The 226830-nt window shown below is 61.8% G+C and carries 220 protein-coding genes, 5 tRNA genes and 1 pseudogene (2 of these 226 cut by a window edge); 125 read left to right on the top strand and 101 right to left on the bottom strand.

What is annotated here, in order from left to right; translation table 11 throughout:
- Positions 1-489, top strand: partial view of a sigma-54-dependent Fis family transcriptional regulator gene (locus DNK89_RS09090; protein ID WP_110959771.1) — the final stretch only. The gene continues 891 nt to the left of window position 1, outside the view; 489 of the gene's 1380 nt are visible here — the last part of the coding sequence; its start codon lies beyond the left edge, outside the window; its stop codon occupies positions 487-489.
- 89 nt (positions 490-578) lie between these two features.
- Here DNK89_RS09090 and DNK89_RS09085 read toward each other — a convergent pair whose 3' ends face one another.
- Positions 579-1286: a TetR/AcrR family transcriptional regulator gene (locus DNK89_RS09085; protein WP_203422223.1), complete on the bottom strand. Its 708-nt coding sequence runs from the start codon at positions 1284-1286 to the stop codon at positions 579-581.
- 331 nt (positions 1287-1617) lie between these two features.
- Here DNK89_RS09085 and DNK89_RS09080 point away from each other — a divergent pair, with 331 nt between their 5' ends.
- The 5 genes from DNK89_RS09080 (at position 1618) to DNK89_RS09060 (ending at position 8827) form a co-directional block, all read left to right on the top strand.
- Complete coding sequence (locus DNK89_RS09080) at positions 1618-2967, top strand: NAD(P)-dependent oxidoreductase (protein WP_110959770.1); 1350 nt, start codon at positions 1618-1620, stop codon at positions 2965-2967.
- A gap of 53 nt (positions 2968-3020) precedes the next feature.
- Entirely contained in the window at positions 3021-4334 is a 1314-nt protein-coding gene (gene preA, locus DNK89_RS09075) for an NAD-dependent dihydropyrimidine dehydrogenase subunit PreA (RefSeq protein WP_015012632.1), read from the top strand.
- A 221-nt stretch (positions 4335-4555) separates the two neighbouring features.
- On the top strand, positions 4556-6013 hold the full coding sequence (locus tag DNK89_RS09070) for an NCS1 family nucleobase:cation symporter-1 (protein ID WP_015012633.1): 1458 nt from the start codon (positions 4556-4558) through the stop codon (positions 6011-6013).
- 79 nt (positions 6014-6092) lie between these two features.
- Positions 6093-7544: a dihydropyrimidinase gene (gene hydA, locus DNK89_RS09065; RefSeq protein ID WP_110959769.1), complete on the top strand. Its 1452-nt coding sequence runs from the start codon at positions 6093-6095 to the stop codon at positions 7542-7544.
- 26 nt (positions 7545-7570) lie between these two features.
- Complete coding sequence (locus DNK89_RS09060) at positions 7571-8827, top strand: Zn-dependent hydrolase (RefSeq protein WP_110959863.1); 1257 nt, start codon at positions 7571-7573, stop codon at positions 8825-8827.
- Positions 8828-8904: 77 nt separating this feature from the next.
- Here the strand turns inward: DNK89_RS09060 and DNK89_RS09055 are convergent, their stop codons facing one another.
- From DNK89_RS09055 to DNK89_RS09040, 4 genes are all read right to left on the bottom strand, one after another.
- On the bottom strand, positions 8905-9942 hold the full coding sequence (locus DNK89_RS09055; protein ID WP_110959768.1) for a bifunctional nicotinamide-nucleotide adenylyltransferase/Nudix hydroxylase: 1038 nt from the start codon (positions 9940-9942) through the stop codon (positions 8905-8907).
- Between the two features lie 226 nt (positions 9943-10168).
- Complete coding sequence (locus DNK89_RS09050) at positions 10169-11869, bottom strand: NAD+ synthase (RefSeq protein WP_110959767.1); 1701 nt, start codon at positions 11867-11869, stop codon at positions 10169-10171.
- A gap of 4 nt (positions 11870-11873) precedes the next feature.
- Positions 11874-13073, bottom strand: a complete 1200-nt coding sequence (gene pncB, locus DNK89_RS09045) for a nicotinate phosphoribosyltransferase (RefSeq protein WP_110959766.1) — start codon at positions 13071-13073, stop codon at positions 11874-11876.
- A 46-nt stretch (positions 13074-13119) separates the two neighbouring features.
- The gene (locus DNK89_RS09040) at positions 13120-13962 is read right to left on the bottom strand and encodes a cysteine hydrolase (protein ID WP_110959765.1); all 843 of its coding nucleotides are present in this window, start codon (positions 13960-13962) and stop codon (positions 13120-13122) included.
- A gap of 174 nt (positions 13963-14136) precedes the next feature.
- Between DNK89_RS09040 and DNK89_RS09035 the strand changes: the two genes are divergently transcribed.
- Positions 14137-14814, top strand: a complete 678-nt coding sequence (locus DNK89_RS09035) for an NUDIX hydrolase (RefSeq protein WP_203422222.1) — start codon at positions 14137-14139, stop codon at positions 14812-14814.
- Positions 14815-14973: 159 nt separating this feature from the next.
- Positions 14974-16215: a diguanylate cyclase gene (locus DNK89_RS09030; RefSeq protein ID WP_110959764.1), complete on the top strand. Its 1242-nt coding sequence runs from the start codon at positions 14974-14976 to the stop codon at positions 16213-16215.
- A 28-nt stretch (positions 16216-16243) separates the two neighbouring features.
- Here the strand turns inward: DNK89_RS09030 and DNK89_RS09025 are convergent, their stop codons facing one another.
- The 3 genes from DNK89_RS09025 to metK form a co-directional block, all read right to left on the bottom strand.
- The gene (locus DNK89_RS09025) at positions 16244-16702 is read right to left on the bottom strand and encodes a hemerythrin domain-containing protein (RefSeq protein ID WP_110959763.1); all 459 of its coding nucleotides are present in this window, start codon (positions 16700-16702) and stop codon (positions 16244-16246) included.
- A gap of 38 nt (positions 16703-16740) precedes the next feature.
- Positions 16741-16926: a DUF1328 domain-containing protein gene (locus tag DNK89_RS09020; protein WP_010462162.1), complete on the bottom strand. Its 186-nt coding sequence runs from the start codon at positions 16924-16926 to the stop codon at positions 16741-16743.
- 394 nt (positions 16927-17320) lie between these two features.
- Positions 17321-18502, bottom strand: a complete 1182-nt coding sequence (metK, locus tag DNK89_RS09015; protein ID WP_110959762.1) for a methionine adenosyltransferase — start codon at positions 18500-18502, stop codon at positions 17321-17323.
- Between the two features lie 132 nt (positions 18503-18634).
- On the opposite strand from metK, the gene DNK89_RS09010 reads away from it, so the two are divergent.
- Together DNK89_RS09010 and DNK89_RS09005 are read left to right on the top strand one after the other, a co-directional pair.
- The gene (locus DNK89_RS09010; RefSeq protein ID WP_110959761.1) at positions 18635-19498 is read left to right on the top strand and encodes a lysophospholipid acyltransferase family protein; all 864 of its coding nucleotides are present in this window, start codon (positions 18635-18637) and stop codon (positions 19496-19498) included.
- Complete coding sequence (locus DNK89_RS09005) at positions 19495-20376, top strand: lysophospholipid acyltransferase family protein (RefSeq protein WP_110959760.1); 882 nt, start codon at positions 19495-19497, stop codon at positions 20374-20376. The genes DNK89_RS09010 and DNK89_RS09005 overlap by 4 nt, the downstream gene beginning before the upstream one ends.
- 48 nt (positions 20377-20424) lie before the next feature.
- On the opposite strand, the gene DNK89_RS09000 is transcribed toward DNK89_RS09005, so the two are convergent.
- The gene (locus DNK89_RS09000; protein WP_110959759.1) at positions 20425-21333 is read right to left on the bottom strand and encodes an alpha/beta fold hydrolase; all 909 of its coding nucleotides are present in this window, start codon (positions 21331-21333) and stop codon (positions 20425-20427) included.
- Between the two features lie 50 nt (positions 21334-21383).
- Positions 21384-22139: a ribosome biogenesis GTP-binding protein YihA/YsxC gene (yihA, locus tag DNK89_RS08995; protein ID WP_110959758.1), complete on the bottom strand. Its 756-nt coding sequence runs from the start codon at positions 22137-22139 to the stop codon at positions 21384-21386.
- Positions 22140-22211: 72 nt separating this feature from the next.
- Here yihA and DNK89_RS08990 point away from each other — a divergent pair, with 72 nt between their 5' ends.
- From DNK89_RS08990 to DNK89_RS08970, 5 genes are all read left to right on the top strand, one after another.
- Positions 22212-22841, top strand: coding sequence for a cytochrome c (locus DNK89_RS08990; RefSeq protein WP_015012649.1), 630 nt, complete (start codon positions 22212-22214; stop codon positions 22839-22841).
- A gap of 146 nt (positions 22842-22987) precedes the next feature.
- Positions 22988-25141, top strand: coding sequence for a cytochrome c biogenesis protein ResB (locus DNK89_RS08985; RefSeq protein WP_110959861.1), 2154 nt, complete (start codon positions 22988-22990; stop codon positions 25139-25141).
- Positions 25138-26487 carry a c-type cytochrome biogenesis protein CcsB gene (gene ccsB, locus DNK89_RS08980; RefSeq protein ID WP_110959757.1) on the top strand — a complete coding sequence of 450 codons (1350 nt, stop codon included), beginning with the start codon at positions 25138-25140 and terminating at the stop codon, positions 26485-26487. Before DNK89_RS08985 ends, ccsB begins: the two co-directional genes overlap by 4 nt.
- A 181-nt stretch (positions 26488-26668) precedes the next feature.
- Positions 26669-27673, top strand: a complete 1005-nt coding sequence (msrP, locus tag DNK89_RS08975) for a protein-methionine-sulfoxide reductase catalytic subunit MsrP (RefSeq protein WP_110959860.1) — start codon at positions 26669-26671, stop codon at positions 27671-27673.
- A 61-nt stretch (positions 27674-27734) separates the two neighbouring features.
- On the top strand, positions 27735-28391 hold the full coding sequence (locus DNK89_RS08970; protein ID WP_110959756.1) for a sulfite oxidase heme-binding subunit YedZ: 657 nt from the start codon (positions 27735-27737) through the stop codon (positions 28389-28391).
- A gap of 65 nt (positions 28392-28456) precedes the next feature.
- Here DNK89_RS08970 and DNK89_RS08965 read toward each other — a convergent pair whose 3' ends face one another.
- Together DNK89_RS08965 and DNK89_RS08960 are read right to left on the bottom strand one after the other, a co-directional pair.
- Positions 28457-29284: an MBL fold metallo-hydrolase gene (locus DNK89_RS08965; RefSeq protein WP_015012654.1), complete on the bottom strand. Its 828-nt coding sequence runs from the start codon at positions 29282-29284 to the stop codon at positions 28457-28459.
- 115 nt (positions 29285-29399) lie between these two features.
- The gene (locus tag DNK89_RS08960) at positions 29400-29606 is read right to left on the bottom strand and encodes a lipoprotein (RefSeq protein WP_110959755.1); all 207 of its coding nucleotides are present in this window, start codon (positions 29604-29606) and stop codon (positions 29400-29402) included.
- A gap of 12 nt (positions 29607-29618) precedes the next feature.
- Between DNK89_RS08960 and cyaY the strand changes: the two genes are divergently transcribed.
- Positions 29619-29948, top strand: a complete 330-nt coding sequence (cyaY, locus tag DNK89_RS08955; RefSeq protein WP_110959754.1) for an iron donor protein CyaY — start codon at positions 29619-29621, stop codon at positions 29946-29948.
- 49 nt (positions 29949-29997) lie between these two features.
- Here the strand turns inward: cyaY and DNK89_RS08950 are convergent, their stop codons facing one another.
- Positions 29998-32391 (bottom strand): penicillin-binding protein 1A, encoded by a 2394-nt coding sequence (locus tag DNK89_RS08950; RefSeq protein ID WP_110959753.1) that lies wholly within the window; start codon positions 32389-32391, stop codon positions 29998-30000.
- Positions 32392-32658: 267 nt separating this feature from the next.
- On the opposite strand from DNK89_RS08950, the gene DNK89_RS08945 reads away from it, so the two are divergent.
- From DNK89_RS08945 to hisD, 25 genes are all read left to right on the top strand, one after another.
- Positions 32659-33738: a pilus assembly protein PilM gene (locus DNK89_RS08945; RefSeq protein WP_015012658.1), complete on the top strand. Its 1080-nt coding sequence runs from the start codon at positions 32659-32661 to the stop codon at positions 33736-33738.
- Positions 33735-34355, top strand: a complete 621-nt coding sequence (locus tag DNK89_RS08940) for a PilN domain-containing protein (protein ID WP_110959752.1) — start codon at positions 33735-33737, stop codon at positions 34353-34355. Before DNK89_RS08945 ends, DNK89_RS08940 begins: the two co-directional genes overlap by 4 nt.
- A gap of 1 nt (position 34356) precedes the next feature.
- Positions 34357-35019 (top strand): type 4a pilus biogenesis protein PilO, encoded by a 663-nt coding sequence (locus DNK89_RS08935; protein ID WP_110959751.1) that lies wholly within the window; start codon positions 34357-34359, stop codon positions 35017-35019.
- Positions 35019-35561: a pilus assembly protein PilP gene (locus tag DNK89_RS08930; RefSeq protein WP_110959750.1), complete on the top strand. Its 543-nt coding sequence runs from the start codon at positions 35019-35021 to the stop codon at positions 35559-35561. Before DNK89_RS08935 ends, DNK89_RS08930 begins: the two co-directional genes overlap by 1 nt.
- Positions 35558-37693, top strand: a complete 2136-nt coding sequence (gene pilQ / locus DNK89_RS08925; protein ID WP_110959749.1) for a type IV pilus secretin PilQ — start codon at positions 35558-35560, stop codon at positions 37691-37693. Before DNK89_RS08930 ends, pilQ begins: the two co-directional genes overlap by 4 nt.
- Before the next feature lie 22 nt (positions 37694-37715).
- On the top strand, positions 37716-39218 hold the full coding sequence (locus tag DNK89_RS24245) for a hypothetical protein (RefSeq protein WP_153064274.1): 1503 nt from the start codon (positions 37716-37718) through the stop codon (positions 39216-39218).
- A gap of 99 nt (positions 39219-39317) precedes the next feature.
- Entirely contained in the window at positions 39318-40418 is a 1101-nt protein-coding gene (gene aroB / locus DNK89_RS08920; RefSeq protein ID WP_110959748.1) for a 3-dehydroquinate synthase, read from the top strand.
- 45 nt (positions 40419-40463) lie between these two features.
- Entirely contained in the window at positions 40464-41645 is a 1182-nt protein-coding gene (locus tag DNK89_RS08915; protein WP_203422221.1) for a deoxyguanosinetriphosphate triphosphohydrolase, read from the top strand.
- A 274-nt stretch (positions 41646-41919) separates the two neighbouring features.
- A complete protein-coding gene (locus DNK89_RS08910) occupies positions 41920-42582 on the top strand; it encodes a DUF1415 domain-containing protein (RefSeq protein WP_110959746.1) in 663 nt (220 codons plus the stop codon).
- Complete coding sequence (locus tag DNK89_RS08905; protein ID WP_238990728.1) at positions 42579-43514, top strand: SAM-dependent methyltransferase; 936 nt, start codon at positions 42579-42581, stop codon at positions 43512-43514. Before DNK89_RS08910 ends, DNK89_RS08905 begins: the two co-directional genes overlap by 4 nt.
- A gap of 142 nt (positions 43515-43656) precedes the next feature.
- Complete coding sequence (locus tag DNK89_RS08900; RefSeq protein WP_110959745.1) at positions 43657-44364, top strand: transposase; 708 nt, start codon at positions 43657-43659, stop codon at positions 44362-44364.
- A gap of 170 nt (positions 44365-44534) precedes the next feature.
- Positions 44535-49268 (top strand): glutamate synthase-related protein, encoded by a 4734-nt coding sequence (locus tag DNK89_RS08895; RefSeq protein WP_110959744.1) that lies wholly within the window; start codon positions 44535-44537, stop codon positions 49266-49268.
- 48 nt (positions 49269-49316) lie between these two features.
- A complete protein-coding gene (locus DNK89_RS08890; protein WP_110959743.1) occupies positions 49317-50795 on the top strand; it encodes a glutamate synthase subunit beta in 1479 nt (492 codons plus the stop codon).
- A gap of 298 nt (positions 50796-51093) precedes the next feature.
- Positions 51094-51912, top strand: a complete 819-nt coding sequence (locus tag DNK89_RS08885) for an ABC transporter ATP-binding protein (RefSeq protein ID WP_110959742.1) — start codon at positions 51094-51096, stop codon at positions 51910-51912.
- Positions 51909-52691: a lipid asymmetry maintenance ABC transporter permease subunit MlaE gene (gene mlaE, locus DNK89_RS08880; RefSeq protein ID WP_110959741.1), complete on the top strand. Its 783-nt coding sequence runs from the start codon at positions 51909-51911 to the stop codon at positions 52689-52691. The genes DNK89_RS08885 and mlaE overlap by 4 nt, the downstream gene beginning before the upstream one ends.
- A 35-nt stretch (positions 52692-52726) precedes the next feature.
- A complete protein-coding gene (mlaD, locus tag DNK89_RS08875; RefSeq protein ID WP_015012671.1) occupies positions 52727-53215 on the top strand; it encodes an outer membrane lipid asymmetry maintenance protein MlaD in 489 nt (162 codons plus the stop codon).
- Entirely contained in the window at positions 53215-54009 is a 795-nt protein-coding gene (locus DNK89_RS08870; RefSeq protein WP_370220887.1) for a VacJ family lipoprotein, read from the top strand. Before mlaD ends, DNK89_RS08870 begins: the two co-directional genes overlap by 1 nt.
- 149 nt (positions 54010-54158) lie before the next feature.
- Positions 54159-54806: a phospholipid-binding protein MlaC gene (locus DNK89_RS08865; RefSeq protein ID WP_110959739.1), complete on the top strand. Its 648-nt coding sequence runs from the start codon at positions 54159-54161 to the stop codon at positions 54804-54806.
- 13 nt (positions 54807-54819) lie between these two features.
- Positions 54820-55092: an STAS domain-containing protein gene (locus DNK89_RS08860; protein WP_110959738.1), complete on the top strand. Its 273-nt coding sequence runs from the start codon at positions 54820-54822 to the stop codon at positions 55090-55092.
- 135 nt (positions 55093-55227) lie between these two features.
- A complete protein-coding gene (locus DNK89_RS08855) occupies positions 55228-56166 on the top strand; it encodes an ABC transporter ATP-binding protein (protein ID WP_110959737.1) in 939 nt (312 codons plus the stop codon).
- Positions 56163-56918, top strand: a complete 756-nt coding sequence (locus tag DNK89_RS08850; protein WP_056060224.1) for an ABC transporter permease — start codon at positions 56163-56165, stop codon at positions 56916-56918. Before DNK89_RS08855 ends, DNK89_RS08850 begins: the two co-directional genes overlap by 4 nt.
- A gap of 1 nt (position 56919) precedes the next feature.
- A complete protein-coding gene (locus DNK89_RS08845) occupies positions 56920-57162 on the top strand; it encodes a BolA family protein (protein ID WP_060986008.1) in 243 nt (80 codons plus the stop codon).
- A gap of 95 nt (positions 57163-57257) precedes the next feature.
- Entirely contained in the window at positions 57258-58532 is a 1275-nt protein-coding gene (gene murA / locus DNK89_RS08840; protein WP_110959736.1) for a UDP-N-acetylglucosamine 1-carboxyvinyltransferase, read from the top strand.
- Between the two features lie 11 nt (positions 58533-58543).
- Positions 58544-59191 carry an ATP phosphoribosyltransferase gene (hisG, locus tag DNK89_RS08835; protein WP_056641761.1) on the top strand — a complete coding sequence of 216 codons (648 nt, stop codon included), beginning with the start codon at positions 58544-58546 and terminating at the stop codon, positions 59189-59191.
- A 22-nt stretch (positions 59192-59213) separates the two neighbouring features.
- On the top strand, positions 59214-60596 hold the full coding sequence (hisD, locus tag DNK89_RS08830; protein WP_110959735.1) for a histidinol dehydrogenase: 1383 nt from the start codon (positions 59214-59216) through the stop codon (positions 60594-60596).
- On the opposite strand, the gene DNK89_RS08825 is transcribed toward hisD, so the two are convergent.
- Positions 60583-61014 (bottom strand): DUF2917 domain-containing protein, encoded by a 432-nt coding sequence (locus DNK89_RS08825; protein WP_110959734.1) that lies wholly within the window; start codon positions 61012-61014, stop codon positions 60583-60585. The two genes, hisD and DNK89_RS08825, sit on opposite strands and share 14 nt — an antisense overlap.
- Before the next feature lie 151 nt (positions 61015-61165).
- Between DNK89_RS08825 and DNK89_RS08820 the strand changes: the two genes are divergently transcribed.
- The 16 genes from DNK89_RS08820 (at position 61166) to tatC (ending at position 72063) form a co-directional block, all read left to right on the top strand.
- Complete coding sequence (locus tag DNK89_RS08820) at positions 61166-62620, top strand: PLP-dependent aminotransferase family protein (protein ID WP_110959733.1); 1455 nt, start codon at positions 61166-61168, stop codon at positions 62618-62620.
- A 60-nt stretch (positions 62621-62680) separates the two neighbouring features.
- Positions 62681-62905 carry a hypothetical protein gene (locus DNK89_RS08815; protein WP_015012682.1) on the top strand — a complete coding sequence of 75 codons (225 nt, stop codon included), beginning with the start codon at positions 62681-62683 and terminating at the stop codon, positions 62903-62905.
- A gap of 14 nt (positions 62906-62919) precedes the next feature.
- A complete protein-coding gene (locus DNK89_RS08810) occupies positions 62920-63372 on the top strand; it encodes a PIN domain-containing protein (RefSeq protein WP_056060234.1) in 453 nt (150 codons plus the stop codon).
- A complete protein-coding gene (gene hisC, locus DNK89_RS08805; RefSeq protein ID WP_110959732.1) occupies positions 63369-64490 on the top strand; it encodes a histidinol-phosphate transaminase in 1122 nt (373 codons plus the stop codon). Before DNK89_RS08810 ends, hisC begins: the two co-directional genes overlap by 4 nt.
- Complete coding sequence (gene hisB, locus DNK89_RS08800; protein WP_015012685.1) at positions 64487-65125, top strand: imidazoleglycerol-phosphate dehydratase HisB; 639 nt, start codon at positions 64487-64489, stop codon at positions 65123-65125. The genes hisC and hisB overlap by 4 nt, the downstream gene beginning before the upstream one ends.
- Before the next feature lie 51 nt (positions 65126-65176).
- Positions 65177-65854 carry an imidazole glycerol phosphate synthase subunit HisH gene (gene hisH, locus DNK89_RS08795; protein WP_110959731.1) on the top strand — a complete coding sequence of 226 codons (678 nt, stop codon included), beginning with the start codon at positions 65177-65179 and terminating at the stop codon, positions 65852-65854.
- Between the two features lie 64 nt (positions 65855-65918).
- Entirely contained in the window at positions 65919-66659 is a 741-nt protein-coding gene (gene hisA, locus DNK89_RS08790) for a 1-(5-phosphoribosyl)-5-[(5-phosphoribosylamino)methylideneamino]imidazole-4-carboxamide isomerase (RefSeq protein ID WP_015012687.1), read from the top strand.
- Between the two features lie 123 nt (positions 66660-66782).
- Positions 66783-67583, top strand: a complete 801-nt coding sequence (gene hisF, locus DNK89_RS08785) for an imidazole glycerol phosphate synthase subunit HisF (protein WP_060984276.1) — start codon at positions 66783-66785, stop codon at positions 67581-67583.
- Positions 67584-67707: 124 nt separating this feature from the next.
- On the top strand, positions 67708-68106 hold the full coding sequence (hisI, locus tag DNK89_RS08780) for a phosphoribosyl-AMP cyclohydrolase (protein WP_110959730.1): 399 nt from the start codon (positions 67708-67710) through the stop codon (positions 68104-68106).
- Positions 68107-68126: 20 nt separating this feature from the next.
- Positions 68127-68501 (top strand): phosphoribosyl-ATP diphosphatase, encoded by a 375-nt coding sequence (locus DNK89_RS08775; RefSeq protein ID WP_056062032.1) that lies wholly within the window; start codon positions 68127-68129, stop codon positions 68499-68501.
- A complete protein-coding gene (locus tag DNK89_RS08770; protein WP_056060250.1) occupies positions 68498-68884 on the top strand; it encodes a hypothetical protein in 387 nt (128 codons plus the stop codon). Before DNK89_RS08775 ends, DNK89_RS08770 begins: the two co-directional genes overlap by 4 nt.
- Entirely contained in the window at positions 68877-69914 is a 1038-nt protein-coding gene (locus DNK89_RS08765; protein ID WP_110959729.1) for a patatin-like phospholipase family protein, read from the top strand. The genes DNK89_RS08770 and DNK89_RS08765 overlap by 8 nt, the downstream gene beginning before the upstream one ends.
- A 72-nt stretch (positions 69915-69986) precedes the next feature.
- The gene (locus DNK89_RS08760; protein ID WP_015012693.1) at positions 69987-70343 is read left to right on the top strand and encodes a histidine triad nucleotide-binding protein; all 357 of its coding nucleotides are present in this window, start codon (positions 69987-69989) and stop codon (positions 70341-70343) included.
- A gap of 106 nt (positions 70344-70449) precedes the next feature.
- Positions 70450-70692 carry a Sec-independent protein translocase subunit TatA gene (gene tatA / locus DNK89_RS08755; protein ID WP_015012694.1) on the top strand — a complete coding sequence of 81 codons (243 nt, stop codon included), beginning with the start codon at positions 70450-70452 and terminating at the stop codon, positions 70690-70692.
- A 52-nt stretch (positions 70693-70744) separates the two neighbouring features.
- Positions 70745-71209: a Sec-independent protein translocase protein TatB gene (gene tatB, locus DNK89_RS08750; protein WP_015012695.1), complete on the top strand. Its 465-nt coding sequence runs from the start codon at positions 70745-70747 to the stop codon at positions 71207-71209.
- Positions 71210-71268: 59 nt separating this feature from the next.
- Positions 71269-72063, top strand: a complete 795-nt coding sequence (gene tatC / locus DNK89_RS08745; protein WP_110959728.1) for a twin-arginine translocase subunit TatC — start codon at positions 71269-71271, stop codon at positions 72061-72063.
- A gap of 350 nt (positions 72064-72413) precedes the next feature.
- Here tatC and DNK89_RS08740 read toward each other — a convergent pair whose 3' ends face one another.
- The gene (locus DNK89_RS08740) at positions 72414-73562 is read right to left on the bottom strand and encodes a Do family serine endopeptidase (protein ID WP_110959727.1); all 1149 of its coding nucleotides are present in this window, start codon (positions 73560-73562) and stop codon (positions 72414-72416) included.
- Positions 73563-73699: 137 nt separating this feature from the next.
- Here DNK89_RS08740 and DNK89_RS08735 point away from each other — a divergent pair, with 137 nt between their 5' ends.
- Positions 73700-74473 (top strand): Nif3-like dinuclear metal center hexameric protein, encoded by a 774-nt coding sequence (locus DNK89_RS08735; RefSeq protein ID WP_110959726.1) that lies wholly within the window; start codon positions 73700-73702, stop codon positions 74471-74473.
- 123 nt (positions 74474-74596) lie between these two features.
- Entirely contained in the window at positions 74597-75625 is a 1029-nt protein-coding gene (gene pdxA, locus DNK89_RS08730) for a 4-hydroxythreonine-4-phosphate dehydrogenase PdxA (protein WP_110959725.1), read from the top strand.
- A 186-nt stretch (positions 75626-75811) separates the two neighbouring features.
- Here pdxA and mscL read toward each other — a convergent pair whose 3' ends face one another.
- Positions 75812-76240: a large conductance mechanosensitive channel protein MscL gene (gene mscL / locus DNK89_RS08725; protein ID WP_015012700.1), complete on the bottom strand. Its 429-nt coding sequence runs from the start codon at positions 76238-76240 to the stop codon at positions 75812-75814.
- Positions 76241-76385: 145 nt separating this feature from the next.
- Between mscL and petA the strand changes: the two genes are divergently transcribed.
- The 6 genes from petA to DNK89_RS08695 all read left to right on the top strand — a co-directional run bounded on the left by petA (position 76386) and on the right by DNK89_RS08695 (position 80614).
- Positions 76386-76985 carry a ubiquinol-cytochrome c reductase iron-sulfur subunit gene (gene petA, locus DNK89_RS08720; RefSeq protein ID WP_015012701.1) on the top strand — a complete coding sequence of 200 codons (600 nt, stop codon included), beginning with the start codon at positions 76386-76388 and terminating at the stop codon, positions 76983-76985.
- 11 nt (positions 76986-76996) lie between these two features.
- Complete coding sequence (locus DNK89_RS08715; RefSeq protein ID WP_015012702.1) at positions 76997-78412, top strand: cytochrome bc complex cytochrome b subunit; 1416 nt, start codon at positions 76997-76999, stop codon at positions 78410-78412.
- Positions 78413-78429: 17 nt separating this feature from the next.
- Positions 78430-79191, top strand: coding sequence for a cytochrome c1 (locus DNK89_RS08710; RefSeq protein ID WP_015012703.1), 762 nt, complete (start codon positions 78430-78432; stop codon positions 79189-79191).
- Positions 79192-79292: 101 nt separating this feature from the next.
- Complete coding sequence (locus DNK89_RS08705; protein ID WP_005794209.1) at positions 79293-79904, top strand: glutathione S-transferase N-terminal domain-containing protein; 612 nt, start codon at positions 79293-79295, stop codon at positions 79902-79904.
- Positions 79905-79956: 52 nt separating this feature from the next.
- Positions 79957-80490 (top strand): ClpXP protease specificity-enhancing factor, encoded by a 534-nt coding sequence (locus DNK89_RS08700; RefSeq protein ID WP_110959724.1) that lies wholly within the window; start codon positions 79957-79959, stop codon positions 80488-80490.
- Between the two features lie 48 nt (positions 80491-80538).
- Positions 80539-80614: transfer RNA gene (locus tag DNK89_RS08695), tRNA-Thr, on the top strand.
- Between the two features lie 40 nt (positions 80615-80654).
- Here DNK89_RS08695 and DNK89_RS08690 read toward each other — a convergent pair.
- Positions 80655-80954: a hypothetical protein gene (locus DNK89_RS08690; RefSeq protein WP_015012705.1), complete on the bottom strand. Its 300-nt coding sequence runs from the start codon at positions 80952-80954 to the stop codon at positions 80655-80657.
- A gap of 32 nt (positions 80955-80986) precedes the next feature.
- On the opposite strand from DNK89_RS08690, the gene DNK89_RS08685 reads away from it, so the two are divergent.
- The 5 genes from DNK89_RS08685 (at position 80987) to DNK89_RS08665 (ending at position 87573) form a co-directional block, all read left to right on the top strand.
- Positions 80987-81970 carry a M23 family metallopeptidase gene (locus tag DNK89_RS08685; protein WP_110959723.1) on the top strand — a complete coding sequence of 328 codons (984 nt, stop codon included), beginning with the start codon at positions 80987-80989 and terminating at the stop codon, positions 81968-81970.
- A gap of 137 nt (positions 81971-82107) precedes the next feature.
- A complete protein-coding gene (secA, locus tag DNK89_RS08680) occupies positions 82108-84864 on the top strand; it encodes a preprotein translocase subunit SecA (RefSeq protein ID WP_110959722.1) in 2757 nt (918 codons plus the stop codon).
- A gap of 96 nt (positions 84865-84960) precedes the next feature.
- Entirely contained in the window at positions 84961-86190 is a 1230-nt protein-coding gene (gene argJ / locus DNK89_RS08675; protein WP_110959721.1) for a bifunctional glutamate N-acetyltransferase/amino-acid acetyltransferase ArgJ, read from the top strand.
- 62 nt (positions 86191-86252) lie between these two features.
- Positions 86253-87125, top strand: coding sequence for an ATP-binding protein (locus DNK89_RS08670; protein WP_110959720.1), 873 nt, complete (start codon positions 86253-86255; stop codon positions 87123-87125).
- Entirely contained in the window at positions 87103-87573 is a 471-nt protein-coding gene (locus DNK89_RS08665; RefSeq protein ID WP_203422237.1) for an NUDIX domain-containing protein, read from the top strand. Before DNK89_RS08670 ends, DNK89_RS08665 begins: the two co-directional genes overlap by 23 nt.
- 117 nt (positions 87574-87690) lie before the next feature.
- Here DNK89_RS08665 and DNK89_RS08660 read toward each other — a convergent pair whose 3' ends face one another.
- The 8 genes from DNK89_RS08660 to DNK89_RS08625 form a co-directional block, all read right to left on the bottom strand.
- A complete protein-coding gene (locus DNK89_RS08660; RefSeq protein ID WP_015012711.1) occupies positions 87691-87909 on the bottom strand; it encodes a DNA gyrase inhibitor YacG in 219 nt (72 codons plus the stop codon).
- 102 nt (positions 87910-88011) lie between these two features.
- The gene (gene zapD, locus DNK89_RS08655; protein WP_015012712.1) at positions 88012-88767 is read right to left on the bottom strand and encodes a cell division protein ZapD; all 756 of its coding nucleotides are present in this window, start codon (positions 88765-88767) and stop codon (positions 88012-88014) included.
- An 85-nt stretch (positions 88768-88852) separates the two neighbouring features.
- Entirely contained in the window at positions 88853-89473 is a 621-nt protein-coding gene (coaE, locus tag DNK89_RS08650; RefSeq protein ID WP_110959719.1) for a dephospho-CoA kinase, read from the bottom strand.
- 9 nt (positions 89474-89482) lie between these two features.
- Positions 89483-90355: an A24 family peptidase gene (locus DNK89_RS08645; protein WP_110959718.1), complete on the bottom strand. Its 873-nt coding sequence runs from the start codon at positions 90353-90355 to the stop codon at positions 89483-89485.
- On the bottom strand, positions 90355-91575 hold the full coding sequence (locus DNK89_RS08640) for a type II secretion system F family protein (protein ID WP_110959717.1): 1221 nt from the start codon (positions 91573-91575) through the stop codon (positions 90355-90357). Before DNK89_RS08640 ends, DNK89_RS08645 begins: the two co-directional genes overlap by 1 nt.
- A 20-nt stretch (positions 91576-91595) precedes the next feature.
- The gene (pilB, locus tag DNK89_RS08635; protein ID WP_110959716.1) at positions 91596-93335 is read right to left on the bottom strand and encodes a type IV-A pilus assembly ATPase PilB; all 1740 of its coding nucleotides are present in this window, start codon (positions 93333-93335) and stop codon (positions 91596-91598) included.
- 133 nt (positions 93336-93468) lie between these two features.
- Positions 93469-93545 (bottom strand) — tRNA-Pro (locus DNK89_RS08630).
- 40 nt (positions 93546-93585) lie between these two features.
- Entirely contained in the window at positions 93586-94515 is a 930-nt protein-coding gene (locus tag DNK89_RS08625) for a polyprenyl synthetase family protein (protein WP_110959715.1), read from the bottom strand.
- A gap of 234 nt (positions 94516-94749) precedes the next feature.
- On the opposite strand from DNK89_RS08625, the gene rplU reads away from it, so the two are divergent.
- From rplU to proB, 4 genes are all read left to right on the top strand, one after another.
- The gene (gene rplU, locus DNK89_RS08620; protein ID WP_005794184.1) at positions 94750-95061 is read left to right on the top strand and encodes a 50S ribosomal protein L21; all 312 of its coding nucleotides are present in this window, start codon (positions 94750-94752) and stop codon (positions 95059-95061) included.
- A gap of 15 nt (positions 95062-95076) precedes the next feature.
- Positions 95077-95334: a 50S ribosomal protein L27 gene (gene rpmA / locus DNK89_RS08615; RefSeq protein ID WP_005794180.1), complete on the top strand. Its 258-nt coding sequence runs from the start codon at positions 95077-95079 to the stop codon at positions 95332-95334.
- Positions 95335-95504: 170 nt separating this feature from the next.
- On the top strand, positions 95505-96575 hold the full coding sequence (cgtA, locus tag DNK89_RS08610; protein ID WP_110959714.1) for an Obg family GTPase CgtA: 1071 nt from the start codon (positions 95505-95507) through the stop codon (positions 96573-96575).
- 90 nt (positions 96576-96665) lie between these two features.
- A complete protein-coding gene (proB, locus tag DNK89_RS08605) occupies positions 96666-97808 on the top strand; it encodes a glutamate 5-kinase (protein ID WP_110959713.1) in 1143 nt (380 codons plus the stop codon).
- A gap of 111 nt (positions 97809-97919) precedes the next feature.
- Here proB and DNK89_RS08600 read toward each other — a convergent pair whose 3' ends face one another.
- Entirely contained in the window at positions 97920-98597 is a 678-nt protein-coding gene (locus DNK89_RS08600) for an RNA pyrophosphohydrolase (protein WP_015012721.1), read from the bottom strand.
- A 93-nt stretch (positions 98598-98690) separates the two neighbouring features.
- Here DNK89_RS08600 and DNK89_RS08595 point away from each other — a divergent pair, with 93 nt between their 5' ends.
- Together DNK89_RS08595 and DNK89_RS08590 are read left to right on the top strand one after the other, a co-directional pair.
- Entirely contained in the window at positions 98691-100433 is a 1743-nt protein-coding gene (locus DNK89_RS08595; RefSeq protein ID WP_110959712.1) for a proline--tRNA ligase, read from the top strand.
- On the top strand, positions 100430-101137 hold the full coding sequence (locus DNK89_RS08590) for a lytic transglycosylase domain-containing protein (RefSeq protein WP_110959711.1): 708 nt from the start codon (positions 100430-100432) through the stop codon (positions 101135-101137). Before DNK89_RS08595 ends, DNK89_RS08590 begins: the two co-directional genes overlap by 4 nt.
- 40 nt (positions 101138-101177) lie before the next feature.
- Here the strand turns inward: DNK89_RS08590 and DNK89_RS08585 are convergent, their stop codons facing one another.
- Together DNK89_RS08585 and DNK89_RS08580 are read right to left on the bottom strand one after the other, a co-directional pair.
- Positions 101178-102521: a hemolysin family protein gene (locus DNK89_RS08585; protein ID WP_110959710.1), complete on the bottom strand. Its 1344-nt coding sequence runs from the start codon at positions 102519-102521 to the stop codon at positions 101178-101180.
- Between the two features lie 171 nt (positions 102522-102692).
- Positions 102693-103700 (bottom strand): AAA family ATPase, encoded by a 1008-nt coding sequence (locus DNK89_RS08580; RefSeq protein WP_110959709.1) that lies wholly within the window; start codon positions 103698-103700, stop codon positions 102693-102695.
- Between the two features lie 342 nt (positions 103701-104042).
- Here DNK89_RS08580 and DNK89_RS08575 point away from each other — a divergent pair, with 342 nt between their 5' ends.
- Positions 104043-105197 carry a PAS domain-containing protein gene (locus tag DNK89_RS08575; protein WP_161958933.1) on the top strand — a complete coding sequence of 385 codons (1155 nt, stop codon included), beginning with the start codon at positions 104043-104045 and terminating at the stop codon, positions 105195-105197.
- A 54-nt stretch (positions 105198-105251) separates the two neighbouring features.
- Here the strand turns inward: DNK89_RS08575 and DNK89_RS08570 are convergent, their stop codons facing one another.
- From DNK89_RS08570 to hemA, 10 genes are all read right to left on the bottom strand, one after another.
- Positions 105252-106163 (bottom strand): hypothetical protein, encoded by a 912-nt coding sequence (locus DNK89_RS08570; protein WP_153064273.1) that lies wholly within the window; start codon positions 106161-106163, stop codon positions 105252-105254.
- Between the two features lie 96 nt (positions 106164-106259).
- Positions 106260-106640 carry a hypothetical protein gene (locus DNK89_RS08565; protein WP_153064272.1) on the bottom strand — a complete coding sequence of 127 codons (381 nt, stop codon included), beginning with the start codon at positions 106638-106640 and terminating at the stop codon, positions 106260-106262.
- Positions 106641-106803: 163 nt separating this feature from the next.
- Positions 106804-107490, bottom strand: a complete 687-nt coding sequence (locus DNK89_RS08560; RefSeq protein ID WP_110959705.1) for a chitosanase — start codon at positions 107488-107490, stop codon at positions 106804-106806.
- A 42-nt stretch (positions 107491-107532) separates the two neighbouring features.
- Positions 107533-108399 carry a hypothetical protein gene (locus DNK89_RS24240; protein ID WP_153064271.1) on the bottom strand — a complete coding sequence of 289 codons (867 nt, stop codon included), beginning with the start codon at positions 108397-108399 and terminating at the stop codon, positions 107533-107535.
- A gap of 35 nt (positions 108400-108434) precedes the next feature.
- On the bottom strand, positions 108435-109166 hold the full coding sequence (locus DNK89_RS24235; RefSeq protein WP_153064270.1) for a hypothetical protein: 732 nt from the start codon (positions 109164-109166) through the stop codon (positions 108435-108437).
- Between the two features lie 44 nt (positions 109167-109210).
- Positions 109211-109564 (bottom strand): hypothetical protein, encoded by a 354-nt coding sequence (locus tag DNK89_RS24230; RefSeq protein ID WP_153064269.1) that lies wholly within the window; start codon positions 109562-109564, stop codon positions 109211-109213.
- A gap of 197 nt (positions 109565-109761) precedes the next feature.
- Entirely contained in the window at positions 109762-110085 is a 324-nt protein-coding gene (gene grxD, locus DNK89_RS08550; protein WP_015012726.1) for a Grx4 family monothiol glutaredoxin, read from the bottom strand.
- Positions 110086-110149: 64 nt separating this feature from the next.
- The gene (gene prmC / locus DNK89_RS08545) at positions 110150-111004 is read right to left on the bottom strand and encodes a peptide chain release factor N(5)-glutamine methyltransferase (RefSeq protein WP_110959703.1); all 855 of its coding nucleotides are present in this window, start codon (positions 111002-111004) and stop codon (positions 110150-110152) included.
- Positions 111005-111076: 72 nt separating this feature from the next.
- Entirely contained in the window at positions 111077-112165 is a 1089-nt protein-coding gene (gene prfA / locus DNK89_RS08540; protein ID WP_015012728.1) for a peptide chain release factor 1, read from the bottom strand.
- A 113-nt stretch (positions 112166-112278) separates the two neighbouring features.
- On the bottom strand, positions 112279-113598 hold the full coding sequence (gene hemA, locus DNK89_RS08535; RefSeq protein ID WP_110959702.1) for a glutamyl-tRNA reductase: 1320 nt from the start codon (positions 113596-113598) through the stop codon (positions 112279-112281).
- A 72-nt stretch (positions 113599-113670) separates the two neighbouring features.
- On the opposite strand from hemA, the gene DNK89_RS08530 reads away from it, so the two are divergent.
- Both DNK89_RS08530 and DNK89_RS08525 read left to right on the top strand, forming a co-directional pair.
- The gene (locus DNK89_RS08530; protein ID WP_110959701.1) at positions 113671-113949 is read left to right on the top strand and encodes a hypothetical protein; all 279 of its coding nucleotides are present in this window, start codon (positions 113671-113673) and stop codon (positions 113947-113949) included.
- A gap of 171 nt (positions 113950-114120) precedes the next feature.
- Positions 114121-115089, top strand: a complete 969-nt coding sequence (locus DNK89_RS08525) for a tripartite tricarboxylate transporter substrate binding protein (protein WP_110959700.1) — start codon at positions 114121-114123, stop codon at positions 115087-115089.
- Between the two features lie 114 nt (positions 115090-115203).
- Here DNK89_RS08525 and ugpQ read toward each other — a convergent pair whose 3' ends face one another.
- The 6 genes from ugpQ to ugpB form a co-directional block, all read right to left on the bottom strand.
- The gene (ugpQ, locus tag DNK89_RS08520; RefSeq protein WP_110959699.1) at positions 115204-115965 is read right to left on the bottom strand and encodes a glycerophosphodiester phosphodiesterase; all 762 of its coding nucleotides are present in this window, start codon (positions 115963-115965) and stop codon (positions 115204-115206) included.
- The gene (locus DNK89_RS08515; RefSeq protein ID WP_110959698.1) at positions 115962-116330 is read right to left on the bottom strand and encodes a VOC family protein; all 369 of its coding nucleotides are present in this window, start codon (positions 116328-116330) and stop codon (positions 115962-115964) included. Before DNK89_RS08515 ends, ugpQ begins: the two co-directional genes overlap by 4 nt.
- A 4-nt stretch (positions 116331-116334) precedes the next feature.
- The gene (locus tag DNK89_RS08510) at positions 116335-117345 is read right to left on the bottom strand and encodes a sn-glycerol-3-phosphate import ATP-binding protein UgpC (protein ID WP_015012734.1); all 1011 of its coding nucleotides are present in this window, start codon (positions 117343-117345) and stop codon (positions 116335-116337) included.
- Between the two features lie 62 nt (positions 117346-117407).
- Positions 117408-118259 (bottom strand): sn-glycerol-3-phosphate ABC transporter permease UgpE, encoded by an 852-nt coding sequence (gene ugpE, locus DNK89_RS08505; RefSeq protein ID WP_015012735.1) that lies wholly within the window; start codon positions 118257-118259, stop codon positions 117408-117410.
- A gap of 1 nt (position 118260) precedes the next feature.
- A complete protein-coding gene (gene ugpA / locus DNK89_RS08500) occupies positions 118261-119142 on the bottom strand; it encodes a sn-glycerol-3-phosphate ABC transporter permease UgpA (RefSeq protein ID WP_015012736.1) in 882 nt (293 codons plus the stop codon).
- A gap of 120 nt (positions 119143-119262) precedes the next feature.
- A complete protein-coding gene (gene ugpB / locus DNK89_RS08495; protein ID WP_110959697.1) occupies positions 119263-120576 on the bottom strand; it encodes a sn-glycerol-3-phosphate ABC transporter substrate-binding protein UgpB in 1314 nt (437 codons plus the stop codon).
- Positions 120577-120876: 300 nt separating this feature from the next.
- Between ugpB and serA the strand changes: the two genes are divergently transcribed.
- The 14 genes from serA to nudB all read left to right on the top strand — a co-directional run bounded on the left by serA (position 120877) and on the right by nudB (position 137347).
- A complete protein-coding gene (gene serA, locus DNK89_RS08490; RefSeq protein ID WP_110959696.1) occupies positions 120877-122106 on the top strand; it encodes a phosphoglycerate dehydrogenase in 1230 nt (409 codons plus the stop codon).
- Between the two features lie 98 nt (positions 122107-122204).
- Positions 122205-126119, top strand: coding sequence for an FAD/FMN-binding oxidoreductase (locus DNK89_RS08485; RefSeq protein ID WP_110959695.1), 3915 nt, complete (start codon positions 122205-122207; stop codon positions 126117-126119).
- A complete protein-coding gene (locus DNK89_RS08480; RefSeq protein ID WP_110959694.1) occupies positions 126119-126550 on the top strand; it encodes an HIT family protein in 432 nt (143 codons plus the stop codon). The genes DNK89_RS08485 and DNK89_RS08480 overlap by 1 nt, the downstream gene beginning before the upstream one ends.
- A gap of 79 nt (positions 126551-126629) precedes the next feature.
- Positions 126630-127052 carry a gamma-butyrobetaine hydroxylase-like domain-containing protein gene (locus DNK89_RS08475; protein ID WP_110959693.1) on the top strand — a complete coding sequence of 141 codons (423 nt, stop codon included), beginning with the start codon at positions 126630-126632 and terminating at the stop codon, positions 127050-127052.
- Between the two features lie 214 nt (positions 127053-127266).
- The gene (gene ubiE / locus DNK89_RS08470; RefSeq protein WP_015012742.1) at positions 127267-127998 is read left to right on the top strand and encodes a bifunctional demethylmenaquinone methyltransferase/2-methoxy-6-polyprenyl-1,4-benzoquinol methylase UbiE; all 732 of its coding nucleotides are present in this window, start codon (positions 127267-127269) and stop codon (positions 127996-127998) included.
- A gap of 36 nt (positions 127999-128034) precedes the next feature.
- Positions 128035-129072, top strand: coding sequence for a Tim44 domain-containing protein (locus DNK89_RS08465; protein ID WP_110959692.1), 1038 nt, complete (start codon positions 128035-128037; stop codon positions 129070-129072).
- 61 nt (positions 129073-129133) lie between these two features.
- The gene (locus DNK89_RS08460) at positions 129134-129772 is read left to right on the top strand and encodes a hypothetical protein (protein ID WP_110959691.1); all 639 of its coding nucleotides are present in this window, start codon (positions 129134-129136) and stop codon (positions 129770-129772) included.
- Positions 129769-131334 carry a ubiquinone biosynthesis regulatory protein kinase UbiB gene (gene ubiB, locus DNK89_RS08455; protein ID WP_110959690.1) on the top strand — a complete coding sequence of 522 codons (1566 nt, stop codon included), beginning with the start codon at positions 129769-129771 and terminating at the stop codon, positions 131332-131334. The genes DNK89_RS08460 and ubiB overlap by 4 nt, the downstream gene beginning before the upstream one ends.
- Before the next feature lie 166 nt (positions 131335-131500).
- On the top strand, positions 131501-132952 hold the full coding sequence (locus DNK89_RS08450; RefSeq protein ID WP_110959689.1) for a sodium:solute symporter family protein: 1452 nt from the start codon (positions 131501-131503) through the stop codon (positions 132950-132952).
- 88 nt (positions 132953-133040) lie between these two features.
- Positions 133041-133382 carry an FmdB family zinc ribbon protein gene (locus DNK89_RS08445; protein WP_110959688.1) on the top strand — a complete coding sequence of 114 codons (342 nt, stop codon included), beginning with the start codon at positions 133041-133043 and terminating at the stop codon, positions 133380-133382.
- Between the two features lie 8 nt (positions 133383-133390).
- Positions 133391-134011: a DUF502 domain-containing protein gene (locus tag DNK89_RS08440; RefSeq protein WP_015012747.1), complete on the top strand. Its 621-nt coding sequence runs from the start codon at positions 133391-133393 to the stop codon at positions 134009-134011.
- Positions 134012-134067: 56 nt separating this feature from the next.
- Positions 134068-135885: an aspartate--tRNA ligase gene (gene aspS, locus DNK89_RS08435; RefSeq protein ID WP_060986755.1), complete on the top strand. Its 1818-nt coding sequence runs from the start codon at positions 134068-134070 to the stop codon at positions 135883-135885.
- Positions 135886-136023: 138 nt separating this feature from the next.
- Positions 136024-136854: a CsgG/HfaB family protein gene (locus DNK89_RS08430; RefSeq protein ID WP_060986754.1), complete on the top strand. Its 831-nt coding sequence runs from the start codon at positions 136024-136026 to the stop codon at positions 136852-136854.
- Positions 136855-136873: 19 nt separating this feature from the next.
- Positions 136874-137347: a dihydroneopterin triphosphate diphosphatase gene (gene nudB, locus DNK89_RS08425; RefSeq protein ID WP_110959687.1), complete on the top strand. Its 474-nt coding sequence runs from the start codon at positions 136874-136876 to the stop codon at positions 137345-137347.
- Positions 137348-137412: 65 nt separating this feature from the next.
- Here the strand turns inward: nudB and DNK89_RS08420 are convergent, their stop codons facing one another.
- Positions 137413-139179 (bottom strand): tetratricopeptide repeat protein, encoded by a 1767-nt coding sequence (locus DNK89_RS08420; RefSeq protein ID WP_110959686.1) that lies wholly within the window; start codon positions 139177-139179, stop codon positions 137413-137415.
- A gap of 356 nt (positions 139180-139535) precedes the next feature.
- Here DNK89_RS08420 and DNK89_RS08415 point away from each other — a divergent pair, with 356 nt between their 5' ends.
- The 8 genes from DNK89_RS08415 (at position 139536) to DNK89_RS08380 (ending at position 145909) form a co-directional block, all read left to right on the top strand.
- Positions 139536-140273: an endonuclease/exonuclease/phosphatase family protein gene (locus DNK89_RS08415; protein WP_110959685.1), complete on the top strand. Its 738-nt coding sequence runs from the start codon at positions 139536-139538 to the stop codon at positions 140271-140273.
- Positions 140274-140307: 34 nt separating this feature from the next.
- The gene (gene clsB / locus DNK89_RS08410) at positions 140308-141552 is read left to right on the top strand and encodes a cardiolipin synthase ClsB (RefSeq protein ID WP_110959684.1); all 1245 of its coding nucleotides are present in this window, start codon (positions 140308-140310) and stop codon (positions 141550-141552) included.
- 117 nt (positions 141553-141669) lie between these two features.
- Positions 141670-142395 (top strand): GTP cyclohydrolase I, encoded by a 726-nt coding sequence (folE, locus tag DNK89_RS08405; protein WP_110959683.1) that lies wholly within the window; start codon positions 141670-141672, stop codon positions 142393-142395.
- A gap of 2 nt (positions 142396-142397) precedes the next feature.
- Positions 142398-142820 (top strand): BLUF domain-containing protein, encoded by a 423-nt coding sequence (locus DNK89_RS08400; RefSeq protein WP_015012755.1) that lies wholly within the window; start codon positions 142398-142400, stop codon positions 142818-142820.
- A 248-nt stretch (positions 142821-143068) separates the two neighbouring features.
- Entirely contained in the window at positions 143069-143950 is an 882-nt protein-coding gene (locus tag DNK89_RS08395) for a DMT family transporter (protein ID WP_110959682.1), read from the top strand.
- Entirely contained in the window at positions 143947-144801 is an 855-nt protein-coding gene (locus DNK89_RS08390) for a DUF429 domain-containing protein (protein WP_110959681.1), read from the top strand. Before DNK89_RS08395 ends, DNK89_RS08390 begins: the two co-directional genes overlap by 4 nt.
- An 84-nt stretch (positions 144802-144885) precedes the next feature.
- Entirely contained in the window at positions 144886-145113 is a 228-nt protein-coding gene (locus DNK89_RS08385) for a hypothetical protein (RefSeq protein ID WP_110959680.1), read from the top strand.
- Between the two features lie 124 nt (positions 145114-145237).
- Positions 145238-145909, top strand: coding sequence for a histidine phosphatase family protein (locus tag DNK89_RS08380; RefSeq protein WP_110959857.1), 672 nt, complete (start codon positions 145238-145240; stop codon positions 145907-145909).
- 581 nt (positions 145910-146490) lie between these two features.
- Here the strand turns inward: DNK89_RS08380 and DNK89_RS08375 are convergent.
- From DNK89_RS08375 to DNK89_RS08335, 8 genes and pseudogenes are all read right to left on the bottom strand, one after another.
- Positions 146491-147813 (bottom strand): annotated as a pseudogene (locus DNK89_RS08375) (tetratricopeptide repeat protein); the annotation flags it as partial.
- A 176-nt stretch (positions 147814-147989) separates the two neighbouring features.
- A complete protein-coding gene (locus DNK89_RS08365) occupies positions 147990-148598 on the bottom strand; it encodes a hypothetical protein (protein WP_015012762.1) in 609 nt (202 codons plus the stop codon).
- A 104-nt stretch (positions 148599-148702) separates the two neighbouring features.
- On the bottom strand, positions 148703-150106 hold the full coding sequence (locus tag DNK89_RS08360) for an amidase (RefSeq protein ID WP_110959679.1): 1404 nt from the start codon (positions 150104-150106) through the stop codon (positions 148703-148705).
- A 135-nt stretch (positions 150107-150241) separates the two neighbouring features.
- A complete protein-coding gene (locus DNK89_RS08355) occupies positions 150242-151732 on the bottom strand; it encodes an ABC transporter substrate-binding protein (protein WP_110959678.1) in 1491 nt (496 codons plus the stop codon).
- 106 nt (positions 151733-151838) lie between these two features.
- On the bottom strand, positions 151839-152726 hold the full coding sequence (locus DNK89_RS08350) for an ATP-binding cassette domain-containing protein (protein WP_110959677.1): 888 nt from the start codon (positions 152724-152726) through the stop codon (positions 151839-151841).
- The gene (locus tag DNK89_RS08345) at positions 152723-153760 is read right to left on the bottom strand and encodes an ABC transporter ATP-binding protein (RefSeq protein ID WP_056060462.1); all 1038 of its coding nucleotides are present in this window, start codon (positions 153758-153760) and stop codon (positions 152723-152725) included. Before DNK89_RS08345 ends, DNK89_RS08350 begins: the two co-directional genes overlap by 4 nt.
- Before the next feature lie 33 nt (positions 153761-153793).
- A complete protein-coding gene (locus DNK89_RS08340; RefSeq protein ID WP_056060465.1) occupies positions 153794-154672 on the bottom strand; it encodes an ABC transporter permease in 879 nt (292 codons plus the stop codon).
- A gap of 5 nt (positions 154673-154677) precedes the next feature.
- The gene (locus tag DNK89_RS08335; RefSeq protein WP_056060468.1) at positions 154678-155640 is read right to left on the bottom strand and encodes an ABC transporter permease; all 963 of its coding nucleotides are present in this window, start codon (positions 155638-155640) and stop codon (positions 154678-154680) included.
- A 208-nt stretch (positions 155641-155848) separates the two neighbouring features.
- Here DNK89_RS08335 and DNK89_RS08330 point away from each other — a divergent pair, with 208 nt between their 5' ends.
- Complete coding sequence (locus tag DNK89_RS08330; protein WP_056060470.1) at positions 155849-156106, top strand: YfhL family 4Fe-4S dicluster ferredoxin; 258 nt, start codon at positions 155849-155851, stop codon at positions 156104-156106.
- Positions 156107-156207: 101 nt separating this feature from the next.
- On the opposite strand, the gene pth is transcribed toward DNK89_RS08330, so the two are convergent.
- The 7 genes from pth to DNK89_RS08295 form a co-directional block, all read right to left on the bottom strand.
- Positions 156208-156816 (bottom strand): aminoacyl-tRNA hydrolase, encoded by a 609-nt coding sequence (gene pth, locus DNK89_RS08325; RefSeq protein WP_056747313.1) that lies wholly within the window; start codon positions 156814-156816, stop codon positions 156208-156210.
- Positions 156817-157019: 203 nt separating this feature from the next.
- Positions 157020-157655, bottom strand: coding sequence for a 50S ribosomal protein L25/general stress protein Ctc (locus DNK89_RS08320; RefSeq protein ID WP_056060476.1), 636 nt, complete (start codon positions 157653-157655; stop codon positions 157020-157022).
- A 160-nt stretch (positions 157656-157815) separates the two neighbouring features.
- Complete coding sequence (locus tag DNK89_RS08315; protein ID WP_056060480.1) at positions 157816-158790, bottom strand: ribose-phosphate pyrophosphokinase; 975 nt, start codon at positions 158788-158790, stop codon at positions 157816-157818.
- A gap of 46 nt (positions 158791-158836) precedes the next feature.
- A tRNA-Gln gene (locus DNK89_RS08310) sits at positions 158837-158913 on the bottom strand.
- A 30-nt stretch (positions 158914-158943) separates the two neighbouring features.
- Entirely contained in the window at positions 158944-159801 is an 858-nt protein-coding gene (gene ispE, locus DNK89_RS08305) for a 4-(cytidine 5'-diphospho)-2-C-methyl-D-erythritol kinase (protein WP_110959676.1), read from the bottom strand.
- Between the two features lie 66 nt (positions 159802-159867).
- A complete protein-coding gene (locus tag DNK89_RS08300) occupies positions 159868-160284 on the bottom strand; it encodes a lipoprotein insertase outer membrane protein LolB (protein ID WP_304546585.1) in 417 nt (138 codons plus the stop codon).
- A gap of 110 nt (positions 160285-160394) precedes the next feature.
- Positions 160395-162176: a tetratricopeptide repeat protein gene (locus tag DNK89_RS08295; protein ID WP_110959675.1), complete on the bottom strand. Its 1782-nt coding sequence runs from the start codon at positions 162174-162176 to the stop codon at positions 160395-160397.
- Between the two features lie 29 nt (positions 162177-162205).
- On the opposite strand from DNK89_RS08295, the gene mutM reads away from it, so the two are divergent.
- From mutM to mutY, 3 genes are all read left to right on the top strand, one after another.
- Positions 162206-163021, top strand: a complete 816-nt coding sequence (gene mutM, locus DNK89_RS08290) for a bifunctional DNA-formamidopyrimidine glycosylase/DNA-(apurinic or apyrimidinic site) lyase (protein ID WP_110959674.1) — start codon at positions 162206-162208, stop codon at positions 163019-163021.
- A 103-nt stretch (positions 163022-163124) separates the two neighbouring features.
- Complete coding sequence (locus DNK89_RS08285) at positions 163125-165086, top strand: dynamin family protein (RefSeq protein ID WP_110959673.1); 1962 nt, start codon at positions 163125-163127, stop codon at positions 165084-165086.
- Complete coding sequence (gene mutY / locus DNK89_RS08280) at positions 165083-166153, top strand: A/G-specific adenine glycosylase (RefSeq protein ID WP_110959672.1); 1071 nt, start codon at positions 165083-165085, stop codon at positions 166151-166153. Before DNK89_RS08285 ends, mutY begins: the two co-directional genes overlap by 4 nt.
- Positions 166154-166262: 109 nt before the next feature.
- Here mutY and rapZ read toward each other — a convergent pair whose 3' ends face one another.
- The 7 genes from rapZ to DNK89_RS08250 all read right to left on the bottom strand — a co-directional run bounded on the left by rapZ (position 166263) and on the right by DNK89_RS08250 (position 172794).
- Positions 166263-167126, bottom strand: a complete 864-nt coding sequence (gene rapZ, locus DNK89_RS08275; protein ID WP_110959671.1) for an RNase adapter RapZ — start codon at positions 167124-167126, stop codon at positions 166263-166265.
- The gene (recN, locus tag DNK89_RS08270; protein ID WP_110959670.1) at positions 167126-168844 is read right to left on the bottom strand and encodes a DNA repair protein RecN; all 1719 of its coding nucleotides are present in this window, start codon (positions 168842-168844) and stop codon (positions 167126-167128) included. Before recN ends, rapZ begins: the two co-directional genes overlap by 1 nt.
- A 2-nt stretch (positions 168845-168846) precedes the next feature.
- Entirely contained in the window at positions 168847-169743 is an 897-nt protein-coding gene (locus tag DNK89_RS08265) for an NAD kinase (protein ID WP_110959669.1), read from the bottom strand.
- Between the two features lie 435 nt (positions 169744-170178).
- The gene (locus DNK89_RS24225; RefSeq protein ID WP_153064268.1) at positions 170179-170472 is read right to left on the bottom strand and encodes a hypothetical protein; all 294 of its coding nucleotides are present in this window, start codon (positions 170470-170472) and stop codon (positions 170179-170181) included.
- A gap of 33 nt (positions 170473-170505) precedes the next feature.
- Positions 170506-170655 (bottom strand): hypothetical protein, encoded by a 150-nt coding sequence (locus DNK89_RS24390; RefSeq protein WP_161958932.1) that lies wholly within the window; start codon positions 170653-170655, stop codon positions 170506-170508.
- 514 nt (positions 170656-171169) lie between these two features.
- Complete coding sequence (locus DNK89_RS24220) at positions 171170-171604, bottom strand: hypothetical protein (RefSeq protein ID WP_153064267.1); 435 nt, start codon at positions 171602-171604, stop codon at positions 171170-171172.
- 974 nt (positions 171605-172578) lie between these two features.
- Entirely contained in the window at positions 172579-172794 is a 216-nt protein-coding gene (locus tag DNK89_RS08250; RefSeq protein ID WP_110959667.1) for a hypothetical protein, read from the bottom strand.
- A 333-nt stretch (positions 172795-173127) separates the two neighbouring features.
- Between DNK89_RS08250 and hrcA the strand changes: the two genes are divergently transcribed.
- The 3 genes from hrcA (at position 173128) to DNK89_RS08235 (ending at position 174528) form a co-directional block, all read left to right on the top strand.
- Positions 173128-174120: a heat-inducible transcriptional repressor HrcA gene (gene hrcA, locus DNK89_RS08245; RefSeq protein WP_110959666.1), complete on the top strand. Its 993-nt coding sequence runs from the start codon at positions 173128-173130 to the stop codon at positions 174118-174120.
- Positions 174121-174170: 50 nt separating this feature from the next.
- A tRNA-Ile gene (locus DNK89_RS08240) sits at positions 174171-174247 on the top strand.
- A gap of 204 nt (positions 174248-174451) precedes the next feature.
- A tRNA-Arg gene (locus tag DNK89_RS08235) sits at positions 174452-174528 on the top strand.
- 344 nt (positions 174529-174872) lie between these two features.
- On the opposite strand, the gene DNK89_RS08230 is transcribed toward DNK89_RS08235, so the two are convergent.
- The 3 genes from DNK89_RS08230 to DNK89_RS08220 all read right to left on the bottom strand — a co-directional run bounded on the left by DNK89_RS08230 (position 174873) and on the right by DNK89_RS08220 (position 176276).
- Positions 174873-175235, bottom strand: coding sequence for a hypothetical protein (locus tag DNK89_RS08230; protein WP_153064266.1), 363 nt, complete (start codon positions 175233-175235; stop codon positions 174873-174875).
- A 269-nt stretch (positions 175236-175504) separates the two neighbouring features.
- Positions 175505-175762 carry a hypothetical protein gene (locus tag DNK89_RS08225; RefSeq protein ID WP_110959664.1) on the bottom strand — a complete coding sequence of 86 codons (258 nt, stop codon included), beginning with the start codon at positions 175760-175762 and terminating at the stop codon, positions 175505-175507.
- 73 nt (positions 175763-175835) lie between these two features.
- A complete protein-coding gene (locus tag DNK89_RS08220; protein ID WP_110959663.1) occupies positions 175836-176276 on the bottom strand; it encodes a hypothetical protein in 441 nt (146 codons plus the stop codon).
- A gap of 350 nt (positions 176277-176626) precedes the next feature.
- Here DNK89_RS08220 and greB point away from each other — a divergent pair, with 350 nt between their 5' ends.
- Complete coding sequence (gene greB, locus DNK89_RS08215; protein ID WP_110959662.1) at positions 176627-177193, top strand: transcription elongation factor GreB; 567 nt, start codon at positions 176627-176629, stop codon at positions 177191-177193.
- A gap of 75 nt (positions 177194-177268) precedes the next feature.
- On the opposite strand, the gene DNK89_RS08210 is transcribed toward greB, so the two are convergent.
- The 4 genes from DNK89_RS08210 to DNK89_RS08195 all read right to left on the bottom strand — a co-directional run bounded on the left by DNK89_RS08210 (position 177269) and on the right by DNK89_RS08195 (position 181440).
- Complete coding sequence (locus tag DNK89_RS08210) at positions 177269-179548, bottom strand: bifunctional (p)ppGpp synthetase/guanosine-3',5'-bis(diphosphate) 3'-pyrophosphohydrolase (protein WP_110959661.1); 2280 nt, start codon at positions 179546-179548, stop codon at positions 177269-177271.
- 97 nt (positions 179549-179645) lie between these two features.
- Entirely contained in the window at positions 179646-179849 is a 204-nt protein-coding gene (gene rpoZ, locus DNK89_RS08205; protein WP_005794722.1) for a DNA-directed RNA polymerase subunit omega, read from the bottom strand.
- A gap of 16 nt (positions 179850-179865) precedes the next feature.
- Positions 179866-180486 carry a guanylate kinase gene (gene gmk / locus DNK89_RS08200; RefSeq protein ID WP_015012785.1) on the bottom strand — a complete coding sequence of 207 codons (621 nt, stop codon included), beginning with the start codon at positions 180484-180486 and terminating at the stop codon, positions 179866-179868.
- 36 nt (positions 180487-180522) lie between these two features.
- On the bottom strand, positions 180523-181440 hold the full coding sequence (locus tag DNK89_RS08195) for a YicC/YloC family endoribonuclease (protein ID WP_110959660.1): 918 nt from the start codon (positions 181438-181440) through the stop codon (positions 180523-180525).
- A 75-nt stretch (positions 181441-181515) separates the two neighbouring features.
- Here DNK89_RS08195 and DNK89_RS08190 point away from each other — a divergent pair, with 75 nt between their 5' ends.
- The 5 genes from DNK89_RS08190 to hemW all read left to right on the top strand — a co-directional run bounded on the left by DNK89_RS08190 (position 181516) and on the right by hemW (position 186296).
- Positions 181516-182532, top strand: coding sequence for a serine/threonine-protein kinase (locus DNK89_RS08190; RefSeq protein ID WP_015012787.1), 1017 nt, complete (start codon positions 181516-181518; stop codon positions 182530-182532).
- An 82-nt stretch (positions 182533-182614) separates the two neighbouring features.
- Positions 182615-183517, top strand: coding sequence for a PP2C family serine/threonine-protein phosphatase (locus DNK89_RS08185; RefSeq protein ID WP_110959659.1), 903 nt, complete (start codon positions 182615-182617; stop codon positions 183515-183517).
- Between the two features lie 131 nt (positions 183518-183648).
- Positions 183649-184383, top strand: coding sequence for a ribonuclease PH (gene rph / locus DNK89_RS08180; protein WP_110959658.1), 735 nt, complete (start codon positions 183649-183651; stop codon positions 184381-184383).
- A gap of 49 nt (positions 184384-184432) precedes the next feature.
- Positions 184433-185032 carry an RdgB/HAM1 family non-canonical purine NTP pyrophosphatase gene (gene rdgB / locus DNK89_RS08175; RefSeq protein WP_056641312.1) on the top strand — a complete coding sequence of 200 codons (600 nt, stop codon included), beginning with the start codon at positions 184433-184435 and terminating at the stop codon, positions 185030-185032.
- A 13-nt stretch (positions 185033-185045) separates the two neighbouring features.
- Positions 185046-186296 carry a radical SAM family heme chaperone HemW gene (gene hemW / locus DNK89_RS08170; RefSeq protein WP_203422220.1) on the top strand — a complete coding sequence of 417 codons (1251 nt, stop codon included), beginning with the start codon at positions 185046-185048 and terminating at the stop codon, positions 186294-186296.
- A 44-nt stretch (positions 186297-186340) separates the two neighbouring features.
- Here hemW and DNK89_RS08165 read toward each other — a convergent pair whose 3' ends face one another.
- Positions 186341-186685, bottom strand: a complete 345-nt coding sequence (locus DNK89_RS08165; protein WP_110959657.1) for an I78 family peptidase inhibitor — start codon at positions 186683-186685, stop codon at positions 186341-186343.
- Positions 186686-187018: 333 nt separating this feature from the next.
- Here DNK89_RS08165 and DNK89_RS08160 point away from each other — a divergent pair, with 333 nt between their 5' ends.
- On the top strand, positions 187019-188770 hold the full coding sequence (locus tag DNK89_RS08160) for a GGDEF domain-containing protein (protein WP_110959656.1): 1752 nt from the start codon (positions 187019-187021) through the stop codon (positions 188768-188770).
- A gap of 563 nt (positions 188771-189333) precedes the next feature.
- Here the strand turns inward: DNK89_RS08160 and DNK89_RS08155 are convergent.
- From DNK89_RS08155 to DNK89_RS08150, 3 genes are all read right to left on the bottom strand, one after another.
- Positions 189334-189768, bottom strand: a complete 435-nt coding sequence (locus DNK89_RS08155) for a hypothetical protein (RefSeq protein ID WP_110959655.1) — start codon at positions 189766-189768, stop codon at positions 189334-189336.
- A gap of 844 nt (positions 189769-190612) precedes the next feature.
- The gene (locus DNK89_RS24215) at positions 190613-191257 is read right to left on the bottom strand and encodes a hypothetical protein (RefSeq protein WP_153064265.1); all 645 of its coding nucleotides are present in this window, start codon (positions 191255-191257) and stop codon (positions 190613-190615) included.
- A gap of 196 nt (positions 191258-191453) precedes the next feature.
- Positions 191454-192047: a hypothetical protein gene (locus DNK89_RS08150; RefSeq protein WP_153064264.1), complete on the bottom strand. Its 594-nt coding sequence runs from the start codon at positions 192045-192047 to the stop codon at positions 191454-191456.
- Positions 192048-193155: 1108 nt separating this feature from the next.
- On the opposite strand from DNK89_RS08150, the gene DNK89_RS08145 reads away from it, so the two are divergent.
- The gene (locus DNK89_RS08145; protein WP_110959653.1) at positions 193156-194901 is read left to right on the top strand and encodes a hypothetical protein; all 1746 of its coding nucleotides are present in this window, start codon (positions 193156-193158) and stop codon (positions 194899-194901) included.
- Positions 194902-195205: 304 nt separating this feature from the next.
- Here DNK89_RS08145 and DNK89_RS08140 read toward each other — a convergent pair whose 3' ends face one another.
- The 5 genes from DNK89_RS08140 to DNK89_RS08115 all read right to left on the bottom strand — a co-directional run bounded on the left by DNK89_RS08140 (position 195206) and on the right by DNK89_RS08115 (position 202444).
- On the bottom strand, positions 195206-196486 hold the full coding sequence (locus DNK89_RS08140; RefSeq protein WP_110959652.1) for a phage/plasmid primase, P4 family: 1281 nt from the start codon (positions 196484-196486) through the stop codon (positions 195206-195208).
- A gap of 447 nt (positions 196487-196933) precedes the next feature.
- Positions 196934-197338, bottom strand: coding sequence for a single-stranded DNA-binding protein (locus DNK89_RS08135; protein ID WP_110959651.1), 405 nt, complete (start codon positions 197336-197338; stop codon positions 196934-196936).
- A 1259-nt stretch (positions 197339-198597) separates the two neighbouring features.
- Complete coding sequence (locus tag DNK89_RS08125) at positions 198598-199686, bottom strand: hypothetical protein (protein WP_110959649.1); 1089 nt, start codon at positions 199684-199686, stop codon at positions 198598-198600.
- Positions 199687-199763: 77 nt separating this feature from the next.
- The gene (locus DNK89_RS24555) at positions 199764-201050 is read right to left on the bottom strand and encodes a replication-relaxation family protein (protein ID WP_203422219.1); all 1287 of its coding nucleotides are present in this window, start codon (positions 201048-201050) and stop codon (positions 199764-199766) included.
- A 1181-nt stretch (positions 201051-202231) separates the two neighbouring features.
- Entirely contained in the window at positions 202232-202444 is a 213-nt protein-coding gene (locus DNK89_RS08115; RefSeq protein ID WP_110959648.1) for a hypothetical protein, read from the bottom strand.
- A 653-nt stretch (positions 202445-203097) separates the two neighbouring features.
- On the opposite strand from DNK89_RS08115, the gene DNK89_RS08110 reads away from it, so the two are divergent.
- The 3 genes from DNK89_RS08110 (at position 203098) to DNK89_RS08100 (ending at position 204757) form a co-directional block, all read left to right on the top strand.
- Positions 203098-203373, top strand: coding sequence for an H-NS family nucleoid-associated regulatory protein (locus DNK89_RS08110; RefSeq protein WP_110959647.1), 276 nt, complete (start codon positions 203098-203100; stop codon positions 203371-203373).
- A 535-nt stretch (positions 203374-203908) separates the two neighbouring features.
- Positions 203909-204232 (top strand): heavy-metal-associated domain-containing protein, encoded by a 324-nt coding sequence (locus tag DNK89_RS25015; RefSeq protein ID WP_110959646.1) that lies wholly within the window; start codon positions 203909-203911, stop codon positions 204230-204232.
- An 18-nt stretch (positions 204233-204250) separates the two neighbouring features.
- Complete coding sequence (locus DNK89_RS08100) at positions 204251-204757, top strand: hypothetical protein (protein WP_110959645.1); 507 nt, start codon at positions 204251-204253, stop codon at positions 204755-204757.
- 65 nt (positions 204758-204822) lie between these two features.
- Here the strand turns inward: DNK89_RS08100 and DNK89_RS08095 are convergent, their stop codons facing one another.
- The 14 genes from DNK89_RS08095 to DNK89_RS08025 all read right to left on the bottom strand — a co-directional run bounded on the left by DNK89_RS08095 (position 204823) and on the right by DNK89_RS08025 (position 218632).
- Entirely contained in the window at positions 204823-205320 is a 498-nt protein-coding gene (locus DNK89_RS08095; protein WP_110959644.1) for a helix-turn-helix domain-containing protein, read from the bottom strand.
- A gap of 1379 nt (positions 205321-206699) precedes the next feature.
- Entirely contained in the window at positions 206700-207581 is an 882-nt protein-coding gene (locus tag DNK89_RS08085; RefSeq protein WP_110959642.1) for a sterol desaturase family protein, read from the bottom strand.
- A gap of 60 nt (positions 207582-207641) precedes the next feature.
- The gene (gene arsH, locus DNK89_RS08080; RefSeq protein WP_110959641.1) at positions 207642-208355 is read right to left on the bottom strand and encodes an arsenical resistance protein ArsH; all 714 of its coding nucleotides are present in this window, start codon (positions 208353-208355) and stop codon (positions 207642-207644) included.
- Positions 208330-209376: an ACR3 family arsenite efflux transporter gene (arsB, locus tag DNK89_RS08075; RefSeq protein ID WP_203422218.1), complete on the bottom strand. Its 1047-nt coding sequence runs from the start codon at positions 209374-209376 to the stop codon at positions 208330-208332. The genes arsH and arsB overlap by 26 nt, the downstream gene beginning before the upstream one ends.
- An 8-nt stretch (positions 209377-209384) precedes the next feature.
- Entirely contained in the window at positions 209385-209891 is a 507-nt protein-coding gene (locus tag DNK89_RS08070) for an arsenate reductase ArsC (RefSeq protein WP_110959640.1), read from the bottom strand.
- A 14-nt stretch (positions 209892-209905) separates the two neighbouring features.
- Positions 209906-210397, bottom strand: coding sequence for an ArsI/CadI family heavy metal resistance metalloenzyme (locus DNK89_RS08065; protein ID WP_110959639.1), 492 nt, complete (start codon positions 210395-210397; stop codon positions 209906-209908).
- A gap of 11 nt (positions 210398-210408) precedes the next feature.
- Positions 210409-210732, bottom strand: a complete 324-nt coding sequence (locus DNK89_RS08060; protein ID WP_110959853.1) for a helix-turn-helix transcriptional regulator — start codon at positions 210730-210732, stop codon at positions 210409-210411.
- A 71-nt stretch (positions 210733-210803) separates the two neighbouring features.
- Positions 210804-211169 (bottom strand): helix-turn-helix transcriptional regulator, encoded by a 366-nt coding sequence (locus DNK89_RS08055; protein ID WP_110959852.1) that lies wholly within the window; start codon positions 211167-211169, stop codon positions 210804-210806.
- A gap of 91 nt (positions 211170-211260) precedes the next feature.
- Complete coding sequence (locus DNK89_RS08050; protein ID WP_110959638.1) at positions 211261-212019, bottom strand: winged helix-turn-helix domain-containing protein; 759 nt, start codon at positions 212017-212019, stop codon at positions 211261-211263.
- Positions 212020-212109: 90 nt separating this feature from the next.
- Positions 212110-214332 (bottom strand): PhoX family phosphatase, encoded by a 2223-nt coding sequence (locus DNK89_RS08045; RefSeq protein ID WP_110959637.1) that lies wholly within the window; start codon positions 214330-214332, stop codon positions 212110-212112.
- 199 nt (positions 214333-214531) lie between these two features.
- A complete protein-coding gene (locus DNK89_RS08040) occupies positions 214532-215179 on the bottom strand; it encodes a nitroreductase (protein ID WP_110959851.1) in 648 nt (215 codons plus the stop codon).
- Between the two features lie 51 nt (positions 215180-215230).
- Positions 215231-215548, bottom strand: a complete 318-nt coding sequence (locus tag DNK89_RS08035) for a c-type cytochrome (protein ID WP_203422217.1) — start codon at positions 215546-215548, stop codon at positions 215231-215233.
- A 65-nt stretch (positions 215549-215613) separates the two neighbouring features.
- Complete coding sequence (locus DNK89_RS08030) at positions 215614-218097, bottom strand: arsenate reductase (azurin) large subunit (RefSeq protein ID WP_110959636.1); 2484 nt, start codon at positions 218095-218097, stop codon at positions 215614-215616.
- A 10-nt stretch (positions 218098-218107) separates the two neighbouring features.
- Positions 218108-218632 (bottom strand): arsenate reductase (azurin) small subunit, encoded by a 525-nt coding sequence (locus tag DNK89_RS08025; protein WP_110959635.1) that lies wholly within the window; start codon positions 218630-218632, stop codon positions 218108-218110.
- Positions 218633-218795: 163 nt separating this feature from the next.
- On the opposite strand from DNK89_RS08025, the gene DNK89_RS08020 reads away from it, so the two are divergent.
- The 3 genes from DNK89_RS08020 to DNK89_RS08010 all read left to right on the top strand — a co-directional run bounded on the left by DNK89_RS08020 (position 218796) and on the right by DNK89_RS08010 (position 222414).
- Entirely contained in the window at positions 218796-219665 is an 870-nt protein-coding gene (locus DNK89_RS08020) for a PhnD/SsuA/transferrin family substrate-binding protein (RefSeq protein WP_153064263.1), read from the top strand.
- A 74-nt stretch (positions 219666-219739) separates the two neighbouring features.
- Positions 219740-221104 carry an ATP-binding protein gene (locus tag DNK89_RS08015; RefSeq protein ID WP_238990726.1) on the top strand — a complete coding sequence of 455 codons (1365 nt, stop codon included), beginning with the start codon at positions 219740-219742 and terminating at the stop codon, positions 221102-221104.
- Between the two features lie 2 nt (positions 221105-221106).
- On the top strand, positions 221107-222414 hold the full coding sequence (locus DNK89_RS08010; RefSeq protein ID WP_110959633.1) for a sigma-54 dependent transcriptional regulator: 1308 nt from the start codon (positions 221107-221109) through the stop codon (positions 222412-222414).
- 192 nt (positions 222415-222606) lie between these two features.
- On the opposite strand, the gene DNK89_RS08005 is transcribed toward DNK89_RS08010, so the two are convergent.
- Genes DNK89_RS08005 through modA form a run of 4 tightly spaced genes read right to left on the bottom strand, consistent with a single transcriptional unit; the run spans position 222607 to position 225514 of the window.
- Complete coding sequence (locus tag DNK89_RS08005; protein WP_110959632.1) at positions 222607-222849, bottom strand: hypothetical protein; 243 nt, start codon at positions 222847-222849, stop codon at positions 222607-222609.
- Between the two features lie 41 nt (positions 222850-222890).
- Entirely contained in the window at positions 222891-224042 is a 1152-nt protein-coding gene (locus DNK89_RS08000; RefSeq protein WP_110959631.1) for an ABC transporter ATP-binding protein, read from the bottom strand.
- Positions 224039-224704, bottom strand: coding sequence for a molybdate ABC transporter permease subunit (gene modB / locus DNK89_RS07995; RefSeq protein WP_110959630.1), 666 nt, complete (start codon positions 224702-224704; stop codon positions 224039-224041). The genes DNK89_RS08000 and modB overlap by 4 nt, the downstream gene beginning before the upstream one ends.
- An 18-nt stretch (positions 224705-224722) precedes the next feature.
- Complete coding sequence (gene modA / locus DNK89_RS07990) at positions 224723-225514, bottom strand: molybdate ABC transporter substrate-binding protein (RefSeq protein WP_110959629.1); 792 nt, start codon at positions 225512-225514, stop codon at positions 224723-224725.
- Positions 225515-225645: 131 nt separating this feature from the next.
- Between modA and DNK89_RS07985 the strand changes: the two genes are divergently transcribed.
- The 3 genes from DNK89_RS07985 to DNK89_RS07975 form a co-directional block, all read left to right on the top strand.
- A complete protein-coding gene (locus DNK89_RS07985; protein ID WP_238990725.1) occupies positions 225646-226128 on the top strand; it encodes a winged helix-turn-helix domain-containing protein in 483 nt (160 codons plus the stop codon).
- 112 nt (positions 226129-226240) lie between these two features.
- Positions 226241-226609, top strand: coding sequence for a hypothetical protein (locus DNK89_RS07980; protein WP_110959628.1), 369 nt, complete (start codon positions 226241-226243; stop codon positions 226607-226609).
- A 95-nt stretch (positions 226610-226704) separates the two neighbouring features.
- Positions 226705-226830: the beginning of a DUF4148 domain-containing protein gene (locus tag DNK89_RS07975; protein WP_110959627.1), read on the top strand. 390 nt of this gene lie beyond the right edge of the window; only the first 126 of its 516 coding nucleotides appear in the window; its start codon is at positions 226705-226707; its stop codon lies beyond the right edge, outside the window.

The following is a 226830-nucleotide window of genomic DNA, read 5'->3' as shown; positions in this document are numbered from 1 at the left end:
GAAGACCTGTACTACCGCCTGAGCACTTTTCCCATCCACCTGCCACCGCTGCGCGAACGCCAGGGCGATACCGCCCTGCTGGCATGCGCGCTGCTGGAGCGTGTGGCTCCCCCGCCCCGGACACTGCAGCTGTCTGGCGCTGCGCTGGCCTTGCTGGAGGCGCAGCCTTACCCCGGCAATGTGCGGGAACTGCGCAACCTGCTGGAGCGCACCGCCCTGCTGTGTGATGGCGACACCATCGGCGCGGAGCATGTGCAGCAAGCGCTTGCCTGCGGCCTGCCGCCGCTCGCGGGGGCGGTGGAGGAGGGCGCAGGGGAGTCGCGTGCATCGGCGGCGTTGGCCGGGTCGTCACGTCAACGAAGGTTGCTGGACGACCAGGCCCTGCAACAGGCTCTGGCAACCCACCAGGGCAGTCGCGCGGCGCTGGCGCGGCAGCTGGGCATCAGCGAGCGATCGCTGTACCGGCGGCTGAAAGACTCGGGCGTTTGACGCCCATAGATGAAGAAATCGGCCCCAGGCGCATAGCTTGATTGCGTCAGCAGCTATTGTTTATATAGCGTCTGGTGTGCCGTGCCTGCTTACACCATCGCATCGGGCGCCAGCGCGCTCAGCACCATGCGCACGATCAGCTCTTCGGCCTTTTCGTAGTCGCGCTCGGTCAGGGCGGGCTTGCCCAGCAGCAGGGCGAACTGGGCCTCCTGCTCCGCGTACGCCTGGGTCACCGACCAGATGATGAACATCAGGTGCGTGAAGTTGACCTTGGCAATGCGGCCCTCGCGCGCCCAGCGCTCGAAGGTGCGCACCTCGGTCTTGAGCAGCGGCGCCACCCGTTCGGTGATGGCCGTGCCATACCGTGGTGCACCCGCAATCACCTCTTTGGTGAACACCTTGGCGCCCTGGGGGCGCGTACGCGAGTAGTGCAGCTTGGCGCGGATGTAGCGCCGCAGCGCTTGCTGCGGGTCGTCGCTGTGTGACAGGTCTTCCATGCCCGCCAGCCACTGGGTGAGCACATCGTCCAGCACCCGCTGGTACAGCGCCTCCTTGCTCGGGAAGTAATACAGCAGGTTGTGGCGGCTGATGCCAATGGCGGCGGCAATGCTCTCCAGCGAGGCGCCTTCAAAGCCGAATTGCGCAAACTGGTTCTCCGCCTCGGTGAGGATGCCCTGCTCCTTGAGCAAGCGCGATGCTGTAGGTGCGCGGGGCGCGGCCTCGTCAAGAGCGGGCGGGCGGGCCACCTTGCGGGGGCGGGGGGCGGGGTTGGCAGGGGACGGGCGGGCTGCAGTCATTGCACCATTGTGGAACAAGCCGGGGCCTGAAAACTGGCAATTGGCTGGCTGGAGGCTGGCACGCGGTTTGCTTTAGGGATTTTACCAATTGGTAAATTTTTACGGGTTGGTAAATTGACCCACAACGCAGGGCACCGCCGCACCAAAGCAGCGGGCACCTGCAACCCACAGCGAGGACCACGATGAAACCTCCGAAGTTTGCGGGTACCAGCCTTCACGCTGGTGCCGCATTGGTTGGCGCCACTGGCTGGCGCTCCAGCGCTGCGCGGCGTGCGCCTGCACGCCCTATAGGCGCCCAGACCCCCACCCTCACCCTCTCGGAGGAAACCTGATGGACACACCCGCAAGCCGTGCCTGCGGCATTCATGCCGCACGCCTGAACCTGGCCGACTACGCCGTCAACTTTGGCGACGCCCACCCACCGCTCACCCGGGCGCAGGCGTTGATCGAGGCGGAGCGCTGCTACTACTGCCACGACGCCCCCTGCGCCACGGCATGTCCCACGGGCATCGACATCCCCTCCTTCATCCACCGCATTGCGCAGGACAACAACCGGGGCGCCGCCCGCGCCATCCTGGAGGCCAACCCGCTGGGCGGCATGTGCGCCCGCGTGTGCCCCACCGAGGTGCTGTGCGAGCAGGCCTGCGTGCGCAACGCCAACGAAGACAAGCCGGTGGAGATCGGCTCGCTGCAGCGCTATGCCACCGACGCCTTCTTTGCCCAGCCCGGTGCACCGCTGTTCCAGCGCGCCGCCGCCACCGGCAAGCGCGTGGCCGTGGTGGGCGCAGGGCCTGCGGGCCTGGCCTGTGCGCATGGCCTGGCCGTGCGCGGGCATGACGTGGTGCTGTTCGAGGCGCGCCCCAAGCTCGGCGGTCTCAATGAATATGGCCTGGCCAGCTACAAGACCACCAACAACTTCGCGCAGAAGGAAGTGGAGTGGCTGCTGTCCATTGGCGGCATCGAGGTGCGTACCGGCCAGCAACTGGGCCGTGACATCACGCTCGATAGCCTGCTGGGCGCCTACGACGCCGTGTTCTTGGGCCTGGGCCTGCAGGGCGTGAACGCGCTGGGCGTGGCCGAACCCACGGCCACCGGCCTGCGCAATGCGGTGGACTTCATCGCCGAGCTGCGCCAGAGCACCGACCTCTCCACCCTGCCCGTGGGCCGCCGCGTGGTGGTGATCGGCGGCGGCATGACGTCGGTGGACGCCGCCGTGCAGTCGCGCAAGCTGGGCGCGGAAGAAGTGACCATCGTCTACCGCCGGGGCGCCGAGGCCATGTCGGCATCGGCCGTGGAGCAGCAATGGGCGCAGACGAATGGCGTGACCATCCGCCACTGGGCCGCACCCAAGGAGGTGCTGAGCGAAAACGGCGTGGTGAAGGGTGTGCGCTTCGCGGCCACGGCACTGAGCGGCGGCAAGCTGGTGGAAACCGGCGAGACCTTCACGCTCGAAGCCGACATGGTGCTCAAGGCCATTGGCCAGACCTTTGTGGCCGATCCCGTGGGCAGCCGCATTGCACTGGAGGGCGGGCGCATCGCCACCGATGCTGAAGGCCAGACCAGCCTGGCGCGTGTGTGGGCCGGTGGCGACTGCCGCGTGGGCGGCCGCGACCTCACGGTGGAAGCGGTGGAGCACGGCAAGGTCGCCGCGGTCTCCATCCACGCCGCACTGATGGCTTGAGATGGCCTGAAGTGGCCTGAACCCCTTCACCCCAGTTTTCACGGGAGCACCCCATGGCAGACATTCGCAGCAATTTTCTGGGCATCCAAAGCCCCAACCCCTTCTGGCTGGCCTCCGCACCACCCACGGACAAAGAGATCAACGTCACCCGCGCCTTTGAAGCGGGCTGGGGCGGCGTGGTGTGGAAGACGCTGGGCGAAGACCCACCGGTGGTCAACGTCAACGGCCCGCGCTACTCCACGCTGATGTCGCAAGACCGCCGCGTGATCGGCCTGAACAACATCGAGCTGATCACCGACCGGCCGCTGCACACCAACCTGGAAGAGATCAAGCGCGTCAAACGCAACTGGCCGGACCGGGCCATGATCGTTTCGCTCATGGTGCCCTGCGTGGAAGAGAGCTGGAAGAACATCCTGCCGCTGGTGGAAGACACCGGCGCCGACGGCATCGAACTCAACTTCGGCTGCCCGCACGGCATGAGCGAGCGCGGCATGGGCGCGGCCGTGGGCCAGGTGCCTGAATACATCCAGATGGTCACGGCCTGGTGCAAGCACTACAGCAAGCTGCCCGTGATCGTGAAGCTCACGCCCAACATCACCGACGTGCGCCACCCGGCGCGTGCGGCCAAGGCGGGCGGGGCCGATGCCGTGTCGCTCATCAACACCATCAACTCCATCATGGGCGTGGACCTGGACCGCATGGTGATGAGCCCGAGCACGGACGGCTGGGGCTCGCACGGCGGCTACTGCGGCCCTGCCGTCAAGCCTATCGCGCTGAACATGGTGGCTGAGATTGCGCGCGATGCACAGACCGCCGGTCTGCCCATCAGCGGCATTGGTGGCATCACCACCTGGCGCGATGCGGCCGAGTACATCGCGCTGGGCTGCGGCACGGTGCAGGTGTGCACCGCCGCCATGGTCTACGGCTTCAAGATCGTGCAGGACATGTGCGATGGCCTGTCCAACTTCATGGACGAGCACGGCTACGCCACGCTCGACGACTTCAAGGGCCAGGCCGTGCCTACCGTGAAGGACTGGAAGAACCTCAACCTCAACCACATCGAAAAAGCCGTCATCAACCAGGACGCCTGCATCCAGTGCGGCCGCTGCCATGTGGTGTGCGAAGACACCTCGCACCAGGCCATCACCTTCACCAAGGAAGGCGGCGTGCGCAAGTTCGAAATCAACGAGGCCGAGTGCGTGGGCTGCAACCTGTGCGTGTCGATCTGCCCCGTGCCCGAGTGCATCACCATGCGCGCGCTGGAGCCGGGCGAAGTCGATGTGCGCACGGGCAAAAAGGTGACGGGCGAATACGCCAACTGGACCACGCACCCCAACAACCCGCAGCGCGTGTCTGCAGCCGCTTGATATGTGCCCCTGCGTGCGTTTGCCACAGGCCCCGCAAGGCGTTGCGGCAGCACCCGTTGTGGTGCCGATTTGCAACGCATGCTGCACTGCATCTGGTGCAGTTCTTGCGTGATCTCTAGCATCGCTCGCTTCCCTTTGCCCGCCATCTGCCAGCGTGAGGGCGCTGGAACAGACAGCGGGTTGTGTGCAACCCCAACGACGTCTTTGACAGGAGTACAGGCATGACCAACAGTACCGGCAGCGCGGCCCATGTGGCGGGGCTGATGCCCGGCGATGCATCCAACACGCTCGCCAATGAAGATCTGCTCCCCACCACCGCCGCGCAGCGACACTGGACGTGGAAGGACTTTGCCGCGCTCTGGGTGGGCATGGTCGTGTGTGTGCCCACCTACACCATGGCCAGCTCCATGCTGGACCAGGGATTTACCTGGCAGATGGCGGTGTGGCTGGTGTTCCTGGCCAACTGCATCGTGCTGGTGCCCATGGTGCTCATCGGGCGCGTAGGGCCCCGGTACGGCGTTCCGTTCCCGGTGCTGGCGCGTGCATCGTTTGGCGTGAAAGGCGCCAACCTGCCCGCCGTGCTGCGCGGCCTGGTGGCGTGTGGCTGGTTTTCCATCAACTGCTACTTCGGCGCGTTGGCGCTCCATGGGTTCCTCAACATCCTAGGCATGGGGCTCGCGGGACCGGCCGATGGACAGACCATCAGCACCTCGCAGTTCATGTGCTTTCTGGCGTTCTGGGCGGTGCACATCTGGTTCATCTGGAAGGGGCCGGAATCCATCCGCATGCTGGAGGTGATTGCGGCGCCGCTGATGATCATTGCGTCCATCGCACTGGTTGTGGTGCTGATGATGAAGGTGCCCTCGGGCCAGCTCTTCAACCTGCCCGCCAAGGTGGTCGAGGGTGGCCCCAAGACCTGGGCGGCGCTCACGGGCCTGGTGGGCTTCTGGGCCACGCTGGCGCTCAACATCCCGGACTTCACCCGCTTTGCCAAATCGCAGAAGGACCAGGTGGTGGGCCAGGCCATCGGCCTGCCCATTCCCATGGCGCTGTTCTCCATGGTGGGCGTTATCGGCTTCTCTGCCTCGGCCATCCTGTACGGCAAGGCCCAGCTGTTCCCTGATGGTCTGCTCACGCAGATGGGCAGCGTGGCCGCAGGCCTGGGTCTGCTGGTGATCTTGCTCGCCAACCTCACGACCAACGTGGCCGCCAACCTGGTGTCGCCGTCGTATGACTTCAGCCAGTGCGCGCCGTCCAAGATCAGCTTCCGCATGGGCGGCCTGATCGCTGCGGGCATCGGCCTGCTGTTCATGCCCTGGAAGCTGCTGGCCACATCGGGCGGCTACCTGTTCACTTGGCTGGGCGGCTACGGCACGCTGCTGGGCGCCATCGCGGGCATCCTGCTGGTGGACTACTACCTGGTGCGCAAGAGCGAACTGAAGGTGGACGACCTGTACCGCCGTGGCGGTGAATACGAATACAGCAACGGCTGGAACCTGCAGGCCCTGATCGCCTTTGCACTGGGCGTGCTGCCCTGCCTGCCGGGCTACCTGGCTGTGTCGGGTGTGGTGGACAAGGCGGGCATGCCTGCCATCTGGCTGTCGCTGTTCGACTCGGGCTGGTTCTTCAGCCTGGCGGTGGCCGGCACGTACTACTACCTGACGGCCAAGAAGAAGTGATGCCCCGGACCCTGCCTGGGCCTGGTGCCAGCGCAGGGTCCGTTTTTTGATTTGATCCGTATCCCTGAAGGAGACCCCCATGACCCAAGCCCTTGTGATCCGCGGTGGCACCGTGGTCAACGCCGACCGTGAACAGCGCGCCGATGTGTTGTGCGTCGATGGCCGCATCGTGGCCGTGGGGGAGGACGCAGCGGCCCAGGCCCCTGCGGGTGCAGAGTCGCTGGACGCCAGCGGCCAGTACGTGCTGCCCGGCGGCATTGACCCGCACACGCACATGCAATTGCCGTTCATGGGCACCGTCACCATGGACGACTTCTTCACCGGCACGGCCGCCGCGCTGGCGGGCGGCACCACGAGCATCATCGACTTCGTGATCCCCGACCCGCAGGAGCCGCTGATGGACGCCTACCGCAAGTGGCGCGGCTGGGCCGAAAAATCGGCGGCCGACTATTCCTTCCACGTCGCCGTCACCTGGTGGAGCGAGCAGGTGCGCGCCGACATGGGCACGCTGGTGCAGCAGGAAGGCGTGAACAGCTTCAAGCACTTCATGGCCTACAAGAACGCCATCATGTGCGACGATGAAACGCTGGTGAACAGCTTCAAGCGCGCGCTCGAACTGGGCGCCATGCCCACGGTGCATGCCGAAAACGGCGAGCTGGTCTACCTGCTGCAGCAAGAGGTCGCCAAGATGGGCATCACCGGCCCCGAGGGCCACCCGCTCTCGCGCCCGCCCATGGTCGAGGCCGAGGCCGCCAACCGCGCCATCGCGATTGCCGATGTACTGGGCGTGCCCATCTACGTGGTGCACGTGAGCTGCATGGAGTCGGCCGACGCCATTGCCCGTGCCCGCGCACGTGGCCAGCGTGTGTACGGCGAGGTGCTGGCGGGGCACCTGCTGGTGGACGACAGCGTGTACCGCGACCCCGACTTTGCCAAGGCCGCCGCCTATGTGATGAGCCCGCCCTTCCGCCCCAAGGGCCACCAGGAGGCGCTGTGGCGCGGCCTGCAGTCGGGCCAGCTGCACACCACGGCGACGGACCACTGCACCTTCTGCGCCGCGCAAAAGGCCATGGGCAAAGAGAACTTTGCCAAGATTCCCAACGGCACGGGTGGCGTAGAAGAGCGCATGGCCGCGCTGTGGGATGGCGGTGTGAACACGGGGCGTCTCACGCCCTCCGAGTTCGTGGCCATCACCTCGGCCAACGCGGCCAAGCTGTTCAACATCTACCCGCGCAAGGGCTATATCGGAGAAGGCGCCGATGCCGACCTGGTGCTGTGGGACCCCCAAGGCACCAAGACCTTCTCGGCCAAGACGCAGTTCAGCAAGGGCGACTTCAACATCTTTGAAGGCCGCACCGTGCGCGGCATTCCCAGCCACACCGTGAGCCAGGGCCGCGTGGTGTTTGCCAATGGCGACCTGCGCGCCGAGCAGGGCAAGGGCCGCTACATCAAGCGCCCGGCGTTTGGCGCCAACTTCCAGGCCGTGCAAAAGCGTGCGCAGGACCTTGCCCCCACGGCCGTTGCGCGCTAACCGTTGCAATGCAACCGGAGAACACCATGGACACCAAAGTCAAACCCAACATCGAGAACCTGCGCATCAACGGCCAGCGCCTGTGGGATTCGCTCATGGAGCTGGCGCAGATCGGCGCCACCCCCAAGGGCGGCGTGTGCCGCCTGACCCTCACCGACCTGGACAAGCAGGGCCGTGACCTCGTCACCCGCTGGGCGCGCGAGGCGGGCATGACCGTGACCATCGACAAGATCGGCAACGGCTTCATGCGCCGCCCCGGCCGCAATAACAGCCTGCCACCCATCATGACCGGCAGCCACATCGACACCCAGCCCACGGGCGGCAAGTTTGACGGCAACTACGGCGTGCTCGCGGGCATCGAGGTGGTGCGCACGCTGAATGACCACGGCATCGAAACCGAAGCCCCCATCGAAGTCGCGTTCTGGACCAACGAAGAAGGCAGCCGCTTTGTGCCGGTGATGATGGGCTCTGGCGTGTTCGCCAAAGCCTTCACGCTGGAACACGCCTACGCCGCGACCGACACCGAAGGCAAGACGGTGAAGGGCGAGCTGGAGCGCATCGGCTACATCGGCGACCAGGAGCCGGGCGACCACCCCATCGGCGCGTACTTCGAGACCCACATCGAACAAGGCCCCGTGCTGGAAGACAACGACAAAACCATCGGCGTGGTCAGCGGTGTGCTGGGCATCCGCTGGTTTGACTGCACCGTCACCGGCATGGAAGCCCACGCCGGCCCCACCCCCATGGCCCTGCGCAAGGACGCCATGCTGGCCGCCACGCGCATCATGCAAGACGTGGTGGCAGCAGCCCACCGCCACCCGCCGCATGGCCGGGGCACCGTGGGCATGGTGCAGGTGTTCCCCAACAGCCGCAACGTGATTCCCGGCCGGGTCAAGTTCAGCATCGACCTGCGCAACAGCACGGACGAACTGGTGGACGCCATGGCCGCCGAGGTCAAGGCCTTTGCCGACCAGGTGGCCAAGGAGCATGGTGTGCAGGTGCACATCGAGATGGTGTCCAGCTACCCCGCGCAGCTCTTCCAACCCGAATGCGTGGATGCGGTGGGCCGCGCCGCGGCCAAGCTGGGCTACAGCCACATGCCCGCCGTCTCAGGTGCAGGGCACGACGCCGTCTACATGGCCAAGCTCGCACCCAGCGGCATGATCTTCATCCCCTGCAAGGACGGCATCAGCCACAACGAGATCGAGGACGCCAAGCCCGAGCACATCGAGGCGGGGTGCAACGTGCTGCTGCATGCCATGCTGGAGCGCGCAGGGACCTAGTGCTATAGAAAATATAGCTGTTTGGGCATGATTTTTTAGCGCTTGCACCCGTTTTTCTACCAAACGGGTGGAGCGGTTCAGTCCAGCTTCGTCAGCCCCAGAAAGTGGTCCAGCATGTGGAAGTGGTCTTCAAAGAATTCCTCTTCCATGCCTGCCAGCTGGTCGATGCGTGTCCACTGCACCAGCGCCGCATCGTCATCGGCTTGCACCACCGGGAAGGGCGCATCGCCCAGGTCGAAGTAGTGCGCATGTGTGATGGTGCGGCCGCGCTGGCTGCGGTCGGGGTGGTCGAACACGGCCACCGACTGCAGCGCGGCGCGCATGGTGGCCTCGGGCAGGTGGCAGTGGGTTTCTTCCACCAGTTCGCGCAGGCAGGACTGCCACACGGTTTCTCGCTGCTCGATGAAGCCGCCGGGCACGGCCAGCTGGCCTTTGCCGGGCGCGTGGGCGCGGCGGATGAGCAGCACCTGGTCCTGGCAGCGCAGCACGGCGTCTACCGTCACGAACACGGGCGGATAGGGCGCGGCAGACCAGGCCTGGCGGTAGCCGCGCAGCATGCGCCACTCCTCCTGCAGCGCGGCGTAGTGCGGCGTGTGCACAAAGGCCTGCAGCTGGGCCATCGTGCTCGCCGGGATTTGCGCGGCCAGTGGCGCCAGGGCTTGGTCCACCGTGTCGGCTGTGGCGCCAAAGTAGGCGTCGCGGATGGTGGTGGCGTCCATACTGCCCTGGCGGGGCAGGTCGATCAGCGCCCAGCTGGGGAAGGCGCGCAGGTAGCTGCTGGTCGCGTCCTTGAAATGGCCCACCAGCGCGATGCGGTCGCCGGGCTGCGTGTGCCGCGCCACGCTGCGGCGCACGGCCTGCACCCACACGGCTTCGTTGTAGTAGTCGCGCACGGGCAGCACGCGCACACGGCTGCGGTCGGCAGGGGGCAGTGCATCACGCAGCATGGCCTCGCGCTCTGCCCAGGTGAAGGGGTTCTTGGGCGAGCGGGCCTGCCAGGCAGAGCCCACCACCACGATGACCTGGGGCGCCATGCGCAGGGCCTCGTGCAGCAGGGCAAGGTGGCCGCTGTGCACGGGTTCAAAGCGGCCGATGAGGAGGGCGGTGTCGTACATGGGTCTCCAAAATTTTGAGGTTTTGGCCTCTTGCGCTCGTCCATCATGCGCTTATAGCTACGATTTTAGTAGTGAATCCCTTTGGCGAATGGGGCGCGCCGCTTGGTACCGGCGCGGCCCCAGCCAGCGGACGCCGCGCAAGGGCCGCCCCGCCGCGCTGGCGTCGTCCCCCTTCCCACGCGCAGCGTGAGAGAAGGGGGAAGCCGCGAAGCGGCTCAGGGGGTTGTCACACATACCTTGCGGCGATGGGCATCTGCCGACCGCTGCCAAATGCGCGTGGCCGCACGCGCAGGATGGGCGGCGCCTGGCGGCGTTTGTACTCGTTGCGTGCCACCATCATGCGCACCCGCTGCACCAGGGCGCGGCCTGCGCCGTCGGTCTGCAGCTGCGCCACGAACGCCTGTGCGGCGGCCAGTTCGGGGGCCGACAGGCGCTCGCCTTCGATGAGCAGCTTGAGCACTTCGTCCAGCACGGGGTAGGGCGGCAGGCTGTCCACATCGCGCTGGCCCGGGGCCAGTTCGGCCGACGGTTCCTTATCAATGATGGCCTGCGGGATCAGTTCGCGCCCCGCTTGTTCGTTGACATGGCGCGACAGCGCAAATACCTCGGTCTTGTACAGGTCGCCAATCAGCCCCAGGCCGCCGTTGGTGTCGCCATACAGCGTGCAGTAGCCCACCGAGATTTCGCTCTTGTTGCCCGTGGTAAGCAGCAGGTGGCCGAAGGCGTTGGAGTATTCCATCAGCACCGTGCCACGGATGCGGGCCTGCAGGTTTTCGAGCGGGAGGCCCTGCAGCGGCTGGCCGAAGCTGCCCTCGAACTGCTTTGCGTAGCCTGCTACCAGCTCGGCAATCGGGTGGGTGTGGAGCTGCACGCCCAGGTTCTGGCACAGCGCCACCGAGTCATCGACCGAGCCGCTGCTGGAGTAGCGCGAGGGCATGGTCACGCCCACCACGTTCTTGGGTCCGAGTGCTTGCGTAGCCAATGCCAGCGTGAGTGCGCTGTCGATGCCACCCGAGCTGCCCACCACCACCTGCTTGAAGCCGCAGCGCCGTGCGTAGTCTTTGAGGCCCAGCAGGATCTGCTGGCGGTAGAACTCCATGGTGGGGAGGCCCTCGGCGGGCACGCGCGCTGGCGCCTGGCCGTCGGCGGTGAGGAAGTGGCCGTTGTCAAACCGCAGCGTGCGCAGGTCCTCCACAAAACGCGGCGCCTCGAACACGATGCCTGCTTCGGGCTCGGCCGCGAACGATGCGCCGTCGTACACCACCTGGTCGTGTCCGCCGACCTGGTTCACGTACAGGATGGGCAGACCGTGGCGGCGCGACGAGCCGCCGAAGATCTGGTGCCGCTGCTCGCGCTTGCCCACGTGGCTCGGGCTGGCGTTGATGCTGATGACCAGGTCGGGCGCAGCGTCGCGCAGGCGCTCGAAGGGGTTGGTGGCGTAGTCGGCGCCGTGGTCGTTCCAGCCGTCCTCGCACACCAGCAGGCCCACCTGTGTGCCGCCAATGCGCAGCACCTTGGCCACGTCTGGCCCAGGCTCGAAGTGGCGGCGTTCGTCAAAGATGTTGTAGGTGGGCAGCAGCTGCTTGGCGTATTGCAGGCGCACGGTGCCGCCCTGCAGCACCAGCAGGCTGTTGTGCAGGCGCTTGCCCGGGCCTGTGGCGGGCGTGGGCGCGCCCACTACCCAGTGCAGCGCGGGCAGCTCGGCCGATGCCTTCTGCAACGCCGCCAGGCCGTCCTGCACGCGTTGCAGGAAGGGCGGCTCGTCCAGCATGTCACCGGGGTAGTAGCCGCACAGCGCGAGTTCGCTGAACACGATGAGGTCGGACTGCTCGCGGGCGGCCTGCTGCGCGGCGGCCACCATGCGGGCCACGTTGCCCTCGATGTCGCCGACGGTGAGGTTGAGCTGGGCGATGGTGATACGGAGCATGGTGTCAGTCCTTCACGTTGAAGACTTGGCGCAAGTAAGCGAGGTAGGTTTCATCGTCACACAGCGTCTTGCCCGGTGTGTCCGACAGCTTGGCCACCGGCTGCCCGTTGGCGCGCACCAGCTTCATCACGATGTTGAGCGGCTTCATCTCCGGGGCATCCCCCATGTCGTTGGTGAGGTGGGTGCCAATGCCAAAGCCCAGCTGCGTGCGGTCGCCAAAGTGGCGGTACAGCGCCAGCGCCTTGGTCAGTGTGAGGCCGTCGGAGAACACCAGCCGCTTGGTGTGCGCGTCGATGCGCAGTTTGGCGTAGTGCGCCAGCGCCTTCTCGCCCCAGGCCACCGGGTCGCCCGAGTCGTGCCGCAGGCCGTCGAACAGCTTGGCGAAGTACAGGTCAAAGTCGGCGAGGAAGGCGTCCATGCCCACGGTGTCGGTCAGCGCAATGCCCAGGTCGCCCCGGTACTCTTGCACCCAGTCTTCGAGCGCCGCCTTTTGAAAGTCGCGCAAGCGCACGCCCAGTGCCTGGTAGCTTTGCAGGTATTCATGCGCCATGGTGCCGATGGGCACCAGGCCCAGGTCGCGCGCCAGCAGCACGTTGCTGGTGCCCTTGAACCACTGCGGCGCTTGTTCTGCAAAGGTCTTGACCACCTCGCGCTGCCAGGCGCCGCTGTAGCGGCGGCGCAGACCAAAGTCGAACAGCTCAAACGGGTGGCGCAGCGTGGCCTGCTGTGCCAGGTTCTGCAGCTGCCGCACCTTGACCGCCAGCCGCTCGCGGCCGCTGGCGAGGGCGGCGCTAGCGTCGAAGCGGCGGAAGTACAGCTCGTTCACGATGGCCAGTATGAAGATCTCGAAGCCCATCACATGCACCTGGGGCCCCTGCGCCACGATGTGCAACTGGTCGCCCTCGGCCCAGGCCCGGATGAAGCTGCGCTGGAACTGGAAGATGCGCAGAAAGTCGATGAAGTCGCTCTTGATGAACCGCAGGCCGCCCAGGTAGGCCAGCTCGTCTTCGCTGAAGCGCAGGGTGCACAGGTGGTCCAGCGCGGCGTTCACCTCGGGCAACAGCTCGGCCAGCGGGTAAATCGGCTGGTTGCGGCAGACGAAGCGGTATTCGCTCTGCGTCTGTGGATGCCGGTGCAGCAGCGCCTGCCACATGGTGAACTTGTAGAGGTCGGTGTCGAGCAGGCTGGTGATGACGGGGGCCATGATTTTGCTCCTGAATGGATAGCTGCCAGGGTAATAAGTAAAAGCGCTACAGGCTGATTTCGTGCATGGATGCCAGTTGCGCACCGGCCTTGCGCATCCCGTCCTGAAACGCCTGGTGCTGCGCTTCAAATCCCGTCACGGGGCTCATGCCGTCCGTCAGCAGCACGATGCGGCTGGCCTGCCAGCCGGGCACCAGGTGGGGCAGGTGCTGCACGATGTGTTCGGTGGTCGAGCGCACGCAGTGGCTGCTGGCCTCGCCTGCAATCAACAGCACATCGGCCTTGCCCAGCGACTGCAGCAGGACGGTGTTGAGCGCGGTGCTGGTGTCGTCCGCATCGGGCACCTCGGCCTCGATGGCGCTGTAGTGCTCCGTCCAGGGGTTGGTGCCCTTGAACACATTGCGCACCGCGCGCTGGCGCTGCAGCTGCCAGTCGCCACAGGCGGCCAGCACATCGGCGTGGATGCCGTGGCCCCAGCTGCCCACCTCGCAGTGCACGGGCCAGACCATGAGCGTGTAGCGGCCCTGGGCTTCCAGTGCGTCCAGGTAGGCCAGCGTGCGGGGCAGGGCGGCCGCATCGCGCGGCGCGAAGTCGCCTGCACGCACCTGGGCGGCAGTGATGGGAGTGAAGGGTGCCACCTCTGCCCCTGCGCCGGTCTGCCAGAAGCCGGGGTGGGCGATGTCGAAGCGCTGGTGCGAATCGAGCGTGACGGTGATGGCGTCGAGCTGATGGCCCTGGGTGCGAATGAAGGCCGCCAGGCGCTGCATGTCGGCGTGGGCGCCCGCCACGGGCAGGCTGGGCGTGCTGCCTGCGGGGCGGTCGCTGGAGGGTAGGTCGCAGAAATCGTTTTGGGGGTCGATCACCAAAAGCTGGGTGGTGCGCGTGGCCATGGTCTTTCTCCTTCGCTGTGACTGCAGTTTAGGTTTGTTAGATTAATTTTGCAACTAAGTAATTTGCAAGCCAATGTTTCAGATGAGAACGGTAGTGGCTGAATCGAGCTGCTTTCCTGCGGACTGGCTTGGTGGTAGCCTTGTTCGTTCAAAGTTGCAATGAACTAAAGCCCCGTGACCACCGAGAGCATTCCCGCCGTGATCTGCACCGTAGACGTGGTGCTGCTGACCCTGGAGCAATCCACGCTGAAGGTGGCCCTGGTGCGGCGCGAGCGCGAGCCCTTTGCCCAGGCGCTGGCGCTGCCCGGCGGCTACATCCATGCACAGGACGATGTGGACGCCCAGGCCAGTGCCGCGCGGGTGCTGCGGGACAAGGCCGGGCTCGAAAGCCCGTACCTGGAGCAATTGGCCACCTTCACCGGTGCGGTGCGCGACCCGCGCGGCTGGTCTGTGGCCGTGGCCTATTGCGCCCTGGTGCCCGCCACCGTGCTGGCGCAGGCTGCGGGGCGGGTGGAGCTGGTGGCGGTGGATGCGCTGCCGCCATTGCCTTTCGACCACCGCCAGATCATCGATACCGCTGTGTCGCGCGTGCGCAGTAAAAGCCAGTATTCGTCGCTGCCCGTGCACCTGTGCGCCGAGCCCTTCACGCTGCCGCAGCTGCAGGCGGTGTACGAAGCGGTGCTGGGCGAGCCGGTGAACAAGGTGAGTTTTCGCCGCAAGGTGGATGAGCTGGCCATGCTGGAGCCCGTGCCCGGCGCGCTGCAGATGGGCGGCGCACACCGCCCTGCGCAGCTGTACCGGGTGCGCCCGGCCTACCGGCGGCAGCTGTCGCTCAGTGCCCGGGGGTTGTAGCGCGGCCTCCTCGCGCACAAAACATTGGACCGCCGCGCCCAAATCTGGCACAAACGCAAACTTTGTGTTCCACGAATGGTGGTCGCGCGCGGTCGGGTGCTCCGGCGCCAGGACTGCCTCATTGAAATACCGGCCCTGCGCCGGACCTGAGGGAGAACCATGTCTTTGCGGCTCAAATTCAACCTGGTGCTGGCGGGCGTGCTGCTGCTGGCGGTGCTGGGCGCGGGCGCCTATGTGCACCGCTTCCTGCAGCAATCGGCCATCGAGGAGGTGCAGCACAACTCGCAGATCATGATGCACGCCGCCATGGCCATCCGCGACTACACCACCGAGCTGGTCAAGCCGCACCTGGATGTGACGCTGGCCGAGAAATTCCTGCCGCAGACCGTGCCCGCTTATGCCGCCACCGAAACGCTGCGTCGGCTGCAGAACCGGTTTCCTGGCTATGAGTACAAGGAAGCGGTGCTCAACCCCACCAACCTGCGAGACCGCGCCAACGAATGGGAGGAGCGCATCATCAGTGACTTCCGCGAAGGCCGCGCCGACCTCAAGAAAGAAGTGACGGGCGAGGTGGGCGAGGGCATGCACCGTGCGATGTATGTGGCGCGCGCCATCACCATCAAGCAACCCCAGTGCATGGCCTGCCACAGCACGCCCGCCGTGGCGCCCCCCACCATGCTGAAGGTCTATGGCGACAAGAACGGTTTTGGCTGGGGCATGAACGAAACCGTGGGCATCCAGGTGGTGAAGGTGCCGATGTACTTTCCGCTGGAGAAAGCGCGCCAGACCTTCAACACCGTGATGGCAGCGCTGGTGGGCAGCTTTGTGCTGTTGTTTGTCGGCCTGAACCTGTCGCTGTCGTCGCTGGTGATCGAGCCCATGGCGCGGCTGAACAGCAAGCTGGAAGACCTGGCCACCAAGGACTTCCTGACCGACCTGGTCAACCGCCGCCGGTTCTTCGAACGGCTGGAGGCCGACATGGCCGAGACGCGGGTCAAGAAGAGCCAGCTGTCGGTCGTCATGTTCGACATCGACTTTTTCAAGCGCATCAACGACACCTTCGGGCATGACTCGGGCGATGTAGTGCTGAAGAACACGGCGCTGCGCGTGCGCGAACTGCTGCGCTCGTCCGACTGCGCCGCGCGCTTCGGGGGCGAGGAGTTCATCATCCTGCTCAAGGAAACCCCGGTGGATGCCGCCATGGCCATGGCCGAGGCGGTGCGGGCCCGTATCGCGGGTGTGCCGTTTGACGCCGTGGGCCATGTGAGCGCCAGCTTTGGTGTGGCCACCTGGGACCACAAGGAAGACAGCCACGCCCTGATCAAGCGTGCGGATACGGCGCTTTACAAAGCCAAGTCCAGCGGTCGCAACTGCGTGGTGCAGGCCGAAGACGCCGCCTGATTTGCGGGCGCTGGACGTTAGTTAGGCGTCAGGCCGTCGCGGCCAGGGCTTCTTCGTAGTCCGCCCGGTAGTCAGCAGCCAGCGCGGTTTTCTGCTTTTCCGTCAGCAGTTTGCCCGCCATCTGGAAGAAGCGGTGTTCTTCTTCTTTCAGGTGGTGCTCTACCTTCTCGGCCAGCTTCTTGGCCAGGGGTAGCCATGCAGGGCTGGAGGGCTCGGTGTCTTCGAGCGACTCCACCAGCTCATCGATCTGGTGGTGCTCGGAAATGGCGTGGCGCGACAGATCAATGCCTGCGTCGTGCGCCATCAGCGGGATGTAGAAGTGGCGGTCCTCCGCCTGGGCGTGGGCGGCGAGCTCCTTCTTGAGCCGATCGAACAGATCGCGCCGCTCGGGCGTGTCGCCGCTGGTGTTGGTGAGTGCGCTGTACAGCGCGCGCTGGCGCTCGTGGCTTTCGCGCAGGGCTTCGAAGATGTTGGTGGTATCAGTCATGGTGGGCTGTGCAGTGGTGCGGAGGGCGGCGCGTGGCCTTACTTGAGCACCTTGCGGGCAGCGCCCACGCCGATGGCGGCGAGCACCACAAACACCACGGCAATCACCAGGAACAGCACAAACAGGACCTTGGCAATGCCCGCCGCGCCTGCGGCAACCCCGCTGAAACCCAGGGCCCCGGCCACGAGGGAAATCAGGGCAAAAATGATGGCGTACTTCAGCATGGTGGTCGCTCCTTGCAGTGGATGTTGAGGCAGCTCGGGGCTGCGGAAGGTGTGCAGGAACGATACCGATGGGCGGTAGTGCGCGCCGTCAGCGCAGGCGTGCGGCAGGTGTAGGAGAGTGCCGCTGGCGGGCTGCGGTGAAGCGCCAAAAGAAAAGCCGCAACGCGGGGCGTTGCGGCCTGGGAGGTGGGGCGGCTTTGGCGGTGTTTGGGTCTGCGCTCACATCGCTGGCGCGATATGAACAGCGCACGAAGACCGATACCGCGCGACTCGCGCTGCGGGCTTTACAGCCTTGCCCGTACGTTGGCTGCGGCACGGGCCTTGTGGCCCTTCACATCGCTGCGCGATATGAGCCTGCGCCGAAAGCCGGACAAGCTCGCTTCGCTCGGAGCCTTTACAGGCCCGCTGCTGCGCGCAGCGCAGCCGCCTTGTCCGTCTTTTCCCAGCTGAACTCGGGTTCCTCGCGGCCGAAGTGGCCGTAGGCGGCCGTCTTTTCGTAGATCGGACGCAGCAGGTCCAGCATCTGGATGATGCCCTTGGGGCGCAGGTCGAAGTGTGCGCGCACCAGCTTGGCGATCTGGTCGTCGGGGATGATGCCCGTGCCTTCGGTGTAGACCGTGATGTTCATCGGCTCGGCCACGCCAATCGCGTAGGCCACCTGGATCTGGCACTGGCGGGCCAGGCCTGCGGCCACGACGTTCTTGGCCACGTAGCGGGCAGCGTAGGCGGCCGAGCGGTCCACCTTCGTTGGGTCCTTGCCACTGAACGCGCCACCGCCGTGGGGGCAGGCACCGCCGTAGGTGTCCACGATGATCTTGCGGCCCGTGAGGCCGCAGTCGCCCTGTGGGCCGCCGATGACAAAACGTCCGGTGGGGTTGATCAGGTAGCGCGTGTCCTGGATCCATTCCTTGGGCAGCACGGGCTTGATGATCTCTTCGATGATGGCTTCGGTGAACGAGGCCTTCATCTTGGTTTGCGTTTCGCTCTGGTCAGGGTGGTGCTGGGTGGAGAGCACCACGGTGTCGATGCTGTGGGGCTTGCCGTCCACATACCGCATCGTCACTTGCGACTTGGCGTCAGGGCGCAGGAAGGGCAGGCGGCCATCCTTACGCAGCTGGGCCTGGCGCTCGACGAGTCGGTGCGCGTAATAGATGGGCGCGGGCATCAGTTCGGGCGTTTCATCGCAGGCGTAGCCGAACATCAGGCCCTGGTCACCGGCGCCCGTGTTCAGGTGGTCGTCGCTCGCGTGGTCCACGCCCTGGGCGATGTCGTTGGACTGCTTGTCGTACGCCACGAGCACGGCGCAACCCTTGTAGTCGATGCCGTAGTCGGTGTTGTCGTAGCCGATGCGCTTGATGGTGTCGCGCGCCACCTGGATGTAGTCCACATGCGCGTTGGTGGTGATCTCGCCGGCCAGCACCACGAGGCCCGTGTTGGTCAGCGTTTCTGCGGCGACGCGGCTGCGGGGGTCTTGTTTGAAGATCGCGTCAAGAATCGCATCCGAAATCTGATCGGCCACCTTGTCGGGGTGGCCTTCGGAGACGGATTCCGAGGTAAAGAGAAAGTCGTTCGCCATTTGAATAAACTCCTGTGTTCCGGCATTTGGGGCGTTGCCCTCACCCCGAAGGAGATCTGGCGAACGCTTTAGCAGATTTTTTTAACGTCGCCCTGCAAGTTGCTCATTTAACTCAGCGACCCCGTTATTTTAATGCCAGTCGTCTTCCGATTCTTTTCCGTATTTCCACTGTGGTTGCTGCACATCATGGGCGCGGCCATGGGCTGGGTGGCGTTTGTGGCGTCTCCCACCTACCGGCGCCGGTTTCTTGCCAACTCGGCGTTGGCGGGCTATGCGTTTGGCGATGTGCGCGCCGCTGTGGCCCATGCGGGCCGCATGGTGGCCGAGCTGCCGCGCCTGTGGATGGGCGCGACCATGCCCTGCGCACTCACGGGCGAGGCCTGTGTGGAACAAGCCTACGCCGCCGGTCGCGGCATCGTGTTTCTGACCCCACACCAGGGGTGCTTTGAGCTTTCGGCCCAGGCCGCCGCGCGCCGCTGGAGCGCGGAGCGTGGCCCCATCACCGTGCTGTACCGCCCGGCGCGCCAGGCCTGGCTGGCCAAGGTGATGGAGACCGCCCGCAACCGCCCTGGCATGCTGGCCGTGCCCACCACGCTGGCGGGGGTGCGCCAGATGATCAAGGCCCTGCGCCGGGGTGAGGCCGTGGGCCTGCTGCCTGACCAGGTGCCACCCGAGGGGCAGGGCCAGTGGGCTCCATTTTTTGGGCGCGACGCCTACACCATGACCCTGGCCGTGCGCCTGGCGCAACAGACCGGCGCGACCGTGGTGCTGGCGCGCTGCGAGCGCCTGCCCTGGGGGCGTGGCTATGTCACGCATTTCGAGCCACTTTCCGTGCCGCTGTCCGCCGGCATGGACCAGGCCGTGCTGCAAATCAACCAGGCCATGGAACATCTCATCCGCCAATGCCCCGAGCAATACCTGTGGGGCTATGGCCGCTACAAGCAGCCGCGCGGCGAGGCTGCTGCGGCGGAGCCGGCCGCAGGGGGCGCAGCATGAAGGGCCTCACAGGGCGTTTGGGCGTGGGGTTCATGCGGGTGCTGGCGCTGCTGCCGCTGCCGGTGTTGCGCGGCATGGGCTGGCTGCTGGGGCAGGTGGCGTTTGTGCTGGTGGCGCCCCGCCGCAAGGTGGCGCTGCGCAATCTGGCGCTGTGTTTTCCTGACTGGACCGAAGCGCGCCGCCGCGCCGTGGCGCGGGCCAGCTTTGTCGCGTTCTGCCAGACCTGGCTGGACCGCAGCTGGCTGTGGGCCGCGCCGCGTTCGGTGGTGGAGCAGCGTGTGCGTTTGACCGGAGCGGTGCACGAGCTGGAGGGCGACACGCCCACGATTCTGTTTGCGCCGCATTTCTACGGCATGGACGCGGGGGGGCTGGCCTTGCCGCTGCGCAGCAGCCGTGCGTTCACGTCCATCTTTGCCACCCATCCTGATCCGGCGGTGGATGCCTGGTTCATGGCGGGGCGCCAGCGCTTTGGCGATGTGCGCATGCTCAACCGTTCGGACGGCGTCAAACCCATCATCGCCAACCTGCGCAAGGGCGGCTTGCTGTACCTGCTGCCCGATATGGACTACGGCCGCAACGATTCGGTGTTTGTGCCGTTCTACGGCGTGACGGCAGCCACGATTCCGTCGCTGTCGCGGTTTGCGCGGCTGGGCCGCGCCAAGGTGGTGGGCGTGTATTCGCGCATGACGCCCACCGGGTACGTGGCCGAGGTTTCGCCCGCCTGGGCCAACTACCCCACCGATGATGCCGAGGGCGACACGGCCCGTATGAACCGCGAACTGCAGACCGTGATCGACACCATGCCCGAGCAGTACTACTGGGTGCACAAGCGCTTCAAGACCCGCCCGGAGGGCGAGCCCTCGGTGTATTCCCGTTGAAATATCAGCAAAAACAGCCTGATGCGCTAGTGCATCATGCGCTGATAGCTATTGTTTGGATAGCAAAAAACGCTGCAGCTCCACGGCCACGCGTTCGGGGTGCTCGTGCACGACCCAGTGTGATGCCTGCTCTACTTGCTGCACCTGCAGCCGGGGAATCCAGCCGGGCAGGCCGTCGAGCAGGCCAGGCAGCAGGGCCGGGTCGTCCATGCCCCAGAGCACCAGCGTGGGCACGTCCACCGTCAACATCGACTCGGGCAGGGTGATGGCCTGGGCGCCTGGGTCGCCCTCGCGCGGCGGACGGATGGGGCTGGCGCGGTAGTAGTTGCAGGCACCCTGCAGCCCTTGCTGCCACAGGGCGCGGTACTGGGCGCGCACCTCGTCGGTCAGCCATGCGGGCGCGCTGCCATCTGGGGCGTTGAAAAAGGCAAACAGGCGGCGGAAGTCGTCTTCGGCCAGCAGGGCCTCGGCATCGGGCCTGCACAAGAAGTGCATGTACTGGCTGCCCGCCTGCTGGGCTGCGTTGTGCGACAGCTCGCGCACAAACGCGCCGGGGTGGGGCGAATTGATGATGGCCAGGCGCTTCATCAGCTGGGGCTGCTGGTTGGCCAGGTTCCACGCCACGGCGCCGCCCCAGTCATGCGCAATTAGGCATTCCAGCGCGCTGCCGGGGCATTCGTGGGCGATCAGTGCCACCAGGTCCTGCACCAGGTGCTTGGCGCGGTACGCGTCCACCACCTGCGGGCTGCTGGACGGGCCAAACCCGCGCAGGTAAGGCGCCACGCAGCGGTAGCCGCCGTTTTCGGGGCGGGCAAAGTGCAGCAGCAGTTCGTCCCAGATGAAGGCCCCCTCGGGGAACCCGTGCAGGAACAGCAGCACCGGGCGCCCGGGGATGCCGCTCACGCGGCAGTGCAGGGTGATTCCGTGGGGGAGGTCAACAGGGCAATCTTGGATCATGGCGCTATGCATTCTGTAGCTGCCAGCGCATGATGCAATTGCGCTTGCGGCTAGTTGGTCTCGGATTCGCTGGTGGGCGAAGGCTGTACGGGGCCGCTACTGGCCGCAGCCGCAGGGGGCTCTTCGGCGAGGGGCTTCACCGGGTGCGCCCACTGCCACAGCAACTGGGCCACTTCATCCACCCCTTGCTTTTTGAGGGCCGAGAACATCTTCACCTCGCCACCGCCGGCGTGCAGTCGCGTAATCGACAGCACCTTGGCCTGTTCGGCGCGCGTGAGCTTGTCGGCCTTGGTCAGCACGATGAGGAACTTGAGGCCTTCTTCCACGCGGGGGCGCACCACTTCGAGCAACGCCTCGTCCAGTTCGGTCAGGCCCAGGCGGGGGTCGCACAGCAGCACGATGCCCGTGAGGCCGGGGCGGCTGACCAGGTAATTCACCATCACTTGCTGCCAGCGCACCTTGTCCGAGCGCGACACGGCGGCGTAGCCATAGCCGGGCAAGTCGGCCAGTACGGCGTCCATCACCCCTTGTTTGCCCAGCGAGAACAGGTTGATGTGCTGGGTGCGCCCAGGCTTCTTGGAGGCAAACGCCAGCTGCTTTTGCTGGGTGAGGGTGTTGATGCAGGTGGACTTGCCCGCGTTGGAACGGCCCACGAAAGCGATTTCGGGTACGTCGATGGGCGGCAGGTGGTGCAGCTGCGCCGCCGTGGTGAGGAACCTGGCGGTGTGCATCCAGCCCATGGCGATTTTGGCGTCAGGTGCGGGCGGGAGAGAGCCAGCAACTGGCGCAGAGGGGGGTGTCGTCATGGGGAGTTGGGAGAGAAAGAACCATCATTGTAGAATCGCGAGGTTTTGCGCACATAAACACACACCCTCGATATGAAGTTGCTCGCCTCATTGCTGACGGCTGCCGCACTGGCAGCACCTGTTTTTTCGGCCTTTGCAGCGGGTGACGCACCCAAAGCGGCCAAGCCGGATCTCGTCAAGGGCGAGGCCAGCTTCACTGCGGTGTGTGCGGCCTGCCACGGCGCAGACGGCAACTCGGCCATCGCGGCCAATCCCAAGCTGTCGCAGCAACACCCCGAATACTTGGTCAAGCAGCTGCAGGAATTCAAGTCCGGCAAGCGCAACAACGCCATCATGAAGGGCTTTGCTACGGCCCTGTCGGATGACGACATGCGCAATATCGCCTACTGGCTCACGTCCAAGCCCGCCAAGGCCGGCTTTGCCAAGGACAAGGACCTGGTGGCCATGGGTGAACGCATCTACCGCGGCGGCATTGCCGACCGCCAGATCGCCGCGTGCGCTGGCTGCCATAGCCCCAATGGCGCTGGCATCCCTGCGCAGTACCCCCGCCTGTCGGGCCAGCACGCCGACTACACGGTGTCGCAGCTGAACATGTTCCGCGACGGCTCGCGCGCCAACAGCATCCAGATGACCCAGGTCGCCGCCAAGCTCAACGACAAGGAAATCAAGGCCGTGGCGGACTACATCGCCGGCCTGCGTTGAGTGATTGCTTGATATTTGTCATGCCCCGGCCTGATTGACCGGGCGGCACGGAACCTACCGCCAATAACAACCCCAAAAAGGGCGGGTCCATCGCAGCGATGGTCCCGCCCTTTTTCTTTCGCGCTTCGCAGACACCGCACCCACCCATGTCCGACAACACCCAGGGCCTTCGCATGAAGTCCGGCTCCCAGGCCCTGCGCGCCGGGGTCGAGCTGCTGTCTTCGATGCGGTTCGCCATCTCGCTGCTGACGGTGATCTGCATCGCCTCGGTCATCGGCACGGTGCTCAAGCAGCACGAACCTTCGGCCAACTACGTCAACCAGTTCGGACCGTTCTGGGCCGAGTTGTTTGGCGCCATCCAGCTCAACGCGGTGTACAGCGCCTGGTGGTTCCTGCTGATCCTGGCGTTCCTAGTGATCAGCACCTCGCTGTGCATTGCCCGCAACACGCCCAAGATCCTCACCGACCTCAAGGTCTACAAAGAGAACATCCGCGAGCAAAGCCTGAAGGCGTTTCACCACAAGGCTGAGGCTGCGCTCAGCGACTCTGCCGAGGCCGAGGCACGTCGCATTGGCACGCTGCTGGCGGGTGGCGGATGGAAGGTGCGCCTGCAGCAGCGCGACACTGCCGCCGGCCCAGGCACCGGCTGGATGGTGGCGGCCAAGGCGGGGGCGGCCAACAAGATCGGCTACATCGCGGCGCACAGCGCCATCGTGCTGGTGTGTGTGGGTGGCCTGCTGGACGGCGACCTCATCGTGCGGGCGCAGATGCTGCTGGGGGGCAAGTCGGTCTACACCGGGGGCGGACTGATCGCCGATGTGAAGCCCGAGCACCGCCTGTCCGAGCGCAACCCCACCTTCCGGGGCAACCTGCTCGTGGCCGAGGGCACGCAGTCGAGCACGGCCATCCTGAGCCAGTCCGACGGTGTGCTGCTGCAGGACCTGCCGTTCGCGATCGAGCTCAAGAAGTTCATCGTGGAGCACTACTCCACAGGCATGCCCAAGCTGTTCGCCAGCGAAATCATCATCCACGACAAGGACACGGGCGAGAAAACGCCCGCCCGTGTGGAGGTGAACCACCCGGCCAGCTACAAGGGTATTGAGATCTACCAGTCGAGCTTTGACGACGGCGGCTCGCACCTCAAGCTGCGCGCCGTACCCATGGTGGCGGGGGCCAAGCCTTTCGATGTCGAAGGGGTGGTGGGCAACTCCACGCAGCTCACCAACAAGGGCGGCGGCCCCGGCAGCGATACGCTGACGCTGGAGTTCACGGCGCTGCGCACCATCAACGTCGAGAACTTTGGTGGCGCTGGCCCGGGCGGTAGCGGTGCCGACGTGCGCAAGGTGGACCTGCGCGAGTCGGTGGAGTCGCGCCTGGGCGCCGCCAACAAGACCGTCACCAAGAAAGAACTGCGCAACGTCGGCCCCAGCGTGAGCTATAAGCTGCGTGATGCGGCCGGACAGGCTCGGGAGTTTCACAACTACATGCTGCCAGTGGACACCGGCGACGGCGTGCCGGTGTTCCTGCTGGGGGTGCGCGAGTCCCCGGCAGAGCCCTTCCGCTACCTGCGGGTGCCGGCGGATGACAAGGGCAGCATGGACGGTTTCATGCGCATGAAGGCTGCCCTGGCCGACCCCCAGGCCCGGGAGCAGGCGGTACGCCGCTACGTGTCCCAGGCCATGGATGCCTCGCGCCCCGATCTGGCCGAGCAACTGCAGCAGTCAGCTGTGCGCGCACTGGCGTTGTTCGCAGGGCGTGGTGTGGTCGATGGCAAGCCCACGGGCGGGCTGCAGGCCATCTCGGACTTCATGGAGGCCAATGTACCCGAGGCGGAGCGTGCGCGCGCAGGTGAGGTGCTGGTGCGCATCCTGAACGGCACGCTGTTCGAGCTGGCCCAGTTGACCCGCCAGCGTGAGGGCCTGCCGCCGCTGCCGCAGGACGAGCAGACCCGGGGTTTTATGACCCAGGCCGTGCTTTCGCTCAGCGATGCGCAGATCTACCCAGCGCCGCTGGCGTTTGAACTCAAGGACTTCACCCAGGTCCAGGCCAGCGTGTTCCAGGTGGCGCGAGCCCCTGGCAAGAATGTTGTCTATCTGGGCTGTGCCTTGCTGATCCTGGGCGTTTTTGCCATGCTCTACGTGCGCGAGCGGCGCGTGTGGGTCTGGGTGGCCCCGCAGGATGGCCGCACCCACGCCACCATGGCCCTGTCCACCAACCGCAAGACCATGGACGGCGACCAGGAGTTTGTCCAGCTCGCACAAAAACTGATCGGGGCGTCGCCCCGCGAAGGCACCGCATGAACACCGCGACTTCTACCTCGACCGCTACCACGATCACCCTGAACGAGGGGTTCTTCTCTCGCCGCAACTGGTTGGACTGGCTGTTTGCCGCCATCGTGGCCGTGGGCGGGCTGTATGCGTTGCAGCGCTATGGCGCCTTCATGGATGTCTATGAAAAGGGCATTTTGCTGGGAGCCATCCCGTGCACCATCTGGCTGGGCTGGTTCTGGCGCCCGCTGCGCGTGCTGATGCTGGTGGTGGCGGCCGTAGCGCTCATGGCCATTGGCCTGTACCAGCAAGACGGGGCGGGCAGCCTGGCGCGGGCGGACACGGTGTTCGGCCTCAAGTATTTCCTGTCCAGCCAGTCGGCCATCCTGTGGATGAGCATGCTGTTTTTCATCAGCACGGCGTTTTACTGGGTGGGCATGTTTGCGCGCGGTGAAGGCAAGACGATGAGCATGCTGGGCTCGCGCATTGCCTGGGTGGCGGTGGCGATGGCGCTCATCGGCACGCTGGTGCGCTGGTACGAAAGCTACCTGATTGGCCCGGACATCGGCCACATCCCGGTCAGCAACCTCTACGAAGTGTTCGTTCTGTTTTGCTGGATGACGGCCGCGTTCTATCTGTACTACGAGCAACAGTACGACACGCGCGCGCTGGGTGGTTTTGTGATGCTGGTGGTCAGTGCTGCCGTGGGTTTCTTGCTCTGGTACACCGTGGTGCGCGAGGCGCATGAGATCCAGCCGCTGGTCCCCGCGCTCAAGAGCTGGTGGATGAAGCTGCACGTGCCTGCCAATTTCATCGGCTATGGCACGTTCGCGCTGTCGGCCATGGTGGCGTTTGCCTACCTCATCAAGCAGCAGGCCACCGAAACCCGCTGGTACAAGCTGGCGCCGCTGTGGCTGCTGGGTGTGGTGCTGTGTTTCGAGCCCATCGTGTTCCGCCAAGGGGCGACGGAAAACGGCGGCAGCTACTGGATGGTGTACTTTGGCATTTCGGCCTTCATCGTTGCGGGCATTCTGCTGGGCCGCAAGCGCATCGCGGCGCGCCTGCCCTCGTTCGAGATCCTGGACGACGTGATGTACAAGTCCATCGCCGTGGGCTTTGCCTTCTTCACCATCGCCACGGTGTTGGGCGCGCTGTGGGCGGCCGAGGCCTGGGGCGGCTACTGGAGCTGGGACCCGAAGGAAACCTGGGCCCTGATCGTCTGGCTCAACTACGCGGCCTGGCTGCACATGCGGCTCATGAAGGGCCTGCGCGGCACAGTGTCTGCCTGGTGGGCGCTGGTGGGGCTGGCAGTGACGACCTTCGCGTTCCTGGGCGTCAACATGTTCCTGAGCGGCCTGCACAGCTACGGCACGCTCTGAGAGGGCGAGCGCTGTTGACGATCCCCGCCAGATCGTCAACGGGCGCGGCGGGCATGTCGGGCATTTGCAGGTGCACAGCAACTATTGCGTCTTCGGTGTAACCTGAGCGGTCCAGGGAACGAACTAACAGTTGTTCTGCTCTACCGCTGCAGCTGTTTCCCCCTAAATGACCGGAGCCACCATGCTGATCCCCTCACGCGATTCGGGTTTCAACCACCCGCACTCCTCCGAAATCACCCCTCGCTCGGTCTATGAAGACCGCCGTCAGATGCTCAAGCTGATGGCGGGCGGTGCTGCTGGCGCCGCCATGGCCGCTTGGGCGGGCCGGGAGGCCCTGGCGCAGCAGGTGGCGGTCACGCGCCCCGGCAAGCTGGCGCCTCTGGCGGGTGCCAAGTCGGCAGTAGCGGGTGCGGTCTCCATGGAGAAGCTCACCGACTACAAGGACGCGAGCACCTACAACAACTTCTACGAATTTGGCACCGACAAGGTCGACCCCGCCCGCAATGCGCACACCCTCAAGACCAGCCCGTGGACGGTGGAAGTTGAGGGCCTGGTCAAGAAGCCCGGCAAGTACGGCATTGAAGACCTGATCAAGCTCAGCGCGCAGGAAGAACGCATTTACAGACTGCGCTGCGTGGAAGGCTGGTCCATGGTCATCCCGTGGGTAGGTTACTCGCTGGCCGAGCTGATCAAGCGGGTGGAGCCGCAGGGCAGCGCCAAGTACGTCGAGTTCGTGACCCTGGCCGACAAGGCCACCATGCCCTTCGTGGGCTCGCGCGTGCTGGACTGGCCTTATGTGGAAGGCCTGCGCATGGACGAAGCCATGCACCCGCTGACCTTGCTGGCCTTCGGCATGTACGGCGAAGTGCTGCCCAACCAGAACGGTGCACCCGTGCGCCTGGTGGTGCCATGGAAATACGGCTTCAAGAGCGCCAAGAGCATCGTGAAGATCCGCTTTGTCGAAAAGGAGCCAGGCACCGCGTGGAACAAGGCGGCCCAGCAGGAGTACGGGTTCTATTCCAACGTCAACCCCAATGTGGACCACCCCCGCTGGAGCCAGGCGACCGAGCGGCGTATTGGTGAAGACGGCTTGTTTGCCAAGAAGCGCAAGACGTTGATGTTCAACGGCTACGAAGCCCAGGTTGGCCAGCTCTACGCGGGCATGGACCTCAAGAAGTTCTACTGACAGCCTGGGCCTCGCTACCGTCCTGGGCGGTGTGCGAGGCCACGGTGGTTCTTGAATCGCGATGCGAAAACTATTGCTCCACCCCGCCGCCAAGCCGGTGGTGTTTGTGCTGTGCCTGTTGCCGCTGGCATGGCTGGTCTACGCGGCGGTGGCGAACCAGCTGGGCGCCAACCCTGCAGAGGCGTTGATCCGCGCCACCGGTGACTGGACGCTGCGGGCGCTTTGCCTGGTGCTGGCGATCACTCCACTGCGCGTCATCACCGCCACCCCGCAACTGGCGCGGTTTCGGCGCATGCTGGGTTTGTTTGTGTTCTTTTACGGCGTGCTGCACCTGCTGAGCTACAGCTGGTTCGACATGGGTTTTGACATCCCGGACATCCTGCACGACATAGCGAAGCGGCCCTTCATCCTGGTGGGCACATTGGCCCTGGTGTTACTGGCCCTGTTGGCTGCCACATCGTTCAACCGCGCGATCAAGGCCCTGGGCGGCAAGCGCTGGCAGGCGCTGCACCGTACTGTCTATGCAGTGGCCGGGCTGGCGGTGCTGCACTTCTTCTGGATGCGCGCAGGCAAGAACAATTTTGGTGAAGTGGCCATCTATGCCGTCATCCTCAGTGCGCTGCTGGGCTGGCGGCTTTGGCATCGACTGCGCAAGCGGTCAGCTGCACCAGCCGGTGCAGCGGCAAGACGGACAGCCGCTGGATCTCCGGGAAGTTGAATGCTATTAAATTTATAGCTTCTTGGGCTTGTAGTTGTAGCGCTTGCAGTCGATTTGACCAACATTTACCCATTGACTGCCCGCAGCGCAGGGCGCATCTGCCGGGTCACAGGGTCGATGTACGCGGTGGGAATCTGGTAGGCGCGATCATCGAACAGGTCGATGCCGCACATCAGGTTCTCGATCCATTCAAAGAAGTCGCTAATGGCTTCCTTGCCCATGATCGGGGCACCATGCTGCGGCACGATCATGGCAATGTCGAGCTGCCGTGCCATGCGTGCCCACAGGCGCAGTATTTTGTTGGACACCATGTAGCGGCGGTGGAACCCCTCCATGCGCGGAATGTGCGCCTTGAGGTCAGTCACCGGCACACGGGCCTCGGCCCCCGACATCATCGATACGCCCAAGTCGCCTGTGAATAGGATGCGACTGACCGGGTCGTAGAAGTGGAAGTTGCCCTCGGAGTGCATGAAGTGCGCAGGCAGCAGCACCAGTTCATGGCGTCCCAGTGGCAGGTGGCCGCCACCGTCTGGCACACCGATCACGCGGTTTTCGGTTTTGCCCACCTTGGTGAAGTGCGGTGCAAAGCGCTCCCAAACTCGTGAGATCACCAGGTTGGCCTTGGTGCTGGTCATCCAGCGGTCCAGCGAGGCGATGATGTCCGGGTCTGCGTGCGAGGCGATCAGGTACGACAGCTTGTGCGGCGGGAAATGCTTGGTCATTCCCATGAACAGCTCGTTGAACGCGAGATTGCCGCCCGGGTCGATGATGGCGCCGGTGTCGTCGTCCACGATCAGGAACTGATTGGCCTGCACGGCCTGCCCATCTTCCTCGATGAGGTCGGTGAACATCAGGCAAGCATGATTTTTGTCGCGGTAGAGTTCCAGGGCCATGGCCATCCTGCGGTGCAATAAAGCGCAGACTGTACGAGTACCCCTAAGGTTTGTGCTTGATGGAAATCAAGCGAAACCGCATTGCCTAGCCATTCTGCGCAGGCGATCGAATGCTTCAGCGTGGCTGCGAGGCGCTGGCCGCAGGCGACGGCGCAGTGTTGGTGTCGTTGCCCGGCGTGAGTGTTTGCGGCAGCGTGGCACGCTGGCTCGCAGCAGGGCCGGTCGGCAGATACAACGGCCCCCGCTGGCCACAACCGAAGAGGGCTGCCGCACTGGCAGCAAGGACAAGCGTCCTGACTAGAATTTGGGGAGCTTTCAACATGCGCAAATTGTAATGACCGACCTCGAATTCATGGACCACGCCGAACAACTGCTGCTTGCCGTCGAGCGCAGTTGTGATCGCATCAACGACACCTCGGATGCCGATGTGGACAGCCAGCGCTCGGGGGGCATGGTGACCTTGACCTTTCCCAATCGCAGCCAGATCGTGATCAATCTGCAAAAGCCGCTGCACGAGGTGTGGATGGCGGCCCGATCGGGCGGCTACCACTACCGTTTTGATGGCAGCCACTGGCAGGACACCAAAGGCGCAGGGGAGTTTTTTGCGTGCCTCACGCGTGACGCATCACAACAGTCCGGGATGTCGCTGCAGTTTTCTGCGTGACGGTTTCCGCCCCGCCAGCCTGAGGGGTGGCCTAGGGGCGTCAGGGCGATCAGTTACGGAACAAGTCCAGGATGCGACTGCGCTCTTCAGAAGGAGGGGGCGCCTGGGGGGCTACCGCCGGAGATGCGGATCGGTCTTCCACCCCCACGCTCGAAACACCCGCGTTGCGCGCGTATTCCTCGTAGAACCACTCGCCGCCCACATTCACGACACCGGGCGGCACCGTGGGCTCCATCACAGGCACACCCTTGAGCGCGCGCTCCATGAAGCTGATCCACACCGGCAGGCTCAGCCCGCCCCCGGTTTCCCGGCTGCCCAGATTGCGCGGCGTGTCATAGCCAATCCAGGTCACGGCTGCGATGGTCGGCTGGAAGCCGGCAAACCACGCGTCCACCGAATCATTGGTGGTACCGGTTTTGCCATAAAGATCGGGCCGCTTCAGGGTCGCCTGAGCGCGTGCTGCGGTACCGGTGCGGGTCACTTCCTGCAACAGGCTGCTCATGACAAAGGCGTTGCGCGCATCAATGGCACGTGGCTGTTCACTCAACGCAGGAGGTGTGATCTCCGAAATCACCCGGCCCTTGTGGTCGGTGACCTTGGCGATCAGCCAAGGATTGATGCGGTACCCGCCGTTGGCGAACACCGAATACGCAGAGGCCATTTGCAGAGGCGTCACTGAGCCTGCACCCAGCGCCATGGTCAGGTAGGCGGGGTGTTTCTCGGGGTCGAATCCAAACCGTCCCACCCATTCCTGTGCCGTCTTGGGGCCTACGGCCTGCAGGATCCGGATGGAGATCATGTTCTTGGACTTCGCCAAGCCCGTGCGCATGCTCATGGGGCCGTCGTACTTGCCGTCATAGTTCTTGGGCTCCCAGGGTTGGCCGCCGGTGACACCTGCATCAAAGAACAGCGGGGCGTCGTTGATCACGGTGGCGGGCGTGAAGCCTTTTTCGAGCGCCACCGAGTAAATGAAGGGCTTGAAGCTGGAGCCCGGCTGGCGCCAGGCCTGCGCCGCGTGGTTGAACTTGTTTTTGTCGAAGTCGAAGCCACCCACCAGTGCACGAATGGAGCCGTTGCGCGGGTCCAGAGCCACAAAAGCGCCTTCCACTTCGGGCAGCTGTGTAATTTCCCAGGCGCCCTTGGGTGTCTTGACCACACGGATCACAGCCCCACGCCGTATCTTGATATTGGGAGGGGCCTTGTCGCTGAGACCGGATTGAGCAGGCTTCAGTCCATCGCCTGTGATCTCGACCGAATCCCCGTTGGCACGGGCGGCCAGGATGCGTTTGGCGGATGCCTCCAGCACCACCGCGGAGAGCACGTCGCCGTTGTCCGGGTGGTTGGCCAGTGCGTCATCAATGGCGTCTTCCACCTCCTGGGCGCTGGCAGGCAGCGCCACAAACTTTTCGGGCCCCCGGTACTGCTGGCGCCGTTCGTAGTCCATGATCCCACGCCGCAAGGCGACATAGGCCGCCTCTTGTTCTGCAGCATTGAGGGTGGTGTACACATTGAGACCGCGTGTGTAGGCCTCGTTGCCATACTGGGCAAAGATCAGCTGGCGGGCCATTTCCGCCACGTATTCAGCGTGGATGCGAGTGTTGTCGGGCCCCGTGCGGATTTTCAGTTCTTCTTTCTTGGCTTGCTCTGCTTGTTGCGCGGTGATGAAGCCGTTTTCTTCCATCCGTTCGATGATGTACTGCTGACGAGCGCGGGCACGTTTCGGATTGCTGATGGGGTTGTAGGCAGACGGAGCCTTGGGCAAACCGGCAAGCATCGCAGCTTCGGCGATCGAAACGGATTTGAGCGGTTTACCAAAATAAGCTTCGGAGGCAGCCGCAAAACCGTAAGCACGATTGCCGAGGAAAATCTGATTCATGTAAATCTCAAGAATCTGATCTTTGGTCAGCAAATGCTCCAATTTGAAGGTTAGTAAGATTTCGTAAATTTTGCGAGTAAATGTTTTTTCTGAGGACAGATAAACATTACGCGCCACCTGCATGGTGATCGTGGAAGCGCCTTGGCTTTTTACCCGGCCCAGATTGGCGAGACCCGCACGCAGAACGCCTTTGTAGTCCACTCCGCCGTGCTGGAAGAACCGGGCATCTTCAATCGCCAAAACGGCGTCTTTCATGACCTGCGGAATCTCGCCGATGGGTGTGAGGTTGCGACGTTCTTCGCCGAACTCGCCCAGCAGCGCCCCTTCCGCTGAGTACACCCGCAGTGGCAATTTGGGGCGGTAGTCCGCCAAGTCAGAGATGTCGGGTAGATTGGGGTAGGCCACCGATAGAGCCACGGCGATTGTGAGCGCTAGGCCTACTGCTGCCGCTGCCGCTAGTCCCGTGATCCAGAGGGTGATGCGAACCAACCAGCGAAGCCAACTGGGGCGGGTGCGAACAGGAGAGGAGTCCGACTTGTCGGAGGACTTCGAAGGGGAGGGCGGCATATCGCTCCGATGAGGTAAGACTGCCCATTATAAAAATGTCCACCGCTAGGGCTCGAAATCCAATTTCGTACTTGGCAAGGTGCCGCCGAAAGGCTTCCGGTAGTGGCCGAGCGGTATTGCAGTGCCCAAAAATTTCGTCTGCTTTTGGCAACGCTCTCGGAACGTTACAGGGGGAAAAATCTTTGCTGGAGAACTATCTTACTGATAGCATTCATGTGAAGTGTTAAGTTTTGTTGCCTCATTTTGGCAAGTTACAGGGGACCAATCTTGATCTCAATGGGGTCTTTGTTCAATCGCCAGTCTGCTCCGCTGCTGGGAATCGACATCAGCTCCTCCAGTGTCAAGCTGGTGGAGTTGGGGCGCGATAAGGCGGGGAGTCTGGTCCTAGAGCGTTGCGCGATCGAGCCACTGGAGCGGGGCTGGATCACCGATGGCAACATCGAAAAGTTTGACGAAGTGGCGGACGCATTGCGTCGCTTGGTCAAGAAGAGCGGCACTCGAACCAAAAACGTCGCGCTTGCGCTGCCCCCTTCCGCAGTGATCACCAAGAAGATCACGCTGCCAGGTGGTATGACCGAGCAGGAGCTTGAGGTCCAGGTGGAATCCGAGGCCAACCAGTACATCCCGTTTTCGCTCGACGAGGTGAGCTTGGATTTTTGCGTTATCGGCCCAAGCAAAAACGCCCCAGGGGATGTTGACGTTCTGATTGCCGCGTCCCGGCGTGAAAAAGTCCAAGACCGACAGGGCTTGGCGGAGGCCGCTGGATTGAAGCCCGTGGTAGTCGATATTGAATCCCATGCATCACGACTGGCTGCGGGGCGCCTCATTGAAGCGCTGCCGAATAAAGGCGTGGATGCGATGGTGGCCCTTTTCGAGGTGGGAGCCCTGACGACCAGCATGCAGGTGATCCGAAACGAAGAGGTTCTGTATGACCGTGACCAAGCCTTTGGCGGCGCCCAGCTTACTCAGTTGATTGTTCGTCAATATGGTTTCTCGGTGGAAGAAGCCGAGAGCAAAAAGCGCAGTGGTGATTTGCCAGAAGACTATCAATCAGCGGTCCTTCGTCCTTTTGTAGACAGCATGGCCCAAGAAATTGGCCGGGCCCTGCAATTTTTCTTCACGAGCACGCCGCACAACCGCGTAGATCACATCATGCTTGCCGGAGGCTCAGCCCCTCTGCCGGGGCTTACAGAAGCTGTCACTCAACAAACCGGTTTCGCGTGCAGCGCTGTCAATCCATTTGATGGCATGGAAATCGGAAGTTCCGTGCGACTGAAAAAAATGGTGCGTGAAGCGCCCTCTTACCTGACCTCTTGCGGTCTCGCTATGCGGAGGTTTCTGCAGTGATCCTCATCAATTTATTACCTCATCGCGAGGAGGCGCGCAAGCGTCGCAAGGAGGCATTCCAGGCGACGATGTTTGCATCATTTTTGTTGGGTCTCGCCATCGCCGGAGCTATCTATTGGTGGTTTCAGATCATGATCACGGATCAGCAGAATAAAAATGCATTTCTGCAGCAGGAGATCCAGGTGCTGGAAGGGCAAATTAAGGAGATTGCTTCCATCGAGGACGAGATCGCCTCGTTGCGTGCGCGTCAGAAGGCTGTGGAAGATCTGCAGTCTGACCGTAACCTTCCTGTTCATCTGCTTACCGAAATGGTTAGGCAATTGCCAGATGGTGTCTATGTTACTGCAATCAAGCAGGCCGGCCAGACCATTACCATGCAAGGAATGGCTCAGTCCAATGAGCGTGTTTCTGAGTTGCTGCGGAATTTGGCCAGTAACACGCCATGGCTTGCTAAACCAGAACTGGCTGAAATTACTGCTAGCAGTGTGGCGCTAACGCCGCGAGATCAACGGAGGGTTTCTGCTTTTAACTTGAGATTTCAGTTAGTTCGGGCTAGTGATGCACAGAAGTCAATAGAGGCTGCGAGTGCTGCCGCTTCTTTGCCAGGAGGCAAATGACATGGCGAAAACAAAGGAAAAATCGATAAATCTTGCAGACCGGTTGGCAGCTGTTCAGCGGCAGTTTAAAAATCTCGATACCAAAGATCCATCTGTTTGGCCTATAGCGCCGAAAGTGATCCTTTGTATTTTCATTGCTAGCGCTGTTGCTGTAGTTTCATGGTTTGCCTTTTTGCAAGACTACGAGGTACAGCTAGACGGCGAGCGCAACAAGGAGGTCGCCTTGCGTAAAGATTATCAGCAGAAGCTGGTCAAGGCTGTAAGTTTGGATGCGCTGAAAAAGCAGCGTGAGCAGATTCAGCAGTACGTGATTCAGTTGGAAAAACAGCTACCAAGTAAAGCCGAGATGGCAGCGTTGCTTTCTGATATTAACCAAGCTGGCTTGGGCAGAAGTTTGCAATTTGAGTTGTTCCGGCCGGGGCAGGTTATTGCAAAAGATTATTATGCTGAATTGCCAATCTCTATTCGTGTGACTGGAAAATATCATGATATTGGTTCTTTCGCTTCGGATATTGCACATCTCTCGCGAATTGTCACCTTGAATAATATATCGATATCTCCTGGCGCTCGTGAAGGGTTAACCTTAGATGCCACGGCGCGAACCTTCAGATATTTGGACCCCGAGGAGATTCAGGCGCAGAAGAAAGCAGGGGGGGCTAAATAATGAAAGCTTTAGCTGGATTGTTTATTATTGGAATTACATTTATCCTCTCCGGTTGTGGCTCTTCCGGCGAGGAGGAATTAAGAGTGTGGATCGCAGAGCAGCGGGCAAACACGAAACCGAGTGTCCAGCCCTTAACTGAGCCCAAAAAGTTTGTTCCGGAGGCATACGCCCAAGATGGTACTACGGATCCATTTAACCAGATCAAACTAACACAAGCACTAAAGCGGGACTCCAATCAAGTGGCTTCAAATGTGGCGCTCATTGCGCCAGAAATGACCCGTCGCAAGGAGCCATTAGAGGCTTTTCCATTAGATACGATGGCTATGGTAGGTAGTTTAATAAAATCCGGGTTGCCTGCTGCATTGATAAAAGTTGATAATTTGATCTATCAGGTTAAGGTTGGCAATTATCTCGGGCAAAATTACGGGAAAATTGTTCAAATTAGTGAAAATTCCGTTCAACTGCGCGAGATCGCACAGGATGCGACTGGGGATTGGATAGAGCGTTCGACATCGCTTGATCTACAAGAGGCTAAAAAATGAAGCAAAACAGTGTAAGGTTTTCGAATCACTGCCGTAATATAGTTGTTGGCATTTCAGCCCTCATGGTCTCCTTTTGCGCTCTCGCTCAGGGGACTATTAGTGCTGTATCTGCAAGCGTGCAAAACGGTGTTGAAACCTTGAGAATTGATTTTTCTGATTCTGTTGTGATAAGCCCGACGGGATTTGTGACTCAATCTCCCGCCCGCATTGCTCTTGATTTCCATGGAGTTAGTAATTCTTTTGGTAAATCTGTGTATGAATCTAATTTGGGTAATTTGAGATCAGTTAATATCGTGGAGGCGGGGGGGCGCTCACGCGTAGTGTTAAATCTTAAAGTTCCCGTTGGCTATAAAACAGATGTTCAAGGGAAATCCTTATTTGTGGCGTTAGATGGCGCGGCTGGCGTTAGTGGAGCGCCCGTTCGCACTGCTTCATTTTCTGAGAGTCAGAACAGTGATATATTGCCGTTGAAGGATATCGATTTTCGTCGCGGTGCTGATGGGGCCGGTAGAGTTATTGTTAACCTCGCAAATAATCAAGTGGGTGTTGATTTGCAGCAGCAGGCGAAAGGTGTTGTTGTTGAATTTATGCGCTCTTCTCTCCCCGAGGGATTGCGCCGGCGACTCGATGTCACCGATTTTGGAACGCCCATACAAAACATCACCACAACCCAAACCGGCGAGCGAGTTCGTATGTTGGTGGAGTCCAGTGGCGACTGGGAGCATAGCGCTTATCAAAGTGACAATCAGTTTGTTATTGAGATTCGCCAGAAAAAGGTTGATCTCAGCAAACTGACTCAGGGGCCTGGATATTCTGGAGAAAAGCTTTCCTTGAACTTTCAAAATATTGAAGTTAGATCGCTTCTACAAGTAATTGCGGATTTTACCAATTTTAATATTGTTACTTCAGATACGGTAACTGGAGCGCTTACACTAAGGCTCAAAGATGTTCCTTGGGATCAAGCCCTTCAGATCATCATGGATGCCAAGGGGCTTGGAATGCGAAAAACCGGTTCCGTTCTATGGATCGCTCCCAAAGATGAGATTGACACCCGTACGAAAAAAGACTTTGAAGCGGCCCAGGCAATTCAAAAGCTCGAACCACTAAAAACCCAAGCATTTCAGTTGAATTACGCAAAAGCTGCTGATATTGTTACGCAGCTTACAACCAGTGGAGGAGGCTCTGGTGTGGCTACTACTACTCGATTTTTGTCTGAGCGTGGGAGTGCTATATCGGAGCCCCGTACAAATCAATTATTTGTAACAGATACCCCCAGCAAATTGGAGGAAGTTCGTTCATTACTGGCAAGTTTGGACGTTGCCGTACGCCAAGTACTTATTGAGGCACGTATAGTGGAGGCACGCGATACTTTTGGCCGCTCGTTAGGTGTTCGTTTGGGGGGGACAGATTTGCGCGCCAACCGCGGTGGGGACGGCGGATATGGAATAGGTGGAAATAATCGCGTAGCTTTTGGCACATCTTACGATAATGCTGTCGCGTCGAGTGGGGCTGGTGGAACCACTGTTACTAACAGCAACTTCGTTAATCTGCCTGCGAGCCTATCGAATGTCAACAGCGTTGGCAATTTCGCTCTATCAATATTCAATTCAGCTGCTAATCGATTCTTGACGCTAGAATTATCTGCGATGGAAGCTGACGGGAAAGGTCGCATTGTTTCTAGTCCCCGGATCATTACTGCGGATCAGACGAAGGCTTTAATTGAGCAGGGTACTGAATATCCTTACGCCGTCACTGCGCCTAATGGTGCCACAACGTTGGCTTTCAAGAAGGCGGTGCTGAAACTGGAAGTAACCCCTCAAATAACACCAGAAGGAAATATAATTTTAGACCTTGATGTTAACAAAGATAGTCGTGGTGAAACAACAACCCAAGGTGTGGCCATTGATACGAAGCACGTGAAGACTCAGATTCTTATTGAAAATGGTGGTACTGTTGTTATTGGTGGTATTTTCGAAATGGAAGAGACGAACCAAGAAAACAAAATACCTCTGCTTGGTGATGTGCCAGTTGTTGGAAATTTGTTCAAAAATAGAACTCGAGAATCAACGAAACGCGAAATGTTGGTTTTTATAACTCCGAAGGTTATCACGGAGCGTAGTGCGGCTCGCTAATAAAATGGGAAGGATGTAGTTTATGCGATTTTTACAAATTGTTGGCGCAGGCGTGTGTGCTCTCCTGATCACCGCTTGCGGCGGTGGCGGGGGAAATCCAGGTTCGTCAGGCGGAAATGGAAGTCAGCCAGCCGGTACTCTGAACCTTCAGGTGGTATCTGGTGTTGCTGGCACTCAAACTTTCTCAATCACAGCGTCCGAAAAGACTGCAAAAGCTAAAATAGTACTGAAAGATAAGGGCGGCGCGCCTGTTAAAAACACTATTGTTACCTTTAGTGAAACGGGTGGCGGATTATTGAAATTCAGCCCCGATTCCAAGACGGCCCTTACAAATACCAATGGGGAGGCTGAGATCGATATTGAACCCGTTTCTACCACTTCGATTGGGGCAACTTCGGTGTCTGCTACTGCACAAGTATCCAGTGAAGCTGTGACAGGTGTTCAGAATTTAGCTGTTACTAGTGCAGTAGTGATTGGTGTAAATCCACAGCTGGTTGCTAGTGCTCTAAATTTCATCAGTGTTGATCCGTCAGATAAATCTATTGTAATAGCTGGTTCTGGAGGTAATGGTCGGTCCGAATCGGCAATCCTTCGTTTCAGGGTTGTAGATAAGGATGGTAACCCGGTCAAAGATGTGTTGGTAGACTTTGCTGCGGTTCCTACTACTGCTGTGACATTGAACGTACCATCCGCCAAGAGTAATGCCGATGGCATTGTGGCTACGTCTGTTTCATCTAAATCGACTCCCACAGCTGTTATTATTCGGGCAACGGTTAATTCTCGCGATATTGTCTCGCAATCTGACCAGCTGACTGTGACTACAGGCGTTGCCGTGCCTCGGGGGTTTGACTTGTCAGCGTCTAAATTCAATTTAAATAATGATATTTCAGGTGATAATTCAATTATCCGTATCGGCATAATTGACGCAAATGGTAATCCCGTCTCTGATGGGGTTCCAGTTATCGCTACTGTAGATTTCGGCCGTGTGGGTACCTCGGGTCGCGGCGGGTGTACGACTGTCAATGGCCTCTGCACAGTGGAGTACCAAGTTCAAAACCCTCGTCCCACTGATGGGCAAGCCGTTAACGTTACAGTTTCCACCCAGGTTGGCAATGGTGTGCAAATCAGCGATACGATTCGTCTAAGCAGCACGAGTGTTGGTAATGTCGACTTTTACGATGCGACGGGTGCGGCGGTTAGTACAATTGCATTGACTGCTTCTGATTTGGATCCCAAATGTAAGGCAACTCTCAGAGGTCAGATTGGAACACCTGCAGGCATGCCGGCTCCTGTTGGCACTAATGTTGAGTTAAAGTCCTCGAGCGATATCGTGGTGTCTTCGGTGACTTCTGGCAACCCGACGCTGGATTCTCGTAGTTTGACTAGAACACCAGTTACATTGCAATTCGAGTTAAAGGACGCGGTTGTAAGTGGTCGTGCGACTATTGATTTCAAATTTACCGCCGGCACTACCGTCGGTAGTAACGTAAAAACGATCACTTTTCCGGCCTGTACACCTGTGTGATCAGAATGCTTGAAAGGAACAACAAAAAGCGGCATTGCCGCTTTTTTTGTTTGAACTGCTTGTAATATCTTTTGGATATTTTTATATATTGTAAATTAAATGGCTAACGATTTTTCTAAAGTGCATGTTGCGCTGGGTGATCGCGCATATGACATTATTATTGGAGCCAACCTGGATATTTTGCAATTCTTGAGGAGGGGGCGGGGTGGATCTTCAGCGCTAATTGTGACTAATGAAAAGGTTGGTCCATTATATTCGCCAAATTTGACAGAATCTCTGCGAAAAATATATGACAAGGTACTGAGCGTTGTTCTTCCTGATGGAGAGCTTCATAAAAATTGGCAGACCTTGAATAATATTTATGATGCTTTGCTTGAGAATGGTTGTGATAGGAAAACTGTGCTTTTCGCTTTAGGTGGAGGAGTTGTTGGGGATATGGCTGGATTTGCGGCGGCAAGTTATATGCGCGGCATCCCATTTGTCCAAATTCCAACGACTTTACTTTCTCAGGTGGATTCCTCGGTTGGCGGGAAAACGGCGATCAATCATCCCTTGGGCAAAAATATGATCGGTGCTTTTTATCAGCCTAAACTCGTGGTTTGTGATCTTAGGCTGCTTGACAGCTTACCATTGAGAGAACTGAGAGCTGGGTTGGCTGAAATTATTAAATATGGTCCAATATATGATATAAAATTTTTTGACTGGCTCGAAAAATTTATTCCCCAATTACTTGCCAGAGATACAACTGAACTATCGTATGCCGTCCGGCGCTGCTGTGAAATAAAGGCTGAGGTAGTTGGCAAGGATGAACAGGAATCGGGACTACGCGCTATACTTAATTTCGGACACACCTTTGGGCATGCTATTGAGTCTGGAATGGGATATGGAGTTTGGCTGCATGGCGAAGGGGTCGCTGCTGGAATGGTGATGGCAGCTGAATTGTCTCATCGACTAGGGCTGTTAGAAGAGAGCTTTGTTCGGAGATTGCGAATTCTGATCGAGCGTGCGGGCCTGCCTACGAAGGGGCCGATTTTAGATTCCGACGATAATGCTGGACGTTACTTGCAGCTCATGAAAATCGATAAAAAGTCAGATATGGGGGAAATTCGATTTGTGTTGATCGATGGGCCTGGCAAAGCGGTCGTTCAAGGTGCGCCAGAGGCTTTGGTGCGGGAAGTTATTGAGGCTTGTTGTGCTTGAATAGATTAGTGCGAGTCGGATTAAATTTCTCTCAGAGGTCTAGAGTTGGATAATCTTCAACGATTTTCCCTTTCCGTTTTTGCATGTAATCCGTTGCACACAAGGGGGCGCAGGATCGTTGAGTCACCACCTCCAACCCGAACTGACTACCAGCGCGACCGCGATCGAATTATCCATTCCACAGCATTCCGTCGGCTAGTCTACAAAACACAAGTCTTTCTCAACCACGAGGGGGATCTGTTTCGGACACGGTTGACCCATTCTTTGGAGGTCGCGCAACTCGGGCGGTCTATTGCGCGTTCGTTGCAGATCAACGAAGACTTGGTAGAGGCTATCTCTCTGGCCCATGATTTGGGGCACACCCCGTTTGGGCATGCGGGTCAAGACGCCTTGAATGGCTGCATGGCTGACTTCGGGGGCTTTGAGCACAACTTGCAGAGTTTGCGGGTAGTGGACCAGCTGGAAGAGCGTTACCCAATTTACGACGGACTCAACCTCACGTTCGAGACCCGGGAGGGGATTCTCAAACACTGCTCACGTACTCATGCTTTGCAGTTGGAGGCCGTGGAGCCCAACGGAGTCGGTGCGCGCTTTTTGCGCAATGAGCGGCCAAGCTTGGAGGCGCAGTTGTGCAATCTGGCAGACGAGATTGCGTACAACGCGCACGATGTTGATGATGGTGTGCGCTCCGGGTTGATTACCTTGGCCCAGTTGCAAGAAGTACCTTTGTTTGACGCATACCGTTGGTCAGCCCAGAGGGAACATCCTGACCTCAGCGCGCCATCAATGCAACGTCGCTTGTTGTATGAGGCCATCCGGCGGATGCTCAGCGCTCAGGTGTACGACGTCATTGACACCACAAAAGCCGCGCTGCAAGAGCATGCGCCGGCTCATCCCGATGAGGTGCGGAGGCTCCCGGTTCTTGTGAGCTTTGGTGGCGAGATGCGTGAACGCTCCACTACACTCAAGCGATTCCTCTTCAAGCATCTCTACCGGCATCCCAGGGTGATGGAGACTACGGGTCATGCCCAAGAAATCGTGCGTGACTTGTTCGATGCCTACATGGCACGGCCTGAAGAAATGAAAGCTGCCTTTACCGCGCGAGCCATAGAGGGCGACAGGTATGGGCGAGCGCGGGTGGTGGCCGACTTTGTTGCTGGAATGACGGATCGCTTTGCGGTACGGGAACATGAGCGCCTTACAGGGCGTCGCTTGTTGCAGGAATAGCACCCGGTCAGGATCGTAGTAAGGGGTGAGTTGCAGTTGGTTTGAATGCCGCTCGTCGCTGGCGTTGCGCAATATTCAGGTTGCGGTAGCCACTGCCGCTTGGACCATGCCTTGCGTGTGCATGTGCATTCGTTACTACTGCCGTTTCTTATCCGGGTTGAGCGTCTCCCGACGGAGCGATCGGGCTCTACGGTGGGCCGCCGCTATCGCGAGATCCGCTAATAACTCACACCGATAAAATCCCACCTCTACCCTTGCGCTTTTGCGCGCGCCCATGACATCCTCCGCCACCAACGCCGCAAAGGCGCTTCCCTATTCTGAATCCACAGATACCTACGTCCAGGACACTGTGCGCTGGTTGGAGAGGGCCGTCATTGGGTTGAATCTCTGTCCCTTTGCCAAATCGGTGCATGTCAAAGGGCAAATTCATCATGTGGTGACCTTGGCTACGACTGCTGAGGATGTGCTGGCGGCGCTGCGCGAAGAACTCCAGGGGCTTGCTAACGCACCCGCTGAAGTCAGGGACACCACGTTGGTGGTGGTGCCGCATTGCTTGCACGACTTCCTGGACTTCAATGACTTTCTGGGTGATGTGGAGTACGTGGTGCACGACATGGGGTTGGAGGGTACGTTGCAGGTCGCAAGCTTTCATCCGCAGTTTCAGTTCGCGGGCACCGATGCGGACGACGTGACCAATTGCACCAACCGCGCTCCGTACCCCACGCTGCATTTGCTGCGCGAGGCCAGTATTGACCGAGCGGCTTCAGTCTTCCCTGAGGCGGAAACCATCTTCGAGCGCAACATGGAAGTGCTGGAAGAGATGGGTATGGCCGGTTGGCTGGCGCTGGACGTGGGCGCCCATGACAACGGCGGCGAGAGCATGGCAGCCGCTGTCGCCAGCGATGAAACTCCGCCAACACGAGGCCTCAGGGTATGAATAAAAAGAAGACATCTGCAGTGACGACCGGTAAGCCCGTCCGCGACCTGAGCAAACCCAAGAGCGAGAGTGCGGAGCTGCAGGAATTGCGTCCAGGCCAATCGGTAGAACTGCTCAAAGAACTGCACATCCTCACCCGGGATGGCCGTCTCAATCAGGACTCGCGCCGCAAGCTCAAGCAGGTGTACCACCTGTTCAATTTCATCGAGCCCTTGCTGACAGAGCTATCTGAGAAGGGTAGTGGGCCCACGCTGGCGGATCACGGCGCGGGCAAATCCTATTTGGGTTTCATCCTGTATGACCTGTATTTCAAGGCGCTGGGTCACGGGCATATCTATGGGGTGGAGACACGGGCGGAGCTGGTAGAGAAGTCGCGCGCGCTCGCGCAACGGCTTCAATTCGGCCGAATGTCGTTCCTGAATCTGTCGGTGGCTGAATCGGCCGATGCCCGGGAGTTGCCCGACCAGATCGATGTGGTCACGGCCTTGCACGCCTGCGATACCGCCACCGATGACGCCATTGCATTTGGGCTGCAAAAGAAGGCCCGGGCCATGGTTCTGGTGCCTTGCTGCCAAGCCGAAATGGCGGCCTGCCTGCGTCAGGGTAAGGCCCTTCAGTTGGCGCGTACCCCACTTGCGGAGCTGTGGCGCCACCCGCTGCACACCCGCGAACTGGGCAGCCAAGTGACCAATGTGCTGCGCTGCCTGTACCTGGAGGCCAGCGGTTACCAAGTTACCGTAACCGAGCTGGTGGGCTGGGAGCACAGCATGAAAAACGAACTCATCATTGCGCGTTACACCGGCCAGAGAAAGCGCAGTGCGGCCGAGCGCTTGCGGGCGCTCCTTGCCGAATTTGGTTTGGAGAAAGTCATGGGCGCACGCTTTGGCGTGGATGCGGTGACAGGCCTGGAAATCCACCCGACCTCCCTCTGACAGCACCCACACAGCGAGCCCGCCCGGTTCTGCAGCAGGCGGGTGCTTTCCTTGGGCAAGTGTGGATGCTGTGTGTTGCCACAACCCATTCAAATAAGGGACAGGTCTATGATCGCAGGCATCCTATTTCTGAATCAAAACCATGGCTCGCCTGCCACGCCTGACCCTGCCAGGTCATCTGCACCACGTCATCCTGAGGGGTAACAACCGCCAACCCATCTTCCACGGCGCTGAAGATTTCGAGGCACTGCTGACGCTGTTGAAAGACGGCGCAGCCAAAGAGACAGTGGCGGTTCACGCCTATGTGCTGATGGACAACCATTTCCACTTGCTCGTCACTCCGACGACGCAAGACGGCCTGCCCCGGATGATGCAGGCGATGGGCCGGCGGTATGTGCAGTATTTCAATCGCCGACACGCCCGTACGGGCACCCTCTGGGAGGGGCGGTACCGGTCCACCGTATTGCAGCCGGAACGGTATTTGCTGGCATGCATGGTGTATCTGGATCTCAACCCTGTGCGGGCCGGGTTGGTGCAGCAACCTGCAGACTACGCCTGGTCCAGCCATGCGCACTGGGTGGGCTTGCGAAACGACCGGTGGTTGGCACCACATGCGCTGTACTGGGCTTTGGGCAACACCCCGTTTGCGCGGGAGGCGGCGTACGCAGCGCTGGTTCAGGCTGGTTTGGGGGTGGCGATGCAAACGTCTCTGACCGATTCGGCACTCAGCGGGTGGGCATTGGGTGATGCGGAGTTCCTGGAGGGGCTTCAGCTGCAAACGCCGCGCCGTGTCACCCGGGGGGCGCCTGGCAGGCCACGAAGTATCAAAAACATAGCGAAAGAAGGTTGATGCGAAAGTGTTACATGATTTGTTTGCTATTATTTTTGATATGTCCCCAATAATTTCCCTGCGATGCATGGATTTTCTTAAATAAGAATCTGACCCCATTTAATTTGCTTGCCAACATATGCTGCAATGCACTAATCTCGGCTCCCCTACGAAAAATATAGGAGTGCGCCATGACCACGGCTGCCGAGATCCAGCATCTGCAACAACACGGTTTGTATTCATCGGGTAACGAACACGACGCCTGTGGCCTCGGTTTTGTGGCCCACATCAAGGGCATCAAGCGCCACGACATCGTGACGCAGGCTCTGAAGATTCTGGAAAACATCGACCACCGTGGTGCGGTGGGTGCTGACCCGCTGATGGGCGACGGCGCCGGCATCCTGATCCAGATCCCTGACGCGCTGTATCGGGAAGAGATGGCCAAGCAAGGCGTGACCTTGCCGGCGGCCGGTGAATACGGCGTGGGCATGATCTTCCTGCCCAAGGAGCACGCTTCGCGCCTGGCCTGCGAGCAGGAGATGGAGCGCGCCATCAAGGCCGAAGGCCAGGTGCTGCTGGGCTGGCGCGACGTGCCGGTCAATGTGGACATGCCCATGTCTCCCACCGTGCGCAAGAAGGAGCCCATCCTGCGCCAGGTCTTCATCGGCCGTGGCAACGACGTGATCGTGCAGGATGCGCTGGAGCGCAAGCTGTACGTGATCCGCAAGACGGCCAGCGCCAACATCCAGGCCCTCAAGCTCAAGCACAGCAAAGAGTATTACGTGCCCAGCATGTCCAGCCGCACGGTGGTGTACAAGGGCCTGCTGCTGGCCGACCAGGTGGGCGTGTACTACAAGGATCTGGCGGACGAGCGCTGCGTCTCGGCCATCGGCCTGGTGCACCAGCGTTTCTCCACCAACACCTTCCCCGAGTGGCCGCTGGCCCACCCCTACCGCTATGTGGCGCACAACGGTGAAATCAACACCGTCAAGGGCAACTACAACTGGATGAAGGCGCGCGAAGGCGTGATGGCCTCGCCCGTGCTGGCAGCCGATCTGCAAAAGCTCTACCCCATCAGCTTTGCTGACCAGTCCGACACGGCCACGTTCGACAACTGCCTGGAACTGCTGACCATGGCGGGCTACCCCATCAGCCAAGCCGTGATGATGATGATCCCCGAGCCCTGGGAGCAGCACACCACCATGGACGAGCGCCGTCGCGCCTTCTACGAATACCACGCCGCGATGCTGGAGCCTTGGGACGGCCCCGCGTCCATCGTGTTCACCGATGGGCGCCAGATCGGCGCCACACTGGACCGCAATGGCCTGCGTCCATCGCGCTACTGCATCACCGACGACGATCTGGTCATCATGGGCTCCGAATCGGGCGTGTTGCCCGTGCCTGAGAACAAGATCGTGCGCAAGTGGCGTCTGCAGCCTGGCAAGATGTTCCTGATCGATCTGGAGCAGGGCCGTCTGATTGAGGACGATGAGCTCAAAGCCAACATCGTCAACACCAAGCCTTACAAGCAGTGGATTGAAAACCTGCGCATCAAGCTCGACAGCATCGAAGCTGGTGCCCAAGCTGCGGCACCGCAGGCTGCCGACCTGCCGCTGCTGGATCGCCAGCAAGCCTTTGGCTACACCCAGGAAGACATCAAGTTCCTGATGGCGCCCATGGCCAAGAACGGCGAAGAAGGCATCGGCTCCATGGGCAACGACAGCCCGCTGGCCGTGCTGTCCGGCAAGAACAAGCCGCTGTACAACTACTTCAAGCAGCTGTTCGCCCAGGTGACGAACCCGCCGATCGACCCGATCCGCGAAGCCATCGTGATGTCGCTGAACAGCTTCATTGGCCCCAAGCCCAACTTGCTGGACATCAACCAGGTCAACCCACCCATGCGGCTGGAAGTGAGCCAGCCCGTGCTGGACTTCGCCGACATGGCCAAGCTGCGCAATATCGAGCAGTACACCAACGGCAAGTTCAAGAGCGCCACCATCGACATCACCTACCCGCTGAGCTGGGGCCGTGAAGGCGTGGAAGCCAAGCTGGCTTCGCTGTGCGCTCAGGCTGTGGATGCCATCAAGGGCGGTGCCAACATCCTCATCATCAGCGACCGCGCCGTGAGCGCCACGCAGGTTGCCATTCCTGCGCTGCTGGCACTGTCTGCCATCCACCAGCATCTGGTGGTCACCGGCCTGCGCACTACAGCGGGCCTGGTGGTCGAGACCGGTACTGCCCGCGAGGTGCACCACTTTGCCGTGCTGGCAGGCTACGGCGCAGAGGCTGTGCACCCCTATCTGGCCATGGAAACCCTGGCCAGCATGCACAAGGACCTGGGTGGTGACCTTTCTGCCGACAAGGCCATCTACAACTACGTCAAGGCGATTGGCAAGGGCCTGTCCAAGATCATGTCCAAGATGGGCGTGAGCACCTACATGAGCTACTGCGGCGCCCAGCTGTTCGAGGCCATCGGTCTGAACTCGGAAACCGTCAGCAAGTACTTCACCGGCACCGCCAGCCGCGTGGAAGGTATCGGTGTGTTCGAAATCGCCGAAGAAGCCATCCGCATGCACAAGGCCGCCTTTGGTGACGACCCCGTGCTCGAAACCATGCTGGACGCCGGTGGTGAATACGCCTGGCGTGCCCGTGGTGAAGACCACATGTGGACGCCGGACGCGATTGCCAAGCTGCAGCACAGCACGCGTGCCAACAACTGGAACACATACAAGGAATACGCCCAGATCATCAACGACCAGAGCAAGCGCCACATGACGCTGCGCGGCCTGTTCGAGTTCAAGATCGATCCTTCCAAGGCGATCTCAATCGATGAGGTCGAGCCTGCCAAGGAAATCGTCAAGCGTTTTGCCACCGGCGCCATGTCGCTCGGCTCCATCTCCACCGAGGCGCACGCCACGCTGGCCGTGGCCATGAACCGCATCGGCGGCAAGAGCAACACAGGCGAAGGTGGTGAAGACGCCGCGCGTTACCGCAACGAACTCAAGGGCATCCCGATCAAGAAGGGCGACAGCCTCAAGAGCGTGATCGGTGCCGAGAACGTGGAGGTCGATCTGCCTTTGCAAGATGGTGATTCGCTGCGCAGTCGCATCAAGCAAGTGGCTTCGGGCCGCTTTGGAGTGACGGCGGAATACCTCTCGTCGGCCGATCAGATCCAGATCAAGATGGCCCAGGGCGCCAAGCCTGGCGAAGGGGGGCAGCTGCCTGGCGGCAAGGTCTCCAACTACATCGGCAAGCTGCGCCACAGCGTGCCCGGTGTGGGCCTGATCTCGCCCCCACCACACCACGACATCTACTCCATCGAGGACTTGGCCCAGCTGATCCACGATCTGAAGAATGTCGCACCGCACGCAGGTATTAGCGTCAAGCTGGTGTCTGAAGTGGGCGTGGGCACCATCGCCGCAGGCGTGGCCAAGTGCAAGAGCGACCACGTCGTGATCGCCGGCCATGACGGCGGCACGGGCGCATCGCCTTGGTCGTCCATCAAGCACGCGGGCGGCCCGTGGGAAATCGGCCTGGCCGAAACCCAGCAGACCCTGGTGCTGAACCGCCTGCGCGGCCGCATTCGTGTGCAGGCCGACGGCCAGATGAAGACGGGCCGTGACGTTGCCATCGGCGCGCTGCTGGGCGCTGACGAATTCGGCTTCGCCACCGCTCCGCTGGTGGTCGAGGGCTGCATCATGATGCGCAAGTGCCACCTCAACACCTGCCCGGTGGGCGTGGCCACGCAGGACCCCGAGCTGCGCAAGAAGTTCTCGGGCAAACCCGAGCATGTGGTGAACTACTTCTTCTTCATCGCCGAAGAAGTGCGCCAGATCATGGCCCAGTTGGGTATCCGCAAGTTCGACGACCTGATCGGCCGCACCGATCTGCTCGACATGCGCCAGGGCCTGGAACACTGGAAGGCACGCGGCCTGGACTTCAGCCGCCTGTTCGCTCAGCCTAATGTGCCCGCCGACGTGCCCCGCTTCCACGTGGACGTGCAGGACCACAACATCGAGCACACGCTGGACCGCAAGCTCATTGAGCGCAGCAAGCCCGCCATCGAAAAGGGCGAGCGCGTGCAGTTCATCGAAGTGGCGCGCAACGTGAACCGTTCGGTCGGCGCGATGCTGTCCGGCGCGGTCACCCGTGTGCACCCCGAGGGCTTGCCTGATGACACCATCCGCATCCAGCTGGAAGGTACGGGCGGCCAGTCGTTCGGTGCGTTCCTGACGCGCGGCATCACCCTGTACCTGATTGGCGATGCCAACGACTACACCGGCAAGGGCCTGTCGGGCGGCCGCGTGATCGTGCGTCCCAGCATCGACTTCCGGGGTGAGGCCGTGCGCAACACCATCGTGGGCAACACCGTGATGTACGGTGCCACCACCGGTGAGGCCTTCTTCAGCGGCGTGGCTGGCGAGCGCTTTGCCGTGCGCCTGTCGGGGGCCACGGCGGTGGTGGAAGGCACAGGCGACCATGGCTGCGAGTACATGACCGGCGGTACCGTCGTCGTGCTCGGCAAGACAGGCCGCAACTTCGCGGCCGGCATGAGCGGCGGCGTGGCTTACGTCTATGACGAAGATGGCCAGTTCGATACGCGCTGCAACCTGTCGATGGTGACGCTGGAGCGCATCTTGCCCGCCACCGAGCAGGAAGCCACGGTGCCCCGCTCGATCTGGCACAACGGCCAGACGGACGAGGCCCAGCTCAAGAAGCTGCTGGAAGACCACAACCGCTGGACGGGCAGCAAGCGCGCCCGCGAACTGCTGGACAACTGGGCCGCATCGCGCAGCAAGTTCGTCAAGGTCTTCCCGACCGAGTACAAGCGTGCGTTGGCTGAAATTTATGAACGAAAAGTGCTGGAGGAGTCCGCTACACCAGCGGTAGCTGCTACCAAAAAAGAAGTGGCTCCCGCCAAGTAAGGCGGCGCCATCCCCCTTCGCACAGCATTCATAGACAAGGACATCGTCATGGGAAAAACTACCGGCTTCATGGAATACGAGCGCATCGAAGAGGGCTACAAGCCCGTGCCCGAGCGCCTGAAGCACTACAAGGAATTTGTCATCGGCCTCGACGAAAGCCAGGCCAAGGTGCAAGGCGCGCGCTGCATGGACTGCGGCACGCCGTTCTGCAACAACGGGTGCCCGGTGAACAACATCATTCCGGACTTCAACGACCTCGTGTACCACGCGGACTGGAAGAGCGCGATCGAGGTGCTGCACAGCACCAACAACTTCCCCGAGTTCACCGGCCGCATCTGCCCCGCGCCTTGCGAGGCAGCTTGCGTGCTCAATGTGAACGACGACGCCGTGGGCATCAAGTCCATCGAGCACGCGATCATCGACCGTGCCTGGGCCGAAGGCTGGGTGCAACCGCGCCCCGCCAAGCATCAGACGGGCAAGAAGGTGGCCGTGGTGGGCTCTGGCCCCGCAGGCCTGGCCGCTGCCCAGCAACTGGCCCGCGCAGGCCACAGCGTCACGCTGTTTGAAAAGAACGACCGCGTGGGCGGCCTGCTGCGCTACGGCATCCCCGACTTCAAGATGGAGAAGTCGCACATTGACCGCCGCGTGAAGCAGCTCGAAGCCGAAGGCGTAGTCATCCGCACCAGCGTGTTCGTGGGCGCTGCCAAGGACGGTCTGGGCAAGGACTCCAAGGTCACCAACTGGGCCAAGGAAACCATCACGCCCGAGCAGTTGAACAAAGAGTTCGACGCCGTGCTGCTGACCGGTGGCGCCGAGCAATCGCGCGATCTACCCGTGCCTGGCCGCGAGCTCGATGGCATTCACTTCGCCATGGAGTTCCTGCCCCAGCAGAACAAGGTCAACGCGGGCGACAAGCTCAAGGGCCAGATTACGGCGACGGGCAAGCATGTCATCGTGATCGGTGGCGGCGACACCGGCAGCGACTGCGTTGGCACCAGCAACCGCCATGGTGCGGCCAGCGTCACCCAGTTCGAGGTGATGCCCCAGCCCCCCGAAGTGGAAAACCGCCCCCTGACCTGGCCTTACTGGCCACTGAAGCTGCGCACCAGCTCCAGCCACGAAGAAGGCTGCGTGCGTGAGTTCGCGATCTCCACCAAGGAGTTCGTCGGCGAAAAGGGCAAGGTCAAGGGCCTGACCACCGTGCAGGTCGAATTCAAGGACGGCAAGCTGGTCGAGATCCCCGGTACCGAGAAGCACTACCAGGCCGACCTGGTGCTGCTGGCCATGGGCTTCGTGAGCCCGGTGGCCCCGGTGCTGGACGCGTTCGGCGTGGAGAAGGACGCCCGTGGCAATGCCCGCGCCACGACCGACTTTGAAGGTGGCTACGCCACCAACGTGCCCAAGGTGTTTGCGGCCGGCGACATCCGTCGCGGCCAGTCGCTGGTGGTCTGGGCCATCCGCGAAGGCCGCCAGGCTGCGCGCGCAGTGGACGAGTTCCTCATGGGTTACTCGGACCTGCCACGCTGATCCTGCGCATTGCGCACCCTCACGGTCACGGCGCCTTCGGGCGCCGTTTGTATTGGTGGGGCTTGGCTTCAAGCTGTGGCAATGACCGGGCGTCAGCCTTCTGGAGGCTTTGTTGGCACAATCAGGGGTTCTGTCAATCCGGGCTTGCCTCGGTCCCAAGGGGTGGGGCTCTGCCTGTTGTGCTTTTCTTTACAAACATACGTGAATGTATGTTTGTGTCTTCAGCTACCATCTGCGCTCCGTTTTTCGGGGGCGGGTGGTGTTTTGGCAGGCCCGAATTCCGATCACTCCTTCTTGCATGGCCGAGTCCTCCTTTCTTGCCGAGTTGCGCAACGTCACCTTTTCGTACGGTGACCGCGTGATCCTGCGCGACGTGACGCTGGCGGTTCCGCGCGGCAAGGTCACGGCGCTGATGGGGGCATCGGGTGGGGGCAAGACCACCGTGCTGCGCCTGATCGGGGGGCAGCACAAGGCCCAGAGCGGCCTGGTGCTGGTCAACGGCCAGGACGTCGGGCGCATGGACGTGCAGGCTTTGTATGCCGCGCGCCGGCGCATGGGCATGCTGTTCCAGTTCGGGGCGCTGTTTACAGACCTCAGCGTGTTCGAGAACGTGGCGTTTCCGCTGCGTGAGCACACCGATTTGTCCGAAGACCTGATTCGCGATGTCGTGCTGATGAAGCTGCACGCGGTGGGTCTGCGTGGAGCCCGTGACCTGATGCCCAGCCAGATCTCGGGCGGCATGGCGCGCCGTGTGGCGCTGGCCCGTGCGATCGTGCTGGACCCGGAGCTGGTCATGTACGACGAGCCCTTTGCGGGCCTGGACCCTATTTCACTGGGGACAGCGGCGCAGCTGATTCGCCAGCTCAACGACGCCATGGGGCTCACCAGCATCGTGGTCTCGCATGACCTGGAAGAGACCTTCCGCCTGGCGGACCACGTGATCATCCTGGGGGAAGGCGTGGTGGCAGCCCAAGGCACGCCCGAAGAGGTGCTTGCCAGCCGCGATCCGCTGGTGCACCAATTTGTGAATGCCCTGCCTGCAGGGCCTGTGCCGTTCCATTACCCCGGCCCGGCCGTAGCGGAAGATTTTGGACCAGTGGGAGGGCGTGCGCTGTGAGCTGGTACAAGCCCTCCGACGTTGGCTTTGCGGTGCGCCACAAGCTCGCCGATATCGGTATGGGCGCACGGCTGTTCGGGCGGCTGGTGCGGTTGCTGGGTGCCACGTTTCTGCGGCCCGCGCTGGTGCGCGACCAAGTGCATTTTCTGGGCAACTATTCGTTGGCCATCATCGCTGTGTCGGGCCTGTTCGTTGGGTTTGTGCTGGGCTTGCAGGGCTACTACACGCTGCAGCGCTACGGCTCGTCCGAGGCGCTGGGCCTGCTGGTGGCCTTGAGCTTGGTGCGCGAGCTGGGGCCTGTGGTCACGGCGCTGTTGTTTGCGGGACGCGCGGGCACATCGCTCACGGCCGAAATCGGCCTGATGCGCGCGGGTGAGCAGCTCAGCGCCATGGAGATGATGGCGGTGGACCCGGTGCAGCGCATCCTGGCGCCCCGCTTCTGGGCCGGTGTGATCACCATGCCTCTGCTGGCGGCGGTGTTCAGTGCGGTGGGCATCATCGGCGGCTGGATCGTCGGGGTACTCATGATCGGCATCGACCCCGGCGCGTTCTGGAGCCAGATGCAGGGCGGGGTGGATGTCTGGAAGGACCTGGGCAACGGCGTGCTCAAGAGTGTGGTCTTTGGCTTCACGGTAACTTTTGTGGCGCTGCTGCAGGGCTACGCCGCCAACCCCACCCCCGAAGGGGTGTCGCGCGCCACCACGCGCACCGTGGTCATGGCGTCTTTGGCGGTGCTGGCACTGGATTTCGTGCTCACTGCGCTGATGTTCAGTATCTGACGCTGGCGGTGCTGGCAGTTCTAGGAATCAAAGGTATGCAACGTTCCAAAAACGATCTGTGGGTAGGGCTCTTCGTGATGCTGGGCGCGGTGGCACTGGTGTTTCTGGCGCTGCAGTCAGCCAACTTGCTGAGCCTACAGTTCCATTCGGGCTACCGCATCACCGCCAAGTTCGACAACATTGGCGGCCTCAAGCCCCAGGCGGCAGTGCGCAGCGCCGGGGTGGTGGTGGGGCGCGTGGAGTCCATCACTTTTGACGACAAGACCTTCCAGGCGCGTGTCACGCTGGCCATGGAGGACCGCTACGCGTTTCCCAAGGACAGCTCCCTCAAGATCCTGACCAGCGGCCTGCTGGGTGAGCAGTACATCGGGATTGAGGCCGGTGCCGACGAAAAAAACCTGGCGGCGGGCGACACGATCACGTCCACCCAGTCGGCGGTAGTGCTTGAGAACCTCATCGGACAATTTCTTTACAGCAAAGCCGAAGACGGCGCAAAACCTGCAGGGACAGGTGGCAAAAAATGATGCATTCACTTCTTACATTCCGCGCCAGCATCGCTGGCGACAGGTGGTCCGTTTCCCGCCTGGCGACTAGCCTGGCGCTGCTGCTGGGGGCCGTGTTGCTCACCGGGTGCGCTACGGTGGCCAACCCTGACCCCCGCGACCCGCTGGAGTCGTACAACCGCAGCATGACCAACTTCAATGAACAGGTCGATGCCATGGTCCTCAAGCCCGTGGCGACGGCGTACAAGGAGGTCACGCCCGCGCCCGTGCGTACGGGGGTCAGCAACTTCTTTGCGAACCTGGGCGATGTCTGGTCGTTCGTGAACAACGTGCTGCAGCTGCGCGGCGAGGCCGCTGCGTCGAGCTTCATGCGGGTCAATGTGAACACCTTCATGGGTCTGGGGGGCTTGCTGGACATCGCCAGCGAGCTGGGCATTGACCGCTACAAGCAGGACTTCGGTCTGACCCTGGGGCGCTGGGGCGTGGGCACGGGCCCGTATCTGGTGCTGCCCATCCTGGGGCCGTCTACCGTGCGCGACACGTTCGCGCTGCCGGTGGACATGAAGGGCAATGTGGTGAGCTACGTGGACCCGGTCTCTGCCCGCAACTCGTTGTATGCCCTGCGCGTGGTGGACACGCGGGCCAACCTGCTGCGCGCCAGCTCGGTGCTCGACAGTGCCGCTCTGGACAAGTACAGCTTTACGCGTGACGTGTACCTGCAAGTGCGCAGCCATGCCGGTGAGGCACAGAATGCAGAAGGCAAGGACGACGGCGGCGCCAGCAACGGCGTGCTGCCGGAAGAGCCTCCCCGCTGATGGCCTGCCGCGCGGGGCACCATGCTCCGCCCTGGGCCTGGCCCTGTTGCACTTGCTTGCAACCCGCAACCGCTGCGACGTATGCCATTGGGCCAGCACCTCCACAATGATTTGACGGGCACAAGCCCGCACCGATGAAAGCCGAGAAGATGATGAACCGACGTTCCCTGGGCCGTGTTGCCCTTTGTATTGCAGCCAGTGCCGCGTTCAGCCTGCCACTGTCCGCTTTGGCGGCCGACGAGGCACCCGACGCGCTGATCAAGCGGCTGTCCGCCGATGTGCTCAATACGGTGAAGTCCGACAAGGCCATCCAGGCCGGAGACCTGAGCAAGGTGATTGCGTTGGTCGATAAAACGGTGATGCCCAACGTCAACTTCCGCCGCATGACGGCCGCCGCCGTCGGCCCCGGCTGGCGCCAGGCCACGCCCGAGCAGCAAAAACGGCTGCAGGAGGAGTTCAAGATCCTGCTTGTGCGCACCTATGCCGGTGCGTTGGCCCAGGTCAACGACCAGACCATCCAGGTCAAACCCTTGCGCGCAGCCGCCGAAGACAAGGACGTGCTGGTCCGTACCGAAATCGTGGGCCGGGGCGACCCCATCCAGCTCGACTACCGCCTCGAAAAGACTCCCGGCGATGGCGCAGGCTGGAAGATCTACAACCTGAATGTGCTCGGCGTCTGGCTGGTAGAAACCTACCGAGGCCAGTTCGCGCAGGAGATCAATGCCAAGGGCATTGAAGGCCTGATCGACACCCTGGCCGCCCGCAACAAGACCAATGCGGGCACTGCCAAGGGCTGACAGCCCCCTCGCCATGCTGGTGCTGCCTCCCGAACTCACCCACCGTCAGGCCACCGCCTGTCTGCACATGCTCAAGCAGGGCCTGCGGGTGCACCGCGACAGCACGGTGATGGTGGATGCCCATGCGCTGACGGTGTTCGATACCTCGGCCCTCGCCGTGCTGCTCGAATGCCGGCGCGAAGCTTTGTCCGAGGGCAAGCAGTTTGCCGTGCAAGGCATGCCCGCTGGTCTGGCGGGCATGGCTGGGTTGTATGGGGTGGATGCGCTGCTGGTCGCCGCACCTTGATACGAAATAACTTTCATGGTCCCGGGTGGCTTTGCCCACCCAAGCCATGAAACTGAGGGCCCCCAGCGCCCGCCAGGGGCCATTGAAGCGGCCGCCCCGCCTGCAGAGGGCTGAGGCCTTAAAATCGAAGGCTTCATGCCCGCAGTCTCCTTCCAAGCCATCTCCAAGACCTTTGCCACGCCCAAAGGTCCTTTTCAGGCACTGAACCAGGTCAACCTGGACATTGAGGAGGGCGAGTTCTTCGGGCTCCTCGGCCCCAACGGTGCCGGCAAAACCACCCTGATCAGCATCCTGGCCGGCTTGGCGCGTGCCACCAGCGGCCGCGTGCTGGTGCAGGGTAGCGACGTGCAGGCCCAGTACGCCGACGCCCGCCGCAAGCTGGGCATCGTGCCGCAAGAACTGGTGTTCGACCCCTTCTTCAACGTGCGCGAGGCGCTGCGCATCCAGTCGGGCTACTTTGGCGTGAAGAACAATGACGCCTGGATCGACGAGCTGCTCGAAAACCTGGGCCTGGCCGACAAGGCCAACGCCAATATGCGCCAGCTGTCGGGCGGCATGAAGCGCCGCGTGCTGGTGGCGCAAGCATTGGTGCACAAGCCGCCCATCATCGTGTTGGACGAACCCACAGCCGGTGTGGACGTGGAACTGCGCCAGACCCTGTGGCACTTCATCGCCCGCCTGAACAAGGAAGGGCACACCGTGCTGCTCACCACCCACTACCTGGAGGAAGCCGAGGCCTTGTGCGGCCGCATCGCCATGCTTAAGGCAGGGCAAGTGGTGGCGCTCAACCGCACCAGCGAGCTGCTCAAGGCCGCCTCGGGCAGCGTGCTGCAGTTCAAGACCGATACGGCCCTGCCGCCCGCGCTGGGTGCCGTGGCGCGGGTCACCGGTCGCATCGTCCAGTTGCCCGCCCACGACGCGGCCGAGATTGAAAACCACCTGGCTGCCTTGCGCATGGCCGGGGTCGAGGTGCAGGACATGGAGATTCGTCGGCCCGATCTGGAGGATGTGTTCCTGCAGGTGATGTCCGGCACGTCGGCTTCCAACATCCCGCTGGAGGGCGTTGCGCTATGACCGGCTGGCAGACTCTGTTCTACAAAGAGGTGTTGCGCTTCTGGAAGGTCAGCTTCCAGACCGTCGCGGCCCCCGTGCTCACCGCCGTGCTGTACCTGCTGATCTTTGGCCACGTGCTCGAAGACCATGTGAAGGTCTACGACCGCATCAGCTACACGGCCTTCCTGGTGCCGGGCCTCGTGATGATGAGCGTGTTGCAGAACGCGTTCGCCAACAGCTCGTCCAGCATCATCCAGAGCAAGATCATGGGCAGCCTGGTGTTTGTGCTGCTCACGCCGCTGTCGCACTGGGCTTGGTTCTGTGCGTACGTGGGCTCGTCCATCGTGCGCGGGCTGGTGGTGGGCCTGGGTGTGTTCATCGTCACGCTGGCGTTTGCGCGGCCCGAGTTTGCGGCGCCGCTGTGGATTCTGGCCTTTGCGCTGCTGGGCGCGGCGCTGCTGGCCACGCTGGGGTTGATCGCGGGGCTCTGGGCCGACAAGTTCGACCAGATGGCTGCGTTCCAGAACTTCATCATCGTGCCGATGACCTTCCTGTCGGGCGTGTTCTATTCGATCCAGTCGCTGCCTCCGTTCTGGCAGGCCGTGAGCCACCTCAACCCGTTCTTCTACATGATCGACGGCTTTCGCTACGGCTTCTTCGGCCAGAGCGACACCTCGCCCTGGCTCAGCCTGGGCATCGTGGGCATCGCCTGGCTGGCCGTGAGCGCGCTGGCCGTGCACCTCTTGCGCACGGGCTACAAAATTCGGAATTGACATGACCGCTGATCAACTCAAAGACCTCATCACCGCTGGCCTTGCCTGCGAACACATCACGCTCGAAGGCGACGGCCGCCACTGGTACGCGACCATTGTCTCGGCCGAGTTCGAGGGCAAGCGCGCCATCCAGCGCCACCAGCGCGTGTACGCCACGCTGGGCGCGAAGATGCACACCGACGAAGTGCACGCGCTGTCGATGAAGACCTTCACCCCGGCCGAATGGGCCGCCCAGGCGCAGTAGCGCCTGCACAGCCACTAGAACTCACTTTTTGATAGCTGCTAGCGCATATTCCACTAGCGCAAGCGGCACTTTTGACCCTATTTTGGTGATTTGAGATGGACAAACTCCTGATTCGCGGCGGACGCAGCTTGCAAGGCGAGGTGCTGGTCTCCGGCGCCAAGAACGCCGCCTTGCCGGAGTTGTGCGCCGCCCTGCTCACGGCCGAGCCCGTGACGCTGCTCAACGTGCCCCAGCTGCAAGACGTGAGCACCATGCTCAAGCTCATCCGCAACATGGGCGTGGCGGCGGAGCGGGCCGACGACGGCACCGTGCATATCAACGCCAGCGCGCTGAGCACGCCCGAAGCCCCGTACGAACTGGTCAAGACCATGCGCGCCTCTGTGCTGGCCCTGGGCCCGCTGCTGGCGCGCTTTGGCGAGGCCACGGTGTCGCTGCCCGGCGGATGCGCCATCGGTTCGCGCCCGGTGGACCAGCACATCAAGGGCCTGGCCGCCATGGGCGCCGAGATCGTGGTCGAACACGGCTACATGATCGCCAAGCTGCCCGCGGGCTGGAAGCGCCTGAAGGGTGCGCGCATCACCACCGACATGGTCACGGTGACAGGCACCGAGAACTTCCTCATGGCCGCCGCGCTGGCCGAGGGCGAGACGGTGCTGGAAAACGCCGCGCAAGAGCCCGAGATTTCGGACCTGGCCGAGATGCTGATCGCCATGGGCGCGAAGATCGAAGGCCACGGCACCAGCCGCATCCGCATCCAGGGCGTGGACCAACTGCACGGCTGCACCCACCGCGTGGTGGCAGACCGCATTGAAGCAGGCACCTTCTTGTGCGCCGTGGCCGCCACGGGCGGTGATGTGGTGCTGCGTCATGGCCGTGCCGACCACCTCGACGCCGTGATTGAAAAGCTGCGCGAGGCCGGTGCAACCGTGCAAGCCGTCGAGGGCGGCATCCGCGTGCAAAGCGCAGGCGGTGCCACGCTCAAGGCCCAGGGCTTTCGCACCACCGAATACCCCGGATTTCCCACCGACATGCAGGCCCAGTTCATGGCGCTCAACTGCATTGCCCAGGGCACGGCCACGGTGACCGAGACGATTTTTGAAAACCGTTTCATGCACGTCAACGAGCTGGTTCGCCTGGGCGCCAAAATCCAGGTGGATGGCAAGGTGGCTGTGATCGAGGGCGTGCCCCGCCTGTCCGGCGCCACCGTGATGGCCACCGACCTGCGTGCATCGGCCAGCCTCGTCATTGCCGGCCTGGTGGCCGACGGCGAAACCGTGGTGGACCGCATCTACCACCTGGACCGCGGCTACGACTGCATGGAAGCCAAACTGCGCGGCATTGGCGCCGACATCGAACGAGTAAAAGCATGAGCAGCAGCAACATGATCACCCTGGCGCTTTCGAAGGGCCGCATCTTTGACGAAACTCTGCCGCTGCTGGCCGCTGCAGGCATCGAGGTGCTCGAAGACCCCGAAAAATCGCGCAAGCTCATCCTGCCCACCAACCAGCCCAATGTGCGCGTGGTGCTGGTGCGCGCCACCGACGTTCCCACCTATGTGGAATACGGCGGCGCCGACATCGGCGTGACTGGCAAGGACACGCTCATCGAGCACGGCGGCCAGGGCCTGTACCAGCCGCTGGACCTGCGCATTGCCAAGTGCCGCGTGAGCGTGGCCGTACGCAACGACTTCGACTACGCACAGGCGGTCAAGCAGGGCTCGCGCCTCAAGGTCGCCACCAAGTACACCGGCATTGCGCGCGACTTCTTTGCCAGCAAGGGCGTGCACGTGGACATGGTCAAGCTCTACGGCAGCATGGAACTGGCGCCGCTCACGGGCCTGGCCGATGCGATCGTGGACCTGGTCTCCACCGGCAACACCCTCAAGGCCAACAACCTCATCGAAGTGGAGCGCATCATGGACATCAGCTCCTACCTGGTCGTGAACCAGGCCGCGCTCAAGCTCAAGCAGGCGCCACTGCGCCGCATCATCGATGCGTTTGCCTCAGCCATACCGGCCGAAAAGAACTGACCTCCACCCAACGACTAACACTATGACTTTGGTAGCTGCTCCCGCCCGTCTGTCCACCGCTGCGGCCACTTTTGAGGCTGATTTTGCAGCCCGCCTGCATTGGTCTGCCGACACCGACGCGGCCATCGAGCAGCGCGTGGCCGACATCCTGGCCGACGTGCAAAAGCGCGGCGACGCGGCGGTGCTGGAATACACCGCTCGCTTCGACGGCCTCTCTGCGCCCGACATGGCCGCGCTGGAGCTGACCCAGGCCGACTTCAAGGCCGCGTTCGACGCCATTCCACAGGCTCAGCGCGACGCCCTGCAGGCTGCAGCGAAGCGCGTGCGCAGCTATCACGAAGCGCAGAAGAAGGCCTTGGGCGAGAGCTGGAGCTACCGCGACGAAGATGGCACGCTGCTGGGCCAGAAGGTCACACCGCTGGACCGCGTGGGCATCTATGTGCCCGGCGGCAAGGCCGCCTACCCGTCCAGCCTGCTGATGAACGCCATCCCGGCCCATGTGGCGGGCGTGCAGGAAATCATCATGGTTGTGCCCACGCCCGTACGCGGCAGCGTGGCGACCGGTGGAACGGGCGAGGGCACCTCGACGAAGGGCGAGCGCAACGAGCTGGTGCTGGCAGCCGCCTACGTGGCCGGTGTGACCCGCGCCTTCACCATCGGCGGCGCCCAGGCCGTGGCCGCGCTGGCGTATGGAACTGAGACCGTGCCCAAGGTGGACAAGATCACCGGCCCCGGCAACGCCTATGTGGCCAGCGCCAAGAAGCGCGTGTTCGGCACCGTGGGCATCGACATGATCGCGGGCCCGAGCGAAATCCTGGTGCTGGCCGATGGCACCACGCCGCCCGATTGGGTGGCGATGGATCTCTTCAGCCAGGCCGAACATGACGAGCTGGCGCAGAGCATCCTGCTGTGTCCCGACGCCGCCTACCTCGACGCCGTGCAGCGCGAGATCGACCGCCTGCTGCCTACCATGCCGCGTGCCGAGATCATCGCCAAGAGCCTCACCGGCCGCGGCGCGCTGATCCTCACCAAGGACATGGAAGAAGCCTGCGCGATCAGCAACCGCATCGCACCGGAACACCTGGAAGTGAGCAGCACCGACCCACACCGCTGGGAGCCGCTGCTGCGCCACGCGGGCGCGATCTTCCTGGGGGCCTACACCTCCGAAAGCCTGGGCGACTACTGCGCAGGCCCCAACCACGTGCTGCCCACCAGCGGCACGGCGCGCTTCTCGTCGCCGCTGGGCGTGTACGACTTCCAGAAACGCAGCAGCCTCATCGAGGTGAGCGAGGCCGGTGCCCAGGTGCTGGGCACCATTGCTGCCGAGCTGGCCTACGGCGAGGGCCTGCAGGCCCACGCGCAGGCCGCTGAGATGCGGCTGACCACGCCCGTCAAGCCGCGCTGATCGCGCTCCGGGGCAGGGTGCCCTGCGTGGGGGCTGTTGTCCTGGGCTGAGGGGTTGCGGCCGGCGCGGAGGCTATAGAGGGCGCAGGCGGATAAGCGGCGCCTTCCACGGCCCGGTGCTGCGCCCAGCTCAGCCTTGCAGGCCGGTGGCCTTCGGCGCTGACGCGCAGCCGCACCGGTCCGGCGAAAGACAGGCGCTGCCCAGCCTCCAGAAAATAATCCTCCAGCAGACCATCACAGGTCACCCAGACGCGGCCCTGTTCGACTTCGAGCAGGGCGATGTCGCCCGCGCGGAAGTCCAGCACCTGGACGGCCTGTAGTGGCGGCAGAGGCTGGCGTTTCCATTGCAGGGTGAGGGGCACCGCAGGCTGAGTGGGCAGCGTGGGCGACGGTGGGGTGGGGGTGTGCAGCGTTTTCATGCCTTCACTGTGCGGCCAGCTGCCGTGGGCCACCAGCCACAGGCACGAGCGATCTGGCCCAGTACAGAACAGTGAACCAGCCCATCTGTACTGTACGCACTGGGTCGTTTCTGTACTGTCTGTTGGCCAAGGTACCAGTACAGAATGCAGCATGGCCACCGATGACGCACCCCCGCTGTACCTGCAACTCGCCGAGCAGCTCGCGCAGCTGATCCGCAACGGCACCATGGCGCGTGGCGAAAAGCTGCCCTCGGTGCGAGAGCTGGCGCGCCAGCACGGCGTGGCGCAGACCACGGTGGTGCAGGCCTACCACTGGCTCGAAGATGCGCGCCTGATCACCGCGCGCCCGCGCTCCGGCTTTTTTGTGGCGGCGCGGCCGGTAAGTCTGCCCGAGCCCAGCACGCCACGCCCCATGCGCCGGCCGCGTGAGGTGTCGGTGGACTGGCTGGGCCAGCGCATCCTGGGGCGCAAACAGCCGGTGGACATCATTTCGTACAGCAGCGGCACGCCCGGCCCCGAGCTGTTCAACCCCGACCGCGTGCGCCGCGCCGTGGTGCGTGCCGCGCAGCGCCACCGCAACCTGCTGTGCACCTACCCCGGTTCGTCGGGCCACGAGGATGCGCGCCGCGCCCTGGCGCGCTACGCCGTCAGCCTGGGCTGCAGTCTGGACCCTGAGAACATTGTGATCACCGGGGGCTGCATGGACAGCATTGCGCTGTGCCTGCGCGCGGTGACGCAGCCGGGCGACGTGGTGGCGCTGGAGTCGCCCACGCATTTTTCGTTTCTGGAGGTGCTGCAGGGCCTGCACCTCAAGGCGCTGGAGATTCCCACCCACCCACGCCACGGCCTGTCGCTCGATGCGCTGCAGTTGGCGCTGGACACCCAGCCGGTCAAGGCCGTGATGGTGGTGCCCACGCTCAGCAACCCGCTGGGCAGCTGCATGCCGCAGGCCGAGCGCAAGCGCCTGGTGCAGATGGCGGCGCGGCACGACATGGCGGTGATCGAGGACGCGATCTACAACGACTTGGTCGAGGTGGACGAGATGCGCCGCACCGTCAAGTCCTACGACACCACGGGCCATGTGATGCTGTGCGACTCGTTCTCCAAGACGCTGGCGCCGGGCCTGCGCCTGGGCTGGCTGGAGGCCGGCCGCTGGGCCGACAAGCTGCGCGCCATCAAGGACCTGCAGGCGGGCGGCCAGTCCGCCGTGCTGGAGCTGGCCCTGGCCGACCTCATCACCCAGGCGGGCCACGCTGCCGCCATGCGCCAGCTGCGCGCGGCCGTGGCGGCGCGCATGGACGAGGTGCGCCATGTGATTGCCGCGCACTTCCCGCAGGGTACCCGCGTGAGTGACCCGCCCGGCGGCCTGCTGCTGTGGCTGGAGCTGCCGCGCGCGCTCGATTCGGTGCAACTGCACGAGGCCTGCCTGGCCCGGCAGATCCTGATCGCACCCGGCACGGTGTTCAGCGCCAGCGGACGGTTTCGCAACTGCCTGCGCATCGGCGTGGGCGGCGACTGGTCGCCCGCCCACCTGGAGGCCTTGCGCACCGTGGGTGACATGGCGTGCCAGATGCTGCAGAGCGGGGCACCCCGCAAGGCAGCTTGATTGTGGTGTTTTAATCAACACGAAGTTCGTGTTGCACGAAGTTCGTGTAATATTTGACCCATGAAAAACATCACCGTGACCATGGACGACACCGTTGCCGAATGGGTGCGCGTGGAAGCCGCCAAGCGCGGCAGCAGCGTCTCGCGCCTGCTCGGTGAATGGCTGGCCGAAAAGATGCGCCAGGAAGACGCCTACGCCCAGGCCATGCGCGAGGCGCTGGGGTTTGAATCCTGGGGGGCGTCCAGCGGGCCCTATGTGCCACGCGAAACCCTGTTTCTGCGGTGAGCGGGCCTGAACGCATGGCCACCGTCCCCATCTTTGTCGATACCGAAATCCTGCTCGCCAGCGTGGACGACCGCGATGCCGAGCGCCAGGCGCGGGCGCGCGAATGGATCAGCTTTTGCTGGCAGACGCGCAGCGGCCGCATCAGCTCGCAGGTACTCAACGAGCTGTACAACCAGGCCATCCAGCGTTTTGACGGCCCCCACGTGCTGCAGCAGGTACGCGCCCAGGTGCGCCGCCTGCGCGTGTGGCTGCCGCCGCACCTGGACTCCTACACCGTGGACGGCGCCTGGGACCTGCAGGACCGCTACCGCCTGGGCTACTGGGACGCGCTCATCCTCTCGTCCGCCCACCAGCAGGGCTGCCGCTACCTGCTGACCGAGGCGCTGCCGCACGACCAGCCGATGGACGCCGTGCGACCCATCAACCCTTTTCTTGTCACCCCCAACGAACTGGACACCACCGAATGACTACTCCCGCGTCGTCCCCCCTCCAGGCCCTGGCCCGCATCCGCCCCGACGTGCGCGCCATGCACTCTTATGTTGTGCAGCCCTCCACCGGCATGCTCAAGATGGACGCGATGGAGAACCCCTTCCGCCTGCCCGCGCATTTGCAGGCCGCGCTGGGCCAGCGCCTGGGTTCGGTGGCACTCAACCGCTACCCCGGCGACCGCATTGCCGACCTGAAGGCGGCCCTGGCGCAGTACGCGGGCATGCCCGAGGGCTATGGCATCGTGTTGGGCAACGGGTCGGACGAACTCATCACCCTGCTGGCCCTGGCCTGCGCACAGCCGGGCACAGGTCAGCGCGCCACCATGCTGGCACCCATGCCCGGTTTTGTGATGTACCCGCTGTCGGCCCAGCTGCAGGGCCTGGACTTTGTCGGCGTGCCGCTCACGCCTGATTTTGAGCTGGACGAGCCTGCCATGCTGGCCGCCATCGAACAGCACCGCCCGGCCATCACCTACATCGCCTACCCCAACAACCCCACGGCCACGCTGTGGGACGAGGGCGCGGTGCAGCGCATCATCGACGCTGCGGGCGCGCAGGGCGGCATCGTGGTCATGGACGAGGCCTACCAGCCCTTTGCCAGCCGCACCTGGATCGACCGCATGCGCGCCGAGCCCGCGCGCAATGCACACGTGCTGCTGATGCGCACGCTCAGCAAGTTTGGCCTCGCAGGTGTGCGCCTGGGCTACCTCATCGGGCCCGCCGCATTGGTGAGCGAGATCGACAAGGTGCGCCCGCCCTACAACGTGAGCGTGCTCAACTGCGAAGCGGCCCTGTTTGCACTGGAACATGCCGAGGTTTTCGCTGCCCAGGCCGCTGAAATCCGTGCCGAGCGCACCACACTCATCGCCGCGCTGCGCCAGATGCCCGGGGTCGAAAAGTGCTGGGACAGCGAGGCCAACATGGTGCTCCTGCGTGTGGCGGATTCCGCCAAGGCCTACGAGGGCATGAAAAACCGCAAGGTGCTGGTCAAGAACGTTTCTACAATGCACCCATTGCTGGCCAACTGCCTGCGCCTGACGGTAGGAAATGCCGAAGACAACGCGCAGATGCTGGCCGCACTCCAAGCCTCCCTATGACTTCCTCCGCACTCGTACCCTCCGCCCCATCGGCCGACCCGATGGCCGACCGCATTGCCGAGGTCAGCCGCAACACCGCCGAGACTCGCATCAGCGTGCGCATCAACCTCGACGGCACCGGCCAGGCCAAGCTGCACACCGGCATCGGCTTCTTCGACCACATGCTCGACCAGATCGCCCGCCACGGGCTGATCGACCTCGACATCGACTGCGAAGGCGACCTGCACATCGACGGCCACCACACGGTGGAAGACGTGGGCATCACCCTGGGCCAGGCCTTCGCGCGTGCCGTGGGCGACAAGAAGGGCATTCGCCGCTACGGCCATGCCTACGTGCCGCTGGATGAAGCGCTGTCGCGCGTCGTGGTCGATTTTTCGGGCCGCCCTGGGCTGCACATGGACGTGAAGTTCACGGCCGGGAGCATCGGCCAGCTCGACACGCAACTGGTGTTCGAATTCTTCCAGGGCTTTGTGAACCACGCGGGCGTGACGCTGCACATCGACAACCTCAAGGGCGTCAACGCACACCACCAGTGCGAAACCATCTTCAAGGCGTTCGGGCGCACGCTGCGTGCGGCGCTGGAGCGCGATCCGCGCTCGGCCGGTGTCATCCCCTCCACCAAGGGCTCTCTGTGAATTTTTCAGCCAAATCGGGCGCAAGCGTTTGATTTGTATGCGCTAGCAGCTATGAATATGGAAGCAAAAACAGTGGCGGTCGTGGACTACGGCATGGGCAACCTGCGCTCCGTGTCGCAGGCCGTGCAGGCCGCCGCCGAGGGCACGGGCTGGACCGTGGTCGTCACCCAGCGCCCCGAAGACGTGCGCGCCGCCCAGCGCATCGTGCTGCCAGGGCAGGGCGCCATGCCCGACTGCATGCGCGAGCTGCGCGAGTCCGGCCTGCAGGAATCGGTGCTCGAAGCCGCTGCCAGCAAGCCGATGTTTGGCGTGTGCGTGGGCATGCAGATGCTGCTGGACCACAGCGCCGAGGGTGACACCCCTGGGCTGGGCCTGATCCCTGGCGACGTGCTCAAGTTCGACCTGGCAGGCCGCACCCAGCCCGACGGCAGCCGCTTCAAGGTGCCCCAGATGGGCTGGAACCAGGTGCGGCAGATGCCCCACGCCCACCACGGCGGCGGCGTGCACCCGGTGTGGGCGGGCGTGCCGGACAACAGTTATTTCTACTTCGTGCACAGTTTCTACGCTGTGCCGCAAAATCCCGCCCATTGCGCAGGGCAGGCCGACTACGGCGGTTTGTTTGCAGCCGCGGTTGCGCGCGATAATATTTTTGCCACCCAGTTTCACCCGGAGAAGAGCGCGGAGCACGGCCTGGCCCTGTACCGCAATTTTCTGCACTGGAATCCCTGATCCTTTAACCCCCACCCGTTCGGGCCGAGCTGCGTCTCGCCCTTTTCCCCCGAACTTCACCACCATGCTGCTCATCCCCGCCATCGACCTCAAAGACGGCCACTGCGTACGCCTCAAGCAAGGCGATATGGACCAATCCACCACCTTTGGTGAAGACCCCGCCGCCATGGCGCGCAAGTGGGTGGATGCCGGCGCACGCCGCCTGCACCTGGTGGACCTGAACGGTGCGTTTGCGGGCGTGCCCAAGAACTACAGCGCCATCAAGTCCATCCTGAAAGAGGTGGGCGATGACATCCCCGTGCAGCTGGGCGGCGGCATCCGCGACCTGGACACCATCGAAAAATACATCGACGGCGGCCTGCGCTACGTGATCATCGGCACGGCAGCCGTGAAGAACCCCGGCTTCCTCAAAGACGCCTGCAGCGCCTTCGGCGGCCACATCATCGTGGGGCTCGACGCCAAGGACGGCAAGGTGGCCACCGACGGCTGGAGCAAGCTCACCGGCCACGAGGTCGTGGACCTGGCCAAGAAGTTCGAGGACTGGGGCGTCGAATCCATCATCTACACCGACATCGGCCGCGACGGCATGCTCTCGGGCATCAACATCGACGCCACCGTCAAGCTGGCCCAGGCGCTGACCATCCCCGTGATCGCCTCGGGTGGCCTGTCCAACATGGCCGACATCGAGCAGCTGTGCGCGGTGGAAGACGAGGGCGTGGAAGGTGTTATCTGTGGCCGAGCCATCTACAGCGGCGACCTGGACTTCGCGGCAGCACAAGCGCGTGCCGACGAACTGAACGGCTGAAACCGATCACCCCCTGAGCGGCTTCGCCGCTTCCCCCAGGGGACGACGCCAGTGGCCTGGCGAAGCCAGTTCCACGGCGTCTGCTGGCCTCGGTAGCGTCAAATCAACGAATCGCTCACTGACATGCTCGCAAAACGAATCATTCCTTGTCTTGACGTCACCGGAGGCCGTGTGGTCAAGGGCGTCAATTTCGTCGAGCTGCGCGACGCAGGCGACCCGGTCGAAATTGCCGCGCGCTACAACGCGCAGGGCGCTGACGAGCTCACCTTCCTGGACATCACCGCCACCAGCGATGGCCGTGACCTCATCCTGCACATCATCGAGGCCGTGGCCAGCCAGGTGTTCATTCCGCTCACCGTGGGTGGTGGCGTGCGCACCGTGGACGACGTGCGCCGCCTGCTCAATGCCGGTGCCGACAAGACCAGCTTCAACTCGGCCGCCATTGCCAACCCCGACGTGATCAACGCCGTGTCGGCCAAGTACGGCGCGCAGTGCATCGTGGTGGCCATCGACGCCAAACGCCGCTCGGCCGAAGACGCGCAACGCCTGGGCGCCAACGGCCAGCCCGTGGGGGCGGGCTGGGACGTCTACAGCCACGGCGGCCGCAAGAACACGGGCCTGGACGCCATCGCCTGGGCGACGGAGATGGCGCAGCGCGGTGCGGGCGAGATCCTGCTGACCAGCATGGACCGCGACGGCACCAAGGCGGGCTTTGACCTGGAGCTGACCCGCGCCGTTAGCGACGCGGTCAGCGTGCCTGTGATCGCCTCGGGCGGTGTGGGCAACCTCGACCACCTAGCCGACGGCATCCAGACCGGCGGTGCCGACGCGGTGCTGGCCGCCAGCATCTTCCACTACGGCGAATACACCGTGGGCCAGGCCAAGCAGCGCATGGCCGAGCGGGGCATCCCCGTGCGGATGTGATTACTATTCACTCCTGATTTGATAGCTTCTGGCGCATGTAATACCTGCGCTTGCGGCCAAAAACACCTGAAAAGTGTGGATGCACGCCCTGGCGGGCACGGGCGCGCCATCCGGATCACCGACAATGGCTCCCATGAACTGGCTCAATGAAGTGAAATGGGATGCGCAGGGCCTGGTGCCCGTGATTGCGCAAGAGCAGGGCACGGGCGACGTGCTGATGTTTGCGTGGATGAACCGCGAGGCCCTGGCGAGGACCGCGGAACTGGGCCGCGCCGTGTACTTCAGCCGCTCGCGCAAGAAGCTGTGGTTCAAGGGCGAAGAGTCCGGCCACGTGCAGACCGTGCACGAAATCCGCCTGGACTGCGACAACGACGTGGTGCTGCTCAAGGTCACCCAGCAGGGCCACGAGCCCGGCATTGCCTGCCATACGGGCCGCCACAGCTGTTTTTTCAGCGTGCTCAAGGACGGTGTCTGGCATGCGGTCGATCCGGTCTTGAAAGACCCCGAATCCATCTACAAGTAATGGCAATGGACGACAAGACCATGAGTTCCCATGATTCCCTGGCGCGCCTGGCCGCCGTCATCGAAAGCCGCAAACCCGCCAACGGCGGCGACCCGGCCACCAGCTACGTGTCGCGCCTGCTGCACAAGGGGCCGGATTCCTTCCTGAAGAAGATCGGTGAAGAAGCCACCGAGGTGGTCATGGCCGCCAAGGACGTAGACCACGGTGCCGACAAGTCCAAGATCGTCTACGAAGTGGCCGACCTGTGGTTCCACACCATGGTGGCGCTAGCCCACTACGGCCTCACGCCCGCCGACGTGGTTGCCGAGCTGGAGCGCCGCGAAGGCACCAGCGGCATCGAGGAAAAGGCCCTGCGCAAGGTGGCGGAACGCGCTGCCGAAGAAGGCACACCGTGAGCGACATCATCGACGTGCAGACCAACGACCAGAAGGCCGAAGACCTCAAGGCCATCGGCTGGGTCAGCTACGTGCTGCACCTGATCGTGGCGCTGGGGGCGGTCATCCCGGGCGCGCAGCCCGGCGCTGCGCTGCTGATCGTGGCGCTGGTGATCGACCTGGTGAAAAAAGGCGATGCCGAAGGCACCTGGCAGGCCAACCATTTCTCATGGCGCATCCGCACCGTGATCTGGGCCGGCGTGCTCTACATCGTCACGGCGCCGCTGTGGCTGCTGTTCTTCCTGCCCGGCTGGATCGCCTGGGGCCTGATCTCCATCTGGTTCCTGTACCGCATCGTGCGCGGCATGGTCGCCATGAACAAGAGCCAGGCCGTGGATGCATGAGGCCGCTCGTCCCCGCCCGCGTCTGAACCTGGCGCTGCAGGGCGGCGGCTCGCACGGCGCGCTCACCTGGGGCGTGCTGGATGCGTTGCTGGAGGACGGCCAGTGGCAGTTTGATGGTGTCAGTGGCACCAGCGCAGGCGCCATGAACGCGGTGGCCCTGGCGCACGGATTTGCGCAGGCCGCGCAGCAGCACAAGGACCCCGAAGACGCCCACCTCGCAGGCTGCGCCCTGGCCCGCGAATCGCTCACCCGCCTGTGGGAAGGGGTTGGGGCGCTGGGCAGCCTGACGTGGGGAACGCCGTTGTCCGCTGCCAACCCGCTGGTGGGCATGATGTCGCAGTGGTTCTCGCCTTACCAGACCAATCCGCTGGGCATCAACCCCCTGCGCAAGCTGCTGGAGCGCGAGGTGGATTTCAGCCTGCTGTGCTCCTCCCGCACCGGCGTGGTGGGCCCCAAGGTGTTTGTGTGTGCGACCAATGTACGCACCGGCCGGGGCGAGATTTTCTTTGGGCCCCGGCTCAGTGCCGACGCAGTGATGGCATCGGCCTGTCTGCCCATGCTGTTCAAGGCGGTCGAGATCGAGGGCGAGGCCTACTGGGACGGCGGCTATTCCGGCAACCCCGCGCTGCATCCGCTGATCTACCAGACCGACACCTCGGACATCCTGCTCGTGCAGATCAACCCCGTCGAGCACCTGGACGTGCCCAACAGCGCCTCCGAGATCATGGAGCGCATGAACGAAGTCACCTTCAACGCCAGCCTGCTGGCCGAGCTGCGCGCCATCGAGTTTGTGCGCCGGCTGCTCGCCGAGGGCAAGCTCGATGCCCGCCGATACAAAAGCGTGCGCATGCACCGCATCGATGGCGGCTCGGTGCTGGCGCCCTTTGGGGCCGACAGCAAGCTGCGTGCGGACCTGGCCTTTGTGCGCAAGCTGTTTGCGCTGGGCCGCACAGCGGGGCAGGAGTGGCTGCACGCACACCGCAAGGATGTGGGCGTGCGCCCCAGCATCAAGATCGCTGACAATGCCTAGCCCATACGCTAGGTGCTGTCAGGGTTGCTTTGCACCTGTGCACCACTGATTCCTTTTGCTCCGATCCTTCCCATGCACGATCCGAACTGCCTTTTCTGCAAAATCATCGCGGGCCAGATTCCTTCCAAGAAGGTCTATGAGGACGAAGAAATCTTCGCCTTCCATGACATCCACCCGTGGGCGCCAGTGCACTTTTTGATGGTGCCCAAGCTGCATATCCCTTCCATGGCACAGGTCACCCCGGAGCACGCTGGCGTGCTGGGGCGCATGATGGCGCTGGCGCCGAAGCTGGCGCTGGAGCAGGGCTGCAACCCGTACCCGGATGGTGGCTTTCGCGTCGTGGTAAACACGGGGCTTGAAGGTGGGCAGGAAATCCACCACCTGCATATCCACGTGATGGGCGGACCCCGCCCGTGGCTCAAAGGCTGAACCAGGCTGACGATCGGGGCAGATACAGAGGTGCCGGCATGTCCCGGCATTGAACTCCTGTCACGCCCCCCGTCTAAAATGATTGCAATTCGTTAGGAGATATTTCATGGGCTCTTTTTCCATCTGGCACTGGCTGATCGTGCTGTTGATCGTTGTGATGGTGTTCGGTACCAAGAAGCTCAAGAACATGGGCTCCGACCTGGGCGGCGCCGTGAAGGGCTTCAAGGACGGCATGAAGGACGGCGCTTCGGACGCCCCCGCTGCGGCCACGCCCCCCGCTGGCCAGGTGGCCAACAGCCAGGCTGCCGACAAGACCACCATCGATGTCGAAGCCAAGCAAAAGAGCTGAGCGGGTGCCTTTGACCTGCAGCCTTTGCCTGCCTTGCACGGGCGCCTGATCCATGATTGATATTGGTCTGTCCAAAATGGCGCTGATCGGTGCCGTGGCGTTGATCGTCATCGGCCCCGAAAAGCTGCCCCGCGTGGCCCGCACCGTCGGCACCTTGCTGGGCAAGGCGCAGCGCTATGTCTCCGACGTGAAGGCGGAGGTCAACCGGTCCATGGAGCTCGACGAGCTCAAGAAGATGAAGGACACGGTGGAGAACGCCGCGCGCGACGTGCACAACACCATCCAGACCAGCGCCAGCGAGTTCGAGAAAGACTGGAACGAGGCCATCGATTCCAGCAGCAACGCCGATCTGCGTGAGCAGGCGGCCGTGGTGCCTGCCTACAAGCACCCCGGCAAGAACTGGCGCCTCAAACGCGGCGCGGTGCCCCAGTGGTACAAGGCGCGCAGCGGTGTGCGCACCAAGGCACAGTCTGGCGCAGCCCGCGTAGCACGCTACCGCCCCCAAAAATTCCACTGACGCAGCCTGCCGCGCCCCCTGCGCTGCATGGGCGGCCTTGACGCCCACGAAAACCCACCATGTCCGAAACCCCCTCCAAAGAAGACGAACTGGCCGGCACCGAGCAGCCGTTCGTACAGCACCTCATGGAGCTGCGCGACCGCCTGGTCAAGGCCATGATCGCTATCGCCATTGCGGCGGCGATCCTGTTCTTCTTCCCGGGCCCCGGCGCGCTGTACGACTTTCTGGCCGCCCCCCTGGTGGCTCATCTGCCCAAGGGAGCCACGCTGATCGCCACCTCGGTGATCTCGCCCTTCATGGTGCCGCTCAAGATCTTGCTGATGTCGGCATTCCTGCTGGCGCTGCCCTTTGTGCTGTGGCAGATCTGGGCTTTTGTGGCGCCCGGCCTGTATTCGCACGAGAAGAAGCTGGTGCTGCCGCTGGTGATTTCCAGCACGCTGCTGTTCTTCGTGGGAGTGGCGTTTTGCTACTACCTGGTGTTTGGTCAGGTGTTTGCGTTCATCCAGAGCTTTGCCCCCAAGAGCATCACGGCCGCACCTGACATCGAGGCCTACCTGAGTTTTGTGCTGTCCATGTTCCTGGCGTTCGGCATGGCCTTTGAGGTGCCGATTGCCGTGGTGGTGCTGGCACGCATGGGCATCGTGAGCGTTCAGAAGCTGCGCGAGTTTCGCGGCTATTTCATCGTGCTGGCCTTTGTGGTGGCTGCCGTCGTGACGCCGCCCGATGTGGTGTCGCAGCTGTCGCTGGCCGTGCCGATGTGCCTGCTGTACGAAGTGGGCATCTGGGCCGCGCAGATCTTCATCAAGCACACCCAGGCGCCCGAAGAGCCTGGCGAATCCGCTTCCGCATCCTGACCCTCTGGCCTCGCAGGCGGGCGGGGCTGCGACGGGGGGATGCGCAGATCACGTCTCTGGGGCTCCGCCCAGGCTGTGAAAGCGAAGATTCAATAAAAACAGCCGCAAGCGCCAGTTTTATATACGCTTGCAGCTATCATTTTCATAGTGCTGCGTGGAGTTGGCTGCACACGCGTTGGCGTGACATGAGCCATCCGATACCTTCGTGCTGGCCTGTGCTTCACTCCCGCCTGACCTTGCACCAGGGCCATCGAGGCTGTCACCCTTCGCCAACCTCGCCCCACACTCCGCCGCATTGACGGCTTGTCCCCGGCGCTGGTGAGGCCGATCCGGGCTTGCTAGCTAAGACGTCAGCGCCTCACATTGCGCTGGGGCCGGGGGCGTACGCCCGGGTTGATACTCAGCTCCACCCGCTTGTCGGCCCGTTGCACATCAAACGCCGCCGCCTGGCCGGGCTTGAGCGCTGCCACAGCGGTCAGCAGCTGCGACACATTGCTCACGGCCTTGCCATCCACCTGCACGATCACGTCGCCGGGCCGCATGCCGGCCTGGGCGGCGGGGCCATCCTGCAGCACGCCGGTGATGATCACGCCCTCGGTGGCCTTCTTCACGCCAAAGGTTTCGGCCAGTTCGGGCGAGAGTTCGTTGGGCTCCACACCGATCCAGCCGCGTGTGACCTGGCCGTCCTTCACGATGCCATCGAGCACCATGCGGGCCGTGGACACGGGGATGGCAAAGCCGATGCCCATGCTGCCACCTGAGCGCGAGTAAATCGCGGTGTTGATGCCCATGAGGTTGCCGTTCACATCGACCAGCGCGCCTCCCGAGTTGCCGGGGTTGATGGCTGCGTCGGTCTGGATGAAGTTCTCGAAGGTGTTGATGCCCAGCTGGCTGCGGCCCAGCGCGCTCACGATGCCGCTGGTCACGGTCTGGCCCACGCCGAAGGGGTTGCCGATGGCCAGCACCTGGTCGCCCACGTCCAGGGCGTCGGAGTTGCCCAGCACGATGACGGGCAGCTTGTCGAGTTCGATCTTGAGGATGGCCAGGTCGGTGTCGGGGTCGGTGCCGATCACGCGCGCACGGGCGCGGCGGCTGTCGGTAAGGGTCACCTCGATCTCGTCTGCGCCTTCGACCACATGGTTGTTGGTCAGGATGTAGCCCTCGGGGCTCACGATCACGCCGCTGCCCAGGCCTGCCTGCGCCTGGCTGCCCTGGTCGCCAAAGAAGAACTGGAACCACGGGTCGTTGCTGCGCGGGTGGCGCACTTCCTTACTGGTGTTGATGCTGACCACGGCTGGCGCCGCCTTGCGCGCCGCACCGCTGAAGCTGCCCGCCGCGGGCTGGGAAGGTGAGGTGGCGGGGGCCTCCAGGAGCGCAATGCCCGCCCCGGAGCGCGTGGTGCCCCGGCCCAGCCATTCAGGCTGGAGCGTGGCGACAACAAAGTAGGCCGCAACGAGGACCGTCACGGACTGGGAAAACAGCAGCCAGAGTCGCTTCATGAAAGGTGCTTACCGGTGGTGGTACAGGGTGGGCGATGGAGGCGGGCCCTGCAGATTCGCCTGGGCGGCCCGGTGTATTCCTCCAGTGCGGGATTGTCTCCCAATGTGGGGTGCGGAGGGCGCGCCACAATAGCGGCATGAGCATTCACCGCAGTCAACTTTTGCAGGCGTTTGACAGCCTGCTGCAACCCGAGCGCTTCAAGGACTACGGCCCCAACGGCCTGCAGGTCGAGGGCAAGGCCGAGATCCACCGCGTGGTGAGCGGCGTCACCGCCAGCCGTGCCCTGATCGAGGCCGCCATTGCCGCCCGCGCGGACGCGATCTTTGTGCACCACGGCCTGCTCTGGCGCGGGCAGGACGGCCGCATCACGGGCTGGATGAAGCAGCGGCTGCAGCTGCTGCTGGCACACGACATCAACCTATTTGCCTACCATCTGCCGCTCGATGCCCACGCTGAACTGGGCAACAACGCACAGCTGGGCCGGGTGCTGGGTTTTGCCGCCGATGCACGGTTTGGCGAGCAGGACCTGGGCTTTGCGGCGCCCGCTGCCTTTGAAAATGCCCAGGCCGTGGCCGACCATGTGGCCCAGGTGCTCGGACGCTCAGTCACCCTGGCGTCTCCGGGCGATGTGGGTGGTGATGCCGCTGCACAGCGCCCCGTGCGCCGCGTGGCATGGTGCACGGGCGGCGCGCAGGGGTATTTCGAGTCGGCCATTGCCGCGGGGGCGGATGTTTTCATCACTGGCGAAATCTCCGAGCCCCAGGCGCATCTGGCGCGCGAGATGGGCGTGGGCTTCATTGCTGCCGGGCACCATGCCACCGAGCGGTATGGCGCCCCCGCAGTGGCGGCCCATGTGGCAGAACAGTGCGGGCTGAGCCACCAGTTCATCGAGATCGACAACCCCGCCTAGCCCACGGCGAAAAACCGCACAACAAGGCGTCGAATTGTCAGGTTGTGTGGTTCATTTGCTCACTTATTCGTAGCTAATGGCGCTTGATCAACTGGCGCTAGAGGCACTTTTGGCTTCAAACCCATGCAACCCATCGCCATCACCCAGGGGGACCCCGCCGGCATCGGCCCCGAGATCGTGGCCAAGGCTTTTCGGGATGCACCCGATGCGCTGCGCCATTGTTTTGTCGTCGGTGACGTGGCCACTGTGCGCCGCGCCGCGGGCGTCATCACACGCCCCGGCGTGCCCGGTGTGCCCGTGGCGCAGATCGCGGCACCGGGCGAAGCGGCGGACGCTCCGCCCCGCTGCATCCCTGTGCTGCAACTGCCCGGTATCCCGGGGCCCCAGCCTTGGGGCGAGATCAGCGCCGCCGCCGGCCGTTCTGCGGCGGACAGCGTGGTCTGGGCCGCGCGCGCCGCGTTGCGGGGGGAGGTGGCGGCGCTGGTGACGGCACCGTTACACAAGGAGGCGCTGTCCGCAGCCGGGGTCGATTTTCCGGGGCACACGGAGCTGTTGCAGGCAGAGGCCGCCGCGCACCAGGGCGTGTCGCTGACCCAGATGCCGGTGCGCATGATGCTGGCCAATGACGAGCTGCGCACCGTGCTCGTCAGCATCCATGTGTCGCTGCGCGACGCGATTGCGGCCGTGACACAAGACAACGTGCTGCAGACGCTGCACATCACCCACACGGCCTTGCAGCGCAGCCTGGGCCGCGTGCCGCGCATCGGTGTGGCGGGGCTCAATCCCCATGCGGGCGAGGGCGGACTGTTCGGTCGCGAAGAGCTGGAGGTGATCGTTCCGGCCATTGCAGCCGCGCGTGGCGCGGGGTTGGACGTGCACGGCCCCTTTGCGCCCGACACGGTGTTCATGCGCGCTCGCAGCACGCCGCAGCGCGCGGGCGAATTCGACGTGGTGATTGCCATGTACCACGACCAGGGCCTGATCCCGGTGAAGTACCTGGGGGTGGAAAAGGGCGTGAACGTGACGCTGGGCCTGCCCCTGGTGCGCACCAGCCCCGACCATGGCACGGCGTTTGATATTGCGGGGCAGGGCGTTGCAGACGCCTCCAGCCTGATCGAGGCGGTGCGCATGGCGCGGGCACTGTGCGGTTGATGTCGGTCGCCGAGGCTTTACAGCCTGGCGCTGATCGAAATCAAATGAACGGCTGAAAAAGTGGGTGCCTGCCCGGGCGCAGCAGGGCCCCCAAGCTGTCCAGAAAAGCCAACGCCACCGGCGGCTGGTCGTGGCAGCGCAGCGGTGACGTGTTGCGCGGCCGCCAGGGCCGCTTGCCCAGGGGGGCTACTTCTTCAGGCTGTCGCGGATTTCGCGCAGCAGCACGATGTCTTCGGGGGGAGCCACCGGTGCGGCGGGGGCGGGAGGGGCTTCGCGCTTGAGACGGTTGATCTGCTTGATCATCATGAAGATGATGAACGCCAGGATCACAAAGTTGACCGCCACGGTCAGGAAGTTGCCATAGGCAAACACGGGCACGCCCGCTTTTTTCAGGGCATCGAGCGTGGTGCCCGTGCCCGGGGGCACGGTGCCCAGCACGATGAACAGGTTGGAGAAATCGAGCTTGCCAAAGACCAGCCCTACCACGGGCATGATCAGGTCCGCTACCACCGAATCCACGATCTTGCCAAAGGCACCGCCAATGATGACGCCCACCGCGAGGTCAATCACATTGCCCTTGACCGCGAACTCCCTGAACTCTTGCATCATCCCCATGTAGTTTCTCCTTGTAAAACGGTGATGGGCGAGTATTGCCCGGTTCGTCCCTCTGTCAAGGCAGCAAACCACTTGGAAATAACCATTTTCACTCCGCTACAATTCGCGGTTGACCCCAATCTAGCGATGTTCATCGAGGATCCCCATGAGTGACACTCCAATCGACTCCAGCAAGCGGACGTGGATCATCACGTCAGCATGTGCTGGTGCGGTGGGCGGCGTGGCAACCGCCGTTCCTTTCGTGAGTACTTTCCAGCCCTCAGAGCGTGCCAAAGCCGCTGGTGCTGCAGTCGAGGTGGATATCTCCGCCCTCAAACCTGGAGAAAAGGTCACTGTGGAGTGGCGCGGCAAGCCCGTCTGGATCATCAAGCGCACGCCCGAGCAACTGGCAGAGCTGCCCAAGCTCGACGGCCAGCTCGCCGATCCCAAGTCGGAGCGCAAGCCCTCCGAACTCACGCCCGAGTACGCCCGCAACGAGGCGCGTTCGATCAAGCCAGAAATTTTTGTGGGTGTGGGCATCTGCTCGCACTTGGGTTGCTCGCCCTCCGACAAGTTCCAGCCCGGTGCACAGCCTTCGTTGCCCGATGACTGGAAGGGCGGCTTCCTGTGCCCCTGCCACGGCTCCACGTTCGACATGGCGGGCCGCGTCTTCAAGAACAAGCCAGCCCCCGACAACCTCGAGGTGCCTCCGCACATGTACCTGTCCGATACGCGCCTGCTGATCGGTGAAGACAAGAAGGCTTGACGGAGAACGACATGGCCCACGAATTCAAAGAAATCTCGCCGAACGCCTCCGCAGGCGCCAAGGTCACCAACTGGTTCGAGAACCGGTTCCCGACGGCCTTTGACGCATACAAGGTCCACATGTCGGAGTACTACGCTCCGAAGAACTTCAACTTCTGGTACATCTTCGGCTCGCTCGCGCTGGTCGTGCTGGTGATCCAGATCGTGACCGGCATCTTCCTGGTCATGCACTACAAGCCGGACGCCAATCTGGCGTTTGCCTCGGTCGAGTACATCATGCGCGATGTGCCCTGGGGCTGGCTGATCCGTTACATGCACTCCACGGGCGCCTCGGCGTTCTTCGTGGTGGTGTATCTGCACATGTTCCGTGGCCTTATCTACGGCAGCTACCGCAAGCCGCGCGAGCTGGTCTGGATCTTTGGCTGCGCGATCTTCCTGTGCCTGATGGCTGAGGCCTTCATGGGTTACCTGCTGCCCTGGGGCCAAATGTCCTACTGGGGCGCCCAGGTGATCGTGAACCTGTTTGCGGCCATTCCCTTCATCGGTCCGGACCTGGCCCTGCTGATCCGTGGCGACTACGTAGTGGGCGACGCGACGCTGAACCGCTTCTTCAGCTTCCACGTGATTGCTGTGCCCCTGGTGCTGCTGGGCCTGGTGGTAGCGCACTTGCTGGCGCTGCATGACGTGGGCTCCAACAACCCCGACGGTGTGGAAATCAAGGGCCCCAAGGCTCCCAAGGATGCCAACGGCAAGCCGCTCGATGGCGTGCCCTTCCACCCTTACTACACGGTGCACGACATCTTCGCGCTGAGCATGTTCCTGATGGCATTCACAGCCGTGGTGTTCTTTGCTCCCGAGTTCGGTGGTTACTTCCTCGAATACAACAACTTCATCCCTGCGGATCCGCTCAAGACCCCGGCCCACATTGCCCCGGTCTGGTACTTCACGCCGTTCTATTCGATGCTGCGTGCCATCACCACCGAGATGATGTACGTGCTCGTGTTGTGCGTGGTCGCTGGCGCCGGATTTGGCGTGCTCAAGGCCAAGCTGCCCAGCTTTGTGAAGGCGGGTATCGCCGGTGCGGCCGTGGTGGTCATCGCCATGATGCTGTCCATCGATGCCAAGTTCTGGGGCGTGGTGGTGATGGGTGGCGCTGTGATCATCCTGTTCTTCCTGCCCTGGCTGGATCACAGCCCCGTCAAGTCGATCCGCTACCGCCCTGACTGGCACAAGTACCTGTACGGCGTGTTCGTGATCATCTTCCTGATCCTGGGCTACCTGGGGGTGCAGCCACCATCGCCGATCGGCGAGCGGGTGTCGCAAGTCGGAACGCTGTTCTACTTCGGCTTCTTCCTGCTGATGCCCTGGTGGAGCCGCATCGGTGAAACCAAGCCCGTGCCTGACCGCGTGACCTTTGTGGCGCACTGAGCCTGGAGATAACAACAATGAAGAAAATCATCCTCACGTTGATCGCCGCTGTGGGTCTGGTCGCCGGTGCTGCCCATGCGGCAGGCGCTGACACCATTGCCTGGGACAAGGCGCCCAACAAGACCAACGACCTGGCCTCGCTGCAAAACGGCGCCAAGATCTTCGTCAACTACTGCCTCAGCTGCCACTCTGCTGCGTTCATGCGGTTCAACCGCCTGCGCGACATTGGCCTGACGGAGCAGCAGATCAAGGACAACCTGCTGTTCACCACCGACAAGGTGGGCGAGACCATGAAGGCGTCGATCGACCCGAAGCAGGCCAAGGAGTGGTTTGGGGCCAACCCGCCCGACCTCACCGTGATCGCACGTTCGCGTGCAGGCCACGGCGGTACAGGGGCTGACTATCTGTACACCTTCCTGCGTACCTTCTACCGCGACGACACCAAGGCCACGGGCTGGAACAACCTGGCTTTCCCCAGCGTGGGCATGCCCCATGTGCTGTGGCAAATGCAAGGCGAACGTCGTCCCGTGTTTGAAGAGCACGAGAGCCATGGCCACAAGACCCAGGTGTTCAAGGGCTGGGAGCAGATCACTCCCGGCACGATGACGCCGCTGCAGTTCGACCAGAACATTGGCGACTTGGTGAACTACCTGCAGTGGATGGGTGAGCCCGCGCAAAACATCCGGTGGCGCGTCGGCGTCTGGGTGCTGATTTTCCTGGGCGTGTTCACCGTCATCGCTTGGCGCCTGAACGCCGCGTTCTGGAAGGACGTCAAGTAAACGCCAGATCCATCCCCAGCACCCCGCGGGGTGCCATTGGATTTATTGCAGAGTGGGCGCTTTTGGCGTCCCACTCTTTTGATTTTTAGGAGCCTCCCACCATGATGGTGCTTTATTCGGGTACGACCTGTCCCTTCTCCCACCGCTGCCGTTTTGTCCTGTTTGAAAAGGGCATGGACTTTGAAATCCGCGATGTGGACCTGTACAACAAGCCCGAAGACATCAGCGTGATGAACCCGTACGGCCAGGTGCCCATCCTGGTCGAGCGTGACCTGATCCTGTACGAGTCGAACATCATCAATGAGTACATCGATGAGCGTTTTCCTCACCCCCAACTGATGCCCGGTGACCCGGTGGACCGCGCCCGCGTGCGCCTGTTCCTGCTCAACTTCGAGAAGGAACTGTTCGTGCACGTGAACACGCTCGAGTCGCGCGCCACCAAGGGCAACGAAAAGGCGCTGGAAAAGGCCCGCGCGCACATTCGCGACCGCCTGACGCAGCTGGCTCCCGTGTTTCTCAAGAACAAATACATGCTGGGCGACAACTTCTCGATGCTGGACGTGGCCATTGCCCCACTGCTGTGGCGCCTCGACTACTACGGCATTGACCTGTCCAAGAATGCGGCTCCGCTGCTCAAGTACGCAGAGCGCATCTTCTCGCGCCCGGCCTACATCGAAGCGCTGACGCCGTCCGAAAAGGTCATGCGCAAGTAAGCAGCGGCCTGCAGACTTCACTTCTTCCATTGCAGCCGTAACAACGCCATCCATGACCGCACAGGAATCGACCTCCACGCGCCCCTATCTCATTCGTGCACTCTACGAATGGTGCACCGACAACGGGCTGACGCCTTATGTGGCGGTGCGTGTGGACGATTCCGTGCAGGTGCCGCGCGAGTATGTGAAGGACGGCGAAATCGTTCTGAACATCAGCTTTGATGCCACCAGCGCGTTGCAGCTGGGCAATGAATTCATCGAATTCAAAGCCCGATTTGGCGGCAAGCCCCGCGAAATCCTGGTGCCCGTGGGCCGTGTGATTGCCATCTATGCCCGCGAGAACGGTCAAGGTATGGCGTTTCCGCCCCCGGTGGATCTGCTGTCTTCTGCTGAAGGGGCTCCGGCAGCACTGTCTGCGGCGGGGGCTCCTGCTGCCGCGCCAGCGGAGGAGGCGCCAGCAGCCGCTGAAGATCGCATTGTGCAACTGGTGGGGGTAGAAGACGGTCACAAGGACGATGGGGGCGATGCGCCCCGGCCTCCGCCTTCTCAGGGTGGCACGCGTCCCTCGCTGAAGCGCATCAAATAACGGGTTTTCAAATTTCGGGCGGTTTTTACAGGATAAAATACTGCCTTCGCCGGTTTAGCTCAGTTGGTAGAGCACCCGCCTTGTAAGCGGTAGGTCGTCAGTTCGATTCCGACAACCGGCACCATCTTGCTTCTTTTCGCATTCCCTGGCCCCGACGCTTGCCGTCAGGTTTGAACTTTCAGGCGAATCGCGTTAACCTCCCACCCCCGACTGCGTAGATGCGCCTGCAAAGCAGGCAGCAGTTGGCGTATTTTTGCCGCCGCAGCGTTGCTCTTCACCAGCAGGCACCAGCTGTCCCCGTCGATGGGACCCGCCTGAACTGCGGGGCGCAGCGCGGCGGGGATCAGCAATTCAATGGCCTTGAGCCGATCACTGGAGTCGCGTGTCAGCGCTGTGAGCCTGGCCAGTGTGGGGGATTCCTCGCTGGCCTGCTGCAGGGTGACGGCGTAGTGGCGGCGATTCATGGCGTAGCGTCTTCGGGCTTGGAGTATGGACAGTGCACTTGATTATCACGGACGCCAGGCTGGCGCGCAGCCGGGCCATTCATTTGTCTGGCACACGCCTGGTACTGGCGGGGCTTGCGGTATCGCTTTGCTTGATGGTAGTGGCGGCAGGGCTGTACCACTGGGTGTTTCTGAAAGGCGCGCGTGAGGGTTGGCCCATTGTGGGCTCGCTGGTGCGTCTGGTGGTCAAGGACGAGTTTGCGGAGCGTGACCGTTTTATGCGCGCCAACCTGGACGCCATGGCCCGGCGCGTGGGTGAAATGCAGGCGCGCATGGTGCAGCTGGAGTCCCTGGGGGACCGTGTGCTGGGCTTGGCAGGCATGGCCCCTGCGGACATCCCGAAGCAGGATGCGCGCGGCGGTGCCTTGGTGAGCGCTCGCAACCTCTCGATGGAAGAGCTGCAGGCCACGCTGGATGATCTGGAACGCCTGACCAATCAGCGTGTGGATCTGATGACGGTGCTGGAGTCCCGCCTGTTTGACCAGCACATTCGCAAGAAGATGATCCCGACCCATGCGCCCGTCACGGGGCGCGTGGCAGGTTCGGGATTTGGCTGGCGCGTCGACCCCATTACGGGGCAGTCGGCCTTGCACACGGGGCTGGATTTCCAGGCAGATACCGGCACGCCCATCTTGGCGGCCGCCGGGGGCGTGGTCGTGACCCAGGAATACCACCCCGCCTACGGCAACATGGTCGAGGTAGACCATGGCAACCAGCTGGTGACACGCTATGCCCATGCCTCGCGCGTCCTCGTCAAACAAGGCGATATCGTGCGCCGTGGGCAAAAGATTGCAGAGATTGGCACCACCGGTCGCTCCACGGGACCCCATCTGCACTTTGAGGTGCTGGTGCAGGGGGTTTTCCAGGACCCGCAGAAGTTCCTGAATGCGGGCGGTACAGCCACCGGGGCGCAGGTCGCCGCGGTTCAGCCCTCCCCGTTGGCGGGACAGCCGGCTACCCCGGCAACGGGCAGGTAAAATCGCGGGTCCGGCGTTCTCTGCCCGCCGTTGCATTGCTTGCAATACCGGTCGCAGGACCCATCTGAACTCAATTCATCTTAGGGATTTCGGTCGCCTGACGCGCTGATGGCAGCGGGACAGGCGGTCCTGTTCGCATGGCCACCAACTTCCTCACCAAAATATTCGGCAGCCGCAATGACCGGCTTCTCAAGCAGTACCGCAAGACGGTGAACCGCATCAATGCGATGGAGCCCGAGTACGAGAAGCTGTCGGACGAGCAGCTCCGGACCAAGACGCAGGAGTTCAAGGACCGCGTGGCCAAAGGCGAGTCGCTGGACAGCATCCTTCCCGAAGCGTTTGCCGTGGTGCGCGAGGGCTCCAAGCGCATCATGAAGATGCGGCACTTTGATGTGCAGCTGCTGGGCGGCATGGCGCTGCACTTCGGCAAGATCGCCGAAATGCGCACTGGCGAAGGCAAGACCCTGACGGCCACACTGCCGGTGTACCTCAATGCCCTCTCGGGCAAGGGCGTGCACGTGGTGACTGTGAATGACTACCTCGCCAATCGCGACGCGCAGTGGATGGGGCGCCTGTACAACTTCCTGGGCCTCACGGTGGGCATCAACCTGCCCAACATGCCCCGTGAGGAAAAGCAGGCGGCGTACCGTGCTGATATCACCTATGGCACCAACAACGAATACGGCTTTGACTACCTGCGCGACAACATGGTCTACGAGGCGCAGGACCGCGTGCAACAGGGGCTGAACTACGCCATCGTGGACGAGGTGGACTCCATCCTGATCGACGAGGCCCGCACGCCGCTCATCATCAGCGGTCAGGCCGAAGACCACACGGCGATGTACATCGCCATGAACAAGGTGGTGCCTCTGCTGGTGCGCCAGGAGGGCGAAGCCGACCCCCGCACGGGTGAGGGCGTGACCAAGCCCGGCGACTTCACTCTGGACGAAAAAACCCACCAGGTGTTCCTGACCGAGCAAGGCCACGAAACGGCCGAACGCATTCTGGCCTCGCATGGCCTGATCGCCGAAGGCGCATCGGTGTACGACCCGGCCAACATCACGCTGATGCACCACCTGTATGCAGCGCTGCGGGCCAACCACCTGTACCACCGCGATCAGCACTACGTGGTGCAAAACGGTGAGATCGTCATCGTGGACGAGTTCACCGGTCGCCTGATGTCGGGTCGCCGCTGGAGCGAAGGCCTGCACCAGGCCGTGGAAGCCAAGGAAGGCGTGAACATCCAGGCCGAGAACCAGACGCTGGCCTCTATCACCTTCCAGAACTATTTCCGCCTGTACAGCAAGCTCGCCGGCATGACGGGCACGGCCGACACCGAAGCCTATGAGTTCCAGGAAATCTATGGCCTGGAAACCATGGTCATTCCGCCCAACCGGCCCAGCAAGCGCGACGACCAGCTGGACCGCGTCTACAAGACCACGCGTGAGAAGTACGAAGCTGCAATCAAGGACATCCGCGAATGCCACGAGCGCGGCCAGCCTGTGCTGGTGGGGACCACGTCGATTGAGAACTCGGAAATCATCGACCAGCTGCTGAACAAGGAAGGCCTGCCCCACCAGGTGCTCAATGCCAAGCAGCACGCCCGCGAGGCCGATATCGTGGCCCAGGCGGGTCGCGAGGGCATGATCACCATCGCCACCAACATGGCCGGCCGTGGGACTGACATCGTGCTGGGCGGCAACATCGAGAAGGATGTGGCAGCCATCGAAGCCGACGAGTCCCTGTCCGAGTCCGAGCGCGCCGCCAAGGTGGCCGCGCTGCGCGAGCAGTGGAAGGTGGACCACGAGAAGGTCAAGGCGCTGGGCGGCCTGCGCATCATCGCCACCGAGCGCCATGAGTCCCGTCGCATCGACAACCAGCTGCGTGGCCGTTCGGGCCGCCAGGGTGACCCAGGATCGTCGCGTTTCTATCTGAGCCTTGACGACTCGCTGATGCGCATCTTCGCGGGCGACCGCGTCAAGGCGATCATGGACCGCCTGAAGATGCCCGATGGCGAAGCCATTGAAGCGGGCATCGTGACCCGCAGCATCGAGTCGGCCCAGCGCAAGGTGGAGGCCCGCAATTTCGACATCCGCAAGCAGTTGCTGGAGTACGACGATGTGGCCAACGACCAGCGCAAGGTGATCTACCAGCAGCGCAACGACATCCTGGACGCGTCTGACCTGTCGGATGTGATTGCGGCCATGCGCGAAGACTGCATGACCGATCTGGTGCGCCAGTACGTGCCCGCCGAATCGGTGGAAGAGCAATGGGATCTGGCTGCGCTGGAGAAGGCGCTCGCCGAAGAATGGCAGGTATCGATTGCGCTGCAGCAGGAAGTGCAGGGCGCCAATGCGATCACCGACGATGAAATCCTGGACAAGGTCTTGCAGGCAGCACATGCGGCCTTCAATGCCAAGGTCGAGCAGGTGGGCCGCGAGAACTTCACGCAGTTCGAGCGTGTGGTGCTGCTGCAGAACTTTGACTCCAACTGGCGTGATCACCTGAGCGCCCTCGACTATCTGCGCCAGGGCATTCACCTGCGCGGCTACGCGCAAAAGCAGCCCAAGCAGGAGTACAAGCGCGAGGCCTTCGAGCTGTTCCGCCAGCTGATCGACCAGGTCAAGAACGAGGTGACCAAGATCCTCATGACCGTGCAGGTGCAGTCGCAGGCGCAACTCGACCAGGCTGCGCAGGACATGGAGCAGCGCGCCGAAAGCATTGCCAACGTGACCTACACCGCACCCACCGAAACCGGCGAAGTGGAGACCACGGTGGATGCACAGACCGTGGCCCAGCAAGCGGTGCCTGAAGGCATGCGCGTGGGCCGTAACGACCCCTGCCCTTGCGGCAGCGGCAAGAAGTACAAGCAGTGCCACGGCAAACTGGCTTGATTTACTGATCCAGACAACACGGGCTTCGGCCCGTGTTTTCATTGGCGCGCCACGGTTTTCCGGATAATCGGCCGCAGTTTTTTGAGAAAGACCCCCATGCCCGTCAATCTAGTCGCCCCCGTTGCTGCCGATCTGCACCCCATCGCGGGCGTGCGCATCGGTGTTGCCGAAGCCGGTGTCCGCAAGGCCCACCGCAAGGACCTCACCGTGTTCCTGCTGGACGAGGGAGCCAGCGTGGCGGGCGTGTTCACGCAGAACCGCTTTTGCGCAGCGCCGGTGCAGATCAGCCGCGAGCATCTGGCCAGCGGCCAACCCATCCGCGCCATGGTCATCAACACCGGCAACGCCAACGCGGGCACGGGGGCAGACGGCCTGGCGCGTGCGCGCTCCACCTGCATTGCGCTCGCCCGCCAGCTGAGCGTGGCGCCCGAGCAGATCCTGCCGTTCTCGACCGGCGTGATCATGGAGCCGCTGCCCAACGACCGCATCGAAGCGGGACTGCCCGCCGCCATCGCCGACGCGCAGCCCGGCCACTGGGCGCGTGCCGCCGAGGGCATCATGACCACCGACACACAGCCCAAGGCATTCTCTGCGCAGGTGCAGATCGGTGGTGCCACGGTGTCCATCACGGGCATCAGCAAGGGCGCGGGCATGATCCGCCCCAACATGGCCACCATGCTGGGCTTCCTGGCCACGGACGCTTGCGTGGCCCCCGCCGTCATGCAGCAACTGGCGCGTGAACTGGCGGACGGCTCCTTCAACCGCGTCACCATCGACGGCGACACATCGACGAATGACTCCTTCGTGGTCGTTGCCACCAATAAGGCAGCGCATGCCCCCGTGACCTCGCTCGACAGCGCGGACGGCCAGGCCCTCAAGGCGGCGATGCTTTCGGTGTCGCAAAAGCTGGCGCAGGCCATCGTGCGGGATGGCGAGGGGGCGACCAAGTTCATCACGGTGCGGGTTGAGGGCGGCAAGACCGGTGAGGAGTGCCGCAAGGTGGCCTACGCCATTGCCCATTCGCCACTGGTCAAGACGGCCTTTTTTGCCAGCGACCCGAACCTGGGCCGCATCCTGGCGGCCGTGGGCTACGCTGGCATTGACGACCTGGACCAGACCGGCATTGACCTGTATCTGGACGATGTGCATGTAGCGCTGCAAGGGGGGCGGAACCCCGCCTATCGCGAAGAAGACGGCCAGCGCGTGATGAAGCAGAGCGAGATCACCGTGAGGGTGCTGCTGGGACGTGGAACCGCAGCAGACACGGTGTGGACCTGCGACTTCAGCCACGAGTACGTGACCATCAACGCAGATTACCGCTCGTGAGTTGGGTTTTGCTATCTTTGTGATAGCTGTTGAGGCATATTCCACTAGCGCATGTCGCCACAATGAACGAAAAATTTGAACGTCTGGTCGAGCGTGCTGAGCAGCTCATCGCCCGCATTGAGTCTGTGCTGCCCCAGCCGCTGGGAGCACCCGAATGGTCCACATCCATTGCCTGGCGCTACCGCAAGCGCAGCAGTGGGCATGGCACGCTGGAGCCCGTACGCCACGTGGGCGCAATGCGGTTGGCGGACCTCAAGGAAATCGATCCGCAAAAAGAAAAGATTGAGCGCAACACCCAGCAGTTTGTGCAGGGCAAGCCCGCCAACAACGTGCTGCTGACTGGCGCGCGTGGCACCGGCAAGTCGTCGCTCATCAAGGCCTGCCTGAACGCCTATGCGGCCGAAGGCCTGCGCCTGATCGAGGTGGACAAGGCCGACCTGACCGACCTGCCGGACATCGTGGATGTAGTGTCTGACCGGCCCGAGAAATTCATCGTCTTCTGCGATGACCTGAGTTTTGAGGACGGCGAACCAGGCTATAAGGCGCTCAAGTCGATTCTGGACGGCTCGGTGGCGGCGGCTACGCCCAACGTGCTGATCTACGCCACGAGTAACCGGCGCCACTTGCTGCCGGAGTACATGGCCGACAACCTCACCTACACCCACACCGAAGACGGCGAGGTGCACCCGGGCGAGGTGGTGGAAGAGAAGATTTCGCTGTCCGAGCGCTTCGGCCTGTGGGTCAGTTTCTACCCGTTCAGCCAGCAGGAGTACCTGACCATCGTGGCGCAGTGGCTGTCGTCGTTCGGTGTGCCCGCGCAGGCCATTGAGGAGGCGCGGCCTGAGGCGCTGGTCTGGGCGCTGGAGCGTGGCTCGCGCAGCGGCCGTGTGGCGTACCAGTTTGCGCGCGATTATGCGGGGCGCCATGGTGGCTGAAAATATCGCCCCTAGTGGCACGCCAGCCAGCACCGAACGCAAACACACCGAAGTGGCCGTGGGCATCCTGCTGCGCGCTGATGGCGCGATGCTGTTGTCTACCCGCCCGCCGGGCAAGCCCTACGCAGGGTACTGGGAGTTTCCGGGCGGCAAGCTCGAAGCGGGTGAGACGGTGGAGCAGGCCCTGCGCCGCGAACTGATCGAGGAGCTGGGCGTGACCATCGGCCCGGCCAGCGTCTGGAAAGTGACCGAACACGATTACCCCCATGCGCTGGTTCGCCTGCACTGGTGCAAGGTCTGGGAATGGACCGGCGAGTTCGAGATGCGCGAAGGCCAGGCCATGGCCTGGCAGCAAATGCCGATCACGGTGTCTCCCGTGCTGCCGGGTGCCTATCCGGTGCTGCAATGGCTGGCCGAGGAACGGGGTTTGCAGTCTGCGGTGGATTGAAATCTCCGCCTGTATGGGACTGATGTGCTATTGAATTAGTAGCTGCTCAGGCATGCAGTACTGGCGCTACCGCTGGTTTTGGACGAGATGGCTCTTGAACGGAGCCTGTAATCTTGGTCAATGCTGCTGGCGCGGGTCGCCATGGGGGGCGTCGTCTGGCGGCGCTTCGGTGGGCATGCGAAAGCTTTCGCTGGCCCACGCGCCGAGGTCGATCTGTTTGCAGCGCTCACTGCAAAAAGGGCGGTACACGTTCGCGGGGCTGTACACGCTATTGCCGCCGCAGCTGGGGCAGGTGACGATGCGCGCCTGCGGGGAGGGGGCTGGGGAGTGGGGCATCCTTGGGGTGATCCTCTTGCTCAAATCGGCCGGCCTGATCTTCAGCGGGCCTCGACGCTATGCAGTCTCTGGGCTTGGGCTAGGGCTAGGGCTTGCTAAGGCCTATGCGCACAGGGTCAGTTCAAATGCTGCGTCTTCGTTGCAGGCGTGCAAACGCCCATCAGCTTCCAGCCGCATGAGCCGTACCGAGACAATCAGACGGTTACCACTGATTTCCGGGATCAGGTTCAGGGTCGGGTCGATGCGAAGCCGCAGCAGCTGGAAGGTGCGGCCCTGGGGCAGGTTTTGCTGAAACTGCCCACGTTCGGCAGCCACCTTTTGGGGCACGCCTGAATCGCGCAGCAGCTTGAGCAACACATAGATCGACTCGGCAAGGGGGGCCAGGGTGGAAGCCCACTCTTCCAGCGCCTGCTGGCGCACTGCGGGAGTATGGTGCTGCCATGCGTAGTAGGCGGGCAGGTCAAAGCCGCAGGTCCCACCCGGAATGCCGATACGGCTGCGAATGCTCATCAGCCAGTCGTTTTCAGTCAGCGCGTGGCCCGACTTGCCGCTTTGGGTGTTGAGCGCCACGAAGCACCGGTCCAACTGGCTGATGACCGCGTCGAGCGCCGCTTCAGAAATGGAGGGGTTGCCCCGGTAGGCGTCGAGCTGGTGCTTGTGCTTTTCAATGTCCTTGAGCACATCCGACTTCAGATCGGCCCGGGCGGCCACGTCCATGATCTCGAAGATCGTGACCAGGGCGAAGTGGTGATCCAGTGCGTGGGGCCGGGGGATCAATTCCCCCAAGCGGCGGAACAGCTGCTCCAGCCGCAGGTAGGTTCTGAGACGCTCGTTAAAGGGGTATTCGTAAAGGATCACGCTGGCGGGTTCCTGGAGGCTCAGGCAGTATTCTGACGCCGGTAGCGCACGGCATGGGGCGAAAGCACAAACGGTTTCGTGCGCATCATAGCCCGAACAGTGTGGCCACTTGCCGTACCTCGGCCTGCAACTGCTCCAGTGTGCAGTGTGCTTCGTTGGCAATCACCACATCGGCCACCGCCCTGCGCGCTGAGCGCGTGGCTTGCGAGGCCATGATGCCTTGTACAGCTTCGGCGGACAGGCCGCTGCGCCGCATGACCCGCGCGATCTGGGTCTGCTCTGTGCAGTCCACCACTACCACGGCGTCAAGCTGACGAGCCCATCGCCCGGACTCTGTGAGCAGAGGAATGTCGTGCACGATCAATCCGGCGCCAGCCTGCAAGGCCTGCTCAATCCGTTGCTCGCTGTGCAGGGCCACCAAAGGGTGCACGATGGCCTCCAGCTGGCTGCGTGCTTCCGGTTGGCTGAAGGCCAGTTGCCGCATACGCGCACGGTCCAACGCGCCCGAGGCATCGACATACGCGTCACCAAAGGTACTTTGGATGGCTGGCATGGCCGCGCCCCCGGGCCCAGTCACTTCCCGGGAAATCTGGTCGGCATCAATCAGGGCAGCGCCAAGGGCTGCCAGCATCTGGCCCACGGTACTCTTGCCACTGCCAATGCCGCCTGTCAGTCCCACGCGCCAAGGCTGTCGGGAGGTTGCCATGGAGGTATGTCAGAGTCCGAAGAGCCCGAGCACTGTACCCAGAATGGCGTTGGGCCCAAACACCATCGCGGTGAGCCCTGCGCCGACCAGAAAGGGGCCGAATGGGATGTAGCCACCTTCACGCAAGCTGCTGAAAATCTTCATGGCGATCCCGACGATGGCGCCAATGACCGAAGACATCAGAATGATGGGCACCAGTGCCTGCCAGCCGAACCAGGCCCCCAAAGCCGCAAACAGCTTGAAGTCTCCGTAGCCCATCCCTTCCTTGCCGGTGGCCAGCTTGAATCCCCAGTACACCAGCCAGAGCGACAGATATCCTGCGGCTGCACCCATGACCGAGGCAAACAACGGCACATTCGTCCATTGCAGGGCCGACGCCAGCAACCCCGCCCAGAGCAAGGGCAGGGTAATGTCATCTGGCAAGAGTGTGGTGTCCCAGTCAATGAATGCCAAAACCACCAGAGCGGCGGAAAAGCCGCACCATGCCAACCCTGTGGGTGTCGCGCCCCAGCGGTGGATGCAGAAAAAGAACAGCGCACCTGTCGCCAGCTCGACCAGCGGGTAGCGGGGGCTGATGCGCGTCTTGCAGGACGAGCAACGCCCACGCAAGAACAGGTAACTCAAAACAGGAATGTTTTCATGCCACTCCACCACATGCCCGCAAGCCGGACACCGGGATCGAGGCGTCATGAGGTTGAAGGTGGGCTGCGTATCCTCGGGCGGCTCTTTGCCCTGGTTGGATGCCTCGACCTGCGCCAGTTCTGCCGCCCATTGCCTTTCCATCATTTTGGGAAGGCGGTAGATCACCACATTGAGAAAACTACCGAAAAGCAAACCAATCACACCGCCGATAGCAGCATCCAACCATGCTTCCAGCACCATTACACAACCTGACCGAGCTTGAAGATGGGAAGGTACATAGATACCACAATACCGCCGATGACCGTGCCCAGAAATACGATGATGATAGGTTCCATCAGGCTGGAAAGACCAGCGACCATGTCGTCAACTTCCGCCTCATAGAAGTCTGCGGCTTTACCAAGCATGTGGTCGATGGAGCCGGACTCTTCACCAATTGCACACATTTGCAGCACCATGGACGGGAAGATATTGGCATTTCCCATTGCTGCGGTGAGGCTGGTGCCTGTCGAAACTTCCTGCTGGATTTTGTCTGTCGCTAAGGAATACACCGAATTACCAGCTGCTCCACCAACTGAGTCAAGAGCTTCCACTAGCGGTACACCTGCCGCGAACATGGTGGATAGTGTCCGAGTCCAGCGTGCAACGCAGGACTTGTCGATCAAGGGGCCAAACACCGGGATACGGAGCAGAAGCCGGTCCATGAACATCTGCATCTTTTCATTGCGACGCCATGCCTGCATGAAAAAGAAAAAACCGCCACCGATCACACCAAAAATCAGCCACCACCATTTGACAAAAACTTCGCTAATTGCCATTACAAATAAGGTGGGTGCGGGGAGATCTGCGCCAAATGAAGTGAAAACCTCTTTGAAGGCTGGAATTACGAAAAGCATGATGACGGTCACCACAATGAAAGCCACAATCACCACAGAAATAGGGTACATGAGGGCTGATTTAATCTTTGATTTAATCGCCTCAGTTTTTTCCATATAAGTGGCCAATCGATCTAATAGGGCCTCCAAAATGCCAGCTGCCTCGCCCGCTTCCACCAAGTTGCAATAAAGGCTGTCAAAGTACATGGGGTACTTCCTGAAAGCCCCGTTGAGGGATGTACCCGTTTCGATATCGGATCGTATATCGTTGAGCAGTTTTGTGACGCTGGCATTTGTGTTGCCACGCCCCACAATATCAAAAGCTTGCAACAGTGGCACGCCTGCCTTCATCATGGTCGCCAGTTGCCGTGTAAATAGCGCAATATCTTTGGGTTTGATTTTTTTACCCGAGCGCATGCGTCGTTTTTTGATTTTGGTTGGAAAAACGCCTTGACGACGTAATGTCGCCTGCACTTGGTTTTCCCCAACAGCACGGATTTCGCCGCGAACTATCTTGCCGTGGCGATCCTTCCCTTCCCATTCAAAAACAAAATCCTTGATATCTCTTGTTGATGCTGCAGTCGCCATGGTGCCCTCGTCAATGGATGCTATTCGTTGGTAACTGCCAGAACTTCTTCGAGGGAAGTGAGGCCTAATTTGACTTTATAGAGGCCAGATTCGCGCAGCGAACGAACACCCTCTGCACGTGCCTGTTCTGCGATTTCTAGCGCGCTCCCGTCGCGTAAGATGATGCGCTGAATCTCCTCGGAGATAGGCATAACCTGATAAATGCCGAGTCGACCCTTATAACCGTTATTGCACGCCGAGCATCCCACTGGACGGTAGGTTACCCAGGATCCATCAATTTCGTCTTCTTCATATCCTGCTTCCACCAACGCCTCGTGAGGAATATCAGCAGGAACTTTGCACGCGGGACACAACCGCCGGGCCAAACGTTGCGCAGTGATTAGAATCACACTTGACGCAATATTGAACGGGGCGATGCCCATATTGCGCATCCGTGTAAGTGTGGTGGGGGCGTCATTTGTGTGCAGTGTCGAAAGTACGAGGTGACCCGTCTGTGCCGCCTTGATGGAAATATCTGCAGTTTCCAGATCTCGAATTTCCCCTACCATGATGATATCCGGATCTTGGCGCAGAAAAGACTTAAGAGCTACTGCAAATGTAAGTCCGGCCTTTTCATTGACGTTCACCTGGTTCACGCCAGGTAAATTGATTTCAGAAGGATCTTCGGCTGTGGCGATATTGACGCCTGGTTTGTTCAGTAGGTTTAGACAGGTATACAAAGAAACAGTTTTGCCTGATCCTGTAGGGCCAGTGACCAGAATCATGCCGTAAGGTCGACCGATGGCTTCCAGTAATCTTTCTTTTTCTACGGGCTCATAACCTAGAGCATCTATACCTAGCTTGGCGCTACTAGGATCCAAAATGCGGATAACGATTTTTTCGCCAAACAGAGTCGGCAAAGTACTTACTCGAAAATCGATGACACGGTCTGGTCCCACCTTTAGCTTCATGCGTCCATCTTGAGGAACACGCTTTTCAGAAATATCCAAGCGCGAGATTACTTTGATGCGTGACGCTAGCTTATCTTTAATGGCGATTGGTGGAGAGGCTATTTCACGCAACTCTCCGTCGATTCGGAAACGAACGCGATATTGATGTTCGTACGGTTCAAAGTGCAAATCTGATGCACGCATGTTAAATGCGTCTAAGAGCATCTTGTGGAGGAATTTGACAATGGGGGCATCTTCAACTTCCGTGGCGCTAGTATCTGCTTCCTCGGTAGAGTCTTCGATGGGAATATCATCAAACGTGAAGTCCCCCCCTCCGCTGACCATTGTATCTATCGACTCGCTTGCCGATTTGGTGGTTGCTTCTACCAGTCTGCTGAGCTTGTCATACTCCGCGATAATCCAGTCCACACCCATTTGAGTGGTGAACTTGATTTTTTCTGCAGCTTCTTGGTCTGTCGGGTCGGCCGTTGCAACGATCAGTCGGTTATTGCGTTTGCTCAGAACCACCACGCGATATGCTTGGCATATCTTGTTATCCAGCAGTTCCTTTGGCAAGCGCAACGGATCAATGGCGTCCAGATCGAGCAACGGGGCGCCAAAGACCGCCGACACCGTATGTGCGAGATCGGCTGCGGAAACAGCTCCAGAACCCGTCAGTTCGGCAATAAAACTGGTTCGACTGATTTGTGATTTTTTGTAAATGTCTTCCGCTGACTTTTGGGTCAGTTTGCCGGCGGACATCAGGGCACGGCCAAGCCCAGGCAGAGCGACTGCGGAAGCTTCTTTGAGGGCAGTATCAACAGCGGCCATGTAACCGGAAATGTGTTAGGTGTGGAAAAGAAACCATCCTATCATCACCGATCAACCACAGGCTGTACAGCGGCGCATATTGGCAACGGCGCCACAAACCAAGGCTTGGGCTCGTGAACGCGCAGTGTTTTTTTGGTCGGGGTGAGAGGATTCGAACCTCCGGCCTCTACGTCCCGAACGTAGCGCTCTACCAGGCTAAGCTACACCCCGCATATTGCAATCGCGTTTGCAAATGAATTGAATACTTATTTCAATTCCGCCGCTCAAGCAGTTGCGAGGCCAATTCTAGCAAACCCTCCGAGTAGGCATTGGCTGGTAATCGTCGGGCGGCGGCCATGGCGCGGTGTGCTTCTGCGAAGGCTGCGGCGCGCGTAACGTCCAAGGCGCCGGTCTGGCGGACAATGCTCACGATCTCTGCCAATTGTTCGGTCGAGCCTTGTTCGATAGCTTGGCGAACCACTTCCGCTTGACTAGAGGTCCCCCGCTCCATGGCGGCGATCAGTGGCAGTGTGGATTTGCCTTCGCGCAAGTCATCCCCGAGATTTTTGCCCATTTCTGCGGCGTCGCCGTCGTAGTCCAGCACATCGTCAATGATCTGGAAAGCGGTGCCCAGTGCCTGCCCGTAAGTTGCACATGCTTCTTCCACGCCGGGGGTGGTGTTGGCAAGGATGGCACCCAGCCGGGCGCTGGCTTCGAACAGTTTGGCTGTTTTGGAGCGGATAACACGCAAATAGCCTGCCTCGTCCAGTGAGGCATCGTGCATGTTCATGAGCTGGAGCACTTCACCTTCAGCAATCACGTTCGTGGCTTCGGAGAGAATTTCCATGATGCGCATGCTTCCGGCCTCAACCATCATCTGGAATGACCGGGTGTGCAGAAAGTCGCCCACGAGGACACTGGCAGGGTTGCCGAAGGTTTCGTTCGCTGTGGGGCGGCCACGGCGTAGCGTGGATGCGTCCACCACATCGTCATGCAGCAATGTCGCTGTGTGAATCAGTTCGACCACCGCAGCCAGGCTGTGCCGATGGGCGCCACGGTAACCTAAGGCTCCGCATACCATCAGTAACAGGGCAGGGCGCAGGCGCTTGCCGCCCGCAGCGATGATGTACTGCGAAATCTGGGCCACCAGAGGGACGCTGGATGTCAGTCGCTGACCGATGACCTTGTCAACCTCGTGCATGTCTTGTGCAACGAGCGCGAGGGGGGGAGCTGTGGGGGCGGTATGGTCAGTCAAGATGATGGTCACAGAAAGTGCCGGAATTATAGGAAGGCGCGCCGCGCCGACCGCAAGCCCATCGGCATTTGACGCCCCCATGCCGAGTGGCGCGATAGGGTCTGGTCAAACGTCGGGAGAAGCGCTATACTCGCGGGCTCTGCGGAAATTCGTCTGCAGAACTCAAATCAAGAGGTCAACATGTACGCGGTCATAAAAACCGGCGGCAAGCAGTATCGCGTTGCTTCCGGCGAAAAAATTAAAGTAGAACAGATTGCTGCGGACGTAGGCCAGGAAATTGTGATCGACCAAGTTCTGGCAGTCGGCAACGGCGCTGAGCTGAAGGTTGGTACACCCCTGGTGTCCGGCGCAACCGTGAAAGCCACCGTCGTGGCCCACGGCAAGCACGACAAAGTGCACATCTTCAAGATGCGCCGTCGCAAGCACTATCAAAAACGCCAAGGCCATCGCCAGCAGTTCACTGAGCTGCAAATCGGTGCGATTGCTGCTTAATCGAAGGAGCTAGTCATGGCACAGAAAAAAGGCGGCGGCTCTACGCGAAACGGGCGCGACTCCAAGCCAAAGATGCTGGGTGTCAAGGCGTTCGGTGGTGAATTGATCAGCGCTGGTTCGATCATCGTGCGCCAGCGTGGCACGCGTTTCCACCCGGGCACCAATGTCGGCGTGGGCAAGGATCACACGCTGTTTGCCCTGGTGGACGGCCACGTGTCGTTTGGTACCAAGGGTGCATTGTCCAAGTCCACGGTCAATGTGACACCCGCCTGAGGATTTTTCCTCTGGCACTCATCGAAGCCCCGCTTTGTCGGGGCTTTGTTGTTTGGTCTGTACGCGTTACTGATGTGTTGTTGGTGTGTGGTGGCTGGAGTACGCGTCGCCATTCCGCCACAATGGATTGCCAGCGGATGCTGCAGGCCCTTTTGTAAACTGGATACCCCATGAAGTTCGTCGATGAAGCCTTTATTGACATTGCCGCTGGTGATGGTGGCAATGGCTGCGTGTCGTTCCGGCACGAAAAATACAAGGAGTTCGGCGGCCCCAATGGTGGTGACGGGGGGCGCGGCGGGCATGTGTTCGCCGTGGCTGACCCCAATCTGAATACCTTGGTGGACTATCGCTACTCGCGCCGCCATGAGGCCAAACGGGGTGAGCATGGCATGGGTTCCGACATGTTCGGTGCTGCAGGTGCAGACATCACGCTCAAGATGCCGGTTGGCACCATCATCAGCGATGCCGAGACGGGTGAGGTGCTGTACGAGCTGCTAACCCCTGGCGAGGTCATCACCATTGCCAAGGGCGGAGACGGCGGCTTTGGCAACTTGCGTTTCAAGAGCGCCATTAACCGCGCTCCGCGCCAAAAAACGCCCGGCTGGCCTGGAGAGAAAAAGAATCTGAAGCTGGAATTGAAGGTGCTGGCCGATGTGGGCCTGCTGGGTATGCCCAACGCGGGCAAGTCCACCTTCATCACGGCGGTGTCCAACGCGCGGCCGAAGATTGCGGACTACCCGTTCACCACATTGCACCCCAACCTGGGCGTTGTGCGGGTGGGGCCTGAGCAGAGTTTTGTGGTGGCTGACATTCCCGGTCTGATCGAGGGCGCATCCGAAGGTGCGGGCTTGGGGCACCAGTTCCTGCGCCATCTGCAGCGCACGCGCTTGTTGCTGCATATCGTTGACGTGGCGCCGTTCGATGAGGCGGTGGACCCAGTAGCCCAGGCCAAAGCCATCGTGAACGAGCTCAAGAAATACGACCAGCAGCTCTACAACAAGCCGCGGTGGCTGGTGCTGAACAAGCTGGACATGGTGCCCGCCGAGGAGCGCGAGGCGCGTGTGAAGGACTTTGTGAAGCGCTTCAAATGGAAGGGCCCGGTGTTCGAGATCTCCGCCTTGACCCGCGAGGGCTGTGAGCCGCTGATCCACGCCATCTTCCGCCACGTGCAGTCCGAGCAGCGCACGGAGAACGAGCCGGTGGAGGTGGATCCTCGTTTTGCTGGTGACGCGGCGGCCTGACGCCTTGACGTTCAGAGTACAGGAATTGCTATAATTTTAATAGCTACTCGGGCATGAAGCAGTAGCGCTATCGGCATCAAAGACATCAAAATGGTTTCCAGCGTATTGAGAGATGCCCGCCGCATCGTGGTGAAGGTGGGCTCCAGCCTTGTGACCAATGAAGGGCGTGGACTGGATGAAACTGCCATCGGGGAGTGGAGTCGCCAACTGGCCGCTCTGGTACGTGGTGACGGGGGCGCACCGCGCGAGGTGGTGATGGTGTCCAGTGGCGCCATTGCCGAAGGCATGAAGCGCCTGGGCTGGACCACGCGACCCCAGGAAGTCCACGAGTTGCAGGCGGCTGCAGCGGTGGGGCAGATGGGGCTGGCGCAGATGTACGAGACCAAGCTGCGCGAACAGGGCATGGGCAGCGCGCAGGTGCTGCTCACCCATGCCGACCTGGCCGATCGCGAGCGCTATCTCAATGCGCGCTCCACCTTGCTCACGCTGCTGCGTTTGGGTGTGGTGCCGGTGATCAACGAAAACGACACGGTGGTCAATGACGAGATCAAGTTTGGCGACAACGACACGCTGGGTGCGCTGGTGGCCAACCTCGTGGAGGCCGACGCCCTGATCATCCTCACGGACCAGAAGGGGCTGTACACCGCTGACCCGCGCCGTGATCCATCCGCACAATTTGTGTACGAGGCCAAGGCAGGTGATCTGGCGCTGGAAGCGATGGCGGGCGGCGCGGGCTCCAGCATCGGCAAGGGCGGGATGATCACCAAGATTCTGGCGGCCAAGCGTGCGGCTGGCTCTGGCGCATCGACCGTGATCGCCTGGGGGCGCGAGCCCGATGTGCTGGTTCGTCTCGTGAATGGTGAGGCACTGGGCACCCTTCTGGTCGCCCAGACGCAGAAAAAGCAGGCCCGCAAGCAGTGGATGGCTGACCACCTGCAGCTGCGCGGCTCCGTGGTGGTGGATGCGGGTGCGGCCGCCAAGGTGCGCGATGAGGGCAAAAGCTTGCTGCCCATCGGCATGACGGCGGTGGAGGGCGACTTTTCGCGTGGCGATGTGATTGCCGTGCGCGACGGGTCCGGAGCCGAGATCGCGCGTGGCTTGGCCAACTATGCGGCTGCCGAAGCACGCCTGCTGTGCCGCAAGCCCTCGACAGAGTTTGAGAAACTGCTGGGCTACATGGCGGAGCCGGAGATGGTCCACCGCGACAACCTTGTGCTGGCGCAGGGTGCCTAGAGATTCACAGCGTGCATCGATCAGCTTGTGCATCGGTTCTGGGCTGAGAAGCGATCCTCCTGCCAAAAAAACGCCTGCATTTGCAGGCGTTTTGCATGGAGCGGTCCTGAGTCAGCGCGGTGTGTCTGATACCGACGGCATACCGTCGAGCTCTCCCGGCATGCTGTTTTGCGGGTCGGGGTCGAAGCTAGCGCCTGGCGGGAGTTCCATGCCCGGATTGACGAGCATGGAGCCCGTGCGAAACATGTTCGCAGCGCCGGTGTGTTCGCCCTCTCTGGTGCGCAAGCCACTGCGCAAATAGCGGTTGCGCTGTTCGTGGCGCGGGAGATAGCGGGCCAGTTCGGTGAGCGCCATCTCGTACACGCCGCGTTTGAACTCAACCACCACATCGAGCGGAACCCAGTAGTCGTTCCACCGCCAAGCGTCAAACTCCGGGTGGTTGGTGGCGCGCAGGTTCAGGTCCCAGTCATGCCCCATCAATTGCAGCAGGTACCAGATCTGCTTCTGGCCCTTGTAGTGGCCGCGTGCATCGCGGCGGATGTACCGGTCAGGCACCTCATAGCGCAACCAGTCCCGGGTGCGGGCCACCACGCGAACGTGGTTGGGCAATAATCCCACCTCCTCATGCAGCTCGCGGAACATGGCTTGCTCGGGGGTCTCGCCCCGGTCAATGCCACCCTGCGGGAACTGCCAGCTGTGGGTGCGTATACGCTTGCCCCAAAACACCTGGTTTTTCTGGTTGAGCAGGATGATGCCGACGTTCGGCCGAAAGCCGTCCCGGTCAAGCATAATCAAACCCCAAATTTTTAAACTGTGTCCATTATGCACGGCGCCTAGCGCGCAGCAAGTGGACGGCCCCGTTCTGCCTGCAATCGATTCCCGATGAAAGCCTCCCAATTCTTCATTTCCACCCTCAAGGAAGCTCCGGCGGACGCCGAAGTGGTCAGCCACAAACTTATGACGCGGGCCGGGCTGATCAAGAAGCTGGGCGCTGGCATCTATAACTACATGCCGCTGGGCCTGCGCGTGATCCGCAAGGTGGAAGCCATCGTACGCGAAGAAATGAACCGCGCTGGCGCCGTGGAGCTGACCATGCCGGTGGTGCAGCCCGCCGAGCTCTGGCAGGAAACGGGCCGCTTTGAGAAAATGGGTCCTGAGCTGCTGCGCATCCAGGACCGCCATGGCCGCGACTTTGTTGTGCAGCCGACGAGTGAAGAAGTGATCACTGACATCGCACGCCAGGAGCTCAAGAGCTACAAGCAGCTGCCGAAGAACTTCTACCAGATCCAGACCAAGTTCCGCGACGAGCGCCGTCCCCGTTTTGGCCTCATGCGCGGCCGCGAGTTCATCATGAAGGATGCCTACAGCTTTGACCGCGACCAGGCGGCCGCCAAGGCCAGCTACCAGGTGATGGCGCAGGCCTACCGGCGGATCTTTGACCGCTTCGGCCTGACCTACCGCGCCGTGGCCGCTGACAGCGGCGCCATCGGCGGTGACCTGTCGGAAGAATTCCAGGTGATTGCCGCCACGGGGGAAGACGCCATCGTCTACTGCCCGCAGAGCGACTACGCCGCCAACATGGAAAAGGCCGAAGCGCTGGCCCCCTCCGGACCACGCGGCGCTGCCACGCAGGCGCTGACCAAGACGGCGACCCCGGGCAAGAGCACCTGCGCCGACGTGGCAGAACTGCTGGGTGTTCCGCTCAACACCACCGTGAAGTCGCTGGTGCTGGCTACAGACGAAACCAACGAAGCCGGTGAGATTGTCAAGACCCAGGTCTGGCTGCTGCTGCTGCGCGGCGACCATGACATGAACGAGATCAAGGTGGGCAAGGTGCCCGGACTGGCGGGCTTCCGCTTCGCGACGCTGGGTGAAATCGAGGACCACTTTGGCTGCAAGCCGGGTTACCTGGGCCCTATCGGCCTGAAGAAGCCTTTGAAGATCGTGGTGGACCGCGAAGTTGCTGTGATGGCCGACTGGATTTGCGGCGCCAACGAAGTGGACTTTCACATCACCGGCGTCAACTGGGGTCGCGACCTGCCCGAGCCCGACATGGTGGCCGACCTGCGCAACGTGGTGGCGGGCGACCGTTCCCCGGACGGCAAGGGCGAGCTGGCGATTGAGCGCGGCATCGAAGTGGGCCATGTGTTCTACCTGGGCACCAAGTACAGCAAGGGCATGAACGCAACCTTCCTGGGCGACGATGGCAAGCCAGCATTCTTCGAAATGGGTTGCTACGGCATTGGCGTGACGCGCCTGCCCGCCGCCGCCATTGAACAAAACCACGACGAGCGCGGCATCATCTGGCCGGACGCGATTGCGCCGTTCACGGTGGTGGTCTGCCCCGTGGGCATGGACCGCAGCGAGGCCGTCAAGACCACAGCCGAGCAGTTGTATGCCGACCTGCTGGCCGCAGGTGTGGACGTGATCCTGGACGACCGTGGCGAACGCCCCGGCGCGATGTTCGCCGACTGGGAGCTGATCGGTGTGCCGCACCGCGTGACCATCGGCGACAAGAGCCTGAAGGAAGGTGTGGTCGAGTACCAGCACCGCCGTGACACCGCAGCCACCAAGGTGGCCGTGGCCGACATCCTGGCCCACGTGAAGGGCCGCATGGCCGTATGAGCAAGAGCGGCGCCCCCTTGACCGCTCCGTGGGTTGCTGCCGCTGGCGGCCCCGGGGGGCTGTCGCGCCGCGGCTGCCTGGTGTCGCTGGCGTCGCTGGCAGCGCCCGCTGCCTGGCTGGGTGCTCCGCAGGTGGCGCACGCCGGTGGGCAGCTGGAGGAGCCCCTGATGGATTCGGTGCGCACCGCACTGAGTTCGGCCATCGCCAACCAGGCGCCGCCCGAGCCGGAGTTTTTCACCACCGAAGCGCGCCTGCACTACCTGCGGTGGCTGGGTACGCAAAGCGATCGCCTGCGCCCGCGCAAGCCAGACCTGGAGGTGCGCCGCGACTTCTTGCAGACGGTATGGTACGAATCCAAGCGTGCGGGACTGGATGTGTCCCTGGTCTTGGGACTGATCCAGGTGGAAAGCGGATTCCGCAAGTTTGCGGTGTCCAGCGTCGGAGCGCGGGGCTACATGCAGGTCATGCCGTTCTGGACGCGCGTGATTGGCGACGGCGACCCGGGCAAGCTGTTTCACATGCAGACCAATCTGCGTTTTGGCTGCGTCATCCTGCGCCACTACATTGACCGGGAGCAGGGTGATCTGTTCATGGCCCTGGGCCGCTACAACGGCAGCCGAGGCCGGTCGCCCTACCCAGATGCTGTGTTTGCGGCCCAGCGCAAGTGGCTGTTTGCCGACCGGCCGCAGTCGCCCGCCGCTTAATTAAATTAGTGGACGGGGCATGACACCGGCCGGGTCCCGGTCACTGCGCGGTGGTTGCTGCGGGGGCTGACGGGTTCGCCGCAGTGCCGACAGAGGCCCCGCCCAGCCGGGACACCATGACCTGGTCGATGCGGTAGCTGTCCACGTCCAGCACCTCAAACTTGTAGCCGCCCCAACTCACGCTGTCGGTGCGGCGCGGCACGCGGCGCAGCATCACCATCAGAAAGCCCGCCAGGGTTTCGTATTCGCCGGTGTGCGGCAACTCGTCCAGCGACAGTGCGTGCAGCACATCCTCGATGGGCGTCACACCGTCGATGAGCCAGGAGTTTTCATCCCGCCGCACGATCTGCTCCTCATCCACCGGGCCCACCAGGTCACCCATCACGGTGCTCATCACGTCGTTCAGCGTGACCACGCCCACCACCAGGCTGTATTCGTTCACGATGACCGCAAAGTCCTCGTGCACTTGGCGGAACTGCTCCAGCACTTCCGACAACGTGAGCCGGTCGGGCACGATCAGCACTTTGCGCACCAGACTGTCGTCGGCCAGCGAAATCGGCTGGTTGTTCAGCACGCGCTGGAACAAATCCTTGGCATCCACATAGCCCACCACATGGTCGATGTCGCCTTCGCACACCGGGTAGGTCGAAAACGGCTCGGCCGCAATGCGCAGGCGGATCACCGAGTCGGGCTCGTCGCGCAGGAAGAACGCCACCCGGTCGCGCGGCGACATGGCGCTGGACACAGTGCGCGTGTCCAGCTCAAACACGTTGGTGATGACCTGTTGCTCGCGCGCTGCCAGCACCCCGGCGCGGGCACCGGCCTCCATCATCGCCAGGATGTCGTCAGAGGTGATGCGGTCGTCCCGCAGTGACGACAAGCCCAACAGGCGGAACAGCGCATCCGCCCCCCGGCTGTAGAACCATACCAGCGGCCGCAACAGCGTCATGCACCAGGCCATGGGCTGTGCCAGCCGTATCACCAGCCGTTCGGGCTCGGCCATGCCCAGGCGTTTGGGGAACAGGTCGGCAAACAGGATGAACAGCGAGGTGATGATGAGGAAGGACGCCAGGAACCCCGCCCGCTCGGCCGTGGGGCCCGACATCCACAACGCAAACAGTTCGCTGAAATGCGGGCTCAGCGCCCCTTCGCCCACGATACCGCCCAGGATGGCCACGGCGTTTTGACCCACCTGCACCACCGTGAAGTAGTCGCCCGGCTGCTCTTGCATGCGCAGCACCCGGTCCGCGCGCGCGTCGCCTTCATCGGCCATTTGGCGCAGGCGCAGGCGGCGGGCGGCCGCGAGCGAAATCTCGGCCATGGAGAAAAAGGCGCTGGCTGCAATCAGCAGCCCGATCACGAAGAGGCTTTGGGACAGGGTCATGGGACGAGGGTGGAGCCGGTGCACGGTGTATGTGCCACGGGCCACCAAGTGTATCTGCGCACCTCGTGCGCCGGCCTGCTGATGCTGCCTGGGTGGATGGTGGCAACCCCGCGCCAGGCCTATGCTTGGCGTGGCGGGGGAGGCGGCACCAGCAGGCGGCGACCGCGCTACTTATTGCACAAAGCCGATGCGGCTGCGCCCCATGGCGGCCTTGGGCAGGTCGGTGATCTCCACGGTAGACCGGCGGTCCAGCCGCGCGTTGCCAAAGCCCGTCATCAGCGCCCGCCGCATCTCCCGCGGGGGCATCTGGGCCAGGTGGTCCAGCACGTCGTCCAGCGGCTCGGGGTCGATCAGACGGCCCCAGTCATGCCCCGCGCGGATGCCCTGGTACAGGTTGCGGGCGATGGTGCGGGCCTGCTCCAGCGTGGGCGCTTCCACCTCGAACACGTTCATGCGGTTCAGGATGGGGTCGGGGATGCCGCGTGTGTCATTGGCCGTGGTGATCCAGATCACCTGGCTCGCGTCGATGGCCACCTCGGCAAACTCGTCGGTAAAGCTCTGGGCTGTGTCGTATTCGAGCAGGCTGTACAGCGCGCCCAGCGGGTCGTATTGCGCATCGCTGCTGGCTTTGTCGATCTCGTCCACCACGATGACCGGGTTGGCGTATTCGCCTTCGATCAGCGCTTCGAACACTTTGCCAGGCCGCGCGCCCTTCCATTGTGCGGACGAGCCCGACAGCAGCCAGCCAGCGGTCATGGAGCTCATGGGCAGCAGGTTCATGCCTGTGCCCAGCAGCTCGGCCAGGTGGCGTGCAAAGTGGGTTTTGCCGATGCCGGGCGGGCCCAGCAGCAGCATGGGCGTGACTTCCAGTCCGTCGCTGCTGTCCTGCGCCAGCGCCACATGGCGCTTCACATCGTCCAGCACCTCGGTGAAGTTGGGCAACTGTTCATACAGGCTGGCCATGTCGGGCACGCCCGAGGGCTTGACCTGAAAACGCTCCGGGCCACGCTCCAGCATGCGTTCGTACACGGTGCGCAGGGTTTCGTATTCGCGCTGGTTGCCCGACTCTTGCAACCGGGCCAGCTTGCGTTCCACATCACCCGGATGGAACACGTTGCGCATCTGGGCCACCGGCAGGCGCAGGGCGGGAGACTGGGGAACAAGGCTATGGCTGGTCATTGCATGCTCCTGTGAGGATTACGTCACGCAATCATTCAAGCACACAACATGCCAAACACTCAACTGCGCATATTCGGTATTGGTGTTTTTGTATCCACATGCTACAAACTGTCGTGATTGGCGCTCAGCGTAAGCCGCACAAATTGCTTTTGCATGTAAACAAGCATCTCAGCATGAGCTTGAGCGGAGCACTCTTTGGAAGATTGGCCTCATGAATACGCGTTGTGACTTGCCTTGGATATCCTGCTTAGCTGTCAAACGGCGCGCACGCTTGTTGACAGCCTTGTGCGCCAGAGTGGATGGCTCCATCCTGCGTAAATGTGCGCCCTGGTGTGGTCAGTGATGCCGAGCTGGAATATGCTGCCAAGCGTCCAAACTACCATCGCCGATCAAATCACCGCGCTTCTCTACGAGGGCATCTTGGAGCCAGCCCAATGGGCGAAGGGGCTGAGAAGTATCCAAGCACAACTGGAATGTGCTGCCTTCCACCACTTGGATATCTCCAGCCTGGGCAAAAGCGCTCGCAGCGTTGCCGTCTCGCTGCAGGACACTGAGCCTCCGGACGAAAAGGTGCTGGAGTTTGAACGCCACTACATGCCCCAGGACATTCGCTTGCCGGCGATGTGGGCCACGCTTGAAGGCGGGGTCTGGTGGGACCAAGAGCACTTCAGCGATAGCACTATCCGCCGCGCGCCCATCTATGCAGAGTTTCTTGCCAGCATGGGGATGCAGCACACGGTATGCATACCGCTACGTGATGGAGCGGCGTCACGGGACTTCGTGGGCTTCATGCGCCATCTCGACCAAAAGCCCTTTGACCGGGACGAGCAGGCACTGGTCGGCCTGCTCGTGCCTCACATGGTGCGGGCCAACAAGCTGCGCTACCGCGCCAGCCAGCTAGCAGTGCAGGCGGCACTGGGGGCTGCAGCGTTGGATGCTTTGCCCCAAGCGCTGGCCGTGGTCGATGCTGGGCTGCGTGTGCGTTATGCCAATGCTGCCGCCGAGCATGTTTTTGCAGGCCGAGCCCGTTTCACGTCCTGCCAAGGGGTGATGCACGCGAGCGACCCAGAGAGTCAACGCTTAATGGAGCACCGTGTAGCCGAAGCCTGCCAGGTCGGAGACTTCGCACGTGCAGGCGTCGTGCGCATTGCGGCCAGTGAGCACCTTGGCGGCGAGTGCTTGGTTCATATCTTGCCTTTGCGCGCCAGTCACCCTTTGGCAACTGCGCTGCATGCCGTCCCCCATGCATTGCTTGTGTGGTCTTCCACGCAGGCTGTCAAAACTGTGGAACATATCTGCATAGCACTGGGGCTGACAGAAACTGAGGCGCGTCTTGCGCTCATGCTGGCCCAGGGTCGAACTGTCAAAGATTTCGCGCAGGCACAAGGGTGCACTTGGCACACTGCGCGTACGCATGCAAATAACCTGCTGACCAAGACGGGCTGCCACCGGCAAGCAGAGATCGTGCAACTTCTACAAGCGTTTACATGGGGATGAGGCGGAGGACTCTTCTGCCTGCCAAAGCCAATAGACCAGTCCGCCAACTGATGGCTATTGATAGTTGGCCAAGTGGCTTTCCATCCAGGGGCCGAAAGCCACGCCCAACTTCCCATAGCCATCTGGACTCAGATGAATCTCGTTCACCCAATGCCCAGACAAATCGGTAGCTTGCGCGTCGGCGCGTTGTATGGTCGTCAACCCTGCTGAATCAAATACATGCACTTGTGGTTGCGCTTCGGGCTCACCGCTGCTTTCGTCCAGCGCTAGCAAGAAAGCGCGCAAACGGCCAAATAGCAAGTCACATACATCCTGGGCTGCCTCGCCGGTCAATCCGTAGCGAAGTAGTGCCGGGTACAGCCACCCTTGTGGCGCGCCCACAGTACCCGATGGCCGTACGGTAGGTGTTGCATAAGTGTGTAGAAAGATGGGGCGTCCCTTGCTTGGCCCCAAGTCGCGGTGCGCGACCAGTTCCGCAAAGTTCGCAAGCATGTAGGAGACGAGATTGTTCCACCCGGCTTCGCTGATGAAACGCTCAGCACCCGTGCCGGGGGAAGTGGCTGCCTCTTCTGCGGTGAGTAGCAGTCGCTGGTGGCGCGGGACTGGTGTGCCATCCCTGCGCTCGGGCGGTACTTGGGCTGCATCAATCAAATCATTGCCACCCGCCGAAATCAAAATACCCTCCCAGTAGCGTGCAAAGTTCTTTTTGCTCAGCAGGCGGTCAAAGTAAGGGTCGTTGAACCATTCCACCATGTGCTGCAGTGTGTCACCGGGGTAGGCGCAATTCACGATCGCCGTTGTCTGACTGACCTCCAGCTTGAACAGCACGTTGGACGCAGCCAGCAGATTCAGGGTACCGATGGTGAACCATGAGTCGCCCTCGGCCAAAAGTCGACGGCCAAAGTCTGCCAGAGGCGGCGGCTGATCGCGAGAAAGCCAATCAGCGGGATAAACAAGTGGTCTCATATTGAATCTCCATCCATTCGCGATATGGGCAGGGGCTCATTCTGAACGTCGGAGCTGCAAGGTCAAAAGGGTGTGGCACACCGTGTTCGCCTCGGGTTAGTGCTCTCGAAAGTAGGAGCGATTGCTGTACACCACGAGCGCTGCATTCAGAAATGCCGCTGCAAAGATGGCTGCACCAAGCCAATCACCTGCGAGGATGCCGCCATCTTTTGGGAAGAGCGAGGCCTCGACAAAGCGGTCTACCTTGCTCACCAAATACCCGGATGCAAAAGCCGAAACCGCTTGGCCTATCGTCAAGAGCTTGCTCAGTTCGCTCCCGTAGGGTGCGAAATACATCCCGCAGCCCCAGCCTAGCAGCATGCCTGTGAGGCCAACCAAGGCATATCCCAGCTTTGCCTTGTCATCTGCACCCAATTGCGTGCATGCCCACGCTAGAAACACCAGGATCATCAAACCAAACAGGTTGGTGAAAATCACGTTACCGATGTGGCGCCCGAACACAGCCTCAAATGGTGTCGTGGGTGCAAGGGTTCGGTGAACCACTGGCCCATCGGATGAATTTGTGGGTTGTGGCGAATCCGCTGCCTCTGTCATGGGTATCTCCGATGCCATGCTGTGAATACTTGCTGGACTACATTGATCAGTCACTGAAAACATCCGTCCCATTCATACGAATGGGCTCTTTGGACAAGTCCCAGTTGCCCGCTTCGATCTGGGCCATGAGCCCTTCAGCCCGGTATTTGGACTTGCGCACCACCGGTCGTGCGTGGTTGCTCAGCCAGTCGTGCCGTGCGCGAACGTACTCGTTGATCCAAACCTCCTCGCGGCCCCCGCTGGCGGGCGGACTCTCGGTAAACCGATGACGCAGTAGCCAAAGAATGCCGCCACTGTGGATGAAGGAGTCGTAGATCACCAGGGCGGACAGTGCCTTAATGAAGCCGTTGTCATCCGCCCAGCGCATGGCTGGATCGAAGTAAGTTTCCGCAAAGAACCTGTCCTGCACCGCACGCATCACGGGGTCCTTGCGCCCCGCATCGCGCAGCAGGCCACGGAAAGCCATGTCATCCGTAAGTGCCTTGCTCCCCACGTACGGCGCGAAACCAGCTAACTGGGCGCTATACAGACCACCCGCCGCTGCATACATCTGCACCAACCTACGCAGATTGCCGTATTCGGTGGTCTGAGCGCGACCGTAGGTGATCTGGCGGATGTCGTGCGGGCCATCGGCGTAGATGGAAATTGCTCCATAGTCGCCCTCGGGGCTGCCGGTTTCGATAGTGTTGATAACGCGCTCGATGAAGTCACGCTGAATTTGCATCAAATACATCTTGATTTCCTTCGCGCGTCTGGCACTAACTAGTTTAATAAATTAACAGCCTTGGCCAGCCCTAGATCCAAATGTTCCTTCAAGGAAGTTAATTCGATTTTTCACTGGTGTTATCAAGTTGATGGGTAGATTAATTTTTTGCATATGGCTGATGGCATTTTTCAGGAGGGTAACTTCTTTTATAGATCGGTTTTCTGATTCAATGACTGCTTTGCAGTAGATTGCTTTGTCTTCTGATAAAAAATCATTTTTAATTCTTTCATTCCAGAATATTGTTTCTGAATTAAATTTACCGATTGGGGTGAGTATGCTGTTATATAGTGTTTCGATCTGGATTTTTGAATTCGTATTTTTGGTGGATTCAATGAAATCTGAGAGCCTTAAACTGCTGTTGCTCTCATAATTTTCCAGTGGATTGACGAGAAAGTTGCACATGTAGGCCTGGGCAGCATCTTTGGTAGTATCGAAGATGTATTCAATATAAGCCCCTTGAATCGCATAACTGCCGAATACGTAGGGAAATCCGCAATTGAAATTGGAGTAGTTTTTGAAGTCATTTGGCAGCATTTTTGAATACAGATGTTTAGCTTCTTGGCTCAGGTCATCATAAAAAAGTGCGCCAACCGTTCGTCGTGCAAGAAGTTGACAATAAAATTCAGGGCTATCAAGTGATGCGTTAGCTCCTGTGCCTGAAGAGTAAGAGTCGGGACAATCTCTATTAAAGCGGTCAAGCATCGCTTTGCCAATGCCTTTTTTTAAGCCTCCACTTGCAGTTAGCACGCTATCTGTTGCCGTTTTTGCTCTTAAGAACGGGGGTTCTTGCGAGGTAGCAATATTTGCTTGAAATGCGATAATGAAGATGCAGAAGTGTATTGTTTTTGTTTTAATATTTGATGGATTTGGCTTCATGATTTTCTAAAAAATTTTCAGTTGATTTTTGGAGGTCAATCTTGCTGGTGAATTTTTTGCGCAGGTACTTCCTTGGCACCAGGCGTACCAAAAATATTCACAATATCTCGCTGGCATTCTTTTTTTCTGAGATCGTTGAGGGATTGATTGCAATCTCGCAGTTTGGCCCAGCGACCTGATTCGCAGCGGTAGGCGTGCGGGCCGAAAGCCACCGTTTGCCCTTCACTGTAAAAGCACGAACGCGACCCGCAGCTTTCCTCGTCCCGCACCACCAGCCATTTGCAGGACTGACCAGTCAGGTCGGCGGATGGATCTAGAGGAGGAGCGCCATTGCCACCAGCCAAAGGAGAGTCCGCGCCTTTGCCGAAGGGATTGAGTGACGGGTCTTGCTGCGCCTGCTGAATGGCGGCCTGCACCTGTTGGTTAATCTGCTGCTGGCGCGCACGCTCTTGTTGCTGTCGGTTCCACTCTTCCTGCTGGCGCCGCGCATCTTCCTGCCGCTCGCGTTCCGCCTGCTGTCTGGCGGATTGCTCCATCGCGGCCCCAAATGCGCCAATGGCGTTTTGTATCTGTTGCGTTCTGATGGCTGAGTTGCTGTTCCCCTGGCGCGTCGAACCTGATGAGCCTGAGCAGTTGGGGTTACCTGTTGCACCTCGGATTACTATGCACTGATCTGATGTACCTCCTTGAGCGTGTGCAGGATGTGGAGAAATTAATATGCTGCCCGTTAGGATGAAAAGTATGGCAATGGATTTTTCTATTTTCATGGTAATTATTTTTTTGGAATGATGGTCTCTGGGATAAGCCACGGCTATATGGCGCCGTCTGATTTCGCCAAGGCTGCTGCTTTGGTTGCGAATTCTTTCTGCTCGGGTCTGACCGCCAACTCATCCGAAGCCGTAGCGCTTAGTACCGAGAAAATGTCAGGAGCCTGTTCTGCGCACAGCTTGAGCTTTGCGTTTGCGCCCGAACCGTGCTGGATGTAGTGAATGGCACGCTGATTCGCATCGGTGATGGCGATGGATTGCCGTCCACCAGAAGTGTCCACCACAAACTGGTTTCGATACACCGAACTCCAGTTTGCGCAGTCCACAAGGCTTAAGGCAAGTACTGCAGAGGCTTCGGGGCGAAGAGCCGTGCAAGCCGTGGCGAACGTTCTGTACATAGTGCCTTCTCGCTTGCATGTTGTAACGCTTACAGATTACAAATGCGACGAGGCGGGCGCCATACCGCAATTGCGGTATGGCGATATATCCAGTGGCACGTGCTGTGAGATATGCCCTTGCGTTTGGAGATGTCCAAGTTGTGACTGGGCAGCAAAAAGCCGCCCGAAGGCGGCTGGAGAATGTAGGGGTTAGGGCTTTAGCCCTCGGTGCCCAGCACTTGCTTGAGTTCGCCAGACTCATACATCTCCATCATGATGTCCGAGCCGCCGATGAACTCGCCCTTCACATACAGCTGCGGGATGGTGGGCCAGTTGCTGTATTCCTTGATGCCCTGGCGGATTTCGTCGTCTTCCAGCACGTTGACGGTGACCACGCTCTTGGGGTCCACGCCGCAGGCCTTCAGGATCTGGATGGCGCGGCCGGAGAAGCCGCACATGGGGAAGCTGGCGCTGCCCTTCATGAACAGCAGGATATCGCTGGATTTGACGAGGGCGTCGATGCGTTGTTGGGTGTCGCTCATGGGGAAAACTCCTGGTAAGGGGGCTGGCGGGCAGGGGGAGGCAAGGAGCCCGCGATGGGGTGGATTATTTCACTGTCTGTGCCGCAGGCCACTGCCCGCCTGTGCAACGCGCAACGCCAGCGAGGTCATTGCGGCTTTGTACCTGCACAAACCCCTGGGTGGCCAGCAGCGCCTGCACGGCTTCGGCCTGGTCGTAGCCATGCTCCAGCAGCAGCCAGCCGCCGGGGCGCAGGTGGGTGGGCGCCTGGGCCACGATGGTGCGGAGGTCTTCCAGGCCGTCTGCGCCGCTGGCCAGGGCCTGCAGCGGCTCGTGGGTCAGCGCGGCCAGGTGCGGGTCTGCGCTGGGGATGTAGGGCGGGTTGGAGACGATGGCATCGAACGGGCCCTCCACGCCCGCCAGCCAATTGGCTGGCTGGAAATGCACGGGCAGGCCCAGCCGCTCGGCATTCGACCGCGCCACGGCCAGCGCATCGGTACTGGCATCTACCGCCAGCACCTGGGCGTCGGTACGCTGGCTTTGCAGCGCCAGGGCAATCGCACCGCTGCCGGTGCCCAGGTCCACCACGCGGGGCGATGCCAGCGGGGCGATCACCTCCAGCGCCCAGTCCACCAAGGTTTCGGTGTCCGGGCGCGGGTCCAGCACGCGCGCGTCCACCTGCAGCGGCAGGCCGTAGAACTCCTTGCGGCCTGTGAGGTAGGCCACCGGCTCGCCCGCCAAACGGCGCTGGCACAGGGCGATGAACTGGGTGTGCACGGCTTCGTGCATGGTGTCGGAGTCGTGCGCCAGCAGCCAGGCGCGGCCTGCATCAGGGCGACCCACAGCGTGCAGCAGCAGCAGTTGCGCGTCGATACGCGCCAGGCCCAGGGTGTGGGCCTGCGCCAAAGCCTGGGCGAGGGTGGGGGAGGTGGTGTGATTCACTATTGTTTTGATAGCTGTTCCGGCATATGAATCTATCGCTACCAGCCAATTTGTCTCAAATTCTGGCCTGGCTCACCCGGTGGCGCCCATCTCCAGCTCTTCCAGCTGCTCGGCCTCGCGGGCATGCTGCAGGGCCTGCAGCACATCGCCCAGGTCGCCTTCCATCACGGCCAGCAGCTTGTACAGCGTGAGGTTGATGCGGTGGTCGGTCAGGCGCCCCTGCGGGAAGTTGTAGGTGCGGATGCGGTCGCTGCGGTCGCCGCTGCCGATCAGGCCCTTGCGCAGCGCGGCCTCCTTGGCGGCGCGTTCGCTGCGCTCTTTCTCCTGGATGCGGGCCTGCAGCACCTGCAGCGCCTTGGCCTTGTTGCTGTGCTGGCTGCGGCCGTCCTGGCATTCGGCCACGATGCCGGTGGGCAAGTGCACCACGCGCACGGCAGAGTCGGTCTTGTTGATGTGCTGACCGCCCGCGCCGCTGGCGCGGAAGGTGTCAATGCGCAGGTCGGCCGGGTTCAGCGTGATGGCCTGGTGCTCGTCAGGCTCGGGCATCACGGCCACGGTGCAGGCGCTGGTGTGGATGCGGCCCTGCGTCTCGGTGGCGGGCACGCGCTGCACGCGGTGGCCGCCGGATTCGAACTTGAGCGCGCCGTACACATGGTCACCTTCCACACGCAGCACGATTTCCTTGTAGCCCCCCAGCTCGCTTTCGTTGGCGCTCATGATCTCCACCTTCCAGCCCTGGGTAGCGGCATAGCGGGTGTACATGCGGGTCAGGTCGGCGGCGAACAGGGCGGATTCATCGCCGCCCGTGCCCGCGCGGATTTCGACGAAGGCATTGCGCGCATCGTCGGGGTCCTTGGGCAGCAGCAGGCGCTGGAGTTCATCCTCCAGCTGCACCAACTCGGCCTCGGCGCTGGTGATTTCTTCCTGTGCCATCTCGGCCATGTCGGGGTCGGCCAGCATCTCGCGGGCACCCGCGAGGTCGGCCTCGCGCTGCTGGTAGCGGGCGTAGCGGCCTGCGACCTGCGTGACCTCGGCATGCTCCACGGAGATGCGCCGGTACTGCGCCATGTCGCTCATGATGTCTTCGCGCGAGAGCAGAAAGTCGAGTTCGCCCAGGCGCTGTGCGTAGCGCTCCAGCTGGCTTCGGAGAAAGGGTTTCATGGAATTCTGGGAAAAAGATCTGCTACATATTTAGTAGCTGGTTGCGCATATATGTCATGCGCTTGGGGCCGATTTGACTCAAATCGGAACGGCTGCGGAGCGGGCGAGCGCCGCTACAGGCCGTTGTTGTGGGGGGTCTTGCTTTGCGAGCGCAGGAAAAGGCGCGAGACGGTCTGGGCCGTCTGGGCGCGCATCTCGGCATCGCCCGCGCGCAGCTCGGCCAGGGTGCCGTGCAGCATCTTTTGTGTGAGGCCGCGCGAGAGGGCTTCGAGCACGGCGTCCACGTCCTCGCCCTTGGCCAGCAGCTTCTTGGCGCGGGCGATTTCCAGCGCGCGCCATTCGTCCGTCTGGGCGTTGAGCTGCTGGATCAGCGGCACCACGCCGCCCTCGGCAGCCGCGGGGCTGCGCAACTCCATCCAGTGCATGAAGCTCTGCACACCGGCATCGATGATGGCCTCGGCCTGCGCCACGGCGGCCTGACGGTTGGCCTGCGCGGTCTGCACTACGGTGGCCAGGTCGTCCACGGTGTAGAGATACACATCGCCCAGGGCTTTCACCTCGGGCTCGATGTCGCGCGGCACAGCCAGGTCCACCATGAAGATGGGGCGGTGGCGGCGCTTCTTCAAAGCGCGCTCCACAGCGCCCAGGCCGATGATGGGCAGGCTGCTGGCGGTGCAGCTGATGACGGCGTCGAACTCGTGCAGGCGCTCGGGCAGGTCGGCCAGGCGCATCACCTCACCGCCAAAGCGGGTGGCGAGCTTTTCGCCGCGCTCCAGCGTGCGGTTGGCAATGGCGATGGCCTTCGGGTTCTTGGCGGCGAAGTGCGTGGCGCACAGCTCGATCATCTCGCCCGCGCCCACAAACAGCACGCGGATCTTGGAGAGGTCTTCAAACAGCTGGCTGGCCAGGCGCACGGCGGCGGCGGCCATGCTGATGCTGTGCGCGCCGATCTCGGTGCTGGTGCGCACTTCCTTGGCCACGGCAAAGCTGCGCTGGAACAGCTGGTTGAGCGTGGTGCCCAGTGCGCCTGCCGTTTCGGCGGCGCGCACGGCGTCTTTCATCTGGCCCAGGATCTGGGCCTCGCCCAGCACCATCGAATCGAGGCCGCTGGCCACGCGGAAGGCGTGGCGGGCGACGAGGCTGTCTTCGAGGGTGTAAGAGTGCGAGCGCAGCAGCGCGGGGCTCACGCCACCGCTTTGGGCCAGCCAACCCAGCGTGTGGTCCATGGCCGGCGCTTCGGCAGCGCAGTAAATCTCGGTGCGGTTGCAGGTGGAAATGATGGCGGTTTCCACCCCAGGGTGCCGGGTGTTGCTGCCCAGCGACTGGCGCAAACCCTGCAATGTGGGCGCAATCTGGTCGAGCGCAAACGCAAACCGGCCACGCAGATCGAGCGGCGCGGTGGTGTGGTTGATGCCGAGGGCCCAGACTGCCATAAGCTGCAATTATAAAATTGTTGGCCCGAACAGGCGGCCTTGCTTGTTCAAGCCTTGATTTGGGTCAATTCCATGGGTCCGCTGGACATCGTCAACCACCTCCTCAACTTTGTTGCACCCGCTGCCGCCGTGGCGCTCGTGCTGGTGCTTTCGGGCCGCCTGGTGGGCTCGCGCAGCGCCTCTGCGATGTCGGTGTGGCTGCGTGGGGCGATTCTGTTTGCCGTAGGGGTGGCGGTGCTCGCGGCAGGGCTGGTGCTGTGGGGGCGCGACGGCAAGATGCTCACCTATGCCGCGCTGGTCGTGGCCTGCGCCACCTGCCAGTGGGTGCTGGTGCGGGGCTGGAAGGCCTGAAGCTTTCAGCAAGCCGTCGCATTTTTTAGGGTTTGCGAGAGGTGCTCTGGAGGGCTGCCGTGCCCTGGTGTCTGATAGCCTCTTTGCATCTTCCCATGCGACCGCCATGGTCCGCGTCGGCGGAGGCGGCAAGCATCCCTCACACCCATAACCAAAGCTGGAGACACCCCCATGAAGCTGCTGCGTACCTGCATCACCCTGGCCGCGGGCCTGGCCTTGTCTGCCGCCGTGCATGCGCAGGCGTTTCCGTCCAAGCCGGTTCGTATCGTGGTGGGCTTCCCCGCCGGCGGGCCACTGGACCAGCATGCGCGCCTGCTGTCCGACAAGCTGCAGACTGTGCTGGGCCAGCCGGTGGTGATGGACTACAAGGCCGGTGCCGGTGGCACCGTGGGCGCGCAGGAGGTCATGAGAGCGCCGCCGGACGGCCACACCATCATGCTGGCCAACACGGGCGTGATGGTCATCAATCCCGCGCTGTACAGCCGCTTGCCCTACGCGACCCTGAAGGACTTTGTGCCCGTGGCACGTACGGCCATGCAGCCGCTGGCCTTGCTGGTCAACCCGAGCGTGCCCGCCAAGAACCTCCAGGAGTTCATGGCCTATGCCAAGTCGCGGCCCGGCCAGGTCAACTTTGGCTCGGCGGGCAATGGCGGCATCAGCCACCTGGTGCCCGAGATGTTCAAGACCGCCACGGGCCTGTTCATGGTGCACATCCCCTACCGGGGCAGCGCGCCCGCGTTCACCGACCTCATGGGCGGGCAGGTGCAGTTCATGGCCGAGAGCATTCCGCAGGCTGCGTCGTACCACAAGCAAGGCAAGGTGCGCGCCCTGGCCGTGACCAGCAAGGAGCGCAACCCTGCACTGCCCGAGGTGCCCACGGTGATCGAGAGCGGCATCAAGGGCTTTGAGGTGGTGGGCTTCTACGGCTTTCTGGCACCCGCAGGCACGCCCAAGGACGTGGTCAACAAGCTCAGTGACTCCTTTGGCCAGGTGCTGCAGATGCCCGACGTGCGCAACCGCATGGTGAGCCAGGGCGCAGACCCGGCGTTTCTGGGCGCAGACGACTTTGCCAAGTTCCTGGCCGCCGAGATGCCGCGCTGGACGGATGCCGTCAAGAAGTCCGGCGCGAAGATGGATTGACCCCCTGAGGCGCTAAGCGCCTTCCCCCTGAAGGGGGACGCCACCGGTGGCCCGGTGAGGCCGGCCCACGGTGGCCGCTGGATTGGGAGGGGGGTGTTTTGCTGAAGTGGTGCCCTATGGCTTGGCAGGCGAGAAAAAATCCACCCGGTCGGTGATGATGCCGTCAGTCCCCAGGGCGATGAGGCGCTGCGCTGCCCAGTCGTCATTCACCGTGTAGCTCAGCGTTCGCATGCCCAGGCTGTGCACTTGGGCCACCAGGGCCTGGTCCCACAGCGCGTGGTTGCACACGATGGCCACGCAGCCCAGCGCCTGGGCCCTGTCCAAACACCCGTCCCACAGCGCGTCGATGAGCAGCGCGCGGGGTATGTGGGGGGCGGTGGCCATGGCACCGGCCAGTGCCTCGGGCTTGAATGACGAGAACAGGGGCGGCACAGGCTGGCCTTGCCACAGCCGTGCGGCGTATTCACCTACCACGCGGCCAGTCACTTCTTCCTGCCCCGGCGTGGGCTTGATCTCGATGTTCAGGAAAAAACCGTTGGCGATGCAGTAGCGCGCCAGGTTCTCCAGCGTGGGCAGGGGCTCGCCCGCGTAGCTGCGAGAGTGCCAGCCGCCGGCGTCCAGCTGGGCGAGCTCGGCCCAGGGCCGGTCGCCGCCGGTGCCGTGGCGGTTGGTCGTGCGCTCCAGCGTGGCGTCGTGCATCAGAAAGGGCACGCCGTCGGCACTCAGCTTGGCGTCGCACTCGAACATGCGGTAGCCGTACTGGGCGCCCAGCCGGAACGCGGCCAGGGTGTTTTCAGGGGCCAGCTTGCCAGCGCCGCGGTGGGCGATCCAGCGGGGGTAGGGCCACGGGACGAGGGGGGAAGAGGGTGCGCTCATGCGGGTTCACCAAATTTCAGCAGGTTGCCGTGGGGGTCGATGACGAACATCTCCTTCATGCCCCAGGGCTGGACGGTAGGGGGCGCCAGTTGCAGGCCCCGTGCCGTGAAATCCGCGTGCAGCAAGTCAGTGTCTGCACGCACGTAGCACGAGGTGTTTTCTGCAATGTGGCGCTCGGTGCAGTGCCAGAAGTGCAGTTCGCACCCGTCGCGCTGCAGGATCAGGTAGTTGTCCATCTCCAGCAGCGCGGTGAAGCCCAGCCGTTCGACGTAGAACTGCCGGGTTTCCGCCAGGTGCAGCGAGGCCAGCACCGGCACGGTGGCGAGAATGCCTTGCCCGGCGCGGACGGCTTCACCCGGCTGCACAGGCTCAGCCGGGGATGCGTTTGCCCGTGGTGGCATCGAACGCATGCAGGCGGTCCGGGCGCGGCAGCACATGGATCACCGCGTCGGGCTGCGGCGCGTGGGTGCCTTCTTCCACGCGCACGATGATCTGCTCGCCGTTGAGGCGCCCGTAGATCAGGCGCTCGGCGCCCAGCAGCTCCACGGTTTCGACCGTGACGGCCCAGCCCTCGCTGCCCACGTCCAGATGCTCGGGGCGGATGCCCAGGATGGTGCCGGGCTTGGCGCCCGGGGCGTTCTTGAGCAGGTTCATGGGAGGCGAGCCGATGAAGCTGGCCACGAAGGTGGAGGCGGGCGTGTGATAAACCTCTTCGGGCGTGCCGAACTGTTCCATGTTGCCTGCGTTCATTACGATCATGCGCTGGGCCAGCGTCATGGCTTCGACCTGATCGTGCGTCACGAACAGGCTGGTGATGCCCAACTCGCGGTGCAACTTCTGGATCTCCAGGCGGGTCTGGGCGCGCAGCTTGGCGTCCAGGTTGGACAAGGGCTCGTCAAACAGGAAGACTTGCGGCTGGCGCACGATGGCGCGGCCCATGGCCACGCGCTGGCGCTGGCCGCCGGACAGTTCGCGCGGCTTGCGCTCCAGCAGGTGCGAGAGTTCGAGGATCTTGGCGGCCTTGTCCACGCGGCGCTGGATTTCTTCCTTGGGCACCTTGGCGATCTTCAGGCCGTAGGCCATGTTCTCGTAGTTCGTCATGTGCGGGTACAGCGCATAGTTCTGGAACACCATGGCGATGTCGCGCTGGGCGGGTTCCAGGTCGTTGACCACGCGGTCGCCGATGCGCAGTTCGCCGCCGGAGATTTCTTCCAGGCCCGCCACCATGCGCAGCAGGGTGGACTTGCCGCAGCCCGAGGGGCCGACGATGACGACGAACTCGCCGTCCTTGATCTCGGCGTTCACGCCGTGGATGACCTGGTTGGCCTTGGGGCCCACGCCGTAGCGCTTGACGATGTTGCGAAGAGAGAGGGATGCCATATGTGCAATGAATTTGATAGCTACAGGGGCTTATTGAACAAGCGCTTGCAGGGGTTTTTGTCTTATTTTTCGGTATCCACCAGGCCCTTGACGAACCAGCGCTGCATCACCACCACCACAAAGGCGGGCGGCAGCATGGCCAGCAGGGCCGTGGCCATCACGATGTTCCACTCGTTGCCCGCGTCGCCGCCGGCCAGCATGCGCTTGATGCCGATCACCACGGGGTACATGTCTTCGGACGTTGTCACCAGCAGCGGCCAGAGGTACTGGTTCCAGCCGTAGATGAACTGGATCACGAACAGCGCGGCAATCGAGGTGCGCGACAGCGGCACCAGGATGTCCTTGAAGAAGCGCATGGGGCCGGCGCCGTCCACGCGTGCGGCCTCCACCAGCTCATCGGGCACCGTCAGGAAGAACTGCCGGAACAGGAAGGTGGCAGTGGCCGAGGCGATCAGCGGCACGGTCAGGCCCGCGTAGGTGTTGAGCATGCCCAGGTTGGACACGACCTGGTAAGTGGGCCCGATGCGCACTTCCACCGGCAGCATCAGCGTGATGAAGATCAGCCAGAAGCAGATGCCCTTGAAGGGAAAGCGGAAATACACGATGGCAAACGCCGACAGCAGCGAGATGGCGATCTTGCCCAGGGTGATGACGATGGCGGTGATGAAACTCACCCACATCATGCGGGCCACGGGGGCGCTGGAGCCGGGGCCTGAGCCGCCGCCAAACAGCGCATCGTGGTAGGTCTGCCAGAAGTTGCTGCCGGGCACCATGGGCATGGGCACCTGCACGATGTCCTGCGCCGTGTGCGTGGAGGCGACGAAGGCCAGGTACAGCGGAAAGCCGACGATGATCACGCCCAGCACCATGATGAGGTGCGAGAACGCGGTGAGGTAGGGACTACGTTCAACCATTTCAGTACTGCACTTTCTTTTCGACGTAGCGGAATTGGATGACCGTCAGCACCACGACGATGGCCATCAGCACCACCGACTGTGCGGCCGAACCGCCCATGTCCATGGCCTTGAAACCGTCGTGGTAGACCTTGTAGACCAGGATGGAGGTGTCGCGCCCGGGGCCGCCCTGGGTGGTCGAATCAACGATGGCAAAGGTGTCGAAGAACGCGTACACGACGTTGATCACCAGCAGGAAGAACGTCGTGGGCGACAGCAGCGGGAACTGGATGCTCCAGAACCGGCGCCAGGGGCCAGCGCCGTCGATGGCAGCGGCTTCGATCAGCGACTTGGGGATGGACTGCAGGCCTGCGAGGAAAAACAGGAAGTTGTAGGAGATCTGCTTCCACACCGCAGCAATCACGATCAGCGTCATCGCGTGGTCGGAGTTGAGCATGTGGTTCCAGTCAAAGCCCGACTGGCGCAGCATGTACGCCACCACGCCCAGCGAGGGGGAGAACATGAACATCCACAACACGCCTGCCACTGCAGGGGCCACGGCGTAGGGCAGCAGCAGGGCGGTCTTGTAGACGATGGCGCCCTTGATGATGCGGTCGGCAAAGATGGCGAGGATCAGCGACAGGCCAATGCCCACCACCGCCACCAGGATCGAGAAGAAGGCCGTGGTCTTGAACGAGGCCAGGTAGCCTGGGTCCTCGAACAGGGCCTTGAAGTTGTCCAGCCCCACCCATTCGGTGGACATGCCAAAGCTGTCCTGCATCTGGAACGACTGCACCAGGGCTTGGCCTGCGGGCCAGAAGAAGAACACGCTGATGATGACCAGCTGCGGCGCCAGAAGCACCCAGGGCAGCCATGCAGAGCGGAAAAGTACGCGTTTTTCCATGACGAAACTCTCAAAAAGAAAACCCCGCCGCCCCGTGAACCATGCTGGTTGACGGGGCGGCGGGCTTTCGGTGTCACCCTGCTGTGGGGCAGGGCGGCACCGACAGATGGTGGACCGTACTTACTTGTTGGCGCGTGCGAAGCGGGCCAGTTGTTCGTTGCCACGGGTCACAGCGGTGTCCAGGGCTTCCTTGGGCGACTTCTTACCCGACCAGATCTGTTCGGTTTCCTCGTCGATGATCGTGCGGATCTGCACGAAGTTGCCCAGGCGGATGCCGCGCGACTTGTCGGTGGCCTTGCGGATCATCTGCGTCACGGCCACATCGGTGCCGGGGTTCTTGTCATAGAAACCGGAGGCCTCTGTGAGCTTGTACGCGCCCATGGTCACAGGCAGGTAGCCCGTGCGCTGGTGGCTGGCGGCCTGCACCTTGGTGTCGTTCAGGAAGTTCAGGAAGCTGGCCACGCCCTTGTATTCCTCGGGCTTCTTGCCGGCCATCACCCACAGGCTGGCACCACCGATGGCGGTGTTCTGGGGGGCACCCTTCACGTCAGGGTAGTAGGGCAGGGTGGAGATGCCGTAGGCAAACTTGGCTTCCTTGGCCACGCGGGCGTACAGGCCCGACGAGCCGGTGATCATGGCGCATTCACCGGAGGGGAAGGATGCATCGGCGGTGTTGTTGCGGCCCTTGTAGACGAAGCTGCCTTCCTTGGAGGCCTTGGCCAGGTTCTCGAAGTGGCGCACGTGCAGGGGGGTGTTGATCTGCAGCTGGGCGTCGTTGCCATCAAAGCCGTTGTTCTTCGATGCGAACAGGGTGTTGTGCCACAGCGAGAAGCTCTCCAGCTGCGTCCAGCTCACCCAGCTGGTGGTGAACGGGCAGCTGTGGCCGCTGGCCTTCAGCTTGGAGGCGGCAGCGAACACTTCGGGCCAGGTCTTGGGCGGCTTGTCGGCGTCCAGGCCGGCTTTCTTGAAGGCGTCCTTGTTGTAATAGAAGATGGTGGTGGAGCTGTTGAGCGGGTAGCTCAGCATCTGGCCGTTGGGGGCGGTGTAGTAGCCGGCCACGGCCGACACGTATTCGGTGGGCTCAAACTTGAAGCCTGCGTCGTTCAGCACCTTGGCCGCAGGCACGATGGCGCCCTTGCTGGCCATCATGGTGGCGGTGCCCACTTCGAACACCTGCAGGATGTGGGGAGCATTGCCGGCGCGGAAGGCGGCGATGGCACCGGTCATCGATTCGTCATACTGGCCCTTGTACGTGGGCACGACCTTGTACTGGGTCTGGCTGGCGTTGTATTGCTTGGCCAGGTCATTGACCCAGTCGCCCAGCGCTGCACTCATCGAGTGCCACCATTGGATCTCAATGGGAGCCTGCGCTTGTGCAGGCACGCAGACCGACATGGCAACAGCAGCACAGACCGCCAGAAGCTTCGTTTTCATGAATATTTCCTCCGAGGATGACGAAAAGCACAAGGGCCGGATGCTATGCAGCCTTTGTGACATTGATATGTCGTTGTCGCATGACCTCACGCCATGCATCAACCGGGGAAACCCCTTGGGTTACCCGTGAGGGGTGCGATTGTGACCTTTTTGTGACAAGGTGTGGCGCATTTGCCGAGGCTTGCAAGGTTTTGTGCAATGCACCATGCTGGTGACTGTTCACCTGCGTGGACACCCTCGGTTCGTTCGCGCCGTCGCGCGCCGGACGTTTCCTTCTTTCACCCCTTCTCCTTCATCGCCATGGCCACCAATTCGCTCGACAAGAACAAGATCAAGTTTCTTCTGCTCGAAGGCATCCACTCCTCCGCAGTGGATGTGATCCGGGCGGCGGGCTATACGCAGATCGAGACGGTGTCCGGTGCGCTGTCTGACGAGGAACTCAAGCGCAAGATCGCCGATGTGCACTTTGTGGGCATCCGTTCGCGCACCCAGCTCACCGAAGAGGTGTTTGCCCAGGCCCACAAGCTGGTGGCCGTGGGCTGCTTTTGTATTGGCACCAACCAGGTGGACCTGAATGCGGCGCGCGAGCGGGGCATTGCTGTCTTCAATGCTCCGTACTCCAACACTCGCTCTGTGGCCGAGCTGGTGCTGGCCGAGGCCATCCTGCTGCTGCGCGGCGTGCCCGAGAAGAACGCCGTGGCGCACCGCGGCGGCTGGCTCAAGAGCGCCGATAACGCCTACGAGATCCGCGGCAAGACCCTGGGTATCGTGGGTTATGGCTCCATCGGCACGCAGCTGTCGGTGCTGGCCGAGGCGCTGGGCATGCACGTGGCGTTCTTTGATGTGGTCAACAAGCTGCCTCTGGGCAATGCGCGGCAGGTGCAACACCTGCACGACCTGCTGGGCCAGAGCGACATCGTGAGCCTGCACGTGCCCGAGCTGCCGTCCACCGAGGGCATGATCGGCGCCGCCGAGATCGCTGCCATGAAGCCGGGCGGCATCCTCATCAACGCCGCGCGCGGCACGGTGGTGGATATTGAGGCGCTGGCTGCGGCCCTCCAAGCCAAGAAGCTGCTGGGCGCCGCCATCGACGTGTTCCCGGTCGAGCCACGTACCAACAAGGACGAGTTCCAGTCGCCTCTGCGCGGGCTGGACAACGTGATCCTGACCCCGCACATCGGCGGCTCCACCATGGAGGCGCAGGCCAACATTGGCCTGGAGGTGGCCGAGAAGCTGGTGAAGTACAGCGACAACGGCACCAGCACCTCGTCGGTCAACTTCCCCGAGGTGGCGCTGCCGGCCCACCCCGGCAAGCACCGCCTGCTGCACATCCACCGCAACGTGCCGGGCGTGCTGTCCGAGATCAACCGCATCTTCTCGGACAACGCCATCAATGTCTCGGCCCAGTACCTGCAGACCAACGAGAAGATCGGCTATGTGGTGATCGACATCGACGCTGCCTCGTCCGACCTGGCGCTGGACAAGCTGGCCCGGGTGAGCGGCACCCTGCGCAGCCGCGTGCTGTTCTGAGGCTCAGGCAAGGCTGCTTCGGCTCAGCCGGGCAGCCCTGGCCCGGCAAGCCATAGGCCGGTGGCTTAAAATCGCGCCCCCACCCCAGGTAGACCCCCATGAATGTACCGATCGCGCTGGCGGCCTTGCAGACGCAGGCCGCCGAGCCTGCCCGACTGCGAGAAATTCCCTATAACTACACCTCGTTCTCCGACCGGGAGATCGTGATCCGGCTGCTGGGCTCCGCCTCCTGGGAGGTGCTGGACCAACTGCGTAAAGAGCGCCGCACGGGCCGCTCGGCCCGCATGCTGTATGAGGTGCTGGGCGATATCTGGGTGGTGCAACGCAACCCCTACCTGCAGGACGACCTGCTGGACAACCCCGGCCGCCGCAAGCTGCTGGTTGATGCGCTGAACCATCGGCTGGCCGAGATTGAAAAGCGCCGCACCCCCGCCGACGACGCCGACCGCGACCGCCTCGTGGGCGAGCTGGTCGTCGCCGCGCGCCGTGCGGTGGCCGAGTTCAACGCCACTTTCGAGCAGGCCGCGCAGCTGCGCCGCCAGATCCAGAAAACCCTGGGCCGCCTCACGGCCAAGGACAACATCAAGTTCGACGGCCTCTCGCGCGTGTCCCACGTGACCGACGCGACCGACTGGCGCGTCGAGTACCCCTTTGTGGTGCTCACGCCCGACACCGAGGCCGAGATGGCGGGCCTGGTCAAGGGCTGTATTGAACTGGGCCTGACCATCATTCCCCGTGGGGGCGGCACCGGCTACACCGGCGGCGCGATCCCGCTGACGTGGAAGAGCGTGGTCATCAACACCGAAAAGCTCGAAGCCATGACCGAGGTGGAGATGCGCCGCCTGCCGGGCCTGGACCGCGAAGTGGGCACGGTGTGGACCGAGGCCGGCGTGGTCACCCAGCGCGTGGCCGATGCGGCCGAGCGCGCAGGTTTTGTGTTTGCGGTGGACCCGACCAGCGCCGAAGCATCGTGCATTGGCGGCAACATCGCCATGAACGCAGGCGGCAAGAAGGCCGTGCTGTGGGGCACTGCGCTGGACAACCTGGCCAGCTGGCGCATGGTCACGCCCGACGCCCAGTGGCTGGAGGTGACGCGCCTGGACCACAACATGGGCAAGATCCATGACGTGGAGGTCGCCACCTTCGAGCTGCAGTACTTCGAGGCCGATGGCAAGACGCCCGTGCGCACCGAGCGGCTTGAAATTCCGGGCCGCACCTTCCGCAAGGAAGGCCTGGGCAAGGACGTGACGGACAAGTTCCTGGCGGGCCTGCCCGGCATTCAGAAGGAAGGCTGCGACGGCCTGATCACCAGCGCGCGCTGGGTGGTGCACCGCATGCCCGAGCACACACGCACCGTGTGCCTGGAGTTCTTCGGCAACGCCAAGGACGCCGTGCCCAGCATCGTCGAGATCAAGGACTTCATGTTTGCCGAGCAAAAGCGCAGTGGCGTGCTGCTGGCGGGCCTGGAGCACCTGGACGACCGTTACCTGAAGGCTGTGGGCTACGCCACCAAGAGCAAGAAGGGCAACGGCGGCCTGCCCAAGATGGTGCTGATTGGCGACATTGCCGGTGACAACGCCGATGACGTGGCCCGCGTGACCAGCGAGGTCGTGCGCCTGGCCAACACCCGCAGCGGCGAAGGCTTCGTGGCCATCACAGCCGATGCGCGCAAGAAGTTCTGGGCCGACCGCAAGAAGACGGCGGCCATCAGCCGCCACACCAACGCCTTCAAGATCAACGAAGACGTGGTGATCCCGCTGCCACGCATGGCCGAGTACACCGACGGCATCGAGCGCATCAACATCGAACTGAGCCTGCGCAACAAGCTCAAGCTGTGCGACGCGCTGACCGAGTTCTTCGAGCGTGGCAACCTGCCCCTGGGCAAGCACGACGCCGACGACGAGGTGCCTTCGCCCGAGCTTCTGCAAGACCGCGTGGCCCAGGCCATCGCCCTGGTCGAAGAGGTGCGCGCCCTGTGGCAGGGCTGGCTGCACGATGTGGAAACCCTGTTCCCCCAGCTGCAGGACCACACGCTGCGTGCCAGCTGGAAGACCCAGCTGCGTGCGCCGCTGCAAGGCATCTTCACCGGTGCGGCGTTCAAGCCCATCCTGGACGAGGCCGTGGCCATCCACAAGCGCGTGCTCAAGGGCCGCGTGTGGGTGGCGTTGCACATGCATGCGGGCGACGGCAACGTGCACACCAACATCCCCGTCAACAGCGACGACTACGAGATGCTGCAGACGGCGCACGAGGCCGTGGCGCGCATCATGGTGCTGGCGCGCAGTCTCAACGGCGTGATCTCGGGCGAACACGGCATTGGCATCACCAAGCTGGAGTTCTTGACCGACGACGAGTTGCGTCCCTTTGCCGAATACAAGCGCAAGGTGGACCCGGAAGGCCGCTTCAATAAAGGTAAATTGCTCCGAAATCAGGAGCAATCAGGGCATGTTCCACTGGCGCTTGGTGCCGATTTGGCCTCAAAACCTGCGCTGCATGCCGATCTGACCAACGCCTACACGCCCAGCTTCGGACTGATGGGCCACGAGTCGCTGATCATGCAGCAGAGCGACATCGGCGCCATTGCCGATTCGGTCAAGGACTGCCTGCGCTGCGGTAAGTGCAAGCCCGTGTGCTCCACGCACGTGCCACGCGCCAACCTGCTGTACAGCCCGCGCAACAAGATCCTGGCGACCTCGCTGCTGGTCGAGGCTTTCCTGTACGAAGAGCAGACCCGCCGGGGCGTGAGCATCAAGCACTGGCAGGAATTTGAAGACGTGGCCGACCACTGCACGGTGTGCCACAAGTGCGAGAGCCCTTGCCCGGTGAAGATCGACTTCGGCGACGTCACCATGAACATGCGCAACCTGCTGCGCAAGATGGGCAAGAAGACCTTCCGCCCCGGCAACGCATTGGCCATGACCATGCTCAACGCCACCAACCCGGACACCATCAAGCTGATGCGCTCGGCCATGGTGGACGTGGGCTTCAAGGCCCAGCGCCTGGCCGTAGACCTGCTGCGCAAGGTGGGCCGCAAGCAGACGGCCAAGCCGCCAGCGACGGTGGGCACGGCTCCGATCAAGGAGCAGGTGATCCACTTCATCAACAAGAAGCTGCCGGGCGGCCTGCCCAAGAAGACGGCGCGCGCGCTGCTCGACATCGAGGACAAGGACTACGTGCCGATCATCCGCAACCCGCAGGCCACCACGGCCGAGACGGAGGCGGTGTTCTACTTCCCTGGCTGCGGTTCGGAGCGCCTGTTCAGCCAGGTGGGTTTGGCCACGCAGGCCATGCTGTGGCACGCGGGCGTGCAGACGGTGCTGCCGCCTGGGTACCTGTGCTGCGGTTACCCCCAGCGCGGTTCGGGCCAGTTCGACAAGGCCGAGAAGATGATCACGGACAACCGTGTGCTCTTCCACCGCGTGGCCAACACGCTCAACTACCTCGATATCAAGACCGTGGTGGTGAGTTGCGGCACCTGCTACGACCAGCTGCAGGGCTACGAGTTTGACAAGATCTTCCCGGGTAGCCGCATCATCGACATCCACGAGTACCTGCTGGAAAAGGGCATTCAGCTGCAAGGCAAGGGCGCCTACCTGTACCACGAGCCCTGCCACAACCCCATGAAGCTGCAGGACTCGATGAAGACCGTGAAGGCGCTGGTGGGCGAGCAAGTCTTGAAGAGCGACCGATGCTGCGGCGAGTCCGGCACGCTGGGCGTGACGCGGCCCGACGTGTCCACACAGGTGCGTTTCCGCAAGGAAGAGGAAATCCGCAAGGGCGAAGCCCAGCTGCGCGCCAGTGGCGCCGTGGGTGCGCAGGACAACGTGAAGATTCTCACCAGCTGCCCCAGCTGCCTGCAGGGTTTGAACCGCTACGAAGGCGACTTGAACAACGGCCTGCTCGAAGCCGACTACATCGTGGTCGAGATGGCGCGGGAGATCCTCGGCGAGAACTGGATGCCCGAGTACGTACACCGTGCCAACAACGGCGGCATTGAGCGGGTGCTGGTCTGATGGCCTGTCCCTTGTGCGCTGAAGACGGCGGCGCATTGGTCTGGCGTGGCGAGCGCCTGCGTGTCATCCGCGCGCAGGAGGCGGGGTTTCCTGCTTTCTACCGCGTGGTGTGGAACGCGCACGTGGCCGAGTTCTCGGACTTGGCCGCCGCCGACCGCGCGCATTGCATGGAGGCCGTGACGCTGGTGGAGCAGGCCCTGCGCCAGCACCTGGCGCCCACCAAAGTCAACATCGCAGCGCTGGGCAACATGGTGCCGCACCTGCACTGGCACGTGATTGCGCGGTTTGACTGGGACAGCCACTTCCCGGCCCCGGTATGGGCCGCTGCGCAGCGGCCCAGCCCGGCCGAGCAAGAGGCCGCCCTGCGGGCCCTGTTGCCCGCGCTGGAGGTGCAGCTGCAGTCTAATTTGGCGCAGTGGGCCGCCCGGTAACCTTGCTGGCGGCGTGCGCCGGGGCGGGTGGGACAATGGCAGCCGTCGTTTCTGACAACAGTTTTCTCAAGGTGATTCCATGGCAGGTTTGAAAGCGGGCGCTCCCACGCCGCAGGCCCTGACGGTGCATGAACAGTCGCGCGTTCTGGAAGTGGGCTTTTCGGATGGCGCCACGTTCCGTATTCCGTTCGAGCTGATGCGGGTGTACTCGCCCTCGGCCGAAGTGCAGGGCCACGGCCCGGGGCAAGAGGTGTTGCAGACGGGCAAGCGCAATGTGGCGCTGGTCAACCTGGAGCCCGTGGGCAACTACGCCGTCAAGCCCACGTTCTCTGACGGGCACGACAGCGGCATCTTCACCTGGGACTACCTTTACGAACTGGGCCAGAAGCAAGACGCACTGTGGGCGCAGTACACCGAGCGGCTGGCTGCGGCGGGGGCCGATCGCGACACGCCCATGGCGCCCAAGGGTGGTGCAGGGGGCCATGCCTGCGGCGGCCACTGAGGCTGTGCGCAGACGCGCCGGGGTGCCAGGCACCTTCGGCTGCACAAGCCCCTGTTCACCAAGGTGCTATTGAAAATATAGCTGCCAGCGCAATATTTGCTAGCGCTAGCGGCTGGTTTTGTTTCAATAGCGTTCTCCAAATTGCGACAGATGCCCCAATTCAGTGCGGGGTTGTCGCTGTACCTCTGGCGTTCACGCGCCTAGCATGATTCTTATGAGCACCACGCATTTCGGTTTTCAGTCGGTGGACGAGCAGGAAAAGGCACGCCGTGTGCGCGGTGTGTTTGATTCTGTGGCCTCCAAATACGACGTGATGAACGACCTCATGTCGGCGGGCCTGCACCGCGCCTGGAAGGCTTACACCGTGATGGTGGCCAACCTGCGCGAAGGCAGCCAGGTGCTGGACATTGCCGGTGGCACGGGTGACCTGGCGCTGGCGTTTTCCAAGAAGGTGGGCGCCTCGGGCCGTGTGGTGCACACCGACATCAACGAAGCCATGCTGCGCGTGGGCCGTGACCGGCTCATCAACGAGGGCGTGGTGCTGCCCACACTGGTCTGTGACGCCGAAAAGCTGCCGTTCCCCGACGCGCATTTCGATGTGGTGAGCGTGGCCTTTGGCCTGCGCAACATGACCCACAAGGACCAGGCCATTGCCGAGATGTGCCGCGTACTCAAGCCCGGCGGCAAGCTGCTGGTGCTGGAATTTTCCAAGGTGGCCAAGCCGCTGGAGAAGGTGTACGACTGGTACTCATTCAAGGTGCTGCCCCAGCTGGGCAAGCTGGTGGCGGGCGACGACGCCAGCTACCGCTACCTGGCCGAGTCCATCCGCATGCACCCGGGGCAGGAAGAACTCAAAAGCCTCATGCAAAAAAATGGTTTTGGGCATGTGGACTATCACAACATGACGGGGGGAATTGTCGCCCTCCATGTTGGAATCAAGTGCTGAGCGGTTTGCTCGGTCGATAACGGAGACGGAGAAGTCATGATGAAACTGTGGTCTGTGGTGTTGGTCGCGATGCTGGCGTTTGCACACGCCGATGCCGACGCCGCGCGGCGACTGGGTGGTGGCAAATCGGTGGGCAAGCAGTCCAGCAACGTGACGCAGCGCGAGGCGGCCACGCCGCCCGCTGCTCCGGGCGCACCGGCACAGAGTGCGACCAACACGGCGGCGGCCGCCAAGCCTGCCACCGCTACGCCAGCAGCAGCCCCGGCCGCTCCGGCCAAGAAGCCCTGGGGCGCCATGCTGGGCGGCCTGGCAGCCGGGCTGGGCCTGGCCTGGCTGGCGCACTCGCTGGGTCTGGGCGCGGGCTTTGCCAACATCCTGATGATTGCGCTGCTGGCGCTGGCGGCGTTTGCCATCTTCAAAATGGTCATGCGGTCGCGCAACGGTGGCGGCAATGGCGCTGGCAACGCGGCGGGTGGTGCTCCGTTCGCCTTCCAGGGCGCAGGGGCCGCAACGCCTGCCGCTGCGCAGGTGCCTCCGCAGTACAGCCCCAACAACGTGGGCAACGACGCATCCGCCCGCCCCTGGGAGCGCAGCAGCATGGCGTTTGACGCCTCGCGCGCTGGTCAGGGTGGCGTGGGCTCGGGTGTGGTGATCGGCTCGGGCCTGTCGGGCTCGCAGAACTGGGGGGTGCCCGCAGACTTCGACACCGAGGGTTTCCTGTCGGCCGCCAAGCGCAACTTTGTGACCCTGCAAGGCGCGTGGGACCGTTCGGACATCGCAACCCTGCGGTCCATGATGACGGACAACATGCTCGATGAAATCCGCACCCAGCTGGCCGAGCGCGAAGCCCACCGGGGCACGCAGCCCAACCACACCGATGTGGTGATGATCGAGGCGCAGCTGCTGGGCATCGAAGACCTGGGCGATGGCTACATGGCCAGCGTCGAGTTCTCCGGCATGATCCGCGAAGAACCCTCGGCCGGGCCCAGCCCGTTCCGGGAGGTCTGGAACATGACCAAGCCCAAGACCGGCAACACCGGCTGGCTGGTGGCTGGCGTGCAAGCGCTGCAGTAAACGCAGCCCATGGGGCCCCTGAGGGTCAGGGGCATTCCAGTTCAGGGAATAATCGGGGACTATGGCAACACCACAGTCCCCTTTTCCTTTTCTGGACGGCCTCTTCGAGCGCCTGGCCGCTGGCCCGCAGCCCCCGCAATGGCTGGTCCACGAAGTGCAGCAACGCCTGGTGCTGTTTCTCAACCATGTGCTGATGCAGGAAAAAGAGGCCACGGACCGGCTGGTGCGCCAAAAAGGCCGCGTCGCGCGGGTGCAGTGGCGGGCCTATTCCCTGTCGCTGGTCATCACTCCGGCCGGCCTGCTCAACCTGGCGCCCGAATCCGCAGTGCCCGACCTGCGGCTGGAAGTGACCGACACCTCTCCTTTCACCCTGGCCCAGGCCGCGTTGCGGGGCGACAAACCGTCCATCCGCATCGAAGGTGACGTGCAACTGGCGGCAGAGATCAACTGGCTGGTGGACCATGTGCGCTGGGATGTGGAAGAAGACCTGGCCCGCGTGATCGGGGATGCTCCCGCACACACGCTGGCGCAGGTCGCCGGTCGGGCGGCCCAGACATTGCGCCAGTTTGTGGGGTCGCGCATGGCCGCCGCCAGCGCGGCGTCTTCCTCGGTGGTTGTTTCGACGGCACCGGTGGCGTCCAGCGCTCCGGCGGCGGCACCGCTGTCACCCTCGGGTGGTTCGGACCGGGCCGACGCATGAAGCGCTTCTTGCGGGGGGCTGCCATCCTGTGGGTGGTGTTCCGGTTCGGCCTGGATGGCTTGCTGCTCGACAGCTTCAACAAGCCTTGGCTGCGCGTGATTTCGCGCATCGTGTCCATCGGGCGCAATCTGGATGCGCCGCGTGGCCAGCGCCTGCGCGAGGCGCTGGAGAGCCTGGGGCCCATCTTCGTCAAGTTCGGCCAGGTGCTGTCCACCCGCCGCGATCTGTTGCCGCCCGACATTGCCGACGAACTGGCCCGCCTGCAGGATCGCGTGCCGCCGTTCGACCCCGATATTGCCATCGCCACTATCGAGCGTGCGTTCCGCCGCCCGGTGGACGAGGTGTTCACCTCCTTCGACCGCATACCGGTGGCCAGCGCGTCCATCGCCCAGGTGCATTTCGCCACGCTGCATGACCGCCAGGGCATTGAGCGCGAGGTGGCCGTCAAGGTGCTGCGCCCCGGCATGCTGCCGGTGATCGAGAAGGACCTGAGCCTCATGCGCATGATGGCGGGCTGGGTGGAGAGCCTGTCGGCCGACGGCAAGCGCCTCAAGCCCCGCGAGGTGGTGGCCGAGTTCGATAACTACCTGCACGACGAGCTGGACCTGGTGCGCGAGGCCTCCAACGCGGCCCAGCTGCGCCGCAACATGGCGGGGCTCGACCTGGTGCTGATCCCCGAGATCTTCTGGGACTTCTGCCACCCCGAGGTCATGGTGATGCAGCGCATGAAGGGCGTGCCCATCAGCCAGATCGACCGCTTGCGTGAAGCAGGGGTGGACATCCCCAAGCTGGCGCGCGACGGCGTGACCATCTTCTTCACCCAGGTGTTCCGCGACGGGTTCTTCCACGCCGACATGCACCCGGGCAACATCCAGGTGAGCCTGGAGCCCGCTACGTTCGGCCGCTACATCTCGCTGGACTTCGGCATCGTGGGCACGCTGACCGAAGTGGACAAGGAATACCTGGCGCAGAACTTTGTGGCGTTCTTCCGGCGCGACTACAAGCGCGTGGCCGAGCTGCACATCGAAAGCGGCTGGGTACCGCCCGAAACGCGGGTCAACGATCTCGAATCGGCCATCCGCGCCGTGTGCGAGCCGTACTTTGACCGCCCGCTCAAGGAAATCTCGCTCGGGCTGGTGCTGATGCGCCTGTTCCAGACCTCGCGCCGCTTCCACGTCGAGATCCAGCCCCAGCTGGTGCTACTGCAAAAGACCCTGCTCAACATCGAGGGCCTGGGCCGCGAGCTGGACCCGGACCTGGACCTCTGGAGCACGGCCAAGCCCTTCCTCGAAAAGTGGATGCTGGAACAGATGGGCCCCCAGCGCCTGTGGCGCGAGCTGCGCGCCGAAGCGCCCCACTACGCCAAGCTGCTGCCCGAGCTGCCGCGCCTGATCTACGACGCGCTGCGCCAGCGCCCCGCAGACCACCAGCCTGCCTTGCGCGAGCTGCTGGAGGCGCAAAAACGCACCAACCGGCTGCTGCAATCCATCATTTATGGCGGCGTGGGGTTTGTGCTGGGGCTGCTTGCCATGCAGCTATTCATGCGCATCCGGGTTTTTTAGCGTCTGCGGCACAAAAGTTGCCTTCATAATCCGCAACAATTTTGTAACGTGTTTGTAAGCGGGGCTGCGGCCCCATGGTCGTCAGGCGCCGCAGTGTGACCACCCCAGCCACTTTGCGCGCGCGCTGCCTTTTTCGCTACCACCCCTGGAGTTTTGGAGCGGCGCCATGCTGTTGTCATTCATCGTTCTGTACCTGTTGGTTTCGATTGGTGTGGGCCTGTATGCGGCCACTCGCGTGCACAACACCGCTGACTATGCGGTAGCCGGGCGTAGCCTGCCGCTGGCGGTGGTGATAGCCACCACGTTTGCCACCTGGTTTGGATCCGAAACCGTGCTGGGGGTTTCTGCCCGCTTTGTGGATGGAGGGCTGGGCGCCGTCGTGGAAGACCCCTTTGGCGCGTCCATGTGTCTGGTGTTGGTGGGACTGTTTTTCGCCTACAAGCTCTACCAAAAGAACCTTATCACCCTGGGCGACTACTACCGCCAGCGCTACGGCCGTGTGATTGAAGTGGCCTGCTCGGCCATCATCATGTTCAGCTACCTGGGCTGGGTGGCTGCGCAGATCACGGCCCTGGGCCTGGTGTTCAACCTGCTCACCCAAGGCGCTGTGTCGATCACCATGGGCATGATCATTGGCACGCTGGTGGTGCTGGTTTACACCCTGTATGGCGGTATGTGGTCGGTCGCCATGACCGACTTTGTGCAAATGATCGTCATCGGCGTGGGCCTGCTGGCCATTGCCTGGTATGCGGCCGACCTGGCGGGTGGTGCAGGCAAGGTGGTCGAATTTGCGGCGCGTGAGGGTAAGTTCCATTTCTTCCCGACCGGGGGCGTCAAGGAATGGACATTTTTCATCGCTGCTGCCATCACCATGATGCTGGGCTCCATCCCTCAGCAGGACGTGTTCCAGCGCGTCATGTCGTCCAATAGCGCTGCCACCGCGCGCAAGGGACCGGTGATCGGCGGTCTGTTGTATTTGTTGTTTGCCTTCATCCCGATGTTCGTGGTCACCGCTGCGGTCTTGGTGATGCCCGAAACGGCGCAGGCGCTGCTCAAAGACGACCCCCAGAAGGTATTGCCCACCCTGGTGATGGAGCGCATGCCATTGATGCTGCAGGTGGCGTTTTTTGGCGCGCTTCTGTCGGCCATCATGTCTACTGCATCCGCTACCTTGCTGGCGCCATCCACCACTTTCGTGGAAAACATCTTGCACAACCTGCGCCCGGGAATGAGCGATCAGCAGACCCTGAAAGCAATGCGCATCTCCGTGTTGGTGTTCACGGGCTGTGTGCTGACCTATGCCATCACCATGCAGGGCACCTCGATCTATGAGTTGGTGTCGGGTGCGTACCAGGTGCCGTTGGTCGGTGCCTTTGTGCCGCTGGTGTTTGGCCTGTACTGGAAACGCGCCACCACCCAAGGCGCCCTGCTGGCCGTGGCAATGGGCCTGGGTGTCTGGCTGCTGTTTGTGGCGAGCCCCATGCTTTCGGAGGCTTTCCCGCAACAACTGGCAGGTGTGCTGGCCGCTTTGGTAGGCATGCTGGCGGGTTCGTTGGCGCCGCAGTGGATTGATGATCACAAGGGGCACGTCACCCACTACCAAGGCAGTGCCAGCTGAATGCCCGGGCCCGCGCCATGGTGCGGGCCTTGCAGATAGGCATGCCGCCTATAATTGAGGGTTTTGCACTTTCCCTCAACACACTGACATGCCTATTTACGCCTACAAATGCGGCTCCTGCGGCCATGCCAAGGATGTGCTGCAAAAAATCTCCGATGCACCTCTGACGGTGTGCCCCGCCTGCGGCGCTGAAGCCTTCTCCAAGCAGGTCACTGCGGCGGGATTCCAGCTCAAAGGTTCGGGCTGGTATGTGACGGATTTCCGGGGGGGCAGCGGGGGCAGTTCCGCTCCCGCAACCGAAGCCAAGTCGGAATCCAAGACCGAGTCTTCTGCATCTGCCAGTGGTGGTGATGCTCCTAAAAAAGAAGCATCCAGCGCAAGTACCACTAGCGCTGGAAGTGCCAGCGGCACTTCTTCCTCTTCGAGCTGAGGACCTGCATGGCTGCCTTGCGCAAATGGCTGTTGACAGGCCTTCTGGTCATCGTGCCCGGTGTCATCACGGCCTGGGTGCTCAACTGGATTGTGAGCACGCTCGACCAGACCCTGCAGATCCTGCCGGGCGCGTGGCAGCCCGACAAGCTGCTCGGGGTGCATGTCCCGGGCTTTGGTGTGGTGCTCACGCTGGCCATCTTGCTGGTGGTGGGCGCCATTGCCAGCAACTTCGCGGGCCGCAAGCTCGTCGAATGGGGCGATGCGCTGGTGCACCGCATTCCCGTGGTGCGCTCCATCTACTCAAGCGTCAAGCAGGTATCGGACACGCTGTTTTCCGAGAGCGGCAACGCCTTTCGCAAGGCCGTGCTCGTGCAGTGGCCCCGCGAAGGGGTGTGGACCGTGGCGTTCGTCACGGGTGCTCCCAATGGTGAAGTGGCTGCCTACCTGCGCGACGAGTTCGTCAGCGTATACGTGCCCACCACCCCGAATCCCACCGGTGGGTATTTTGTGATGGTGCGCAAGAGCGACTGTGTCGAGCTCGAAATGAGCGTGGACAGTGCCCTCAAGTACATCGTCTCCATGGGTGTGGTGGCTCCGGCGGACCCCACGCTGCCCCCGCCCAAGTAAGAAAAAAAGCAATCTCTTTCAACGTCAACGCGCCCTGCGGCGCCGGAAGTTTTGTCATGGCCATGCGTTCCCACTATTGCGGTCTTGTGACCGAAGCCCTGTTGGGCCAAACCGTTACCCTGTCGGGCTGGGTGAACCGCCGCCGTGACCATGGTGGCGTGATCTTCATCGACCTGCGTGACCGCGAAGGCTACGTGCAGGTGGTGTGCGACCCCGACCGCGCCGAGATGTTCAAGATCGCCGAAGACGTGCGCAACGAGTTCTGCGTGCAGGTCAAGGGTGTGGTGCGTGCTCGCCCCGCCGGCACCACCAACGACAAGCTCAAGACCGGCCAGATCGAAGTGCTGTGCCATGAGCTGAACGTGCTCAACCCTTCGGTCACGCCTCCGTTCCAGATCGACGAGGACAACCTGTCCGAAACCACGCGCCTCACGCACCGCGTGCTGGACCTGCGCCGCCCGTACATGCAGAACAACCTGATGCTGCGCTACAAGGTGGCCATGGAGGTGCGCAAGTTCCTCGATGCCAACGGCTTCATCGACATCGAAACCCCCATGCTCACCAAGAGCACGCCCGAAGGCGCGCGTGACTACCTCGTGCCCAGCCGCGTGCATGACGGCCAGTTCTTCGCGCTGCCCCAGTCGCCCCAGCTGTTCAAGCAGCTGCTGATGGTGGCGGGCTTCGACCGCTATTACCAGATCACCAAGTGCTTCCGCGACGAAGACCTGCGTGCTGACCGCCAGCCTGAATTCACCCAGATCGATATCGAAACATCGTTCATGGAAGAGCAGGACATCCGCGACATGTTCCAGGGCATGATCAAGACGGTGTTCCAGAACACGCTGGGCGTGGACCTGGGCGAATTCCCCGTCATGACCTACCAGGACGCTGCGCGCCTGTATGGCTCCGACAAGCCGGACCTGCGTGTGAAGCTCGAATTCACCGAGCTGACCGACGTGATGAAGGACGTGGACTTCAAGGTGTTCTCGGGTGCTGCCAACATGAAGAACGGCCGCGTCGTGGCCCTGCGCATTCCTGGCGGTTCCAAGGAAAACGGCGGCATCAGCCGCGGCGAGATCGACGCCTACACCGAGTTCGTCAAGATCTACGGCGCCAAGGGCCTGGCCTACATCCGCGTGAACGAGCTGGCCAAGGGCCGTGACGGCCTGCAGTCGCCCATCGTGAAGAACATCCACGACACCGCCCTGCAAGCGGTGCTGGAGCGCACCGGTGCACAAGACGGCGACCTGATCTTCTTCGGCGCCGACAAGGAAAAGATCGTCAACGACGCCATTGGCGCGCTGCGCATCAAGATCGGCCACAGCGAGTTCGGCAAGAAGAACGGCCTGTTTGAAGACCGCTGGGCGCCGCTGTGGGTGGTGGACTTCCCGATGTTCGAGTACGACGAGGAAAACCAGCGCTGGAACTCGGTGCACCACCCCTTCACCAGCCCCAAGGACGGCCACGAAGACTGGATGGTCACCGCGCCCGAGAAGTGCATCTCCAAGGGCTACGACATGGTGCTCAACGGCTGGGAAATGGGTGGCGGCTCCGTCCGTATCCACCGCGCCGATGTGCAGCAGAAGGTGTTCGACGCCCTCAACATCACGCCCGAAGAAGCCCAGCTCAAGTTCGGCTTCCTGCTGGACGCGCTGCAGTACGGCGCGCCCCCGCACGGTGGCCTGGCCTTTGGCCTGGACCGCATCGTGACGCTGATGACCGGTGCCGAGTCGATCCGCGACGTGATCGCCTTCCCCAAGACCCAGCGCGCCCAGTGTCTGCTCACGCAGGCGCCCAGCCCTGTGGACGAAAAGCAGTTGCGCGAGCTGCACATCCGCCTGCGCAACCCCGACGCGGTCAAGACTGCGGCCTGATTTCGGACGCATCACGTCCTTCGCGTATGCAGCCATGCATCGCACAACAAGCGGCTCGGGCCTGGTGCCCGGGCCGCTTTTTTCATGCGCGGCGCGTCGGCCGCTGACCGCCGGGCGCGGATTGAAAGAGGTACCTCCATGCGTTTGTTGACACGCTCCCATTGGCTGCTGGCAGCGGCCGCCTGCATCGCCCTGGCCGGATGTGGCGAGAAGAAGACCGAACTGGGGCAGGGCGGCTCGGTGGTCACGGGCTCGGCCGGACCGCAGGGCGCGCAGAACGCGGCCCGCGAATTGGTGCGTTGTGATGCGCCCGTGGCCACCCTGGCGCTGGCCGAGAACCCCAACGGCTACATCATGGGTTCGGGCTACCAGCTGCCTTCGTCACCGGTGCCGCTGGTCAAGCTGCTGGCTCAGCAGAGCGGGTGCTTCCGGGTGGTGGACCGGGCGGCCGGCCTGAAGGGGACGATTCAGGAGCAGGAACTGAAGGACGCAGGTGTGCTGCGCAAGAACAACTCCACCGTGGCCAAGGGCAAGGGCTACGAGGCGCAGTACACGCTCACGCCCAGCCTCACGTTCAGCGAACAGGATGCGGGCCGGGGCCTGGCCGGGGTGATCGCCATGATCCCGGTGCTGCGCGACATTGCAGGCCTGGCCGGGCTGGTGGAGCAGGTCAAGTTCAAGGAAGCGCAGACGGCCTTGCTGCTGTCCGACAACGAAACCACCGAGCAGGTGGCAGCGGCCACCGGCTCCGCACGCACTACCGACCTCGGGGTGGGCGGCCTGGTATTCGGCAAGCTGGGCGGCGCCGCAGGCGCTGGCTGGAGCAATACCAACGAGGGCAAGGTCATCGCCGCAGCGTTTCTGGACGCACACAACCAGCTGGTGGTGCAGGCGCGCGCGTTGCAGGCCAAGGAGCTGCCCCCGCCCGTACCCACCACCACGGCAGCCCAGCGCCCCAAGGGCGGTTGAAGGCAAAGGGCGCCGAGCCATGGCAACCGCCGGGCCGCAGCGGCCGTACAAGCTTCCGGAGTCGGTGCTGGTGGTGATCCACACGCCTGCGCTGGACGTGCTGCTGATCCGTCGCACCGGGGGCGAAGGGCATTGGCAGTCGGTCACCGGTAGCAAGGACGCGCTGGACGAGCCCTTTGCCGAGACGGCCCGCCGTGAAGTCGCCGAAGAAACCGGCATAGACACCCGGGCACCGGGTTGCCTGCTGACCGACTGGGCGCTGGAGAACGTGTACGACATCTGGCCCCAATGGCTGCACCGTTATGCCCCTGGCGTGGTGCGCAACCGCGAGCGCGTGTTTGGTCTGCGTGTACCCCCCGGGACACCCGTGGTGCTGAGCCCGCGCGAGCACGATGCCTATGAGTGGCTGCCCTGGCAGCAGGCAGCAGACCGGTGTTTTTCTGCCTCCAATGCCGAGGCTTGCCTGTTGCTGCCCCGGTTCGTGAGCCCCTGAAAATCCGGCGAGCCACTGGCCGCTGGCCAGTTGTTGAGGACGGCCGCGGGCCAGGCGCCGTTGTCTCAAGGAGAGTCTGGCGGCCGCAGCCGCAGGGCTGCCGCAGGGTCGTCGGCCTCGTCAGTGGGTGCTGGGTTCAGTGCCAGGCTGTCTTGCGGAGGCGGTGGGATGCGTGCCGGTGCGTTGTCGCCGCTGCTGCGCACCCGCAGTGCCACGCCGCCGGGGTGCCGCTCGCTGTCTTGCCCCAGGATGGCCCTTGCCGGGGCCGTACCCATGCGGGTACGCAGTGCGTCGATGGCTGCCTGCAGCGGCTCGGGCGCGGCCATGCGCGCGCTGTGGCGCAGCAGCACTTGCTGGGCCATATCCAGCAGTTTGGAGTTGAGGGTGCGTTCAGCCTCGGCCAGCAGGTTTTGCACAGCCCCGCCCGGGTCGCCCCCCAGGCTTTGTGCCATCGCGACTTCGGCCGTCTTGTTGACCCGTTGCAAGCAGTCGCGCACCAACTCGCTGTAGGGCTCATGCAGGTTGCAGGCATTGGCCATCAGCTCGGTCAGGCCGCGTGTGTTGGCATAGCGCATGCCCAGGGCGCGCACCCAGCTGTCACCCTCGGGCAGCTCAATGGATGTGACGGCCAACACGGCCAGCAGGCTGCCCAGGTTGCAGGCGGCTTCAAAGTCAAAGGTGCTGGACGTGATCTCGCGGGCCATGCCACGCACCGATTCGACTGCCTGCGAGAACTGCCGCTGCTGGATGAGCTGCAGCGCGCGCGCCACCTCCGCAAACCGACGGATGCGTGCGCTGCTGTGGTGGCGCTCCAGGATGCGGGCAAAGTCGGCCATGCAGCGCTCAATGCCCTTGCGGTCGTTTTCGGCGTAATAGGCAAACGTCAGCAGCACCAGTGACTGGTAGTCGAACAGCTTGGAGTCAATGCCCAGCACCGTGGCGCGCGCCAGCACCTTGGTGGCCGTGGCGCGGTCGCCCATGTAATACGACATCATCCCCAGCTTCTGCAGCCGCACGACCGAGTCGGGCGTGAGGGTGCTGGCCGTTCGGTAGGTCTCGATGGCCTGTGCAAAGTTGCCCATCTCCACCTGCGCGCGGCCCAGCACGTCGTAGGCGTCGGCAAACGAGGCGTCCTCGCCAATCAGCTCCTGCAAGGTGGTGATGGCGCGCGCGGCCTGGCCTGATTCGATCTGCGCACGGGCCACGCCCAGCTTGGCCCAGGGGAGGGCACGCGCCGCGATCACGGCCTCGAACAGGGTGCGCGCCTCGTCGTGCCGGCCCAGGCGCAGCAGCAGCTCCGACCCAATGCGGGCGGCGTACAGCCAGTAGGGCTTGCGGGCCTCAAAGCGCTCCACGCACAGCGCGGCGGCCTGCTCAAAGTCCTCGGCCTCGATGGCGTCGAAAATGGGTTTGAGATGGATCTTGCGCAGGCGCGCCAGGCTCAGGCGCTCGAACAGCGCGCTGGGCGTGAAGGGCTTGAGCAGGTAGCCGTCCAGGGCCGACTCGGCGGCCTCGGCCACGGCGGCATACGACGCCTCGGCCGTCACCATGAAGAACACGGTGGAAAACGGCAGCAGCTGCGCGCGCCGCAGGTCGTCCAGCAGGGTCTGGCCCGAGTAGTTGGACTCGCCAAAAAACTGGTCGCACAACACGTAGTCGAACACCGTGTGCTCCAGCCGGGCGCGCGCGTCCTGCACACGGGAGCATTGCACGATGCGGGTCACGCCGTATTCGCGCAACTGTCCCACCAGGATGCTGCGCGACGTGGCATTGCTGTCCACGATCAGCGCCTGGGTCGGTAGGGCGGGATTGGGGCCGCTCTCGGTAGCCATTGGGGTCGGGGCCGTCCCTGCGTGCTCAAAATGTTGGAGCCCCCAGTGTAAGCCGCTGCAGCACCCGGCCTGCGTCGGGCAACCCCCTTGCCACCACGGCTTGCGACACAATCTCCAGTCCTAGGAGCGGCAATTGACCGCTTGCCGTTTTCAAGGGCGCCTCATGGATACTGACTCTCGCTGCTTCGTTGACGTTCGCTTGTCGAGTGAGCACGCTACGCATTCGCCAGCACCGCGCTGGGCGCGCCATGCGGCGTTGCTCCTCCTTGCGGGCATGAGCCCGCCGCGTCCTCGCGCCTTGCCCATCGCACCCATCGCGGCGCTGGCGAGCGCGTTCAACTACCCCTCCTAGGACCATGCAACACGACGACATCCTGCGCGTAGCCACCTACAACATCCACAAGGGGGTGCAAGGCATCGGGCCCGCGCGGCGGCTGGAGATTCACAACCTGGGTCTGGCGGTGGAGCAGCTCGATGCCGACATCGTCTGCCTGCAGGAGGTGCGCAAGCTGCATCGGCGCGAGGCGGCGTATTTCCAGCGCTGGCCCGAGCTGCCGCAGGCCGAGTTTCTCGCGCCGGAAGGCTACGAGGCGGTGTACCGCACCAACGCCATCACCAAACACGGCGAACATGGCAATGCGCTGCTGACCCGCTGGCCGGTGATCGGGCACCAGCATGAAGACATCTCGGACCACCGCTTCGAGCAGCGCGGCCTGCTGCATGTGGAGGTGGATGTGCAAGGCCGCAATGTGCACGTGATCGTGGTGCACCTGGGCCTCATCCCCGGCAGCCGCGTCCGCCAGGTCGAGCGGCTGCAGGCCTTCATCGAGCGCGAGGTGCCGCCCGGCACGCCGCTGGTGGTGGCAGGGGATTTCAACGACTGGGGGCAGTTGCTCAAGCGCATGCTGGCGGGCTTTAGCCTGTATGAATGGGATGCGCCCCGCACCTTCACCTACCCCGCACGCCTGCCCCTGGCGCAGCTGGACCATGTGTACGCGCGCGGGCTCACGCCGCTGTCGCTGCAGGTGCCGCGTGGCCGCATCTGGTGGCGCATGTCGGACCATCTGCCCTTGATTGCGGAGTTCCGGCTGTGAGGCACCGCCATGGTGTGCGCGGTGGGGTGACCGGATGAGGCGCAGGCCCTTTGCGCAGGCCCCGGGCGCCGGGCCTGCCGACGACCACCAGGTCCGTCTGCTGCAAGGTGCTGAGGAGTTCTTCCCGGCGCTCATCGAGGCCATGGATGCTGCCATGGCGGACATCCAGTTCGAGACCTATATCTTTGACTTCACCGGCGCCGGAGCCTCGGTGGCCGAGGCACTGATGCGCGCTGCAGCGCGCGGCGTGCGCACCCATCTCGTGGTCGATGGCGTGGGCACCGGTGCCCTGCCCAAGGCCTGGGCCGAGCAGTTGCAGGCCGCCGGCGTGCTGTGCAGCGTGTATTCGCCGCTGGGGCCGCTGGGGCTGCTGCTGCCGCACCGCTGGCGGCGCCTGCACCGCAAGCTGTGCGTGGTGGATGGGCGGGTGCTGTTCTGCGGCGGCATCAACGTGCTGGATGACTTTCACGATCCTAATCACGGCACGCTGGAGGCGCCCCGTTTTGACTTTGCGGTGCGTGCCACCGGCAGCCTGGTGGCCTCGGCCAGCGACACCATGGACCAGCTCTGGTGGCGCATGCAGGCCGTGCGCGACGCGCGCCAGCGCCGCCTGCCGGAGGCCCTGCGGGCCCTGCGCGCGGCCAGCGCCGCACGGCATGCGGAGCAGGGCGGCGACCCCGATGCCGGCCCCCCCGTGCGCGCCACCCTGGTGCTGCGCGACAACGTGCGCAACCGCAGCCGCATCGAGAAGGCGTACCGCAAGGCCATCGGCGCGGCGCGGCACGAGGTCATCATCGCCAACGCCTACTTCATGCCCGGCGGCAAGCTGCGCCGCGCGCTGGTGATGGCCGCGCGCCGGGGCGTTCGCGTGCGGCTGCTGCTGCAGGGGCGGTACGAATACTTCATGCAGTACCACGCAGCCCGCCCGGTGTATGGCGCGCTGCTGGAGGCCGGGGTAGAGATCTACGAGTACGCCCCCAGCTTTCTACACGCCAAGGTGGCCGTGATCGATGCGCAGGGCGATCGGCCCTGGGCCACGGTGGGCTCGTCCAACCTTGACCCGCTCTCGCTGCTGCTGGCGCGCGAGGCCAATGTGGTGGTGGAAGACGCCGCATTTGCCATCGACCTGCGCCAGCGCCTGGTGCACGCCATGCAGCACGCGGGCCGCCGCATGGACCCGGCGCGCTATGCGGGCCGCCCGCTGCGCCAGCGGGTGCTGGACCGCGTGGCGTTTGGTCTCATGCGCCTGGCGCTGTGGGTGACGGGCAAGCGGTATTGAGGGCGTCCTTGTCGAGTGCGCTACTTTATTGATAGCTGCTCAGGCATATTGCACTAGCGCTTGCTGCCTAAAACCCTTGTAATCGATCAAACTGTGTTCGCTGGTACGATGCCACCCATGTCCAGCCAACCTGCCGCCGATATGACGCCCACCCCACCGGACGAAGGCACGCCCGTTTCCGTCAAGATCCGAGAACGCCTTGCCGCCGCGCGCAAGCGCTTTCACGCCAACGACAACATTGCCGAATTCATCGAGCCCGGCGAGCTGGAGAAGCTGCTCGACGAGGTTGAGGTCAAGATGCAGGGCGTGCTCGACAGCCTGGTCATCAACACCGAGGGCGACCACAACACCAACAACACCGCGCGCCGCGTGGCCAAGATGTACCTCAACGAGGTGTTCCGTGGTCGCTACGTAGCGCAGCCGCCCATCACCGAATTCCCGAACGCCGAGCACCTCAACGAGCTGATGATCGTGGGCCCGCTCACCGTGCGCAGCGCCTGCAGTCACCACTTCTGCCCCGTCATCGGCAAGATCTGGATCGGCGTGATGCCCAACGAGCACACCAACGTGATCGGCCTGTCCAAATACGCGCGCCTGGTGGACTGGATCATGGGCCGCCCCCAGATCCAGGAAGAAGCCGTGGTGCAGCTGGCCGACCTGATCATGGAAAAGACCCAGCCCGACGGCCTCGCCATCGTCATGGAAGCCAGCCACTTCTGCATGTCCTGGCGCGGCGTGCGCGACAACGACAGCCGCATGATCAACTCGGTCATGCGTGGCGTGTTCCTCAAGGACAGCGCCCTGCGCCGTGAATTTTTGTCCCTCATTCCTGGAAAGAACTGACCATGCTGGTACGCCTGCTTTACGCCAGTCGCGCGGTCGATACCTCGCCCGCCGCCATCGAAGCCATCCTGACGCAGTCGCGCCAGCACAACCCGGGCTCCGGCATCACCGGCGTGCTGTGCTACGGCGGTGGCGTGTTCCTGCAAGCCATCGAGGGCGGTCGCTCGGCAGTGAGCGAGTTGTACGGCCACATCCAGAAGGACCCGCGGCACAAGGACGTGGTGCTGCTGCACTACGAAGAAATCGCCGAGCGCCGTTTTGGCGGCTGGACCATGGGCCAGGTCAACCTGTCCAAGATCAACCACTCCATCCTGCTGAAGTATTCCGAGAAGCCTGAGCTGGACCCGTACTCCGTGTCGGGCAAGGTGTCGTTTGCGCTGCTCGAAGAGTTGATGGCCACGGCCTCCATCATCGGAAGAGCATAGAGATCACCCCCCTGAGGCGCTGCGCGCCTTCCCCCCGCTCTCGCACCACTTCGCGGTGCGGGCAGGGGGACGCCACCAGTGCACGCAAGCGAAGCGCTGCTTGCGCAGCTTGGCGGCTCTTGCACGGTGGCCCCCGCTGGGGCCGCGCCAGTTGCAGATGCCGTGAGCGGTACCTAGCCCTTCAATCCAAGCCGCAGCCGCCATCGCGCTGCGGCTTTTTGCATTCAAGCCCTCTCTCTTTCTGACCTGTGACCTTCACCGCTTTCGCCCTCATCATCCTTGCCGGCCTCATCCATGCGTGCTGGAACATTGTGGCCAAGAAGGCCGGGGGGGACTCGCGGTTTGCGTTCTTCACCTCGGTGATCATGATGGTGGTCTGGGCGCCGTTGGGCTGGTACTTGGGGCGCGACGTGGTGTCGCAGTGGGGTGCGATGGAATGGGGTTTTGTAGCCTCCAGCGGGCTGCTGCATGTGGCGTATTTCGTCATCCTGCTGCGCGGCTACCGTGTGGCCGACCTCACCGTGGTCTACCCGCTGGCGCGGGGCTCGGGGCCGCTCTTGTCGTCGCTGGTGGCCATCACGCTGCTGGGTGAGCAGATCTCTGCGCTGGGCGCCCTGGGCATTGTGGGCGTGGTCGGTGGCGTCTTTTTGATCGCGGGCGGCCCGGGCCTGCTGCGCGCCGCGCACGACCCTGCCGCACGGGCACGGGTGCACAAGGGGATGGCCTACGGGGTTCTCACGGGGGCGTTCATTGCCAGCTACACGGTGGTCGATGGCTATGCGGTCAAGTTTTTGCTGATGTCGCCCATCCTGGTGGACTACATGGGCAACTTTGTGCGCGTGGGCCTGCTGGCGCCGGTGGTGCTGCGCGACCTGCCCACGGCCCGCACGCTCTGGCTGGCCCAGTGGCGTTTTGCCCTGGCCGTGGCGGTGGTGAGCCCCGTGGCCTATGTGCTGGTGCTGTACGCCATGCAGCAGGCGCCCCTGTCGCACGTAGCTCCGGCGCGCGAGGTGTCCATGCTGTTTGCCGCACTCATCGGCGGGCACCTGCTGGGCGAGGGTGACCGCGTGGCGCGCATCTTAGGTGCGCTGTGCATTGCGGCAGGCGTCACGGCCCTGGCTTTGGGATGACCACCATGGCACCCCAACCCCCATTCCACCTGCTGGGCTGCGACTTCTCCAGCAGCCCCACGCGGCGCAAACCCATCGTGCTGGCGCTGGGCCAACGCCAGGGCGCGCGCGTGGCGCTCACCGCGCTGCAACCGATCGACACACTAGCCGCATTCGGCCAGTGGCTGGCGCAGCCCGGCGACTGGGTGGGCGGTTTTGATCTGCCCTTTGGCCTGCCGCGCGAGCTGGTGCAGGCGCTGGGCTGGCCCACCAGTTGGCACGCCTGCATGCAGCACTATCGCCACCTCAGCCGCGAGCAGATCCGCGCGCAGTTTGCGGCGTTCTGCGACGCCCGCCCCGTGGGCGGCAAGTTTGCCCACCGCGCCACCGACGGGCCCGCAGGCTCCAGCCCCTCCATGAAATGGGTGAACCCGCCCGTGGCTTACATGCTGCACGCGGGCTTGCCGCTGCTGCTGGATGCGGGCGTGCGCCTGCCCGGCCTGCACGCAGGCGACCCCCGCCGCGTGGCGCTAGAGGCCTACCCCGGCCTGCTCGCGCGCGAAGTGCTGCAGCGCCGCAGCTACAAAAGCGACGACCGTGCCAAGCAGACGCCCGACCGCCTCATCGCCCGCAAGGACCTGGTCAACGCGCTGGAGCTGGGCCAGACCCGCCTGGGCCTGCGCCTCAAGCTCAGCCACGCCCAGCGCGATGCGCTGGTGCAGGACGCCAGCGGCGACAGCCTGGACGCCGTGCTGTGCCTGCTGCAGGCCGCCTGGGCCGAGCAGCGCCATGCCGAGGGCGATGCGCTCTATGGCCTGCCGCCGGGACTCGATCCACTCGAAGGCTGGATCGTCACGGCGGACAAGCCCTGACCAACGATTCCGCCGCTTTTCCGGGCATCGGCCCGCCGCAGGCTGCGTAGCATGGGCAGAACACGCTGAATGCTTCGTTTGCCCATGTCTTTCGCACCCCGCCTTTCGTGCGCGCTGTTCGCGCTGGTTTTGCTGGCCCCGCTGCTGCTGCAGGCCGCCCCCGCGCCCTGGTACTACTGGCGCAGCCTGGTCGATGGCCAGCGCGTGTGCGCGCAAACCTCGCCCGGCCCGGGCTGGGAGCGCGACAGCGCCCCCCACGAAGGCACCGGCTGCCAGCCGCGCCGCAAGGTACTGGTCGTGCCCATGCGGTGACGGGCCGCACGGTGGGTGGTGGACAGTCGGTTGTTATAAAAAACATAGCTATCAGCGCTTATTGCATAAGCACTTGCTGGCAAAAGAGCTTGCAATGCTGTGTGTGCATTCGATAATGGCACGCATGACTGAATTGATTCTGATCCGCCACGGAGAGACCGACTGGAACCGCGAACTGCGCTTTCAGGGCCACGTGGATGTACCTCTCAACGCCACCGGCCACGAACAGGCCCGCCGCCTGGCCGAGCGCCTGGCTGCAGAGCGCCCCGTGGTGCACCACCTCATCTGCAGCGACCTCATCCGCACCCAGCAGACCGCCACGCCCAGCCTGCAGGTGCTGTTCCCCCAGGCCCGCATCGACACCCTCACCGACAGCGCCCTGCGCGAGCAAAACTTTGGCGTGGTGGACGGCAAGCGCGTGGACGACGTCAAGTTGGAGCACGCCGACGCATGGAACCAGTGGCTGCGCTTTGAAGCCGATTACGGCATGCCCGGCGGTGAGACTACCCGCCAGTTCCACACCCGCGTGATGGACGCCGTCTACCGCATCGCCCAGCAGCACAGCGGCCAGACCGTGATGGTGGTCACGCACGGCGGCGTGCTCGACATGATCTGGCGCACTGCGCGTGGCACGGGGCTGGATGGCCCACGCCAGAGCGACATCCCCAACGCAGGGCTTAACCGGGTGCGGGTGAGTGGCGAGGCGGTGGAAGTTCTGGACTGGGCCGACGTGCGGCACCTGGCGGATTTGCCGGAGCAGCCCGTGTATGACCAGACGAAACTGGTGGTGCGGTGAGGCTAGCTAGCGCGAATTAGATCCGGCGGTGTGCTCATCGAAAATCACGAAGTGCTCAACTCCTCTGCTACGGTTCGCAGCGCGTAAAGCATCCCAAAGAGTTCTTCGGGGTGATATCTCATGGTGGCTTGTGCGAGGGGCGCGCCCTTAGCAAGCCACTCTTCTCCCCGCTGCACGTATTGTTCTTCCGACAGCCCTTCGTACCGCTCCCATGGATATCGGAGGGCCACAAAGTTCTGTCCCCATTCCTTGAAAACGCTCTGATGGTTGTTGGTTAAACCAGATGGCCCAATTCGCTCTCCTGCCAGGGAGAGTAGGCGAACTTGTATCTCTTTCGGCAAACGTTTGAACAGCTTCTCATACTTGTGTCCATGCGCATTTTCATTGAGCGTTCGTTCAAAAACTACTTTGAGCAAAAGCTCTAGGCTTAGTAAGCGCAGCAGGTAGTAAGAGTCAGATCGATCTACTTCATCTGAGGCCGCGTAGAGTAAGTCAGCGTCAATCAGTCTCTGTAGGGCGTCCTCGTGCATTAGTCTCAGACGCAACTTGGTGATCGGCGAGGGAGGCTTTTTGTACGTATCAGGTAGCCCCAGTTGTTCGTCTGTTGCCTTCATTTGCCGCGCCAGCCTCACCGACTCCGGCTGCCCATTCACCATCGGCTGCAACACGTTCTGCACCGCCGCCCACTGTCCGTTGCGCTGCAGGGCATCCAGCCAGATCTGGTGGAACAGATCGCGCTGCGCATGGCTCCCGCCAATCTCCACCAGCCGGGGCAGGGCCACGCCCAGCTTCTCCACAGCGGTCGCCCAGTCGCCCCGCGCATGCCCCAGCAGGCCCTGAGCGGCAGGTACACACACTTGCTGCCACACCATGCGCTCATGCGCCTCGGTACGGGAGGCTGCGTGGGCTGCGATGTTGTTTTGCAGCGTGAGTGCTGCCTCCATGCGCCCGGCGCGGGCCAGGCCGTAGAGGTATTGCAGGTCCAGAAAGGGCAGCACATGGTCGGCCAGGCGCAGGGCCAGGTGGTCTGCCACGTCGGCCCAGCGGTTGCCGACATCCACGCCCGCCAGCTCCAGCCGGGCGAGCAGGGACACGGCGTTGATCTGGTCCTGGGTGTATTCCTTGACCACGCCCCACACCTGCCGGTCGTAGAGCGCCAGCACCTCGGCGTGCCGGTCTTGCTCCAGCAAAAACAGCGCCTGGTGCCACCAGTTGTGCGTGACCATGAAGGAGTTCAGGCCCATCCAGGTGTCGCTCACGCTGGCCATGAAGTCGGTACCTTCGCGGATACGGCCTTGGGTCAGCATGACGTGGGCCAGTGCGTGGTGGGCCCAGGGCTCTTTGCGGCACAGGCTGATGGCGTGGCGTGCGGCGCTTTCGGCTTCTGGCAGGCGGTGGCATTGCTCCCAGCCAAAGGCCAGCATGCCGTGCAGGTAGGGCACCTCGGCGGCGGCGGGCAGGGCCTGCAGTGCCAGGCGCAGCATGCCCGGCGAGTCGCCCCGGTTGAACAGATGGTATTGGCCGAGCTTGAGGGAGGCGAGGTCGCGCGGGTGCAGGCGGGCTTGCTCTTCGTGCAACGCAATGGCGCGGCGCAGGTCGCCATCCACCCAAGCGGCGATGGCGGCCACAAAACGCTGTTCGCGCTCGCTGGCCTCTGCGGCACGGGCCAGTGCCTGGTCGATGAAGGGGCGGGCGTTGCGCGGGGCGTCGGCCGACTCGGCAAACATGTGCAGCGCCGCGCAGCTGGCCTGGACGATGGGGCTGGTGTCGGCCGCCGCGTTCAGCACGTTCACCGCGCGCGCTTCGCAGGCGATGAAGCCTTCTACAAAGTCATTCAGCGCCGTCGCGCTGGTGGCGTCGTGCAGCGTGATGGGGTTGCCCAGGCTGTCGGTTCTTGGCGGCATGTCAGCGATCCACAGTGTTGAGTACCACCCCCGGTGCATGAGCTCGACGCGGCACAGGCCAGGGCGGCCGCGCAAGGGCCGCCCCGCCGCGCTGGCTGCGTCCTCCTGCCCGCAACGCGCAGCGTTGCGAGAGCGGGGGGAAGGCCCGGAGGGCCTCAGGGGGGTGTCGCTTCATTTCAGCCGCCGTTGATCAAGGTCAGGTAGGCGTTGCGGGTTTCGGCGGACACCGAGGCCACGAGCTGTTCGTGCGGCGTCTGGTGCCGCGCCAGCATGCGGGCGCTGGCCACGGTTTTGGACTTGCAGTACCAGTGGCAGGTGTGCTGCATCAGAAACAGCTCGGCCGTCATCATGTAGGCGCGGTCCTTGGGCGACAGGTGGCTGGTGTTCTGCACCACATGGGCGATGCCGCGCGCGTGGATGGCCAGGGCTCGGCGCACGTCAAAGGTCATGGCGGGCAGCAGCTTGTCGGCAAACGGGATCGGCACGGAGAGCCGGCTGACGCGTGCGTGGGCTTCGTCCACCTTGGCAAAGTCGGCGGCAAAGCGGCTGAATTGCTCGCTCAGCTGCGACTCGGTGGTGCTCAGCAGGCTCCAGATCTGGCTGCGGCGCTCGTCGGTGCTCTCGCCCAGGGCGCGCAGGTAGCCGTCGGTCAGCGCCTCCATCAGCTTTTCGATCTGGTAGTTGGCCAGGTGTTTGCCCAGCAGTGCAATGCGCTTGCGCTGCTCTTTGGCATTGAGCATGAAGGTGCCGGTGGCGATGAGGATCGCCAGGATGATGATGTCCATGCGGTGGTGGGGTGGTGGTTGGTAGGGCGGGGGGCTCCAGCGGTGGTGCCAGCGTCAGAGCATGCCCCCAAGGTTACCAACAACAGCGCACGACAGACGCAGGGTTATGCCGCAGGCGGCTGGGGCCATGCGCGCTGGGGTTCGCGGATCAGCTCGAAGGCATGCGCCACCTGCAGCACGCCCAGGTCGTCAAAGCGCGCACCCGCAATCTGCAGGCCGATGGGCAGACCCGCGCGGGTGTACCCGCAGTTGACCGAGGCCGCAGGCTGCTCGGACATGTTGAATGGCACGGTAAAGCCGATGTGTTCCAGCGGGCGCAGCGGGTCGTTGGTGGGCGAGGGCAGCTCGGCCTGGAAGGCGACGTTGGGCGCCACGGGCGAGATCACGTAGTCGAACGCGCTGCAGGCCTTGACCGTGTTCACCCGGGTCAGGTGAAACTGGTGGCTGGCGTTAAAGACTTCGGTGCCGCTCATGCCGGCAGCGCTGTCGGCCCAGGTGCGGATGTAGGGCAGCACCTTGTCGCGCCGCGCCGCAGGCAGGGCCTGCAGGTCGATGTGGGACCGCATGCGCCAGAAATGGTCCATGCCGTCGAGCATGGCCTGGGTCATGAAGGGCGCCATGGGCACGATGGTGGCGCCGGCGGCTTCCATGAGTTTTGCGGCGCGCTCCACGGCGGCCTTCACTTCGGGCTCCACGGGCAGGCCGCAGCCTGCATCCAGCAGCAGGCCGATGCGCAGGCCGCGCAGGCGTTCAGCGCCCTTGTTGAACTGGCTCCACGCGATGTCCTGATAGGGCAGGCTCATGCTGTCGCGTGCGTCGGGCTGGCTCAGCACCTGCATCATCAGCGCGGCGTCTGCCACGGTGCGGGTCATGGGGCCAGCGGCGCGGCCGGTGTAGGGCGGGTCAATCGGAATGCGGCCCAGGCTGGGCTTGAGGCTGAAGATGCCGCACCAGCTGGCAGGCAGGCGCAGCGAGCCGCCAATGTCGGTGCCGATGTGCAGCGGGCCGTAGCCCGCAGCAGCCGCAGCGCCACCACCGGCACTGGAGCCGCCGGGGCCCTTGCTCACATCCCAGGGGTTGCGCGACAGCGGGTGAAAGGTAGACAGTCCCGAGGACAGCATGCCGTAGTCGGGCATGGTGGTCTTGGCGACGATGACGGCACCGGCCTCGCGCATGCGGGCGGCAGGGGGTGCGTCGGCGGCAGCGGGCACCAGCTCGACGGCGGCCGTGCCCAGCGGGGTGGGGTCGCCCTCGGTGGCAATGTTTTCCTTGATGGTGCTGGGCACGCCGTCAAGGGCGCCCTTGGGCTCGCCGCGCAGCCAGCGGGCCTCGGAGGCACGCGCCTGGGCCAGGGCGGCCTCGGGGCGCAGCAGGTAGGTGGCCTGGATGTGGGGCTCCCACCGTTCGATGTGGGCCAGCACGGCCTGCGTGACCTCGACCGGTGACAGCTTGCGCTGGCGGTAGGCGGCAATCAGGTCGTGGGCGGGCAGGTCGTGCAGTTCGGTCATGGCGGGGTGGGGGGGCGCCGTAGCGGCGTTTATCAATAAAAAAGGCTGCAAGCGCTAGTGGATCAAGCGCTGGCAGCTATTGTTTTAGGAGTATTGGCTCCTGCACGCGCCGCGTTGTGTTGCGGCGCGTGGCGGTCAGGACCAGGACAGCGCGGAGATGTCGTTGACGAACACGGGCATGTCTTTCCACAGGCCCTTGAGGTTCTTGTTGGCCACCGTGATCCACTGGTTGGAGTACAGGAAGGCGTGCACCGAGTCCTCGGCCAGCAGGCGCTGCGCATCGCCCAGCAGCTTGGCGCGGTCGGCGGGGCGGGCGGCGTTCTTGATCTGGTTGAACAGGTCGTTGAACTTGGGCGAGTTGTAGGCCCAGTAGTAGTCAGGCTTGGCAAAGTTGCCCAAGTCAAAGGGCTCCACGTGGCTGATCACGGTCAGGTCGTAGTTCTTGCTGCCGTAGGTGCCGCTGAGCCACTGCGCCCATTCCACGTTCTGGATCTTGGCGACGATGCCGACCTTGGCCAGCTGGGCTGCAATCACCTCGCCACCCTGGCGCGCGTAGGGCGTGGGGGGCAGCGTCATCGTCAGCTCCAGCGGCGTCTTGATGCCGGCTTCGGCCAGCAGCTTCTTGGCCTTCTCGGGGTCGTAGGGGTTCACGCCCGTGGTGTCCACGTAGCCGAACGCGCCGGGCACGTAGTGGCTGCCGATGGGCGCGCCATAGCCGTCGCCCGCGCCTTCAATGACGGCCTTGCGGTCAATGGCGGCGGCAATGGCGCGGCGCACGCGCACGTCGTCCAGCGGCTTCTTGCCGTTGTTGATGGCCAGGATGGTCTTGGCGCGCGAGCCGCTGACCACCACCTGGAACTTGGGGTTGGCCTTGAACTGCGCCACGCTGCGCGGCGTAACGCGCGGGAAGGCGTCCACGTCACCGGCCAACAAGGCAGCCACCTGGGCAGCCGGGTCGGAGATGAAGCGGAAGGTGGCGCGCTTGATCTTGAGCGCCTTGGCGTCGCGGTAGTCGGCCCAGGCGGTCAGCACGACCGACGAGCCCTTGTTCCAGGCCTGCAGCTGGTAAGGGCCGGTGCCCACGGGCTTGTTGGCGTTGGTGTCGGCGCTCTTGGGCTCCACGATGATGGAGGTGGCCTGGCCCAGCACGAACAGCAGGTCGGGGTCGATCTCCTTGTTGAGCAGCACCACGGTGTAGTCGTCCACCACCTGGGTGGTGATGCCGGCAAAGGTGCGCTTGTCCTTGTTGGTGCTCTTCTCGCCGCCTGCGCGGTCGTACGAGAACTTGACGGCCGCAGCGGTGAAGGGCTCGCCGTTCTGGAACTTCACACCACGGCGCAGCTTGAAGGTGTAGGTCTTGAGGTCGGGCGAGACCTCCCAGCTTTCGGCCAGCAGGGGCGACACGCTGCCGTCGGGGTTGATCTTGGTGAGCGTCTCGAAGATGTTGTACTGAACGATCTCGGCGATGGCGGAGGCTGCACCGGCGGTCGGGTCCAGGCCTGGGGGCTCCAGCGTCATCGCCAGCGTCACCGCATCTTTGCGGCCTTGCGCCAGGGCGCCAAGCGAGGTGGTCAAGGGCACAGCGGCGATGGCGCCAGTGGCAAGGACGGTACGGCGGTTCAGCATGTTCGGACTCTCCAGACAAAAAACCAGACAACAACCATAAAGACCCCCGGTGCAATTTGTTACCGGGGAGGAAAGAAGCTTTTTACACCATCACACCTGCATGTGGTTATGCGGTTTTTGCCGTTGCCGTTGCCGCAGCGGCTGCCGCACGGCGCGCCCGCGCGCGGCCGGGCAACACCTGCGGCACGGCGCCCACCAGCGACTGTGTGTACGGGTGCTGCGCATTGCGGAACAGCTCGCCCGGCGAGCCGCGCTCCACGATGCGCCCCTGGTACAGCACCACCACCTCGTCGCACAGGTGGTTGACCACCGCGAGGTCGTGGCTGATGAGCATGTAGGTGATGCCGAACTGCTGCTGCAGGTCCTGCATCAGGTTCAGCACCTGGGCCTGCACCGACACGTCGAGCGCGCTCACGGGTTCGTCGGCCACGATGAGGCGCGGCCGGGTGATGAGGGCGCGTGCAATGGCAATGCGCTGGCGCTGGCCGCCCGAAAATTCGTGCGGGTACTTGCCCAGGTCGTTGGTGCGCAGGCCCACCTGTGACAGCACCTGGGCCGCCTGCTCGCGCTGCTCGGCGCGCGTGGTCTGGCCCTGCGCCTGCAGTGGTTCGGTCACGATGCGCTCCACGGTCTGGCGCGGGTCCAGCGATCCGTACGGGTCCTGGAACACCATCTGAAAGTCGCGCCGCGCCTGGCGCAACTGCTCGGCTTGCAACTGGTGCAGGTTGCGGCCCAGCAGCTCCACCGTGCCGGAGGTGGGTGCATCGAGCGCCATCACCAGCCGTGCCAGGGTGGACTTGCCCGAGCCCGATTCGCCGACGATGCCGAGGCTGCGGCCAGAGGCAATCGAGAAGTTCACGCCGTTGAGCGCATGCACCTTGCCCGGGGGGCGAAACAGGTGCTCGCGGGGCAGTGTGTATTCGCGCACCAGGTCGGTCACCTGGAGCAGCGGCGCGGTGGCTGGCGCGCCGGTGGTGTGGGGGGCCTGGGTCATGCAGCCACCCCGATGATGTTCACCACGTCCGCACTCTGCGCCTCGGCAATGGCCTCACGCCGCAGGCAGCGCACCAGGTGGTCGCCGTCGGCATCGGTGGCCACCAGCGTGGCCTCGGGCTGCTTGTGGTGGCAGTCATCCACCGTGTAGCTGCAGCGCCCTGCAAATGGGCAGCCAGCGGGCAGGTCCACCAGCTCGGGCACCGTGCCCGGAATGGTGGACAGGCGCGGGCGTTGCCCGGGCGCGTGCACGGCACCCAGGTGGGGCCGGGCGGCGAACAGCCCGCGTGTGTAAGGGTGGGCCATGGCCGAGAAGACCGAGGCAGTGGAGCCGCTTTCGACCACGCTGCCACCGTACATCACCATCATGCGGTCCACGTTCTGCGAGATCACCCCCAGGTCGTGCGAGATGAGGATCAGCGCCATGTTGCGCTCGGCCACCAGGTCGCTGATGAGGTCCAGGATCTGCTGCTGGATGGTCACGTCGAGCGCCGTGGTGGGCTCGTCGGCGATCAGCAGGTCGGGCCCGCAGGCCAGCGCCATCGCAATGGTGATGCGCTGGCGCTGCCCGCCCGAGAACTGGTGCGGGTAGGCGTCAAAGCGCTGTGCGGCGTTGGGGATGCCCACGCGGTCCAGCAAGGCAATCGCTTCGGTGCGTGCGGCTGCTGCGTTCATGCCCCGGTGCAGGCGCAGCGGCTCCGCCACCTGGCGGCCAATGGTGTGCACGGGATTCAGGGCCGTCATGGGCTCTTGGAACACCATGCCAATGCGGTTGCCGCGCATCTTGCACATCTGTGCATCGGTGCGGCCCACCAGCTCTTGCCCATCAAAGCGGATGCTGCCGGTGACCTGTGCGCTCTCGGGCAGCAGGCCCATGAGCGACATGGCGGTGATGGACTTGCCGCAGCCGGACTCACCGATCAGGCCCAGGGTTTCACCGCGCGCCAGCGAAAAGCTCACGCCGCGCACGGCATCGGCGGGGCCCCGGTGCGTCTGCAGGCGGATGCGGAGGTTGGAGACTTCTAACAGAGACATCGTGGAATGCAGGTGGTCTTCGGTGCGGAGCTGTCAGCGTTTGCGGGAGAGGCGGGGGTCGAGCAAATCGCGCAGCCCGTCGCCCAGCAGATTCAGCCCCAGTACCGCCAGCGCAATCGCCATGCCGGGCCACACCGCCAGCAGCGGGGCCTGGAACATCAGCGTCTGTGCCTCGCTGAGCATGCGGCCCCAGGAGGGCTGGGGCGGCTGGGTGCCCAGGCCCAGGTACGACAGGGCGGCCTCGGCCAGGATGGCGATGGCGAACTGGATGGTGGCCTGCACGATGAGCACCGACAGGATGTTGGGCAGCACGTGTTCCAGCGTGATGCGCCAGCTGCCTTTGCCGCAGGCACGTGAGGCCAGGATGTATTCGCGCGACCACACGGCGTTGGCCGATGCGCGCGTGACGCGTGCAAACGTCGGGATGTTGAAGATGCCGATGGCGATGATGGAATTCACAATGCCTGCACCAAACACCGCCGTCATCATGATGGCTGAGAGGATGGCGGGGAAGGCGAAAGTGAAGTCTGCCAGCCGCATGATCAGCTCTTCCACCCAGCCGCGCTTGGCGGCGGCCAGCAGGCCCAGGGCCGTGCCGATGGTGAGGCCGATGCCCACCGCGATCACGCCCACCAGGATGGAGTTGCGGGCGCCTACCAGCAGCAGCGAGGCCACATCACGGCCAAAGGCATCGGTGCCCAGCCAGTGGGTGCCGGAGGGACTCGCCAGCTTGTTGGCCAGGTCCATCTCGTAGGGCGACCAAGGCGTCCAGACAAAGGAGAGCAGCGCAGCAAGGATCAGCAGCGCCGACAACACGGCGCCGATGACAAAACTGCGGTGGCGCAGCGCGCGGTGCAGCCAGCCGGGGGCGGAGGGCGTGGAAGAGGAGGGGGGGGATACAGCGGCGCTCATGGGGATCAGATGTCGGAAGCCTTCACGCGGGGGTCGATCACGGCGTAGAGGATGTCCACGACGAAGTTCACGATCACCACCATGGCGGCGAGCAGCATCACGCAGTTGCGCACCACGATCAGGTCGCGGTTGGAGATGGACTGGAAGATCAGGCGCCCGAGGCCGGGCAGATAGAACACGTTCTCGACCACGATGGTGCCCGCCAGCAGGTTGGCAAACTGCAGCCCCATCACGGTGACCACCGGGATCATGGCGTTGCGCAGCACATGGCCCCACAGCGCTGCGCGCTGCGTGAGGCCCTTGGCGCGGGCGGTGCGTACAAAGTCTTCACGCAGCACCTCCAGCACGGCCGAGCGGGTGATGCGCGCCAGGATGGCAGCCTGCACCACGGCCAGCGCAATGGCGGGCAGCAGCAAGGCTTTGAGGGCTTCTAGCGGGCTGCCGCCGGCGTCTTCCGTCCAGCCCGGAAAGCCGCCGGCCGAGAACCACTGCAGCTTCACCGAGAACAGCAGGATCAGCAGGATGGCGAACCAGAAGTTGGGGATGGCAATGCCGATCTGCGCCAGGCCCATCACGCCCACGTCACCCAGCTTGTTGTGGCGCGCCGCGGCGTACACACCGGCGGCCAATGCCAGCACCGTGGTGATCACCATGGCCATCAGGGCCAACGGCACGGTAAGCGCCAGGCGCTCCAGCACCAGGTCGAGCACGGGCGAGCTGTAGGCGTAGCTGTCGCCCATGTTGCCCACCACCAGGCCGCTCACCCATTGCCAGTAGCGCAGGCTGGCGGGCTGGTCCAGACCCAGCTTGGTGGCCAGAGCTGCCACCGCATCGGGAGAGGCATCGGGACCCATCAGAATCTGCGCGGCATTGCCCGGCAGGATTTCCAGCACCAGGAACACGACGATGGAGGCGCCAATCAACGTGGCCAGGAGGGTGACAAACCGCTTGAGAAAAAACAGGCCCATGGGTGGGGTGCGTTGGCAGGTGGGTCAGACGCAGGGGCGTCAAAATTAATGTGTATACACAGCATAACGGTAAAAACGTCCCCGTCAGCGGTGGTGGGGTGCAGTGTGGCACGCAAGGCACATGCCACCGGCGCGGGATAATACGGAGCATGAACTGCGCCGCTCGCTCCGTTGCCCCTGTTTTTGGCCCTGTGCACTGGGAGGCTGTATGGCGCTGATGATCACGGACGAGTGCATCAACTGCGATGTGTGCGAGCCCGAGTGCCCCAACCAGGCGATCTACCTGGGGCAGGAGATCTACGAAATCGACCCGAACAAGTGCACAGAATGTGTGGGGCATTTCGACGAGCCCCAATGTGTGCAGGTCTGCCCTGTGGCCTGCATTCCCGTGAACCCGCAGCACGTGGAAAGCCGCGAAACCCTGTGGCAGAAGTTCCAGCGGCTGCAGGCGTCCACGCCGACGTAATTTGAGCCAAATCGACCGCTTGCGCTAGTAGGTCATGCCTTGGGTGCTATTGAATAAATAGCAATATCCACAGCGCAACGGCTGGATGGACTGGTGGCCCCTCAGTCCTCCACAGGCCGAGGGGGCTTGGGGCGGGGCGGTTTGGTGGTGTGGATGAGCAGCGTGGCCTTTTCCATGTCCCCCGCCAACAGAGCGGGGTAGGCCTTGAGCGAGTGGGCGATGCTGTCCTCGATCAGCGTGCGCTGGTCTGGCGACGGCTTCTTGAGCACCCAGTTGGCGACTTCGCTTTTGACGCCCGGATGGCCGATGCCGATGCGCAGGCGCCAGTAGTCGGGCGAGCCCAGCTGTCCGTGGATGTCACGCAGGCCGTTGTGTCCGGCATGGCTGCCGCCGCGCTTGAGCTTGACCTGGCCCGGTGCAATGTCCAGTTCGTCGTGCACCACCAGGATTTCCTCGGGCAGGATTTTGAAAAAGCGCGCCAGCGAGGCCACGGACTTGCCCGAGAGGTTCATGAAGGTCTGCGGCTCCAGCAGCCATACGTTCTGGCCGTGCACCGTGGTGCGTGCCACCAGGCCGTGGTAACTGCGCTCGGGCACCAGCGTGGTCTTGAGTTCGCGCGCCAGGGCATCAATCCACCAGAAGCCGGCGTTGTGCCGCGTGTCCTCGTAGTCTGGCCCGGGGTTTCCCAGGCCTACAAACAGCTTGATCATGTGCGCGATTATCGGTGGCTGGGGGGTGGAGAAAGGCCGTCAGCATTGCTACCGCTGCCTGAGGATGCAGTCGGCGAGAGAGAGGTGCGGCGTGCAAAGTGCGCCACACCAATGAAAACGGCCCACGCAAGGTGGGCCGTTTCGTGGTCAACACCGCAAAGCGGGTTGACCGGGTGAAGTGATCGAGGTCGTTGACCGGCGAATTACTTCTTGCCCTTGCCCTTGCCCTTGGCATCGGCAGCAGGAGCGGCTTCCGCAGGGGTCTCGACGACCACGACTGGAGGCACCACGGACACCAGCACGGGGTTGTTGTTCTGGCCACCACGGACCTTGGCCACCACGCCCTTGGGCAGCTTGATGTCCTTCAGGTGCAGGGAAGCACCCTTTTCCAGCTTGGACAGGTCCACAGCGATGAATTCGGGCAGGTCCGAAGGCATGCAGGTCACGTCCAGTTCGTTCACGATCGGGTTGACCATGCACTTGTCCACCTTGACGGCGTTGGACTCTTCTGCACCGCTGTAGTGCAGTGGCACCTTCAGGTGCAGCTTGGTCTTGTCGTCCACGCGCTGGAAGTCGATGTGCAGCACCAGTTGCTTGTAGGGGTGGTATTGCACGTCACGCAGCACAACCTTGGACGTGGCGCCAGCCACTTCCATGTCCAGCACGCTGGAGTGGAACGCTTCCTTCTTGAGGGCGTGCCACAGTGCGTTGTGGTCCACCTCGATCAGTTGTGGCTCGGTAGCACCACCGTACACGATGCCAGGCGTCTTGCCCGAATTACGCAGACGGCGGCTCGCACCCGTACCCTGCTTGGCGCGCTCAAAAGCGACGAAGTTCATAGTTAGCTCCTGAAAAGGGTAGACCGCGACCAGTCGTACCCCGATTAAAAAAGACCTGTGACGCCTTCATGGCGGCAGGCCTGCGCATTGCTCTCGAACAGACAAGCCTCCCGAAGGAGGCCTGCGTGCAATCCGACTGCAACGCTCCCGGGGGAGCGTGTCAGAACAGGTTGTCCTGGTCCGAGAACAGACTCATGACCGACTCCCCCTTGGCAATGCGCTGGATCGTTTCGGCGATCAGCGGGGCCACGGAGAGTTGGCGAATCTTGGAACATCCCTTGGCGTTGTCGCTCAGCGGGATGGTGTTGGTCACCACGACTTCATCGAGGGCTGTGCCTTTGGCGATGCGTTCGATGGCAGGACCGGAGAAAATGGGGTGCGTGCAGTAGGCGTACACCTTCTTGGCACCGCGCTCCTTGAGCACTTCGGCAGCCTTCACCAGCGTGCCGGCGGTGTCGATCATGTCGTCCATGATCACGCAGTTGCGGCCTTCGATCTCGCCGATCACGTGCATCACTTCCGACACGTTGGCCTTAGGACGGCGCTTGTCGATGATGGCCAGATCGCAGTTCAGTTGCTTGGCCAGGGCGCGTGCGCGCACCACGCCGCCCACGTCGGGGGAGACGACGATCAGGTCTTCGTAGTTCTTCTGGCGCAGGTCGCCCAGCAGCACCGGCGACGCATAGATGTTGTCCACGGGAATATCGAAGAAGCCCTGGATCTGGTCAGCGTGCAGGTCCATGGTCAGCACGCGGGCCACGCCCACGGCTTGCAGCATGTTGGCCACCACCTTGGCCGTGATGGGCACACGGGTAGAGCGGGGGCGGCGGTCCTGGCGGGCGTAACCGAAATAAGGAATCACGGCGCTGATGCGCTCAGCCGACGCGCGCTTGAGCGCATCGACCATGATCAGCAGTTCCATGAGGTTTTCGTTGGTGGGTGCGCAGGTGGACTGCACCACGAAAACATCACGTGCACGCACGTTTTGTTTGATTTCGACGGTGACTTCACCGTCAGAGAAGCGACCCACGTCAGCCGCACCGAGGGTGGTGCCGAGGTGTTGGGCAATTTCAGCTGCCATGCCAGGATTGGCATTGCCGGTGAAAACCATGAAGTCGGGGTGGTTGGCTTGCATGAGCGTCCCAGCAGTCTGAAATAAAAGCCCGTACGCGGAAAGCGTTTGGCAGGGGAAGAAGGATTCGAACCTTCGCATGCCGGAATCAAAATCCGGTGCCTTAACCAGCTTGGCGACTCCCCTACACAGGTCAATTGCCGAGGGCAACCAACCTTAAATTTCTCCTGATGCCCAACCTGCCAGAGGATGAATCATCAGATTTTCACATGCCTTCACTTGCCAGCCCTCGGGGGCCCCGCTCAAGTCAACTGCGTGTGACATATGCGCAAACACCGCACTGCCTGAGCCTGTCATTCTGCCTTTGAGGTCGCGATCTTTGAGCCATTCAATGGCTTGCAAAACATCGGGGCAAAGAGCCTGAGCAACTGGCTGCAAGTCGTTTCGACCGAAGTCAAAGTGTGCTGCAGCAAAGCCTAAGATTGTAGCACTATCTGAATCGCGTTTCAAACTTGGTGACGAAAAAATTTCTTTTGTCTCCAAACCTGCTGCGGGCTTCACGATCACAAAGCTCGCTTGCGGCAGCTGGTGCGCTTTCTCAAGCGGCGTGATTGTCTCACCAATTCCCTCTACCCAAGCGTTGTGACCGCATAAAAAAAACGGAACATCTGCACCCAGTTGCAAACCGATCTTGGCCAACGCGTGTCTTGGCAGGTTGAGCCCCCACAACCGGTTCAATGCGAGCAACGTGGTGGCGGCATCAGACGAGCCTCCTCCCATGCCCGCCTGTGCAGGTACGCGTTTCATGATGCTGATGTGCGCACCTTCGCTGCAGCCTGTGGCTGCTTGCAGCGCGCGAGCTGCGCGAACCGAGAGATCCACTTCGGGCAGTGCCATCGACAGGTCTTCCCGCGAAATGAGCCCATCGGCTCGGCGCTCGAAGTGCAAGGTGTCGCACCAGTCCACGAGCATGAACACGGACTGCAGCAAGTGGTAGCCATCCGCACGGCGCCCGGTAATGTGCAGAAAGAGATTGAGCTTGGCCGGGGCCGACACGTCATACAAGGCTTGCATTGGGAGGGTGGAGTGCGAGGTGGTGCCGTGCAAGCGGCGCTCCTGGTCGCTGCAATGGGCAGGCCGTCAGGGGGTCAGTGCAATGCGTAGCGTGGCGGTGGGCTGTGGATCGTCACGGCGTGCCGTCAGCCGTCCGTCGGCAATACCGGTGAGGTCTGCTTGCCACCCCGTCGCACTGGCCTGGGTGCCCTTGAGCCAGCTGAAAAGGGCGGTCACGGGAATGCGCGTGCCGGTCACGTCCTGGAGCAGCGTGTCGAGGGAATCAGAGGTGCGGGTGTCCTGGCCGCTGACCAGCTGTGCATGCCCATCCTTCCAGTCGAGTTGCGCAATGCGATTGCCGAAGGGGCTGAGCAAAACGAGTCCACCGGCCTGGGCGGTGCCGCGCAACTCAAACATGGCAGAAAAAGACTGCGAGGCCTGCCCGTCAATCTGAAGTGCGATGCGACCGTTCCAGCTGTTTTCCTCCACAGGGGCTGATGGCATTGGCTGCGCACAGCCCGCAAGCCACAAGGCACACAACAGCAGCCAGCCCATCCATCGATGACGAAGCGTTCCGGTCAGTGAGCTGGCGATGTTGCCAAACAGGCTTGGCATCAGAGGGAGGCTCCGAGACGCTTCAGGGTCTCTTTGAGGGTGTCGTTGTCGGGACTAGCGCGCTGTCCTTCTTTCCAGACGCGCGTTGCGCCGTCCTTGTCACCCATGCTCCAGAGAACCTCACCCAGATGTGCGGCTATCTCCACATCGGGCCGTACCTTGAAGGCCGCTTCGAGGTGTTTGCGTGCATCGGCCTTGTTTCCCAAGCGGAATTCCACCCATCCCAGGCTGTCCATGATGAAGGGGTCGTTGGGGGCAAACTGCAGGGCCTTCAGGATGAGCTGTTTGGCCTCGTCCAACCGCACGCCCCGGTCCGCGAGCGAATAGCCGAGGGCGTTGTAGGCGTGGAGGTAGTCCGGCTGGCGTGCGATCACCTGGCGCAGCAGCTGTTCCATAGTGTCGGGCTGGCCAGCCTTTTCGGCGAGCATGGCCTGGTCGTAGACCAATTCCGCATCGTCCGGAGCTATGGCCACCAGTTCCGTTTGCACTTTGTAGGCTTCCTGGTACAGACGTTGGTCGCGCAGCAGCTGTACTTCGGCCATGAGTTTCAGGCGGTGGCTTTCCGGGGAATTGCCTGGCAAGCTGCGCAACAATGCCCGTGCCTGGGCGAGCTTGCCCTGGCGTGCCAGCAATGATGCGCGACGCGTCTGTGCACCAAAGACTTCCTCGGCGTTGTCGATGCGTGCAAGCCAGGCTTCTGCGCCCGCAAAGTCTTTCTTTTTCTCGGCAATCTGTGCGTGCAGCAAGTACGCCTGCGTGAGACTCTTTCGCCGCAGGTCGGCATCGGCGGACGCAGAGGCAAGCTCCATGAACCGCTGCAGTGACGCCTCAGCAGCGGGCAGCCGGTTGTCTTGGTATTGCAGAGTGGCCGCCACCAGCCAGGCCTCCGTCAGATCAGGCTTTTCCTTCGTGACGGTTTCCAGTTGGCGACTGGCCTCTGGGTAGCGCTGAAGGCCCAGCAATACCCGTGCATACGCCATGCGCAGGTCTGGGATGGGTTGCTTGGACAGGGTTTGCGTCACGATGGGCTCCGCGTCCAGCAGGCCTTCGTCCATCAGCTCCAGCGCCAGCCGGGCGGCACTTTCGCTGGCATTGTCCAAGCCCTGCGCCCTGCGTGCCGCATCCAGCGCGCCGGCCTTGTCACCCGCAGCAAGCCTCAAGCGGCCCAGCGATACCCAGGCCTCGGGCCCAGTCGCTGGATTGGTGAGTTCGTTGACCAGGGCTTGTTCCACCACTTTGGCGGCCAGCGCTTTGTCACTCGCACGTCCATACAGTTGCGGCAGGGAGGCCAGCGCAGAAGCCTTGGACCGTGGGGAGGCCTGTGCGAGTTCCTGGCGCAGCAATTCCGGTGTCTCGGCGATGCGGTTCAACGCGATCAGGATTTGCAGCACATATTGATTGGCCTCGCGCGACTGGGGCAAGGCTTCCTTCCAGGCTCTGGCGGCAGCCAGGGCGTATTCGCCCGATCGTGACTGCAAGGCAATGTCAGCGGCGCGTTGGTAAAGCTGACCATCCGCACTCCGGCGCGCGGCCTCCAGCATGAAAGCGTAGCCGGCGCCTGGGTCCCCGGTTCGCGCACTGATCTCGCCCAGGAAGATTTCGTAGAACAGCTCTGCGTCTAGCGCGGGGTTGGAATCCACTGAAGAGGAGGACTCGCTCGGGGGGCGGCTTTCGCCGACGGGCTTTTGGGCCCAGGCAGAGTGGGCGGCTGCCGCAATCACGGTGGCCAAGGCGACGGTACGAAAGCTGTGGGATAACACCATCGGGCCATAATAATCCATGCCTGTTAAGCCGTTGCCCGGTTGTTTGTATGCCTGAGTTGCCTGAAGTGGAAGTGACGCGGCGCAGTTTTGCTAACGCGATCACTGGAGCCCGGATCGAAGCTGTGGTGATGGGCAAGTCCTTGCGATGGCCTCTGGGTTGTGACCCGCAATTGCTGGTGGGTCAGCAAGTGGTCGGAGTGCGCCGGCGGGGCAAGTACCTGTTGCTGGATATGGAGCAAGGCCTGCTGCTTCTGCATCTGGGCATGTCCGGCAGCCTGCGGTTTGCTGCTGACATGCCGGAAGCGGGCCCGCATGACCACTTTGACCTCGTCACCCACCGGGGCACGCTGCGCCTGCACGACCCACGCCGATTTGGCGCGGTGGTCTATGCGACATCAGAGGATTCGCCCGTGGCCGCCAAGTTGTTGGGTGGGTTGGGCATGGAGCCCTTGTCAGAGGAGTTTCTGCTCCCGACTTTTCAGGCGGGACTCAAGAAAAGCCGGATGCCCATCAAGCAATTGCTTCTGGCGGGACGCTTGGTGGTAGGGGTGGGGAATATCTATGCCTCCGAGGTGCTTTTCCTGTCAGGCATCCGTCCCACTACGGTGGCTTCCCGCATCGGCGCTGCCCGGGTCCACAAGCTGCATCAGGCCATTCGTTCGGTGCTGGCCCGCGCTGTAGAAATGGGGGGGAGCACACTGCGCGACTTTTCGAATGCCGACGGAATGGCGGGCCACTTTCAGACGGCAGCGAACGTGTATGGCCGCGATGGTCAGCCATGCCATGCATGTGGTACAGCCATCGAGCTGATTCGCCAGGGACAAAGAAGCACTTACTTCTGCCGGCAGTGTCAACGCCCCTAGGTGCCGACAGTCCGATCGGCGATTCGTGACAGCTGGCGGACGGTCGATGCTATATTTTGTATATACCTGCCTCGCGGGCCATCCATAGATCTCTGGGAGCAAAGTGGGACCTTCATTCAACGAACAGTTTGACCAGCATGGCGTCTGGCGACGGGAGTTCGCCCAGCAGCTCAAGCGGCTGGCCGATTGGATGGCCACGCATGACCTCATGGACGCAGCGGTGCAAGAGCGCCTACAACGCCTGGAGGAGCAGGTACGCAGCGACAAGGTCATGGTGGCGTTTGTGGCGGAGTTTTCGCGCGGCAAGTCAGAGCTGATCAATGCGATCTTTTTTGCTGACTACGGCCGCCGCATCATGCCTGCCAGCGCAGGCCGCACGACCATGTGTCCCACCGAGCTGGGTTACGACGCCAATGTGGCGCCCAGCTTGCGGCTGCTACCGATTGAAACCCGGCTTCAGATGCAGAGTCTGGCGGAGTGGCGCGTCAAGTCAGACCGCTGGCACGAGATCCCCCTGGACGTCGGCAACGCGGACCAGATTGCCAAAGCCCTCGAAAAAGTGGCGGAGGTGCGCAAGGTCAGTTTGGACAACGCGCGTGCGCTGGGTTTTTGGCATGACGATCTGACGGACGAGAATCCTGTGCCCGATGCGCAGGGCATGGTGGAGGTGCCCATGTGGCGCCACGCCATCATCAATATCCCGCACCCTCTTTTGAAGCAAGGGCTGGTGATTCTGGACACGCCCGGCCTGAACGCTGTGGGTGCGGAGCCGGAGTTGACCGTCAATCTCATTCCCCAGGCGCACGCGGTGGTGTTCATCTTGAGCGCCGATACCGGGGTGACGCGCTCGGACCTCTCGATCTGGCGTGAACACCTGGCCATCTCACCAGAGAGCGTGGAAGCGCGTTTGGTGGTGTTGAACAAGATCGATACGCTCTGGGACACGCTCAACACCGCCGAGCAGGTCCAGTCGCAGATGGAGCGGCAGTGCGCGACCTCGGCGGAGATGCTGGGTGTGTCCCTGGATCGTGTGGTGCCGGTATCGGCCCAAAAGGGCTTGGTCGCCAAGATCACCGCGGATGATGTATTGCTGGAAACCAGTGGACTGCCCGCGCTGGAGGAGGCCCTGGCCAAAGGCATCATGGGCAGGCGCCAGTCCATATTGCGCGCTGCTGTGGCCACGGGCGTGGCGAGCCTGCGCACTGAAACATCGCGGGTCATCAACATTCGGCGGCGGGACCTCGATGACCAGATGGCAGAGCTTCGCAGCCTGCGGGGCAAGAATGCATCGGTGATCGAATCCATGCGCCATCGCATTGAGCAGGAGCAGCGTGAATTCGACCTCAGTACCGCCAAGATTCAGGCGGTTCGCGCGGTTCATCTCAAGTTGCTGCGTGATGTTTTCCAACAGCTGGGCGCCAAGGCCCTCAAGGCAGAGCTGGCCGAGCTAGCCCAGACGCTGCAACAAAAAGGGCTCAAGCTCGGCGTCAAGAAAATATATGTCCAGACCTTTGACAAGCTGCGAGGCACCTTGGACAAAGCGCAAGCCTCTGGAACCGAAATTCAGGCCATGTTGAGTGGGACCTTCCGGCAGCTCAATGCCGAGTTCGGTTTTTCTTTGCAGGTGCCTGCGCCGCCACAGCTGGAGCATTTTGCGCAAGACCTGCACCAAATCGAGCAGAGCCACTTGCAGTACCTGGGAATGGGCAATGCGCTCAAGCTGGCTCAACCCGAGTTTGCCGAGCGTCTGGTGCGCGCTTTGGCGATGCGTTTGCGTACGGTCTATGAGTCGGCCGCCAACGACCTGGAACTGTGGAGCAAATCAGCCACCGCGCAATTGGACGCGCAGCTGCGGGAGCGGCGGCGCAGCTTCGCTCGTCGCATGGAGGCGGTAGACCGCATCCAACAGGCTGCCAGTGGGTTGGTGGAAAGAATCTCCGAAATCGAGGCTGGCGAAGAGGAGTTGGGACAGCTGGAGCGCAAGCTCCACGAACTCACCTCCAAGTTGGTGGCTCTGCCAGGGGCTGTGCCGGCAGTGATTGACGCGCATCCAGTTTCTGCATGAGTGCCGAATCCCGAGAGGGTGTGGCCGAGCGGGTAGTCGCTTGGCAGGCGGTGCATGGGCGCAACCATCTGCCCTGGCAGCAGACCCGAGATCCATACCGGGTATGGCTGTCGGAGATCATGCTGCAGCAGACCCAGGTCGCCACCGTGCTGGACTACTACACGCGCTTTCTGGACCGGTTTCCTGATGTGAGCGCCCTGGCAGCAGCCCCTCAGGACGAAGTTCTGGGCTTGTGGAGTGGTTTGGGTTACTACAGCCGTGCACGCAATCTCCACCGCTGCGCCCAGCAGATCATGGCCGACCATGGTGGTGCCTTCCCGCGAAAGGCATCGGTGCTGGCGTCTTTGCCGGGCATCGGGCGTTCGACCGCTGGCGCCATTGCAGCGTTCTGCTTTTCAGAGCGCGTACCCATTCTGGATGCCAATGTGCGGAGGGTCCTGACGCGCCTGCTGGGCTTTGACAAAGATCTGGCTTCTGCCAAGAACGAACGCCTTCTGTGGGAGCATGCCGATGCGCTGTTGCCTGTGCGCGATCTCGATGTGGCGATGCCCCGTTACACCCAGGGCTTGATGGACTTGGGGGCTTCCCTGTGCACGCCTCGCGCTCCAAAATGCTCCGATTGTCCTTTGTCTGGCGATTGCGTCGCTTTCAAGGAAGGCAATCCTGAAAGCTATCCCTTCAGAACCCGGAAACTGTCACGCCGCGCCGAATCCTGGCAATTGGCGATCCTGCGCGATGGCCAGGGCCGCATCTGGCTGCAGCGCCGCCCTCCAACAGGGATCTGGGCGGGAATGCACTGCGTACCCGTCTTCCCTGACATGGAGTCCCGGGATGCTTTTGTGAGTAGTTTGGGTGGCAATGAGCAATTGGTGCAGCAAGAGCTGCAGCCCTTCGTACATGTACTGACGCACCGGGACCTACACCTTCATCCCCTGTTGATACAGGCCAACGGGATGATTGCTCTGGCAAAAGACGGGGATTGGCTGGGGCCAGACCAATGGCCCTCGGTGGGGTTGCCGGCGCCCATTCGCAAGTTACTGGATACCACGCAATCTACGCTTTGGTAGGTGCGCATGGCGCGCCAGCGAATGGCTGTGCCGCCTTCGCCAGCGCCGAGATCCCGTTACTCATGCTGCGCGCAGCTTAGCGCGTAGCAATCAGGCGCCAGCGCAAGAGTCAGCGCCCGTCCAGTTCGCGGTGGCGCTTCAGCGCGGTCCACCGGTCGCTGAAAGCTTGGGCCAGTCTTTCGACCAGATAGACAGAGCGATGTTGCCCGCCCGTGCAACCGATAGCTACCGTGACGTAGCTTCGGTGGTTGCGATCCAGCATGTCCAGCCAGTGCGTCAGAAACTGTTCAATGTGCGCTCGCATCAGAGCCACGTCCGGCTGCAGATCCAGAAAATCAGCCACCGGCTGGTCCAATCCCGTGAGGTCCCGAAGGGCGGCCTCATAGTGCGGGTTGGGCAGCATGCGCACGTCGAAGACGTAGTCGGCATCCATGGGAATGCCGCGTTTGAACGCAAAGGACTGGAACACCAAGGTCAGCTGCCCTTGCGCCGTGGACATCAGACCTTTGACATAACTTTGCAGTTGGGAGGCGCGGATGGTGCTGGTGTCGATCACGTGCGACTGTTCGCGCAGCTCGGCCAGCAACTCCCGCTCCAGCTCAATGATCTGGACCAACGCCCTGCGCCCTTGTTGAAGATCGTCGTGCGACAAGGGGTGGCGGCGGCGCGTTTCGGAGAAACGCCGCACCAAGGTATCAATCGTGGCGTCCAGAAAAAGGGATTTCACGGCCACGCCCTGGCTGCGCAAACGGCTCAATTCCTGAGGCACCTGGTGCAGCGAGGTGGCGCTGCGGACATCCACTGCAATGGCTACGCGGTTGCCATGGTGTTTGTGTTCCAGCGCTACGAAGGCTGGCAGCAGTTCGGGTGGCAGGTTGTCTACGCAGTAGTAGCCAGCATCTTCCAGTGCGTGCAAGGCGACGGATTTTCCAGATCCCGACATGCCTGTGATGACAACGATCTCAAGGGCCATCAGCGTTTCCTCGCGGCGGTAGAGGAGATAGACGAATCCGAAGGCGGGGTAGGCGCACTGGTCAGCGCCAGCGCAGCAGTGCCCAGCATTTCGCGCGCGTGCGCCAGCGTAGTCTCCGTAGCGCGCTCGCCGCCCAGCATCCGAGCAATTTCTGCCACGCGTTCATCTTGCTGCACAACCAGAACCGTGCTGGTTGTGCCTTGAGCGCTCTTGTTTTTCGCCACCTTGAGGTGGTGATGCGCACAGGCTGCCACTTGCGGCAGGTGGGTCACCGCCAGCACCTGCCGATCTCGCCCAAGCTGTTGCATCAGCCTTCCGACGGTTTCGGCGACTGCTCCACCCACGCCGGAGTCCACCTCGTCAAAAATGAGCGTAGGTGCTGCTCCCAACTCGCTGGTTGTGACCGCAATGGCGAGCGAAATGCGAGACAGCTCGCCGCCCGATGCGACCTTGCCGACGGGCTTGGGTGTCATGCCGGGGTGTCCTGCAACCAAGAACACGACATCGTCGATCCCATCGGGTGAGGGCTCTGCCGCTTTGCTAACCGATACCTCAAATTTGCCACCCTCCATGCCGAGTCCCTGCATGGCCTGAGAGATGGAGGCGGAGAGTTTTGGGGCCGCTTTGGCTCGGGCCATAGAAAGCGTGCGTGCTGCTGCCTGGTATGCCTTGGCGCTGGCAGACTCGCTGGCTTGTAGTCTGTCAAGATCGGTCGCAGCATCAAGCTCGTGCAGGGATGCTTTCCAGTCCTTGAGCAGCGCAGGTAGCTCTGCAGGAGGGCGTTTGTACCGGCGTGCCAGTCCCATCCACTGGGACATGCGCTCGTCCAGCTCCGTCAGCCGTTGCGGGTCGATGTCTGCATGGCGCAAGTAGCTGTGCAGCGAATGCACTACATCGGTCGTCTGCGCCAGACTCGACGCCAAGATATCGGCCAGATTGGCGAACTCTGGTTCAATATGTTCCTGGGCTTGTAGAAGAGCATGGGCGCGGGTCAGCGCGGAAACAGCTCCACCTTCGTCTTCCTGCAAGACCTGAAGCGTCCCCTGCGCTCCATCCAGCAGGGCCTGTGCATGGGACAGGCGTTTGTGTTGGGCGTCGAGCTCCTCCCACTCGTCATCACCGGGCCCCAGCTTGTCCACTTCGCTGATTTGCCACTGCAGGCGCTCGCGCTCTTGCTGCAGTGTGGCTTGCGCGGCGCGCGCCTGTTGCAATGCCTTGAGGTCCGCGCGCCATTGCGCCCAGCGGGATGCTGTATCTCGGGTGTTCACACCGGCGAAAGCGTCAAGCAAGCCTCGCACCGACTCTGGTCGGGTCAGGCTTTGCCACGCGTGCTGACCGTGGATGTCGACAAGCATCTCACCCAGCGAGCGCAACTGGGAGGCTGTGGCAGGGGTGCCATTGATCCACGCGCGGCTCTTGCCCTGCGTGTCGACGGTGCGGCGCAGCAGCAACCGATCATCCGCTTCAAACCCTCCTTCATCGAGCCAAGGTCGGGCGTGCGCGGGACAGTCAAATTCCGCGCAAATATCGGTCTTGCTGCATCCCTCTCGCACCACCCCTGCATCTGCACGTGCCCCCAAGGCCAGTTGCAATGCGTCGATCAGAATGGACTTTCCTGCACCTGTCTCCCCGGTCAACACGGTGAAGCCATTGCGCAAATCCAGTTCCAGCGTTTGTACGATCACGAAATCGCGCAGGGTAATCTGCCGCAACGCCATGGTCAGGAGCCCCCTTCATTCCAGCGCAGCTTCTTGCGCAGTGTCGCGAAGTAGTTCCAGCCCTGCGGGTGTAAAAACCGTACACGGTGTTCCGACCGTTTGACGAGGATGCGGTCACCATGCAGCAAGGATGCGAGAGACTGCATGTCGAAGTTTGCGCTGACATCGCGGCCGCTCACCACTTCCACGGCCACTTCCGTCGCATCGGAGAGCACGATGGGGCGGTTGGACAGCGTATGCGGTGCGATAGGAACCAGCACCCAGCCTGGGATGGAGGGGTGAAGCATTGGCCCCCCTGCTGACAGCGAATACGCTGTCGATCCGGTCGGGGATGCAATGATCAGACCGTCGGCCCTTTGGTTGGCCACAAACTGTCCACCCACTTCCACGCGCAGCTCCACCATGCCTGAAGTTGCGCCACGGTTGACGACCACATCGTTCATGGCAAGGGCTTCAAACACCACACGCTCATCGCGAACCACGGTTGCGTGCATCAGTGGCCGCTGGTCTTCTTCGTAGGCCCCTCGCAGCATGGGCGGCAGTGTGGTCTGATAGGTGTCGAAAGGAATATCGGTGATGAAACCCAGTCGGCCCTGGTTGATGCCGATCAGTGGCGTTCCAAAACGGGCCAGGCGGCGACCGATGCCCAGCATCGTCCCGTCACCCCCGACCACCAGGCCCAGATCGCACCGCGCACCGATCTGGTCTACATTCAAAGATGGATAGTGTGTCAGTCCTGTGTTGCTTGCGGTTTCTGCTTCGAGTGCAACCTCGCATCCCTGACGCTCCAAGAAATGTGCAATGTCTTCCAAAGCCCTGCGCGAGCCGTCACCGGAGGCGCCTGCAGCTGAAGTCTGGTACTTGCCTATAAGTGCGACATGGCGGAAATTGGACGTCATCACGAAATTACATCATTAAAAGATGGCCGCTGAGTGTGTGCGGCAGAATTCGGCCAGGAGCAGCCACCTAGGAAAGGACGAGATGAGTGTAGACAACGATCTTGTAACCAAGCACCTGCGGCGCCCCTTTAGTGCCAGGGAGCGAGGCTGGGCAGAGGTTGGATTGGGCGTGTCTGTGGGGTTGTTGACTTGGCTCGAATACAACGAGCCGTCCACGAGACCTTTTACGGGTCGATGGGGTTGGCTCAAAGAGTTTATGTACTCACACTTGGGCGCCAATGGGGTAGCGATCGGCTTCGGTCTGATCGGCTTGATGCTCACGCTATGGGGGGCCTATGAAGTGGCGACTTCGCGGCGAAATGAAGGAAGCAAGCTGCGTTGATTGAGCGCTAACGGGCCATTTCTCGGGAGTCTGCTTTGGGCCCATAGCTGACGTCAGAGCTGGTTCCATTTCAAGGTCGATGAGGCCCATGCTGCTTGTTCTGCGTGAGCTATTGCATCTTGCAGTGTGGGGAACACTGCAGACTGATACTCCCAAAAATCACGCGGCGTTGTAGGTGAAGCCCATTGGACGTCGAATCCCGGAACCTTTTGATCCTCTTGGATCTCCTGTGGGTCTTTCCAGTCGCCCGATCCGTAGCGAATCGAGCAGCTAACAATACGGACGCCTGTTGGCACAGTGCCGTCGTACAGCCACGTTCCTTCTTTCACGACAGTGAAATCGCTCATCGAAATGTCCGCCTTTGGCCGATATGAGCCAGACTACCGAAAGATAGCTGCCACGACTAGAGCGCCGAGAATGACAGCAATCACACCGAGCATTGCCCTGAAATCATTGCTTGGTTTTCCAAGCCCGGACTTTTTCTGGAATTCTTGCCACATTCGTTCTTTGCGTTCGTTGGGTGTTTCCATGGTGTGTCTAGTGAAGGTGAATAGGGCGCAGCACTGAATGTCCGCTTCTGGCCGAATTCTGCCCCACGGCGTGGGGCGCTGGCGGGCCTGAGTAGACGGTGGGTGTAACCTGTCCGTCAACCAGAAGCCAAAATGCGGCGCTGAATGCGTGCCTTGCCTGATGAAGATGTGGCCCAGGCCGTCGGGCGTTGCCCTTCCTGCTGGTGCGACCAGCCCAATCTGGCGGATATGCTTGGCGAGCCGCTCAGCAGCTTGCGTGACCACCCCCACCGCCTCGGAGGCTGGGGCCAAGGCCGTTGGGCCAAAATACGATTACAAAAGTAAAAGATGGCCGCTGAGTGTGTGCGGCAGAATTCGGCCAGAAGCTGCCGGTGGTGAATCTTGAAAGCGGACGCTCAATGAACCGATTTGGCGGGCCACTGAATTTTGGTTCGCTTTAGCGGTGGGTCAGACGTTGTGGGCTGCTGCCAGTTTCAAAGACACCTTGTTCAGGCGGTTTGTTCAAGATTGCGAATTACCTTTTCGACTTTGACTTTTCAAAGACGCCTCGCAGCACATCAGTCAATACTGTTTTTAATAGAGGCTCCGAATGAACCTTCATCATGTTTCCTGCCTGCTCTTGCAGGGACACGAACTTCGGAGCAAAGGGCGAGTTCTGCTTATCTGAGGCTACAGAATCAAACTCCGCCGAAGTCATGAGTGGTGCCCACGCGTGAGCAAGATTTCTATTCCATTGTTCTTGATGCTTAGGAACAGAAACAGCAATTTCCGTTCGTAGAAGCGCATCTGCCTTTTGCGGCCCTAGCTCAGCCTCTACACCTTTGTAGGTCGTTGTGGCTTTGGCGATCTTGTAGGTCATGCCCGTGAGGTTTTCACCGAGTCGCAGAGCTTTGACCATCTTTAGTGCACTCTCTTCGCTTTGTCCAAAAGCGATCAGCGTGGCAAACATGAGTACGGATGCAATTCCGATTCGAAAAGCAATGAGCAATTTTCTTGAAGTTGACATGGGCTTTAGGTTCTTGGCATTTCTCGCAGTACATAACTCATACAACGACAGCGGGCGCGGTCATGGTGATACCAGACGACCTGCGCGAGCATAGCCGTTGTCGGCCAGTAGCGGACATTGATCTTGGAGGTGGAAACGACATGAGCCAAGGCACAGACGGGCTGTCACAACCTGAGAGGCCATCGTCGGCATTTGAGCGGATAGGCGGGAAAGCGATCCTTCTTATGCTCGCCACTATGTCGGGTAGTGCAGGAGTCATCGCCTTGCAAACCGGAGAACTTGCCGAGGGAGGATCGCGTAGTGCCCCTTTACAGGTTAACGTTCTGCACGGAGTAGCCGCGTACACCGGTGGTGCGTTTCTCCTCTCCGTTAGTGCAACACTGCTCGTGTGCGCGTTGTCAGGGTTCAGATTCCGGCGGACGCTATTAGCCTTACTTACCGTTAACCTTGCGGCGTTCTTTGCGGCAATCGCCGGACGTATTTTTGCTCTGTAACCAAGGCGTTGACTTTCCGCTTTGGGCCCTGAGCTGTCTCTCAGTGCTAGGGCGATTTATGCCCTTTTGCTTGGCTTTCGAGCTCACTGCGGTAGAGCCGCTGAGCGATCACTACAACGATGCTCAGCACAAGCCACACCGCAAACGGCAGACCGAGGGGAGTCCCGGCCGCGAGCAAGGCAAGCATGGTCGCAACAACCATGTAAGAGGTTCCGTACCGCTTAGCAATAGCTGCCCCGTGCGGGAGTGGAGCGTGACTGGCGTCGCGAACCAACTTTAAGTCCCCTAGAAATCGGACGCGCCACCCTATCCAGCCACAGTACAGCGCAACAAACAGCATGTATGCATGCAGCGCAAGCACTAGATAGATTGCACTTCCAAATTTTTCTGTCATTTGGTCTTACAGATGTCCGTTTGTGGCCGCTATGCGAAGTATTGAATTCCCAGCCAAACAAGAAGTGCGCTGAAAGCCGCCACCTGAATACGCTTGCTAATTGCATTCAGACGGTCAATTTCTACATCGAGTTGCGCAGATTTTTCTGAAGACTTTCGCTTGCTTAGCCTGGCGATCTTTACCGCCATGACTAGCTGCACAACGACAAATATGAGCAGAATTATTGCGACTTGATACTTGGTCATAGCGGCTTCTTCTGGTCGAGTTGAACGGCATCAGCCAGCGGCCGGTAGTGGCCGAATTCTGCCCCACGGCGTGGGGCGCTGGCGGGCCTGAGTAGACGGTGGGTGTAACCTGTCCGTCAACCAGAAGCCAAAATGCGGCGCTGAATGCGTGCCTTGCCTGATGAAGATGTGGCCCAGGCCGCCGGGCGTTGCCCTTCCTGCTGGTGCGACCAGCCCAATCTGGCGGATATGCTTGGCGAGCCGCTCAGCAGCTTGCGTGACCACCCCCACCGCCTCGGAGGCTGGGGCCAAGGCCGTTGGGCCAAAATACGATTACAAAAGTAAAATCATTCCATGCTCGATGACCGTGCCAAGTTGTTGCTCAAAGCCCTGGTCGAGCGTTACATCGCTGATGGGCAGCCCGTGGGATCGCGGACGCTTTCTCGTGCGTCTGGCCTGGATTTGTCTCCAGCCACGATTAGAAACGTCATGGCGGACTTGGAAGAACTGGGCCTGATTGCGAGTCCACATACCTCCGCAGGCCGCATTCCCACCGCGCGTGGATACCGTTTGTTTGTGGACACGATGCTGACGGTGCAGCGGGAGTCGGTCATGCCGGCGCAGTTGGCTCCGGAGCAACCCCAAAAGGTCATCGCCAACGCCGCACAGCTGCTGTCCAACCTTTCCCAGTTCGTCGGTGTGGTAATGGCACCTCGGCGTACTTCCGTATTTCGCCACATAGAGTTCCTGCGACTCTCTGAAAAGCGCTTTCTCGTCATCATCGTGTCGCCGGAAGGTGACGTACAGAATCGTGTGATCTTTACCGAGGTGGATCACTCCCAGTCGCAACTGGTCGAAGCCTCCAACTTTTTGAATGCCCACTATGCCGGACTCGCGATGGAGCAGGTGCGAGAGCGTTTGAAGTCCGAGGTCGATGTGTTGCGCGGAGAGATCGCATCGCTCATGCAGGCGGCAGTCAACGTAGGGTCGGAGGCGCAGGACGAGGTGGTGATATCTGGCGAGCGCAACCTGCTCTCCGTCAGTGATTTCTCCAGCGACATGGGCAACCTGCGCAGGGCATTCGATTTGTTTGAGCAGAAGACGCAGATCCTTCGCCTTTTGGATATTTCAAGCCAAGCGGAAGGGGTACGCATTTACATCGGCGGCGAGAGCCAGGTCGTACCTTTTGAAGAGCTCTCGATCGTCAGCTCCCCTTATGAGGTAGATGGCAAGGTGGTGGGGACTTTGGGTGTGATTGGTCCTACCCGCATGCCATACGACCGCATGATCCAGATCGTGGACATCACCTCCAAGCTGGTGTCCAACGCTCTCAGCCATCGCAAGTAAGCCCCTACAATACGGTGCTTGCCCCGTTGTATAGCGCTGGAGCATGGCTGGGGGCGTTAGCTCAGTTGGTTAGAGCAGAGGACTCATAATCCTTTGGTCGTTGGTTCAAGTCCAACACGCCCTACCACCCTCGATTGCAGGGTGGGCCCAACAACAAATGACGTGTTTTGTGATTCAAATCGCGCAGTTTGTTTTTGGAGCCTTCATCGTGCATTACAATCTCGGCTTGAGTTGAATTGACTGTCTGTTTGCAGGGCCTGACTCAGGAAAGCAATCAGAAAAAAGCAAATTTCAAGGGTATCCAAGAAATCATGCTATAATTCAAAGCTTAGCGGCTGTAGCTCAGCTGGATAGAGTACTTGGCTACGAACCAAGGGGTCGTGGGTTCGATTCCTGCCAGCCGCACCAACAGGTAAGCCCTGCAAGTCTATGATTTGCAGGGCTTTTTCCTTTGACTGGAGCTGATAAGCTGTTTTTCCACAAGCCAGTTGTGGGGGGCTTTGTGGGGGACTTTTGGGTAGAAAAGCCAAGCGGTCTTGCCCTACCTTCCCGTTGCGCAAGTACCGTTCGAGTTGCCCGAGCTGGTGAGGCAACTGTCGGCCAGGAGCAGCCGACGGCGGTGGATGAAAGCGGACACTCCACGTTGAAGTTGACCCGCACGCAACAGCAGTGCGCCGCACCAGGTAGGCGCGCCCATGCGCCTCGCGACGCATTGCTGTTGAGTGGTCATGCCAAACAACCTGTTAGGTGGTTTAACCAAAAAAGTGCCTCTTCAAGCCGAGCGCGATGAAGACCAGGATAGAGAGCGCGACCACTTGCAGAAGCCCCTTCGCACTCACCGACCGCCGTTGCGCTGTTTGCTCCTTCAGGAAGTCTGAGAACGATGCACGGATATCTTCTTCCAGTTGGATGAGCCCCGTGATGCGGGCGTGCTCCTCTGGATTCGTCTTGGCGTCGAACTGCCGCAGTTGATCTTCGAGCGCGCTCTGACGCTTTCGAGAGTCGGCCAAAGGGCCAAACAGCGGGAATTTAGGTCTATTCATCAATGGTCGCGCAAGTGATGTAATCCGCGATGACTGCGGGATGAGGAAGAGTGTGCGGATTGTTCTGGACACTGACTCATCCTGGAAGTGGCCTGCTGCCTATGGTTGGAGGCGGATGGTTACCTAAATATCGAGGCATAAAAATTCCGCGAAGCTTGGCAATCGTCGGCCGAACAGAACATAGCTTGGCAGCACTCAAGGGCCGACCTCTTTAGCGGCACGTTTCGCGCTGCGCTCAAGCCGTTTTTTAATCAATGGCCGCTTTGGGGAATGGAGCCCTCCGACTGCTCAGGGCCCAAAGCGGAAGTCAAGAGCGTAGCCGAGACAAAAAATTTTGCCCCTTAGTTGCTCGTTGCCTTGATGATGTTCAGAACGATGAGCTGGGGCAGGAGTGCAGTCATTCCAATAGCAATCCACCACCAGCCCTTCCTACGTAGGCTCTGCACTTCGGCATCACCCTCTTTGCCAAGCTGAATGATTTGATATGCATTCAGGTGTCCGAGCCGCTTCATCAGCTTCAGCTTTTGGGGAAGGAGCCAGACTGCTCCGACAACTATCCAAAGAACCACCGAAGCGAAAAAAACGGATACGAGCGTCATTAAGAATGCGAAGGTCTGCTATTAGCCGGATTCTGCCCCACGGCGAGAGACGCTATCGGGCTCTAAGCCGAAGTTAGGGTTTGCGATAGCGCTTTTGACGTTCGCGGTGGATTTGCAGATCGTCGGACATCGATTTCGACCTTCCAGCGCCAAAAATGGAAACCCAGCCTGCAAACAGGGAAAGCACGGCAGGGAGAAGAATCGTCGTGAGACCCATGCCATCTCGCGCCAACTTGAAGGCCATTGCGGCAAGTACCAATGCAATGCCTCCAATAACTAGGCGCCTCGCCCAGAGAAACGTCCCCTGCATAAGGCGCTCTGCCCCAGAGACAGGCTCGTTGGAGCCAAACTTGTCTTCAAAGAACGCCTGCCAGAAGACCCAGAAAATAATGGGAGCCAGCAGTATTGCGAAGAAGGCTCCCTCCCCATCCATCACAAGCCAGGCAGAGAGAGAAACCAAGACGATGCCTACTGCAATGAGAACTCTGCGCTCCATAACTTCCCAGCGCTCCATGCCTTCTCCTCAATGAGTGGGTGAACGTCTGCTCTTGGCCGTATGCCGCCTTTGGCAGGTGATAGCGAGCATACCGTCACCTCTGCAACCCCAGTTCTTTGATGATGCTTCGGTCGGGGAAATTTGGGGGATTCTGTTGGTCAGGGCTGTACATAACAGTACGAATTGAGTCGGAACGGACGGCTTTCAACTGTGTAAAATCAACGACTTGCAGGCGGCTTGGAAACTACGAACCAAGGGGTCGTGGGTTCGATTCCTGCCAGCCGCACCAATGTTTAAAGCCTGCAATCGCAAGATTGCAGGCTTTTTCATTTGTCCAGGCGCTTTGCGCTGATTGGAGAGTTCTGGCGATGAGCAAGGCTTTTACCAAGGAAACCGATAGTGCCGACGATGACGAAGGATTGGCGCTGCCTCCTTTGCCGCCGGGTGGCAAAAACTACATCACCCCGTCAGGCTATGCACGCCTGAGGGCAGAGCTGTTGGATCTCATTGACAACGAGCGACCGAAGATCGTGGATGTGGTGCACTGGGCGGCCAGCAACGGAGATCGGTCTGAAAACGGCGACTACCTCTATGGCAAGAAGCGCCTGCGCGAAATTGATCGGCGCATCCGTTTTTTGACCAAGCGGCTCGAGATCGCCGAGGTAGTGGACCCCAGTTTGCATGCGGGCAGTGAACAGGTGTTCTTTGGGGCCACCGTCACCTACTCCGACGACGAGGACGGTGAGCGCACTATCACCATCATGGGCATCGACGAGGCGGACAGTCGTATGGGTCAAGTCAGCTGGATTTCGCCTGTGGCGCGGGCTCTGTTGAAGGCTCGCGTTGGGGACCAGGTACAGCTACCCGCGCCGGGTGGGGTGCGGCGTTTGGAGGTGGTAGAGGTGCAGTACCCGCCTCAGAGTGCTCCTGCATAACCTGTTTGCGCACCAGCGGAGGCGCGTGTACCAATTGCAGAGAGAGCTCGGAGCTTGATGCGCCGTGCTGAAGTGTCAGGGCTGCGGCGTGATTCTTGCCGCCCGCAGCACCGCCTGCGTACGCCGCAGGTTGCGCAATGCCAGCTCAAGGTGGGCTTGGTCGCGAACCGCCACGATGAATCGCAAATCCGTGGTGTCCAGGGCTGCCTCATCGTCCATATCCACATGGGTGATATCGGCCTCTGAATTGGCAAGCTCTGCCGCCACGCGCGCCAGCACCCCCTTGCCGTTGTTCACGGTGACGACCACGCCCGTTTCGAACATGCGTGTGGGCTCGTCTGACCAGTCCACGGCAATGAACCGTTCGCTGTCTTTATGCTGAAGCCGTTTGGCAACACTGCAATGTGCGTTGTGCACGACCAGCCCCTCACCGCGGCCCAGATAACCAACGATGCTGTCGCCTGGCACGGGGCGGCAGCAGGTGGCGTATTGCACGGAAGCATTCTCGCTACCGTCCAGCGTGACGGCCCCTTGCGACAGGTTTTCGTGGGATGTGTAGCGCTCACGGGTCATGAGCAGGGCGTCCGGACGGTGGCCATGCTCTGACATCAACACCATGAGCCGTTTGGCGACGATGCTGGCAATGCGTTTGCCCAGACCCAGATCGGTCATCAGCTCGCTGCGCGTGCGGTTGCCGGTAAAGCGCAGCAGTTTGTCCCACAGCGGTTGGGTCTCGGCGTTGACGGGGGGCAGCTGTTCGAGGCCTTCCGCGCGAATCGCCTGGGTCAACAGTTTTTCGCCCAGCCCTTCGGACTCGGTTTGGGCCAAGGTCTTGAGGTAATGACGGATCTTGGACCGTGCGCGACCTGTACGCACAAAACCCAGCCACGCAGGGTTGGGTGTGGAGACTGGGGCAGTGATGATCTCGACCACGTCACCGTTTTTCAGTTCCGTGCGCAGCGGAACCTGCTCGTTGTTGATTTTCGCAGCGGTGGTACGGTCGCCCACGTTGCTGTGAATCGCGTAGGCGAAATCCACTACCGTGGCACCACGCGGCAAGGCCATGATCTGGCTCTTGGGCGTGAAGACATACACCGCATCGGGAAACAGGTCCACCTTGACGTGGTCCCAGAACTCCGCCGCATCCCGCGTTTCGTTCTGGATGTCCAGCAGGGACTGCAGCCACTTGGTTCCTAGCCGCTCAGCGGCAGTGCCTTCTCCGTCCTGGGCCTTGTACAGCCAGTGCGCTGCCACGCCGGCTTCAGCAATCACATGCATCTCGTCGGTGCGCATCTGGAACTCGATGTTCACGCCCGAGGGGCCAACCAACGTGGTGTGCAGCGACTGGTAGCCGTTGAGTTTGGCAATAGCAATGTGGTCTTTGAACTTGCCGGGCACCGGCTTGTACATCTGGTGTAAAACACCCAGGGCCGTGTAGCAATCGGTCACGGTGGGCACAATGACCCGAAAGCCGTAGATATCCGTCACCTGGGCAAAACTCAGGTGCTTGAGGTCCATCTTTTGATAGATGGCGTACAGCGTTTTCTCGCGCCCAGCCAGACGCACCTTCATACCAATCTTGGAAAAGGCGGCATCCACTTCTGCCTGCACTTTTTGAACCAGATCGCGTCGGCGGTTGCGGGATTTGTTGACCGCCTTGGCCAGCGTGGCGTAGCGCCAGGGGTGCAGGTGCCGGAATGCCAGGTCCTGCAGTTCGCGATAGGTCTGGTTCAGGCCGAGGCGGTGGGCGATAGGGGCATAGATTTCCAACGTCTCGGACGAGATGCGGCCCCATTTGCTGCGCGGCATGTCCGACAGCGTACGCATGTTGTGGGTGCGATCGGCCAGTTTGATGAGGATGACGCGCACATCCCTCGCCATGGCCAGCAGCATTTTGCGAAACGACTCGGCCTGGTTCTCTTCGCGGGTGTTGAACTGGAGCTTGTCGAGTTTGGTGAGGCCGTCCACCAGCTCGGCCACGGGGGCGCCAAACCGGTCGATCAGGTCGGCCTTGGTCACACCGCAGTCTTCCATGGCGTCATGCAGCAGCGCCGCCATCAGCGCCTGGGCATCAAGCTTCCACGCCGCGCACTGTGCGGCGACCGCAATGGGATGGGTAATGTAGGGCTCGCCACTGTTACGCAATTGTCCCAGGTGGGCTTCGTCGGCAAAGCGGTATGCCTGGCGCACCTGTTCGATGCTGGTGGCGTCCAGGTAGTCCAGGCTGTCGGTCAGTGCGGCGAAGCTGGCCGCAGCCGCGTTGGCGGCCGCGGCGGCTGCCGAAAGATTGCCTGCCGGGGCCGGTTCACCGGGCCGGGGCTGCGTTGCAGAAGGTGAGTTGAGCACCGCGTTCATGCCTTAAATGTAGCGCGGGACAGCGCCAGAGGACTTTTGGGCAAAAAAAAGCACCGCTGGCGCGGTGCTTTTGGATGGGCTTTGCCCAGAAAAACGTTCAACCGGGAACCTTCTTGAGCATCTCCAGGCCCACTTTGCCTTCGGCGATCTCACGCAGGGCGGTCACCGCTGGCTTGTTGCGGCTTTCAATGCGGGGAGCATGGCCCTGGCTCAGCATGCGGGCGCGGTACGTGGCGGCCAACACAAGCTGGAAGCGGTTGGGGATCTTTTCCAGACAGTCTTCTACGGTGATGCGTGCCATCGTTTACTCCGGGGATTCAGGTGATATTGAGCGACTGGAAGGTGTCAGCACGGGCGCGGCGCTGGGCGGCGTACTTGAGTCGCTGGGCGTGAACTACGGCTTTCAGGTCGAAAAGCGCGCGCTCAAACAACTCATTGATTATAACGAAGTCGAATTTGCTGACCTGCGCCATCTCTTCGGCCGCATTCTTGAGGCGGACCTCGATCACCTCTGGTGTGTCCTCACCACGCCGCTCCAGGCGAGAGCGCAGCTCTTCCCAGCTGGGCGGCAGGATGAAGACCAGCACGGCGTTGGCGAAGGCCTCCCTGATCTGCAGCGCACCCTGGAAGTCGATTTCCAGGATCACATCCGAGCCCTGGGCAATGCGCTCTTCGATGGCTTTCTTGGAGGTGCCGTAGCGGTTGCCGTGCACATGCGCCCACTCCACGAAGGCATTGCTCTGCACCATCGCGTCAAACTCGGATTGCGACGCGAAGTAGTAGTCGCGGCCGTGTTTCTCCTGGCCGCGCGGGGCGCGGGTGGTGTGTGAGACCGAGAGGTGAACGTGCGAATCCAGCTCCAGCAGTGCCTTGACTAGGCTGGACTTGCCGGCACCACTGGGGGCTGCCACTACGATGAGATTTCCAGGATAGTCCATGGTTGATGTGCGCCAGGCGCTATCAAAAAATGAGTGTTATTCGATATTTTGCACTTGCTCGCGCATCTGCTCGATCAGTACCTTCATGTCCACGCTGATGCGGGTGAGGTCGAGCGCGGCAGATTTGGAGCCTAGGGTATTGGCTTCGCGGTGCAGCTCCTGGATCAGAAAGTCGAGGCGTTTGCCCACCTCGCCGCCTTTTTTCAGCAGGCGCTCAATCTCGTCCAGGTGCGAATCCAGCCGAGTGATCTCTTCGGCCACATCGATGCGGATGGCAAAGGCCGTGGCTTCGGTCAACGCGCGGTCGCGGGCGGCCTCGGGCAGCGTGGAGCCATCGGTGAGGGCCATCGCCTCTTTCCAGCGCTCCATGAAGCGCTGGCGTTGCTGCTCCACCAGCAGCGGCACCATGGGAACGGCCTGTTCGGCCAAGGCCCGTAGCTGCTTGACGCGATCCAGCAGCATGGTCGCGAGGCGTTTGCCTTCGCGTTCCCGTGCGGCCAGCAAGGCGGTCAGGGCTTCTTCGGCCAGGGCGGGCACGGCCTCGCTCCAGTCTTCGCTGCCCGAGTGTGCGTTGGCGCACAGGCGCAAGGCGTCCGCCACGGTAAGGGGCGCCGCGCTGGGCAGCCAGGCCCGCACGGAGTCTTGCAGAGAGTTCAGGCGCTGCAGCAGCCTGGCGGGTGGGTCTTGCAGGCTGTTGCCATCGTCGCTGTCGAGGGCCGCCCGCACTTCGACCTTGCCGCGCTTCAGGCGCGCTGTGAGCAGTGCGCGCAGCGTGGGCTCCATGGCGCGCAGCTCGTCGGGCAGTCGGAACGACAGGTCCAGAAAGCGGCTGTTGACGGATCGGATTTCCAGTCCCAGCCTGCGCGTCTGGGGGGCGCGGGCGTCGGTTTCAGCGCCAGTGGCAGATGCGCCATGCTGTGCGCTGGCGTATCCGGTCATGCTGTAAACTGCCATTGGACTTTTTGATGGTTGCTTGCGATCCGGCGATTATCCGGGTTCCGCCTTACCCCCGAATCATCTTCGCAAAATATGTCAAAAATCAAACCGGCCCCCTTGCCGCCCGATACCGCAATTGGCGGCTACCGTGTGGTGCGCCGGTTGTCCTCCGGTGGTTTTGGTGTGGTCTATCTGGCCCTCGACGCCGAAGGCCAGCAGGTCGCCATCAAGGAATACCTTCCCTCATCCCTCGCGACCCGCGCTCCGGGTGAGCTGCTGCCGAAGGTGCCCCCCGAAAAGCTTTCGCTGTACCGCCTGGGGCTCAAGAGCTTTTTTGAAGAGGGCCGCTCGCTGGCACAGATCTCGCACGCCTCCGTGGTGAGCGTGCTCAATTTCTTCCGCGAGAACGAAACCGTCTACATGGTGATGAACTACCTGGAGGGCGCGACCCTGCAGGACTTCATCATCACCGCCCGCGACCTCAAGACCCAGAAGGTGTTCCGCGAGTCCACCATCCGCTCGCTGTTCGACGAGGTGCTGCGCGGCCTGCGCATCGTGCACCAGCACAAGATGCTGCACCTGGACATCAAGCCCGCCAACATCTTCATCACCGACGACAACAAGGCGGTGATGATTGACTTCGGCGCGGCGCGTGAAGTGCTGAGCAAGGAAGGCAATTTCATCCGTCCCATGTACACCCCCGGCTTTGCAGCGCCCGAGATGTACCGGCGCGACTCGCAGATGGGGCCGTGGACGGATATCTACGCCATCGGCGCCTGTATTTACGCCTGCATGCAGGGCTTCCCGCCCAACGAGGCGCCGCAGCGTGTGGACAAGGACCGCCTGTCGCTGGCCTTGACCAAGCTGCGCGGTGTGTATTCCGACAACCTGATCGAGGTGGTGGAGTGGTGCATGGCTCTCGACCCGCTGTCCCGCCCCCAGTCGGTGTTCGCCTTGCAAAAGGAGCTCAGCCGCGAAGGGGAGCGCCGCTACACCAAGCTCACCGTGGCCGAGAAGATGCGGCTGCAGCTCGACACCCTGGTGTCTGACACCAAGAAGAATGTGCAGAAGGTGGGTGAAGCCACCGGAATCGGAGCCAAGCCCAAATGAACCAGGCACACGCAATGCAGGTTCGGGCGAGGCATGTGTCCATGGATGGCGCCCCGGTGCATCCTCGTTTGCGTGAGTCCTTATGAAGTTCTCGGTATTCCAGATCAGCCGCCGCGGCGGCCGCGAGAAGAACGAAGACCGCATGGGCTATTGCTACACGCGCGAATCGGGCCTGTTTGTGTTGGCCGATGGCATGGGCGGCCACCCCGAGGGCGAAGTGGCCGCGCAGATTGCGCTGCAGACCATCTCGGCGTTGTTCCAGCGCCAGGCCAAGCCCCAGCTCAAGGATGTGCAGGAGTTCTTGTCCGGCGCGTTGCTCGCGGCGCACCACCAGATCCTGCGCTACGCCACAGAAAAAGGCATGCTCGACACCCCGCGCACCACCCTGGTTGCGGCGGTGTTGCAGGCCGGTACCGCGACGTGGATCCACTGCGGCGATTCGCGGCTTTACATGGTGCGCGATGGCGACCTGCTCACCCGTACGAGGGACCACTCGTACATGGAACTGCGCAACACGCCGCCGCCCGGGCTGGAGCGCATCAACCGCAACGTGTTGTTCACCTGCCTGGGCTCGCCCACCAAGCCCATCTACGACATCACCGGCCCCGTGTACCTCGAGCAGGGCGACCGCATTCTGTTGTGCTCTGACGGCCTGTGGGGCACGCTCAGCGACGACGAAATCGCCAAGCAGCTGGGCCGCAACACCGTATCGCACGCCGTGCCCGAGCTGGTGGAAGACGCCCTGCGCAAAGCCGGGGACAGCAGCGATAACGTGACGGTGGTGGCCCTGGAGTGGGAGACGCCGGATGCGTTCGAGTCCACCCAAGGCGTGTCCACCGACAGCATCAGCGACGATGTGTTCGCCTCCACCATCCAGGCCGGTCCGCTCGATGGGCTGGTGGATGACCTGGACGATGCGGCCATCGAGCGCTCGATTGCCGAAATCAACGAGGCGATTCGCCGCTCTGCTGCCCGCAAAGGCTGACGGGCGTGATGGGCCCGGCCGGGGCTGCGCAGCCTCGTGCACTGGGCTGATGCCTGTCAGTTGAACCGTTCCGTTTTCTGGCGTGCGCGTTGGGCGACGCTTGGAAGGCATTTTCTGAACACCCAAGAACCATGACCACTTTCATCCGCACCGGCAACCGCGCCGCCAACCAACTGCGCCCTGTGCGCATCACGCGCCACTACACCATGCACGCCGAAGGCTCGGTGCTGATCGAGTTTGGCAACACCAAGGTGCTCTGCACCGCCTCGGTGGAAGAGCGTGTGCCCCCGCACAAGCGCGGTAGCGGCGAGGGCTGGGTCACGGCGGAGTATGGCATGCTGCCGCGCGCCACCCACACCCGCAGCGACCGCGAGGCCGCACGGGGTAAGCAGACTGGCCGCACCCAGGAGATCCAGCGCCTCATCGGCCGCAGCCTGCGCGCCGTGTTTGACCTCAAACTGCTGGGCGAACGCACCATCCAGCTCGACTGTGATGTGATCCAGGCCGATGGTGGCACGCGCACCGCCGCCATCACCGGCGCTTGGGTGGCTGCGCAGGATGCGGTCAACCAGCTGCTGGGCAGCGGCAAGATCACCCAGTCGCCCCTGCTGCAACCCGTGGCGGCGATCTCGGTCGGCATCGTGCAGGGCACACCGCTGCTGGACCTGGAATATGTGGAAGACGTGGATTGCGACACCGACATGAACGTGGTCATGACCGGCGCGGGCCACTATGTGGAGGTGCAGGGCACGGCCGAGGGCGTGGCCTTTACCCGCGCCGAGATGGATCAACTGCTGGGCCTGGCCGAACAGGGCATTGCCCAACTGGTGCAGCTGCAACAGCAGGCGTTGCAAAATACTCCTTAATTGATAGCTGCTGGCGAATATTCCACTAGCGCTTGTGGCCATTTTGACCATGAAAATTGTTCTAGCATCCAACAACCGCGGCAAGCTGGCCGAGTTGCAGGCCATGTTTGCGCCCCTGGGCGTGGAGCTGGTGCGCCAAGCCGATCTGGGCGTGGGCGAGGCCGAGGAGCCCTTCCGCACCTTTGTCGAAAACGCCCTGGCCAAGGCACGGTTTGCGTCGGAGCACACAGGCCTGCCCGCGCTGGCCGACGATGCCGGCATGTGCGTGGATGCCTTTGGCGGCCTGCCCGGCGTGGACACGGCGTATTACTGCACCCAGTTTGGCTACGAGAAAAGCGATGACAATAACGTGCGTGCCTTGCTGGAGCAACTGCAAGGCGTGACCAACCGCCGCGCCGCCATGGTCAGCACCCTGGTCGCCGTGCGCAGCCCGCAAGACCCCGAGCCGCTGATCGCCGTGGGCCGCGTGGTGGGCGAGATCACTACCGAACCCCGGGGCAGCAACGGCTTTGGCTTCGACCCCGTGATGTTCATCCCCGAGTTCGGGAAGACCTTTGCCGAGCTGCCCGTGGAGGTGAAAAACGCACACAGCCACCGGGGCCGCTCGGCCGCGCAGATGCTGGCATTGATGCGCGAGCGCTGGTTGTAGAAGGGCGCTGAACGTGGTTCATATTCCGATCACGCCGCAGGGCGATACCGAGCCCGCCGTGGTGCGCGACATCCAGCACTACATGCGCCCGGGCCTGCTGCAGCTGCCCAGCCTGCCACCGTTGTCGCTATACGTGCACCTGCCCTGGTGCCTCAAGAAATGCCCGTACTGCGACTTCAACTCGCATGAATTCCGCGCGGGTTCCGGCAACGGGGGCGAGGTGCCCGAGCAGCGCTACATCGACGCCCTGATGGCCGACCTGGAGGCTGCGCTGCCCCTGGTCTGGGGGCGGTCCGTGCACAGCATCTTCATCGGTGGCGGCACGCCCAGCCTGTTCTCGCCCGCAGCCATCGACCGGCTGATCGGCGACATCCGCGCCCGCCTGCGGCTGGAGCCCGATTGCGAGATCACGATGGAGGCCAACCCCGGCACGTTCGAGAAAGACCGGTTTCGCGCCTTCCGCGCGGCGGGCGTCACACGCCTGTCGGTGGGGGTACAGAGCTTCAACGACCAGCACCTGAAGGCCCTGGGCCGCGTGCACGACCGCGCCCAGGCGATGGCGGCGGTGGAGGAGGCTGCTGCGTCCTTCGACACCTTCAACCTCGACATCATGTACGCCCTGCCGGGCCAGACGCTGCCAGAGCTGGAGCAGGATCTGCGCACGGCGCTGGCCTTCAAGCCGCCGCACATTTCCATCTACCACCTCACCATCGAGCCCAACACCTACTTCGCCAAGTTCCCCCCGGCCATCCCCGAGGACGATCATGCCTACGCCATGCTCGACCGCATCACCGAGATGACGGGCCAGACGGGCATGACCCGCTACGAAATCTCGGCCTACGCGCAGCCGGGCCACCAGTGTTTTCACAACACCAACTACTGGCAGTTTGGCGACTATCTGGGCATCGGTGCGGGCGCGCACAGCAAGCTGAGCTTTGCCCACCGCGTGGTGCGGCAGGTGCGCTTTCGGGCCCCGACTCGCTACATGGACAACGCCCTGGCCGGCCATGCCGTGGCCCAGGACGACGAGGTGCGCCGCGCCGATCTGCCGTTCGAGTACATGCTCAACGCCCTGCGCCTGCGCGAGGGCTTTGCGCTGCATGACTTCATGGCCCGCACAGGTCTGCCGCTGACAGCGATTGCCAAGGGGCTGGAGGCAGCCGAACGCAAGGGCCTGATTGAACGCGACATGGCGCGCGTGCGGCCTACCGAGCGGGGTTTTGACTTTCTGAGCGATCTGCAGGAGTTGTTTCTGGCGGACTGACCGCGCGGGTTTCAGTCACCCCTCATCGGTAGCGCAACCTCCGCTCAACCGCACTTTGCAGCAAGGATGCGACCCGTGCCGTCCACCTCCAAGTTCAGCCGCTGGGTGTCGTATTCCTTGGTGATGATCTGCCCGGGGCGCAGGATGCGCGCCGTCTGCGCGCCGGAGCGCTGGCGGGCAGATTCAACAACCGATGCGGTGCTGTTTTGCCCCACGACGGACTGTGCGGACTGGGCGTTGCACACGCTGGCGGGGAGTGATCCAGACCCTGTGGCTGCCGAGCCCGCCGACGGCGCGGGTGTCTGCCCATAACCCGCGCAACCGGTGACGGCCGCTCCCAGGGCCAGGCTGCAGGCGACGGCAAAAGGGGTGAGGGTCTTCTTCATCATGGCAGCGGGCTCCTGAGTTCAAAACACCTACCATAGCGGAATGCAGGTGCCACGGGGTTTCCGTAGCAATATGGGCCGGTTTCCAGCCGTAACGGGCTGTTGCCTGCATCGGCCTCCACGGAGCGGCTTCTTGACTTGTATCAAGATGTGTTGCGCAAGGGCAACACACTCACCAGCTGGTCGCATGCCTACCACTCCTCGACGGGTTGCCGTAAGCACGGTTCCGCACAATGGAGCGTCCGCCATTGTGTGTTGGCAGCGGCGGGCCCGTGCCATCTGGGGCTGCGTGATGCGCGGGCCTGTGTCGACGTCGCCGTACCGAACCTTCTGACCATGCCTGACGATTCCCGCCTTCGCCTCATCCGTGCCCTGGGCGACACCCTGGATGGTCTGGACGTGGCGCTGTGCGCGTTTGACGACAGCGACCGCACGCTGGCCTGGAACAGCACCTTCTTCAAGTTCTTTCCAGAGCACGCGGGGCATGTGTACGTAGGCGAGCCCTACGAGGCCAATCTGCGCCGCTTCTACACCCAGCGGCTGGATGCCCAGGAGCTGCCCAACATCGAGCGCTACATCACGGCCGGGGTCGAGCGGCACCGGGCACAGACCCGGCCTTACAGCTTTGAGCACCGGGGGCTGCGCGTCCATGTGTCGTCGTTACCCATCGATGGCGTGGGGCGGGTGCGTGTGTGGCGTGCCGAGGCGCTAACGGCTCAGAGCGCATCCACTGACATGGCTGCGCAGTCCAGCGGCGACATCCACGAACCCGGCTACTTGCGCAGTCCAGTGATCGAAAGCACCGAGCTGTTTGACCGCATTCCCGATGGGCTGATGATCTGCGCGGAAGACCAGCGCATCCAGTGGGTCAACCAGCCTTTCATGCAGATGTACCACCTGCCGGACCGCGCTGCCGCAGTGGGCCTGGCGTTTGACGAGGTGTACCGCCACGCATGGTCCGTCGGGGGCGAGGGCGACATGGCACCGTTTTACGACGGGCTATCGACCCTGCAGGAGCACATGCGGTTTGCGGGGGCACCGTTTGAAGTGCCCTTGCCACGCAGCCGCTGGAGCCGCGTCATCGCCAAGCAGGGCAGCGACGGCACCGTGTTCTACGCCCATGTGGACATCACCGAGCTCAAGCGCCAGCAGCGCTTGCTGGCGCAGGCCGAACGCAGCGCCCGCGACAGCGAGGCGCAATTGCGGGAGAAATCCATCCTGCTCGAAGCCACGCTGGAGCACATGGACCAGGGCGTGGCCAAGATCAGCGCCACGGGGGTGGTCGAGCTGTGCAACCGCCGGGCCATGGAACTGCTGGACCTGCCAGCCGAGCTGATGGCATCCAAGCCCACGCTGGTGAATGTGCTGGCCTACCTGCGGGCTCGTGGCGAGTTCCAGGGCGCATCGCAAGAAGTGCAGGACCTGCTGCGGCACAGCAATGGCGGGGTCGATCAGCCCCAGGTGTATGACCGTCCCCGGCCCGACGGCCGCATTCTGGAGGTCCAGACCGTGCCCATCAAAGGCGGCGGCGCGCTGCGCACTTTTACCGACGTCACCCAGCGCAAGCAGGCCGAGCAGCAGATCCGCCATGTGGCAGAGCACGACGGCCTGACGGGCTTGCTCAACCGCACCGCCTTTTTGCAAGCATTGCAGGCCGCAGCCACCGACGTGCACCGGTCGGGCCGTGGCTTCGCAGTCTTGTACGTGGATCTGGATGGGTTCAAACCGGTCAATGACCGCTACGGGCACGCGGTGGGTGACCAGTTGCTGGTGTGGGTGGCCCGGCAACTGACGCAGGCCGCGCGCGAGGACGATGTGGTGGCGCGCCTGGGCGGCGATGAGTTCGCGCTGCTGCAGCGGGGCGTATCGGACGGTGACAGCGCGTACCGCCTGGCCGACCGACTGGTGCAAGCCCTGGGCCAGCCCACCGAGATCGAAGCGCACGCGCTGCAAATCGGCGCGTCCATCGGCATTGTCCTCTCGCCCGGCGACGGCACCGAGGCCGAAGAACTCCTGCGCAAGGCCGATTCCGCGATGTACCTCGCCAAGGCCACGGGGCGGGGCTGCGCAAGGATTTACGGAACATAAGCGCCGATAGCTCGGGTACTGAATCCATATCCCTTACTGCCGCTGATCGACAGAGCTTGGAGGAATGGGTCCTGTCCTACATGGCCTCAGTAGTCACCGTCCTAACATTGGTCCGTCGATCCCCTCGACATCCCTCCCGCTTGCATCGCGCAAGTGTTCAGCCCGCAATTTGCGGGCTTTTTTTTGCCCGCCCTAAGGCATCAACACAGGGATGAAAAAGCGACTGCGCCGTAGGCCTTTTGCCGAGCCGCAAAGCCCCTGTGTCCATCTGTCGGCACCATTGCGGTACGGGCGATGCCGTCATCACCCAGCCATCCCAGCGCGCTACATCACAAGAATGATTCTGTACAAACCCGGCACGCAATTTCTCTACAAAGGCAGAACGGTGAGCGTGGACTACGTCATCATCAAACGCACCGGTCTGTGGATTCGGTTGGCGCACAGCGAAGAAGTGTGCCGCCCTGAAGATTTGACCCCCATAGCACCGCAGGGAGCGGGGCTGACGAGGTAGAAGGAAGGCTGTACGCAGAGCGCAGGCGTGGTACGGCTCGCTACCGAGATGGCTATCGCAGCTGCCGGGACAGCCACAGCAGCCCCCAGACAATGGCCACCAGCTGAACCAGATTGACGCAGAGCGCTGCCGTATGCACACGACGAAAGTGCTGAATCGCCCCGTCGCTGCTGGCCTCGATCTTTGCGCCGAGCTGCTGCATGGCCTGCAGCAAGTGCTTGCGCAGCAGCGAGACGACGCAGGCATTGACCGCCACGCCGAGGGCAAAGGGATACCTGCCCCAAAGCGCATAGCTGACAAACGCCCCCAGCGACGCCCAGAACGCTGCACGGTAGTACACGTTGAAAAACCCCCGAACGAAGCGCGCGTCCAGTGGGGTGTCATGTTTCAGCGTGAGAAGCGGCAGGCCACCCATCAAGAAGTAGGCGGTGGTGACCAGCAGCGCCACCGTGAAGAAGAACGAGGCGTAGAGGGCGGACAACAACATCTTTCACTCCGTGAAAAGGCTGACCACGTCAGCAGGCAGCTGGCTCACACCAACTCCTACATCCTGCCCATGGATGCGGCAAGGCCCAGCGAAACACAGTCTAGGGGGCAGACGTATTCTTGTGAACCGAGTTGGGGGAGGGTTTTCGGCAACAGACATGTTGCCGTGCGGGCCTGGGCGCACATCTCGCGGTTAGAACTGTGCCGGGCCAAGAACTGGCGGAGACTGTGAGATTCGAACTCACGCCAAAAAAACCTCTATAAATCAATGACTTGCGTTGATGTGCCGAGAAATTTTGGCATACCTCTGAGGCATACCGTTAGTCATTATCACGCATGAAGAGGAAAGGGGCCAAGCGGCTGAGGAGCTACGCAAGGGAGGAGGAGGTCTGGCTTGTCGCTTCCATAAGTAGAGCCCCATTTGTTAACGAAAACTTGCATCATGAAGATGTAGCTCGTGTGCGCTTTGGTAGGCAGCATCGTCGCCGTAGAGCTCACGATCAAGCCGCGCTAGCGCGTTGGCCCGAACATCTAGCAGTCAGTGGATTCAAAAAAGAATTCCTGGAAGGACTGGCACAACGAGCAGCAGCAGGAGCTCGATTTGCTCGCCAAGAACCTCAGTGCTTTCAGACGCATCGGCTGTAGCTATGGAGCACTACCATGCCCTCGATCGATGCCACTAGTATGGCTCACGCCATCGCGGCTGTTGAACGCCAAAAAAAGTTTGTTTGTGATGCAATCACGGCAACTCGTCTTCGCGCTAACTCGCCTCGTTTTTCAATGAAAAATGAAAATCAGGCTGATAAAAAACCAAAAAGGCACCATGTGGTGCCTTTTTTAATATGTCAGTTTGATTTGTCTGCTTCTTCGCGCAGCTCTATACCGAGAATATTGAGAATGCTCTCCAAGGTGTCATTATATTCAGTGCGCCACAGAATTTCACATACTTCTATGAGTGCAGTTTTCTGAAGGGCAGTTAGCTTCGTCAGCTTTGCCGACAGTGCAGCCGGAAAACCGTCATCATAAAAACCATCTCCGGGTAAATAGTTCCAGATTGGATTATCGTTAGTATTCAAAATAGTAATGAAATCGGTGCTGGTTAGCTTGCCCGATAGCTCCGCTCGGCCTTCCTTCATGAGCCTGAAAAATCGTACCATGGAACTTTGAGAAACAAAGTTTGCTGATACATGTTCTCGGTCTCGCATGTCTCTATCTAATTCACTTTCACATTCTGCATGTGCTGCATGAATCCCGCGGCGTGAATTGAGTTCCTCACCGATGTAGGCGATTCTGGACATACCATCGAAGTCAAAATTCGCTCGATACTCCAACCCATCCTCAGCTCCAATCAAGTCGTGAAAAGGCTTGTTGACAGAAGGATTCAGGAGGTTGCGTCGACGTGTGCGAGTCTGTTCTTTCAATTTCTCTTGATTTATGAAAAGAACAGTGGAAGTGTCGGGGCTTTGAATTTGGGTGGGTTGATTTGGCATTGTAAAAATCGATTAATTTTGGAAAATCTGTAGCTGGAGGCAGGGACATCATACGAGCGCAATCGAGCGGGCTAATTACATACAGCGCAAGCAATGCCTATAGTAGTTAGATGCAATAAATACGATCCTGGCGTCTTGGGTTTTCTATGAACGGAGCGCTTGGCGGCAACATAGGCACCTGCGGTGCCAATGTTATTTAGTGACTCAAACTGCTTTCATCGGGTTCTTGGTGCAGTTCCACCCCAAGCATGTTGATTGTAGATTCCCAACTTTCGATGTATGGGTTGCGCCAAACTGATTCGCAAAGGTCCATGAGGGCGATTTTTTCAAGGGGTGACAATTTCGAAATCTTTTTTGCGATATATGGGTTTGGGCGGGGGAGGTATTCCCAAATAGGGTCTGCCATATAATCCAGCATGCAGATGATTTCACTTACTGTGAAAACGCCTGATATTCCTTCGCGACCAATCTCCAGAAGATTGAAGTACCGCTCCATAGCGACCTGAGAGACGTAATTTGCTGACACAAGTGAGCGGGCATATCCCTCGTCTTCCTTATCGATGAGTGAGGCATGAATGCCTCGGCGTGTTTTAATTTCATCTCCAAGATAAGTAATTCTTGATTTTTCAAAGAAGTCGATGTCCGAGCAATACTCTAGACCTTCCTCGCAGCCCACCAATTCGTAAAACATCTTGTTAATTGATGGGGCTGGTGGCTCAATCTCTGTGTTTTGGGATTCCACTCTTTTCTCTGTTGCAAAGTGGGTATTAGGTTGATTGGTGGTGTTCATGTGAGGTTGTGTTTCGTGATTTGACATGAAAAATCTCCTGCGAAGCGTGTAAGTACTGTATTTGGTACAGGCCAGATAACGAGTCAATTAAAGAAGTTTTAATTGTTTGTCGCTCTTGCAATGCCTACAGTGTATACACGCAACAAATCGGTTTGCAACAACTTTATGAAAATTTTTTGGAAAGAGATTAAAAGAATGAGTTTTTTAGAAACCAGTTTTTGAAAGATTAGTTTTTATATTTCGGGCCCTAGATGAGGAACGTACTGGATTCAATAGTTCAATTTCAGATCCACGCATGAAAGATGGGTCAGCTACAGAACTCTTACCTTGCCTTGTCGAGCCCAAGGGAATCTCTTCTCGTACTCCGTAGGCTTGGTCAGCGTCGAGAGGGTGAGTCGACGAGGTGATGCGTATGGATGAACATACTGCCCGAGACAAGCCCTCTTGTTCAGCGCTGCGTGATGGTCTTTGCTGTGAGAACTTTAGTCATGCGTTGCTAAAGAACCGGCGACGCTCTCTGATTTGAATCGCCGGTATTCCGTGCCTGATCACAATGCGGCAAATACTCGAACTACATCGGTAACAGGTAACGCGTAACAAATAATGCCCCTAAGGTAAATTCGCGGGCTTGAACGAGCTCGTTACGCCGTTACCGTTATTCAAAGTGCCAGTTGGATCTTTAGGAAGAGAGCGATTTCTTCAGCCGCGCTGGCAAGGGTGCGATGTAAGAACCTGAGGTGGGGCAGCTCGCCTCGTTCCCCGTGCTACACTAATGGCTCATCAGCGCTATATCTGCGCAAGAACACGATCCCACTGCCCATCGCTGGCAGCTCTCGGGGCCGTGTTCTTTAAAAATTCTTGCCAGCCGGAAGGTCGTAGCAGCCCAGAGCGTTCAGAGGGGCTGACGCAATACGACGGGCTCCGGCACTCCCTTGTGTCATCGCTGCCGACCTCATTGGTCCGCTCACCTTTGTGTCCAGGTCGGACACGCACCCCAGATTCTCTAACTGTCGCAGCCTGCGCTGCAGACAGAAATCCTGCTTGCGCTCTCGCAAGTCAGTCCCCGAAAACGCCCCCGGTTTCGGGGGCAGACCCGACAGGAACAATCATGCAAAACAAGATTCTGAGTCTCATCTTTCGCAACGACAACATCTCGTCTTTCGACTTCGACGTGGAGCCAGCGCTCCCCGGACGCATCACCAGTTCAAAAGGAGGCTTCGAGGTCGCTGGGTTTGGCCAGGACGGTAAGTACCGCATCCTCTCCCGCAAGACCGGACAATTGGTGGACATAGCACCCAAGCAGTTGGACAAAGCAACGCTTTTCGCTCACATCGGTCAAGACTATTGCACGAGGCACTTCACCAAGCCGGACCCTGAGACCGGCGGGAGGGAGTTCGACCTCAACAGGCTCATATTTCAGATTCGCCAAGAGTGCGACAACTTCGGCCCCGCAAATCTGGAAGATGTTCGAGGGCCTGGCATTTATCTGGACGACTCGGGATTGGTTGTGAACTACGGTGATGCTGTGTTTGACCAAGCCGACACTCCTGTATCAACCAAGCCCACGCCGACACGGGCGTACATCGCAGGGCAAGGACTGGGCTTCTCACGAGAAACCCCGTGCGCAACGGCCGACGAGGTGGAATCGGTGGAGCAGGCATTCAGGTCATTCGCCTTCGAACAAACCTGGGGAGGTGCAGCCTCTCTCGGTTGGTTTGCCAGCTCTGTACTCGGGGCGGTGCTACCCAACAGCCCGTCCGTCATCTTGACTGCCGAGAAAGGAGCTGGGAAGTCAACATGGGTCAGCCTCCAGGTGGCCCTTCTGGGACAGCAGGCCATCTTGCGAGACGGCGTTCCCTCAGCGCCGCAGGTGCTTCATGCGGTGAGCGAGAAGTCAGTGACGCTCATCTGCGACGAATTCGAGCCTCTCAAGCGTTCAAAAGCGCAGCTGGAGAGCCTGACCGAAGTGTTCAACAGCGGATTCACCAAAAGCACAGGCAAAGGCAAATTCACACGGGTCAGTGGCAAGTCTCTGCGGTACTTCAACCCACCCAGCGGTGTCGCGCTCTGCGGTATCAACGTACCGGAACTTGATGATGCCCTGGAGAGTCGCTCCGTACGCCTCTCCATGGTTCGGAAGGACCGGGCGGGCGAATCAAAATGTCGCTTGCTGAACACTGCCAACGGTGAGGCCCGGCTGCTGGGGGCTCGGCTGCGAAGGTTGCTGGTCAGTCGCTGGCAAGTCGTGCACGACACTCGTGCACAAGTGCATGAGATGCTGCAATCCATCGGACACTCCGACCGCTTCGCTGATACCTACAGTCCGCTGGTCGCGGGGTATATCGGCCTGAAGCACGCTGCAGTCCCCGAACGCCATATCCTGGAGGAACTTCTCGTCCAATGGAGCTTGAACGAGGTTCGAGTAGAAGAGCTGGACACTCCGAGCGAAGCATGTCTGAGCACCTTGCTCGACCGCAAGGTGGTCATCAAAGTTCGTGAAGGTGACTCTCTTGCCAGGACGCACATGCGATTGCGGGATGCCATTCACATGATGGCCGGAAGGGAGGGCGATCAGCAGAGGAAAGACATTGCTTATCAACTGGAGCTGCTGGGTGTTCGACCCTTGTGCGACGAGGATGGGGGGACTTGGAGGATGGCGGTGGCGGCTTCTCAGCACCATCGCGAAATGCGCTTGCTGACCACGGGAACGCCCTGGGCTCGCGGAGCGTGGAAAGACGCACTTTTGCGTTTGCCTGGTTCGGCAAAAGGTCAGGCAAGGCTGGCAGGCGAGAGTGTGAAGGTGGTCATCGTCAGACTTCCTGACTCGGTGTTGAACCCGCTCGCCAGCGAGTGACGAGAAGGGCGCTCAGAGCACCTTGATTGCTAAGGTGTCCCGCGCCGCCCATATATATGTGTACTGCAAGATGGAAGCCTTGTACCTTTGTGCCCGGGTGTGCTGACTTGAGCATCAACCCGGCACACGCTCTCGCACAGGAGGAAGGCCATCTTGGCGCTCTTGTGCCGAGTGAGTTGGGTCAATTCATCAACTTTCGCGAGAAAGATATGAATAAGAGGAGATACACACAAGTTTCTTCAAATTGCCCCGGCACACCCAGCACATCGGCAAAGGCGGGGATTGCTCCCCGCAAAAATCCCTCTCAGCCCAGCGTGACGTTGCCGATTCGCACGTTACACATGCGCCGCTGGATGCCATCGATGCGTGTGCGCGTCTCTTGCAGCTCTTTCAGGTGCTCTTTCATGCGCTTCCAGAACTGCACCACACTTACCTCGCGCATGGCATTTGCCAGGCACCATGTACGGTATTCATCGAAAACCTTGTCCTTCGGGGTAGTGCAGCAGGTCAGCAGTTCGACTCCGACGTCGTCAAGCCAGGCGATGACGGAGTTCGTATCTGCTTTCGCTTCATGCAGCATAGCCGTCATTGCAGGAGGCATGACGGGGTCGAAGCAACCACGTATCTGCAATCGCTGGAGGCCTTCCAGCGCCCAGTTCAGCACGCCAGAAAGCTCGTCTTTGATGATGGCGTCCGCCAACATTGGGTCGCGCTTGCGTTCCGGGATAGTGATGCCGAACGGCACGATGTCCCAGCGCCTCCAGAAGCCTGTGCTATGGTCGGTGATAGCGGGAAGGTTGTTGCCGAGAACCAGCCATTTTCCCCGAACGTGGATGCTCACGGGCTCTCGGTACTTTCTATCGACCGCGATGCGCTCTCCGGCAATCATCGACTTCAGGCGCTGCTCGTCGATGGGTTTGCGCGGGACCTCATCAACGTACACGAGGCTTGCTCCGACCAGCACCGAGAGGTGAAACCCCGCAAGTTGGTCCAGGGCAATTGCGGCGATTCGTCCATGAAGTGCTTGAACAATGTTCGCCAACACGCCTTTGCCGTTAGCTCCCTCACCTAGCCAAAACTGGGCCCTCTGATATCGTGCGTCAGCTAGCAAGGTGTAGCCGATGTATTCCTGAACCCGAGCTCTGACATCAGCATCAGGCAATACCTGAGTCAAGAAAGCGTGGAAGCGAACCGGCGGGTCCCGTTCCGGCTCGAAACCGCAGGACAGACAGTGCGTCAAGCCTAGCGCAGGGTCTGCCGGTCGCAGGACCAGGTCGGTTCCATCAAGGTGGACGTAGCCAGAGAGTGTCGGAATGACCACCTGATGCGTCAGGGGCGGAACAGCGGGTGCAAACAGACACGCTGATCGAAATGACTTCCGGGCGTTTTCTGGATTCGCCCATTCGGTGTTTTGCGCGACCAGCCAGTGGTACGCCTCTTTCTCTGACTCCGCTTCATCGACGGCGGACCAGTGCGTTCCGGTCCAGCGGTAGAGCAGCGCCGCGTCAGATGCCATCCGGGAGTCGGAGATGACGTGGGTAGCGTAGCTATGGGGAAAGAACTTGGCGGACTTTCTGTCGCTCATTGCAGGCTCTCATAATCCGGTGCTTGCGCGACTTGTGAAGACAGCCATGGGTCCGTTTCAGCTACGCACCAGCGTAATGTGCGGTCGCTGTTCCACCCGTAATGGTCATCACAAGCGCCGAGGCTGTGGTGTAGCTCTTGGTGTATAGCTTCTGAGCTGTAATCGAGGAGAAACGCGCTTTCTTCAATAGATAGAGAGCGGGACAAAGTGAACATAGATAGCTCCGTGCCGGTGTTTGTTCTGAGCACGAAACGACCGACTGCCTATCCCGTGCCCGCTGGCGGCACGACTACGGCCTCAGCTTGAGGTCTAGCTAGTTTTTTTATCCTTTCTGAACGAGCTACGAAAAATCAGGAGTCCTCACGAAAAAACACTACCGGCCAAAAGGCGCGGTAGTGTTGAATCACGAAGGGGGCAATACGTCGTCAACCAGAAGCCTGAGACTCTCTACATGAGAGCATCCCATGTCGCTTCTGTCTGACGCTCTTCAGTACGCTCCTGCGGGGGCTGCGCTGGCAGTTGCGCCTTTGGCCTTTCAGTGGCTGGACTTGCCGCCTTATTGACCTCGGGCTTCGCTATCTTTGCCGCTTCGAAAGCGATGACCAAAAGTGTGCCCGTGGGCTTCCCATCCCGGCCGATGTAGAAGTCGACCTTGAGCTTGCCGGTGACTTTGACGAAGTCACCTTTCTTGAGCCCCAGCTCGACGTCTTTCATGACGCGGACCGTGTAGAAGGTCGGGCTGGTGTCGATTCCGCGCTGGCTCTCAGCTACGCGCATCTCGAAGTAGCCTTTACCCGTGGTCTTGCTCTCTTTGCGCACCGGTTCGGTCGCAACGTTTCCGAATAATTGCATGTGAATTTCCTTGTCTGATGGGGTCTGGGGCACCAAAACTGAGGTGCCTTCCATGTGTAGCGACCAGAAGAAGATTCGCTGAGATCAATTCACTTGTTCACAAAGAATCTTGGGCTGCATGCCATGGAATGGCATGAGGCTGGTGCGCGCCAAGACAGGCCACGTGAGGGGGACGCAGATGCTGCGAAGCTCCAAATACGGCGCTGCCATAACGTGACCGAGGCCGTCCAGGGGAATTTCTCAGTGGATGTGGCGCTGAGCGGGGAGCAAGGGCACGAATGCGAGGTCAACCTATTGCTGGCGGATGCCCCGGGTTTTTAGCGGACTTGTCTCGAACCTGCGGGATTGACGGGCCTTGCATGTCGATGTGTTTGGCATGATCGCTTTAAAGGCCGGGTCTGCGTCTGCAAGGCACTGCCTCTCGAAAACGCGAATTCGCTCCAGCGAAAAAATATTCGACTCTTTTCTTTAATTCACTGTTAGTTTTGGCTCCGCACGCGCTATACGGAGAATGCAAAACAAACATGATTTTTTTACTTGGGACATCTTCGAGTGCCTGACTTCGACCCCGGATATGCCACGGGTCGAGCAACTCCCCCTTCCCAAACACTCGAACGCGCTCACTGGTGCGGAACGTTCTCGTCGCTACCGTCGACAAAAAAAGCTCCGCCAACAACAACGTTCGCTGCTGTGAGTGATGGTTCGGCTACACCGCTCTTACGAGTCAATTGGTGAGCCTTTGGAGCGTTAGGCAGGCGAGTGTCGTAAACGGTGCAGAGCCGTCAGCGAAATACGATGCTTTCAGGGGGGCTGCTGCTCGAAGGTGCTTGGCGAGCAGATGCTGTCTGTCACAGGACGCATCGACGAGCGACTGCTTTTGGGTTCTGAAGACGACCAGATTCCGGTGCTGCATTTCGAACCAGCTCAGACGTAAGTCAGTCCGCCTCCTGTACGTCGATTGTGGATTGGTCTATTCGCGATTGCCTCCCTGCTAGGGTACCTGTGGTCTTGCTCTCTTTGCGCACCGGGTCGGTCGCAACGTTTCCGAATAATTGCATGTGAATTTCCTTGTCTGATGAGGTCTGGGGCACCAAAAAAATGAGATGCCTTCCTTGTGTAGCGACCAGAAGAAGATTCGCTGAGATCAATTCACTTGTTCACAAAGAATCTTTGGCTGCATGCCATGGAATGGAATGGGGCCCGTATGCGTCAAAACAGGCCACTGCTGAAAGCAGCGGCCTGCGGTGAGGCTGATGGACTCAGAGAGACTTCTGCAGCGTTCGGCGATTTCGCTTCACCGAATGGAGTACTGCACGACGTACTTCAATGCGAGGGGACTGTTGAAATGCGTCGAGGATTCGGCTCATGGGGACCGCATCGTCCTCGGGGTCAATTCCGACGGTGTGGCACCAGGAGAGAATTCCGTACTCGCACGACCCTGAATCGACGGCATCTGCGATGGACACCTCGTGGTTGTACTTGCTGTAGCGCTTCACGAACTGCTCGATGCTGATGTGATAGGGCCCTTTGGGCTGCGAAGGCGTGCGAGCACGGACCTTGCGCGACACGCCTTTGATGGCAGCTTCGATGTTCTCGCCGTGAAACACTTCGCCATCGAAGCGCGCAATTACGCCGCGGTTCATGGTTCCCGAGTAGCCTCGGCCTTGTTGCACCCAGACTGCTTCGAATAGCTCGATATCGCCGTGGCGTTCGAGGGGATGGGCGTCGAGAGTGAGCATGCCGCCGGCGGTGTCCAAACCCTTTTTCAGCACCCGCTCGCGCCAGTCTTCTGGGACGGTCAAACGATGGATGTCTACAGTTGCAGCCCATCCCTTGTAGGCGCCGCCGTAGACGTCGCGGTTCTCCCCTGAGCAAGATTTGTATTGAACCAAACTGGGTGTCTTGGTCAGCTGAACTTCGATGCGGCTTCCTCCGGAGGCTCCTGTGCGCAGGCACTCTTTCAGTGCTTCTGTAACGGCTTGTTTACGGACCTCTGCGAGGCGTTCCAAGGGCTTCCCTCGGGGGAGCAAGACGGGTTTGCCAGTCGGCGATTTGCGATTGATGAACTTCTCATAGCCGAGCCGGCCGATACGTCGCTTGATACGGGTTTCCAGGCGATGTTGCTGGACATACCAAATCTCATTGCAACGCTCCATCAATTTTTCGATACTTGCGTCGTCGCCTGAGCGGTCATTCTGCTGAAGGATGGACTTCGCCCACTTCTTGGTGTCCAGGTTCATATGCATTGCAGCCAATGCCGAGAATTCCGCGGGGGAAGCTTTGCTCTTCTTGGTGCGACTCGGTTGCTTGTTGATTTCTTGGTTCTTGGGGACTCGTACGAACTTCATGGATAGACCTCTTTTGAAACCTGACCAACTGCGGTCAGTAAGAGGTAAAGGACCCTTTGTTATACGTTTTGCAAAAATTATGAAAATTTCTGTGGTGGCGTCCTTTTCCCGACCGCCGCCGTCCAGCTCAGCGCCTTGGGTCTAGGCCAGATAGGGCCACCTTCCGGCAGTCGGTACGGAAGATAGTTTTCATCGAACCAGCCAGGCAGTTCCGCTGGCGAATGGCTCGTGACTCGGGCCTTTGGCAGCCAGGTGGGCAGCAGTTGCACGACGATGTGCCCGACGACAGCGTCGGCCATTGCGCCTCGTTTGCCCCCTTTGGCCTCTACAAAGGCAGTCACCGTGAAGACGCCGGGCTCAACTTCCTCGAAATGTTTGCGGCCTTCGATAAGCACCAGTTCCCCTTGTGCCTTGGCGAGATTCCGAATAACTGCGAGTGCTCGCTGCTGTATGCGCTCCGTACGCGCGCAGACAATTACTGTCCTCAGCACTGTGCCGTCCGTGAGGGTTGATCCCACCCGCATTGCGAGTGCTGCCAACGCCGCTTCGCGGTTGGCGCCGCGTTTGCTCCTGTCGACTTCAAACCAGGTAGTTGCGATTTCGGTACCACCAGGCGTCCGCTTGCGACAGACGGCGTCTGGTCTCAGGCTCACCCAAGTGCTACTGCCGCCGGTGCTGACGTTCACCTTCAGCAGTCCCTGGACCATGCTCTTGCCGGTCTTGCCGCGGTTGAGTTCTTGAAGCAGCTCCTGCTCGGTCAGCGCAGCAAGCCCTCGCGCCTCGGAGGCAAGGACAAGGAACTGTGCCCAGAGGCGATGTTCCGGGTTGCTCATATCAGACACCCTGCGCACTGACGACGCGGCCTCTTTTCCACGCGATTCCAGCCAGTCGACGCCTTTCTGAGTGAGTCCGTAGACCGTCTGAAACCGGTCTGTGCGATATCGCTTGAGCAGCTTTCCTTTGACCATGCCGCGCATTGCGCGCTGCGCTGCAGTGAGAGCTGCTTTGAACGGCCTCTCCGCGAAGCATGCGACTGCGACGTCGATGGTACGGATGACCCGGAATCGGTTTGCCAGGAGCAATGCGCGTTCGCAAATCAGCGTTTGGAGTACTGTCGTCGGAATCTCTGTAGACAGCCCTCGCGACACCAATTTTTGTGGGGTCTGGGCTGAGCTGTCGGTTTCCTCGGCGCCGCTCTTTGGTGACAGTGATGCACCTTCTTGAGCCTCCATGGTTCCGGCAGGCGCATCGCAGTGACGCATGCGACTGTCAGCCGCTGACGCATCTGATGGCATACCTGTGGCCGGGTGGCTGAGTCGCTGTGTTTTCGTTGCTGTATCCCGGTGTCGCTGTATTTCGTTCATGGTTGTCTCGCTTGTTGATTTAAGAGCTTCTTCTTTTGGTCCGTCATCAATAACCGGCGCTCTTTCAACGTATAGCGACTACCTGCCGAATACAGTGCTACCAGTGCTCGATAGCCGGCACACCACGCCGCTGGCGTGCATTCGTTAAGCTCTCTTCGAGGGTGGCTGCACGGCAGCCAAAGGGCAGGGGGCAGCTGTCCATCCCCTTTGTCCGCCTTGTCCGCAGGTGTGCGGACATCTGCCAGGTTTTCTTCGCGACGTTCATCAATGCCGCTGTTCGTCCGGCCGGCTGCGCCGGTGCGAACCGCCGCCGTCCCTGACCGGTTTTCGAGGGTGAATGTTTTTCCGTAGACGGCTTGCTCAACTGTTCTCTCGGCACACTGTGCCGCCACGGTCCTGCCCTGCGCTTTGGAATCAACTGTTCATCGCCAAAGCACCGGGGCCCTGACCTTGTCTGCCTCGCCTTGCGAGGCCCTCTCATCGAAGGCTGTATGCGCGGGAACGGCGGCGGTTCGCACCGCCTTGCCGGCCCGGGTCGCGAGCAACTGTCTCTCATGGGTGTGTGATCTGACGCAGCTGTGACCCGTGCACGCACCAGCTGTCATGCGAGGGATGCCGCTGGACGCGTCACCGTGGGATGGCTGGTGCCACCGAGTGATACCGTTTTGTGCCAACAGGCCGGACGTCGGTAAAAAATCTTCGAGCGACGGCGAGGGTGTGGCGCTGGTGCGCCACGGGAAAGTGACTCAAGCTACCGCACGACCGGCCTTCGATTCGGAGCCTTTAGCAGTGTTCTGTGAACCGATGGATAGCTTGGAGGTTCTTCCAATGGTCGCAAGACGTGTCAACAACACTCGCTCACGGTTGCAGCTCCACTAACTTGTTCCTTCGTTACTGTGTTTTCGGTTGCATGTATGGCAACTGTGTCGCTTAGCCAAGTCATTGGACTCTGCCGTTTGCGATGCAGGGCAGCCTCGATAGTGCTCAGGAAATTGCCTCGCGGCAATTTTGATTCGGGTGCATCGAGGTAGGGTGCTTTCTGTCCTTGCGCAATGGCATCGTTCGCAGCGATTTCCCGCATCTCCGGACGAAGCACGTGAGTCAAATCGGCCTTCTCGCAGCTTTGACTCAGCCTGAGGGCTGAGGAGTCTCTTTGCTGAGTCTTTTAGTACGTCAGACTTTTAGTGTTCGCTATGGTCTTCCGTGGGGTCAAATTTTTTGAGTTTGACGTTGCGATAGATTGTTTTTTCGAGCACGTATCCGAGCAAGATGAAAATTGGTGTGGTGACCCGCATCCACCAGAGCATTCGTCCGATGGTGGTCTGCGTTAACCTGTCGAGGTCGTCATACGCATGCGTTTCAGGTACTTGAGTCTCCACGTCCGGCTCACCCATGGACGTCGGGCATGGTTCCCCAGTTTCTGTGCTGCAGTCTCTTCGTTCGATGCTGATTTGACGGGATGAGCTTTCTTGCATTTTGGCAGTCTATGGGGCTTCATCCGCTATGTCATCGGATGCTGGCAGCTCTCAAAAATGCACTGCTGGAACTGCAACACAGCTACAGGGACGGAAAAGACACATCAATCTATGCGAGAACTACCAGCCAAACCACCCAGCGACAAGGTGAGAAATGCCTAGCGATGACTGCCGCTGCCATGCTCGTGCCACCATTCTCACATCTTGTTACGATCAGCTAGGAAAAGTCTCCTGTCTGATTGAATAAATTGCGCTCAGCCATCCCGTTGAACTCGACCACTGTCTCCAACCGCTGTGGCTACTGCGGTGCCACTAGCTACCATCGACTCCTCGCACGCGATGACGCTGGCGTCATGCGCTACACCGAAGCCCTGCGTTGCACGGGTTGCGGGCGCGAATACGCCAACCTGCAGGTATGGCGTCAGGGCGGGACACAAGAGTCCAGCAGTCCGCCTGTTGCAGCGGCCAACTGAGCGCGCATTGGCTCCGGTTCGCGTAGAGTGTTCCCGGTGCCTAACACGGTCCCCCTCGGCCAACACACAACATTCCTTCACTTATCCCACCGCATTCGCATGTCCAGCTACGCCGAACTCCTCGCCCAGAAAAAACTCCTCGACGAGCAAATCGCCAACGCCAAGAAGGCTGAGTCAGAACAGGCACTCCAAACCGTCCTGCAACTCGTTCAGGAATTCGGCTTCACGGCCCAGCAAGTCTTCCCTTGGAAGCCTCAGCCGAAGAAAGTCTCGGCCAAATACCGGGACCCTGACACCGGCGCCACCTGGTCCGGCCGGGGCAAGCCGCCCCAGTGGATTGCGGGCAAGGACCGCACACCCTTTGTGATTGCCTGATTGGCATCGTAAGAGAGCCGGGCAATTCGTCGGCACGTCCTGACTCCTGCGAGATCACTACATGCAATGGCCTTGTGGCGGGGGTGTGTGAGATCGCCGAGAGGACGAACCCGTAGTCCAGGCTAGAGGAGCAATGTGCAGCGAGTCTGTTGTGACTTGGTGGGCTGCTTTGCAGCGGTTGCGGTCGGTCGTCCAGCCGCCATGGAAGTCCGCTGGCGATCTCTTATCGGAGGTTCGGAGCGGGGGCCATCCTTTTTCGGGATGGAGATGAAACACAACAATCTGTTGAATCCGGACACGGCTTGCGCCTTCAAGCCAGCCTAAGTAGGTTCGGGAGGTTCATAAGCGGCTTGATAAGACGTTAAGTGTCTCTCAGCATGCAGCTCGCTAAGCATGATCGAATTGGCATAGCCTTATCTACTCAAGCGACGGCCGCTCTCGATCTTGACGCCCGGTTGATCTTTGCGAATGGGATTGACCTTCTCATCATGGCAAGGTTCATAGTCAAACCGTGAATCAACCAAAGGAGGCTCACATGGTCCATTTCAATGTTCCTGATATGACGTGCGGCGGTTGTGCTCAGCGTATTCGTCGAGCAATGGCTCAGGCCCAGCTACCAGCAGGCGTCGAAGTAGAAATCGATGTGGCCACGCGGCAGGTCCGCGTTCCTGGGCAAGTCGAAGACGACACTGTGGAGCTTGTCCGCTCCGCAATTGAGCGTGCCGGATACAAAGCAGACGCCGTGGCGGGGACTTCATCGCGCCGAACAACCGGTGGCTGCTGCTGTGCGTCTCGGTCCACAACCTCTGTTGATGTGAATCAAGGCGCTGCGAACCGTACGTCGTCATGCTGCAGTTGAACCTACAAGGAGACCATCATGCGTCTGAATATCGTCGCTGGGCTGTTGACAACCCTTTTCGTGGCGGGCTGTGCCGTCGCGCAATCTCCAAAACCTGCGGACGAACACGCAGGCCACCACCCCGGTGATGCGCAGAGCGGGGGCGTAACCACCCAGTCTGCCCCGGCAGCTACCACCCAGCCAACACCGGACGCCTTTGATCGTCAGATGAAGGCGATGCAGGAAATGCACAAAAAAATGCAGGCGGCCAAGACTCCCCCCGAACGTTCTGCTCTGATGGACGAGCACATGAAGCTCATGCAGTCCGGCATGGCCATGATGGGTGCTGGTAATTCTGGTGGCATGGGTATGGGGATGATGCAGCAAGGGGCGCAGGCCAAACCTGCCGCACCTGCAGCCTCTGGAAACTCGGGCATGGGAGGCGGCATGATGGGCATGCACGCTCAAATGGAGCGCCGCATGGCCATGATGGAACAGATGATGCAAATGATGGTGGACCGTCAAGCGGCTATGCCATCCAAGTAGGCCCAGCGAGCGTCCTGAGGGTGCTCGCCCCCTCAAAAAGTGGATCAGTGCGCCATGCCCCGCCTCTACCCACAGCATCGAGGTACTGCTCCGTTGTCGGCCGCTCGCTTGGCTGCCAGCGGGGAGTCGCTGAGCCTCAAATCCTGGAGTATGGTGCACTTCGGCGCTGGCCCGCCAACACACTGCTCGGTGCAGGCCACTACGAAACGACTCAGACTGCGCTCCAGGGCCGATAGCTCGGCCAGCTTGGCGCGCACGGTGTCCAGGTGTACCTGGGCGATTTCACGGGCTTCTACACAATCCGTATCAGCACTTGAGGCCAGTGAGACCAAGGCCTTCGTGTCATCCAGTGAGAACCCGAAGTCGCGGCAGTGGCGGATGAGCGTGAGCATCTCCTGCGCGTCGGCCCCATACACCCGGTGACCGCTCGGCCGACGACTGGCTTCAGGGATCAACCCAACCTCCTCATAGTACCGGATCGCAGAAACGTTCAGCCCGGTTCGCTCCGCCAGCGCGCCAATGGTCAATTGCAGGGTGTGGTTTTTCATCGAAAGTTCTTGCATCTCAAGTTACTTGAGGTTCTAGAGTCAGTCTATCCGAACTGATATATGAAAGGAATTTCGATGAAAAAACCTCTTCTCGCCACCATCGGTCTAGCGGGAGCGTGTGCCGCATGCTGCGCGGTTCCGCTGCTAGTACCTGTCATCTCGGGACTGTCCGTCGCTGGCTTGGTTGGAGTGGACTGGCAGCGGTTCACCGCCAACCAGGAACACATGGCTGTGGTGCTCGGCATTGCCGCTGCAATCACTGTGGCACTCGGCCTCTGGCTCGCCCGCAGGCGGCGTGCAGGTCAGACTTGCACACCAGCAGCTTCCGCCCAGGAAAATAGGTCGCAAAGCTCCGGCTCCTGTGGGTGTGGCAGTCCCAAGTCGTCTGTGACGATGCAATGATGCCAACAACCAACTTCGAAATCGTCAGCGCATGCATGCTAGGTTGCGCCAACATCAGCGCACGGTTGAACCGCATTGCACTCCTCGCGGACCGCTATCCTCGGTCTGAACGCCAGGATGGCTGTGCCCTAAGGTTGACCTACGAAACCTCGGCTTCACACGAGCTACGAACAATTGTTGAACTGGAGTGCCAGTGCTACCCGTTCCTGGTGCTCGACCTGAGCGAGGCGGCGGGCCATGTGCAACTTGCCAGCACGACGCTGCCGAGCGGCGGCGAATCTTCTGCGGTGCTGTACGAGCACTTTCGGGGTGCCATACCCTCTCTCCCAGCGCGCAGTTGCTCTGGCGGCGGATGTGGCTGCGCTGCCTGAGGAAATCAATCCGCCAGCTGGCGGCAACGACGATCCTGCTGGTCGCGCAGATGCTGTTACTCCCCGGCAATCTTGGTGTGTTCCTAAGTGTTAAGGCTGCAACCCTGGTTCAGGCTGGTCCGTTCGTGCACGCATTCATGCGGCTCATCGCACTCCCGCTCGCCCTCGCGGCTGCGACGCAACTCTGAGCCGTAAAGTGCACAGGGCGCACGCGCTGTAGGGATGCTTTGCCTGCTGCCAGTCCCCGCTACGGCTGTCGCGTTGTTCGTCATGATCGCTGCGGTGGTGCCGCAACTGGGCCCCGCCGTCGGTCCCGCGCTGCAAGTGGTGCCCATCTGTGTCGCATTCGCCGTCCTCGCGCCCATGATCGGTTAGGCAGTAGCCGTAACGTTCAAGCTTGAACCCGCCGCAGGCCGTTCCATAGCATTCAGTTCCAGCACCCGCAATTCACTTGTGGTGCTCCCTCTGGCCTTGGCTGCGCCTGGTGCCGTACCGATCCTGCCAGTGATCATCGTTACCCAGACGCTAGTGGAACTGCTAGCGGAGCTGGTCTATGTACGATGGATGCCCAGGCTTGGGCGTCAGTGATCAGACCAGACGGGGCATGGTCGCGCGCTCTGCTCAGGCGCGGCAGCACTCCGGCAAGAACATGGATTTGAGCTGCGTCCAGTAGCCCGCATGCGCCGGGTAGTCCGTGGTGGACGCAAACAGTCCGACTTGTACGGGATCGTTCTGCCCAGGCTGGTAGCGGAAGGTGCCGAAGACTTGATCCCAGAGGATGAGTGCACTGCCGAAGTTCGCATCGGCCTCGGCGCTTTCGGTGGAGTGGTGCCAGCGGTGCAGTTCGTTGGTACTGAAGACGTAGTTGGCCCAACCGCTGCGCAGATCCAGGTTGGCGTGCTGGAGCATCAGTACCGGCTGCGTCAGCGCGAGATAGGCAAGAATGGCCTCTGCCGAGAAGCCCAGCAGCATGGCCGGGAGCATCGACACGGCGAAATTGATGAAGTAGTTGAGCGGGTGAAAGCGCAGGTTGTTGAGCGCGTACAAACGCTCACTGCTGTGGTGCATCGCGTGCAGCCACCACAGAGCGCGCACCTGGTGGTGAAAGCGGTGGGACCAGTATTTTCCGAACTCGATCAGCAGCGCTGCCAACACCACCTGGAGCACAAAAGGCAGGCCCCGCAGCCACTCAGAGCCTCCGCCTCCGTTGTGCCCATACACCGCCACCATAGCTAGACCCCCCAGCAACTTGAGCAGCGGCTCAACCACGGCGACCATGGTGGCAGCGCTGACCCAGTCAGTGGCCGCGTCGCCAATGGGCCGGTTCCACGCGGAGCGGTACGGGAAATAGCGTTCTAGGATACTGGCCAGCAGCAGTGTCATGGCCGAGGCCAACAACACCACGAGTTCCAGCGGGCCGCCAGCACCCTGAACACAGACGAACGCACCGATGCTGGCCGCAGCGACCAGCACGACAAGATGACGGGAAAGAAAAACAGACATGTGGCGACTCTTCTGGTTGGTCTAAGAGGCAGTCCGCAATGGCAAACGAGTGATCCGAGATCAGATGCTGCGCTGGTTCACTCGCTTGGACAGCTCCTCAGCGCTCTCACGGCGTTCGCTGTACCGATCCACCAGGTAATTGGCGCAATCGCGCGTGAGCAGCGTGAACTTGACCAGCTCTTCCATCACGTCCACCACGCGCTCGTAGTAGCTCGATGGCTTCATGCGCCCGCTCTCGTCGAATTCGAGAAAGGCCTTCGCAACGGACGATTGATTGGGGATGGTGATCATACGCATCCAGCGGCCCAGCACCCGCATCTGATTGACGGCGTTGAACGACTGCGAGCCGCCCGACACTTCCATCACCGCGAGCGTCTTGCCCTGCGTTGGCCGCACCGCGCCCACCGACAAAGGTATCCAGTCGATCTGCATCTTCAGGATGCCGGTCATTGCGCCATGGCGTTCCGGTGAGGTCCACACCATGCCCTCGGCCCATTGGGCAAGCTCGCGCAGCTCCACCACCTTGGGATGGCTGTCGGGTTCAGAGTCCGGCAGCGGCAGGCCGCGCGGATCGAAGATGCGGGTTTCTGCCCCCAGGGAGCGCAGCAGCCGGGCGGCTTCCTCCGTCAACAATCGGCTGTAGGAGCGCTCACGCACCGAGCCATAGAGCAGCAGAATGCGAGGTGCATGGGTGGAGCGCTGAGCAGGCGCCAGCCGCTCCAGATCAACCGCCTCCAGCAAGGCTGCATCAACGTTGGGAAGATCCGGATTCATACCAGCCCTTGGAAGAGTTCACTACTTTGACCACCAGCAGCATGACCGGCACCTCGATGAGCACGCCCACCACCGTGGCCAGGGCCGCACCCGAATGAAAACCGAACAGGCTGATGGCTGTGGCCACAGCCAGCTCGAAGAAGTTGGAGGCTCCGATCAACGCCGATGGGCAAGCCACGGCGTGCTTCTCTCCTGCAACCCGGTTGAGCCAGTAGGCCAGCGCCGAGTTGAAGAACACCTGGATGAGGATGGGCACGGCTAGCAACGCGATGACCAGGGGTTGCTGCAGGATGGCCTCGCCCTGGAACGCAAACAATAGCACCAGCGTCAGCAGCAGCGCCCCAATGGACCAGGGGCCAATGCGATGCAGCGCAGCGTCAAACACCGCTTGCCCGCGTGCCAGCAATGCCCGGCGCAGCCATTGGGCCAGCACCACGGGAATCAGGATGTAGAGCACCACCGATGTGAGCAAGGTATCCCAGGGCACCGTGATGGCCGACAGCCCCAGCAGGAAAGCCACGAGCGGCGCGAACGCCACGATCATGATGCTGTCGTTCAGGGCCACTTGGGACAGCGTGAACAGCGGGTCTCCGCCGGTGAGGCGACTCCACACGAACACCATGGCCGTGCACGGTGCGGCGGCCAGCAGGATGAGCCCGGCGATGTAGCTGTCGATCTGGTCGGCCGGCAGATAAGGGGCAAACCACTGGCGGATGAACAGCCAGCCCAGGAAGGCCATGGAAAATGGCTTCACCAGCCAATTCACGAACAGCGTGACCCCGATGCCACGCATGTGGTGGCGCACCTCGCCCAAGGCGGCGAAGTCCACCTTGAGCAGCATGGGGATGATCATGACCCAGATGAGCAGACCCACGGGCAGATTCACGCGGGCAACCTCCCAGGCACCTATGGTACGGGCCGCGCCGGGGAATACCTGCCCCAGCCCAATGCCCACCACGATGCACAGCACCACCCACACGGTGAGATAGCGCTCGAACACGCTCATACTGGATTTCTGCATCTCGTCTCTCAGTTTGCCGTCAATTGCCGCGCGGTGGTTTGCAGCACCGCTTTGCCAAGTTTTTCTTCTGGCAGACTCACCAACAGTTCCAGGCGGCGCTTGATGGCGTGGAGCGTCTGGCGGAAGGCTTCAAGTTTCTGCTCGTCCGTGCCGTCGCCCTCGCTGGGGTCTGCATATCCCCAGTGCGCTGTGGCGGGGTGGCCCGGCCAGATGGGGCAGACCTCGCCCGCTGCGTTGTCGCAGACGGTGATGATCAGGTCCATTTGGGGCGCATCGGGCGCAGCGAATTCATCCCAACTCTTGCTGCGCAGGCCTTCGGTGGAAATGCCAGCGCCTTGCAGCACCTTCAGGCCCAGGGGGTTTGGCTGCTGGTTTTCACGGGGGCTGCTGCCTGCTGAATAGGCTCTGAAGCGGCTGTTGCCCATGTCATTGAGTAGGGCTTCGGCCAGGATGCTTCGCGCAGAGTTGTGCGTGCACAGGAAGAGGACGTTGAGAGGGGGACGGGTTTCGGTCATTGGAGACTCCAGAGTTAGCAGCACTTCGAGGGGTTGGTGGATGACGGGCCACAGCAGGCAGCTTGTTTGGCGGCTGGTGCGGATGGGGCAGCGGTCGGACAGCAGGCTGCAGCCGATTCCCGCGCGTCGGATTCATTGAACACAGGAATATTTCCAAGCGTATGAAAGTGCTCCCAGGCCACGCCCTGCGGGTCAGTCACCCAGTGTTTTTCACTGCGGGCATAGCAACAGCTGGTCGCCCCTTCGTCGAGCAGCGCCATGTCGGCGGACCAGGCTCGATCCTTGAGGTCCGCCAGTTCATGCGCTTCGTCCACCTGGAACCCCAAGTGGTCCAGGCCCGGATTGCTGCCGCGTGTGGAGATCGCGAAGTTCACCCGAGGGTCTTCGAGCATCCACTTGGCGTAGTCCTTCTCCACGCGCGAGGGCTGGACGGCGAACAGCCGAGAATAGAACGCGATGCTCTGGTCGAGATCGTTCACGTGCATATGGACATGGAATCGCTTCATGGTGGCTTCCTTTAGCAATCGCAGGAGGTGGCTTGCTCGGTCAGGCAAGGAACACCTTGGCAGCAGTTCTCGGTCATGTACGCCAGCAAGGAGTTCATGGTGTCGTACGAAGCGCGGTAGACCAGGTTGCGCCCCTGACGCTCCTGACTCACCAAGTTGGCATGCGCCAGTTCCTTGAGGTGAAACGACAGGGTGTTGGGGGCGATGCCCAGCTGCTCCGCTATGGCGCCGGGCGTGAGACCCTCCTGGCCCGCGACAACGAGGGCGCGGAAGACCCGCAGGCGTACTTCTTGGGCAAGGGCGGCAAGGATTTTGACGATCAGCGCTTCATTCATTTCTCGATAATACATTAATCGTTGAAATATTGTATTGTGGACTTGATTCGAACTCACAAGATCCTGCAGGCCTATGCGGGCACGTTGGACGATGTGGTTTGGACCAGTTCGCCCTGGACGCACTGTGGCAAATCAATCTCGCAACCGTCCGGCGATCCATTGCAGCAGTGCTGCACCAGGAAGGCGAGAAGCTCGTTCATGCGAGGGAACTGCGCTCGGTAGAAAACGAACTTCCCTTCGTGACTACCCTGAATCAAGCCCGCATGTGCCAATTCCTTCAGGTGGAAAGAGAGCGTCGCGGAAGGCAACTGGAGCTTCTCGCCTATCTTCCCGGCAGACATGCCGGACTCTCCTGCCACGACAAGAAGCCGGTAGGCGGCAAGACGCGTTGGTTGTGCGAGAGCGGCAAGAGCTGTAACAGCCTGATCTGAATTCATCAGCTTGAAGAGAGCCGAGACGTTGTCCGGCCAAACCACAAAGTGTCCATCAAGAACATGACGATTTGATGGCGGTGGGAGTCCACCTATCCTATGCAGCAGCAGGCAGTTTTGCGTGGAAAGGTGCTTTGCGGCAGAGCCGGTAGCCAACAGTTCTTATCGTCTGGACCATCTCATCCATCCCAGTTGTCGCCAGCGCTGAGCGCAAGCGTTTGATGTGTGCATCGATGGTGCGCTCATCCACCGCTTGATTCTCGCCCCACACCTTTTTGCGGATTTCGGCCCGAGTGAGGGGGACTTCTGGCTTGCATAGCAGGAAGTGCAGAAGCCGGAACTCCGTTGGCGCTAGATGAACCCTGATCCACCGGCTGTGGACCAGGCACATGACCTCGTGTCTCGCAGGACTCAAGGTCAAGCCGTCGAAGGTAATCTCACGATCTGAAAGCTCCGGGGCCCTGCGTCGTAGCAACGCTCTTACCCGGGCCATGAAAATCGCACGCGAAAATGGCTTCGTCAAAAAATCGTCCGCCCCGGCATCAAGCGCTGCAATCGTCGCGCCTTCATCCACAAAGCTACCGATGCCGATGATGGAGGTTTCTTGCTCGTCGAACATGGATCGCAGTTCCTGAACGAAGGCCTGCGGATTCGGCTGCGCTAGGGCCCAATTGACTACGATGAGATCCGGCGCGTCAAATGGCATGCGGTTTCGAGCAACCGACGGATCGCCGGCCTCGCGGACAGAGAACCCGTGCTCTTCCAGCGGGACCACAATGAGGTCTCTCGCGGAGGCTTCAGTGTCAATCACGAGGGCGCTGCGGGGGAGAATTCGTGTATACATGTCGTCACCCATGAAGGGTGCGCACGCTCGGCGCGCACCCCTTGAGAGCGGTCAAACGGAGCTGACGCTGCAAACGCATACCAGCTTCGTTGGAATCACCCTTCAGCTGCCAATTCGACCACCGTCATTCTTTGTGATCACGATGGTGGCCGAGCGAGGCCGCTTGCCAGCGCCATAGCCCGCGTTCGTGGGCCATTGGCTGGTGTACTTGGCGGGGTCCCCGATGTTCGCCTGCGAGGTGGTCTCACCAGGATGCTGGATATTCACGAACATGGCCTTCCCATCGGGCGTCTCACACAAGCCCGTGATTTCGCAACCCACAGGCCCTACCAGGAAACGCTTGAGGGTGGAGGCCGTAGGGGCCTGGCCCACATTCGTGGCCACGTCGAGCTTGCTGCCATCAGCCTTGGTGTAGCTCAAGGTCTTCTTGGCTCCGTCACCGACCTTCCCGGGGATCGCGGCCAGCATCATGCAGTTCGTGACGTCGGTGTAGGCACCGTCATCGGTCTGGATCCAGCAGATGCCCGTGGAGGGGCTGAAGACGAGTCCGTCCGGGCTGGAGAAGTCCTGGTCAGCTGTGAGGCTGGAGATATTCACCATCCCCTTGTCGGCACCGGATTCGGCGCCGAACAGGTAGATGTCCCAGGTGAACGAGGTCGCCGAGCCGCCTGCAGCGCCTTCCTTCATGCGCAGCAGGTGGCCGTTCGGGTTGCCAAGCTGCGCGGTTGAGCCCTTCATGTCGGTGTAGACGCGTGGATTTGCAGCATCCGGCGCAACCTGTGAGGATCCGCTGGGGTCAACCCGGCGATTGCTGTTGTTGGTGAGCGTTTGATAGATCTCACCGTTGGCAGGGTTCACGCCACCCCACTCAGGGCGGTCCATCTTGGTAGCGCCCACGGCGTCCCCGGCGATGCGTGCATTCACCAAGACGTCTGCCTGGTCGGCAAACTTGTAGCCGGCGTAGTTCGCAATTGCAGCGTTGGCTATCGTCAATTCAATCCACTGACCCGAGCCGTCCGCGTTGTACTTGGCCACGTACAGCTTGCCGTTGTCCAGGTACTTGTCACCCGTCGCCATCCGGTCGGCGGGGTTGGCGTCCGCCGCAGACCACAGAGCGGTCGAGACGTACTTGTACATGTACTCATTGCGGGCATCATCACCCATGTAGACCACCAGAGGCTGGCCCACCACAGGAATACCGAAGGCAGCGCTTTCGTGGGCAAACCGGCCCAGGCCCGTGCGCTTCTTGGCGCTCTTTGACTTGTCCAGGGGGTCGATCTCGACGATGAAGCCCATTCCGTTCATTTCGTTGCGGTAATCATCGCTGCCATTGGCAGAGGTACCGAGCTTGCCGTTGATCCAACGCGCATACTTGTCCGCGCTGCCACCGCTTTCCCAGCCATGGCGGGATGCGGCACCCTGAGCACGGCCATATCGATTCAGTGCCGTAACGCTCTTGTCGTTGCCACGAGCGGCGTCGTCGGTCGAGGAGCGGGTGAAGTAACCAAACCAGTTTTCTTCGCCGGTCAGGAACGTCCCCCAAGGAGTCTTGCCAGTGCCACAGTTGTTGAGCGTGCCACGGGTCTTGGTACCGGTCGGCGAAAACTTCGTGATCATCAGTGCGCTACCGCGCGCAGGTCCCGAAATCTCGATCTCGCTCAACGGCGTCAGACGGAAATTGAATGGCGAGGACTGGACCGTGGCCCATTTGCCAGCTGTCTTTTTGACTTCAACCACGGAAATGCCATGTGCTGCGACTTCTTTGTCGATCTCGCTGGCTGGGCGTGGCAGTGTGGAGGTGCCGCCATTGGCATGCATGAAAAACGAGCTGAGTTTTTCGTCGGTCGTCGCTTCGTGATTCACTGCCAACAGGCCGCGCTCTGTCGCAGTGGCCGACAGTTTTCCATCACTGCTCAGTCCAAACCACTCCATGCCGTCGTGGTGGTCGCCTGCGCGATCCTCAAATCCCGTATCGGTCCCATCATTCTTGTAGGCTCCGGTGGCGGCTGACAGCGGGTCACCCAGGGCGTACAGAACGCTCGCGGTGTAGCCAGCAGGAACGATCACGGCGTCGGCCAGGCTCTTTGCCACGGCATTGAAACCGAGCAGCTTTTCTTCGGGAGCCGTTGCGGCGTCATCGCTGCCGCCGCACGCCGCGACAGAGAAGCCGCCGAGCAGCGCGGTTCCGACCGTCCCCACCCCGCCACGGAGCAATCCTCTGCGGCTCAATCGGGCGGCCAGCACGGAGTCAAACGTTGGGTTGCTGGACGTGTTGGAATTCTCGTCGTTGAAGTCAACAGCTGCAACTTCGGGGGATTTGTTCATCGCCATCCTTTTAGATATTTGGAAATATCGAATTTAGAAAGGCAGTGTTACGAAGGCGTGACGATGCAAAAACTCAGGGCGAAACGTCTGGGTAGGCGTGGGACTGCTGCCGAGCAAGGAAAGCCCGTGGCCAAGCAAGTGGCACCCGCGCACGAGCAGGGGCGCACCCACGGGGGGACTCATACGCCTGTCTTCGCATTCATAGCGTACTCACAAAACTGGTCACCTCGGGGTGCCGACGCTGGGCTTTGCGTTTCGACACGGTGCCGATGTTCAGAAAGCAGATCGCTTCTTCGCCCTCTTTGAGATCAAACAGCTGACGCATGCGGTTCGACTGCATAGCCTGGCCGCTTGTGAGGCTGCTACCGAAGCCCTGGCCATGTGCCATCAGCAGCATGTTTTGCACAGCCGCGCCCACGGATACCATGCGCTCCATCGTAGGAATTGGCGGCTCGCAGACGCCCAGCTGGGCTACCACCAACATCAGCGTAGGTGCGCGGTGCGCTTTCTCTCGTGCCGCTTCAATCTGTTCAAGTGTTGCGCCTGGATCGCGGTCCACCAAGGCTACGGCAAAGACCTCGGCCAGCAACGCGCGTTTGTCCTGCGGCACGATCACGAACCTCCAGGGCTTGACCAGCCCATGGTCGGGCGCCGAGGCAGCACTTCGAAAAATCTGATCCAACTGTGAAAAGTTGGGGCCTGGTTCTGCCAAGCGTTTGGGGGAGATGTTCTGGCGGGATGTGATCAGAGCATCCGCAAACGAAGAGGTTGGCGTGCTGGAATCGGGAACATGAACGGACGTCTGGATAGGCGAAAAAAGCGAGGTTTCAGGTTCGACATGGCCCATGTTCATATCTCCTAAGGAGGACGATGACGAGAGATCGGCGTCCTCGTTGAATCACTTGCTGGAGAGAATCCACTTGGCTAGTGTTTTCGCATCGGCCTCGCTTAGTGCAGCTTGCGCAGGCATGGGAATCGCTCCCCATTTGCCCGATCCACCCTTCTTGATGCTGGCGACCAAAGTGGCTTCAGCGTCTTTTTGGCCCGCGTATTTCTTGGCCACATCGGCATAGGCTGGACCAACCAATTTCTTATCCACGGCATGGCAGGTCATGCAAGCGTTCTTTTGTGCCAGTTCCATACTGGCGTGGCCCACCGTGGGCAGAAAAGCTGAAAAACCGAGTGCTATCGCTGCAACGTACTTGCGAAAAATCATGCTATCTCCGATTGTTTTCAAAAATAGGCGGGCAGCCATAGGAGCTGCCCGCGTCCGGGTCAGCCTTAAGCGAAGCGGCGGTCCTTAAACGAGATGGACTTCTTGTAGTCGTCCACGGTACCCACACGCTTGATGCCGCCCCAGGTTCCTTTGTAATAGGGCACCACGTTGCGGTCCACCCAGGAGGTCACCACGTCACCGGCCACGCCCTTGATGTAGCCAAAGAGCATGAAGGTCTGTCCCGTCTTGATCGCCGCAAGCGGGTAGGCCATGGCGTAGGTGCTGCCGAAGTCGTTGTAGATCTCGACCACGTCGCCCGCCGCCACACCCAACGCCTTTGCATCGTCCGGGTTCATCTCGATGTAGGCCATCGGATAGCGGTCACGCACGAAGCTGTTGTATTGATCGTGGTACGCGGTTTGCCAGACTTCGTTGGCCCGGCCTTGATTGATCCAGAACTTGTACTTTGCCTTCTGGTCCGCCACCATCTTCGGCAGGCCGTTCCAGGGCGCAGGCTTGAATTGAGCCTTGCCATCGCTGGTGCTGAATTTGCCATCAGCGTATTCCATTTCGGTGCCGATCAGCTTACCGTCCTTGACCTCCTTGATGGGTAGTTGCACGCCGTTGTTTCCGGCCTTGCGCAGCAGTTCGTAGGTGGCGAGGTATCCGGTGGGCCCTCCCTGGCTGTCAATGGGCTCCACCCCCGGGCGCCCGGCGCGGCGGAAGCCGTCGTTGAAAGCATCTTCTTCGGTCTTCCAGTTGAAGCCCTCGAAGCGCTTCGCCATATCAGCCTTGCCGTCTTTCTGGTACATCGCCTTGAGCGTGTTGGCGATGTCGGCGGCGATCAAGCAATCTGGTTTGGCCGAACCGGGAGGGTCCATGAATTTCTCGGACAGGCGGATGCGACGCTCGCCGTTCATGGAGGTCAGGTTCATTTCTCCGGGATGGGTTGCCGGGAACAGCAGGTGTGCGTCGTCGGCGAGCTGCGTGGGGTAGAGGTTCATGGCCGCTACAAACATGCCTCCCTGGTACTTGCAGGCGTTGTAGATCACATCGACCAGTTGTTCGGCGCTCGCTCCGCGAGCTCTCGCGATCGCCTCGTCCACGATCTTGGCGCGCTTGCTCAGTGCCAGCCGGTGTTGTTCGGCGTTGACAGTGGTCTGATAGGGGTTGGTGCCCCAGAGCGTGTACATCAGGCCCTTGCCGTTGATGACTTCCTGATCCAGGTAGATCTTGCTGTTGCCCGGGTAGGGCGGGCGCGTGTAACCCTCCTGGTGGCCGCCAAGGCGGCACACGCCGGTACCACGGCGCCCGACGTTTTCGGTGGCCAGCACCAGACTCACCAACGCGCTCTGAATGACGTAGTTGTCGTTGCCCCAAATGATGCCCTTCTCATAGGGGTGGAAGGTGCGTGGGCGATGGCCGCTGGCCTTGGGTTTGTAGGCCCATTCGGCGGCCTGCTTGATCTGGGCCACGGTGAGCCCAGTAGCTTTGGCGCCGTCTTCCAGGGTCATGCGGTTGGTCTTGACCGCATCATCAAAGCCGCTGGTGTGTTTGGCGATGAAGCTCTTGGCTATCCAGCCTTGTTGAACGACGTAGGTGAACAGCGTGTTGAACAGCGCCGTGTCTGTGCCCGGCTGGATGTCGAGGTGCAGCACGTTCTCTTTGCCGGCCACCTGTTCGCAGATCGCCACCGTCGCCGAGCGGCGCGGGTCCACGATGATGACCTTGGCAGCCGCCGCCGTTTCGCCCGGGAACCACTTCTTCTTCTTGTCCACCGTGGCGCCGGAGAGGTTGGCCACCCAATGGTTCAGGAAGTAGTTGGTCTGTGTCTCGTAGGGGTTGGCACCGGTGCACAGGATGCAGTCGGCCAGTTGCGCGTCTTCGTAGCTGTTGTTCAGCTCGCCCACGCCCATGTCGCGCGTGGCGTGGCACTCGGAGTTGTAAGCCGGGCGATTGTGGATGCGCACCATCTGGGTTTTCAGTGCGCTGAACATCAGCTTTCCGGTGCCCCAGGTATTTTCGAAGCCGCCGCCAGCGCCGCCGTGGTCGAAGCAGTCGTAGAACAGGCCATCCGGGCCGTCGTTGTCGAGGATTTTCTTGGTCAGGCCTGCGTAGATCGAGAGGGCCTGCTCCCAGCTGGTGTCGAGCCATTGGTCGCCACGCTTGATGCGGGGGTGCTTCAGGCGCTCGCGACCGATGCCGTCGTGTGTGTACATGTAGCTGGCCATCTTGCCGCCGCGCGTGCTTGAGAGGCCGCTGTTCACGACACATTCCTTGTCTGGAACAATCATGATGTTCCACTTCTTTCCGCCCTTGTCGGTGATGGTGTTTGTCATCGCCCGGGTCAGGGTGGTGGCAAACGGTGGCAACTGGGTTCGGAAGTCCAGGCCCAATGCGTTTTGGTCTGGGGCGCGGCCACCTTCGGTGTTGTGGTCCCACTTGTAAGCGTGATAGCCACATCCAACGATGCAGAAGTGGCAGGTCATGTTGGTCTTTTGCGCGTCTTTCGGAGGCAACGCGATGCGGTCATTGATCTGCGTGGTCATGCTGCGCTCCTCAAAGGATGTTGGACTGGCGACCGTAGATCAGGCCATCGACCCCGACAGCATGGATGCTGTCGGTGGCCGCGTCGTAAGCCAGCAGAATGCGCGGGAGGTCTTCAGTGGCCTGACCGGTCACCATCTGACCGCTGTTCTCGGGATCGAAGATGGAGAAGTGGCACCCGCACTTGAAGGTCCGCGTGCCCGGTTCGTAGCCAACAGGGCAACCCATGTGAGTGCAGTAAGAGCTGTAAGCAACGATGTCGCCATTGGGGCCGACGCCGCCAGGCACGGGCGAGCCCATGCGGATCGCAAGGCAGGGCGAGCTGTCATCGGGGTAGGCAAAACTCACCGCCTGGTTCAGCGGCATGCCCTTGGCCGCACCGACGGATTTTTTGGGGTAAGGCAGGGTGGTGCCGCTGGACGCAGCCGAGGTGGCTGCATTCGCGTTGCGAATCGGAATGACTGTTGCGCCTGCCACGGCAGCTGCTGCCCCACCCGATTTCAGAAAAAATCGGCGACCCATCTTGATGTCTTCCATTTTGTCTCCTGGTTTTAAACAAAGGCAATCTCACACAGCAATGGCTGTGCCAGGATCTGATCTGTTTAAAAACAAGGACTTACGCCTATAGGGTTTGTTCGCTGTGTGCTTTTCGTAACCATGATGAAAATCAATGTTACGAAAACGTGACGCGGACATGCCCATGAACCGAAGACGCTATCTGGCCGCTGGAGCCTGCGGCGCCGCAGCGACGGCTGTGTCCCTCCCGGGTTGGGGAGCGGACCGGCTGCGCATCGGTTTGACCCCGGTGATCCTGGCCGACCAGGTGGCCTTTCTCTCCCGCTGGAGCCGGTATCTGGGTGCGCGCGTGGGTGCGGAAGTTGGGTTCGTAGCCCGGGAGTCCTACCAGTCGGTGTTGGACTTACTGTTCTCCGACCAAGTGGACGCGGCATGGATCTGTGGCTACCCCTACATCCGCTTTGAAGCAGACCTGAGCTTGTTGGCCGTGCCTTTGTACATGGGAAAGCCGGTGTATCAGGCCTATCTCATTCGGTCCAAGGCGACTTCGCCTGCGCCCCTAGTTAGCGACTGGGGCGATCTGAGGCAACGCGTGCTCGCGTACTCCGATCCTCTGTCCAATTCAGGGTGGTTGGTCGCGCAAGCCCAGCTCGCGAAAGCGGGTGTGATGCCGCGCGAGCTCAAGCGGGCCTTCTTCGCGCACAGCCATCGCAACGTGGCCGAAGCAGTGGCGGCCGGGTTGGCCCAGGCAGGGTCTATCGATGGGTATGTGTGGGAAACCATGCGGTCGCAAAAAATGCCCGCAATTGAGAAAACCCAGGTGGTCTGGAAATCGGATGGCTTTGGATTTCCACCGCTGGTGACCCGGCGCCGACCTCCCTCCGCGTCGACCGAGTCGCTTCGGCAGGCACTCCTGGGGATGGCCGACGACAAGGTGGGCCAGGATCTACTGGCGTCGCTGAACCTGTCGGGGTTCACTGCGGGCACGCACACCCTTTTTGAATCGATCCGGCGCCAAGCCTTGCTCGTTCCGGGAAGCGGTGTGGTGGGCTGATGCTCAGGCGTTTGCCCTATCGGGTGCAAATCCCTTTAGGCCTGTCGTTGGCCGTACTGATTGGGGCCCTGCTGGTGACCTCGGTCACCGCGAGGGTGTCTGCTCAGAACGCGCGGAAAGAAACGCTCGCTCTGCTCGACCGGGCCGTGGTGCTACTCATCGCCCAAGTGCGGCCCATGCTCGTAGCGGATGACACCTGGCGGGTTTTTTCGCTGCTGAGAGACACCGCAGAACTGATTCCCGGTGCCGCCGAAGGGCATGCGCGCCTGGCCATTTTGGACGCAGAAGGCCGAGTCTTTGCCGCGTCGGCCCCCGCTCAAATAGAAACTGGTCGCCTGTTGCTCGGCGAAACTTGGCACGGCCAGCCCCTGCTGATGCCCTCCGAAATCGCAGCGAGAGTACGTGTGGAGCAGCACGACGAATCGGTGCTGTTGTTGAACCCGATCCGCAGTGAAGACGGTCAAACCCTTGGCTTTGTGCTGATGGAAGTAGACGCGGCGGTGTTTGTCCCCGACTGGGTGTCGCTCGCCCAGACGGCGCTGATCGGTATCGCCCTCGCTGTCGCCTTGCTGGTGCCCATGGGCTGGTGGGTCGGGCAGCGTATGACGAAACCCGTCGAGCGCCTGGTCGCTTTAATCGAACGCATTGGCCGGGAAGACCCAGGCCTATTGCGCACCCAGGTGCCAAAGACTTCCGACCCGGAACTGGCTCGCATTGGTGGGGCCATCGCCCAGCTCATGCGGGAGCTGGAGCGAAACAAATGGGCTGAAGAGCGCGCGCTTTCCGCCGAACGCTTGGCTGCGGTCGGGCGTATAACGGCGGCTGTAGCCCACGAAATCAACAACCCGCTGGCGGGCTTGCTGACGGCAACGCAGACCCTGCGCCTGCATGGTGGCTCCAGCGAGATCCGAGCCCGCACCATAGACCTCATTGATCGAGGGCTACAGCAGATTCGCACTACGGTCGCGGCCCTGTTGCCGCAAGCACGCATGGAAGACCGTCCTCTGGAGCCCGGTGACCTCGACGACATCGTGACCCTAGTGCAGGGCACCGCAGCCAAGTTACATGTGGACATCACCAGCCGCGTTGAGGTCGATACTGCGTTGCGTGTGCCGTCAGCCCCCCTTCGGCAGGTGATGCTAAACCTGCTGCTCAACGCACTGAAGGCGGCTGGGGAACACGGCTCCATCCAGGCGGAGCTCCAGGCCAACGAGGTAGAGGTGGTTTTCAGCGTTACCAACAGTGGCGCCCCCTTGAGTGAAGAGCGTTTTCGCAGCACCCTGGCGGCTGAAAGCGGGCGCGATCCCAGAGGCTTCGGGCTCTGGGTCTGCCAGGAACTGGCCAGCCACCTGCGTGGCCAGTTTCGCCTCGACGCTGCCGAAACCGGAAAGACACGGCTGGTGTTTCAGGTTCCCAACAGAGAGGCCCCGGAGAAGTAGGCATGAACACGATTCTGGTTATCGAAGACGACGCGATCATGGGCGAGTCGTTGGCCCAGCGGTTTGAACTGGAGGGGCTGCGCGTGAACTGGTGCAGGCGACTGGCCGAAGCCCGAGACCCTCTGGACCGGCTTCCGTCGGCCATCGTGAGCGACGTGCGCCTGCCAGACGGATTGGCCACCGAATGGTTTGTGGATTTGCCCGACAAACTTCGGTCCTTGCCCTGGTTTTTCCTCACCGGCTATGGCAGCGTCAACGACGCGGTCACCGCCGTGAGAGCGGGTGCCAGGGAATACCTCACCAAGCCTTTTGACATCGAACACCTGGTGGCCATGGTGCACGCGGCGGTGTCGGTGGTGCCGAACGCAGAAGACACTGCGGTGTTAGGCGTTTCGCCCGCCATGCGACGCGTCGAAGCCATGGTGCACAAGGTGGCGATCCAGCGTGTGTCCACCTTGCTCACGGGCGAGTCCGGGGTGGGTAAGGAGGTTGCTGCCAAGCTGATTCACCAGTTGGACCCGCGCAACGGGAGGGGGGAGTTTGTGGCGGTCAACTGCGCCGCCATCCCTGAAACCATGATGGAGGCCGAGTTTTTTGGCTATGAGAAAGGCGCATTTTCAGGCGCTATGCGGGTGCACAAAGGCTATCTGGAGCGCGCCAACGGCGGGACCTTGTTTCTAGATGAGGTGGGGGAGTTGCCGGCGAGCATGCAAGCCAAGCTGCTGAGGGCCTTGCAGGAGAAGTGCTTTTTTAGGCTCGGTGCCGAGCGCACCACCCAAAGCGACTTTCGCATCCTGGCGGCTACGAATCGCGATCTGTATGCCGACATGAGTGCTGGCAAGTTCCGCGAAGACCTCTTCTACCGTCTGGCGGTCATCAAGATCGCCTTGCCGCCCCTGCGCGAGCGTCCCGAAGACATCCGCTGGTTGACCGAGCGCCTGCTGGCGTCGCTGGTGTTGGAGCAGGGGCGACCGCTGGGAATGTCCGAGACCTTCTTGCGCGACATCATGGGGCGAGAATGGCGGGGCAACGTACGCGAGCTGCGCTCGTATTTGGAGCAAGCTTTGGTGATGAGCGACGGGGGATTGCTCGACACACCTCTTGCGCCTGAGAGCGAGAACGTTCCGCTCAACAGCGCTAGCACAGAACCGATAGAGCCACTGCAGATCATTCTCGAAGGTGTGGAGCGCACGCACATTCGAAAAGCGCTTTCACACTGCGAAGGAAGCGTCGGAAAGACGGCCGAGTTGCTGGGGATCAGTCGCAAGACATTGTGGGAGAAAATGAAGAAGCTATCGATCACGGCCTAAAGTCCCCCTCCGCTCAAGCCAAATCACCATCTCAAAGCCTTGCTGATTTCGCAATAGGCAGCCTGTGATCTGCCTGGTCCTGCCGCGAAGCTGAGCAGCGCTGCTTGCTGATGTCGCGCGCGCCGGTGATGAGCGACGTGGATGATCCTCTGGAGGATGCGTTGCTCAAAGCCCTTGTTCAGACCGGAGACATTATGAACACGAAGGATGGGAAGGTTGTTCAACCAGATCGTCCAGACCGGGAACCCAACGCGCCACCACACCGTCGAGCATGTCCGTCCCGTCGAACCATGCGGCGGTGAAGACCATGCCCCTGCGGGGATGGGCCGGTGCAGGATCGTCCAGCAGCACTGCGTCGATGCCTTGCACGAACAACTGGTGCTCCACTGCCGATCCCACATCCCCGGAGCCAAGAACCAATATGCGCTGTGTCATGGGCGATCCTGCGGGCTGGTTGTCTGCGGCTGAGTGCTGCTTCAGCGCGAACGCCTGGGCATGACATGCACCAAGTCAAGATTTAGCCGGACCTCTACGGTGGCGCCTACCGTAAGGTCCAGCCGCTGAGCGCCTGAAAGGGTCAGCATCATCGGTGTGCCGGGAGCGTCCGCGAGCACCAGCGTGATCAGCGAAATCTCCCCCAGGTGGCGGGCCTCAATGACCTGAGCGCTCAGATCACCTGCCTCAGAGCGGTCGCGCTCCCCCACCAGGGTGACGCCATCGCTGGGGATGACCCAGCTCACGGCCTGTCCAGGGGGTATCCGGCCTTTATCGCGCACGGTGAGCACGGGCATGGCCGTGTTGGCGGCCGCTTCGGCTGTACCAGAGCCGAGCCAACGCAGACGGCCGAGCCCTGGCGTGGTCTCATCGGGTCCCAGCCACACCCCTTCAAAGCGGTTGTGAATCCCCACCAAGTCCGCCACACGAGCATTGCGCGGAGCGTTGTGGATGGAGGCCGGCGTGCCCTGCTGCAGCACCTGTCCGGCGTCCATGACCACCAGCCTGTCGGCCAGCATTCGGGCTTCATTGAGGTCATGCGTGACCAGCACGATGGGCACAGACAACTCGCGGCGCAGATCGGCCAGCAGGCGATACAGGCCCTGCCGGTTCATCTGGTCCACCGCAGAAAACGGCTCATCGAGCAGCATCAATCGGGGTTCACGCGCCAGTGCACGGGCCACCGCCACGCGCTGCTGCTGACCTCCCGACAACTGCGAGGGCCTGCGCGACTGCTGCTCCTGGGTCAAGCCCACATGGTCCAGCCATCGCCGGGCCTGGACCGCACGTTCGGCCGAGGGGAGATGCAGCAGCGACAGCGCCACGTTGCCCAACGCACTCAGGTGCGGCATCAGTGCATAGTTCTGAAACACCAAGCCCACATGGCGGCGTTGGGGCGGCACAAAGATGCCCTGGGCGGTATCGCACCATACCTCCTGGCCAACCACGACACGCGCACGCTCGGGCCGCATCAGGCCCGCCAGTACCCGCATCATGGAGGTCTTGCCCGCACCGGAAGGTCCCACCAGAGCCACCAGTTCACCAGGGCCACAGCGCAGGCTGCCGCTGAGTGGCATGGGCAGCGTTTGTTCGACTTCAAGCTCCAGCGCCACGGCTGCTCCAGCGGTGCTCATCGGCGCACCGCCAGACGCGCAGAGGCAAAGAACGAGGCGCCCACCGCCACCAGGGAGAACAGCACCAGCACCAAGGCCATCTGGTTGGCACCCGCCAGATCAAAGGACTGCACCCGGTCGTAGATGGAGATCGCAATGGTCTTGGTCTCTCCAGGGATGCTGCCGCCCACCATCAACACCACGCCGAACTCGCCCAGGGTGTGCACAAACGTCAGCACCATGGCCGACAGAATCCCCGGCCAAGCCAGCGGCAGTTCCACGCGCCAGAAGGTCTGCCAGGCATTCAGCCCACTCACTGCAGCGGCTTCACCCAGGTCACGCGGAATGGCCTCGAAGGCACGTTGCACCGGCTGGACCAGAAACGGGATGTTGAAAATCACCGAGGCGATCAGCAACCCCAAGAAGTTGAACGTCAGTCGCACCCCCAGGGTGTCGGCCATCCACCGGCCAATCGCCGAGCCGCCCCCCAGGGACACCAGCAGGTAGTACCCCAGCACGGTCGGCGGCAGAACCAGGGGCAGCACCACCAGGGCCTCTACCCAGGACTTGCCCTTGAACCCTGTGTAGGCCAGCCAGCGGGCCAACAGCAGACCAGCAGGCAACAGCACCAGCAGCGTCACCGCTGCCAGCTCCACAGAAAGTATCAGGGCCTGCCAATCCATGAGGGGTGCACCGAGCCTTTATTCCTTGGGCATTGCAAAGCCGTAGCGCACCATGATCTCCTGCGCGGCGGGCGTCGAAATGTACTCGTAGAACGCGCGGGCAGCGGGTGGCGCGCCCTTGACCAGCACCATGCGCTGCTTCAGGGGCTGGTGCCATGCCTCGGGGATGAGCTGGAACGTACCGAGCTTGGCCACGGAGGGGGACAGCGCCAGCGACAGGGCAATGATGCCCCCCTGGGTTGAGCCCGAGGTGGCGAACTGGGCGGTCTGGGAGATGTTCTCGCCGAGCACCAGCTTGGGCTGCACGGCATCCCACAGGCCGGCATGCTGCAGAGCCTCTTTGGCTCGCGCGCCGTAGGGGGCGTGTTCAGGGTTGGCAATGGCGAACTTCTGCAGGCGGCCGTCCTTGATGGCGGCAGCCAAGTCCTTGAACTCGCCATCGGCTTTGAGCGCGGAGCCGTTGGGGACGATGATGCCGATCCGCCCCAGTGCGTAGGCCCGGCCTCGGTCCACGGTTTTACCGGCGTTCGCCAGCTCGTACACGAAACCCTCATCGGCCGACATGAACAGATGGAACGGGGCATCTTGAAGAATCTGGGTCTTGAAGTTGCCCGACGAGCCGAAGACCAGCCGCAGCTTGTGGCCGGTCTCTTTCTCGAACCGGGCAGCGACTTCCTCCACCGCGAACTTGAGATCGGACGCAGCCGCCACCGTGGGTTGCACTGTCTGGGCATGCAGCGAAGCCGCGACGGCCAGGCAGGTGAGCGCAGTAGCGCACCAGGAGCGAATCAGGGACGACAGTGGGCGCATGGGAGGTCCTTCACAGAAGCGGGGTTGACTGGGGCTGATGGCAGATACCGGCACCGGCACGCGGGGTCGATATGTTCAGATGGCGATATCAAATCAAAAGTATAACGGTCGCGCCACGAAGAACACCCAGCATGCTCGGCGACAATCTGACGATGATCAAACCCACCCTCAACTCATCCCCGCTGGAGTCCAAAACCCGCTTCCGGGTGCAACTCAAGCACGCGGTGGCGATTGGTCCGGGCAAGGCCGATGTGCTGCAGGCGATTGCCGAAACGGGCTCGATTGCAGAATCCGGTCGCCGCCTGGGCATGAGCTACCAACGGGTGTGGTCGCTGGTGCGGGCCATGAACAACGACTTCATCGAGCCGCTGGTCCTCACGCAGCGCGGGGGCAATGCGGGTGGCGGGGCGCAACTCACCCCGACCGGGGCCAAGGTGTTGAAGGTCTACACGAGCATCGCGCTGGAGGCTGAGCGGGCGGTGGCTAAGAGGTTGCCGGAGCTGGTGGAGCTGATTCGGCCGGATGCAGGTGCATTCCCTGACGCTTATCCGTTGCTCCCAATACCATCCGTGCACATCGCCACAAATGAAAAAGCCAATCCGTCAAAAACGTAATCTGACGGACGCATATGGGTGGGGGCCTGATTTCTAGACTTCTCTTCATAGCGCAACCACCGCGCTATCCGAATCGCCCAGACCGGGTGTTCGGCGCTATAGGAGATCTGAAATGAAAGTCCGCACCGCACTCATCATCGCCAGCCTGGCTGCTACCACCTCGTCCTTCGCTTCGTCCGTGTACCACGCAAGCCCGGTGCAGGAAGAAGGCGCGGTCTTCGCACCTGATCACCTGGGCAACACGGTGAGCCGCGAGACTGTGCAGAACACCGTGCTGGCCGCCCAGAAGGACGGCTCACTGCAATGGATCAGTCGAGGCTATCCAGCCACCTATCCACTGGTCAAAGCACCGACCTTGACGAAGACACGTGACCAGGTACAGCAAGAGCTTCAAGCGGCCAAACGCGCGCCGGTGACCGCTGACGGTATGCGGGACATGGGCGGCGAAGCCGGCTGGGTCAACGCCACACAGTTGCCTTGAAAGGCTACGGTCTTTCCCGGGTGCTTGAGTTCCCGGAAGTCCCTGTATTCACATCGCCAAATCAACCCAATCGATACCGCAAAGGAATTTTCATCATGAAACTGAAGACTGCCCTCATCGTTCTCTCGCTGGCCTCTGCTCCTGCATTTGCAGCCGATCCGCACACCCCTTCCAAGACACGCGAGCAAGTCCGTGCCGAACTGATACAGGCACAGCGCAAC

This window comes from Acidovorax sp. ST3 (assembly GCF_003231145.1).
GTDB lineage: Bacteria > Pseudomonadota > Gammaproteobacteria > Burkholderiales > Burkholderiaceae_C > Acidovorax.
Note: the sequence above shows the minus strand (reverse complement) of the source record. Positions and strands in the feature narration are given on the sequence as shown.

Coding starts and splice junctions, on each gene's coding strand:
- DNK89_RS09085 (WP_203422223.1), bottom strand. CDS start 1,286: ATGACTGCAGCCCGCCCGTCCCCTGCCAACCCCGCCCCCCGCCCCCGC.
- DNK89_RS09080 (WP_110959770.1), top strand. CDS start 1,618: ATGGACACACCCGCAAGCCGTGCCTGCGGCATTCATGCCGCACGCCTG.
- preA (WP_015012632.1), top strand. CDS start 3,021: ATGGCAGACATTCGCAGCAATTTTCTGGGCATCCAAAGCCCCAACCCC.
- DNK89_RS09070 (WP_015012633.1), top strand. CDS start 4,556: ATGACCAACAGTACCGGCAGCGCGGCCCATGTGGCGGGGCTGATGCCC.
- hydA (WP_110959769.1), top strand. CDS start 6,093: ATGACCCAAGCCCTTGTGATCCGCGGTGGCACCGTGGTCAACGCCGAC.
- DNK89_RS09060 (WP_110959863.1), top strand. CDS start 7,571: ATGGACACCAAAGTCAAACCCAACATCGAGAACCTGCGCATCAACGGC.
- DNK89_RS09055 (WP_110959768.1), bottom strand. CDS start 9,942: ATGTACGACACCGCCCTCCTCATCGGCCGCTTTGAACCCGTGCACAGC.
- DNK89_RS09050 (WP_110959767.1), bottom strand. CDS start 11,869: ATGCTCCGTATCACCATCGCCCAGCTCAACCTCACCGTCGGCGACATC.
- pncB (WP_110959766.1), bottom strand. CDS start 13,073: ATGGCCCCCGTCATCACCAGCCTGCTCGACACCGACCTCTACAAGTTC.
- DNK89_RS09040 (WP_110959765.1), bottom strand. CDS start 13,962: ATGGCCACGCGCACCACCCAGCTTTTGGTGATCGACCCCCAAAACGAT.
- DNK89_RS09030 (WP_110959764.1), top strand. CDS start 14,974: ATGTCTTTGCGGCTCAAATTCAACCTGGTGCTGGCGGGCGTGCTGCTG.
- DNK89_RS09025 (WP_110959763.1), bottom strand. CDS start 16,702: ATGACTGATACCACCAACATCTTCGAAGCCCTGCGCGAAAGCCACGAG.
- DNK89_RS09020 (WP_010462162.1), bottom strand. CDS start 16,926: ATGCTGAAGTACGCCATCATTTTTGCCCTGATTTCCCTCGTGGCCGGG.
- metK (WP_110959762.1), bottom strand. CDS start 18,502: ATGGCGAACGACTTTCTCTTTACCTCGGAATCCGTCTCCGAAGGCCAC.
- DNK89_RS09010 (WP_110959761.1), top strand. CDS start 18,635: ATGCCAGTCGTCTTCCGATTCTTTTCCGTATTTCCACTGTGGTTGCTG.
- DNK89_RS09005 (WP_110959760.1), top strand. CDS start 19,495: ATGAAGGGCCTCACAGGGCGTTTGGGCGTGGGGTTCATGCGGGTGCTG.
- DNK89_RS09000 (WP_110959759.1), bottom strand. CDS start 21,333: ATGATCCAAGATTGCCCTGTTGACCTCCCCCACGGAATCACCCTGCAC.
- yihA (WP_110959758.1), bottom strand. CDS start 22,139: ATGACGACACCCCCCTCTGCGCCAGTTGCTGGCTCTCTCCCGCCCGCA.
- DNK89_RS08990 (WP_015012649.1), top strand. CDS start 22,212: ATGAAGTTGCTCGCCTCATTGCTGACGGCTGCCGCACTGGCAGCACCT.
- DNK89_RS08985 (WP_110959861.1), top strand. CDS start 22,988: ATGTCCGACAACACCCAGGGCCTTCGCATGAAGTCCGGCTCCCAGGCC.
- ccsB (WP_110959757.1), top strand. CDS start 25,138: ATGAACACCGCGACTTCTACCTCGACCGCTACCACGATCACCCTGAAC.
- msrP (WP_110959860.1), top strand. CDS start 26,669: ATGCTGATCCCCTCACGCGATTCGGGTTTCAACCACCCGCACTCCTCC.
- DNK89_RS08970 (WP_110959756.1), top strand. CDS start 27,735: ATGCGAAAACTATTGCTCCACCCCGCCGCCAAGCCGGTGGTGTTTGTG.
- DNK89_RS08965 (WP_015012654.1), bottom strand. CDS start 29,284: ATGGCCCTGGAACTCTACCGCGACAAAAATCATGCTTGCCTGATGTTC.
- DNK89_RS08960 (WP_110959755.1), bottom strand. CDS start 29,606: ATGTTGAAAGCTCCCCAAATTCTAGTCAGGACGCTTGTCCTTGCTGCC.
- cyaY (WP_110959754.1), top strand. CDS start 29,619: ATGACCGACCTCGAATTCATGGACCACGCCGAACAACTGCTGCTTGCC.
- DNK89_RS08950 (WP_110959753.1), bottom strand. CDS start 32,391: ATGCCGCCCTCCCCTTCGAAGTCCTCCGACAAGTCGGACTCCTCTCCT.
- DNK89_RS08935 (WP_110959751.1), top strand. CDS start 34,357: ATGGCGAAAACAAAGGAAAAATCGATAAATCTTGCAGACCGGTTGGCA.
- DNK89_RS08930 (WP_110959750.1), top strand. CDS start 35,019: ATGAAAGCTTTAGCTGGATTGTTTATTATTGGAATTACATTTATCCTC.
- pilQ (WP_110959749.1), top strand. CDS start 35,558: ATGAAGCAAAACAGTGTAAGGTTTTCGAATCACTGCCGTAATATAGTT.
- DNK89_RS24245 (WP_153064274.1), top strand. CDS start 37,716: ATGCGATTTTTACAAATTGTTGGCGCAGGCGTGTGTGCTCTCCTGATC.
- aroB (WP_110959748.1), top strand. CDS start 39,318: ATGGCTAACGATTTTTCTAAAGTGCATGTTGCGCTGGGTGATCGCGCA.
- DNK89_RS08910 (WP_110959746.1), top strand. CDS start 41,920: ATGACATCCTCCGCCACCAACGCCGCAAAGGCGCTTCCCTATTCTGAA.
- DNK89_RS08905 (WP_238990728.1), top strand. CDS start 42,579: ATGAATAAAAAGAAGACATCTGCAGTGACGACCGGTAAGCCCGTCCGC.
- DNK89_RS08900 (WP_110959745.1), top strand. CDS start 43,657: ATGGCTCGCCTGCCACGCCTGACCCTGCCAGGTCATCTGCACCACGTC.
- DNK89_RS08895 (WP_110959744.1), top strand. CDS start 44,535: ATGACCACGGCTGCCGAGATCCAGCATCTGCAACAACACGGTTTGTAT.
- DNK89_RS08890 (WP_110959743.1), top strand. CDS start 49,317: ATGGGAAAAACTACCGGCTTCATGGAATACGAGCGCATCGAAGAGGGC.
- DNK89_RS08885 (WP_110959742.1), top strand. CDS start 51,094: ATGGCCGAGTCCTCCTTTCTTGCCGAGTTGCGCAACGTCACCTTTTCG.
- mlaD (WP_015012671.1), top strand. CDS start 52,727: ATGCAACGTTCCAAAAACGATCTGTGGGTAGGGCTCTTCGTGATGCTG.
- DNK89_RS08870 (WP_370220887.1), top strand. CDS start 53,215: ATGCATTCACTTCTTACATTCCGCGCCAGCATCGCTGGCGACAGGTGG.
- DNK89_RS08865 (WP_110959739.1), top strand. CDS start 54,159: ATGATGAACCGACGTTCCCTGGGCCGTGTTGCCCTTTGTATTGCAGCC.
- DNK89_RS08860 (WP_110959738.1), top strand. CDS start 54,820: ATGCTGGTGCTGCCTCCCGAACTCACCCACCGTCAGGCCACCGCCTGT.
- DNK89_RS08855 (WP_110959737.1), top strand. CDS start 55,228: ATGCCCGCAGTCTCCTTCCAAGCCATCTCCAAGACCTTTGCCACGCCC.
- DNK89_RS08850 (WP_056060224.1), top strand. CDS start 56,163: ATGACCGGCTGGCAGACTCTGTTCTACAAAGAGGTGTTGCGCTTCTGG.
- DNK89_RS08845 (WP_060986008.1), top strand. CDS start 56,920: ATGACCGCTGATCAACTCAAAGACCTCATCACCGCTGGCCTTGCCTGC.
- murA (WP_110959736.1), top strand. CDS start 57,258: ATGGACAAACTCCTGATTCGCGGCGGACGCAGCTTGCAAGGCGAGGTG.
- hisG (WP_056641761.1), top strand. CDS start 58,544: ATGATCACCCTGGCGCTTTCGAAGGGCCGCATCTTTGACGAAACTCTG.
- hisD (WP_110959735.1), top strand. CDS start 59,214: ATGACTTTGGTAGCTGCTCCCGCCCGTCTGTCCACCGCTGCGGCCACT.
- DNK89_RS08825 (WP_110959734.1), bottom strand. CDS start 61,014: ATGAAAACGCTGCACACCCCCACCCCACCGTCGCCCACGCTGCCCACT.
- DNK89_RS08820 (WP_110959733.1), top strand. CDS start 61,166: ATGGCCACCGATGACGCACCCCCGCTGTACCTGCAACTCGCCGAGCAG.
- DNK89_RS08815 (WP_015012682.1), top strand. CDS start 62,681: ATGAAAAACATCACCGTGACCATGGACGACACCGTTGCCGAATGGGTG.
- DNK89_RS08810 (WP_056060234.1), top strand. CDS start 62,920: ATGGCCACCGTCCCCATCTTTGTCGATACCGAAATCCTGCTCGCCAGC.
- hisC (WP_110959732.1), top strand. CDS start 63,369: ATGACTACTCCCGCGTCGTCCCCCCTCCAGGCCCTGGCCCGCATCCGC.
- hisB (WP_015012685.1), top strand. CDS start 64,487: ATGACTTCCTCCGCACTCGTACCCTCCGCCCCATCGGCCGACCCGATG.
- hisH (WP_110959731.1), top strand. CDS start 65,177: ATGAATATGGAAGCAAAAACAGTGGCGGTCGTGGACTACGGCATGGGC.
- hisA (WP_015012687.1), top strand. CDS start 65,919: ATGCTGCTCATCCCCGCCATCGACCTCAAAGACGGCCACTGCGTACGC.
- hisF (WP_060984276.1), top strand. CDS start 66,783: ATGCTCGCAAAACGAATCATTCCTTGTCTTGACGTCACCGGAGGCCGT.
- hisI (WP_110959730.1), top strand. CDS start 67,708: ATGGCTCCCATGAACTGGCTCAATGAAGTGAAATGGGATGCGCAGGGC.
- DNK89_RS08775 (WP_056062032.1), top strand. CDS start 68,127: ATGAGTTCCCATGATTCCCTGGCGCGCCTGGCCGCCGTCATCGAAAGC.
- DNK89_RS08765 (WP_110959729.1), top strand. CDS start 68,877: ATGCATGAGGCCGCTCGTCCCCGCCCGCGTCTGAACCTGGCGCTGCAG.
- DNK89_RS08760 (WP_015012693.1), top strand. CDS start 69,987: ATGCACGATCCGAACTGCCTTTTCTGCAAAATCATCGCGGGCCAGATT.
- tatA (WP_015012694.1), top strand. CDS start 70,450: ATGGGCTCTTTTTCCATCTGGCACTGGCTGATCGTGCTGTTGATCGTT.
- tatB (WP_015012695.1), top strand. CDS start 70,745: ATGATTGATATTGGTCTGTCCAAAATGGCGCTGATCGGTGCCGTGGCG.
- tatC (WP_110959728.1), top strand. CDS start 71,269: ATGTCCGAAACCCCCTCCAAAGAAGACGAACTGGCCGGCACCGAGCAG.
- DNK89_RS08740 (WP_110959727.1), bottom strand. CDS start 73,562: ATGAAGCGACTCTGGCTGCTGTTTTCCCAGTCCGTGACGGTCCTCGTT.
- DNK89_RS08735 (WP_110959726.1), top strand. CDS start 73,700: ATGAGCATTCACCGCAGTCAACTTTTGCAGGCGTTTGACAGCCTGCTG.
- pdxA (WP_110959725.1), top strand. CDS start 74,597: ATGCAACCCATCGCCATCACCCAGGGGGACCCCGCCGGCATCGGCCCC.
- mscL (WP_015012700.1), bottom strand. CDS start 76,240: ATGGGGATGATGCAAGAGTTCAGGGAGTTCGCGGTCAAGGGCAATGTG.
- petA (WP_015012701.1), top strand. CDS start 76,386: ATGAGTGACACTCCAATCGACTCCAGCAAGCGGACGTGGATCATCACG.
- DNK89_RS08715 (WP_015012702.1), top strand. CDS start 76,997: ATGGCCCACGAATTCAAAGAAATCTCGCCGAACGCCTCCGCAGGCGCC.
- DNK89_RS08710 (WP_015012703.1), top strand. CDS start 78,430: ATGAAGAAAATCATCCTCACGTTGATCGCCGCTGTGGGTCTGGTCGCC.
- DNK89_RS08705 (WP_005794209.1), top strand. CDS start 79,293: ATGATGGTGCTTTATTCGGGTACGACCTGTCCCTTCTCCCACCGCTGC.
- DNK89_RS08700 (WP_110959724.1), top strand. CDS start 79,957: ATGACCGCACAGGAATCGACCTCCACGCGCCCCTATCTCATTCGTGCA.
- DNK89_RS08690 (WP_015012705.1), bottom strand. CDS start 80,954: ATGAATCGCCGCCACTACGCCGTCACCCTGCAGCAGGCCAGCGAGGAA.
- secA (WP_110959722.1), top strand. CDS start 82,108: ATGGCCACCAACTTCCTCACCAAAATATTCGGCAGCCGCAATGACCGG.
- argJ (WP_110959721.1), top strand. CDS start 84,961: ATGCCCGTCAATCTAGTCGCCCCCGTTGCTGCCGATCTGCACCCCATC.
- DNK89_RS08670 (WP_110959720.1), top strand. CDS start 86,253: ATGAACGAAAAATTTGAACGTCTGGTCGAGCGTGCTGAGCAGCTCATC.
- DNK89_RS08665 (WP_203422237.1), top strand. CDS start 87,103: ATGCGGGGCGCCATGGTGGCTGAAAATATCGCCCCTAGTGGCACGCCA.
- DNK89_RS08660 (WP_015012711.1), bottom strand. CDS start 87,909: ATGCCCCACTCCCCAGCCCCCTCCCCGCAGGCGCGCATCGTCACCTGC.
- coaE (WP_110959719.1), bottom strand. CDS start 89,473: ATGGCAACCTCCCGACAGCCTTGGCGCGTGGGACTGACAGGCGGCATT.
- DNK89_RS08645 (WP_110959718.1), bottom strand. CDS start 90,355: ATGGTGCTGGAAGCATGGTTGGATGCTGCTATCGGCGGTGTGATTGGT.
- DNK89_RS08640 (WP_110959717.1), bottom strand. CDS start 91,575: ATGGCGACTGCAGCATCAACAAGAGATATCAAGGATTTTGTTTTTGAA.
- pilB (WP_110959716.1), bottom strand. CDS start 93,335: ATGGCCGCTGTTGATACTGCCCTCAAAGAAGCTTCCGCAGTCGCTCTG.
- DNK89_RS08625 (WP_110959715.1), bottom strand. CDS start 94,515: ATGCACGAGGTTGACAAGGTCATCGGTCAGCGACTGACATCCAGCGTC.
- rplU (WP_005794184.1), top strand. CDS start 94,750: ATGTACGCGGTCATAAAAACCGGCGGCAAGCAGTATCGCGTTGCTTCC.
- rpmA (WP_005794180.1), top strand. CDS start 95,077: ATGGCACAGAAAAAAGGCGGCGGCTCTACGCGAAACGGGCGCGACTCC.
- cgtA (WP_110959714.1), top strand. CDS start 95,505: ATGAAGTTCGTCGATGAAGCCTTTATTGACATTGCCGCTGGTGATGGT.
- proB (WP_110959713.1), top strand. CDS start 96,666: ATGGTTTCCAGCGTATTGAGAGATGCCCGCCGCATCGTGGTGAAGGTG.
- DNK89_RS08600 (WP_015012721.1), bottom strand. CDS start 98,597: ATGCTTGACCGGGACGGCTTTCGGCCGAACGTCGGCATCATCCTGCTC.
- DNK89_RS08595 (WP_110959712.1), top strand. CDS start 98,691: ATGAAAGCCTCCCAATTCTTCATTTCCACCCTCAAGGAAGCTCCGGCG.
- DNK89_RS08590 (WP_110959711.1), top strand. CDS start 100,430: ATGAGCAAGAGCGGCGCCCCCTTGACCGCTCCGTGGGTTGCTGCCGCT.
- DNK89_RS08585 (WP_110959710.1), bottom strand. CDS start 102,521: ATGACCCTGTCCCAAAGCCTCTTCGTGATCGGGCTGCTGATTGCAGCC.
- DNK89_RS08580 (WP_110959709.1), bottom strand. CDS start 103,700: ATGACCAGCCATAGCCTTGTTCCCCAGTCTCCCGCCCTGCGCCTGCCG.
- DNK89_RS08575 (WP_161958933.1), top strand. CDS start 104,043: ATGCCGAGCTGGAATATGCTGCCAAGCGTCCAAACTACCATCGCCGAT.
- DNK89_RS08570 (WP_153064273.1), bottom strand. CDS start 106,163: ATGAGACCACTTGTTTATCCCGCTGATTGGCTTTCTCGCGATCAGCCG.
- DNK89_RS08560 (WP_110959705.1), bottom strand. CDS start 107,490: ATGTATTTGATGCAAATTCAGCGTGACTTCATCGAGCGCGTTATCAAC.
- DNK89_RS24240 (WP_153064271.1), bottom strand. CDS start 108,399: ATGAAGCCAAATCCATCAAATATTAAAACAAAAACAATACACTTCTGC.
- DNK89_RS24235 (WP_153064270.1), bottom strand. CDS start 109,166: ATGAAAATAGAAAAATCCATTGCCATACTTTTCATCCTAACGGGCAGC.
- DNK89_RS24230 (WP_153064269.1), bottom strand. CDS start 109,564: ATGTACAGAACGTTCGCCACGGCTTGCACGGCTCTTCGCCCCGAAGCC.
- grxD (WP_015012726.1), bottom strand. CDS start 110,085: ATGAGCGACACCCAACAACGCATCGACGCCCTCGTCAAATCCAGCGAT.
- prfA (WP_015012728.1), bottom strand. CDS start 112,165: ATGAAACCCTTTCTCCGAAGCCAGCTGGAGCGCTACGCACAGCGCCTG.
- hemA (WP_110959702.1), bottom strand. CDS start 113,598: ATGGCAGTCTGGGCCCTCGGCATCAACCACACCACCGCGCCGCTCGAT.
- DNK89_RS08530 (WP_110959701.1), top strand. CDS start 113,671: ATGGGTCCGCTGGACATCGTCAACCACCTCCTCAACTTTGTTGCACCC.
- DNK89_RS08525 (WP_110959700.1), top strand. CDS start 114,121: ATGAAGCTGCTGCGTACCTGCATCACCCTGGCCGCGGGCCTGGCCTTG.
- ugpQ (WP_110959699.1), bottom strand. CDS start 115,965: ATGAGCGCACCCTCTTCCCCCCTCGTCCCGTGGCCCTACCCCCGCTGG.
- DNK89_RS08510 (WP_015012734.1), bottom strand. CDS start 117,345: ATGGCATCCCTCTCTCTTCGCAACATCGTCAAGCGCTACGGCGTGGGC.
- ugpE (WP_015012735.1), bottom strand. CDS start 118,259: ATGGTTGAACGTAGTCCCTACCTCACCGCGTTCTCGCACCTCATCATG.
- ugpA (WP_015012736.1), bottom strand. CDS start 119,142: ATGGAAAAACGCGTACTTTTCCGCTCTGCATGGCTGCCCTGGGTGCTT.
- ugpB (WP_110959697.1), bottom strand. CDS start 120,576: ATGAAAACGAAGCTTCTGGCGGTCTGTGCTGCTGTTGCCATGTCGGTC.
- serA (WP_110959696.1), top strand. CDS start 120,877: ATGGCCACCAATTCGCTCGACAAGAACAAGATCAAGTTTCTTCTGCTC.
- DNK89_RS08485 (WP_110959695.1), top strand. CDS start 122,205: ATGAATGTACCGATCGCGCTGGCGGCCTTGCAGACGCAGGCCGCCGAG.
- DNK89_RS08480 (WP_110959694.1), top strand. CDS start 126,119: ATGGCCTGTCCCTTGTGCGCTGAAGACGGCGGCGCATTGGTCTGGCGT.
- DNK89_RS08475 (WP_110959693.1), top strand. CDS start 126,630: ATGGCAGGTTTGAAAGCGGGCGCTCCCACGCCGCAGGCCCTGACGGTG.
- ubiE (WP_015012742.1), top strand. CDS start 127,267: ATGAGCACCACGCATTTCGGTTTTCAGTCGGTGGACGAGCAGGAAAAG.
- DNK89_RS08465 (WP_110959692.1), top strand. CDS start 128,035: ATGATGAAACTGTGGTCTGTGGTGTTGGTCGCGATGCTGGCGTTTGCA.
- DNK89_RS08460 (WP_110959691.1), top strand. CDS start 129,134: ATGGCAACACCACAGTCCCCTTTTCCTTTTCTGGACGGCCTCTTCGAG.
- ubiB (WP_110959690.1), top strand. CDS start 129,769: ATGAAGCGCTTCTTGCGGGGGGCTGCCATCCTGTGGGTGGTGTTCCGG.
- DNK89_RS08450 (WP_110959689.1), top strand. CDS start 131,501: ATGCTGTTGTCATTCATCGTTCTGTACCTGTTGGTTTCGATTGGTGTG.
- DNK89_RS08445 (WP_110959688.1), top strand. CDS start 133,041: ATGCCTATTTACGCCTACAAATGCGGCTCCTGCGGCCATGCCAAGGAT.
- DNK89_RS08440 (WP_015012747.1), top strand. CDS start 133,391: ATGGCTGCCTTGCGCAAATGGCTGTTGACAGGCCTTCTGGTCATCGTG.
- aspS (WP_060986755.1), top strand. CDS start 134,068: ATGGCCATGCGTTCCCACTATTGCGGTCTTGTGACCGAAGCCCTGTTG.
- DNK89_RS08430 (WP_060986754.1), top strand. CDS start 136,024: ATGCGTTTGTTGACACGCTCCCATTGGCTGCTGGCAGCGGCCGCCTGC.
- nudB (WP_110959687.1), top strand. CDS start 136,874: ATGGCAACCGCCGGGCCGCAGCGGCCGTACAAGCTTCCGGAGTCGGTG.
- DNK89_RS08420 (WP_110959686.1), bottom strand. CDS start 139,179: ATGGCTACCGAGAGCGGCCCCAATCCCGCCCTACCGACCCAGGCGCTG.
- DNK89_RS08415 (WP_110959685.1), top strand. CDS start 139,536: ATGCAACACGACGACATCCTGCGCGTAGCCACCTACAACATCCACAAG.
- clsB (WP_110959684.1), top strand. CDS start 140,308: ATGAGGCGCAGGCCCTTTGCGCAGGCCCCGGGCGCCGGGCCTGCCGAC.
- folE (WP_110959683.1), top strand. CDS start 141,670: ATGTCCAGCCAACCTGCCGCCGATATGACGCCCACCCCACCGGACGAA.
- DNK89_RS08400 (WP_015012755.1), top strand. CDS start 142,398: ATGCTGGTACGCCTGCTTTACGCCAGTCGCGCGGTCGATACCTCGCCC.
- DNK89_RS08390 (WP_110959681.1), top strand. CDS start 143,947: ATGACCACCATGGCACCCCAACCCCCATTCCACCTGCTGGGCTGCGAC.
- DNK89_RS08385 (WP_110959680.1), top strand. CDS start 144,886: ATGTCTTTCGCACCCCGCCTTTCGTGCGCGCTGTTCGCGCTGGTTTTG.
- DNK89_RS08380 (WP_110959857.1), top strand. CDS start 145,238: ATGACTGAATTGATTCTGATCCGCCACGGAGAGACCGACTGGAACCGC.
- DNK89_RS08365 (WP_015012762.1), bottom strand. CDS start 148,598: ATGGACATCATCATCCTGGCGATCCTCATCGCCACCGGCACCTTCATG.
- DNK89_RS08360 (WP_110959679.1), bottom strand. CDS start 150,106: ATGACCGAACTGCACGACCTGCCCGCCCACGACCTGATTGCCGCCTAC.
- DNK89_RS08355 (WP_110959678.1), bottom strand. CDS start 151,732: ATGCTGAACCGCCGTACCGTCCTTGCCACTGGCGCCATCGCCGCTGTG.
- DNK89_RS08350 (WP_110959677.1), bottom strand. CDS start 152,726: ATGACCCAGGCCCCCCACACCACCGGCGCGCCAGCCACCGCGCCGCTG.
- DNK89_RS08345 (WP_056060462.1), bottom strand. CDS start 153,760: ATGTCTCTGTTAGAAGTCTCCAACCTCCGCATCCGCCTGCAGACGCAC.
- DNK89_RS08340 (WP_056060465.1), bottom strand. CDS start 154,672: ATGAGCGCCGCTGTATCCCCCCCCTCCTCTTCCACGCCCTCCGCCCCC.
- DNK89_RS08335 (WP_056060468.1), bottom strand. CDS start 155,640: ATGGGCCTGTTTTTTCTCAAGCGGTTTGTCACCCTCCTGGCCACGTTG.
- DNK89_RS08330 (WP_056060470.1), top strand. CDS start 155,849: ATGGCGCTGATGATCACGGACGAGTGCATCAACTGCGATGTGTGCGAG.
- pth (WP_056747313.1), bottom strand. CDS start 156,816: ATGATCAAGCTGTTTGTAGGCCTGGGAAACCCCGGGCCAGACTACGAG.
- DNK89_RS08320 (WP_056060476.1), bottom strand. CDS start 157,655: ATGAACTTCGTCGCTTTTGAGCGCGCCAAGCAGGGTACGGGTGCGAGC.
- DNK89_RS08315 (WP_056060480.1), bottom strand. CDS start 158,790: ATGCAAGCCAACCACCCCGACTTCATGGTTTTCACCGGCAATGCCAAT.
- ispE (WP_110959676.1), bottom strand. CDS start 159,801: ATGCAAGCCTTGTATGACGTGTCGGCCCCGGCCAAGCTCAATCTCTTT.
- DNK89_RS08300 (WP_304546585.1), bottom strand. CDS start 160,284: ATGCCATCAGCCCCTGTGGAGGAAAACAGCTGGAACGGTCGCATCGCA.
- DNK89_RS08295 (WP_110959675.1), bottom strand. CDS start 162,176: ATGGATTATTATGGCCCGATGGTGTTATCCCACAGCTTTCGTACCGTC.
- mutM (WP_110959674.1), top strand. CDS start 162,206: ATGCCTGAGTTGCCTGAAGTGGAAGTGACGCGGCGCAGTTTTGCTAAC.
- mutY (WP_110959672.1), top strand. CDS start 165,083: ATGAGTGCCGAATCCCGAGAGGGTGTGGCCGAGCGGGTAGTCGCTTGG.
- rapZ (WP_110959671.1), bottom strand. CDS start 167,126: ATGGCCCTTGAGATCGTTGTCATCACAGGCATGTCGGGATCTGGAAAA.
- recN (WP_110959670.1), bottom strand. CDS start 168,844: ATGGCGTTGCGGCAGATTACCCTGCGCGATTTCGTGATCGTACAAACG.
- DNK89_RS08265 (WP_110959669.1), bottom strand. CDS start 169,743: ATGACGTCCAATTTCCGCCATGTCGCACTTATAGGCAAGTACCAGACT.
- DNK89_RS24225 (WP_153064268.1), bottom strand. CDS start 170,472: ATGAGCGATTTCACTGTCGTGAAAGAAGGAACGTGGCTGTACGACGGC.
- DNK89_RS24390 (WP_161958932.1), bottom strand. CDS start 170,655: ATGGAAACACCCAACGAACGCAAAGAACGAATGTGGCAAGAATTCCAG.
- DNK89_RS24220 (WP_153064267.1), bottom strand. CDS start 171,604: ATGTTTGCCACGCTGATCGCTTTTGGACAAAGCGAAGAGAGTGCACTA.
- DNK89_RS08250 (WP_110959667.1), bottom strand. CDS start 172,794: ATGACCAAGTATCAAGTCGCAATAATTCTGCTCATATTTGTCGTTGTG.
- hrcA (WP_110959666.1), top strand. CDS start 173,128: ATGCTCGATGACCGTGCCAAGTTGTTGCTCAAAGCCCTGGTCGAGCGT.
- DNK89_RS08225 (WP_110959664.1), bottom strand. CDS start 175,762: ATGACGCTCGTATCCGTTTTTTTCGCTTCGGTGGTTCTTTGGATAGTT.
- DNK89_RS08220 (WP_110959663.1), bottom strand. CDS start 176,276: ATGGAGCGCTGGGAAGTTATGGAGCGCAGAGTTCTCATTGCAGTAGGC.
- greB (WP_110959662.1), top strand. CDS start 176,627: ATGAGCAAGGCTTTTACCAAGGAAACCGATAGTGCCGACGATGACGAA.
- DNK89_RS08210 (WP_110959661.1), bottom strand. CDS start 179,548: ATGAACGCGGTGCTCAACTCACCTTCTGCAACGCAGCCCCGGCCCGGT.
- rpoZ (WP_005794722.1), bottom strand. CDS start 179,849: ATGGCACGCATCACCGTAGAAGACTGTCTGGAAAAGATCCCCAACCGC.
- gmk (WP_015012785.1), bottom strand. CDS start 180,486: ATGGACTATCCTGGAAATCTCATCGTAGTGGCAGCCCCCAGTGGTGCC.
- DNK89_RS08195 (WP_110959660.1), bottom strand. CDS start 181,440: ATGGCAGTTTACAGCATGACCGGATACGCCAGCGCACAGCATGGCGCA.
- DNK89_RS08190 (WP_015012787.1), top strand. CDS start 181,516: ATGTCAAAAATCAAACCGGCCCCCTTGCCGCCCGATACCGCAATTGGC.
- DNK89_RS08185 (WP_110959659.1), top strand. CDS start 182,615: ATGAAGTTCTCGGTATTCCAGATCAGCCGCCGCGGCGGCCGCGAGAAG.
- rph (WP_110959658.1), top strand. CDS start 183,649: ATGACCACTTTCATCCGCACCGGCAACCGCGCCGCCAACCAACTGCGC.
- rdgB (WP_056641312.1), top strand. CDS start 184,433: ATGAAAATTGTTCTAGCATCCAACAACCGCGGCAAGCTGGCCGAGTTG.
- DNK89_RS08165 (WP_110959657.1), bottom strand. CDS start 186,685: ATGATGAAGAAGACCCTCACCCCTTTTGCCGTCGCCTGCAGCCTGGCC.
- DNK89_RS08160 (WP_110959656.1), top strand. CDS start 187,019: ATGCCTGACGATTCCCGCCTTCGCCTCATCCGTGCCCTGGGCGACACC.
- DNK89_RS08155 (WP_110959655.1), bottom strand. CDS start 189,768: ATGTTGTTGTCCGCCCTCTACGCCTCGTTCTTCTTCACGGTGGCGCTG.
- DNK89_RS24215 (WP_153064265.1), bottom strand. CDS start 191,257: ATGCCAAATCAACCCACCCAAATTCAAAGCCCCGACACTTCCACTGTT.
- DNK89_RS08150 (WP_153064264.1), bottom strand. CDS start 192,047: ATGAACACCACCAATCAACCTAATACCCACTTTGCAACAGAGAAAAGA.
- DNK89_RS08145 (WP_110959653.1), top strand. CDS start 193,156: ATGCAAAACAAGATTCTGAGTCTCATCTTTCGCAACGACAACATCTCG.
- DNK89_RS08140 (WP_110959652.1), bottom strand. CDS start 196,486: ATGAGCGACAGAAAGTCCGCCAAGTTCTTTCCCCATAGCTACGCTACC.
- DNK89_RS08135 (WP_110959651.1), bottom strand. CDS start 197,338: ATGCAATTATTCGGAAACGTTGCGACCGAACCGGTGCGCAAAGAGAGC.
- DNK89_RS08125 (WP_110959649.1), bottom strand. CDS start 199,686: ATGAAGTTCGTACGAGTCCCCAAGAACCAAGAAATCAACAAGCAACCG.
- DNK89_RS24555 (WP_203422219.1), bottom strand. CDS start 201,050: ATGAACGAAATACAGCGACACCGGGATACAGCAACGAAAACACAGCGA.
- DNK89_RS08115 (WP_110959648.1), bottom strand. CDS start 202,444: ATGGGTGAGCCGGACGTGGAGACTCAAGTACCTGAAACGCATGCGTAT.
- DNK89_RS08110 (WP_110959647.1), top strand. CDS start 203,098: ATGTCCAGCTACGCCGAACTCCTCGCCCAGAAAAAACTCCTCGACGAG.
- DNK89_RS25015 (WP_110959646.1), top strand. CDS start 203,909: ATGGTCCATTTCAATGTTCCTGATATGACGTGCGGCGGTTGTGCTCAG.
- DNK89_RS08100 (WP_110959645.1), top strand. CDS start 204,251: ATGCGTCTGAATATCGTCGCTGGGCTGTTGACAACCCTTTTCGTGGCG.
- DNK89_RS08095 (WP_110959644.1), bottom strand. CDS start 205,320: ATGCAAGAACTTTCGATGAAAAACCACACCCTGCAATTGACCATTGGC.
- DNK89_RS08085 (WP_110959642.1), bottom strand. CDS start 207,581: ATGTCTGTTTTTCTTTCCCGTCATCTTGTCGTGCTGGTCGCTGCGGCC.
- arsH (WP_110959641.1), bottom strand. CDS start 208,355: ATGAATCCGGATCTTCCCAACGTTGATGCAGCCTTGCTGGAGGCGGTT.
- arsB (WP_203422218.1), bottom strand. CDS start 209,376: ATGCAGAAATCCAGTATGAGCGTGTTCGAGCGCTATCTCACCGTGTGG.
- DNK89_RS08070 (WP_110959640.1), bottom strand. CDS start 209,891: ATGACCGAAACCCGTCCCCCTCTCAACGTCCTCTTCCTGTGCACGCAC.
- DNK89_RS08065 (WP_110959639.1), bottom strand. CDS start 210,397: ATGAAGCGATTCCATGTCCATATGCACGTGAACGATCTCGACCAGAGC.
- DNK89_RS08060 (WP_110959853.1), bottom strand. CDS start 210,732: ATGAATGAAGCGCTGATCGTCAAAATCCTTGCCGCCCTTGCCCAAGAA.
- DNK89_RS08055 (WP_110959852.1), bottom strand. CDS start 211,169: ATGAATTCAGATCAGGCTGTTACAGCTCTTGCCGCTCTCGCACAACCA.
- DNK89_RS08050 (WP_110959638.1), bottom strand. CDS start 212,019: ATGGGTGACGACATGTATACACGAATTCTCCCCCGCAGCGCCCTCGTG.
- DNK89_RS08045 (WP_110959637.1), bottom strand. CDS start 214,332: ATGAACAAATCCCCCGAAGTTGCAGCTGTTGACTTCAACGACGAGAAT.
- DNK89_RS08040 (WP_110959851.1), bottom strand. CDS start 215,179: ATGGGCCATGTCGAACCTGAAACCTCGCTTTTTTCGCCTATCCAGACG.
- DNK89_RS08035 (WP_203422217.1), bottom strand. CDS start 215,548: ATGATTTTTCGCAAGTACGTTGCAGCGATAGCACTCGGTTTTTCAGCT.
- DNK89_RS08030 (WP_110959636.1), bottom strand. CDS start 218,097: ATGACCACGCAGATCAATGACCGCATCGCGTTGCCTCCGAAAGACGCG.
- DNK89_RS08025 (WP_110959635.1), bottom strand. CDS start 218,632: ATGGAAGACATCAAGATGGGTCGCCGATTTTTTCTGAAATCGGGTGGG.
- DNK89_RS08020 (WP_153064263.1), top strand. CDS start 218,796: ATGAACCGAAGACGCTATCTGGCCGCTGGAGCCTGCGGCGCCGCAGCG.
- DNK89_RS08010 (WP_110959633.1), top strand. CDS start 221,107: ATGAACACGATTCTGGTTATCGAAGACGACGCGATCATGGGCGAGTCG.
- DNK89_RS08005 (WP_110959632.1), bottom strand. CDS start 222,849: ATGACACAGCGCATATTGGTTCTTGGCTCCGGGGATGTGGGATCGGCA.
- DNK89_RS08000 (WP_110959631.1), bottom strand. CDS start 224,042: ATGAGCACCGCTGGAGCAGCCGTGGCGCTGGAGCTTGAAGTCGAACAA.
- modB (WP_110959630.1), bottom strand. CDS start 224,704: ATGGATTGGCAGGCCCTGATACTTTCTGTGGAGCTGGCAGCGGTGACG.
- modA (WP_110959629.1), bottom strand. CDS start 225,514: ATGCGCCCACTGTCGTCCCTGATTCGCTCCTGGTGCGCTACTGCGCTC.
- DNK89_RS07985 (WP_238990725.1), top strand. CDS start 225,646: ATGCTCGGCGACAATCTGACGATGATCAAACCCACCCTCAACTCATCC.
- DNK89_RS07980 (WP_110959628.1), top strand. CDS start 226,241: ATGAAAGTCCGCACCGCACTCATCATCGCCAGCCTGGCTGCTACCACC.